The 185,089-nt window shown below is 54.0% G+C and carries 182 protein-coding genes, 1 tRNA gene, 1 other RNA gene, 2 pseudogenes and 1 other annotated feature (1 of these 187 running past the window's edge); of the genes and pseudogenes, 107 read left to right on the top strand and 79 right to left on the bottom strand.

Annotation, left to right across the window (positions count from 1 at the left end; genetic code table 11):
* Positions 1–188, bottom strand: partial view of a beta-Ala-His dipeptidase gene (gene pepD, locus C7433_RS16485; protein WP_033738557.1) — the start only. The gene continues 1,270 nt to the left of window position 1, outside the view; the window shows 188 of its 1,458 coding nt (coding positions 1–188); it begins with the start codon at positions 186–188; its stop codon lies beyond the left edge, outside the window.
* A 252-nt stretch (positions 189–440) separates the two neighbouring features.
* Between pepD and gpt the strand changes: the two genes are divergently transcribed.
* The 3 genes from gpt to crl all read left to right on the top strand — a co-directional run bounded on the left by gpt (position 441) and on the right by crl (position 2,789).
* Positions 441–899 (top strand): xanthine phosphoribosyltransferase, encoded by a 459-nt coding sequence (gene gpt / locus C7433_RS16490; RefSeq protein ID WP_006118053.1) that lies wholly within the window; start codon positions 441–443, stop codon positions 897–899.
* A gap of 115 nt (positions 900–1,014) precedes the next feature.
* Positions 1,015–2,268, top strand: coding sequence for an esterase FrsA (frsA, locus tag C7433_RS16495; RefSeq protein ID WP_110268573.1), 1,254 nt, complete (start codon positions 1,015–1,017; stop codon positions 2,266–2,268).
* A gap of 119 nt (positions 2,269–2,387) precedes the next feature.
* The gene (crl, locus tag C7433_RS16500; protein WP_006118055.1) at positions 2,388–2,789 is read left to right on the top strand and encodes a sigma factor-binding protein Crl; all 402 of its coding nucleotides are present in this window, start codon (positions 2,388–2,390) and stop codon (positions 2,787–2,789) included.
* A gap of 190 nt (positions 2,790–2,979) precedes the next feature.
* On the opposite strand, the gene ompC is transcribed toward crl, so the two are convergent.
* The gene (gene ompC, locus C7433_RS16505) at positions 2,980–4,092 is read right to left on the bottom strand and encodes a porin OmpC (protein ID WP_110268574.1); all 1,113 of its coding nucleotides are present in this window, start codon (positions 4,090–4,092) and stop codon (positions 2,980–2,982) included.
* 350 nt (positions 4,093–4,442) lie between these two features.
* Here ompC and proB point away from each other — a divergent pair, with 350 nt between their 5' ends.
* From proB to lpxO, 9 genes are all read left to right on the top strand, one after another.
* On the top strand, positions 4,443–5,546 hold the full coding sequence (gene proB / locus C7433_RS16510) for a glutamate 5-kinase (RefSeq protein ID WP_058702747.1): 1,104 nt from the start codon (positions 4,443–4,445) through the stop codon (positions 5,544–5,546).
* Positions 5,547–5,555: 9 nt separating this feature from the next.
* Positions 5,556–6,809 carry a glutamate-5-semialdehyde dehydrogenase gene (gene proA, locus C7433_RS16515; protein ID WP_006118058.1) on the top strand — a complete coding sequence of 418 codons (1,254 nt, stop codon included), beginning with the start codon at positions 5,556–5,558 and terminating at the stop codon, positions 6,807–6,809.
* A gap of 359 nt (positions 6,810–7,168) precedes the next feature.
* Positions 7,169–7,900, top strand: a complete 732-nt coding sequence (locus C7433_RS16520; protein ID WP_110268575.1) for an XRE family transcriptional regulator — start codon at positions 7,169–7,171, stop codon at positions 7,898–7,900.
* Positions 7,901–8,319: 419 nt separating this feature from the next.
* Complete coding sequence (locus C7433_RS16525; RefSeq protein ID WP_072193621.1) at positions 8,320–8,598, top strand: hypothetical protein; 279 nt, start codon at positions 8,320–8,322, stop codon at positions 8,596–8,598.
* Between the two features lie 187 nt (positions 8,599–8,785).
* The gene (locus C7433_RS16530) at positions 8,786–9,253 is read left to right on the top strand and encodes a glycoside hydrolase family protein (RefSeq protein ID WP_033738569.1); all 468 of its coding nucleotides are present in this window, start codon (positions 8,786–8,788) and stop codon (positions 9,251–9,253) included.
* Positions 9,250–9,597 (top strand): hypothetical protein, encoded by a 348-nt coding sequence (locus C7433_RS16535; protein ID WP_006118062.1) that lies wholly within the window; start codon positions 9,250–9,252, stop codon positions 9,595–9,597. Before C7433_RS16530 ends, C7433_RS16535 begins: the two co-directional genes overlap by 4 nt.
* Positions 9,594–9,887 (top strand): hypothetical protein, encoded by a 294-nt coding sequence (locus C7433_RS16540; RefSeq protein WP_033738571.1) that lies wholly within the window; start codon positions 9,594–9,596, stop codon positions 9,885–9,887. The genes C7433_RS16535 and C7433_RS16540 overlap by 4 nt, the downstream gene beginning before the upstream one ends.
* Before the next feature lie 199 nt (positions 9,888–10,086).
* Positions 10,087–11,835 carry a glycosyl hydrolase family 28-related protein gene (locus C7433_RS16545; protein WP_033738573.1) on the top strand — a complete coding sequence of 583 codons (1,749 nt, stop codon included), beginning with the start codon at positions 10,087–10,089 and terminating at the stop codon, positions 11,833–11,835.
* 270 nt (positions 11,836–12,105) lie between these two features.
* Positions 12,106–13,014 (top strand): lipid A hydroxylase LpxO, encoded by a 909-nt coding sequence (gene lpxO, locus C7433_RS16550; RefSeq protein ID WP_033738574.1) that lies wholly within the window; start codon positions 12,106–12,108, stop codon positions 13,012–13,014.
* Positions 13,015–13,080: 66 nt separating this feature from the next.
* Here lpxO and dhaR read toward each other — a convergent pair whose 3' ends face one another.
* Both dhaR and C7433_RS16560 read right to left on the bottom strand, forming a co-directional pair.
* A complete protein-coding gene (gene dhaR / locus C7433_RS16555) occupies positions 13,081–14,997 on the bottom strand; it encodes a dihydroxyacetone kinase operon transcriptional regulator DhaR (protein WP_033738576.1) in 1,917 nt (638 codons plus the stop codon).
* Between the two features lie 101 nt (positions 14,998–15,098).
* A complete protein-coding gene (locus C7433_RS16560) occupies positions 15,099–16,196 on the bottom strand; it encodes a glycerol dehydrogenase (RefSeq protein WP_033738579.1) in 1,098 nt (365 codons plus the stop codon).
* A 586-nt stretch (positions 16,197–16,782) separates the two neighbouring features.
* Here C7433_RS16560 and dhaK point away from each other — a divergent pair.
* The 10 genes from dhaK to C7433_RS16615 all read left to right on the top strand — a co-directional run bounded on the left by dhaK (position 16,783) and on the right by C7433_RS16615 (position 36,743).
* Complete coding sequence (dhaK, locus tag C7433_RS16565; RefSeq protein ID WP_110268576.1) at positions 16,783–17,853, top strand: dihydroxyacetone kinase subunit DhaK; 1,071 nt, start codon at positions 16,783–16,785, stop codon at positions 17,851–17,853.
* Between the two features lie 10 nt (positions 17,854–17,863).
* Positions 17,864–18,496 carry a dihydroxyacetone kinase subunit DhaL gene (dhaL, locus tag C7433_RS16570; RefSeq protein WP_006118067.1) on the top strand — a complete coding sequence of 211 codons (633 nt, stop codon included), beginning with the start codon at positions 17,864–17,866 and terminating at the stop codon, positions 18,494–18,496.
* Between the two features lie 10 nt (positions 18,497–18,506).
* The gene (gene dhaM, locus C7433_RS16575) at positions 18,507–19,928 is read left to right on the top strand and encodes a dihydroxyacetone kinase phosphoryl donor subunit DhaM (RefSeq protein ID WP_110268577.1); all 1,422 of its coding nucleotides are present in this window, start codon (positions 18,507–18,509) and stop codon (positions 19,926–19,928) included.
* A gap of 440 nt (positions 19,929–20,368) precedes the next feature.
* Complete coding sequence (locus tag C7433_RS16580; protein WP_110268578.1) at positions 20,369–22,033, top strand: ShlB/FhaC/HecB family hemolysin secretion/activation protein; 1,665 nt, start codon at positions 20,369–20,371, stop codon at positions 22,031–22,033.
* A gap of 15 nt (positions 22,034–22,048) precedes the next feature.
* The gene (locus C7433_RS16585; RefSeq protein WP_110268579.1) at positions 22,049–33,766 is read left to right on the top strand and encodes a hemagglutinin repeat-containing protein; all 11,718 of its coding nucleotides are present in this window, start codon (positions 22,049–22,051) and stop codon (positions 33,764–33,766) included.
* A gap of 4 nt (positions 33,767–33,770) precedes the next feature.
* On the top strand, positions 33,771–34,010 hold the full coding sequence (locus tag C7433_RS16590; protein ID WP_110268580.1) for a hypothetical protein: 240 nt from the start codon (positions 33,771–33,773) through the stop codon (positions 34,008–34,010).
* Positions 34,011–34,344: 334 nt separating this feature from the next.
* Entirely contained in the window at positions 34,345–34,692 is a 348-nt protein-coding gene (locus C7433_RS16600) for an immunity 8 family protein (RefSeq protein ID WP_255421331.1), read from the top strand.
* Positions 34,693–35,002: 310 nt separating this feature from the next.
* Complete coding sequence (locus C7433_RS16605) at positions 35,003–35,851, top strand: hypothetical protein (protein ID WP_110268582.1); 849 nt, start codon at positions 35,003–35,005, stop codon at positions 35,849–35,851.
* Between the two features lie 9 nt (positions 35,852–35,860).
* The gene (locus tag C7433_RS16610; RefSeq protein WP_039338534.1) at positions 35,861–36,223 is read left to right on the top strand and encodes a hypothetical protein; all 363 of its coding nucleotides are present in this window, start codon (positions 35,861–35,863) and stop codon (positions 36,221–36,223) included.
* 187 nt (positions 36,224–36,410) lie between these two features.
* The gene (locus tag C7433_RS16615) at positions 36,411–36,743 is read left to right on the top strand and encodes a DUF6572 domain-containing protein (protein ID WP_110268583.1); all 333 of its coding nucleotides are present in this window, start codon (positions 36,411–36,413) and stop codon (positions 36,741–36,743) included.
* A gap of 380 nt (positions 36,744–37,123) precedes the next feature.
* Here C7433_RS16615 and C7433_RS16620 read toward each other — a convergent pair whose 3' ends face one another.
* The gene (locus C7433_RS16620) at positions 37,124–38,038 is read right to left on the bottom strand and encodes a LysR family transcriptional regulator (protein WP_110268584.1); all 915 of its coding nucleotides are present in this window, start codon (positions 38,036–38,038) and stop codon (positions 37,124–37,126) included.
* Between the two features lie 100 nt (positions 38,039–38,138).
* On the opposite strand from C7433_RS16620, the gene C7433_RS16625 reads away from it, so the two are divergent.
* The 3 genes from C7433_RS16625 to C7433_RS23945 all read left to right on the top strand — a co-directional run bounded on the left by C7433_RS16625 (position 38,139) and on the right by C7433_RS23945 (position 39,576).
* On the top strand, positions 38,139–38,921 hold the full coding sequence (locus C7433_RS16625; protein WP_110268585.1) for an NAD(P)H-dependent oxidoreductase: 783 nt from the start codon (positions 38,139–38,141) through the stop codon (positions 38,919–38,921).
* A gap of 265 nt (positions 38,922–39,186) precedes the next feature.
* Positions 39,187–39,399, top strand: a complete 213-nt coding sequence (cspA, locus tag C7433_RS16630; protein WP_006118073.1) for an RNA chaperone/antiterminator CspA — start codon at positions 39,187–39,189, stop codon at positions 39,397–39,399.
* A gap of 3 nt (positions 39,400–39,402) precedes the next feature.
* Positions 39,403–39,576 (top strand): cold-shock protein, encoded by a 174-nt coding sequence (locus C7433_RS23945; RefSeq protein WP_110268586.1) that lies wholly within the window; start codon positions 39,403–39,405, stop codon positions 39,574–39,576.
* Between the two features lie 114 nt (positions 39,577–39,690).
* On the opposite strand, the gene C7433_RS24050 is transcribed toward C7433_RS23945, so the two are convergent.
* Entirely contained in the window at positions 39,691–39,825 is a 135-nt protein-coding gene (locus C7433_RS24050; protein ID WP_255421330.1) for a hypothetical protein, read from the bottom strand.
* 58 nt (positions 39,826–39,883) lie between these two features.
* Positions 39,884–40,846, bottom strand: coding sequence for a chemotaxis protein (locus C7433_RS16640; RefSeq protein WP_006118075.1), 963 nt, complete (start codon positions 40,844–40,846; stop codon positions 39,884–39,886).
* A 161-nt stretch (positions 40,847–41,007) separates the two neighbouring features.
* Here C7433_RS16640 and C7433_RS16645 point away from each other — a divergent pair, with 161 nt between their 5' ends.
* Positions 41,008–41,400 (top strand): YgiW/YdeI family stress tolerance OB fold protein, encoded by a 393-nt coding sequence (locus C7433_RS16645; protein ID WP_006118076.1) that lies wholly within the window; start codon positions 41,008–41,010, stop codon positions 41,398–41,400.
* Positions 41,401–41,433: 33 nt separating this feature from the next.
* Here the strand turns inward: C7433_RS16645 and dbpA are convergent, their stop codons facing one another.
* Both dbpA and C7433_RS16660 read right to left on the bottom strand, forming a co-directional pair.
* Positions 41,434–42,813, bottom strand: coding sequence for an ATP-dependent RNA helicase DbpA (gene dbpA, locus C7433_RS16650; RefSeq protein WP_110268633.1), 1,380 nt, complete (start codon positions 42,811–42,813; stop codon positions 41,434–41,436).
* A 734-nt stretch (positions 42,814–43,547) separates the two neighbouring features.
* The gene (locus C7433_RS16660; RefSeq protein ID WP_110268634.1) at positions 43,548–44,408 is read right to left on the bottom strand and encodes a LysR family transcriptional regulator; all 861 of its coding nucleotides are present in this window, start codon (positions 44,406–44,408) and stop codon (positions 43,548–43,550) included.
* Between the two features lie 138 nt (positions 44,409–44,546).
* Between C7433_RS16660 and C7433_RS16665 the strand changes: the two genes are divergently transcribed.
* The 5 genes from C7433_RS16665 to C7433_RS16685 all read left to right on the top strand — a co-directional run bounded on the left by C7433_RS16665 (position 44,547) and on the right by C7433_RS16685 (position 49,959).
* Positions 44,547–45,656: a cyanate transporter gene (locus C7433_RS16665; RefSeq protein ID WP_110268587.1), complete on the top strand. Its 1,110-nt coding sequence runs from the start codon at positions 44,547–44,549 to the stop codon at positions 45,654–45,656.
* Between the two features lie 219 nt (positions 45,657–45,875).
* Complete coding sequence (gene lldP, locus C7433_RS16670; protein WP_110268588.1) at positions 45,876–47,531, top strand: L-lactate permease; 1,656 nt, start codon at positions 45,876–45,878, stop codon at positions 47,529–47,531.
* Positions 47,528–48,298, top strand: coding sequence for a transcriptional regulator LldR (lldR, locus tag C7433_RS16675; protein WP_033738599.1), 771 nt, complete (start codon positions 47,528–47,530; stop codon positions 48,296–48,298). Before lldP ends, lldR begins: the two co-directional genes overlap by 4 nt.
* Positions 48,298–49,485, top strand: a complete 1,188-nt coding sequence (gene lldD, locus C7433_RS16680) for an FMN-dependent L-lactate dehydrogenase LldD (RefSeq protein ID WP_006118082.1) — start codon at positions 48,298–48,300, stop codon at positions 49,483–49,485. Before lldR ends, lldD begins: the two co-directional genes overlap by 1 nt.
* A 45-nt stretch (positions 49,486–49,530) precedes the next feature.
* Positions 49,531–49,959: an OsmC family protein gene (locus tag C7433_RS16685; protein WP_006118083.1), complete on the top strand. Its 429-nt coding sequence runs from the start codon at positions 49,531–49,533 to the stop codon at positions 49,957–49,959.
* A gap of 304 nt (positions 49,960–50,263) precedes the next feature.
* Here the strand turns inward: C7433_RS16685 and C7433_RS16690 are convergent, their stop codons facing one another.
* Entirely contained in the window at positions 50,264–50,494 is a 231-nt protein-coding gene (locus C7433_RS16690; RefSeq protein WP_006118085.1) for a hypothetical protein, read from the bottom strand.
* A 107-nt stretch (positions 50,495–50,601) separates the two neighbouring features.
* On the bottom strand, positions 50,602–50,772 hold the full coding sequence (locus C7433_RS23770; protein ID WP_006118086.1) for a hypothetical protein: 171 nt from the start codon (positions 50,770–50,772) through the stop codon (positions 50,602–50,604).
* Between the two features lie 401 nt (positions 50,773–51,173).
* Here C7433_RS23770 and C7433_RS16695 point away from each other — a divergent pair, with 401 nt between their 5' ends.
* The 4 genes from C7433_RS16695 to C7433_RS16710 all read left to right on the top strand — a co-directional run bounded on the left by C7433_RS16695 (position 51,174) and on the right by C7433_RS16710 (position 54,639).
* Positions 51,174–51,482 (top strand): PTS sugar transporter subunit IIB, encoded by a 309-nt coding sequence (locus C7433_RS16695; protein ID WP_006118087.1) that lies wholly within the window; start codon positions 51,174–51,176, stop codon positions 51,480–51,482.
* 85 nt (positions 51,483–51,567) lie between these two features.
* A complete protein-coding gene (locus C7433_RS16700) occupies positions 51,568–52,878 on the top strand; it encodes a PTS sugar transporter subunit IIC (RefSeq protein ID WP_110268589.1) in 1,311 nt (436 codons plus the stop codon).
* 3 nt (positions 52,879–52,881) lie between these two features.
* A complete protein-coding gene (locus C7433_RS16705; protein ID WP_006118134.1) occupies positions 52,882–53,196 on the top strand; it encodes a PTS lactose/cellobiose transporter subunit IIA in 315 nt (104 codons plus the stop codon).
* A gap of 12 nt (positions 53,197–53,208) precedes the next feature.
* Complete coding sequence (locus C7433_RS16710) at positions 53,209–54,639, top strand: glycoside hydrolase family 1 protein (RefSeq protein WP_110268590.1); 1,431 nt, start codon at positions 53,209–53,211, stop codon at positions 54,637–54,639.
* 25 nt (positions 54,640–54,664) lie between these two features.
* Here the strand turns inward: C7433_RS16710 and C7433_RS16715 are convergent, their stop codons facing one another.
* Both C7433_RS16715 and C7433_RS16720 read right to left on the bottom strand, forming a co-directional pair.
* Positions 54,665–55,678 (bottom strand): LacI family DNA-binding transcriptional regulator, encoded by a 1,014-nt coding sequence (locus tag C7433_RS16715; protein WP_146212567.1) that lies wholly within the window; start codon positions 55,676–55,678, stop codon positions 54,665–54,667.
* A 91-nt stretch (positions 55,679–55,769) separates the two neighbouring features.
* Positions 55,770–56,417, bottom strand: a complete 648-nt coding sequence (locus C7433_RS16720) for a CPBP family intramembrane glutamic endopeptidase (RefSeq protein ID WP_033738779.1) — start codon at positions 56,415–56,417, stop codon at positions 55,770–55,772.
* Between the two features lie 481 nt (positions 56,418–56,898).
* On the opposite strand from C7433_RS16720, the gene C7433_RS16725 reads away from it, so the two are divergent.
* The gene (locus C7433_RS16725) at positions 56,899–57,195 is read left to right on the top strand and encodes an I78 family peptidase inhibitor (protein ID WP_033738606.1); all 297 of its coding nucleotides are present in this window, start codon (positions 56,899–56,901) and stop codon (positions 57,193–57,195) included.
* Between the two features lie 208 nt (positions 57,196–57,403).
* Positions 57,404–57,724 carry a hypothetical protein gene (locus C7433_RS16730; protein ID WP_006118139.1) on the top strand — a complete coding sequence of 107 codons (321 nt, stop codon included), beginning with the start codon at positions 57,404–57,406 and terminating at the stop codon, positions 57,722–57,724.
* A 12-nt stretch (positions 57,725–57,736) separates the two neighbouring features.
* Here C7433_RS16730 and C7433_RS16735 read toward each other — a convergent pair whose 3' ends face one another.
* Positions 57,737–57,988, bottom strand: coding sequence for a biofilm development regulator YmgB/AriR family protein (locus C7433_RS16735; RefSeq protein ID WP_006118140.1), 252 nt, complete (start codon positions 57,986–57,988; stop codon positions 57,737–57,739).
* A gap of 699 nt (positions 57,989–58,687) precedes the next feature.
* Here C7433_RS16735 and iraP point away from each other — a divergent pair.
* The 3 genes from iraP to C7433_RS16750 all read left to right on the top strand — a co-directional run bounded on the left by iraP (position 58,688) and on the right by C7433_RS16750 (position 61,117).
* On the top strand, positions 58,688–58,942 hold the full coding sequence (iraP, locus tag C7433_RS16740; RefSeq protein WP_006117590.1) for an anti-adapter protein IraP: 255 nt from the start codon (positions 58,688–58,690) through the stop codon (positions 58,940–58,942).
* Between the two features lie 116 nt (positions 58,943–59,058).
* Positions 59,059–59,361 carry a PsiF family protein gene (locus C7433_RS16745; protein WP_006117589.1) on the top strand — a complete coding sequence of 101 codons (303 nt, stop codon included), beginning with the start codon at positions 59,059–59,061 and terminating at the stop codon, positions 59,359–59,361.
* A 223-nt stretch (positions 59,362–59,584) separates the two neighbouring features.
* Positions 59,585–61,117 (top strand): FAD-dependent oxidoreductase, encoded by a 1,533-nt coding sequence (locus tag C7433_RS16750; protein WP_033738609.1) that lies wholly within the window; start codon positions 59,585–59,587, stop codon positions 61,115–61,117.
* Positions 61,118–61,164: 47 nt separating this feature from the next.
* Here the strand turns inward: C7433_RS16750 and proC are convergent, their stop codons facing one another.
* Complete coding sequence (gene proC / locus C7433_RS16755) at positions 61,165–61,977, bottom strand: pyrroline-5-carboxylate reductase (protein ID WP_033738612.1); 813 nt, start codon at positions 61,975–61,977, stop codon at positions 61,165–61,167.
* Between the two features lie 280 nt (positions 61,978–62,257).
* Here proC and C7433_RS16760 point away from each other — a divergent pair, with 280 nt between their 5' ends.
* Entirely contained in the window at positions 62,258–62,707 is a 450-nt protein-coding gene (locus tag C7433_RS16760; RefSeq protein WP_006117586.1) for a YaiI/YqxD family protein, read from the top strand.
* Position 62,708: 1 nt separating this feature from the next.
* Here C7433_RS16760 and C7433_RS16765 read toward each other — a convergent pair whose 3' ends face one another.
* Positions 62,709–63,416 (bottom strand): DUF2076 domain-containing protein, encoded by a 708-nt coding sequence (locus tag C7433_RS16765; protein ID WP_110268592.1) that lies wholly within the window; start codon positions 63,414–63,416, stop codon positions 62,709–62,711.
* Between the two features lie 282 nt (positions 63,417–63,698).
* Between C7433_RS16765 and aroL the strand changes: the two genes are divergently transcribed.
* From aroL to ppnP, 3 genes are all read left to right on the top strand, one after another.
* Positions 63,699–64,223, top strand: a complete 525-nt coding sequence (aroL, locus tag C7433_RS16770; RefSeq protein ID WP_006117584.1) for a shikimate kinase AroL — start codon at positions 63,699–63,701, stop codon at positions 64,221–64,223.
* A gap of 111 nt (positions 64,224–64,334) precedes the next feature.
* The gene (locus tag C7433_RS16775; RefSeq protein ID WP_006117583.1) at positions 64,335–64,526 is read left to right on the top strand and encodes a YaiA family protein; all 192 of its coding nucleotides are present in this window, start codon (positions 64,335–64,337) and stop codon (positions 64,524–64,526) included.
* A 154-nt stretch (positions 64,527–64,680) separates the two neighbouring features.
* Positions 64,681–64,971, top strand: coding sequence for a pyrimidine/purine nucleoside phosphorylase (ppnP, locus tag C7433_RS16780; RefSeq protein ID WP_006117582.1), 291 nt, complete (start codon positions 64,681–64,683; stop codon positions 64,969–64,971).
* Between the two features lie 33 nt (positions 64,972–65,004).
* On the opposite strand, the gene rdgC is transcribed toward ppnP, so the two are convergent.
* Positions 65,005–65,916, bottom strand: a complete 912-nt coding sequence (gene rdgC / locus C7433_RS16785; RefSeq protein ID WP_033738615.1) for a recombination-associated protein RdgC — start codon at positions 65,914–65,916, stop codon at positions 65,005–65,007.
* 143 nt (positions 65,917–66,059) lie between these two features.
* Here rdgC and mak point away from each other — a divergent pair, with 143 nt between their 5' ends.
* On the top strand, positions 66,060–66,965 hold the full coding sequence (mak, locus tag C7433_RS16790; protein WP_110268593.1) for a fructokinase: 906 nt from the start codon (positions 66,060–66,062) through the stop codon (positions 66,963–66,965).
* 132 nt (positions 66,966–67,097) lie between these two features.
* Here mak and C7433_RS16795 read toward each other — a convergent pair whose 3' ends face one another.
* The 3 genes from C7433_RS16795 to sbcD are packed head-to-tail and all read right to left on the bottom strand — an operon-like array spanning position 67,098 to position 72,341.
* Positions 67,098–67,463 (bottom strand): cell envelope integrity protein TolA, encoded by a 366-nt coding sequence (locus C7433_RS16795; protein WP_033738618.1) that lies wholly within the window; start codon positions 67,461–67,463, stop codon positions 67,098–67,100.
* Positions 67,464–67,473: 10 nt separating this feature from the next.
* The gene (locus C7433_RS16800; protein WP_110268594.1) at positions 67,474–71,148 is read right to left on the bottom strand and encodes an SbcC/MukB-like Walker B domain-containing protein; all 3,675 of its coding nucleotides are present in this window, start codon (positions 71,146–71,148) and stop codon (positions 67,474–67,476) included.
* On the bottom strand, positions 71,145–72,341 hold the full coding sequence (gene sbcD, locus C7433_RS16805; protein ID WP_039338511.1) for an exonuclease subunit SbcD: 1,197 nt from the start codon (positions 72,339–72,341) through the stop codon (positions 71,145–71,147). The genes C7433_RS16800 and sbcD overlap by 4 nt, the downstream gene beginning before the upstream one ends.
* A gap of 197 nt (positions 72,342–72,538) precedes the next feature.
* On the opposite strand from sbcD, the gene phoB reads away from it, so the two are divergent.
* From phoB to proY, 6 genes are all read left to right on the top strand, one after another.
* Positions 72,539–73,228, top strand: a complete 690-nt coding sequence (gene phoB, locus C7433_RS16810) for a phosphate response regulator transcription factor PhoB (protein ID WP_014606457.1) — start codon at positions 72,539–72,541, stop codon at positions 73,226–73,228.
* A 14-nt stretch (positions 73,229–73,242) separates the two neighbouring features.
* The gene (phoR, locus tag C7433_RS16815; protein WP_033738623.1) at positions 73,243–74,562 is read left to right on the top strand and encodes a phosphate regulon sensor histidine kinase PhoR; all 1,320 of its coding nucleotides are present in this window, start codon (positions 73,243–73,245) and stop codon (positions 74,560–74,562) included.
* A gap of 13 nt (positions 74,563–74,575) precedes the next feature.
* A complete protein-coding gene (locus tag C7433_RS16820) occupies positions 74,576–75,496 on the top strand; it encodes a PstS family phosphate ABC transporter substrate-binding protein (RefSeq protein ID WP_110268635.1) in 921 nt (306 codons plus the stop codon).
* A 279-nt stretch (positions 75,497–75,775) separates the two neighbouring features.
* On the top strand, positions 75,776–76,879 hold the full coding sequence (locus C7433_RS16825) for a cobalamin-independent methionine synthase II family protein (protein WP_110268595.1): 1,104 nt from the start codon (positions 75,776–75,778) through the stop codon (positions 76,877–76,879).
* A 390-nt stretch (positions 76,880–77,269) separates the two neighbouring features.
* A complete protein-coding gene (gene brnQ / locus C7433_RS16830; protein WP_006117572.1) occupies positions 77,270–78,589 on the top strand; it encodes a branched-chain amino acid transport system II carrier protein in 1,320 nt (439 codons plus the stop codon).
* Positions 78,590–78,659: 70 nt separating this feature from the next.
* Positions 78,660–80,012 carry a proline-specific permease ProY gene (proY, locus tag C7433_RS16835; protein ID WP_006117571.1) on the top strand — a complete coding sequence of 451 codons (1,353 nt, stop codon included), beginning with the start codon at positions 78,660–78,662 and terminating at the stop codon, positions 80,010–80,012.
* Between the two features lie 167 nt (positions 80,013–80,179).
* Here proY and C7433_RS16840 read toward each other — a convergent pair whose 3' ends face one another.
* The 3 genes from C7433_RS16840 to C7433_RS16850 all read right to left on the bottom strand — a co-directional run bounded on the left by C7433_RS16840 (position 80,180) and on the right by C7433_RS16850 (position 83,065).
* A complete protein-coding gene (locus tag C7433_RS16840) occupies positions 80,180–81,466 on the bottom strand; it encodes a histidine-type phosphatase (protein WP_110268596.1) in 1,287 nt (428 codons plus the stop codon).
* Complete coding sequence (locus C7433_RS16845) at positions 81,466–82,281, bottom strand: inositol monophosphatase (RefSeq protein ID WP_006117569.1); 816 nt, start codon at positions 82,279–82,281, stop codon at positions 81,466–81,468. Before C7433_RS16845 ends, C7433_RS16840 begins: the two co-directional genes overlap by 1 nt.
* A gap of 202 nt (positions 82,282–82,483) precedes the next feature.
* Positions 82,484–83,065, bottom strand: coding sequence for an ACP phosphodiesterase (locus tag C7433_RS16850; protein ID WP_006117568.1), 582 nt, complete (start codon positions 83,063–83,065; stop codon positions 82,484–82,486).
* A gap of 101 nt (positions 83,066–83,166) precedes the next feature.
* Between C7433_RS16850 and queA the strand changes: the two genes are divergently transcribed.
* The 5 genes from queA to secF are packed head-to-tail and all read left to right on the top strand — an operon-like array spanning position 83,167 to position 88,614.
* Complete coding sequence (gene queA, locus C7433_RS16855; RefSeq protein ID WP_110268597.1) at positions 83,167–84,237, top strand: tRNA preQ1(34) S-adenosylmethionine ribosyltransferase-isomerase QueA; 1,071 nt, start codon at positions 83,167–83,169, stop codon at positions 84,235–84,237.
* A gap of 44 nt (positions 84,238–84,281) precedes the next feature.
* Complete coding sequence (gene tgt, locus C7433_RS16860; RefSeq protein ID WP_006117994.1) at positions 84,282–85,430, top strand: tRNA guanosine(34) transglycosylase Tgt; 1,149 nt, start codon at positions 84,282–84,284, stop codon at positions 85,428–85,430.
* A complete protein-coding gene (gene yajC / locus C7433_RS16865; RefSeq protein WP_006117993.1) occupies positions 85,430–85,762 on the top strand; it encodes a preprotein translocase subunit YajC in 333 nt (110 codons plus the stop codon). Before tgt ends, yajC begins: the two co-directional genes overlap by 1 nt.
* 25 nt (positions 85,763–85,787) lie before the next feature.
* On the top strand, positions 85,788–87,635 hold the full coding sequence (gene secD / locus C7433_RS16870; protein WP_072021736.1) for a protein translocase subunit SecD: 1,848 nt from the start codon (positions 85,788–85,790) through the stop codon (positions 87,633–87,635).
* Positions 87,636–87,645: 10 nt separating this feature from the next.
* Positions 87,646–88,614, top strand: a complete 969-nt coding sequence (secF, locus tag C7433_RS16875) for a protein translocase subunit SecF (RefSeq protein WP_006117989.1) — start codon at positions 87,646–87,648, stop codon at positions 88,612–88,614.
* 51 nt (positions 88,615–88,665) lie between these two features.
* Here the strand turns inward: secF and C7433_RS16880 are convergent, their stop codons facing one another.
* Positions 88,666–89,214 (bottom strand): DUF3251 domain-containing protein, encoded by a 549-nt coding sequence (locus tag C7433_RS16880; protein WP_110268636.1) that lies wholly within the window; start codon positions 89,212–89,214, stop codon positions 88,666–88,668.
* A gap of 203 nt (positions 89,215–89,417) precedes the next feature.
* Here C7433_RS16880 and C7433_RS23655 point away from each other — a divergent pair, with 203 nt between their 5' ends.
* The 7 genes from C7433_RS23655 (at position 89,418) to pgpA (ending at position 93,745) form a co-directional block, all read left to right on the top strand.
* Positions 89,418–89,582 (top strand): hypothetical protein, encoded by a 165-nt coding sequence (locus C7433_RS23655; RefSeq protein WP_158281345.1) that lies wholly within the window; start codon positions 89,418–89,420, stop codon positions 89,580–89,582.
* A 90-nt stretch (positions 89,583–89,672) separates the two neighbouring features.
* Positions 89,673–90,122, top strand: coding sequence for a transcriptional regulator NrdR (gene nrdR / locus C7433_RS16885; RefSeq protein ID WP_006117986.1), 450 nt, complete (start codon positions 89,673–89,675; stop codon positions 90,120–90,122).
* Between the two features lie 3 nt (positions 90,123–90,125).
* Entirely contained in the window at positions 90,126–91,229 is a 1,104-nt protein-coding gene (gene ribD, locus C7433_RS16890) for a bifunctional diaminohydroxyphosphoribosylaminopyrimidine deaminase/5-amino-6-(5-phosphoribosylamino)uracil reductase RibD (protein WP_058701155.1), read from the top strand.
* A gap of 90 nt (positions 91,230–91,319) precedes the next feature.
* Positions 91,320–91,790, top strand: coding sequence for a 6,7-dimethyl-8-ribityllumazine synthase (ribE, locus tag C7433_RS16895; RefSeq protein WP_006117984.1), 471 nt, complete (start codon positions 91,320–91,322; stop codon positions 91,788–91,790).
* 19 nt (positions 91,791–91,809) lie between these two features.
* On the top strand, positions 91,810–92,229 hold the full coding sequence (gene nusB / locus C7433_RS16900) for a transcription antitermination factor NusB (RefSeq protein WP_006117983.1): 420 nt from the start codon (positions 91,810–91,812) through the stop codon (positions 92,227–92,229).
* Between the two features lie 54 nt (positions 92,230–92,283).
* A complete protein-coding gene (gene thiL / locus C7433_RS16905) occupies positions 92,284–93,261 on the top strand; it encodes a thiamine-phosphate kinase (RefSeq protein ID WP_006117982.1) in 978 nt (325 codons plus the stop codon).
* Positions 93,248–93,745, top strand: coding sequence for a phosphatidylglycerophosphatase A (pgpA, locus tag C7433_RS16910; RefSeq protein WP_054634407.1), 498 nt, complete (start codon positions 93,248–93,250; stop codon positions 93,743–93,745). The genes thiL and pgpA overlap by 14 nt, the downstream gene beginning before the upstream one ends.
* A gap of 134 nt (positions 93,746–93,879) precedes the next feature.
* Here pgpA and C7433_RS16915 read toward each other — a convergent pair whose 3' ends face one another.
* The 4 genes from C7433_RS16915 to xseB all read right to left on the bottom strand — a co-directional run bounded on the left by C7433_RS16915 (position 93,880) and on the right by xseB (position 97,959).
* Positions 93,880–94,854: an aldo/keto reductase gene (locus C7433_RS16915; RefSeq protein WP_110268598.1), complete on the bottom strand. Its 975-nt coding sequence runs from the start codon at positions 94,852–94,854 to the stop codon at positions 93,880–93,882.
* Positions 94,855–94,932: 78 nt separating this feature from the next.
* Positions 94,933–96,798 carry a 1-deoxy-D-xylulose-5-phosphate synthase gene (gene dxs / locus C7433_RS16920; RefSeq protein WP_039338477.1) on the bottom strand — a complete coding sequence of 622 codons (1,866 nt, stop codon included), beginning with the start codon at positions 96,796–96,798 and terminating at the stop codon, positions 94,933–94,935.
* Between the two features lie 19 nt (positions 96,799–96,817).
* On the bottom strand, positions 96,818–97,717 hold the full coding sequence (gene ispA / locus C7433_RS16925; protein WP_033738647.1) for a (2E,6E)-farnesyl diphosphate synthase: 900 nt from the start codon (positions 97,715–97,717) through the stop codon (positions 96,818–96,820).
* Positions 97,717–97,959: an exodeoxyribonuclease VII small subunit gene (gene xseB / locus C7433_RS16930; RefSeq protein ID WP_054634405.1), complete on the bottom strand. Its 243-nt coding sequence runs from the start codon at positions 97,957–97,959 to the stop codon at positions 97,717–97,719. The genes ispA and xseB overlap by 1 nt, the downstream gene beginning before the upstream one ends.
* A gap of 232 nt (positions 97,960–98,191) precedes the next feature.
* Between xseB and thiI the strand changes: the two genes are divergently transcribed.
* Positions 98,192–99,640: a tRNA uracil 4-sulfurtransferase ThiI gene (gene thiI / locus C7433_RS16935; RefSeq protein WP_039338476.1), complete on the top strand. Its 1,449-nt coding sequence runs from the start codon at positions 98,192–98,194 to the stop codon at positions 99,638–99,640.
* Positions 99,641–99,736: 96 nt separating this feature from the next.
* Here thiI and yajL read toward each other — a convergent pair whose 3' ends face one another.
* A complete protein-coding gene (gene yajL / locus C7433_RS16940) occupies positions 99,737–100,336 on the bottom strand; it encodes a protein deglycase YajL (protein WP_110268599.1) in 600 nt (199 codons plus the stop codon).
* The gene (gene panE, locus C7433_RS16945; protein WP_110268600.1) at positions 100,290–101,210 is read right to left on the bottom strand and encodes a 2-dehydropantoate 2-reductase; all 921 of its coding nucleotides are present in this window, start codon (positions 101,208–101,210) and stop codon (positions 100,290–100,292) included. Before panE ends, yajL begins: the two co-directional genes overlap by 47 nt.
* A gap of 133 nt (positions 101,211–101,343) precedes the next feature.
* Here panE and C7433_RS16950 point away from each other — a divergent pair, with 133 nt between their 5' ends.
* On the top strand, positions 101,344–101,835 hold the full coding sequence (locus C7433_RS16950) for a YajQ family cyclic di-GMP-binding protein (protein ID WP_006117971.1): 492 nt from the start codon (positions 101,344–101,346) through the stop codon (positions 101,833–101,835).
* Between the two features lie 237 nt (positions 101,836–102,072).
* On the opposite strand, the gene C7433_RS16955 is transcribed toward C7433_RS16950, so the two are convergent.
* The 8 genes from C7433_RS16955 to C7433_RS16990 all read right to left on the bottom strand — a co-directional run bounded on the left by C7433_RS16955 (position 102,073) and on the right by C7433_RS16990 (position 110,867).
* Positions 102,073–103,437, bottom strand: a complete 1,365-nt coding sequence (locus C7433_RS16955; RefSeq protein ID WP_006117970.1) for an MFS transporter — start codon at positions 103,435–103,437, stop codon at positions 102,073–102,075.
* 132 nt (positions 103,438–103,569) lie between these two features.
* Positions 103,570–104,457 (bottom strand): heme o synthase, encoded by an 888-nt coding sequence (cyoE, locus tag C7433_RS16960; protein WP_006117969.1) that lies wholly within the window; start codon positions 104,455–104,457, stop codon positions 103,570–103,572.
* 12 nt (positions 104,458–104,469) lie between these two features.
* Positions 104,470–104,799: a cytochrome o ubiquinol oxidase subunit IV gene (locus C7433_RS16965; RefSeq protein WP_006117967.1), complete on the bottom strand. Its 330-nt coding sequence runs from the start codon at positions 104,797–104,799 to the stop codon at positions 104,470–104,472.
* Positions 104,799–105,410, bottom strand: a complete 612-nt coding sequence (locus C7433_RS16970) for a cytochrome o ubiquinol oxidase subunit III (RefSeq protein WP_006117966.1) — start codon at positions 105,408–105,410, stop codon at positions 104,799–104,801. Before C7433_RS16970 ends, C7433_RS16965 begins: the two co-directional genes overlap by 1 nt.
* Complete coding sequence (cyoB, locus tag C7433_RS16975; RefSeq protein ID WP_033738655.1) at positions 105,410–107,392, bottom strand: cytochrome o ubiquinol oxidase subunit I; 1,983 nt, start codon at positions 107,390–107,392, stop codon at positions 105,410–105,412. The genes C7433_RS16970 and cyoB overlap by 1 nt, the downstream gene beginning before the upstream one ends.
* 4 nt (positions 107,393–107,396) lie before the next feature.
* Complete coding sequence (gene cyoA / locus C7433_RS16980; protein WP_033738657.1) at positions 107,397–108,323, bottom strand: cytochrome o ubiquinol oxidase subunit II; 927 nt, start codon at positions 108,321–108,323, stop codon at positions 107,397–107,399.
* Positions 108,324–108,769: 446 nt separating this feature from the next.
* On the bottom strand, positions 108,770–110,242 hold the full coding sequence (ampG, locus tag C7433_RS16985; protein ID WP_110268601.1) for a muropeptide MFS transporter AmpG: 1,473 nt from the start codon (positions 110,240–110,242) through the stop codon (positions 108,770–108,772).
* 46 nt (positions 110,243–110,288) lie between these two features.
* On the bottom strand, positions 110,289–110,867 hold the full coding sequence (locus C7433_RS16990; RefSeq protein ID WP_006117962.1) for a lipoprotein: 579 nt from the start codon (positions 110,865–110,867) through the stop codon (positions 110,289–110,291).
* A gap of 266 nt (positions 110,868–111,133) precedes the next feature.
* On the opposite strand from C7433_RS16990, the gene bolA reads away from it, so the two are divergent.
* From bolA to C7433_RS17035, 9 genes are all read left to right on the top strand, one after another.
* Positions 111,134–111,448 carry a transcriptional regulator BolA gene (gene bolA / locus C7433_RS16995; RefSeq protein ID WP_006117961.1) on the top strand — a complete coding sequence of 105 codons (315 nt, stop codon included), beginning with the start codon at positions 111,134–111,136 and terminating at the stop codon, positions 111,446–111,448.
* Positions 111,449–111,743: 295 nt separating this feature from the next.
* The gene (gene tig / locus C7433_RS17000; protein ID WP_039338475.1) at positions 111,744–113,048 is read left to right on the top strand and encodes a trigger factor; all 1,305 of its coding nucleotides are present in this window, start codon (positions 111,744–111,746) and stop codon (positions 113,046–113,048) included.
* 335 nt (positions 113,049–113,383) lie between these two features.
* Positions 113,384–114,007, top strand: coding sequence for an ATP-dependent Clp endopeptidase proteolytic subunit ClpP (gene clpP / locus C7433_RS17005; protein WP_006117959.1), 624 nt, complete (start codon positions 113,384–113,386; stop codon positions 114,005–114,007).
* A gap of 132 nt (positions 114,008–114,139) precedes the next feature.
* Positions 114,140–115,411 carry an ATP-dependent protease ATP-binding subunit ClpX gene (gene clpX / locus C7433_RS17010; protein ID WP_033738665.1) on the top strand — a complete coding sequence of 424 codons (1,272 nt, stop codon included), beginning with the start codon at positions 114,140–114,142 and terminating at the stop codon, positions 115,409–115,411.
* Positions 115,412–115,597: 186 nt separating this feature from the next.
* Positions 115,598–117,952, top strand: coding sequence for an endopeptidase La (gene lon / locus C7433_RS17015; RefSeq protein WP_033738666.1), 2,355 nt, complete (start codon positions 115,598–115,600; stop codon positions 117,950–117,952).
* Positions 117,953–118,167: 215 nt separating this feature from the next.
* Positions 118,168–118,440 (top strand): nucleoid-associated protein HU-beta, encoded by a 273-nt coding sequence (gene hupB / locus C7433_RS17020; RefSeq protein ID WP_006117956.1) that lies wholly within the window; start codon positions 118,168–118,170, stop codon positions 118,438–118,440.
* Between the two features lie 250 nt (positions 118,441–118,690).
* Positions 118,691–120,559 carry a peptidylprolyl isomerase gene (gene ppiD, locus C7433_RS17025; RefSeq protein ID WP_039338626.1) on the top strand — a complete coding sequence of 623 codons (1,869 nt, stop codon included), beginning with the start codon at positions 118,691–118,693 and terminating at the stop codon, positions 120,557–120,559.
* A gap of 139 nt (positions 120,560–120,698) precedes the next feature.
* Entirely contained in the window at positions 120,699–121,022 is a 324-nt protein-coding gene (locus C7433_RS17030) for a helix-hairpin-helix domain-containing protein (RefSeq protein WP_033738667.1), read from the top strand.
* Between the two features lie 95 nt (positions 121,023–121,117).
* Positions 121,118–121,522 (top strand): thioesterase family protein, encoded by a 405-nt coding sequence (locus C7433_RS17035; RefSeq protein ID WP_006117953.1) that lies wholly within the window; start codon positions 121,118–121,120, stop codon positions 121,520–121,522.
* Positions 121,523–121,558: 36 nt separating this feature from the next.
* Here the strand turns inward: C7433_RS17035 and queC are convergent, their stop codons facing one another.
* Entirely contained in the window at positions 121,559–122,254 is a 696-nt protein-coding gene (gene queC, locus C7433_RS17040; protein ID WP_006117951.1) for a 7-cyano-7-deazaguanine synthase QueC, read from the bottom strand.
* Between the two features lie 108 nt (positions 122,255–122,362).
* Complete coding sequence (locus tag C7433_RS17045; protein ID WP_058708281.1) at positions 122,363–123,397, bottom strand: PLP-dependent cysteine synthase family protein; 1,035 nt, start codon at positions 123,395–123,397, stop codon at positions 122,363–122,365.
* Positions 123,398–123,513: 116 nt separating this feature from the next.
* Between C7433_RS17045 and C7433_RS17050 the strand changes: the two genes are divergently transcribed.
* The 5 genes from C7433_RS17050 (at position 123,514) to amtB (ending at position 129,453) form a co-directional block, all read left to right on the top strand.
* Positions 123,514–123,975: an Lrp/AsnC family transcriptional regulator gene (locus C7433_RS17050; RefSeq protein ID WP_033738670.1), complete on the top strand. Its 462-nt coding sequence runs from the start codon at positions 123,514–123,516 to the stop codon at positions 123,973–123,975.
* Positions 123,976–123,999: 24 nt separating this feature from the next.
* Complete coding sequence (locus tag C7433_RS17055; RefSeq protein WP_033738672.1) at positions 124,000–125,769, top strand: SmdA family multidrug ABC transporter permease/ATP-binding protein; 1,770 nt, start codon at positions 124,000–124,002, stop codon at positions 125,767–125,769.
* Positions 125,762–127,537 carry a SmdB family multidrug efflux ABC transporter permease/ATP-binding protein gene (locus C7433_RS17060; RefSeq protein ID WP_110268602.1) on the top strand — a complete coding sequence of 592 codons (1,776 nt, stop codon included), beginning with the start codon at positions 125,762–125,764 and terminating at the stop codon, positions 127,535–127,537. Before C7433_RS17055 ends, C7433_RS17060 begins: the two co-directional genes overlap by 8 nt.
* Positions 127,538–127,794: 257 nt before the next feature.
* On the top strand, positions 127,795–128,133 hold the full coding sequence (gene glnK / locus C7433_RS17065) for a P-II family nitrogen regulator (RefSeq protein WP_003850469.1): 339 nt from the start codon (positions 127,795–127,797) through the stop codon (positions 128,131–128,133).
* A 33-nt stretch (positions 128,134–128,166) separates the two neighbouring features.
* Positions 128,167–129,453, top strand: coding sequence for an ammonium transporter AmtB (gene amtB, locus C7433_RS17070; protein ID WP_033738675.1), 1,287 nt, complete (start codon positions 128,167–128,169; stop codon positions 129,451–129,453).
* 48 nt (positions 129,454–129,501) lie between these two features.
* Here the strand turns inward: amtB and tesB are convergent, their stop codons facing one another.
* Positions 129,502–130,365 (bottom strand): acyl-CoA thioesterase II, encoded by an 864-nt coding sequence (gene tesB, locus C7433_RS17075; RefSeq protein ID WP_110268603.1) that lies wholly within the window; start codon positions 130,363–130,365, stop codon positions 129,502–129,504.
* Between the two features lie 192 nt (positions 130,366–130,557).
* Between tesB and C7433_RS17080 the strand changes: the two genes are divergently transcribed.
* A complete protein-coding gene (locus C7433_RS17080) occupies positions 130,558–131,115 on the top strand; it encodes a YbaY family lipoprotein (protein WP_110268604.1) in 558 nt (185 codons plus the stop codon).
* Between the two features lie 40 nt (positions 131,116–131,155).
* Here C7433_RS17080 and C7433_RS17085 read toward each other — a convergent pair whose 3' ends face one another.
* Entirely contained in the window at positions 131,156–131,470 is a 315-nt protein-coding gene (locus C7433_RS17085) for an MGMT family protein (protein ID WP_033738677.1), read from the bottom strand.
* A 161-nt stretch (positions 131,471–131,631) separates the two neighbouring features.
* On the opposite strand from C7433_RS17085, the gene ffs reads away from it, so the two are divergent.
* An RNA gene (gene ffs, locus C7433_RS17090) (signal recognition particle sRNA small type) lies at positions 131,632–131,728 on the top strand.
* 167 nt (positions 131,729–131,895) lie between these two features.
* Here ffs and C7433_RS17095 read toward each other — a convergent pair.
* The 3 genes from C7433_RS17095 to C7433_RS17105 all read right to left on the bottom strand — a co-directional run bounded on the left by C7433_RS17095 (position 131,896) and on the right by C7433_RS17105 (position 133,013).
* Positions 131,896–132,111 carry an HHA domain-containing protein gene (locus C7433_RS17095; RefSeq protein ID WP_006117940.1) on the bottom strand — a complete coding sequence of 72 codons (216 nt, stop codon included), beginning with the start codon at positions 132,109–132,111 and terminating at the stop codon, positions 131,896–131,898.
* Between the two features lie 24 nt (positions 132,112–132,135).
* Positions 132,136–132,513, bottom strand: coding sequence for an Hha toxicity modulator TomB (gene tomB / locus C7433_RS17100; protein WP_039338473.1), 378 nt, complete (start codon positions 132,511–132,513; stop codon positions 132,136–132,138).
* A 146-nt stretch (positions 132,514–132,659) separates the two neighbouring features.
* Positions 132,660–133,013, bottom strand: coding sequence for a hypothetical protein (locus C7433_RS17105; protein ID WP_033738682.1), 354 nt, complete (start codon positions 133,011–133,013; stop codon positions 132,660–132,662).
* Between the two features lie 349 nt (positions 133,014–133,362).
* Between C7433_RS17105 and C7433_RS17110 the strand changes: the two genes are divergently transcribed.
* Genes C7433_RS17110 through C7433_RS17120 form a run of 3 tightly spaced genes read left to right on the top strand, consistent with a single transcriptional unit; the run spans position 133,363 to position 135,758 of the window.
* Positions 133,363–134,031, top strand: a complete 669-nt coding sequence (locus C7433_RS17110) for a metal ABC transporter ATP-binding protein (RefSeq protein WP_110268605.1) — start codon at positions 133,363–133,365, stop codon at positions 134,029–134,031.
* Complete coding sequence (locus tag C7433_RS17115) at positions 134,028–134,867, top strand: metal ABC transporter permease (RefSeq protein WP_006117933.1); 840 nt, start codon at positions 134,028–134,030, stop codon at positions 134,865–134,867. Before C7433_RS17110 ends, C7433_RS17115 begins: the two co-directional genes overlap by 4 nt.
* 12 nt (positions 134,868–134,879) lie before the next feature.
* On the top strand, positions 134,880–135,758 hold the full coding sequence (locus C7433_RS17120; protein ID WP_033738684.1) for a metal ABC transporter substrate-binding protein: 879 nt from the start codon (positions 134,880–134,882) through the stop codon (positions 135,756–135,758).
* A gap of 57 nt (positions 135,759–135,815) precedes the next feature.
* On the opposite strand, the gene ykgO is transcribed toward C7433_RS17120, so the two are convergent.
* From ykgO to C7433_RS17140, 4 genes are all read right to left on the bottom strand, one after another.
* A complete protein-coding gene (gene ykgO, locus C7433_RS17125) occupies positions 135,816–135,956 on the bottom strand; it encodes a type B 50S ribosomal protein L36 (protein WP_006117931.1) in 141 nt (46 codons plus the stop codon).
* Positions 135,957–135,967: 11 nt separating this feature from the next.
* Positions 135,968–136,222, bottom strand: coding sequence for a type B 50S ribosomal protein L31 (locus tag C7433_RS17130; RefSeq protein ID WP_033738687.1), 255 nt, complete (start codon positions 136,220–136,222; stop codon positions 135,968–135,970).
* 559 nt (positions 136,223–136,781) lie between these two features.
* Positions 136,782–139,940, bottom strand: coding sequence for a multidrug efflux RND transporter permease subunit AcrB (locus C7433_RS17135; RefSeq protein ID WP_033738689.1), 3,159 nt, complete (start codon positions 139,938–139,940; stop codon positions 136,782–136,784).
* Between the two features lie 16 nt (positions 139,941–139,956).
* On the bottom strand, positions 139,957–141,159 hold the full coding sequence (locus tag C7433_RS17140; RefSeq protein ID WP_110268606.1) for an efflux RND transporter periplasmic adaptor subunit: 1,203 nt from the start codon (positions 141,157–141,159) through the stop codon (positions 139,957–139,959).
* 142 nt (positions 141,160–141,301) lie between these two features.
* On the opposite strand from C7433_RS17140, the gene acrR reads away from it, so the two are divergent.
* The gene (acrR, locus tag C7433_RS17145; RefSeq protein ID WP_039338471.1) at positions 141,302–141,940 is read left to right on the top strand and encodes a multidrug efflux transporter transcriptional repressor AcrR; all 639 of its coding nucleotides are present in this window, start codon (positions 141,302–141,304) and stop codon (positions 141,938–141,940) included.
* Here the strand turns inward: acrR and rsmS are convergent.
* Together rsmS and priC are read right to left on the bottom strand one after the other, a co-directional pair.
* Positions 141,937–142,092, bottom strand: coding sequence for a pleiotropic regulatory protein RsmS (gene rsmS / locus C7433_RS17150; RefSeq protein ID WP_006117926.1), 156 nt, complete (start codon positions 142,090–142,092; stop codon positions 141,937–141,939). The genes acrR and rsmS overlap by 4 nt on opposite strands.
* A gap of 76 nt (positions 142,093–142,168) precedes the next feature.
* Entirely contained in the window at positions 142,169–142,699 is a 531-nt protein-coding gene (priC, locus tag C7433_RS17155; protein WP_039338470.1) for a primosomal replication protein PriC, read from the bottom strand.
* 57 nt (positions 142,700–142,756) lie between these two features.
* On the opposite strand from priC, the gene C7433_RS17160 reads away from it, so the two are divergent.
* From C7433_RS17160 to C7433_RS17195, 8 genes are all read left to right on the top strand, one after another.
* Complete coding sequence (locus tag C7433_RS17160) at positions 142,757–143,146, top strand: DUF454 family protein (protein WP_110268637.1); 390 nt, start codon at positions 142,757–142,759, stop codon at positions 143,144–143,146.
* Positions 143,147–143,291: 145 nt separating this feature from the next.
* Entirely contained in the window at positions 143,292–143,843 is a 552-nt protein-coding gene (gene apt, locus C7433_RS17165) for an adenine phosphoribosyltransferase (protein WP_006117923.1), read from the top strand.
* Between the two features lie 158 nt (positions 143,844–144,001).
* Complete coding sequence (gene dnaX / locus C7433_RS17170) at positions 144,002–145,978, top strand: DNA polymerase III subunit gamma/tau (RefSeq protein ID WP_110268607.1); 1,977 nt, start codon at positions 144,002–144,004, stop codon at positions 145,976–145,978.
* Positions 145,320–145,381: a sequence feature (DnaX frameshifting element), on the top strand. It overlaps the preceding gene by 62 nt.
* Positions 145,979–146,034: 56 nt before the next feature.
* Entirely contained in the window at positions 146,035–146,364 is a 330-nt protein-coding gene (locus C7433_RS17175) for a YbaB/EbfC family nucleoid-associated protein (protein ID WP_033738698.1), read from the top strand.
* On the top strand, positions 146,364–146,969 hold the full coding sequence (gene recR / locus C7433_RS17180; protein WP_006117920.1) for a recombination mediator RecR: 606 nt from the start codon (positions 146,364–146,366) through the stop codon (positions 146,967–146,969). The genes C7433_RS17175 and recR overlap by 1 nt, the downstream gene beginning before the upstream one ends.
* 98 nt (positions 146,970–147,067) lie before the next feature.
* Positions 147,068–148,942 (top strand): molecular chaperone HtpG, encoded by a 1,875-nt coding sequence (gene htpG / locus C7433_RS17185; RefSeq protein ID WP_110268608.1) that lies wholly within the window; start codon positions 147,068–147,070, stop codon positions 148,940–148,942.
* 279 nt (positions 148,943–149,221) lie between these two features.
* On the top strand, positions 149,222–149,866 hold the full coding sequence (gene adk, locus C7433_RS17190) for an adenylate kinase (protein WP_033738701.1): 645 nt from the start codon (positions 149,222–149,224) through the stop codon (positions 149,864–149,866).
* Positions 149,867–150,234: 368 nt separating this feature from the next.
* Entirely contained in the window at positions 150,235–151,536 is a 1,302-nt protein-coding gene (locus tag C7433_RS17195; protein WP_033738797.1) for an inosine/guanosine kinase, read from the top strand.
* A 67-nt stretch (positions 151,537–151,603) separates the two neighbouring features.
* Here the strand turns inward: C7433_RS17195 and ybaL are convergent, their stop codons facing one another.
* The gene (gene ybaL / locus C7433_RS17200) at positions 151,604–153,298 is read right to left on the bottom strand and encodes a YbaL family putative K(+) efflux transporter (protein WP_110268609.1); all 1,695 of its coding nucleotides are present in this window, start codon (positions 153,296–153,298) and stop codon (positions 151,604–151,606) included.
* A gap of 758 nt (positions 153,299–154,056) precedes the next feature.
* Between ybaL and ushA the strand changes: the two genes are divergently transcribed.
* Entirely contained in the window at positions 154,057–155,781 is a 1,725-nt protein-coding gene (gene ushA, locus C7433_RS17205) for a bifunctional UDP-sugar hydrolase/5'-nucleotidase UshA (RefSeq protein ID WP_369974387.1), read from the top strand.
* A gap of 36 nt (positions 155,782–155,817) precedes the next feature.
* On the opposite strand, the gene C7433_RS17210 is transcribed toward ushA, so the two are convergent.
* A complete protein-coding gene (locus C7433_RS17210) occupies positions 155,818–156,249 on the bottom strand; it encodes a multidrug/biocide efflux PACE transporter (RefSeq protein WP_110268611.1) in 432 nt (143 codons plus the stop codon).
* A gap of 86 nt (positions 156,250–156,335) precedes the next feature.
* Between C7433_RS17210 and C7433_RS17215 the strand changes: the two genes are divergently transcribed.
* Entirely contained in the window at positions 156,336–157,205 is an 870-nt protein-coding gene (locus tag C7433_RS17215) for a LysR family transcriptional regulator (RefSeq protein WP_033738707.1), read from the top strand.
* Here the strand turns inward: C7433_RS17215 and ybaK are convergent.
* From ybaK to C7433_RS17240, 4 genes are all read right to left on the bottom strand, one after another.
* Positions 157,202–157,681, bottom strand: a complete 480-nt coding sequence (gene ybaK, locus C7433_RS17220) for a Cys-tRNA(Pro)/Cys-tRNA(Cys) deacylase YbaK (protein WP_058701143.1) — start codon at positions 157,679–157,681, stop codon at positions 157,202–157,204. The two genes, C7433_RS17215 and ybaK, sit on opposite strands and share 4 nt — an antisense overlap.
* Positions 157,682–157,864: 183 nt before the next feature.
* Positions 157,865–158,668, bottom strand: coding sequence for a TraB/GumN family protein (locus tag C7433_RS17225; protein WP_110268612.1), 804 nt, complete (start codon positions 158,666–158,668; stop codon positions 157,865–157,867).
* Between the two features lie 67 nt (positions 158,669–158,735).
* Entirely contained in the window at positions 158,736–161,252 is a 2,517-nt protein-coding gene (gene copA / locus C7433_RS17230) for a copper-exporting P-type ATPase CopA (protein WP_110268613.1), read from the bottom strand.
* A gap of 429 nt (positions 161,253–161,681) precedes the next feature.
* Complete coding sequence (locus C7433_RS17240) at positions 161,682–162,014, bottom strand: zinc ribbon domain-containing protein (protein WP_110268615.1); 333 nt, start codon at positions 162,012–162,014, stop codon at positions 161,682–161,684.
* Positions 162,015–162,414: 400 nt separating this feature from the next.
* Here C7433_RS17240 and cueR point away from each other — a divergent pair, with 400 nt between their 5' ends.
* A complete protein-coding gene (cueR, locus tag C7433_RS17245) occupies positions 162,415–162,831 on the top strand; it encodes a Cu(I)-responsive transcriptional regulator (RefSeq protein ID WP_006117867.1) in 417 nt (138 codons plus the stop codon).
* Here the strand turns inward: cueR and C7433_RS17250 are convergent.
* The 5 genes from C7433_RS17250 to tesA all read right to left on the bottom strand — a co-directional run bounded on the left by C7433_RS17250 (position 162,807) and on the right by tesA (position 166,592).
* Positions 162,807–163,265 (bottom strand): NfeD family protein, encoded by a 459-nt coding sequence (locus tag C7433_RS17250; RefSeq protein WP_033738715.1) that lies wholly within the window; start codon positions 163,263–163,265, stop codon positions 162,807–162,809. The genes cueR and C7433_RS17250 overlap by 25 nt on opposite strands.
* Complete coding sequence (locus C7433_RS17255; RefSeq protein WP_006117865.1) at positions 163,265–164,179, bottom strand: SPFH domain-containing protein; 915 nt, start codon at positions 164,177–164,179, stop codon at positions 163,265–163,267. Before C7433_RS17255 ends, C7433_RS17250 begins: the two co-directional genes overlap by 1 nt.
* A gap of 58 nt (positions 164,180–164,237) precedes the next feature.
* Positions 164,238–165,095 (bottom strand): co-chaperone YbbN, encoded by an 858-nt coding sequence (locus C7433_RS17260; RefSeq protein ID WP_006117864.1) that lies wholly within the window; start codon positions 165,093–165,095, stop codon positions 164,238–164,240.
* A gap of 79 nt (positions 165,096–165,174) precedes the next feature.
* Positions 165,175–165,948 (bottom strand): SDR family oxidoreductase, encoded by a 774-nt coding sequence (locus C7433_RS17265; RefSeq protein WP_033738720.1) that lies wholly within the window; start codon positions 165,946–165,948, stop codon positions 165,175–165,177.
* Between the two features lie 20 nt (positions 165,949–165,968).
* Complete coding sequence (tesA, locus tag C7433_RS17270; RefSeq protein WP_174250603.1) at positions 165,969–166,592, bottom strand: multifunctional acyl-CoA thioesterase I/protease I/lysophospholipase L1; 624 nt, start codon at positions 166,590–166,592, stop codon at positions 165,969–165,971.
* Here tesA and ybbA point away from each other — a divergent pair.
* Both ybbA and ybbP read left to right on the top strand, forming a co-directional pair.
* A complete protein-coding gene (gene ybbA / locus C7433_RS17275; RefSeq protein WP_058701138.1) occupies positions 166,560–167,246 on the top strand; it encodes a putative ABC transporter ATP-binding protein YbbA in 687 nt (228 codons plus the stop codon). The two genes, tesA and ybbA, sit on opposite strands and share 33 nt — an antisense overlap.
* Positions 167,243–169,660: a putative ABC transporter permease subunit YbbP gene (gene ybbP / locus C7433_RS17280; RefSeq protein ID WP_110268616.1), complete on the top strand. Its 2,418-nt coding sequence runs from the start codon at positions 167,243–167,245 to the stop codon at positions 169,658–169,660. Before ybbA ends, ybbP begins: the two co-directional genes overlap by 4 nt.
* A 43-nt stretch (positions 169,661–169,703) precedes the next feature.
* Here ybbP and purK read toward each other — a convergent pair whose 3' ends face one another.
* The 4 genes from purK to ppiB form a co-directional block, all read right to left on the bottom strand.
* The gene (purK, locus tag C7433_RS17285) at positions 169,704–170,768 is read right to left on the bottom strand and encodes a 5-(carboxyamino)imidazole ribonucleotide synthase (protein ID WP_006117859.1); all 1,065 of its coding nucleotides are present in this window, start codon (positions 170,766–170,768) and stop codon (positions 169,704–169,706) included.
* On the bottom strand, positions 170,765–171,274 hold the full coding sequence (purE, locus tag C7433_RS17290) for a 5-(carboxyamino)imidazole ribonucleotide mutase (RefSeq protein ID WP_006117858.1): 510 nt from the start codon (positions 171,272–171,274) through the stop codon (positions 170,765–170,767). The genes purK and purE overlap by 4 nt, the downstream gene beginning before the upstream one ends.
* Positions 171,275–171,586: 312 nt before the next feature.
* On the bottom strand, positions 171,587–172,303 hold the full coding sequence (lpxH, locus tag C7433_RS17295; RefSeq protein WP_058708297.1) for a UDP-2,3-diacylglucosamine diphosphatase: 717 nt from the start codon (positions 172,301–172,303) through the stop codon (positions 171,587–171,589).
* The gene (ppiB, locus tag C7433_RS17300) at positions 172,303–172,797 is read right to left on the bottom strand and encodes a peptidylprolyl isomerase B (protein ID WP_006117856.1); all 495 of its coding nucleotides are present in this window, start codon (positions 172,795–172,797) and stop codon (positions 172,303–172,305) included. The genes lpxH and ppiB overlap by 1 nt, the downstream gene beginning before the upstream one ends.
* 215 nt (positions 172,798–173,012) lie before the next feature.
* Here ppiB and cysS point away from each other — a divergent pair, with 215 nt between their 5' ends.
* Positions 173,013–174,398 carry a cysteine--tRNA ligase gene (gene cysS, locus C7433_RS17305; RefSeq protein ID WP_110268617.1) on the top strand — a complete coding sequence of 462 codons (1,386 nt, stop codon included), beginning with the start codon at positions 173,013–173,015 and terminating at the stop codon, positions 174,396–174,398.
* Between the two features lie 42 nt (positions 174,399–174,440).
* Positions 174,441–175,547 (top strand): AAA family ATPase, encoded by a 1,107-nt coding sequence (locus C7433_RS17310; protein ID WP_058708299.1) that lies wholly within the window; start codon positions 174,441–174,443, stop codon positions 175,545–175,547.
* Positions 175,548–175,573: 26 nt separating this feature from the next.
* On the opposite strand, the gene ybcJ is transcribed toward C7433_RS17310, so the two are convergent.
* Both ybcJ and folD read right to left on the bottom strand, forming a co-directional pair.
* Complete coding sequence (gene ybcJ / locus C7433_RS17315) at positions 175,574–175,786, bottom strand: ribosome-associated protein YbcJ (RefSeq protein ID WP_006117853.1); 213 nt, start codon at positions 175,784–175,786, stop codon at positions 175,574–175,576.
* Positions 175,786–176,652: a bifunctional methylenetetrahydrofolate dehydrogenase/methenyltetrahydrofolate cyclohydrolase FolD gene (gene folD / locus C7433_RS17320; RefSeq protein ID WP_006117852.1), complete on the bottom strand. Its 867-nt coding sequence runs from the start codon at positions 176,650–176,652 to the stop codon at positions 175,786–175,788. Before folD ends, ybcJ begins: the two co-directional genes overlap by 1 nt.
* Positions 176,653–176,826: 174 nt before the next feature.
* On the opposite strand from folD, the gene C7433_RS17325 reads away from it, so the two are divergent.
* The gene (locus C7433_RS17325) at positions 176,827–177,330 is read left to right on the top strand and encodes a DUF1198 family protein (RefSeq protein WP_110268618.1); all 504 of its coding nucleotides are present in this window, start codon (positions 176,827–176,829) and stop codon (positions 177,328–177,330) included.
* Between the two features lie 94 nt (positions 177,331–177,424).
* Positions 177,425–177,501 (top strand) — tRNA-Arg (locus C7433_RS17330).
* Positions 177,502–177,516: 15 nt separating this feature from the next.
* Here C7433_RS17330 and C7433_RS17335 read toward each other — a convergent pair.
* From C7433_RS17335 to C7433_RS23775, 10 genes and pseudogenes are all read right to left on the bottom strand, one after another.
* Positions 177,517–178,674 (bottom strand): tyrosine-type recombinase/integrase, encoded by a 1,158-nt coding sequence (locus tag C7433_RS17335; RefSeq protein WP_369974388.1) that lies wholly within the window; start codon positions 178,672–178,674, stop codon positions 177,517–177,519.
* A complete protein-coding gene (locus C7433_RS24145) occupies positions 178,557–178,904 on the bottom strand; it encodes a helix-turn-helix domain-containing protein (RefSeq protein WP_110268620.1) in 348 nt (115 codons plus the stop codon). Before C7433_RS24145 ends, C7433_RS17335 begins: the two co-directional genes overlap by 118 nt.
* Positions 178,905–179,095: 191 nt before the next feature.
* Positions 179,096–179,374, bottom strand: coding sequence for a hypothetical protein (locus C7433_RS17345; RefSeq protein WP_110268621.1), 279 nt, complete (start codon positions 179,372–179,374; stop codon positions 179,096–179,098).
* 96 nt (positions 179,375–179,470) lie between these two features.
* On the bottom strand, positions 179,471–179,788 hold the full coding sequence (locus C7433_RS17350) for a hypothetical protein (RefSeq protein ID WP_226375884.1): 318 nt from the start codon (positions 179,786–179,788) through the stop codon (positions 179,471–179,473).
* A 70-nt stretch (positions 179,789–179,858) separates the two neighbouring features.
* The gene (locus tag C7433_RS17355; protein ID WP_110268623.1) at positions 179,859–180,083 is read right to left on the bottom strand and encodes a hypothetical protein; all 225 of its coding nucleotides are present in this window, start codon (positions 180,081–180,083) and stop codon (positions 179,859–179,861) included.
* A pseudogene (locus tag C7433_RS17360) lies at positions 180,080–180,346 on the bottom strand (DNA polymerase III subunit theta). The gene C7433_RS17355 and the pseudogene C7433_RS17360 overlap by 4 nt, the downstream one beginning before the upstream one ends.
* Positions 180,319–180,699 carry a hypothetical protein gene (locus C7433_RS17365; RefSeq protein WP_110268624.1) on the bottom strand — a complete coding sequence of 127 codons (381 nt, stop codon included), beginning with the start codon at positions 180,697–180,699 and terminating at the stop codon, positions 180,319–180,321. The pseudogene C7433_RS17360 and the gene C7433_RS17365 overlap by 28 nt, the downstream one beginning before the upstream one ends.
* A gap of 363 nt (positions 180,700–181,062) precedes the next feature.
* Positions 181,063–181,254, bottom strand: a complete 192-nt coding sequence (locus tag C7433_RS17370) for a hypothetical protein (protein ID WP_110268625.1) — start codon at positions 181,252–181,254, stop codon at positions 181,063–181,065.
* A 1-nt stretch (position 181,255) separates the two neighbouring features.
* Positions 181,256–181,852: a hypothetical protein gene (locus C7433_RS17375; RefSeq protein ID WP_110268626.1), complete on the bottom strand. Its 597-nt coding sequence runs from the start codon at positions 181,850–181,852 to the stop codon at positions 181,256–181,258.
* Positions 181,849–182,004 carry a hypothetical protein gene (locus C7433_RS23775; protein WP_199227867.1) on the bottom strand — a complete coding sequence of 52 codons (156 nt, stop codon included), beginning with the start codon at positions 182,002–182,004 and terminating at the stop codon, positions 181,849–181,851. The genes C7433_RS17375 and C7433_RS23775 overlap by 4 nt, the downstream gene beginning before the upstream one ends.
* A 42-nt stretch (positions 182,005–182,046) precedes the next feature.
* Here C7433_RS23775 and C7433_RS17380 point away from each other — a divergent pair, with 42 nt between their 5' ends.
* The 5 genes and pseudogenes from C7433_RS17380 (at position 182,047) to C7433_RS23575 (ending at position 184,701) form a co-directional block, all read left to right on the top strand.
* On the top strand, positions 182,047–182,796 hold the full coding sequence (locus C7433_RS17380) for a hypothetical protein (protein ID WP_110268639.1): 750 nt from the start codon (positions 182,047–182,049) through the stop codon (positions 182,794–182,796).
* Positions 182,797–182,804: 8 nt separating this feature from the next.
* Complete coding sequence (locus C7433_RS17385) at positions 182,805–183,146, top strand: hypothetical protein (protein WP_110268627.1); 342 nt, start codon at positions 182,805–182,807, stop codon at positions 183,144–183,146.
* The gene (locus C7433_RS17390) at positions 183,121–183,432 is read left to right on the top strand and encodes a recombination protein NinB (protein WP_110268628.1); all 312 of its coding nucleotides are present in this window, start codon (positions 183,121–183,123) and stop codon (positions 183,430–183,432) included. The genes C7433_RS17385 and C7433_RS17390 overlap by 26 nt, the downstream gene beginning before the upstream one ends.
* Positions 183,407–183,988, top strand: a pseudogene (locus C7433_RS17395) (antitermination protein); the annotation flags it as partial. The gene C7433_RS17390 and the pseudogene C7433_RS17395, both read left to right, overlap by 26 nt.
* A gap of 365 nt (positions 183,989–184,353) precedes the next feature.
* Positions 184,354–184,701, top strand: a complete 348-nt coding sequence (locus C7433_RS23575) for a hypothetical protein (protein ID WP_146212568.1) — start codon at positions 184,354–184,356, stop codon at positions 184,699–184,701.
* A gap of 57 nt (positions 184,702–184,758) precedes the next feature.
* Here C7433_RS23575 and C7433_RS17405 read toward each other — a convergent pair.
* On the bottom strand, positions 184,759–185,089 hold a 331-nt coding region (locus C7433_RS17405; protein ID WP_110268630.1), incomplete at its 5' end, for a hypothetical protein.

Here is a 185,089-nt window from a genome sequence, read left to right on the forward strand (position 1 = left end):
GCGGTCGCAGGTTTACGAATCAGGATATTGCCGACCTGATCGCGCTCACACCAGAAGCCTTGTTCTTTGGCCCAGTTAACAATGTAGTTAGCCAGCGCTTCTTCATGAAAAGAGGGATGAGGAATCGAGCAGATTTTGGCGAAAAAATCCCACAGCGGCTGTGGAGAGAGTTGAGACAATTCAGACACGACAAGTCTCCTGTGTCAGTGCGCCGGCTTTGCCGGACAGTGCGAAGTTCCAGTGAAAGATCGCCGTCAGTGAACTGACGAGATAGGGCGAGAATATCACTGTTTTTCGTTCTGTGTGTCATTCACCGCGCTAAAAAACCGCAACCAGCCGCCAGGTGCTGGTTTTTAGCGCGTCATGTCCTTATAATCTCGCGCAACCTTTTCCCCGTTGCACATTTTTTAAGCCACACTGACTGGCTGGGATTCCTATTTATGAGCGAAAAATACGTCGTTACCTGGGACATGCTGCAGATTCATGCCCGTAAACTGGCTCAACGCCTGCTGCCTGTTGAACAGTGGAAAGGCATTATTGCAGTGAGTCGCGGCGGTCTGGTACCGGCTTCGCTGCTGGCACGTGAACTGGGTATTCGCTATGTCGATACCGTGTGTATTTCCAGCTATGACCACGATCATCAGCGTGAAATGAAAGTCCTGAAACGCGCCGAAGGCGATGGTGAAGGCTTTATCGTGATTGACGACCTGGTGGATACCGGCGGTACCGCACAAGCCATCCGTGAGATGTATCCGAAAGCGCGCTTCTGCACCATCTTTGCAAAGCCTGCCGGACGTGCGCTGGTTGACGACTATATCGTTGATATTCCGCAGAACACCTGGATCGAACAGCCATGGGACATGGGCGTGGTTTATATTCCACCGATTGTCAAAGGCTGATTGACGCAACACAAACAACGCCCGGTTTTCCGGGCGTTGTGCTTTCTGCGCCTCGCGACTTGCCGTGCAGTACAGTAAACTTAACTGCTGCTGTCTGTGTTGTTAGAGAGGTGATATGTCTGGCAAAAACCTGAGCGTTGAGCTGTTTAAACCTCGCTTTAAACATCCCGAAACGTCGTCGCTGGTACGCCTGCGTCGGCATGCCACGCATGAAGTGCATTCTGCCCTGGATGGCGACAGCCGGCGCGGCTGGTATCGGATGCTTAATAAGCTGATGTGGACATGGCGGGGCGTGCCCGCGCAGGAGATCAGCGAGGTACTGGCGCGTATTGCAATCAGCGATGTTGAGCACACCAACCCTGCGCTACTGGATACGGTAATAGGTTATCGCAACGGTAACTGGAACTACGAGTGGAGCAGACAGGCAGGTCGCTGGCAACAACGTGCACTGGACGCGAAAGAGGACGCCCACGACCAGGCCGGGCATGACTGGCTGCACGCGTCTCATCTCTACAGTGTGGCCGCGTACCCCTATATTAAAGGCGATGAACTGGCGGATCAGGCGCAGGCCCTGGCCAGCCGCGCTTATGAAGAAGCGACCCGCCGCTTACCCGGGGAACTCAAAACGCTGACCTTCCACATTGAAGGAGGCAGCCCCGTCAGCGGTTTTTTGCATATGCCGCCTGGCGTGGAAGCCCCTTATCCCACCGTGATGTTTTGCGGTGCGCTGGACTCGCTGCAAACTGACCACTATCGTCTCTTCCACGATTATCTTGCGCCGCGCGGCATCGCTATGCTGACGCTGGATATGCCGTCCGTCGGGAACGCCATCAAGTGGAAGCTCAGCCAGGATACCAGCTTTCTGCATCAGCAGGTGCTGCGCGATCTGGCTTCTGTTCCGTGGATCGATCACACGCGCGTAGCGGCGCTGGGTTTTCGCTTCGGTGCCAATGTCGCCGTTCGTCTGGCCTATCTGGAAGCGCCGCGTCTGCGAGCCGTAGCCTGTCTCGGGCCCATCGTACACAGCCTGCTGACACAAAATACCTTGCAGAACAAAGTACCGGATATGTATATGGACATGCTGGCCAGTCGGCTTGGCATGGCAGGCAGTACAGACAGCGCTTTGCGGGCGGAACTGCTCAGCTACTCGCTGAAAAATCAGGGGCTACTGGGACGTCGAACTGCCACGCCCATGCTGTCCGCATACTGGTCCAACGATCTCTTCAGCCCTGAGGAGGAAAGCAAACTGATTGCCAGCTCTTCACCACAAGGTAAAGCGTTGTTAATTCCGGTAAAACCGGTAGCGGCCAGTTTCGATAGCGCCCTGAATGAAATCTGCGACTGGCTGGCACAACGTTTAAAAAGATAGCTGGCAAAATTGACAGTGTTTGCTACAACTACTAGCTGGAATCATTCGGATCGTTGCAAGACAATGCAGCATGGCTGCTGCGGTTCGAGATATAAAGCCTGTCCTAATGGAGAATTAGCATGACGTTACCGAGTGGTCATCCCCGCAGTCGCCTGCTTAAACGCTTCACGGAACTGGGACCTTACATACGCGATGGAAAATGTAGTGAAAATCGCTTCTTCTTCGACTGCCTGGCTGCCTGCGTAAATGTTAAACCTGCGCCTGAGCTGCGAGAGTTCTGGGGCTGGTGGATGGAGCTGGAAGCGCAAGCCGATCACGTTACCTATGTGTATCATATTGGCCTGTTTGATAAAGAGGGCGACTGGTCTGTCGCCACGATCAAGGGCAAAGATAATTCAGCCCGCGTGGAAGAAACGCTGCGTAATTTCCATGGCCGTTTAAAAGAGACGTTGAAAGAGTTTGAACTGGATCTGGTGCCCGCCAGTGACTTCGATGAAAAACCGATAAAACTCAGCGCCTGAAACTGAAGCCCCTGCGGGGGCTTTGTTGTCAGGATCGATCCCGCTCAGATTGCCCTACAGGAAAGGGCGAGTGATCATCACTCGCCCTTTTAACAGACACATTCACATTGAGGGTAAAGCACTAAACCTCTCCATCACGCGGGCCGTCATTCCTTCGACAGCCTCTCTCGTCAGGCGAAGCTCAGATTCATCAGAACTGGTAGGTCAGGCCGACAGCAACGATGTCATCGTTGTTAAGCGCCAGCTTGTTGTCTTTATCCAGTTGGTTAATTTTGTAATCCACAAACGTCGACATGTTTTTGTTGAAGTAGTAGGTGGCGCCCACGTCGATATATTTAACCAGGTCTTCGTTGCCGATACCGTTTTCGATATCTTTGCCCTTGGTCTGCACGTAGCCAATAGAAGGACGCAGGCCGAAGTCAAACTGATACTGTGCAACCAGCTCCAGGTTTTCTGCTTTGTTGGCTGAGCCCGAAACGGAGCCGCCAGCGACACGGTTTGTTCCACTGACAGGCGTCATGTTGCGGGTTTCGGTATAAATCGCGGCCAGATAAATACTGTTGGCATCATATTTCAGGCCCGTGCCCCATGATGTCGCTTTATCGCCATGACCATAGGCACCCGCCTGTTGTGAATTGGTACGGTCAGAAGAAGTGATTGCACCCAGTACGCTCACACCAGAGTCAGCAATCGCATAACCCAGTGAGGCACCATAGCCATCACCATTCTGGCGTGTAATATCGGTACGGCTGTTTGCGGAAGTCGAGTCATTTTTACCCTGATACTGCAGGGCAAACTTCAGACCATCGACCAGACCAAAAAAGTTGGTGTTACGGTAAGTGGCGACGCCAGAAGCGCGCTGCGCCATAAAGTTATCCGTACGGGCTGTACCGTCACCACCAAATTCCGGGAAGACGTCAGTCAGCGATTCAACGTCATACAGTACGCCGTAGTTACGGCCATAGTCGAATGAACCGTACTGAGAGAATTTCAGACCGGCAAAGCCCAGACGGGTTTTGTTGCCTGTATTAGCATCGCTGCCTTCAGAGTTGTTAGCATTGTACTGATATTCCCACTGGCCATAACCGGTCATCATATCGTTAATCTGCGTCTGGCCTTTGAAACCGATACGCACATATGATTTGTCGCCATTTTGACCAGCATTATCGCTCATGTAATGCTCGGCTTTTACCTTACCGTAGAAATCCAGCTTGTTACCGTCTTTGTTATAAACTTCAGCGGCCTGAGCGGCAGAGGTCAGCGCCAGAGCAGAGACAACGATTGCCAGTGTACTTTTCTTCATTTGCTATCAATCCCAATGAGTAAAATGCTTATATCCTCACTATTTTCTTGCTGCAGGCAGGGCTGCCTTATTCTCCGGTCGCTCAGTGAACGCACCAGGGGGCATTCATTTGCCGCCTTGTTACATCAAGAAAACTTTTGAGGCATTAGTGAAAATATTTGTAAAACACCGACTTTTTACCGATGAATGATGAAGTTTTTATGACAACTTTTATGTTTTGTTGTTAAAGGGGAACTTTTGGTCTACTCCGCACTCTGCAAAATTTGCAGCTTTTCCCTTACTGGCTGTTGGCTTCCCTCACCGCACCTGTTAAAAAGTCGGTTCACAGAAATTTTTTACGGCAGGACAACATGAGTGGCAGTCAGACCCTTGTGGTCAAATTGGGTACCAGCGTGCTTACCGGCGGTTCGCGTCGGTTAAACCGGGCACATATGGTGGAATTAGTGCGTCAGTGCGCGCAGCAGCACGCCGCCGGCCATCGTATTGTGATTGTGACCTCCGGCGCGATGGCGGCCGGTCGTGAACATCTGGGTTACCCCGAACTGCCGCCTACCATCGCCTCAAAGCAGCTGTTAGCTGCGGTGGGGCAAAGTCGTCTGATCCAGTTGTGGGAACAGCTGTTTTCTATTTACGGTATTCATATCGGGCAGATGTTACTGACCCGTGCTGATATGGAAGATCGCGAACGCTTCCTCAATGCCCGCGATACCTTACGGGCCTTGCTGGACAACCACATTGTGCCGGTCATCAATGAAAATGACGCCGTTGCCACGGCGGAAATTAAAGTGGGCGATAATGACAACCTCTCTGCGCTGGCGGCAATGCTGGGCGGGGCAGACAAACTGTTGTTACTGACCGATCAGCAGGGATTGTTTACCGCCGATCCGCGCAGTAATCCGGATGCCCAGTTAATCAGCGATGTGCATATCATTGACGACGCACTGCGCGCACTGGCGGGCGGAAGCGTATCCGGGTTGGGCACGGGCGGCATGTCGACGAAGCTGCAGGCTGCCGATGTCGCCTGCCGGGCCGGTATTGATGTCATTATTGCGGCCGGAAGTCGTCATGGCGTGATCAACGATGTGATTGAGGGCAAGCCCGTCGGTACACTGTTTCATGCTCAGCAGACGCCGCTGGAAAACCGTAAACGCTGGATTTTCGGTGCGCCGCCCGCCGGAGAGATCACCGTGGATGACGGTGCGCTTGCTGCGATTATCGCGCGCGGCAGTTCACTGCTGCCAAAAGGGATCCGCGAGATTCAGGGGAATTTTTCCCGTGGTGAAGTGATCCGTATCCGCAGTTTGCAGGGGCGCGATATTGCGCACGGCGTCTCGCGCTATAACAGTGATGCGATGCGCATGATTGCGGGTCACCATAGTCAACAGATAAGCGAGATTCTGGGCTACGAATATGGGCCGGTTGCCGTGCATCGCGACGACATGATCGTCAGTTAAGGAGTACACATGCTTGAAGAAATGGGAAAGGCGGCGCGCGCCGCGGCCTGGAAACTGGCGGATCTGTCTGCGGCAGAAAAAAATCAGGTTTTGCTGACTATCGCCGATCGGCTTGAGGCAGAAAGCGAGGGGATCCTGGCGGCAAACGAGCAGGATCTGGCTGAGGCGCGGCAGAACGGCATGAGCGCCGCATTGCTCGATCGCCTGACGTTGACGCCCGCGCGCCTCAGTGCGATTGCCCACGATGTTCGCCAGGTCTGTCGGCTCGCCGATCCGGTAGGGCAGGTGATCGATGGTGGTCTACTGGACAGCGGCTTGCGCATTGAGCGCCGCCGGGTGCCGTTAGGGGTGATCGGCGTCATTTATGAAGCGCGTCCGAACGTCACGGTGGATGTGGCGAGCCTGTGCCTGAAAACCGGCAATGCGGCCATCCTGCGTGGAGGGAAAGAGACATGGCGGACGAACGCGGCTACCGTCCGGGTAATACAAAACGCTTTGCAGCAGCACGGCTTGCCATCAGCTGCCATTCAGGCGATTGAGAATCCGGATCGGGAACTGGTCAACCAACTGCTAAAACTGGACCGCTATGTGGATATGTTGATTCCGCGAGGGGGCGCCGGACTGCACAAACTCTGCCGCGAACATTCCACTATTCCGGTGATTACTGGCGGCATTGGCGTTTGCCATATGTATATCGACGACACGATGGATATCGACGCCGCGCTGGATATCATCGTGAATGCCAAGAAGCAGCGTCCGAGTGCCTGTAACTCCCTCGAAACGCTGCTGATCGACGCGGCCATGGCGGCGCGCTTTCTGCCCGCTTTTATGGCCCGCATGGCAGAGGAGAACATTCCGCTGCATGCTGATGCCAGTATCCTGAGTGAACTGCAGCAGGGACCGGCCAGCGTTACCGCCATCCAACAGGGCGATTACGACGATGAATGGCTGTCGCTTGATCTCAACGTTAAACGGGTTGCCGATATGGATGAAGCTATCGCGCATATTCGCGAGCACGGCACGCAGCACTCAGACGCTATCCTGACACGCAGCACACAAAATGCCGCGCGCTTTGTTAAGCAGGTTGACTCGTCTGCTGTTTACGTCAACGCCAGCACGCGCTTTACCGACGGGGCACAGTTTGGTCTGGGCGCGGAAGTCGCGGTCAGTACGCAAAAACTGCATGCCCGTGGTCCAATGGGCCTGGAGGCGCTGACGACCTATAAATGGATTGGCTGGGGAGACGACAGCCTGCGTGCATAACCGCATTTTAGTGAATAAAACGGGAGCCTGTGCAGGCTCCCGTTTTTTTTAGATGGCTTTTTTCGCACCACTCAATGGTAGAGTTTTTCGCCCGTTGGCCGCTTTTTAGTCAGTAAGAGGGAGGTTGTTCATCAGAAACGATGAAGGTAGGGCGCAATTTTTTACACAAGATTACTGAAAGGTGAGGTCAGACGCGGCTTAGCGCCTGATTTTATGCTTCGCTTGGCATAATAACGGTTAACAATAATCAAAAATGCCTGGCAATGCCGTTAGGTAGTCAACGGGCGGTAATATAAAATGAACTGGTAGCAATAACGAAAATAACATTCAGCACCTCTTTCATGGTTGATTATTAACTGATGGTTAAAAAAGAGAGTATCAAACAAGCGTTCACTGCCAGGCTGATCGCCGCGTGTGAAAGTGCGGGCATCACCGGTCATGGCCGAAATAAGCAGGTCGCCTGTGCGCTGCAACAGCAGGGTTGTAAGATTTCCGCACCCGGCGTGTGGAAATGGTTTAACGCGCAGTCCGTACCCGATAATGGCAATCTTCTGGCGCTCAGCCAGTTACTGGGTGTCAGAGTAGAATGGCTGCAATATGGTATGGAGCAGACCCAGGAACCGTATTTACTGCAGGATATGCCGTGCCAAAAAAGCACGTTCCGCGTTAACAGTTTTGACCTGGGGCAAACGTCAGCAATGGGGGTTCCCGTCGGGGATGACTTCGTTGAAACGATTAAGGCTATCGAATACGGGCAGGAGGAAGCCCGCATCTTGTTCAGCGGCCGCCCGGCCGATCATATTCGGTTAATCGCAATGAACAGCGATGCCATGTCAGATACATTTGCCCCACGGGATCAGCTGTTTGTGGACATTAGCGTGCAGACATTCGACGGAGATGGCATCTACATCTTTACGCTGGACGACAGACTTTACCTCAAACGCCTGCAACTGCAGCATAAAAGAATTGCTGTTATCTCAGATAATAAACGTTACGAGACCTGGTATCTGGACCGGAATGATGCGGGCAGTTTAACCGTTCTGGCAAAGGTGATCATGAGCCAGGCCAGGCAGTATCATATTCTGGGTTAGGCAATTCAGTCAGACTGATGATCCTTAAGTGAAAAAAATAATCGGTCTAAATTCAAAAAGTTAACTTATGGTAAAAAATAAATTAACCAGTGGTGTTTGATAAAGCATAAGAACCTGTTAATAATTTGAGCAGGGACGAAAAAAGTTGTTACCTCCAGGATGAAACGCTCTTAAACAATTGAGGCGCTGCACAAGCGCGAATCAACCCCCCAACGCTAATGAGCTTTGGGATGGGGTGGATGCGTACCGTGCAGTGTCATCAGATGCCGCCCGAACCCTTTGCTTACCCTTCCACCTGACTGATTATTCAGCCGGGAGGAGTGCCTGTGAACAGCATTCCGCGACGTTCAGGCGTGTTCAACGGAGCGAAAATGCTTGCCTGCCACCCTATCGCCAAAGACTCATTCACAGGAGGAGTTATGGCGATAATCCAGTATGGCAAAAGCGTTTTTACAGGCAATGCACGAACTCGCCGTCATCAGCGGCGTCAACCTCTTAACCGTCTCAAACACAGTATTGACGAAGCACTTAACTGTCCACCCGAAACCCGCACGCTTCGCCGCGCAGAGCAAATCTGTCAGCGGCAAGTGATATCGGCTGTTGATCGCGCGATTGCCGCACCGCGCCTGAGAAGCCAGGAGATATCAGGATTTGATAATTGCTGCCTGCCCCATGTTCATCTCTATGCGGTCCGTTGAACGAATTTTTCGTCACTGATTTTACGCCTGTCGCAGACATCTCCATCCTTTCTGACCTTTTGTAAATGCTTCAATGCTGCTGCATGTTCACCCGACATCGCCGCTGCGTTTATCCCTGCACTAATCAGTTTGTTTTATGTTTTGTCAGTCCGGTCGGTTATGTCTGCATCGTCTATGAGGAGTTTTTATGAGCCAGATTATTGCAATTCTGAATTTTGAAGAGGGTTACGCAGAAATGCCGTATCTCGATACGCTGGGGTTTCCTACCGTTGCAGGCGGCATCCGTATTGGCCCGAAAGGCGCATCGCTAAGTAACTATGTCATGCGGGTTCCCCGGCGGGTCGGGGATGTCTGGAAGCAATGCATTCTGGAAAACAAGATCACAGATATGCAAAGCCGTGCGCCCATTAAGCTGGCGCTGGAGAAATGTAATGAGGCGCGTACCGATGTTCTGATGAGTATGGCCTATCAGCTTGGCGTAGATGGCATTTTGCAGTTTAAAAACATGCTCAACGCGATTGCCCAGGAAAACTTTGTTGAGGCCGGTGAGGCCATGCTCAACAGCCTGTGGGCGCGGCAGACACCGGGCCGTGTCCGGCGTCATGCCGAAGTGATGCGCAGCGGAAACTATGACGTCTACCGGGGGTTACTATGAGATGGTTACTTTTCATTATCGCGGTGTTAAGCGTCATTATCATTTTGCTGTTAATGCAGCGCTTCACCACGCTTCAGTTTGTTTCTCACGCCAAATTGTTGTTTAAAACCTGGTCTGTATGGCTTGCCTCGCTGGGATCGATGCTCAGTGCCTGGGTTCAGTCGTTTCCGTCTTCTGCGCTCAATGCCTGGCAAACACTGCCGGAGGACGTAAAAAGCATTCTTCCCCACAACTATCTGGGTCTTATCGGTGCCTTCATGGTGGCGATGGGCGTGATTGCGCAGTTTGTTCGCCAGAAAACCCTGCTTAATGAAAAACGGCAAAGTAAGGAGATGGAGTCATGACGTTTTTTTCTCTGTTAACCAACGGCGGCTGGCACTGGTTGGCTGCGCTGGGTGCGCTGATGGCGGCTTTGGGAGCCAGTTACTTCGGTGGCAAAAAAATTGGCAAGGTGCAACAGCAGGCGCAGTCAGAAGCCGAGGGGGCCAGGCAAGAGGCAGACCGCCTGACGAAGATTACTCATCAACAGCAACACAATAGTGAGGAGGCGAAGCGTGTGGCGACTGATAACCTCAATCTTGATGATGCTGCTGCTCGCGACAAGTTGCAGCAGTCCAAATATAACCAGCCCTGAACCCATCATCTCTAACGATTCAGCCTGCATTCTCTTTTCCCCTATTTACACCCATGGCGATGACGCGCAGAAGGCAGACATTCGCACTGTGCGCGCCATCAATGCCCATAACGATCTCTGGGATGCCCTCTGTGGACATCCCTCATCGTCAAAATAGTTAACTAAATGATTTATAAACCCTTATCCTGAGGAGGATATCATGATTGAAGTCAACTCATTTGCTGAGCTGCGTACTACCGTGCCGTCAAAAGCAGGTGAAATTGCCGTGTTAAAACGCTACTACGACAAAGACTCCAGTTTCCGGGGCGGCGGTGATTTTGTGGGATTCACCGGCACCACCACGTTAAAAGACGATGGCGGTACAGTCGCTGTTGGTAATAACTTTTACTGGAAGCGTTCGATTAACGATCCACGTGAAGTTAACATCCTGCATTTTGGCGCGAAAGGCGATGGCGTAACCGATGACACCGATGCGTTTAAACGTATTCTTGGCTGGTCACAAACTTACAGCCAAAATATGAAAGGTTTACCGGTCCGTTTTCCCGGCGGACGTTTCCTGATCATGCCAATGGACCTGAGTGATACAGAAATGCCGTTCTTTGGTCTGGCCGGCGATGACCTGGCGCTGGGTTCTCTGCCTGGCACAACCCTTATCTCCGACAAAAGCGCCAATACGCTGTTTAAGGTTAAAGCCCGCAGGACGACGATCCGTGGTATCACCTGGGATGGGCAAGCCAGCGCGGATATTGTTGCCAATAAAGCCACCATCACCCCCGAGATGTGCAGCAACACTCAGCCTTTCTTTGAAAATATCTGTGTGGAGGGGCAAATCGTCAATATTAGCTGTTTTCGCGGCCAGCGCAGTGGCGGCACGATTTTTAAACTGCAGGACACGCTCGACAGTAAGTTTGAGCAAATCTACACCAATACCACCTACTCGCGGGTGTTTGATATTGGCTGGTCAAATTCGCCCAATGGCGTGTGGGATCACTCCACGGCGGTTGAATTGTGCAACGCGAATTTCCAGACAGGCTATGGCGATGCCACGCTTTATATGCCGCGCATGACACAGGCGATTATGCGCAACGTGTGGATTGAACATACGCGTAATCCCGGCGATCTGTCTGATGGCGGCTGGACAATTGATACGCTCAACGTCGAAGACTGTAGTGCACCTTTAATCCTCAATAATGCGCGCGTGGTAATGCGCCATATTAACCTGCAGGCGGGCGCAAAGCTCAGCCAGGATCTGGTCACGGGCAAATGGCTTTCTACTTTCGAGTATGGCTATCGCCGCGACGAGAACTACGGCACGTTTATGAGTGGATCGCTACGGGCAGGGTACTTCAGTGGCTATAAAGTCGTGAATAATACTGCGACGGATAACTGGTATCGTCTGGGCCAGGTGTTTTTCCCCTCACCCAATCAGCAATGGGTTATTGAGTTGATTGGCAAAGCGGATAACACCACGCCTTCGGGGACTGCTACGTCACCCGTTAACATGCCGGGTACAGGGAAAACGTGGATCAACCTACAACGGCTGGATACCGTCTGGGCGGATGCTTGCCACATGGGTCAACCTGCTGTTATGGATATTCGCTACAACCGGGTGGGCACCACCTATGCTGGCGTGTGGGTCAAGCTGCGGGCTAACAGCGGTGAGACCATGTTTAACCTGAAAACCACCGGGCCGACGCGCTTTGACACCGGATCCTGCTCACTTTTCCAGAGTGATATGTCTCAGGTTGATGACGTCACAAAAGTCGGGACGCTAAAACCCGCTGCGCGCTTTGGTCTTCACAATGGTGTAGCGGGGCTGGGCGCCAATGAAAAAGGGGTGGTAACCCTGGCGACCGCAGAAGGCTCGCCGACAAATAAAACAACGCCGACCGGATTTGTGCTGATGAATATAAACGGCGTCGATCGGAAGGTGGCGTATTACGATTAGCATGCATATACATTCGCGAGGCTTCGGCCTCGCGACGTTTATTTACATGCTGGCAGATGTTGAAGTGTTATTGCGATGATCTGACGCGCTGTGCGGACAGATCGCTTCCGTTTTATAAACCTTTACTAAACAACCTGCCGTTATTCGCCATGAGTGATAACGCAAAGCGCACTGCATGACAAAAATTTTTACGTTTCAATACTAAAAATTAAAGTCCCAATAACTCTTCGCAAGAAACACTCCATTCTTGCAACACAAGGAACACGTTGTATGGTGGCTGCCATTATCATTGGTATTTTTATTATTAGCGTTATCTATGCGCACTCACGCGGTGTAGAAAAGCAAAAGTTTTCACGTCAGTTATTTGATCACTCGACCTTTATGGCGCCCATCAATATGTTTATGACGGGCTTCTCCAGGTTGCCGGCAAAACAGCCTTATTTCCCGACGGATGATTTTCCTGAACTTCGTCAGCTTACCGATAACTGGGAGGTTATCCGTGAGGAGGCGATACGGCTTCAGGATCACATCAAAGCGGCACAAAGCCATAATGATGCAGGTTTTAACACCTTCTTTAAACGTGGCTGGAAACGTTTTTACCTTAAGTGGTATAGCGATGTGCACCCTTCAGCACAGCAGCTGTGTCCTGTGACCACGGCACTGGTGAGTCAGATCCCGTCCATCAAAGCGGCTATGTTTGCAGAACTGCCTGCAGGCAGTCATTTAGGTAAACACCGCGATCCCTACGCGGGATCGGTGCGTTATCACCTTGGCCTGGTGACGCCCAATGACGACCGTTGTTTTATCGAAGTGGATCGCCAGCGCCATAGCTGGCGCGATGGTCAGGCGGTGATTTTTGACGAAACGTATGTGCACTGGGCGCAGAATGAAAGCGAGCAAACGCGCATTATTCTGTTCTGCGATATTGAGCGGCCGATGAAATGGCGCTGGGCACAGGCGGTTAATCACTGGGTTGGCAATACGTTAATGTCGGCAGCCGCCTCGCCCAATGATGAAAATGACAAAACGGGATTCATTAACCGGATTTTTAAATACGTTAATGCTGTTCGCGATGCCGGACAGAAGCTGAAAAAGCGTAACCGGACCCTTTATTACTGGGTAAAACATAGCTTAATTGCCCTGATCTTTTTGGCAATCATTGTCCCGGGTATGATGTAGCAAAATAACAAGGCGGTCAGGCGCAGACTGACCGCCTCATCGGCTGGCGAATATAACCGACAGCCCTTACTTTAGTTTGAACTCACTGGCATCAATCGCATAGTGTTTCATTTTTCGCCATAAGGTGGTGCGTCCAATATTCAGCATCGCCGACATAGCCTGTACCTTGCCGTGCGTCATTCGGGCTGCCTGAAGAATCGCTTCTTTTTCAATGGCGCGAAAAGACAAATCATCCGGCAACAACGCCGTGCCGGCAGTATTATCAGCCTGTTCAGAAAACAGTGATTCAGGCAGGTTGCTTAGCCGGATATGGCCATTTTCACTGCGGATTGCAATATTCTCGATTACGCTGTTGAGCTCAAAGTCATTGCCTGGCCATCCATACTGCATTAACTGCGTGATAACCTCGTCATCCACTTTAAAACGTGATGAAAACCGCTTTTCCAGCCTGCGCAACCGGTTGTTAATGAGACAGGGAATGCTGTGACGGCGCGCCCGCAGAGGCGGTATGGCAATTTCAAAGGAATGTAAGGCGTAATAAAGCTGACGGCTAAAACGATTCTGTCCCACAAGATGGGCCAGATTAGTGGTCGTCGTGGCAATCACTTTGATATCAACAGGAATAAGCCGCCGGGCATCCAGCCGGGTCAGTACGCCCTGTTTGATGACCTGAAGCAGCACAGACTGCTGAGCGGGAGTCAGATATTCAATCTTTTCCAAAAACAACGTGCCGCCGCTGGCCAGCGCCAGTCGGCTTAACCGGCCATCTTCATCCTCGCCAGGCGCACTGCCTGTAAAATCCTCTCCCAGAGAATTGTCGGCATAAAGTTGACAGTTAACCGCAATGTAGGGACCACTCGCCCGGTCGCTTTCATTATGAATCGCCTGGCTGAGTAGCTCTTTCCCCACGCCTTCTTCCCCACACAGTAAGACCGGAAAGCGGCCTTTTGCGGCCTGACGGCCGAAACAAACCAAACGTCGTGTTTCCGCATCTTCTTCAGGCATTTGTTCAAACGTATGGCTGACTTTGCCTAACTGACTGGTCATCAACTGGCGCATCTGCTCAACCGGATGAAGCAGCAAAATAAAACTGTTGCCCTGGGGTTCAACAATCGGTTTCAACGTAATGACGGCATCCACAAACTGGTGCTGGCTTTCAAACGTGACTTCTACATGCTTCAGCGCCTGAACCTGGGTGATGGCCCGACGCAACAGGGCAGGCAGGGTCACCAAATCCGCCAGCATTTTTCCCTGACTGGTCAGCGCATTCAGATGCAACATCCGTGCGGCCCGGGCGTTGAGAAACTGCAACACGCCTTGCTCGTTCCAGGCCATCACGCCGTCATCCATGCTTTCCAGCAGGCCATTGAGTTGATTCAGATGGCGGTTAGACTCGGTAAGCAAAGTGTCCGTCAGTAACGAGTTGCCCACTTCACGGGCAATGGCTAACGTCAGAGAAAGATCTGACGATGCCTGCGTCTTGTCCTGGCAGGCCAGAGAAATGGAGCCAAATAAGCGACCATGATTATCAAATATTGGAGTTGAGCAGAAAAACCAGGGATGAAGGGCCCGTTTGAAGTGCTGTTCGCCGTGGGTCTTAATGGGCTGACCTTCAAGCGCCGCCAGCGATAAGGCACAGGTACCGATAATGCTTTCCGCACAATAGCTGCCATCCCGCATGCCTAATGCGTCAAGCTGCATCAGCGTTTCAGGCGCGCCGCAGCGGGTCAGAATACAGGCTGATTCGTCCAGAATGAGCAGCGCACAGGCACGGTTTTCCATGTATTCCCATGCATCCTCCAGCGTCGCCTGACCGAGGGTTATCAACGCGGCTTTACGTCGACATATGGATTCATAGGTCAGGCCCTGCGCCTGGTGTGGCGTCTGCCAGTTATCGCGTTGCATATATTTACTGCAGCGCTGCCATGACTGCGTAATCACCACTGAACCGTCATTATTGCTATGGGGAGGTAAACCCGTCATCACGTTTTCCGCCAGAAAACCATAGAAAATCCCTCTGACAGATCCGGTCAGAGGGACGCCTGGTGCCCGTGATACCCGGGCCAGCGGTTACCGGCAGTCGGCTAACGTGACAGCCACTGCTGCCCCAGCAGATCCGCAGTCACAATGGCTGCGTACACGCTGTCCGGTGTAACCGGGAACGGCATATTGTGGATGGTTTCGCCTTCCACGCAGGCCGCATGGGCAACCGCGCTTATTTTCTCTTCAATGCCGTGTTTCACTCCCATCTGTGCCAGCGTGACAGGCAGGCCCACTTTCTGGCAGAAGTTCAGCACGGTTTCGATCTCATCTGTCGGGCTGTTTTGCAGTACCAACTGCGCGAGCGTACCAAACGCCACTTTTTCGCCATGATAAAGATGATGGCACTCTTCCAGCACGGTAAATGCGTTGTGAATCGCATGAGCGGCAGCCAGACCGCTGCTCTCAAAACCAATACCACTCAGATAGGTGTTGGCTTCCACAATACGTTCCAGGGCTTCCGTGACGACGCCCGCCTGGGCTGCACAGCGCGCTTTTTCGCCCTCAGCCAGAAGCGTCTCGTAGCACAGACGCGCCAGGCTTAACGCGGCCGCGGTCGATTTCCCTCCCGCCATGCTGGTTGCGCCCGAGTCATAACAGGCTTTTGCTTCAAACCAGGTCGACAGGGCATCACCCATACCGGCGACCAGTAAGCGAACCGGGGCTTTGGCAATGATTGTAGTATCCATGACCACCATGTCAGGGTTTTTGGGATAGATCAGGTACTCAGCAAACTCACCGGATTCGGTATAAATGACCGACAGCGCGCTGGTGGGCGCATCCGTCGACGCGATGGTCGGGATCACCACCACCGGCAGTTTCAGATACCAGGCGACGGCTTTAGCGGTGTCCAGCGTTTTCCCCCCACCCAGTCCGATCACGCCCCGGCAGCCATGCTGTTCGACAAGGGCCATCAGGCGTTCTATTTCCGTCCGGCAACACTCCCCGTTAAAGCGTTCGGCATGGCAGGTCACACTGTGGCTGGCAAGGCCGGACAGGACCTGATCGCCCGCCAGTTTCATCACAACGTCATCGGCAATCACAAAAAAATGATTTGCCAGGTTTTTGGCATATTCCCCAAAGGACAACAAGGCATCGGGGCCCTGAATATATTTCGCTGGAGACTGAATAATTTTTGGCATTCCTTTCACCCTCAAGTAAGAACATGTTCGCAAGATGAACGCGCGCATCTTTCTGGCTCAGTTGGCGATGTGAGCCGGATGATGACCGGCGTACGCGACTCACTTTACGATCAACGGTGAGGGGAAATATTTTTGACGCCAACGTTCTTATATGGAACGCCATACGGCCAGTTATGTTCCATCCTGAAACAATAAACGCGCTCGAAAAGCCATGTTGCGATCGCGATCGCCTCTTAGCGGTTAAGAGACTACCCGGAACCCATGTGAGAGGAAGGACGCGACTGCGCGCCAGCCTGAGGGGATAAAACGCTTATCGCTCAGACAGATCGATCACATGCAACGATCCCGATTTCTTGCTTTGCCTCTCATTTTTCGCCGTAAGTGCGATAAAACGTTTCATAACGAAACATAATAACGCAGCAAAACGTTCCCTTATGGAACGCTGAAGAGGGGCATTTTTTTTCCTGTCGACTCCGTAAGAATCACTCCACCGACGCGCTGCTTTTCGCCGTCTCGCTCTCCTGATAATGCTGTCCCTTTTGCTGAGGCAAGAGCGGCGGCAAACCGATGCTAACGGAGCATACCCATGAAAAAGCTGATTAATCGTGTGGAAGATGTATTGAGTGAACAACTTGCAGGCTTCGCTCGTGCCCATCCTGAACTGACGCTGCATCAGGATCCAGTTTGTATGACGCGCGCCGATGCGCCTGTCGCCGGAAAGGTTGCCTTACTGTCGGGCGGCGGAAGCGGCCATGAACCGATGCACTGCGGATTTATTGGTCCGGGCATGCTTTCGGGTGCCTGCCCGGGTGAGATTTTCACCTCGCCAACGCCGGATAAAATGTATGAATGCGCCATGAAAATTGACGGTGGTGAAGGCGTACTGATGATAGTCAAAAATTACACCGGTGATATTCTCAACTTCGAAACCGCCACCGAGCTGCTGCACGAAAGCGGTGTAAAAGTCACCACAGTGGTGGTTGACGATGACGTGGCCGTAAAAGACAGTCTCTACACGACAGGACGACGTGGTGTGGCGAATACGGTACTGATTGAAAAACTGCTTGGCGCCGCAGCGGAGCGGGGCGATTCACTGGAAGCCTGTGCGGCGCTGGGACGTAAACTCAATAACCTGGGCCACTCGATCGGTATTGCGTTAGGCGCCTGTACCGTGCCCGCCGCCGGCAAACGCTCGTTCGAACTTCAGGACAACGAAATGGAGTTCGGTGTAGGGATTCATGGCGAACCCGGCATCGACCGCCGTACTTTTACCTCGCTGGACAAGACGGTCGATGAGATGTTCGACACGCTGCTGGAGAATGGCAACTACAGCCGTACCCTACGTCACTGGGATCAAAACAGCGGAAGCTGGCAAGAGGTTAAACACAGTAAGCAGGCATTAACCCGCGGCGATCGTGTGATTGCGCTGGTTAATAATCTGGGCGCTACGCCACTGTCAGAACTGTATGGTGTTTATAACCGCCTGGCTCAGCGTTGCGACGAAAGCGGCATCACTATCGCGCGAAATCTGGTGGGCAGTTACTGCACGTCGCTGGATATGGTGGGCTTTTCCATCACGCTGTTAAGCGTGGATGATGAGGCCCTGTCACTGTGGGATGCCCCGGTACACACACCTGCCCTGAACTGGGGCTGTTAAGGAGTTCGACATGTCACTTACCCGCGCCCAAATTGTGAACTGGCTTTACCGCTGTGGTGAAGTTTTTACCCGTGAAAGTGATTTTCTCACCGGCCTGGATCGCGAAATTGGCGACGCCGATCACGGCTTAAATATGCACCGGGGTTTCAGTAAGGTGGTCGAGAAGCTGCCCGCGATTGCCGATAAGGATATTGGCTTTATCCTCAAAAATACCGGCATGACGCTGCTTTCCAATGTGGGCGGTGCCAGCGGGCCGTTGTTTGGCACTTTCTTTATCCGGGCGGCGCAGGTCACACAGGCACACCAGAGCCTGACGCTGGAAGAGCTGTATCAAATGATACGCGAAGGGGCCGAAGGCGTGGTGAATCGAGGAAAAGCGGAACCCGGCGATAAAACGATGTGTGATGTCTGGCTTGCGGTGGTGGCGTCACTGCGGCACGCCAGTGAGCAAAATATGTCGGTCATCGCCGCGCTGGATGCCGCCTGCGAGCAGGCAGAAACGGCCGCTCACGCCACCATTACAATGCAGGCCCGCAAAGGCCGCGCCAGTTACCTGGGAGAGCGCAGTATTGGTCATCAGGATCCGGGGGCAACATCGGTGATGTTTATGATGCAGATGCTGGCTGCCGCCGCCAAAGCTTAAGGAGAAGCACATGGTAAATCTGGTGATCGTGTCACACAGTGCGTTGCTGGGTAACGGCGTGGAGATGCTGGCGCGACAAATGTTAACCGGCGATCGCTGCAAGCTGGCGGTCGCTGCCGGCATTGACGATCCTGATCATCCCATTGGCACGGATCCCGTGAAAGTGATGGCGGCGATCGAATCGGTGGCAGATGCGGATCATGTTCTGGTCATGATGGACATGGGAAGTGCGCTGTTAAGTGCAGAAACGGCGCTTGAGCTGCTTGATCCTGCCATTGCGGCCAAAGTGCGTTTGTGTGCTGCACCGCTGGTGGAAGGTACGCTGGCGGCAACCGTCAGTGCGGCGGCGGGTGCCGATATCGAAAAGGTGATGACGGTGGCCATGAAGGCGCTGGAGGCGAAGCAGGCACAACTGGGTATTGCACCTGATAGTGCCGTTGCCAGCGTCGTCACCGTTAACCCACACGAGGACGCACAATCGGTCACGGTGACCGTAAAAAATCACCATGGCCTGCACGTCCGTCCTGCTTCACGGCTTGTGACCACGCTGGCTGGCTTTGATGCGGAGTTGGTACTGAAAAAAGATAACCAGTGTGTCACGCCAGACAGTCTCAACCAGATTGCTCTGCTGCAGGTGCGCTGTAACGATCAGATTACCTTGTCGGCACGTGGCCCCGAAGCGGGCGCTGCGCTGGAAGCGTTCACCTCTCTGGCAGCGGAAAATTTTGGCGAGCAACCTGAAACGATGTCGCTCAGGACAACGGTACCGGACACGGGACAGGTGCAGGGTAAAGCGGTGTTTTATCCCTTGCCGCTGGCGCAGCCTGACCGGCGTCCATGTGCCGATGAGCAGCAGGAATGCCGACGGCTGAAGCAGGCAATCGCTGACACTCTCTGTGATCTGGATGCGCTGCATAAACGGGCAGAAGCGAATTATGGCGAGGCGGTAGCCGCTATTTTCGCCGGGCATCACACGTTGCTGGATGATGCCGATATGTTTGATGAAGCCTGCGAGAAGATTCGTGCGGCACGGTGCTGTGCCGAATCCGCCTGGTATGAGGTGCTCATGGCGCTAAGTCAGCAATACCGGCAACTGGATGATGCTTACCTGCAGGCGAGATTTATCGATATTCAAGACATCCTGCACCGCACCCTGTGTCACCTTAGCGGTCGTGAGATTACGCTTCCAACACCGGATGTCCCCGCGATTCTGATTGCCGATGACATCTTTCCCTCTGCGGTCGCCAGTCTGGATGTGAAGCAGATAAAAGGCATTTGCCTGCGGGAAGGCAGTGCGCTCTCTCACGCTGCCATTATTGCCCGCGAAGCCGGTATTGCCTTTCTCTGTCAGCAGGGTGATATGCTGGATATCATTCAGCCAGAGGACAGGCTGATGATAGATGTCGCCGGGCAACAGATCAGAAGTCTTTAGCGCTTTTCATTCGCCCCTGATGAGGTCTTCGGGGGCTTAATTTCGCGCTAAAATAACCCAACTTTCCAGAGCATCCTGTTTTCTCACGCCTTTCCCTTTTCAAACGACGCATTTTTTTCGCACGAAATGTGCGCTAAAAAATGCTTACATTTCAAACCAGAAACTTAAGTTAATGTGTCTGAAAAGCGCCAGATAAAAGCAAATCTGCCTGAAAATTTCATACTTACCTGACGGAAAAATAAAGCTGCAGGATTGCGTTTTATTTAAGTCACGGTTTTTATTTTTTAATTTGCATTAAGTCGCCCGCGCTTCGCTTAGTAAATTAAATAAGCAATACATTGTCGTTTTTTCTTTTTATCAGGAATTTTCCAATAGTTCAGGTGATATTATGCTTTCGCTTGCTTACAAAAAACTTACATTTCTTTTCATTAGGCAATCCAATGAGAATAAAAACAGGGACGTGGCTGGCGTTAAGCGCTTTACTGATCTCCGCAACGGCGTGGGCTGATCCCTTAACGCCGGGCGATCGCGATTATCTCCAGAATCAGCAACAGCAACGCCTGCAACAGGACCAGCAGCAGCGTGATGCACTCTGGCAGGCGCTGTCCCCTCAGCCTGCACCGGCGCCGCGCACCGGTGCGACCGGCCGCTGCTTTCCTGTCCATCAGATTGTCATCCGTAATGCGACCTTGCTTTCTGAGCGTCAACAGGCCGCGCTTACATCTGCTTACGTCAATCACTGCCTGAACTTAACGCAAATTAATGCGCTGGTGCATGCCATTTCCGACTGGTATATGCAAAGGGGTTATATTACCAGCCGCGCCTTTTTAACAGAACAGGATCTTACCACCGGCCAGCTTATTATTCCTGTGCTCGAAGGCAAACTGGACACCATTATTCTGGACGGTAAACATCCACGTATATTGCGTATGGTTTTTCCGGGAATGGAGGGAAAAATACTTAACCTGCGCGATATAGAACAGGGCATGGAACAGATTAACCGTGTCAGAACGGTGCCTGTGCAGATTGAAATTCAGCCCTCGCCCAGACCGGGTTATTCCATTGTTAACTTAACGGCAAAGCCTGAATTTCCGCTCAGCATGACGCTGGGTTTTGATAACAGCGGGCAGAGAACGACCGGCGTCGGGCAGCTTACGACTTCACTGACGGGAAACAACCTGCTGGGGCTGGCGGATCGCTGGTTTGTGAGCGGCGGACGCAGCAGTGCCTTCAGCCGCTGGCGTGACGCCCAGAATCTGCAGGCCGGCGTCAGCGTGCCTTATGGTTATGGCCTGCTGGATTACAGCTACAGCTGGAGCAACTACCACAGCCACTTTATCAACAACGGTTTTACCTGGTTCAGCAACGGCGACAATATCGCGCACCGTCTCAATGGATCGTGGGTGCTGTTTCGCAACGGCGATATGAAAACCGGCGTACAGGCAGGCCTGAATCACTATTCCAGCCATAACTGGCTCAATGACGCGCCGTTAGTGAGCAGCAGCCGTAAATTAACCAGCCTGCAGTTTGGCCTGAACCATACGCAGAAAATTGCCGGTGGCGTCGCCACCCTGAACCCCACCTTCAGCCGCGGTATGCCGTGGTTTGATGCCGAGAGCGATGCGGGCAAAAACGGCAGCCTGCCGAAAGCGGAATTTCGCAAATGGAGCATCAGTGCCAGCTACCAGAAACCGCTCACCCAAAAACTGTGGTGGCTCAGCAGCCTTTACGGGCAGTGGTCACCGGACACGCTCTACGGCAGTGAACGCCTGACGATCGGCGGCGAAAGTTCCGTGCGCGGTTTCAAAGAGCAGTATCTGTCGGGTGATGTCGGCGGTTATTTACGTAATGAGCTTGATTACAGCCTGTTTACCTTACCGGGACTGGGTGACGTCACCGCACTGGCGGCGGTCGACGGGGGCTGGCTGAGAAGCGATCCGCTGAACCCTCAGTTTACGGGCACGATATGGGGCAGCGCCGTCGGCCTGGGGACCCGTAACCAGTATTTCTACACCCAGTACACCGTGGGCATTCCGCTCAGCTATCCCGGCTATCTCCAGCCGGATCACGTCAGCATCTACGCCCGCGTCGGGCTGGTTTTCTAAAAAGAGGAACTGATTATGGATGATCGTCAGCCCGTTTCCCTTGCCCGCCGCGCACTCAGCTATCTCATCTGCTATCTGGTGGCGGTACAACCGATGCTGCCGGTGATGGCCGCGGAAATCACACCGGTAACTCCGGGCACGAAAATGGATGCGGTGGGCAATGGTGTGCCCGTGGTCAATATTGCCACGCCGAATCAGGCGGGCATTTCTCATAACCAGTACGATCAATATAACGTGGGGCAGCAGGGACTGATCCTGAACAATGCCACGGGTCAGCTGACGCAGACCCAGCTTGGCGGGCTGATTCAGAACAACCCCAACCTCCGCGCCGGTCAGGAAGCGCGGGCCATCATCAACGAAGTGGTGGGCGCGAACCGCACCCAGCTACAGGGGTATACGGAAGTTGCCGGCAGGGCGGCGAACGTCATGGTCGCAAACCCCTATGGCATTACCTGTAACGGCTGTGGATTTATCAACACGCCGAACGTCACGCTGACCACCGGTAAACCGCAGTTCGATGCCAGTGGCAATCTGGCCGCGCTGGAAGTCAGTAAAGGCACCATTACCATAGAAGGCCAGGGGCTGGACGGCAGCAAGGCCGATGCGGTGTCGATTGTGGCACGCGCAACGGAAATCAATGCCGGCATTCATGCTAAAGATCTCACCGTGACGCTGGGTGCCAATCGCGTCGGGCAGGACGGGTCCGTTACGCCCATCCGCGGAGAAGGGCCTGCGCCGGGCGTGGCGGTGGATACCAGCGCGCTGGGCGGTATGTACGCCAACCGTATTCATCTGGTGTCCAGCGAGAAAGGCGTTGGCGTCAACCTGGGTAATTTACTGGCCAGACAGGGCGATATCACCCTGGACGCGAACGGCAAACTGGCGGTGCATGACAGCCTCAGCAGCGGGGCACTGACCGTCAGCGCGCAAAGCGTTGAGCTGAGCGGGGAACATAAATCCGCTGGCCCGGCGGCGATAACCGCACAAAACGGTATCAGTCTGAATAACGGGAGCCTGGGAAGCGATCGTGCCGTTTCATTGCAGGGCGGCAATCGCCTGCAGGTCAGCGGCGGCAAGATAATGGCCGGTGACAGCATCAACCTTGCCGCAACCAGCTTGTCGCTGGACAGCGGCAGTGCGCTCAATGCAACAAACAATATCTCGTTAAACGCGCAACCAGACTTCACCGGCGGCTCAGGCCTGGACCCGGCCGGTCAGTTTGATAATGCCGGACAGGTAACCGCGGGCAATAACCTGTCTGTTAATGCATTTACGACAGGCAACAGCGGCGGGTTACTAGCTAAAGGGCAGCTTGCCGCGGTCGGTAATTATGTTGCGAACCAGGGGATTCTGCAGGGCAATAACGTCAGGATTAAGAGTAACAGCCTGAATAACGGCGGCACTTTGCAGAGTGCCGATGCTGTAACGCTGGATGCTTTTACGCTGGAAAACAACGGGACGCTCATTGCTAAAGGTCAGTTAAATGCTGTCAGCAACAGTTTTGATAACAGGGGCACATTGCAGGGAAGTGGTGTTGACATAAAAAGTGATGCCTTACGTAACAGCGGGACTTTGCAGAGTGCCGGTTTACTGACCCTTAATGGCAATTCGCTGGATCAACTGGGCACGCTTGGGGCGACGGGCGACGGCGTTTTAACTTTTCGCGATCGCATAAGCAACACGCAGGGCGCCAGTCTGTTGAGTGATGGCGCATTAACTCTGTCGACGGGCGATCTGTTTCAGGACGGGAACCTGTCGGGGCGCTCGGGGCTGGCAATCAACAGTGACAACCTGAGCAGCGCAGCCGGTGCTTCAAGTGCCAGCCAGGGTGATATCGCGCTTCAGGTAGGTAAACACGTTGATATTAACGGCGACGTCAACGCCGACGGGATGCTGACGTCGACAAGCGGCAGTTTACACACGGGCACGACGGCACATCTGCAGGGGCAAAACATTACTTTGCAGGCAGGGCAGATCGCGCTGGAAGGAACGCAGGCGGCTAAGCAACGGCTACACATTACGGGAACGGACCTGACGCACGCCGGCAAAAGCAGTGGTGATGACGTGATACTCAGCGCGTCAGGCTCGCTGAGTAACCAGGGTTCCCTGGTCGCGAATGATGGGTTACAGGCCAACGCCGCAAATCTGAGTAATACGGGAACGGGGAGCGGTAAGGATATTAACTTCACTGCCACCGGTACGCTGATAAACGTCGGTGCGCTGGTCGCGAAAAATCAGTTGCAGGTGGGCACCGCATCATTAAATAACAGCGGCACGCTGACCGCGCCGCAGCTGTCACTGAGCAGCGATAGCCTTATCAACAGCGGTCTGATACAGGGCACGCAGACTCTGGCGCTGCGCAGCCAGGACCTGACCAACCAGCACTCAGGCAGTATTGCGACGGCGGGCGATTTAACCCTTACGCTGCCAGACTTCAGCAACAGCGGACTGCTCAGCACGGGCGGCGCACTGCAGCTCAGCGGCGGCAGTCTGACCAACGACGGCGAAATCAATGCGCTTTCGCTTCAGTTCGACAATGGCCGGCTGACTAACCTGGCCGGTGGTAAATTGCTGGCCACAGGTGCGCTGCAACTGGCAAACGATCAGTTTAACAATAGCGGGTTGGTTGCCGCAAAAGGGCTGGGGCTCAATGCCGCAACGCTTGATAACGCAGGCCGCATTCAGGGCAGCGACAGCCTTACTCTTCAGGCCGGTACATTCACTAACCGCCAGGGGGGCGAACTGCTGACCCCGGGACAACTCACCCTGAACAGCGGTGACCTGACTAACGCAGGGTTAATTCAGGGAGAAAAACTGGCCTTGACGGCGGACAACTGGGTAAACAGCGGCAATGCGCTCAGTGCCGGTGATGCCACGCTGAATACAAAGGCGCTGACTAACAGCGGGAAGATACTGGGTCAGCAGGCTGTGACTTTACAGGGCGGTACCACTGACAACAGCGGATGGCTGCTCGCAAAAGTGCTGGCGTTTCAGGGAGATTTAACCAACAGCGGCCTGATTCAGGGCGACACGGGACTGACCTTAAAAGGCACCAGCCTGACTAATCAGGCGACGGGACGATTGCAGACGGCGGGCCAGGCGGATATTAGCGCGACCACGCTGGACAACCAGGGGCAACTGCAGGGTGATGTACTTACTGTCACGACGAAAAACTGGCAGAACAGCGGCAACGCGCATGCAGCCAGCAGCATAACGGCCGCTGCCACTGAGGACATAAATAACAGCGGCGCTCTGGTAAGCCAGCAAAGCATGAATCTGCAGTCTGGCACGGTGACAAATACGGGCACGCTGGCCGCAGATCAGCTCAGCCTCCAGGCACCCCGTCTCAGCAATGCCGGCCTGTTACAGGGCAACAGTGCACTGGCGATGACCAGCGCACAGATTGCAAATCTGGCAAACGGCCGGCTTGTCAGCGGCAGCGGCCTGAGCCTGGCGCCCGTTAAGCTCATCAACGATGGGGCAGTACAGGTAGCGGGCACCTTCAGCGTTAACGGGGGGGATTTTACCAACAACGGTCAGGTGAATGCGGACGCGCTGAACGCCACGCTGACCGGCACGCTGAATAATGGCGGAAACGGCAAGCTGCTGGCACGCCAGCTGGCGCAGGTACAGGCGCAGTCACTGACTAACGCCGGGATCGTTGCCGGGCAGCAACTGCAACTCACGGGCGATACCTTACAAAATCAGGGGCTGCTGCAGGGCGACAACGCGCTGACGGCAGGGTTCCGTCAGCTGGATAACCAGGCCAGTGGTCAACTGATTACCGGTGGCGCGCTGACGTTACAGGGTACGGATGCCCGTAACGCCGGCACCTGGCAGGGCAGCCAGCTCAGTTACCGTTTCGGCAGCTTAAAAAACACCGGTACCCTCAACGGCACCGGCATACTGGACGGGCAAACCTCGGGGCTGCTGGATAACAGCGGCAACCTGATTACGGGCGGCAACGCCAGCCTGAATGCCGACAGCCTGGTTAACAGCGGCAAAATCATGGCGGGCGGCCTGACGCTGCGTGCCGCATCGCTCAACAACAGCGGCCTGTGGCAGGGCAGCACGTCACTTGATGCGATCAGCACCGGCGATCTCACCCAGTCTTCAACAGGCAGAGCGTTAAGTGGCGGCGATCTGCTGCTGGGCGCCGCGACGTTAAATACCGCCGGCACCCTGCAGGGCGGGAATAGCCAGATCACTGCCGGGAGCTGGCAAAACCAGGGATCGCTGTTGAGCACCGGCGATCTCACCGCCGCGATTGATAACGACCTTTATAACGGGGGCTCACTCCTCAGTCAGGGCGGTGCGCAACTCAGTGCGCAAAATCTGGTGAATACCGGCGCTGTCCTCGCCGAAAAAACCATGACGCTCAGCGGCGGTACGCTGAACAACAGTGGCGCCATTCAGGGCGATACGCTGTCGGTCACCCCGGCCAGCGTGACCAACCAGGGCAACCTTATCGGTCTGAAATCCCTGACGCTCGGACCAGCCCCGCAGCGGTTCAGCATGCTGCTGGCGCAGTCCGCACCGGCGCGTGAACTCGTCAACAACGCGGGGGGACAGCTCCTGACACAGGGGACGCTGAACATCACGGCCGGTAACGTCACCAACAACGGCACCTGGCAGGGGCAACAGATCCTGCTGAATGCGGCAAAACTGGCAAACGGCGGGGCGATACAGAGCGCTGATGGCCTGCAGCTGACGTTAACCGACAGGCTGGATGCCGCCGCAGGCAGTAAAATATCAGCCAACGGTACAGCTGCCCTACAGGCGCTGACGCTGGCGAATCAGGGACAGTGGGTTGCCAAAAACCTCATGCTGAAAGGCGACACGCTCAGCAACAACGGTAATATTGCCGGTACAGACGGCCTGACGGTTCAGCTCAACGGCGCACTGACGCAGCAGCAGGATAAAACGTTGCTCAGCGCCGGGAAGCTCAGCCTGCAGGCTGCCTCGCTCAGCAATGCGGGCCGTATTCAGGGCAGCGACCTGGTAATCAATACCGGAACGGTAGACAACACCGGCCGCCTGCAGGGTGATAACAGCCTGCAGCTCAGCACCAGCGGCCATCTGACCAACGCCACCAGTGGAACGGTGCTTTCGCAGAATGCACTGAGCCTGACCACGCCGGATTTGTATAACGACGGTCTGATTCAGGGGGCCGGCGGCACAGTCAGCGCCACAGATTCTGCCACCAACAACGGCAGACTGCTGACGGGCGGCGTGCTGACCTTCACCACGCCGCAGCTGGTGAACAACGGCTGGCTGCAGACGGGGCAGCTCACGCTGAATGCGTCCGGCCTGACCAACAACGGCACGCTGCTTGCCGATCAACAGGGCACCCTTAACGGCACCAATTTCCAGAACCAGGGCACAGCGCAGGCCGGCAACCTTGCCGTGAATTATCAGACCCTGAATAACAGCGGCACGCTACTCGGCACAGGACAGCTGAGCGTGAATGCGGCGCAGGTTAACCTGGCCGGATCGGGACGGCTGTTCAGCGGCGGAACGCTGTCACTGGTAAGTAACGGTTTTGACCAGTTCGGCCAGGTCGTTGCGCTGGGCGATGCAGTGCTGAATCTGGCGAACAGCTTCGTCAGTCACAATACGCTGGCGGCGGGTAACCGGCTGACCCTTAACAGCAACGGCTCGCTGGAAAACCAGAGCACGATGCAGGGGCAGGGCGTGACGCTCAATGCGGGCGGCGATCTGACCAATAATGGCCAGATTACCACCGGCAGCGCCGACAGCAGTCTGACGGGCAACCGCATCGCCATGAACGGTGCCGGCAGCCTGCAGGGCGGTGGCAACGTCACCCTGAACAGCCGCAGCGACGTCACGCTGGACGGTTTTACCGGCACGCTCGGTAACCTGACCATCAGCACGCCGGGCAGCCTGGTCAATACCGCGCTACTCTACGCCGGACAGAATCTCTATTTATTTGCCAACAGCATCCGTAACCAGCGCGGCGATATTCTGGCGGGCAACAGCCTGTGGATGCAGCGTGATGGCGCGGGCAATGCCAACGGGAAAGTGATCAACACGTCGGGGACGATTGAGACGCAGGGCGGGGATATTACAATTCGAACGGGTAATCTCCTTAACCAACGTGATGGTTTTAGTTCGGCAAGTGAGTATCATCCTGCAGCAAATAGTATTCCTAATATTGGCCAGCCTACAATAAAAATTAAACTTAGTCAGTTAAGTAAAAATGAGAGTGATGAGTATATAAAGACTGGAAATGCGCCTGATAAAACATTTCTTATTGGCTCAAAGCAAGCAACTGCAACAGCAAGCGGTGGAGCAGGGAGAATATATGCTGGTCGCAAGCAATATATCTTTGCCAATGAGTTGAATAACATTGCAAGCTCAATTATAGCTGCTGGAGACATGTATCTTTCGGGTTCGACGCTCAATAACAAATCCTATGAAAATAGTACTGAAAATGAGTATTTAACATATCACCATGTTCGCAGTATGAGTAATAACCGAAGCGTTGTTGAAACAGAGTTGACTTATAATCTTTCAGGTGGTCCATCCTACGAGAAAATAAATAGTGAGCAAGGTCTAAGAGCAGTAATTCAGGCTGGCGAAAATCTTGATGCTGAATTTAGCAGTGATATCAGTAATACAAATACAACTTCCAATTCAGGTTGGACTGGTAACACGATATCAACACCTGTCATTAAAGACCTTGCATTACTTAATCAGACTGGAATACAACCACGTCAGCAAATTGCCACAACAGATAAGGTTTCAGTAGGCTATCCTCAATGGCGCGATCAGCTTCAGGGTGCCTTGAAGCAGGTTAATGGTGGTAGCTCACTGGATAACAGCGCACCTGATAAGGCTTCGCTTGTTACTCATGCATCGGGCAGCTTCAACCGCGCCGATTTAGGTCAGGGAACTGGATTAATCACGGGTACTTCAGTCAGCGCGGCAAATCTGAGGGACTATAAGTCAGCTAGTGTGGATATCAGCGCCTATCCGATTCCGTCTGGCGATAATGGCTATTTTGTTTTTGGCAACAGTAAAAGCCCCTATTTAATCACTCTCAATCCAAAACTTAACGGTCTGGGACAACTGGATAACAGTCTGTTTGGCGATCTTAACGCCCTGCTTGGCCGGCAGCCCGGCCAGGCACCGCAGGAAACGCGTCAGCTTTATACTGATAAAACCACGTTCCTGGGGTCGTCTTATCTGCTTGATCGTCTCAACCTCAAGCCAAATTACGACTACCGTTTCCTTGGCGATGCGGCCTTTGATACGCGCTACGTCAGTAACGTGGTGCTAAACCAGACCGGCAGCCGTTACCTGAACGGCATTGGTTCCGAACTGGATCAGATGCGCTATCTCATGGATAACGCTGCTTCTGCGCAACGCGCGCTGGGATTACAGTTTGGTGTTTCACTGTCCGCTCAGCAGGTAGCCTCACTTGATAAAAGTATTGTCTGGTGGGAAGCCGCGACGATAAATGGCGAAACGGTGATGGTGCCCAAAGTCTATTTATCGTCTAAAGATGTGAAAATGCATGACGGCAGCGTGATTGCGGGTAACAACGTAACGCTTTCCGGTGGTGATATTACCAACAGCGGCAGCACCATTACTGCAAAAAATAACCTGGCTGTGAGCAGTCAGAACAGCGTGAATAACCTCAATGCAGGCATACTTTATGCGGGCGAAAGTCTGCAGCTGACCGCGATAAATAATATTAACAATGTCAGTTCGAACATCAGCGGTAAAAAGGTCGCGCTTGAGAGTATTAATGGCGATATCAACAACAACACCCTGACCACGCTTTGGCAAACAAGTGCGTCTGCGGGTTATCGAGATAATGCATCGGCACGTCAAACGTTGGTTGGGCAAACAGCGGCAATAACATCCCTGGATACACTAAGCCTCAAAGCGGGCAATGACATCAACGTAAAAGGAGCCAGCCTTAGTTCTGGCAGTGAGCTGTTAATGAACGCATGGCACGATATTGCCATTACCAGTAATCAGAAAACAGATAGTTTTAAAATTAATGGCTTCGGTTTTCAAAACAGCAGTACGCAAAAAATTACCAACACAGCCAGCCAAATTTCGGCAGGCCATAATCTGGCGATCCAGTCAGGCCATGATTTAAATGTGATGGCCAGTAATCTTAACGCTGCAAATGATGCTTCGCTACAAGCGGGCAATGATCTGAACCTCAGCAGTGCTACCAACAGCCAGAACAGCAGAAATGGCAACCAGGAATCCCATTCCACCGGACTGGATCGCACGGCTGTCAGCAGCGGCGGCAGTCTCAGCCTGGCTGCGGGTCAGGACATCAACAGCCAGGCCGCTGCCATCGCTGCCACCGGCAACGCCGCGCTGAAAGCGGGCCGGGATATCAACCTGAATGCCGACGCTACCGGTTCCGGTTACAGCGAAAGGGGCGACAAAAAAACCGTTATCAGTGAAACCGTGCGCCAGCAGGGCACGGAAATCGCCAGTGGTGGCAGTACGACTATGGCTGCCGGACGCGATATCAACACTCAGGCGACAGACGTGACGGCACAGCGGGATATCGCGCTGCAGGCCGGGCGCGACGTTAACCTGAATACCGCGACCGAAAGCGACTATTACTACAAAGAAGAAACCAAAACCAAAAAGGGCTTCCTGAGTAAAAAGACCACGCACACCATTCAGGAAGACAGTGCAACGAATGAAAAAGGCACCCTGCTGAGCGGCAACAATGTCTCGGTTAAAGCAGGCAATGATCTGCTGGTAAAAGGTTCCCAGGTCGTCGGTGACGGCAACGTGGCACTGGATGCCGGTAACAACGTCAGCGTCGCCGCAGCGACCAATACTGACTCCACCTGGCGTTTTTCAGAAACGAAAAAGAGCGGCCTGATGGGAACGGGCGGCATTGGGTTCAGCATCGGCAGCAGTAAATCTCTCCAGGAGATGCGCGATAAGGGAACGACGCAAAGCCAGAGCATCAGTACGGTCGGCAGCACGAAAGGCAATGTTTCAGTCATTGCCGGCAGGCAACTGCAGGTTAATGGCGCCGATCTGGTTGCGGGCGGCAGCATGGCCCTTCAGGGCGACAGCGTAGCCATTACGCCGGGACATGACCTGCGCACGCATGACGAGAGAACGGAGCAACGGACCAGTGGTTTAACGCTGGCACTGTCTGGTGCAGTGGCCGATGCCGTGAACAGTGCCGTGGCGGCAGCCCAGTCAGCCAAACAGCAGAGTGACGGGCGCATGGCTGCGCTTCAGGCGACGAAAGCCGTTTTATCGGGTGTACAGGCCGGTCAGGCCAGTCAGCTTGCCCAGCTTAAGGGGGACCCGAACAACGGAATTGGCATCAGTATTTCACTGTCTACCCAGCAATCAAAATCCGAGCAGCATCAGCAGTCCGATACGGTTAATGGTTCAACCATTAATGCAGGCCGGGATCTCAGTATCAACGCGACCGGGAAGGGGCAGGGACCTGACAGCGGTAACCTGCTTATTGCCGGCAGCCAGTTAAAAGCCGCCGGTGACACCAGTCTGCATGCCGCAAATGATATTACGCTCGCCGGCGCAGCAAACACCCGGCAGACCACAGGTAAAAACAGCAGCAGCGGTGGGGGCATTGGCGTCAGCTTTGGCGTGGGTTCGGGAAGCGCGGGCTTGAGCGTGTTCGCCAGCGTCAATGGCGCTAAGGGCAGTGAGAAAGGCAACGGCACGGTGTGGAGTGAAACCACACTGGACAGTGGCGGCAGGGTCTCTATCAGTAGCGGTCGGGATACGACGCTCAGTGGCGCTCAGGTCAACGGGAACAGTGTGAAAGCGGATGTGGGCCGCGATCTGACTCTTACCAGTCTGCAGGACAGCGATAAATACGACTCGAAGCAGTCCAGTTTTGGTGCAGGTGGCAGCTTTACCGTTATTGGCACCATAGGTGGCTCCGGCTACATCAACGCCAGCCAGGACAAGATGCACAGTAGCTTTGACAGCGTGAAGGAGCAGAGTGGCCTGTTCGCGGGTCAGGGCGGCTTTGATGTCACGGTGGGTAACCACACGCAGCTCAATGGTGCGGTCATCGCCAGTCAGGCCGGGGCGGATAAAAACCGTCTGGATACGGGAACGCTGGGTTTTACCGATCTGCATAACGCGGCCGACTACAAAACGGAACACCAGGGCATCGGCATGAATACGGGTGCCAGCCTGGCGGGCCAGTTCGCCGGGAATATGGCTAACACCATGCTGGCAGGCGCTGGCGGAAAAGGGCATGCTGAAGGAACTACCCGGTCAGCGGTGGCTGACGGGACGATAGTGGTGCGTAATCAGGCTGACCAGAAGCAGGATACCGCCACGCTGAGTCGTGACACGGCACACGCCAACGACAGCATCAGCCCGATCTTTAACAAAGAGAAAGAACAGCAGCGACTGCAGACCGCGCAGATGATTGGCGAGATTGGCAGTCAGGTGGGCGATATTGTCGAAACGCAGGGCGCAATTGAAGCGGCGCGCGCTGCAAATAATGACATGAAGCAGGCCAGTCCGGAAAAACTGCAGCAGGCTAAAACGGACTGGGAAAAAGCGAATCCGGGCAAGACGCCGACCAGTGAGCAAATCAGCAAGCAGGCCTGGCAGAGCTATTACGATAGTGCGCTCAGTGCCTCGCCTTTCGCTGTGGGTGGCAGCGTACAGCGCATTGTCACAGCCGCAACGGCCGCCGTACAGGGACTGGCTTCGGGTGATATCCGCGCCGCCGCCGCCGGTGGCGCAGCCCCCTATATTGCCAACCTGATCGGGCATTCAGATTTAGACTCGGCCGGCCGGTTAATGGCGCATGCGGTTGTCAATGCGGCGCTTGCGGCCGCCCAGGACAAAAATATCGCAGCAGGGGCCGCAGGGGCGGTGACAGGCGAGCTGACCGGCATGCTGGCGAGCGAAATCTACGGCAAGAAGCCGTACGAAATGAACGACAAGGAGAAAGAAACCGTATCGGCGCTGGCAACACTGGCAGCGGGTCTGTCTGGGGGGCTGGCGGGGAGTGGGGCTGCAGATATGGTTACTGCTGCTCAGGCCGGGAAGGTTACGGTTGAGAATAATATGCTGACAGCGGCACCTGCTCCGGTTCCTGTTCCGGGTGTGCCTGTTGGTCCTGGCGACCAGGTTAAACAAGATGCAGATAAGAAAATAGCTTCAGGTCTTGAAGGTAAAATTAAAGATCTGGGTGATGCGCTGGACAAGGCAACGCAATGCTCCTTCGGACGAGCATGTTCTTCGGAAAATGGCGAAGAGCAGAACCAACCAAATATTGGCAAAGATTTGTCGGATGCTGATAAAGCCGAATTGGGTGGAACGGGGTCCGGAACGCCTGGCGGTTGGGAGCCACAGGATGAGGAAAATGCGCGAGATAAGGAAAACGGTTCATATAATAATTTTGACCGTTTCAAGAAAGATGATCTTATTTCGTCTGCGAACGAGCCAATTAACGAACAAGGTTTATCTGCTGCGGCCAGAGCATGGGAAAAACACGCAGGTAGACCTGGTGGTGTTTTTGAACCATTAAAAGGCAATCCAACACAGAAAAGTGAAGCAGCGAATCAGTTTGTAAATGAAGTGCTGAATAATAAAAGTACTATAAAAACAGAACTTTCCAGAGGTGGCGTGGAATATAGGTTGCCTGATGGCAGAGGTGTGCGCTATAACTCAGATGGCTCATTTTCTGGTTTCTTAGATCCTAAAAAGCCGAGATAAATATATGAACAATGATTTTGAATTAACTTTCTTCAGTGATTCTAAATATAAAGAAATTACAGTGGAGATTTCTTACAAAGATCAGATTCTTTGCCAACTAAACAAAGATAAAGGCCCTGATAATTTAGAAATAGAGTTTTTCTCAGATGCCAGAATACTTGCTGAACAGAATGCAATGAAATTTAGTCTAAGCAGTTTTTTGCAAATCTTGGCGGAAGCAACGGAAGAACTGAAAATATCTTAATCAGATAAAATCCCGGCCACCGAGCCGGGATTTTTATATTATCAGTCCGCCGCCAGCCGGATGATCATCTGGCCCGGCGTGGTGATCATCTCGATTCCGCGTCTTTGCATGGGAATACGAAGACTATCGGCCTTAAACAGCAAGCCCGATCTTACCGCCGGTGATTTTTTTGCCTGTTTGTCAGAGCTTACCTGTGGCGATTCAGAAAAACCTAATAGTCCTTATGCAACGACTGGTACTCAAGCTAATTTTGAAACATATACCATTAATTCAAAAGGCGAATCTTTGAAAATCGGAAACGGTCATTTGAATATCACAGATTAGGATGGTGATGGTGAAAGCGATATTAAAAGGTATTGATTGTATGCATAAAGATCCTCGTACCTATGCAGGCGAAGATGATGGAACCATTGCAATTACACTTTCCTTATCTATCGGCTCTGAGCAAGAAAAAGGGAGTGATTATTTTGATGTGTTTATCTGCACCCCGGAATGGCTCTGTAAGCACCACTGGCTGCCAGAGCTGATGCGGCATACGCTTCTGGTACGTAAATACGATCTGGATGAGATCAAAAAGACCATCACCGATTATATCAATCAGTGCGAAGGTAAAGACTGGATGGAGATAGCGCAAAAACTCTCCCGCGTTTTTGCCTGGGAATTTGAAGACTACCAGCCATAAGCGATAAACCCCGTCTTTTATGGGGTCAGTTCAAGCTGTCGGGATCTTTACCCTGATTTCTTCACAACCAGGCAGACAAGATGTGTTTTTGGAGTACCGCCTTACGGCAGGCCTCTAAAACACCCAGGTCAGGGCGATGCCCCGACACCCCAGGGAAGGGATTAGCAGTAAACTATGATTTTTCGTGCGCACGAAAAAAATGCTCCGTAATGTGTTGCTGTAAAAGTTCCAGTCAGGGCAACCACTGACAGAAGGCCAAAAGCAAGATCTGGCTGGATTACTTAACCAGTATGGTTATGAACTTCAGTCTATGTACGGATATACCCCACAACGAGCGGCTGACGCTATTCAGTCTCTGCTTGCAGGCAAGGCGTTTGTTGCCTCAACAGGAGATACCAAAGCATACAACGAGGCGCTGAGTTATCTGAAAGGGTATAGCGTGCAATCCGGCCAAGCTGCAATAGGAACCGATGCTTTACTCGCTTTGCCGGGTGCTCCGGGGATTATTGCACGTTCAACGCTGGCAGCTGGTGGGGGTTATCAAGCCGGTACTGGAATCGGCCAGGTCATTGATGGTAACTATAGCAACGGGGCATTAAACATAGGTCTTGGTACGGCTGCTATATTTGGTAGTATGGCTGCGCAAAGTGCCATATCTAAGCCGAGCGGAACAAATTTTATTTCTGGTGATACGAGTTTATCGCGGAACAGCACTATCGGTAATGCTGAAGCTGATGTTGATAATGTTGGAAATGCTACAACCGGTTCTCTAAGCGGTCAGCCAACTAAGCTACCGCCGAATGCATCAGCAGAAAATATACGTTCACTACAACGAGAAAACGAAGGTGCTGTGATCCTGTCTCAAAATGGTTATCATGTTGAGCAGAATCCCGTAACTGCAGGGGTTAAAAACCCAGATTATAAAATTAATGGTGAGGTGTTCGATAATATCGCCCCTAAAAAAAACTCGGTTCGCAATATCTATGACCGGGCTTTAGAAAAAGTGAATAGTGGTCAAACAAACAATGTTGTTATCAACTTGGCCGATACAAAAGCAAGTGTCAGTGATTTGCAAAAACAATTTAGTGATTGGCCAATAAAAGGGTTAGAAAAGGTTATTGTGATCGACCAGTCAGGAAAACCAATAAGAATTAAGTAAGGCGGGTAAATGTCAATTGATATAGCGTGTTACACATCAATAAGTATTGATGATCTGAGGGAAAGATTAAGTGTGGTGAAGGAAAAGTACGGCCATCTCTTTGATGGCCCATATCTTCTTTTTGAACCACATATAATCTTAAGTGGTCAGCAGCTTGCGTTGCTTGATGATCGTGTTAAGAAGTACAATCATGAGACTAAGTTATCAATTGCTGAAGAGTATGGACTAAAAGAGCCAAAATCTTATTTTATGATTGCAGTGAATGACAAATCCTTTCCTGAGTTGAATACTTCTGGAATAGCAGACGTGTTCAGGCGAGAGTTAGGGGAAGGAAATATCATTGTGCTTTTAAATGGTGAAGATCTAATCTAGATCTTGTTGTAAGCACAGCCGTTTTAGCTCCAGGTGCTTTTTGAGGTTTCCGGGGAATGACCTTTCCCCAAAATTAATGCAGTGGTAAATCAGAGATCTTCGTCTTTTTGACCCAAAGAAAATGAGGCACTAAAATTCCGCCAACCCAAGTGATTATTATTAGGCCGGAAAGTAAAAGGGAGTAACTATGTCAATTGAAGAAGTAAATAAGGTCGATTTTATCAATGCATCGGATGAAGATGATGAGCTTGTACTTTTGGGTATTACAGATCATTTATCATGGGAGGATGATATTAATGGGCATTTGCTTTTGCTTCAAGATAAAGTAAATGCTTACTTAAACTTCATTCTTAGTGATCAAATGAGAGAGTTATCTCCCGCTTTATGTGGTAAAAGTAAATTCTGCATTCAGGTTTTTTTTAAATTTTTACCGCCGAAAGAAGTTGATGATTTTTTTTCTAAATTTCAAGTGGCATTAAAAGAGTACAATATTGATTTGATTAGTCACCATGTTGGTTGATTTTTAAAAAAAGATTTTTATAAAATTGCATGCTATCGTTTTTATTTGAAGCTATGGGGTATTAAGCCATCTTATAATTTTTTTTGATGCTTAAGTTGAGTTTTTTGATGGAAATGATTAAGAGATTAAAGAGACTTGCTTGCTTTTTAGAATGTTTGTCTGCTTGGCGAATTGATAGCTTTCAGATGTTTTGGATGAAAATATACATAATTATATTTTTTGAACGTTGATTTTGTTATGAACATAATTGTACAGAAGATTTTATATATTTAAGTTGAAATTTTTAGCGACAGAGCAATCTGTTACGTCTTTTATATGCGCCTTTACGAAAGAATGGCAAAGCGGCTTTTTTTAAAGTTCAACACTATATAGGTTCAGCATTATTGCATAACCTCACCATTCCAACGCCCATCCTGAAACCTCCCCACCACCCGTTCCCTTAACCACCTGTGCCCCAAATCCCGGTGCGATCGCGCATGCCACAGCATCACCAGCTCAAAGCCTGGAATCGCCATCGGCGGTAGCACGGTCATTAATCCCGGCATCATTGCCGCCACTCTCTCCGGCATCAACGCCACTAAATCGCTGGTGCTTAGCACGCAGCCCATCAACAGAAAGTGGGGCACAGAGAGCACCACTTTCCGGCTCAATCCTCTGGCTTCCAGTACGCTATCCGTCACCCCACGAAAGCCGCCGCCGTCTGGCGACACTACCACATGCTCCAGCGCGCAGAGCGCTTCGGCGGTGATAGCTGAATGCAGGGCGGGATGACCCTGACGGCCTGCTACCACATAGCGCTCCTGAAACAGTGGGCGGACATGCAGCCCGTCAGGCACGCCGTCACGCAGATGAAGCACCAGATCGACCGTGCCTTTTTCCAGTTGCTGCGCGATAAGGGCCGGTTTCATATCCAGAATGGCAAGCCGGGTGCCCGGCGCTTCCTGACGTAAGGTATTCATCAACGGCATCAGCGCGGTCTGCGCACCATAATCCGTGGCGGCAATGCGCCAGGTGATGTCTGCCTCTGCGGGCACAAAGGGTCCCGGCTCGGCTACGACTTCATCGATTCTGGCAACCAGTTCTTCAAGCGAAGGGCGTAATCCTTCTGCTCGTGCCGTGGGACGCATACCATGGGAAACCGGAATCAGTAGCGGATCGTTAAATAAAGTACGCAGGCGTTCCAGCCGGGCACTGACGGAAGGCTGGGAAAGGTTTAACCGTTCAGCGGCACGGCTGACGCTGTTTTCCTGTAGCAGGACGTTTAACGTGATCAACAAATTCAGATCGGGCTTCATGGTATCAGTCCTGTCTATAGCGACTATCCGTTCCTTTGCTTTTACTGATAGCACAATCAGGCGCAGGCTACCTGTCTCTTTTATCAACACGGGATAGTTTATGAATGTGTTAATCGTTGTTGCTCACCCTGAACCCCGCTCGCTTAACGGTGCGCTGGCGCGTTTTTCCGTCAGTCATCTGGAACGGCTGGGCCATCAGGTGCGCGTTTCCGATCTCTATGCCATGAACTGGGAGGCGCGCGTATCGTCTGCCGACACACAACATCGCCAACATGCCGAACGGTTTACTCCCTCACTGGAATCCACTCAGGCTTTTGAAGGCGGTTTTCAAAGCGAAGACATCCAGCAGGAACAGGAAAAACTACTGTGGGCCGATGCGGTGATTTTGCAGTTCCCGTTATGGTGGTTCTCAATGCCCGCCATCTTGAAAGGCTGGATGGATCGTGTTTATGCCTGCGGGTTTGCCTACGGCGTAGGCGAACATTCAGATACGCACTGGGGCGATCGCTACGGTGAAGGTACGCTGGCAGGGAAGCGCGCCATGCTGGTGGTCACGATGGGCGGATGGGCGTCGCATTACGGTCCGCGCGGCATCAATGGGCATATTGATGACATCTTGTTTCCCATTCAGCATGGCATTCTGTTTTACCCCGGCTTTGACGTGCTGCCGCCGTTCACGGTTTACCGTACCGGCCGGATCGATAGCGTACGTTTTGATGCGCTGTGTCAGGAACTGAGTAAGCGGCTCGATAACCTGTTTATTACTGCACCTGTTGGCTATTATCGGCAAAACGGCGGGGATTACGCGATCCCCGAGTTAACCTTGCGTGACGATCTGGCAGCCGGTGAGCAGGGCCACAGAATCCACATTCGCCAAGGCTGAGGGCAGAACAGGGCAGAGGCACGTCGTCTGGCTTATCTGCCCTGTTTGCATCGATTTCAAAATAACCCTTGCATGCAACGCGAGGATGTGACCTAATGAATCGTCGGTTTGATTAACAGACGCTATCAAAGTAAGTATCTACAGCAGTTCTCATCTCTAAGCCTGTCGCGAGACATTCCTTCTTTTTGAGTCTTCTCTTACGTTCTGATTGAAATCTGTTCTCAGGCCATTACGCCGGAAGGCTCAATTATTTAAGGAATTAAACATGTCTAACAAAATCCGCGGTACCGTTAAATGGTTCAACGCTGAGAAAGGCTTCGGTTTCATCTCTCCTCAGGACGGCAGCAAAGATGTATTCGTACACTTCTCTGCAATCCAGGGTACTGATTTCCGTACTTTAGATGAAGGTCAACAAGTTGAATTTACAGTAGAAAATGGTGCTAAAGGCCCAGCTGCTGCAAACGTTGTTGGTCTCTAAGGACTGAAAATTACGCGTTTCAAGTGTCCTCACTGTAATGGCTCGCAGTACCGTACATCACATTTCGATGTGACAAGAGCCAACCCGCATGGAGCAAAATGCATTTTTTGCAAAACGGTCGTTGTTCAGATTAACGCGACAAGGATTGCAACTCAGAGTCAGCCACAGGCGCTCTGAAAAGGCTAAAGAGCGTTATAGCGTTGTGCATTTACCGTAATCAAAAAGGCTGCCAGTGGCAGCCTTTTTTCATTCCCTTTTCGCGAAATGTAGAAGCCGGTTTCCAGGCTGCGCTTATACCATCAGCACAAGAACGCCGGCCCAGAACGCCAGACAGGCTATCACCATTGCAATCCAGCTCAGCTGACGTAAACGCCCGCGGAACAGGGGTTTACGTACGACAGGAAGCGCTTCACTCTGCATTTTCATAGTCTCATGTATTGAACGTTAGATGACAGCAGGGCAGGGTTGTGCTGCCCGCTACGTTTTAGCTTGCGGCTTCCAGCGCTTTGAAAATGACATCCGACAGTTCGTTTAATTCGAACTTGGCAACATAGCCATCAGCCCCGACTTTGCGAACGTGATCTTCGTTAGCACTGCCCGAAAGTGAGGAGTGGATCACGACGGGAATATGACGCAACGTGGTGTCGCGCTTGATATTGCGCGTGAGCGTAAAGCCGTCCATTTCCGGCATTTCCAGGTCGGTTAACACCAGCGCGATCTTGTCGTGAATGGATTCACCCTGCGACTGAGCCTGCTGGTGGATCGCTTTGATTTTTTCCCACGCTTCCAGGCCGGTGTTACACATGACGGCAGGAATGCCCATGCTCTTCAGGCCCTGCTCCAGCAACTGGCGGGCAACTTTGGAGTCTTCAGCCACAATCGCGACGGAACCGGGCTTCATTTTATACTGACGCTCTTTCGGCGCTTCAGGCTCCACGCCACGAACGGACGGGATGATGTCATAGAGAATCTGTTCGACATCCAGCACCATGGCCAGATTGCTTTTTTGTTCGTCGTCATCCAGGCACGCGATACTGGTGATGTTACGTCCACCGATACCAGCTTCAGCGGTATGAACCTGGCTCCAGTTAAGACGCACGATGTTTTCAACGGATTCAACGGCAAACGCCTGCGTATTACGCGCGTATTCGGTCACCAGCAGCAGGTTCAGGCCCGTTTCAGGCACGCAACCGGCTACCGCAGGCAGGTCAATAACAGGAATGAACTGTCCACGAATGCTCGCCATGCCCAGCAACGGCGAACGCATGCCCGCAGCTTTCGTAATCGGCGGCATCGGAACAATTTCACGCAGTTTAAATACGTTTATCCCAAACAGCTCTGATTTACCTTTTAACTGGTCAGAGCCAAGGCGAAACAGCAGCAGCTCAAACTTATTCGATAAGGCGAGATTCGCTCTCTCATCGATCTCTTTCTGAAAATTATCCATCGTTGCCTCAGCGTCAGCGCAGCAGGTGAAAAAGGGTGTGATGAAGTTATCGGCAGCCATCGGAAAAAGGTGAGAGGGGAAAACGCACGTTAAGAGATTATTGTGCCAGGCTTAACAGTGAGAACGCAGCATGGATACTTTTCCCTATAAAGGAGTAAGCGATGAAAAAATTAGTACTGGCGACCTTACTGGCGGTAGCGACCACAGGGGCTTACGCGGAAGAAGGTGGCTTCAAGGCAGGTGATACGCCGCCGCCACAGCATAAACAGGATGCAGGCTACAAAGGGTCAGAAGACACAGGACAGACGCACATCGATCAGATTCGTGACTTTCGCCAGGGCGGTTACGTCACGCTGGAAGGTTATATCGTAAAAAAAGTCGCGGACAATAATTATCAGTTTCGTGACAGCACCGGCACTTTAACCATTATTGCGCCGAAGAAAACGTTCGATGGCAAAACCTATTCCGCTGACGACAAAGTTCGCGTCAGCGGTAAAGTGCACGGAAAAGGTGACAAAACCACGCTGCACGTTATGCGGATCGATGAGCCATAATCGGCAGGGCGAGAATGATTCTCGCCCTTTCTTTTAGTCTTTCAGCAGTACAGCCCGGCAGGTTTTGCCTTTGATTTTGCCCTGCTTAAGTTTGACCAGCGCAGATTTTGCCTGAGCCGCTTCAATCGCTACATAAGCGTGCGTCGGGGTGAGATCAATCTTACCGATCTGATCGGCGCGATAGCCTGCTTCTCCTGTCAGCGCACCCAGAATATCGCCGGGCCGAATCTTGGCCTTACGCCCACCATCAATGCAAATCGTCATCATGGCTGCCGGCAACGGCTTACTACTTTTCCTGAGCGCACTGGCGGCAACCCATGGCAGCTTCTGCTGCAGGAAATCTTCTAACGCATGCGCGCGCGCCATTTCATCGGCCGCGACAAAACTCACGGCAGCGCCTTCTTCGCCCGCCCGCGCGGTACGGCCGATACGATGCAGATGCACTTCGGGATCCCACGCCAGCTGGTAGTTCACCACCAGCGACAGCGACTTGATGTCCAGGCCGCGGGCCGCGACGTCCGTCGCCACCAGTACGCGACCACTGCCGTTAGCAAACCGGATCAGCACACGTTCGCGATCGCGTTGTTCGAGATCGCCATGCAGGGGCAGGGCGCTGATATCGCGGGCGTTAAGCGCGGCGGCAATATCATCACATTCGCGTTTGGTGTTGCAGAACACCACACAGGACGATGGCTGGCGTTCGCTGAGCAGGCTAATCAGCAGCGACAATTTTTCGCCGTGCGTCGCTTCAATAAATTGTTGTTCGATTGCCGGCAGTTCGCTGACCTCTTCCGTCACGACGCTCAGCGCATCACGTTGAAAGCGCTGGCTCAGTGTTGCAATGCCGTCTGGCCAGGTGGCAGAGAACAGCAGCGTCTGACGCGCGGCGGGCGTGGCGGCGATAATGGTTTCCATATCATCACGAAAGCCCATTTCCAGCATCCGATCGGCTTCGTCCAGCACCAGCGTGCGCAGACTGTCGAGCTGCAGCGTTTCGCGCTTGAGATGGTCAAGAATACGGCCCGGCGTACCGACCACAATCTGCGGCGGATGCACCAGCGAATCGCGCTGCGCACTCATGGGCTGGCCGCCGCATAAGGTCAGGATTTTGATATTGCGCGTGAAGCGCGCTAACTGCCGCAGAACGTTGCTGACCTGATCGGCCAGTTCTCGCGTCGGACATAAAATCAGCGCCTGAGTCTGAAAACGCGCACTGTCGATATGATGCAACAGGCCAATACCAAATGCGGCCGTTTTGCCGCTGCCGGTTTTTGCCTGCGCACGAACGTCGCGTCCGGCTAAGATAGCGGGCAGCGAAGCGGCCTGGACCGGCGTCATGCGGGTATAGCCCATCTCGCGCAGGTTATCGAGCTGACTATCGGGAAGAGAATTAAGCGAGGAAAAAGCGGTCACGGGTGCGGCCTCTGCGGCTGTAAGTTGGGGCATCATTGCGAGCGCAAGTCTGTCAGAAAGCGTACACAACAGCAATGTTAACCTGCAAACCCTGCGCCGGGCGGCGCTTTTATCTAAGAATAAACTGAAGATGAAAAAGATTAGTTGGGAAATTTTAATCAATTAAAGCGTCAGGTGTGAAACCGCTTACATAGACTAAGCCATTAAGATTAAGAATGTTTTTTCTAATATTTTCTTTGTAATACACAATTTAAAGTTAATCAGATTATTCCGCATTTGCGACGGAATTAACGCATTAATAATGCAAAAGTATCGCCAGAAGAGAAGATGAAAACGACTTGTAAACGCCTTTATATTGAGGAGGATACATCGATATCACTACTGGCAGAGGATTTTTTCATTGAATAATATCCCGCAGATCTTGCATGAAGACGTACTTAAAATCGTAGGTCGTGCAGTCCTGACATTGCATCTCTATGGGGAAAGCTTATCGGCAGATAAAGTGGCCTCTATGATTGGATGTTATGCCGAAGACGATCCGGTGGCTTCTGATGGCGCCCATCTCTATACGCTTGCGATGGCGTTAATGTCACAGACGAGGGAGGCTCGGGTTTAGCGTCGCCTTCATTCGGCTGTCCGCGCCCCATGCCAGCTCTCTGACAGGGGGCGCGTCCGCATCTGCACGCGGTTTCTGGTTTTACAGAGTCCTTTACCACTGCCTGTCAGTGAAAAACTCACTGCCAGTGCAGATCGGCAAATGTCACCAGTGCCTCTGCCAGCTGGCGCTGAAGCGCGTCATCCGGCTGGCGACAAAACAGCGCCAGCTCAAAAGTGTCAATCACCGGCAAGCCCTGCTGGTTGCCCAGCACACGATGTGCAGGCAGACGACAGCTGGCAGGCAACAGCGTAACGCCCAGGCCCTGGGCACTGGCGGCAGACAGGGCCACAAGGCTGGCACTGCTGTAACCGATGCGCCAGCTGCGGCCCAGCCCATCCAGCGTCTGGCAGATCTCCTCGCGATAAAGTCCCTGTTGAGGAAACAGGACTAGCGGCACCGGGGAATGCTCAAAGCAGGGATATGCCGCGCTGTCCAGCCATAACAGCGGCTCGGGTCGGGAAGCCAGCGGGCGTTCACCGTAAGGTTGCTTAATCAGCATGATATCCAGTTCCTCCCGCTGCCAGGCCCGACGTAGTTCTACCTGCATCCCGCTCATCACATCCAGCCGCATATGGGGATGTTCGCGACTGAACTGCGCCAGCAGGGCAGCCGTGGGGGCCGCAAAATCTTCCGGAACGCCAAGCCGCAGCACACCATCGCGCCACTTATCGCTCAACACATCGAGTGCTTCGCCATTCAGGGCAATGATACGGCGGGCATAACCCAACAGCTTCTCGCCTTCCTCCGTGACGGTTACCTGATGTGATGAGCGGGCCAGCAGTGCTTTTCCCACCCTCTCTTCCAGTCGCCGCACCTGCTGGCTCACTGTTGATTGCGACAGGTGCACGCGATCGGCGGCACGGGTGAAGCTGGCGGTTTCGCAGACCGCAACAAAGCTCAGAAGCTGCTGGGGCGTGAACATAGGCTGGCGATTCATTTTTCCACTGCCTGTCATGATGATATTCCATTTCCAAATAGTAACCACAGCTGTCAGGCTGACAAGGTTTACTTCCAGGATGGCCCATGAAAAAAGAGAATATTGTGATCGTTACCGCTGGTGCTGGCGGGACTGAATATGCGTCCACTGATGACCTCCGTCAGTCCGTTGCTGGATCAGTTACGCGAAAGCATTGGGCTCTCCGCCTTGGCAGCGTCACTGCTGCCTGCGATTCCCATGATGATGATGGGAGCGATAGCGTTAATCAGCGCACCACTTATGCAGCGTGTTCAACTGCGCGGACTGCTGTGTGGCGGACTGGCGCTGTTAGTGTTGGCGCTCCTCAGCCGCCTTTTTGTAGCGCAAGGCGAATCGCTGGTAGGGAGCACGCTACCGGGCGGCATTGGTATCGGGATAGTGCAAATGGCGATGCCGGGCTTTATCCGCCAACGCTTTCCACAACGCAGTGCGATGATGACCGGGCTGTGGTCTGCGGCCCTGATGGGCGGGGGCGGACTGGGTGCAGCATTAACACCGTGGTTAAGTGCTCACCTGAGCTGGCAGATGGCCCTCAGCAGCTGGGCCGTGCCTGCGCTGCTGGCCATCCTGCTTTGGGCGTGGATGCCCGGGGTGACGTCGCCAGCGCGCGCGTCGGTCGTGATGCCTTCACTATGGCGCAACGCGCGCGCCTGGATGCTGGCGCTCAGCTTTGGTTTAGTGAATGGCGGTTATGCCATTTGCGTAGCATGGTTGCCTGATTTCTACCATCAACTCGGCTGGAGCGCACAGGCGGGCGGAAGCCTGTTGGGCGTGATGATTACCTGCCAGGTCGCCGGGGCGATGGTGTTTCCGCTGTCGACGCGCGGCCCGGATCGACGGCCGCTGTTGCTGTTAACGCTGATTTTTCAGCTAAGCGGTATGCTTGGCCTCCTGTTTGCACCGCTTTACCATCCATGGCTGTGGGTGGGAATGGCGGGCGTGGGTCTGGGTGGTGCTTTTCCCCTGGCGCTGGTGCTGGCGCTGGACCATCTGGCGCATCCGCAGGCGGGCGGGCGACTGGTGGCGTTCATGCAAGGGATTGGCTTTATTATTGCCGGCAGTATGCCCTTTATCGCCGGTCAGTTGCATGCACTGACCGGGGATTTCTCCACGATCTGGTGGCTCCAGTGCGGCGTTACGATTGGACTGGTCGGGTTAAATCTGCGTTTTCATCCGCAAAGTTACAAATACGCCTTTACACAACCGTGATTGGTCCGACCAAAACAGCTAAACCTTTTCAGTGGTTCACATAACGTTAAAATTAAAGCCGTAACTGTTGCCTTGGGTTAACAGCGGGTTAAGTATCTGTAACGGATAAGCCCCAACTGGCAAAATTGGTAGGACCAATAAGCAGAGCGGGCGTGACAGATGCGCCCTGTGTTTATGCCCGTCGCGCATCGCTCTCATCACCTTTCTGGAGATAACGGCATGCAGGTCTGGCAGCAAAATTATGATCCGCTTAATAACATCTGGCTCTCCAGCCTGATTGCGTTACTGCCTGTTCTGTTTTTCTTTTTTGCGTTGATTAAGCTAAAGATGAAAGGCCATCAGGCTGCCACCATCACTGTCATGCTGGCGCTGGGAGTTGCGCTGCTGCTGTATCATATGCCGTGGCAGCAGGCGCTGGCCTCAGCGGCCTACGGCTTCCTGTACGGCCTGTGGCCCATTGCCTGGATTATCGTGGCCGCGGTCTTTGTCTATAAAATCTCGGTCAGGACCGGGCAGTTCGATATCATTCGCGCGTCCATCTTGTCGATCACGCCGGATCAGCGCTTACAGATGCTGATTGTCGGTTTTTCCTTTGGTGCCTTTTTAGAGGGCGCGGCAGGTTTTGGTGCGCCGGTGGCGATCACGGCTGCGTTGCTGGTAGGGCTGGGTTTTAATCCGCTTTATGCCGCAGGGTTATGCCTGATCGTGAATACCGCGCCGGTGGCGTTTGGTGCGATGGGTATTCCCATTATTGTCGCCGGGCAGGTTACCGGTCTGGACAGCTTTGCCATCGGTCAGATGGCCGGACGCCAGCTGCCTTTTTTAACCGTCATCGTGCTGTTCTGGATCATGGCGATCATGGATGGCTGGCGCGGGGTGAAAGAAACCTGGCCGGCGGTGATGGTTGCGGGTGGGTCGTTCGCGATAGCCCAATCCCTGAGTTCAAATTTCCTGGGCCCGGCGTTACCCGATATTATCTCTTCGCTGGCATCACTGGTTTCCCTGACTCTGTTTCTGCGCGTCTGGCAGCCGGTTCGCATCTTTCGCTTCAGCGATGCCGAAAATCAGACGGCGACGCAACCCGCACGTCAGCAGACGTATACGACAAAGCAGGTCATTCGCGCCTGGATGCCCTTCCTGTTTCTCACCGCAACGGTAACGCTGTGGAGTATCCCGCCTTTTAAAGCGCTGTTTGCCAAAGGGGGTGCACTGGCCAACTGGGTGATGAGCATTCCCGTCCCTGGCCTGCATGACTGGATTACCCGGATACCGCCGGTTGTGGCACAGCCCAGCGCCTGGCCCGCCATTTTTAAACTGGATCTGCTGTCTGCAACCGGCACTGCCATTCTGATTGCGGCAATTGTGGCGATTATCTTTCTGAAAATGAAACCCAGAGCGGCAGTCGGGACATTTGTCGAAACACTGAAATCCCTGATGTTGCCCATCTACTCCATTGGTATGGTGCTGGCCTTTGCCTTTATCTCGAACTACTCGGGTTTATCAGCCACGCTGGCGCTGGCCTTAGCGCACACGGGCCATGCCTTTACCTTTTTCTCCCCCTTTCTGGGCTGGCTTGGCGTGTTTCTTACCGGTTCGGATACCTCCTCCAACGCGCTGTTTGCCGCGTTGCAGGCCACCACGGCGCAGCAGATTGGCGTTTCCGATATCCTGCTGGTGGCAGCGAATACCACGGGTGGCGTCACCGGTAAAATGATCTCTCCCCAGTCGATCGCTATTGCCTGTGCAGCGGTCGGTCTGGTCGGCAAAGAGTCCGATCTGTTCCGCTTCACCGTAAAGCACAGCCTGATCTTTACCGGCCTGGTTGGGGTGATGACCACGCTGCAGGCTTACGTTTTTCCCTGGATGATCCCATGACACCAAACGATCCCTTACCGATGCGGCTTAAGCACTATATCCGCGATCATCAGCTTGAGCCGGGCATGCGTTTGCCCGCCGAGCGTCAGCTGGCGGCCGCGCTGGGCGTTTCCCGTTCGTCGCTGCGTGAAGCTATTCAGCAACTGATCAGCAGCGGCGTTTTGATGAGTCGGCGCGGTGACGGTACCTGGCTGCGTCAGCCGCAGGAGCCCTGGTCTGAGCAGCGCATCGTCGAGCCCATTCGTCAGCTTCTCGCCAACGATCCGGACTACCGTTACGACATTCTTGAAGCGCGCCATGCGATAGAGGGAAGCACGGCCTGGCATGCGGCGCTACGGGCTACCGAGTCAGATAAAGAGCGTCTGCGGTACGCCTTTGATGCCACGCTGGCGATGAAAGAGAGTGACGATCCCCATCTGGCCGGGCAGGCCGATCTGCGCTTTCATCTGGCCATCGCAGAAGCCTCACATAACATCGTGCTGCTGCAAACCATGCGGGGATTATTCGATTTACTGCACTCGTCCATGCTGCACAGTCGTAAGCTGATGTACATCAGACCCGTGATTTTTGACCGCCTGACCGATCAGCACCGGGCGATGCTCGACGCGATTTTACTGGGCGATGCCGAGGCTGCCCGGTCAGCCGCTATGGATCATCTGGGTTTTGTTCACACCACAATGAAAACACTTGATGAAGACGAAGCCAGGCAGGCGCGAATTACGCGTTTGCCGGGTCATGACCTGCACAATCACAAGGAAAACCGCTGATGATCATCTCTGCCGCCAGTGACTATCGCGCCGCCGCGCAGCGCATTTTACCGCCTTTTCTGTTTCATTATCTGGATGGCGGTGCCTATGCAGAGCATACGCTACGGCGGAATGTTGCCGATCTGTCAGACGTGGCGCTGCGCCAGCGCATTCTCCGGAATATGTCGGCGCTCAGCCTGGAAACCACGCTGTTCAGTGAAACGCTGTCCATGCCCGTCGCGCTGGCACCGGTTGGGCTGTGTGGCATGTACGCGCGTCGTGGGGAAGTGCAGGCCGCGCGCGCTGCGGCGGGCAAAGGGATTCCGTTTACCTTATCGACCGTCTCCGTTTGCCCGATTGAGGAAGTGGCACCGCAAATCAGTCGGCCCATGTGGTTTCAACTGTATGTGCTGCGCGATCGCGGCTTTATGCGTAACGCCCTTGAGCGGGCAAAAGCGGCGGGCTGTACAACATTAGTATTTACCGTTGATATGCCAACGCCGGGCGCACGCTATCGCGATGCGCACTCGGGCATGAGCGGCAAGCACGCGGCCCTGCGCCGCTACTGGCAGGCTGTCACGCACCCACGCTGGGCACTGGATGTTGGGCTACAGGGCCGACCACACGATCTGGGCAATATTTCCACCTATCTGGGCAAACCGACCGGGCTGGAAGACTATATTGGCTGGCTGGCAAAGAATTTCGATCCGTCGATTTCCTGGAAAGATCTGGAATGGATCCGTGAGTTCTGGGACGGGCCAATGGTGATTAAAGGCATTCTGGATCCGGAAGATGCCCGCGATGCGGTGCGGTTTGGTGCCGATGGCATTGTGGTCTCAAACCATGGCGGACGCCAGCTGGACGGCGTGTTGTCTTCGGCTCGTGCCTTACCGGCCATCGCGGATGCGGTGAAGGGGGATATGACGATTCTTGCCGACAGCGGCATCCGTAATGGGCTTGATGTGGTGCGCATGATTGCGTTGGGCGCAGATACTGTTCTGCTGGGACGGGCCTTTGTTTACGCGCTGGCCACACATGGCCAACGTGGCGTCGAACATCTGCTGACGCTGATTGAAAACGAAATGAAAGTCGCGATGACCTTAACAGGCGCGAAGTGTATAGCCGATATCAACCAGACGTCGCTGGTGCAGGCGAATGCGTTGCTGGGCGAAGTGGCCCTGCATCCGGCCTCATGCCCGGCAAACTGAGCGACGTTGTCTATACTTACCTTCTTTACCAACAGGAGGAATGATATGACCATTCATAAGAAAGGTTCGGCGCATTGGGAAGGCGATATCAAAGGCAAAGGCACAGTCAGCACAGAAAGTGGTGTACTGAACCAGCAACCTTACGGCTTTAACACCCGTTTCGAAGGGCAGAAAGGCACCAATCCGGAAGAGCTTATCGGCGCAGCACATGCCGCCTGTTTTTCAATGGCACTGTCGCTCATGTTAGGTAACGCAGGCCATAAACCTGAAAGCATTGATACCAGTGCCGATGTGTCGCTGGACAAAAAAGGTGAAGGCTTCGCGATTACGAAAGTGGCGCTGACCAGCACCATCTCGCTGCCGGGCATTGATAACGACACCTTTGATGAAATCATCAATAAAGCTAAAGCCGGCTGTCCGGTTTCGCAGGTGCTTAATGCAGAGATCACACTCGATTACACGCTGAACAACTGATTGCGTACCTGAGTCGCCTTCTGGCTGCTCTAGCGGTAATCTTGCAGCATCCGGATGCGCCTCAGGGCGCATTTTCGCTTTCTTCAGAGGGACACTGAAATGGCAAAAAAGACGGAAAAGGGGGGCGGGTTTTGCTGAGCATGGGTGGCGGACTGCTGCTGATCCACAGGGCCGCAATGCTATGGGGCTGAAATCCTGGCTGTCGCGCCACAAACTCGGCGTGTTGCTGATGGTGGTACTGCTGCTGGAGGTAATCTGTTTCCTTCTTACCGCCTCGTGGCTGCCATGGAATGCATGACAGCAATCAGGCGTAAATCTCTTCACTCCGCTTCACACGTACATCCGTGCGCGCAATACGGTACGCCTTGCCGGGATCGCCCGCGACAAACTCAAACGTAGGTGAGTAGTAAAACGGCAGCCAGCCACCGTATCCGCTTTCCCATTCCCAGCGAACCGGACAGGGCCACAGAATGCCTTCATACAAAATGTAATAAACCCAACGCCCGGTAGGACGGCGGGGACGACTACTTTTCATGGGATTCACGACTGTGTTGGTGTAGAACAGCTTATATTTTGAACGTTAAGCGGCAACCTTGCAATGTCATCGGCTACTTTTTGTGCCATTCGCCCTGTACCGCTTTCTTAACGATGCACTTCGCCACATATCAGCACGACGTTAGGACGCACTTTATGGATACGATTTGCCATGACTTCACAGGCGGTTTTCGTCGGATAAATGCGTTCTGATACCGGTAAAGCTTCACAGGCATCGTGTCCACACGCGCTGACCAATAACACAAAACCAATTAACATAACCGACTCCTTATCCCGGTCCGCGTACTGCGAGAAGGGTGAGTGTTCCTTTATATATCACCAGTATAGCTAATTGCCGTCGGACGCCTGTGTCACGGCAGTCGGTATCGGATTGCTCTGAGCAATTATACGCGTTCCCCGCTTATCAGGCAGTGAATTCTTACCCATCACTGCGATGGACAGCGCCGACGATATGGGTGGGCGAACCGCCGTTTTATAGCTTCAGCATGACGAGAAACGGGCTTCCTGATAAGGCTTATTCAGGTGTTTATTCGTCCTGAACCTCTTTAATGCTCGCGTTTTGATATTTCTCACACTTCTGATACGCAAATCTGAAACCGGTTGCAGAAAATTTTCACCCTGTGTATTCGTTAATCATTCACCACAAAGAGGAATACACCATGACGAAGATTTTACTGTGCTGTGCTGCGGGCATGTCCACCAGTATGGTGGTGCAGAAAATGGAAAAGGCGGCGCAACAGCAAGGGCTGGACGTCGAGATAAAAGCTGTGGGGATTGAAGAGTTTAGAGACGATATCGCCGATTACGACTGCTGCCTGCTCGGGCCACAAATCAAATACAAGCTGGCCGATTTTCAACCGATCGCCCAGCAATACAGCAAGCCGGTTGCGGTCATCAACAGTATGGATTACGGCATGATGAATGGTGAAAAAATATTAAGCGACGCACTAAAGCTTATTCATACCTGACACCAGGGAGGTCCGGGATATATCACGCGAAACCCGTACTGCGTCAGGCAGGTTATTCTCTTTTGCCTCAGCAAGGAGTCAGGCAATGAGCCACTTCAGTGAATCTCTATTCGGCGTCATCGAAAACCGTATTAGCCCACTGGCGGGCCGTCTTTCCAGCCAGCGTCATGTCATCGCTATCCGGGACGGATTTATTGCCTCCATGCCGTTTCTGATCGTGGGCTCGTTTATGCTGTTGTTTGCTCATCCGCCTTTTTCGGCAGACAGCAGTTGGGCGTTCGCACAGTGGTGGCTGAGCATGGTAAAGGCGCATGAAGAACAAATCATGATGCCGTACAACATGACGATGGGCATTATGGCGCTCTATATCGCCAGTGCCATCGCCTATAACCTGGCAAACAGTTATAAGATGAATGGCTTTATGGCGGCCAGTCTGTCGCTGATGGCGTTTCTGGTGGTGGCGGCACCGCAGAGCGGCAAAACGTTGCCGGTTGGTTCGCTGGGCGGGGAGGGCATTTTTACCGCCATTCTGGTCGCGCTCTTTGCGACGGAGCTGATGCACATTCTGCAGAAATACAACATCGGTTTCAAACTGCCCGAGCAGGTGCCGCCGAAGATCCGTCAGTCGTTCGATCTGCTCATCCCGATTATCACGATTTTTATTACGTTGTTTCCCCTGAGCCTGTGGGTGCAGGCGCAGTTCGGTATGTTGCTGCCTCAGGCCATCATGGCCATTTTCTCGCCCATCATCTCTGCCTCTGATTCGCTGCCTGCCGTGCTGGTGGCGGTACTGCTGTGCCATCTGCTGTGGTTTGCAGGCATTCATGGGGCGGTGATTGTCGGGGGCATATTGCAGGCTTTCTGGCTGACCAATCTCGGTCTGAATCAGCAGGCGCTGAACGCGGGAGAACCCGTCAGCCACGTGTTTATTGAACCCTTCTGGCAGTTTTTTATTGTTATCGGTGGCTCCGGTTCGACGATGGGGTTGGTGTTGCTTTACTTGCGCAGTCAGTCAGCACATCTGCGATCGATTGGAAAACTGAGTGTGGTGCCCAGCATGTTCAACATCAACGAACCGGTCATTTTTGGTTCACCGGTCGTGATGAACCCCATTCTGTTTATCCCTTTTATTCTTGCCCCGTTAGTCAACGCCGTCATTGCCTGGATCGCCACCAAAACGAACCTGATTAATCACGTGATCTCACTGGCTCCGTGGACGACGCCCGCCCCCATTGGGGCCGCCTGGTCAACCGGCTGGGACTGGCGCGTCATTGTGTTGATTGCCGTGCTGGTCACTATTGCCACGCTGATCTACTACCCGTTTTTCAAAATGTACGAGCGTCAACTGCTGCAGCAAGAGCAACCCTCTGCCGCAGCGCAACCGGTTAAGGAGTAACCCATGGAAATTGATGAAAGCACGGTAATCGAACTGATTATCCAGGCAGGCGAAGCTCGCTCCTGTTCAATGGAGGCGTTGCGGGCGGCGCGGCAGCAAAACTGGGCGCAGGCGGACAGTATGCTCAGTGCCGCAACCGCGGCGGCCAAAGCAGCCCATCAAACGCAGACGCAACTCATTGGCGCTGATGAGGGCAGCGGAAAGATTCCGGTCAGTCTGATTATGGTCCATGCTCAGGACCACCTGATGAACGCAATGCTCTGTCGCGAACTGGCTGAGGAGATCATTCAACTGCGCCGGGAGTTAGCCGCACGTTAAACAGGAGGTTATATGCAACATTCGACATTGCCCGCGTTTCCCAGGGACTTTCTCTGGGGCGCGTCCACCTCAGCTTATCAGGTTGAAGGGGCCTGGAATGAAGAGGGCAAAGGGCCTTCCGTCATTGACCAGGCAACCTTCCATCAGGATCTTACCGATTTTACCGTTTGCAGCGATCACTATCATCGTTTCAGAGAGGACATCGCGCTGCTGGCGGAGATGGGATTAAAAACCTACCGCTTTTCCATTGCCTGGAGCCGTCTTTATCCCGAGGGCGATGGTGCGTTGAACCCGGCGGGCGTGGCTTTTTATCAGCAGGTGATCGATGAACTCTGTCGGTACGGCATTACGCCGCTGGTCACCCTTTATCATTTTGATTTGCCCTGGGCGTTGCAGCAGGCGGGCGGCTGGTCTTCACGGCGTACAGTGGCGGCCTTTGAGCGTTTTGCCATCACCTGCTTTGAGCACTATGGTCGTCAGGTTAAGTACTGGCTGACCATCAACGAACAGAACATGATGATCCTCAAGGGCGATGTGATTGGTACGTTGCCACCCGGCACCGCCGATCCGCAGAAAACGCTGTATCAGCAGAATCACCATATGATGCTGGCACAGGCAAAAGCGATGATCGCCTGCCATGAACGGTTGCCGGATGCCAAAATTGGCCCGGCACCCAATATCTCCTGCGTCTATGCCGCCAGTGCGCGGCCGGAAGATGTGCTGGCAGCCGACAATTTCTCTGCAATTCGCAACTGGCTCTATCTGGATCTGGCGGTCCATGGTCGCTATAACGCCGTGGTCTGGGCTTTCCTGAAACAGCGCGGCTGGTTACCGACGATCGAAGACGATGACATGGCTATCATCGCCGCAGGCAAGCCGGATTTTATCGCCTTTAATTATTATGCGTCCGCGACGGTGGGGGCCGAAGGCGAGGGGGAGCAAAGCGAAAATAAACCTCGGCCCGATCAGCAAATGGCGGGCATTGATCGGTCGGTTTATGTGGGATGTGATAATCCGCATCTCCGGCAAAATCAGTTCGGCTGGTATATCGATCCGGTGGGTTTTCGCATTACGGCGCGCCAGATTTATGCCCGCTATGCTTTGCCGCTTATCGTGACCGAAAACGGGTTGGGTGCCTTTGATCGGCTGGAGGCCGATAATAAGGTACATGATGATTACCGTATTGCGTATCTGCGCGAACACATTGCGCAACTGCAGCTGGCACTTGCCGATGGTGTGGAACTGTTTGGCTATTGTCCCTGGTCGGCAATAGATCTGGTAAGTACGCATCAGGGCATCAACAAGCGTTACGGCTTTATTTACGTCAACCGCGATGAAAAAGATTTAAAGGATCTGGCACGTTACCGTAAGAAGAGTTTTTTCTGGTACCAGAAACTGATTCGTAGTAATGGCGCAACGCTGAACGATTCAGTCGACTACTGATGGTGCGCGGCAGGGATGCCGCGCCTTACTGTTTATAAGGCCCGTCAGTGACCGAGGCCCGTTCGATCAGGTGACCGCTAAACGGCGGCAAGGCCGTGACCGCTTCCCCTTCCAGCATCGCCACCAGCTGCGCCAGCGTGTGCTGAATCATCTCTGCGACCGGCACATGTACCGTGGTGAGCGGCGGCAGAAAAAATTCCGCCATACGAATATCATCAAAGCCCAGCAGGGAGACATCCTCCGGCAGCCGTTTGCCCGCAGCGTTCAGCGCCAGCGCGGCCCCAATAGCCATATCGTCATTACTGGCCATCAGTGCACTAAATGGCATGTCCGATTCAAGCAGCGTTTTTGCCGCCGCCATGCCGCTGGCGGGCGTCCATTCACCCTGCACGATCAGCGCACGGTCCGCTAAGCCATGCTCGTCAAGCGCCTGCTGATAACCGGCCAGGCGGGCCGCAGCGGTCGGTGAGCCTGCCAGACCCGTAATGAAAGCGATGTCGTAATGGCCGCGCGTAATCAAATAGCGGGTGGCCTGAAAGGTATTCTGCTGATGGGTGGCCCAGACGCAGTGTGCCGGATGACGCTGCAGCTGACGATTCACCACCATAACGGGAATGGCGTGTTGCTCAATAATGGCATCCAGCGCCGCGGTATCCAGAAAACGGGGGTAGATAATGATGGCGTCACAGCGCAGGTCGAGCAAAAACTCAATGGCGGCGCGTTCGTCGTCAGCGCTGGTTTTTCCATCCGCCAGAATAAGCTGCCGGCCATAGTTATTTGTCAACGTAGCAGCCTGAAACAGCAATTCGCTGAAGTAAGGCCCATTGAATAAAGAATGGGTAACGATAAGCCCGATATTCTGGGATTTCTGCGTCGCCAGGCTACGTGCCAGCAGGTTAGGGCGATAACCGGTTTCCGCCACAGCCTGAAAGACCTTCTGTTGCGTACTCTTACTGACGTAGCGATTTCCCGCCAGCACGCGCGAGACGGTGGCTTTAGAGACGCCGGCCTTGCGGGCCACATCCAGCATGGTAATCATGGGCTTTCTGACCATCCTTCCCTGTTAGTAAAAGATACACGCTGATTTTACGCAGGTTAGTGATGACCCGGTAACAAAAAGGGTAGCGGGATCAGGCGAAATACCAGGCAGGCAGAATCGCAATCAGATTATTCAGCGTATGCAGAAAGACCGGCAGGGCCAGCGTATTGCTGCGCAGACGGGCGTAGCAAAGCAGCATAGAAAACAGCGTCAGCGCCACCACCGTTTCCCAGTGGACATATTGCGTATGCATGAGCGCAAACAGTAACGAGGTCAGTAATACACAGGCAAAACGGCTGTTAGGTGCCCACAACAGAAATCCCTGTAATAAAAAGCCGCGAAACAACACTTCCTCAAACACAGGAGCCAGTAAGACGGCGGTCAACAGCAGGATAAGCATCGAACTGGGCCCCTGCTGAGTTTGTGCGACCAGCCAGCCTTCCGGCTGCAAATACTGCGTTTGTGCCACCATTAAAATAAACAGCGCGCCAATAAACAGTAAAGTCTGACCGGAACGCAAAAAGCCCAGAGGAATATCGGTACGACGCTGGCAATAAAAGCGATACAGCGGATAGATAACGGCAAATTCAAACAGGCAAAGCACAGGCACCAGTAAACCGTCATTACGCAGAATACCGTAATTAGGAAACAGGGTAATCAACATGGTAACGAGGTAATAAACAACAAAGCTGCCGACATAAAACAGTGTCAACGTCACTCTGTCGGAATTGGTGTTCATAGGCGACCCAGCCAGCGAAGATAAGCGCATAGTAGCAATGCCTCAAATCGCTGTCGAGAGAGCCGATCACACAATGTTAGCTGTTTATTACGCTACGTAAATGAGTCTGGGTTAATTAGTTAAAAATCAGAGCTTTGCCTGCGTTACACTTTGTCGCCTGTCAGGTCGCCCAGCCTGTCAGGCGTCAAACCGCACCCGCGAACGGGCCGCTTATCGCACCCGAACCGCAATCAGTGTCATCACAACGGCAAAGCAGATAAAAATCACAAGTTCCATAGTAGCCTCCTAAGATAATTCTTAGTAAGGTTAGCGTCTTGTATTTGAAATTCTGAACGGTAAGTGCCTTTACACTGGTTATCTGGCAATAAGGCAGCATTTAATGCTTAATAATGTGTGAATCGCTTGATTTTAACGATTCAACCCGGTGGTGGGGCTTGTTACGCTTCAGGTCAGGGTTTAACACGGTTACAGGAGAACATACGTGAATCATTACGGAAAAGTGCTGGTGGCAACCGGCTTCTTACTGCTGACGGCCTGTCAGTCCACCACGCAGCCTGATACGGCAGCCGTCCCGCCCGGCAAGGAAGCGGACAGTTGCGGTGCCTCTCATTACCAAAACTTTGTCGGCAAACCGCTGTCCGCCCTTGAGCAACAGCGTTTCAGTCAGAAGGTGCGCGCCATTCCGTGGAATTCTGCCGTCACGATGGATTTTAATTTCGCCCGCCTGAACTTTCTGGCAGACAAAAGCGGTACTATCACCCAGGTCTATTGTGGTTAAGCGTTAAATAAACCGCGCATTGTCATTGAGGTGTCATGGGGATAGGGGAAGATAAGGCCGGTATTCTGCTGTCTTCAGCCTGTGGTCGTCTGGTCGCACTGAGCCAGCAGGATCGGGATTTCCTCGTCACATCAATTTGCAATGCTCGTCTTGTTTATTCCCGCTCTGGCGGGAATTTTTTTCTGGCTCAGTCTGGAAGGAGCAACGCATGTACTCTCGTCCACGCCTCTCACTGTCATTACTGTTGCTGATCAGTCCGGTCGCACTGGCTTCCAGCCCGACGGCATGGCAGGAAAACCAACAGGTCATGCGGCAGGCCTGTATTAATGCCAGTACGCTAAGTAAGGTAAAAATCGTGGGACAGCCCATCGACTATGATGACAGCGTGGGTTACAGCGCCTTGTTACTTGAGGGGCATTACCCACAGAAGCAAATGAAAAACCGGCGTGGGCGTGAACTCTGCCTGTTTCAACGCAGCAGCGGCCGTGCCAGTGTAAGTGAAGCCCGTCAGCTCCGTTGGGTGAAATAGCATAAAGGCGGCCTACTCACGTGGCCGCGCTTCCATCAACTGGGCCAGTAAACCCCGGTAACGCTGCAGGCGCTGCTCATCCCCTTCAAACTCCAGTTTATTAATGACGCGTGCGATTATTGCCTTATTCGTTGTCGGCTGGCCTGCTTCCATCAGTTCACGCAGGATAACGGCCAGCAGATCGGACTCCGGCAGCACGTTCCAGTCCGGGCTGTTGAAGTAATCAGTGATAGCACGACTGGCACTATTAGATTGGACGCTCATTCCCCGTCTCCGCAAACAGACCCTTTGCCCGGTGCGCAACGGCGCAGCAGGCAGAAGCTACTGAATGATGGGCTCCCGGAAAGAACGGCAAGGGTTTTATCGGGAGCGTTTCGTTGGTCAGAACAGCCAACGTCCCGCCCGTACCTGGCGGTTTTTTAAACATAGGTGGGCCAGAGAGGATTGTCAGTAACAGCCTGAAATATTTTTCAGATGTGATGAGTGAAAATCGAATAGTGCCAATATGCAATAAGCCATTTTTTCAGATTATCTTGAAGAAAGACAAGCTGTTGCACTGAATCAGGTGCGTTTTTGGCGCAGCCAAAGGGCTGAGTAGCCCGTCATTATCGGGCCGTGAGGATCCTGTTGTCCGGGTGGAAGGTTAAGGAACAGGGGGACCGACTGCCCGCAATCGCGGGGAGATTATTCTCACGTTAACGGGAATGAAAACGGCCGTTATCGCTTGTAAGAAAAGAATCTCTGCTAAAAAAAGCCAGCCGGGAATCTTTATTTTATTTCGACTGAGTGAGTCAGCGTGTTATTTCATTGCGATAACAACGTTTCGTTTTCCGGCAAAATAAATGCAATAAAACCGTTGCGACAAAATGGCCTGAGTCGGGCGCAAAGCGGGCTGAAAAATCACTTTGTTTTTTAATCTGACGAATGCTAATTTTTATTTGTCTTACACGAAGGGGCCCCGGCATGAAAAACCTGATTGCTGAGTTGCTAATCACCCTGGCAGAAAAAGAAGAGGCGTCAAAAGAGCAGGTTGCACAGATCGAAGCGCTGGAAATCGTGGTTACCGCGATGCTGCGTTTGCTTCCACCCGAGCAGCATCACGCTATCGTCAGCAGTATTGAAACCGCCATGATGAATGCCGATGTAGATCATAATGATAAAAATACGGTCCTGCTAAAACGTTATGTCACGCGCTTACTTAATCGTCCGCGTATCTGAAAAGTGCCACCGACAATTCAGATTTGCGATCTCTGCCTTATTCCCTGATAAACGTATTCCGTATAGCGTGTAACGTGCCAGAATTAATCTGTTTTCATCAAGAGGGAGTGAATACAATGAAACGCGGTTTAATGACGCTAGTGTTAGCAGGCTTACTGGTGGGCGGCAGCGCCAGTGCGGCTGAGAAAACGCCACAACAGCAAAAAATGGCCATGTGTAATGAACATGCCACGTCACAAGCGTTGAAAGGCGATGTGCGAAAGAAATTTATGAGCGATTGCCTGAAAAAGGACAGTAAGGTCGCCGACATGTCGCCGCAGCAGGTAAAAATGAAAACCTGTAATCTGCAGGCCGGTGATAAAAAGCTGACGGGGGAAGCACGCAAAACCTTCATGAGTCAGTGTCTGAAGAAAAGTTAACGTTCGGTCGGCCATTTCGGTGGCCGCTTTAGTTTTCTCCTGCCTGCGCTGTCACATCCTCACGTATTTTTAATTTCCGCTTAAACAAACAGTTAGCAAAAAATCCTGACGTTAAAACCGGAGTCTGGCCGATCCTTTGCCACACTTACTGTTTACAGGCATTTGCGCAGAAGCCCTGTTGATCTGCGCGTTCAGCCGTGACAGTCGGAGAAGGAGCTATGTCGTGAACTATCAATTTGTGGTCGCTCTGAAGGATTTACCGCACCGCCAGCCGGTTAAAAAAAAGCTCGGGGAAACAGAGCTGCTGTTAATTCGTGATGGCGACAACGTACACGCTTACCAGGCGAAGTGTCCCCATGCCGGCGCACCCCTTGAGCAGGGTGCCATTTGTGAAAACCGGCTGATCTGTCCCTGGCATAAAGCCACTTTTGAACTGGACAGTGGCAAAATGTGTGAGCCGCTCGCGCTGGCCGATCTCAAACAGTATCCCGTGCGCATTGAAAACGAGGCGGTTCTGGTGAATCCCAAAGCCATGTCGCCTGCGACTGCGATAGGCAGTGGAGCCGCTGCGCCGGTCTTTGTCGTGCTGGGTGGTGGCGCAGCCGGGAGTGCGGCGCTATGGCGGTTACGTCACGAGGGGTTTAAAGGGCGGCTGATCCTGATTGAGCAGGAGCCTGATGCACCCTATGATCGCACGGCGTTAACCAAATTTGTCCCCTCGGGCAAAATGGACATCGATGAGGTGCCCTCACTGCTGGGTGAGGACATCATGGCGCACGTAGAACGCCTGCAAAAGCGCGTGGAGCGGATTGATAACCATCAGCACCGGATAATATTTGCTGACGGTACGACGCTGCAATTCGATAAGCTCCTGATTGCCACAGGTGGCGCGCCCGTCAAACCTGCGCTGGCCGGGCGCGATCTTGCTGGCGTTCATATCCTGCGCAGTAAACAGCACACCGCAGACTTACTGCAGGCGGTCGATGACACTCAACAGATTGTCATTATCGGCAACAGCTTTATCGGCATGGAACTGGCCTCCTCACTGCGTAATCGCGACATTGATGTCACCGTCATTGCGCGTCATCCGCTGCCGTTTGCGAAACAGTTTGGCGAAGCCGTGGGTCGCTATTTTTATCAGCTCCATCAGGCGAACGGCGTAAAGTTTATCGAAGGCGAGATCGATGCCCTGCTGGGCGAAGACCATGTTAACGCGGTACGACTAAAAACGGGCAAGCATATTGCCGCCGATGTGGTGCTGTTTGCGACCGGCGTTAAACCCGCCACACACTTTATTCATGATTTGCCGCTGCTGGAGGATGGCAGTCTGCAAACGGACGAACAACTCCGGGTGGCCGAGAATGTCTGGGTGGCAGGCGATATCGCCACGTATCCTTCTCCCCAGGGGCCGTTACGAATCGAACACTTTCGTGTTGCCGAACAACAGGGACAGACAGCGGCCATCAATATGCTGGGCAATATCCGTCACTTTGATCGGGTGCCGTTTTTCTGGACCGCGCACTATGGTACGCGCTATGAATATCTTGGCCATGCGGCGGACTGGGATGACTACCAGTCGGTGGGCTCGCTGGAAGAAAAGGAATTCATGGCGTTTTATGGCAAAGAAGGGCAACTGGCGGCGATTTTCTCCTGTGGCCTTTACACTCTGACCGCCGCGCTGGTTGACAACATGCAGCAACCCATGACGGTGAAGCAGGCGCTGGCGCTTTATCAGGACTACCGTTCCGCCGGCTAGTGGGGATGCGCCTGGCAACGCGCACTGCCGTTGCCAGACGCCGCGGGTTAACTGCGGCTCAGCTTCTCTGATTTCGCCATGCACTGCTGCATCGCCTCAATCACGGCGGAGCGAAAACCTTTTTCTTCCAGAACTTTGACCGCTTCTATCGTGGTGCCGCCCGGCGAGCATACCATATCTTTTAACTCGCCCGGGTGTTTGCCGGTCTCCAGTACCATCTGTGCCGAACCTTTTACGGCCTGTGCCGCAAACTGGTAGGCCTGCGCCCGCGGCATGCCACCAGCCACCGCAGCATCGGCCATGGCTTCAATGAACATAAACACGTAAGCCGGTGCCGAACCACTCACGCCTACCACGGAATGAATCAGGTATTCATCCACTACCGCGGCCTGGCCAAAGCTTTTAAACATTGCAACGACCTCATCGAGTTCGCTCTGTTCAACCAGCGCATTGGGCGTGACCGAGGTCATCCCTTCTCCCACCAGAGACGGGGTATTCGGCATGGCCCGAATGATTTTTCGATCGTGTCCCAGTACGGAGGCCAGATTGTCCAGGGTAACGCCTGCCGCAATGGAGACAACCAGCGTCTCTTTTTTCATGCAGGTGGCGAGATCATTCAGAACTCTGAGGATGACGTTCGGTTTTACCGCACCAAACAGGACATCAACATGCTGCGCCAGCGCTTCTGCGCTCTCAGCCGCATGGATACCGTACTGTTCGGCCATTTCCTGATTAGTGCTGGCTTTACGGTCATAAATCCAGATCGCTGACGGTGCAACTTGCCCGCTGTTTATCAGGCCGCCAATGATGGCTTTGGCCATGTTGCCTCCACCAATAAATCCGATTTTCTTTTCCTGCATCACCGTCTCCTTCGCTGTTTACATATATCAACGATGTAGCTTACTGCAGACAGGATTAATAACAAGTTAGCCCTGTGCTGAACGGCCTGCTGTCCCCCCGCTGACCGGAGGCGTTTAACCGTGCCAGGACATGGCGCGGTGCGCTGCGCATTAAGGCGCAGGGGCGGTGCAGCCAGGTCGACTAAAGCAGGTTCTGCGTTAAAGAGGGCTGTGTTTTTCACTCAACCCGATCAGCAAAACAGGTTACCATCGTCACTCTTTTGCAGAACAAGGAATAACGATGGCTATCTGGGTTGATGCTGATGCCTGTCCTAACGTGATTAAGGACGTGCTGTACCGGGCAGCGGACAGAACGCAAACCGTGGTGACCTTTGTGGCTAACCAGTCCCTGCGGGTGCCACCTTCGCCCTGGCTGCGAACACTACAGGTGCCTGCGGGATTTGATGTGGCGGACAATGAGATTGTTAAGCGCGTAAACGTCGGCGATCTGGTGATTACGGCCGATATTCCGTTGGCCGCGGAAGTGATTGAGAAGGGCGCGGCAGCCTTGAATCCACGCGGGGAGCGCTATTCACCAGCAACCATTCGCGAACGACTGACCATGCGCGATTTTATGGACACCATGCGCGCCAGCGGTGTTCAGACAGGCGGCCCCGCCGCATTAAGCCCACGGGACCGCCAGCAGTTTGCCAATGAACTAGACAGCTGGCTCCGACAACGCCAGCGCTAAATCAGACGAAGTTGTCGTCGTCGTCGAAGTCATTGCCGCCAAAATCATTCAGGTCGCCGTTGTCGGCGTAGGAATCACTCCAGCCGTTACTTTGATCCAGGAACGACTGATTATCCGCCCCGTTCTGGTCAAGGAACGACTGATCGTTGCCACCGTTGAAGGTATTCAGACTGTCGTCCACCTGCGGCAACGGCTGCTCGTTGATGATGTTAACGATCTCCTGCGGCTGAGAATGATGGAACATGCTGGTCAGCATATCGGCCATGACTACACCGCCTGCCACCCCAACGGCGGTTTGCAGGGCACCGCCCAGGAAGCCGCTGCCACGTGGCGCCGGGGCGCTGGCATAAGGTTGCTGCGGTTGCGGTGCCTGTTGCGGCGCACTGTTCCACTGCGGCTGAGCTGGCTGCGGTTGGGCGCTGCCGCCGCCAAACAGGCTGGATAAAAATCCACCGCTGCTCTTCGGCTGCTGCTGCGCCTGTTGTTGCGCCAGCTGGTTTTCCATTTCCTTAATACGTTCATTAAGTTTTTTAAGGGCCGCTTCCTGAATCAGAATGGCCTGCGCCATGTAGTAGGGCGCGCCTGGTTGTTCCTGCAGGTGTTGTTTGATGAGTTGTTCGGCAGCAGCATCGCGCGCCGCTGTCTGGCTTTCCGCTTGTTTCAAACGGCTGAACAGATTTTCAATCAGTTGTTGTTCTTCGCGTTGCATGATTACTCTCCCGTTGCGACTGTAAACAGTATATGGGGGCGATAAGCAGCAATGTAAATTCGTGGCGGTAAGCAAATGTTGCAGAGACAAAAATACGGTGTTCATGCACAAAATGTGCATGGTTAATTCATTGTTTATAAAAAGTTTAATGTAATGCGTTGTCTGACTGTGCGTAAAATACGCTCAATGGGTAGAGGCCGCCATCATTTCCCGCTATGATGCGCGTATTATTTAAGCCAGACCTGCAGCTGTTATGGGCTGTACGGCGGAGGAAGTGCCCAGATGTCCTTGTCCATTTTTTTGATTGGTGCGCGCGGCTGCGGAAAAACCACCATCGGTGAAGCCCTGTCTCATGCGCTGGGTTATGCCTTCCGCGATACCGATCACCACCTGCAATTCACGACCCAGCGTACCGTGGCTGAAATTGTCGCGGCGGAAGGCTGGGAAAGCTTTCGTGCGCGGGAGACCGAGTCGCTGAAAGCCGTGACGGCGCCCTCAACCATCATCGCGACCGGTGGTGGCATGGTGCTGGCAGAGGTCAACCGCCGCTATATGCGCGAACATGGTCAGGTTATCTGGTTAAGTGCGCCTTCTGAGGTGCTTGCGCGACGTCTGGAAAGCCAGCCTGAAGCTGCGCAGCGCCCGACGCTGACCGGACGGCCCATCGCTGAAGAGATGACAGAGGTGCTGCGCGCCCGTGCCCACCTGTACCGTATGGCCGCTCATCATGAAGTGGACGCGATGCAGCCGCCGGAACGCGTTGTAGAGCAAATTCTGCAGTCGTTATCGCTGGCACGCGCCAGCTAACCGTCAGATTTATCTCCTTCCCGCCGCGATTTACGCCTTTTTGACTATACTTATTCCATGACGGGCAACCGCCTGTCGTGTGGAATGTCATTCAGCCAAGAGGGACAAATGATGCCGTCAAGACCTCCTTACCCCAGAGAAGCGCGCGTTGTGACCGTGGAAAAAGGCCCCGAAGGTAAAAAAGTCACGTCCTGGCAACTGCGAGCCGATCATCCGAAGCCGGATTCACTCATCAGTGAGCACGATTCAGAGCAGGAAGCGCATGATGCGAAACAACGTTACGAAGATGTAGAAAAAGAGTAAGCCGTCGCGCTGGCAAGGATGCCGTCGATGCGCGCCCGTCTTATCCCCGTCCCTTGTCACCGCCAGCGATCACATTCGCTCATTATTTCGCGTGACAGATCAGCAAGTTCGCTTCTACACTGCCAGTCACCCTAATGTGCTGTGAGGAAGATTTATGCTCAACGTAAGTGAGTATTTTGACGGAAAAGTTAAATCCATCGGTTTTGACAGTGCGAGCACCGGTCGTGCCAGCGTTGGTGTGATGGCAGAAGGCGAATATACCTTTGGCACTGCCCAGCCGGAAGAGATGACCGTGGTCAGTGGATCAATGAAAGTGTTGCTGCCGGGGGAAACAGAGTGGAAATGGTTCGAGGCGGGATCGGTATTTAACGTGCCGGGTCACAGCGAGTTTCATCTGCAGGTAGGCGAGCCCAGCTCTTATCTTTGCCGCTATCTGAAAGACTGAAAAAAACGGCCGCATCTTTTGCGGCCGCCTGTTTTACCGCTGAGCCTCACCACCCAACGCTTCAATCAGATTACTGGTCAGGGCGGCCAGTTCGCTGGTCATCAGGATAAAGTCGGCATCGAAGCGCTGAGCAAAATCCTCCCGATCGATATCGTCGTTCTGATCACGCAGCGTATCGCTGAATTTCAGGCGCTTCACGGAACCATCATCCGACAGGACGAACTGAATCCGTTCCTGCCAGTCGAGCGCCAGTTTTGTCACCAGCTTGCCGGCCTCGATATGGTTGGCGATTTCGTCGCATACCAGGTCCTGTTTTTTACAGCGAATCACGCCGCCGTCTTCCAGAATCGCTTTCAGCTCGGCTTCATCCATCAGGGCAAAGCCTGCGGGCAGATCGCCGGAACGTACCCACTCGGTCAGCGTCAGTTCAATCGGGCTTTCCAGCGTCAGAGGTACGACCGGCAGTGAACCCAGGCTTTTACGCAGCAGGGCCAGCGTATCTTCGGCTTTTTTCGCGCTGGCGCAGTCCACCATGATCAGATTATTAACGGTATCGATCCACATAAACGTCTGGCTGAAACGGCTGAAGGCACGCGGCAACAGGCTGTGCAGCACTTCATCCTTAAGCGAATCTTTCTCGGTTTTTTTCAGCTTACGGCTCTGTTCTGCCTCAAGCTTGTCAATTTTGGCTTCCAGCGCCTGCTTCACCACCGGTGAAGGCAAAATTTTCTCTTCTTTGCGCGCGCAGATGACAATCTGACCGTTATTCACATGGGTCAGCGCATCGCTGCGATTTCCCATCGGTGACACCCAACCGGTCTTGCTCATGTCCTGGCTGCCACAAGGCGAGAAGGTGAATGCCTCAAGCTGTTTTTCCATGTCGTCTGCGGACAACGGAATGTCACGATTCAGACGATAAACCATCATATTTTTAAACCACAACATCAGGATTCCTTACCGTGGCGCGATCGGGCGCACAAATCTCACTAAGTGTGCGCATGATAGCGAAACATCGATGCGGTTTCATTGCCTTTAAGGGCATCGCCTTTTAGTGTAAGAATCCCCTAACGAATAATGAGGAATAAACCGTGCGCATCGGCATTGATTTGGGCGGCACCAAAACAGAAGTGATTGCGTTGTCCAGCGAGGGAAGCGAGCTGTTTCGCCATCGGGTTTCCACGCCCCGAAACGACTATGCCGCTACGGTACAGGCTATTGTCGATCTGGTGCGTCTGGCGGAAGAAAAGACCGGACAGACGGGCACGGTAGGCCTCGGTATTCCCGGCACGCTTTCGCCCTACACGCAGCGGGTAAAAAACGCGAACTCAACCTGGCTTAACGGACAGCTGCTGGACAAGGATCTGGCGCACGCGCTGAATCGTGACGTCCGCATTGCCAACGACGCGAACTGTCTGGCCGTATCCGAAGCCGTTGACGGCGCGGGTGCCGGTAAGCCGCTGGTCTTTGGAGTGATTATTGGCACCGGTTCGGGGGCGGGCGTGGCGATAAACGGCGAATCCCGTATCGGTGGCAATGGTAATGCGGGCGAATGGGGCCACAATCCGCTGCCGTGGATGGACGAAGATGAACTGCGCTATCGCGCTGAAGTGCCGTGTTATTGCGGGCTACAGGGCTGTATTGAAACCTTTGTCTCGGGCACCGGCTTTGCCACTGATTATCAGCGTTTGAGCGGCGTTACACGCAAAGGTGCCGAGATTGTTCACCTGCTGGCACAGCAGGATCCGGTGGCGGAACTGGCTATGAGCCGCTACGAAATGCGCCTGGCTAAATCGCTGGCCCAGGTGGTTAACCTGATCGATCCGGATGTGATTGTTCTGGGCGGCGGCATGAGCAACGTGGATCGTCTGTACCAGACCGTCCCCACACTGATGAAAAAATGGGTATTTGGCGGCGAATGTGAAACGCCGGTACTGAAAGCCGTACACGGGGATTCGAGCGGTGTTCGCGGAGCCGCCTGGCTCTGGCCTGAGTAATCCGTTGTGGACGGTGAACCGCCAGTTTTCAGGCTTGATCACCGTCAGGCTGCACCGCCGGTTCAGGACTTTCCGAAAGGGCGCATCTGCATTTACGTTCAGGCCGCGATGGCGCGAGCTGCCGCGTTATGGTTACGGGGCAAAAGCAAATACCCATTGCCGGGGCGCGCCCTGAGGCGGAAGGGGCATATCACGCGCGCTACTCACGCTCTGCCAGGCGCTCAGGCATAACGATTCATTTCCTTCTGTGCGCATGACGTTATAGCGGCCGTCCGCGCGGCGTTGTGCCGTCACCAGGCAGCGCTGGCCTGCGTAACGTTGCGCGTGATGAAAATTGCGCATCACCACGGCATTCACCTGCGCGATATAGTGGTCGACGGCCTGGCACTGAGTCTGCGTCATGTTCGGCGCGCAGTGCCTGGCATCAGCGCCGTGCGGCTGGCTGCAGCCTGCTAAAAGCAGCAGGGCAACCGCGAAAATACCGGTCCATCTCAACATGGTTAACCTCTTACTGGCCGGGGATGTCAAGGGTGCTGTAACCCAGGCCATTCATTTTGCGTACCTTAATCTGAACGGGAATGCGCTCTTTCATGGCTTCAACATGGCTGATGACGCCAATGGTTTTGCCACTGGCGTTAAGCGCATCCAGGGCATCCAGAGCGGTGTCCAGCGTTTCGGCATCCAGCGTACCAAAGCCCTCATCCAGAAATAACGACTCAATGCGGGTTTTATGGCTGACGAGGTCAGACAGTGCCAGCGCCAGCGCCAGGCTCACCAGGAAACTTTCTCCGCCGGACAGCGTGCGCGTATCGCGGGCGCTGTCGGCCTGCCAGGTATCCACCACATCCAGTTCCAGCACATCGCTGGCACGTCGCTGTAAAAGGTAGCGACCGTGCAGGCGATCTAACTGACGGTTGGCCAGGGCCACCAGGTGATCGAGCGTAAGCCCCTGGGCAAAGCGCCGGAATTTATCACCCGTTGCCGAGCCAATAAGATCGTTAAGCAGGGTCCATTGCGCTAACGCCGTCTCATCCTGCGCAATACGCGCCAGCAGCGTTTGCTGCTGGTTTCGCAGGCTGGCATCGCTGTCTAACTGCTGCTGTACCTGGCCCTGCTGGTTTGCATTTTCACGCAGGGACAGCTGTAAGCGCGCCAGTTCTGCCGCCAGCACGTCCGGTGAATCCGGCATCAAAGCCGGTTTTTGCTGCTGATGTGCCGCCAGCCGCTGCTGCAGTTCTGCCAGGCGTGCCTGCTGGTGCAGACGGTGCTGGTCAATCTGCTGAAGCTGCTGACGCAGTTGCTGCGCCGCCTGTTCATCCAGCAATGCCGCGCGCAGGTGCGTTTCATCAGCGAATTCGGCTGCCGCCAGCGCGGCGCTGAAGCGTTGTTCTGCTTCCGTGACGCGCCCGGACAGGCTCTGCAGTTGGCTTTCCAGCAGCGTCAACTGGCCATTAAGACGGCTGACCTCTGCCTGTGACTGATGCAGTGCGTTGCGCTGCTGGGTAAGTTGCGCCTCGAGCTGATCGACGAGCGCCTGCATCTGCTGGCGCGCCTGAGCCACATCGCGATCGCCAAACAGGGCCTGACGCTGCTGCTGTTTTTCACGCGCCTGCTGCTGTAACGCGGTGAGCTGCTGCCGCTGCTGATCCAGACGTTGCTGCTCAAGCTGTAACTGCTGTTGCAGCGCGTCAGCCTGTGTTTCCGCCCGTGCAAGTTGCGGCTGCAGGTTAGCAAGCAACCGCTCACTCTCTTGCCAGCGCTGCCAGCGCTCTTGTTGGGTTGCCAGCCAGCTGTCGCGCGCCGTACGTTCAGGTAAAGACAACGCCACGTCGCTGAACTGCTGTGCCAGCGCGGCTTCAAGCTGCTGGCCGTTTTCTGCGGCCTGACGCTGCTGTTGCTGTAACGCCTGAAGCGCCTGGTGCTGGCTTTCCAGTTGCTGCTGAGTCAACAGTAGCGTTTGCTGATGCTGTTGTAATGTCTGGTGCTGCCGCAGGTGGTGATCTTTGGCCGCCAGCACCGCGCGCTCGGCTTGCTCCAGAGCGTCAAGCCGGGCCGTGAGCGTCTGCTCGTGGCGATTTTGCGCCTGCTGCCACGCGATCCTTGCATCCGTATCTGTCAGCGGGAAGGTGAGCGCCAGCTCACTGCTCAGTTCCTGCCATTGTTGAGAAAGGGCATCAAGTTGTTGGGTCAGACCCGTGATTTCTTCACGCAGGGATTGCTGTTGAGCCTGTAGCTGCTTTATTTGCTCCTTCTTTGCCGTCCCGGTTTCACTCAACGCGTCTACCTGTTTTTGCAGCTCGGCTTTACGTTGTTGGTTAGCACTAACTTCCAGAGCACGATAGGTTTCGACCGCAGGATGCTCGCAGGCGCCGCACAACGGGCAGGGCTGCCCGGCTTCAAGCCGGGCGCGGTACTGTTCCAGGTCAGCAATCTGGCTTTCGAGCTGGCAAATTTTCTCTACGTCGCTGAGCTGCTGTTTTTCCCGTCGCCAGGCTTCTCTTAACGTCAGCAGTGCGCTTTCAGCCTGCTGCTGAGCCGTCTCAAGTTCATGCAGGCGTTTTTCGTACTGCGTGCGCTGCTGATGCAGGGGTTGCCACTGCGCGGCCACTATCGTCAGCGCATGGCGCGCCTCGCGCTGTTGCTGATACTGGCTCAGTGCCTGACGTAAGGCTTCAGGTGGATGCGCGTTCTGAAGGGAAGTTAGTGCTTGCTCAGCCTGAGACAAGGACTGCTGCGCCTGCTGTGCGGCCTGATCCAGTGGCGTGAGTTGCTGTGCCAGCTGCTCAATATCCCCCTGGCGCTGATGAATGTGGCGCTGTTGCTGCTGTATCTGCTGATCCAGCTCAGCCTGTGCCGCTTCATAGCGGGTCAGTTGGGCAAAACGCTCTTTCCAGATCGGAAGGTGTTCACCCCATTGCGGCATGTCAGCTAACTGCTCACGTAGGGCATGCTGTTGGGCAATCGTCTCTTGCAGGTGGCGCACCTGGCGGGCTTCGCTGTGTAACGCGGCTTCGCGCTGAGCGCAGTGTTGCTGTTGCCGTTCGGCATCCTGCTGTAGCTGCTGAATGTGCTCGTATAAGGCAGAGAGAGACTGATCAAGCGGAATGACCTGCCCGGTCAACAGCGTTTCCTGCTGCTGCTGTTGCTGTCGGCACTGTTCGTGCGCCGTGTCCGTTTCCGCATAGCGTTGCTGCAACACATGATGCGCCTGTGTGGCCGTGTGCATCTGTTGGCTGAGCTGCTGCTGACGTTCCCGCATCGCGTTGCGTTCGGCCAGCAGACTGTCACGTTGCTGCAACGGACCGCGCAGTTTCTCCGCCGGTTCACTGCGCGCCAGACGTTGACGATCCGGCTCTGCCGCCTGACTGGTGTGCTCTGCCGCAGCGAGGGCCGCGGTTGCCTGCTCTGTATCCGCAATAGCCTGCTGATGCTGTTGCTGCCACTGTTGCTGCGCCTGCGCCACGGCAAGCGCGGCAGTCAGCTGGTGTTCAGCGTCGCTGAGGGCCTTTTTTTGCTGGTGCAGTGCAGTACGGGTTGCCTCATCAAGCAGCGCCATGCCGCCTGCCCGACTGCGTAACAGTTCCAGCGCCGTTTTGGCCGCTTTGTGGCGTTCGAACACGGCCATGGACAGACGACCATAAATTTCGGTTCCGGTCAGTTCTTCCAGCAGTTCTGCCCGCTCATTGGCTTTGGCGTTAAGAAACGCCGCAAACTGGCCTTGTGACAGCATCATTGAGCGGGTGAAGCGCGCAAAATCCAGCCCGCTCAGCGTTTCCGTAAGTTTGAGCTTATCGCTCACTTTATCTGCCACAATCTGATTATCGGCGCAGCGTGCCAGCTCAACGCGGGGAGCCTGCAGTTTACCGTCAGCGGTGCCGCGCGCGCGGTTCTGGCTCCAGAATGCCCGCCAGGCTTCCCCTTTAATTTCAAACTCGACCTCCGCCAGGCACTCGGCACAGTCGCGTGTCATCAGGGGGTTATGCCCCTGAGAGATGCCGCCCAGGCGCGGCGTCTGGTGATACAGTGCCAGACAGATGGCGTCCAGCAGCGTGGTTTTACCGGCGCCCGTCGCGCCGGTAATCGCAAACAGCCCGTTGCTGGCAAACGGCTCGGTGCGAAAATCAATAAACCACTCACCTTTGAGCGCGTTAAGATTTTTGAAGCGCAGCGTCAGAATTTTCATGGCTGTTCCTCCAGATCCGCCAGCGTCTGTTTAAACCGCAGGGTGGTCTGGGCAATCTGATCCGCGTCCAGCGCGTCATCCAGCGCCAGTCGTCGGGCAAACACTTCTTCCACATTCAGTTCGCTCAGGGTTTCTTTATCCAGCTGTGCCAGACTGTGCTGGCGCTGTTCACGGCTGCGGCGCAGCAGCAAAACGTCTACGGGCAGGGAAGCTGTCAGCGCTTCTACCTGACGCTGCAAATCACTTAAATATTCCTGCGTGGTCACTTCAATATCCAGCCAGACAGGTTTGGTCCCGTCGGGCGCAGAAAACTGGCTGAGCTGCCGGGTGATTTGCGCCAGCGAGCCTTTCAGGACCTGCATTGGCTGGAACAGGGGAATGGTCAGGGGCGTGACCGTCAGGCCTGACGGGCTGAAATCCAGCAGAAACACACTTTTTTCGCTGCCCAGTTCATCGAAGCTGAGCGGAATCGGCGAACCGCTATAGCGAATATGATCGCTGTCGGCCACGCGCTGCGCACGATGAATATGCCCCAGCGCGATATAGTCCGCAGGCGGAAAGGCCGAGGCCGGAAAGGCATCCAGTGTACCAATATAGATATCGCGCACTGAGTCGCTTTTGCTGACGCCGAGAGCAGTGAGGTGGCCGGTCGCGACGATGGGAAGCGCCAGATTCAGCGCCTGCGCGGCAGCAAAGCTGCGCTGATAATGGGCGGTAATGGCCTCCAGCAGGCTGCGCTGTTTATCGCGTCCTGACTGGCCGGCCTGGCTGCGCATAATATCGCGTGGCCGCAGATAAGGAATGGCGCACAGCAGCGCGCCCGGTTCGCCCCGACGCGTCGTTAACACCAGCACATCGTCCCCGTCCTGCGGCGTGGTAATCACGCGGGTGTTCAGGCAGGCGAGCAGTTCACGCGACTCGTTCAGCGTCGCCACCGAATCGTGATTCCCGGCCAGCACCACCAGCTGACAGCCGCTGGGTTGTAACGCCACCACAAAGCGGTTGAACATTTCACGTGCATAGCTGGGCGGTGTGCCGGTATCGAATAAATCACCTGCCACAATCAGCGCATCCACCTGATGCTCTTCAATCCGGGCCAGCAGCCAGTCCAGAAAGGCCTGATGCTCAGCGGCCCGGCTTTTGTTGTAAAAGAACTGCCCCAGGTGCCAGTCCGCGGTATGGATAATGCGCATAACACTCCCTGCCATAACAAATCGCCCGGCGATTATACTGGCTCCATCACTAAAGCCACAAAACATGTCGTCATGTTGTCATAAATGGTTGTTGCAGGCCGGTTTTTATGGCTAACTTTTTCATAAAAGTGTCACAAAACTGACGCATAATGGCGCCGCAAATATCAGTGAAAGCCGTCCTACCTGCAGGAGTCATAATGGCTAAGCGCATTTTAGTTGTGGAAGATGAAGCTCCAATCCGTGAGATGTTATGTTTCGTTCTGGAACAAAATGATTATCAGCCGATTGAGGCAGAAGATTATGACAGCGCCGTCAGTAAGCTGATTGAACCCTGGCCTGACCTTATCCTGCTGGACTGGATGTTACCTGGCGGCAGCGGCATTCAGTTTATCAAACACCTTAAACGTGAAGCGATGACGCGTGATATTCCGGTCATGATGCTGACCGCACGTGGCGAAGAGGAAGATCGCGTGCGTGGCCTGGAAGTCGGGGCCGACGACTACATTACCAAACCGTTTTCCCCGAAAGAGCTGATGGCCCGTATCAAAGCTGTGATGCGTCGCATTTCGCCGATGGCGGTCGAAGATGTAATTGAAATGCAGGGCCTGAGCCTGGATCCCTCCTCGCACCGGGTGATGTCGGAAACCACGCCGCTGGAGATGGGGCCGACAGAGTACAAGCTGCTCCACTTCTTTATGACCCATCCTGAACGTGTTTACAGCCGTGAACAGCTACTGAATCACGTCTGGGGCACCAACGTCTATGTTGAAGATCGTACAGTTGACGTGCATATTCGCCGTCTGCGCAAAGCGCTGGAACTGACCGGTCACGATCGCATGGTACAAACCGTCCGCGGAACAGGTTATCGTTTCTCTGCCCGCTTTTAAACGGAGCTTTAATCGTGCTGGAACGCCTCTCCTGGAAGCGATTATTGTCCGAACTGGTGCTGGCGTGTTTGCCTGCGCTGGTACTCGGCCTGTTGTTCGGCTATCTGCCGTGGCTGTTGTTACTCAGCGTAGTCGGTATTTTACTGTGGCATTTTTATAACCTGATGCGGCTGTCGCACTGGCTGTGGCTGGATCGCACGATGACCCCGCCTTCCGGTCAGGCAAGCTGGGAACCGCTGTTTTACGGTCTGTATCAAATGCAGCTGCGCAACCGACGTCGGCGGCGTGAGCTGGGTCATCTGATCAAACGGTTTCGCAGTGGTGCAGAGTCGCTGCCGGATGCCGTTATCCTGACAACGGAAGAGGGCACCATCTTCTGGTGCAATGGCCTGGCACAGCAGCACCTCGGGCTGCGCTGGCCCGAAGATAACGGGCAAAATATCCTTAATCTGCTGCGCTATCCTGAATTTTCACGTTATCTGCGTCAGCGCGATTTCGACAAGCCGCTGACGCTGGTGCTGAATAACCAGCATCACATGGAATTTCGTGTTATGCCCTACAGCGAAGGCCAGTGGTTGATGGTGGCCCGCGACGTAACGCAAATGCACCAGCTGGAAGGTGCACGACGCAACTTCTTCGCCAACGTCAGTCACGAACTTCGCACGCCGCTGACGGTGCTTCAGGGTTATCTGGAGATGATGAATGACTCGGTCATGAATCAACGTTCGCGTGACAAAGCGTTGCACACCATGTCAGAACAAACCCGCCGAATGGACAGCCTGGTGAAGCAGCTTCTGACGCTGTCGCGTATTGAGGCGGCCCCGGTCATCAATATGAAAGAAAAAGTCGATGTGCCGGTCATGTTGAAACTGCTGCAACATGAAGCGGAAACGCTGAGCGGCGGGCGACATCAAATCCATTTTCACACCGATCCGCATCTGAAAGTGTTTGGCAATGACGAGCAATTGCGCAGTGCCATCTCTAACCTGGTCTACAACGCGGTCAACCATACGCCAGACGGCACACGAATTGATATCAGTTGGTTACGCAGCAAGCAGGGCGCGGTATTTAAGGTCTGCGATAACGGTCCCGGTATTCCCGCTGAGCATATTCCGCGCCTGACCGAACGCTTTTATCGTGTAGACAAAGCGCGTTCACGTGCGACCGGCGGCAGCGGGCTGGGGCTGGCTATCGTCAAACATGCGTTGAGTCACCATAATGCCCGGCTGGAGATCACCAGCATCCCGCATCAGGAAACCTGTTTTACATTTACCCTGGCGCCAAGGTTGATTGTCAGTAACGGGATGCAGGAGAATGCCGTTCATCAATCGTGAACGGACCGGAACGATGCGCGCTTTTCTTTTGGTGTTCTTTTCGCTGTTGCCAGCCCTCGGGCAGGCGCAGCCCGTCATGCTGTCCGGAAATCTCAGTAGCGCCGGCTCCGACACGCTCGGCTACCTGATGACGTTATGGGGAGATGACTTTAGCCGTCAGGCGCCTGGCGTGAACGTTCAGGTTCAGGCTTCGGGGTCGTCTACCGCGCCCACTGCGTTGACCGCCGGGGCCGTTCAACTGGGCGCGATGAGTCGTCCGATGCAGGCTGATGAGCGCCAGGCCTTTGAGGCGCGCTATGGCTATCCGCCGCTGGCCGTGCCGGTGGCAATGGATGCGCTGGTCGTGGTGGTCAATCAACGTAACCCGCTGCGTGAAATCGATCCGCGTCAGCTCGATGCGGTTTTTTCCATCACCCGGCTTTGCGGCGCGCATCAGGTTCCACAACGCTGGGGTGACCTGGGACTGCGCCAGACAGAATGGCAGCAGCGTCCCATCCAGCGCTATGGCCGTAACTCCGCCTCGGGAACATGGGGCTTTTTCAAACAGCAGGCGCTGTGTCAGGGCGATTTCCGCAATGACGTGGCCGAGTTTCCCGGCTCTGCCGCCGTGGTACAGGCCGTAGCCGGTAATCCCCGCAGCATCGGCTATGCCAGTTTTGGTTTCCATCTGAGCGGCGTCAGGTTGCTGCCCGTGGTGACCAAAAACGGCGACGCGGTGGCACCGGATCCAGAGACTATCCGTACCGGCCGCTATCCATGGTCGCGTCCGCTTTATCTCTATGTGAATAAAGCGCCAGGTAAACCTTTACCGCCACTGGTCGATGCCTTTTTACGACAGGTGCTTTCCCGTCAGGGGCAACAGCGCGTCAGCGAGGCCGGGTATTTGCCGCTCTCTGCGGCGCAGATTGCTCAGGCTCGCGCTTCGCTCGAATAACGCCCACCTGCCCGTCAACAAACGCCGGTAGCGTCACCGTGAAACAGCCTGCCTCCGGACCCGTAAGCCCCATCAGGCTGTCTGTCCTGCGGCCGCTGACAGAAAAGCCGACGGCGACGATGCAACATGAATTTTTTTCAGGCGACGTGAATTTTATTCGTTTGCCGCTGAGAGAACGGCATGTCACTCTGCATTTAGACGTTTAGCCATCCAGAAGGCTAAAATAACATTATGTAACTATTCCCGGCCGAAATTATCTGGCCGTGACAAGGAGTGATCATGCAAAGACAAACCGCCCCGTTTCGTGCCGACACCGTTGGCAGCTTTCTTCGTCCTGCCGCGATCAAACAGGCTCGCGAGAAATACCAGGCGGGGGAAATCAGCGCTGACGAGTTGCGTGAGGTTGAAAACGAAGCCATCCGTGATGTGGTGGCAAAACAGCGTGAAAACGGCCTCAAAGTGGTCACGGATGGGGAATTCCGTCGCGGCTGGTGGCATTTTGACTTTTTCTACGGCCTGAAAGGCGTGGAACATTTTGAAGCCGATCAGGGCATTCAGTTCAACGGCGTACAGACCAAAGCGCACGGTGTCAAAGTGACCGGCAAACTGGGGTTTGACGGGCATCCGATGCTGGATCATTTCCGCTTTTTGCAAGGCATCGCAGGGGATGCCGTGGCGAAAATGACGATTCCCAGTCCCAGCGTGCTGCATTTCCGTGGCGGACGTAAAGTGATCGACACGGAGGTGTATCCCGATCTTGATGTGTACTTTGACGATCTGGCACAGACTTACAAAGACGCAATCGCCGCCTTTTATGCAGCAGGCTGCCGCTATCTGCAACTGGATGATACGGTGTGGGCGTACCTGTGCTCGGACGATCAAAAGCGTGAGATCCGCGAGCGCGGTGACGATCCCGAGCAGCTGGCCCGAACCTACGCCCGCGTGCTGAATAAAGCGCTGGAGGATAAACCGGCCGATCTGACCGTCGGTCTGCATGTCTGCCGCGGCAATTTCCGTTCGACCTGGATTTCAGAAGGCGGCTATGAACCTGTGGCCGAAATCCTGTTTGGCACTGTTAATGTCGATGCGTTTTTCCTGGAATATGATAACCACCGTTCCGGCGGTTTCGAACCGCTGCGTTTTATCCGGCCGGGTCATCAGCAGGCGGTGCTTGGTTTAATTACCACCAAGGTCGGCGAACTCGAAGACGTGGATCAGGTAAAAGCACGTTTACAGGAGGCGACGCAATACCTCAGTCTTGACCAGATCTGCCTTAGTCCACAGTGTGGCTTTGCCTCAACGGAAGAGGGGAACAGCCTGACCGAAGCGGAACAGTGGCAGAAGATTCGTCTGGTTGTGGATGTGGCGAATCAGGTCTGGTAAGCGTCAAAAGTGCGCAGTGTGGCGCAATGTATGCGCCACTTGTGCATAAAAAGACGTCAGTATGCTGGTATTTCCCATGGCCTGTTTATTATTAAGGCACATCATCTGATGTGCTTGCTGCTAATATTGATGTGATCCACTAATTTTGACTTAAATCACGAAATAAGCCTCTGGTTTTCCGATCTCGTATTGCCTTTCTTCGCTATAAACGTTTTACTTACGGCCGTTGTCGATTTATCCCTCTGTGAACAGAAAAAAAGCAGCTCAAATCACCTGCGCTAAACCGGACGCTGCGCATAATGCGCTGCTGTCGTCTGATCAGCCGTTGTCATAGCGCAGCGAGGGGGCAACGCAAACTTATCTTTCATCGCAACATCAGTGACAGGCCGTATGACACATCGTTTAACCGTTAAAGACATTCTCGCGCTGGGCTTTATGACGTTTGCCCTGTTTGTTGGTGCGGGTAACATTATCTTTCCTCCTATGGTCGGTATTCAGTCAGGCGAACATGTCTGGGTGGCCGCTTTAGGGTTTCTGCTTACCGCTGTGGGATTACCCGTCATCACCGTCATTGCGCTGGCGCGCGTCGGCGGCGGGATTGACGCGCTGAGTACACCGATTGGTAAAATTGCCGGGGTGGTTCTGGCCACTGTCTGCTATCTGGCGGTGGGGCCACTCTTTGCCACGCCGCGCACCGCCACGGTGTCGTTTGAAGTCGGGATCGCGCCGATCACCGGCGACGGTGCACTGCCGTTGTTCATCTACAGCCTGATCTACTTTGTGCTGGTGATGGGCATTTCGCTCTATCCCGGCAAACTGCTGGATACGGTCGGGCATATTCTGGCACCGCTGAAAATTGCCGCCCTGACGCTGCTCGGCGTTGCCGCCCTGCTGTGGCCCGCAGGCGGCACCATTCCGGCCACCGCCGACTACCAGCGCGCTGCGTTTTCCAGCGGTTTCGTGAACGGCTATCTCACGATGGATACGCTGGGTGCCCTGGTATTCGGGATTGTGATTGTGAATGCGGCCCGTTCACGCGGTATTGATAACGCGGCACTGTTAACCCGTTATACGGTACTGGCGGGGATTATCGCGGGTGTAGGGCTGACGCTGGTCTACCTGAGCCTGTTTAAACTGGGCGCAGGAAGCGGGGCGCTGGTCGATCAAAATGCTAACGGCGCCGCGATTCTGCATGCCTACGTACAGCACACCTTTGGCGATATGGGCAGCTTCTTCCTTGCCGCGCTGATTTTTATTGCCTGTATGGTGACAGCCGTGGGCCTGACCTGTGCCTGCGCCGAGTTTTTTGCCCAGTATCTGCCGTTGTCATACAAAACGCTGGTGTTTGTGCTGGGGCTGTTCTCCATGGTGGTTTCCAACCTGGGGCTGAGTCATCTGATCCAGATCTCGATTCCGGTGCTGACCGCCATTTATCCGCCGTGCATCGTACTGGTTGTGCTGAGTTTTACCCAGAATATCTGGAACAAAAGCAGCCGAATCATTGCTCCGACTATGCTTGTCAGCCTGCTGTTTGGTATCCTTGACGCAATCAAAACCACCGGGTTTAAAGAGGCGTTACCCGCATTCAGCCAGCATCTGCCATTAGCCGACCAGGGGCTTGCCTGGTTGCCGCCCTCACTGGTGATGTTGCTGCTTGTGGCGTTGGTTGATCGGTTAAAAGGGCCGGAACAGGTGACAGTTCACTCGTAACGGCTAAGATTGATTCTTCTTTAACCACGGGCTTGCCCGTGGTTTTTTCATTTCACAGGTACAGGTTGTTATGCAAGAAACCAACAAGCTCAAACGCGGACTGAGCACGCGCCACATCCGTTTTATGGCGCTGGGATCGGCGATTGGCACCGGGCTGTTTTATGGCTCGGCGGACGCCATCAGGATGGCAGGACCGAGCGTTCTGCTCGCCTATATTATCGGCGGCGCGGTGGCGTACATTATCATGCGCGCGCTGGGAGAAATGTCCGTTAATAATCCCCAGGCCAGCTCGTTTTCTCGTTACGCGCAGGATTATCTTGGACCAATGGCTGGGTATATCACCGGCTGGACGTACTGCTTTGAAATTCTGATTGTGGCCATCGCCGACGTCACGGCATTTGGTATTTATATGGGTGTCTGGTTCCCGGAGGTGCCGCACTGGATCTGGGTACTGAGCGTCGTGCTGATCATCGGTGCGGTCAATCTGATGAGCGTGAAGGTGTTCGGCGAAGTGGAGTTCTGGTTCTCCTTCTTCAAAGTCGCCACCATTATTGTGATGATTCTGGCCGGATTTGGCATGATCATCTGGGGCATCGGTAACGGTGGCCAGCCGACCGGCATTCACAACCTGTGGACCAACGGCGGCTTTTTTGCCCACGGGATCGTTGGCATGCTGCTGTCACTTCAGATGGTGATGTTTGCTTACGGCGGGATAGAAATTATTGGCATCACGGCCGGTGAAGCTAAGGATCCGGCGACCTCCATCCCACGCGCCATTAATTCCGTGCCGATGCGTATTCTGGTGTTTTACGTTGGTACGCTGTTTGTCATCATGTCCCTCTATCCATGGAATCAGGTGGGCACCAACGGTAGCCCGTTTGTGCTGACCTTCCAGCATCTGGGTATTGCCGCTGCCGCTTCTATCCTTAACTTTGTGGTACTGACGGCCTCCCTGTCCGCGATTAACAGCGATGTGTTCGGTGTCGGGCGTATGCTGCACGGTATGGCGCAGCAGGGCCATGCGCCTAAAGTGTTTATGAAGGTGTCAGCACGCGGGATTCCGTGGGTCACGGTAGTAGTTATGATGTTTGCCATGCTGATTGCGGTCTGGCTCAACTACCTGATGCCCGAGAAAGTGTTCCTGGTCATTGCCTCTCTGGCCACCTTTGCCACCGTCTGGGTCTGGATTATGATTCTGCTGTCCCAGATTGCGTTTCGCCGCAAAATTGGTAAAGCGGCAGCCCGTCAGCTGACATTTGCCCTCCCGGGCGGAAGCTGGACAGCCGGTTTCGGCGTAGCCTTTTTATGCTTTATCATCGGCCTGATCGGCTACTTTCCGGATACGCGCATCTCACTTTACGTGGGCATGGTGTGGATTGTGCTGTTGCTGCTGGGTTATAAGCTGGTGCGCAAGCCGTCCTGATTCCCGGACGCGAAGGCGACTGACACGACGAAATAAAATCGGCGAAAGGATTCGCCGAAAACGTCACATAGCAAATGAAACAAACAGAGGGATGATTGACGAAACGATGCTAATGCAAAAGCGTACGTCGTTAAATAAGTTGCCGAAAAATAAGAGAAAGCCCACCGTTAACCCGACACGGGCGCTAATGCGTTCTGCGCGGGTAATATAAGGGATTCCGGAACGATCGCGCTGCGGTCCAGCTGTTGACCCAACGCGGCAATCGCATCCTGTAACGGGCACAGTGTACCCACGTCGGTGATATGGCAGCCGGCTTGCTGCCACTCCTGACGCAACAAAGGATGACGGTCATTAATGGGTTGTAACTGACGTAGCCCGTCCAGACTTTGTGCCTGAAAATAGACGCGCAGGTAGCGCTGATTGCTTTGCTTATCCCGCCAGCGCTCCATCACCAGGCTACTTCCCGGCGGAATATTACCGCGCATATACCCCGGCAGTTGCCATTCAAATCCCATCAGGCGGCGAACCATCGCGATATTCGTGTCATGGGCCACCAGCAGTACCCATCGTACATCGGGATCGTTCCCCTGAATGGCGTCGAGCATCCGCTGTAACAGAAGCGAGCCACGACGTTGCGCCATATAGAGCACATCATTGCTGAGATCATAACTGGCCGTCAGCAGGGGGAGCAGGGCGGTGATCTGTTGAGCGGAAGTGATGTGGCCCCACGCCAGCCTGGCGAACGGTAAGTTTTCGCTGTAGCCCAGGCGCAACGTCTCGACCATGGCGGCCAGCGTGCTTAAGCCTTCAACATAGACGCTGCCGCTTTTGGTCTGCTTTAACTGCCAGGGGCGATCAAAAAACGGGCACGCGCGATTAGCCGGACAGACCGCCTGTTTAAGCGCCTGAATGGCGGGCTGGAGCTGCTGCTGTCGCTGTGCTAAATCGCCCGCCACACGCCGCTTTTCTTCCATCTCACGCTGCGGATCGATGCGGGCAAAGGGCAGTTTTTCCGTCTGAAAAAGCGGATCGACGTCGCCCGTGACGGTATGCACCGCCACGCCGCAGCCGGGAAATGCGCCATCCACCAACGCTTCGGCAGTGGCGCGCGTTCGCTGAAGAGGGCTGGCGCGTACGTAGAGTGCTGTCGCGTCCGGACAACCCGCGGGAAGTAATCCCAACTGGCGATAGTGATCGCCTTCCCAGCGCGCTTTATTCACCACCGCACTGTAGCCATGGCCCGTCAGCTCGCCGTCCGCTGTACTCCACCGGGGCCAGGGCTGTCCGGTTGCTGCCTCGGTCTCCTGGCGGTTGCCCGGCGTCGGCGGGCGCACCCCGTGTCGGCTGAGTTCGACCACTTTCTCTAACTGGTATTCTGGCGCCGCGTAAAGCGACCCCGCCGCGAACCATAACGCACAGAGCGCGACTACGCGCAGGGGGCTACAGGCAGACATTATTCATCCTCCAGTTCCTGGGGCGCGAGAAGGGCTTTAATCTGTGGATAGATTACGGCATTCGCCAGCAAAACGGGATTGCCGTTTTTCAGGCCATCATTGCGCATATAGTCATTGGTGACGCCGCCCGCTTCCCGCATTAACACGATGCCCGGCAGGCTGTCCCAGGGATGCATATGGGCTTCGTAATAGCCAATCAGGCGACCGGCAGCGGCCCAGGCGCTGGTTAAGGCACCGGAGCCGATGCGAATGAACATCCCGCCTTGTTTGAGTAGCGCATCGATAAGCTGCGTAACCTTTTCTCCCGGCACCCGGCTGGAATTACTGATGCCCAACAGCCCTTCGTTGAGGTGACGGGCCTGATGAACCTCAAGCCGGGTCTCATTAAGCCAGGCGCCCTGGCCTTTGCGGGCGTGAAACAGCTCCTGATGATTGGGATCGCAAACCACGCCCACCACCGGTTCACCTTCGCAGACGATGGCCAGCGAAACGCACCAGTTATGCAGACCATTGACGAAGCAGGCGGTGCCATCAATCGGATCGATGACCCATAAAATGCGGGCCTCGCCTGTTTCTCCACCGCTCTCTTCACCTAATACCGCATCCTCGGGATAGCGTTCTGCAATCAGTGATTTAATTAATTCTTCAACGTTACGGTCAGCTTCACTGACCACGTCCTGAAGGTCCCTTTTATGTTCCACCACCAGTTTTTGACGCTGTTGATACCATGACAAGGCGCGGCTTGCGGCGGCACGGGCGATTTCGCAGGCGTAGCGATAGCGCGCGTCAATTTCAGAATGCGAAGCGGATGACATGTTTCCCTCTTATGATTTTAAAACACATCGAATACAGGAAGCGCCTGAACAGGCGGTCTGACAGTGAGAGTAGCGCAAAGCATAGTTAAGCAAGGCTTATTAAGCCGTAGTGCGCCAGTAATGGCAATATCGTCGGTGTACTGTTTGCGTGCTTTTTCAGCGTTATCAGGTAAGCCGCGTCTTACCTGATAAAGAGGGTGAGTCACAGCTGCCGGCTGGCGGCCAACTGCATCAGGCGGGGATAAAACTGAAAGAAACAGGCTTCAAAGGCCGGATAATGGGCGGTGAAGTCCTGGTAAGAGTCGCTGAGTGCCGCCAGCCTTGGCCGACGTCGGGCCATGCCATTCAGCACGCGTTCAAGGCGCAGGGGATCGGCGTAGTGTTCGAACCAGCGTTCTCGCCACATCACCGCATTCAGTTCTTTAAATTCCTCGGGCGTGGCGGCCAGTTGCGGAACGATTTCACGCTCGGCACGGGCCGTAAACGCTTGCAGCGTTTGTGACGGATGAACGCGATCCCAGTGGCGCGCCAGAAAATGGTCCCAGATGACATCCAGCGTGATGGGGGCGACGCGATAGGTCTCTGCCCGGAAAAGCTGGCGTGCCGCGCGCACTTCCGGCAGGGCATCGGTCATTACGTCCAGGCGACGATGCATCAGAATGCCGTCGGCCACCGGTTCAGGCCAGTGTTGGTGCGGCGCGCCGCGAACGAAATCTGCCATAAGATTGCCCAGCAAAGAGCTGTTGGCAAGATGGGCTAAGTGAAGATGCGCAAGAAAATTCATGCGGCATTATAAGCGCAACTCCGTTTACGCAGCCAGTTGTTCAGAATTGTTCGGTTTTCCGCTAAACTGTGCCGCCTGTTTTTCTGAGTAAGAAGTCTGTCATGCGTGTCGCCGATTTTGCTTTTGATTTGCCTGAATCTCTTATCGCCCATTATCCCCAGGCGCAACGAAGTGGTTGCCGCCTGCTGTCGCTGGATGGCCCAACCGGCACGCTCACTCACGGCGTGTTTACGGATGTGCTGGATAAGCTCCAGCCCGGAGATCTGCTGGTGTTTAACAACACGCGCGTTATCCCGGCCAGGGTGTTCGGACGCAAGGCAAGCGGCGGCAAAATTGAGATGCTGGTCGAGCGCATGCTTGATGACAAGCGCGTGCTGGCGCATGTTCGCGCATCGAAAGCGCCGAAGCCTGGCGCAGCGCTGCTGCTGGGTGACGACGAGAGCGTGAAAGCCACTATGGTGGCGCGGCACGATGCGTTGTTCGAGATCGCCTTTGATGATGACCGCGACGTACTGGACATTCTTAATCGCGTCGGCCATATGCCGCTGCCGCCGTACATTGACCGCCCGGATGAAGAGGCGGATCGTGAGCTTTATCAAACGGTTTACAGCGCCCGACCCGGTGCCGTCGCCGCGCCCACGGCGGGGCTGCATTTTGATGAGCCGCTGTTGCAGGCGCTCAAAGATAAAGGCGTGGAAATGGCCTTTGTCACCTTGCACGTTGGGGCGGGCACGTTCCAACCGGTGCGCGTCGAGACGATTGAAGATCACCACATGCACGCGGAGTACGCGGAAGTCCCGCAGGATGTGGTAGACGCGGTGCTGGCCTGTAAGGCGCGGGGGAATAAAGTGGTCGCCGTTGGCACCACCTCGGTACGTTCGCTGGAAAGCGCCGCCAAAGCCAGTCAGGATGCCCTGATTGCGCCATTCTTCGACGATACCCAAATTTTTATCTATCCGGGCTACGAGTACCAGGTGATCGATGCGTTAATCACCAACTTCCATTTGCCGGAATCAACCCTGATTATGCTGGTCTCGGCCTTCGCCGGTTACCAGCATACCATGGCTGCTTATCGCGCTGCGGTGGCAGAAGAATACCGTTTCTTCAGCTACGGCGACGCGATGTTTATCAGCAAAAACCCCCAGGCGCCGCTGGAAAAAGTGGGCGCCTGACCTGTTTACTTTGAACATCGGACTGTTTCTCCGATGGAGGTCTTGTGAAATTTGAGCTTGATACCACAGACGGTCGCGCGCGTCGCGGGCGTCTGATTTTTGATCGTGGCGTGGTCGAAACCCCGGCGTTTATGCCCGTGGGCACCTATGGCACCGTAAAAGGCATGACGCCGGAAGAAGTGCAGGATACCGGCGCGCAAATTATTCTGGGCAATACTTTCCACCTCTGGCTGCGTCCCGGTCAGGAAATCATGAAGCTGCATGGCGATCTGCATGATTTTATGCAGTGGAAAGGCCCTATCCTGACGGACTCCGGCGGTTTCCAGGTCTTCAGCCTGGGCGATATTCGTAAAATCACCGAAGCGGGCGTTCACTTCCGTAACCCGATCAATGGCGATCAGATTTTCCTCGATCCAGAAAAATCCATGGAAATTCAGTACGATCTGGGCTCCGATATCGTCATGATCTTCGATGAGTGCACGCCGTACCCGGCCGACTGGGATTATGCGAAACGCTCAATGGAGATGTCGTTGCGCTGGGCGCAGCGCAGCCGTGACCGCTTTGACAGCCTGGGCAACAAGAACGCGCTGTTCGGTATTATTCAGGGCTCGGTTTACGAAGATTTACGTGATGTGTCTGTGAAAGGTCTGGTAGAGATTGGCTTTGATGGGTACGCTGTGGGCGGCCTGGCGGTCGGTGAGCCGAAAGAGGACATGCACCGCATCCTGGAGCATGTTTGCCCGCAGATCCCTGAGGACAAACCGCGTTATTTAATGGGCGTGGGCAAACCTGAAGATCTGGTCGAAGGTGTGCGTCGTGGCGTGGACATGTTTGACTGTGTGATGCCAACGCGTAATGCACGTAATGGTCACTTATTTGTGACGGACGGCGTGGTAAAAATCCGCAATGCGAAGCATAAAGACGATGTGTCGCCGCTGGATGCCGAGTGTGATTGTTACACCTGTCGCAATTACAGCCGTGCTTACTTGCATCATCTTGATCGCTGTAACGAAATACTGGGCGCGCGTCTGAACACAATTCATAACCTGCGCTACTACCAGCGCCTGATGGCAGGTTTACGCCAGGCTATTGAAGAGGGTAAATTAGAGCGCTTTGTTACCGAGTTCTACCAACGGACGGGCAAAGCGGTTCCGCCTTTAACGTCTGATAATTCATCAATGAGGGAAATTTAATGAGCTTTTTCATTTCTGACGCTGTGGCTGCAGCAGGCGCACCGTCTCAGGGAAGTCCGTATTCTCTGGTGATCATGCTGGTCGTCTTTGGCCTGATTTTTTACTTCATGATCCTGCGCCCTCAGCAGAAACGCGCAAAAGAGCACAAGAAGCTGATGGATTCTATCTCCAAAGGTGATGAAGTGCTGACGAATGGTGGCCTGGTGGGTCGCGTAACCAAAGTGGCAGAAACCGGCTACATTGCGATTGCGCTGAACGATACTACCGAAGTGGTTATTAAACGTGATTTCGTGGCTGCCGTCCTGCCGAAAGGTTCTATGAAGGCGCTGTAATTTTTACTTCCCTAAGGGAACTGCCGTGTTAAATCGTTATCCTTTGTGGAAGTACATAATGCTGGTCGTGGTGCTTGTCATTGGCCTGGTATATGCACTTCCCAACCTTTATGGTGAGGATCCGGCTGTTCAAATCACTGGCGCGCGCGGAAGCGCCGCCAGTGAGCAAACGTTGGATCAAATTCAGAACGTATTAAAACAAGATAATATTCAGGCGAAGTCTGTTGCCCTGGAAAACGGGGCGATTACGGCGCGTTTTTCTAACACGGATGTGCAGTTGCGCGCCCGTGAAGCGATCATGAAAGCGCTGGGCGAAAACTATGTTGTGGCGCTGAATCTGGCTCCCGCAACGCCGCGCTGGCTTACCCTGCTGGCGGCGCAGCCAATGAAACTGGGCCTCGATCTGCGCGGTGGCGTGCACTTCCTGATGGAAGTGGATATGGACACTGCCCTGAGCAAACTGCAAGAGCAGAATGCGGACAGCCTGCGCAGCGACCTGCGCGAAAAGAATATCCCTTATACCAACGTCAGCAAGATTGCTAACTACGGCGTGGAAATCCGTTTCCGTGACGCAGCCAGCCGTGACGCTGCCGTGAAGTGGCTGTCATCCCGTCATCAGGATCTGGTGATCAGCAACAGCGGTAACGATGCTCTGCGAGCCACCATGACCGATGCTCGCCTTAGCGAAGCGCGCGAATATGCCGTTCAGCAGAACATCACTATCCTGCGTAATCGTGTGAACCAACTGGGTGTCGCGGAGCCGCTGGTGCAACGTCAGGGTTCTGACCGCATCGTGGTAGAACTGCCAGGTATTCAGGACACGGCGCGCGCCAAAGAAATTCTGGGCGCAACCGCGACGCTGGAGTTCCGTCTGGTCAATACCAGCGTTGATCCGACCGCCGCCGCCAATGGTCGCGTGCCGGGGGATTCCGAGGTCAAAGACATGCGTGACGGCCAGCCTGTCGTGCTGTACAAACGCGTGATTCTGACCGGTGACCACATTACCGATTCGACCTCCAGCATGGACGAATACAACCAGCCTCAGGTGAATATTTCACTCGATGGCGCGGGCGGTAATATCATGTCGAACTTCACCAAGGACAACATCGGTAAACCGATGGCGACCCTGTTTGTGGAGTACAAAGACAGCGGTAAGAAAGATGCGAATGGTCGCGCCATTCTGGTGAAACAGGAAGAGGTGATTAACGTCGCCAACATCCAGTCACGCCTGGGCAACAGCTTCCGCATCACCGGTATCAGCAACCCGAACGAAGCACGTCAGCTGTCGCTGCTGCTGCGCGCCGGGGCCTTGATTGCGCCTATCCAGATTGTGGAAGAGCGGACAATTGGTCCGACAATGGGTCAGCAGAACATTACTCAGGGGCTGGAAGCCTGCCTGTGGGGCCTGGTCGCCTCCATCCTGTTTATGGTGCTGTACTACAAGAAAGTGGGCCTGATTGCGACCAGCGCACTGCTGGCAAACCTGGTGCTGATTGTCGGCATTATGTCGCTGTTACCGGGGGCCACGCTGACCATGCCAGGCATCGCCGGTATTGTGCTGACGCTGGCGGTGGCAGTCGATGCAAACGTCCTGATCAATGAACGTATCAAAGAAGAACTGCGCAACGGGCGTTCCGTACAGCAGGCAATTCATGAGGGCTACAAAGGTGCCTTCTCCAGTATTGTCGATGCGAACGTGACGACCCTGATTAAGGTGGTGATTCTGTATGCAATTGGTACGGGCTCCATTAAGGGCTTTGCGATTACAACGGCTATCGGTATTGCGACCTCCATGTTCACATCGATCGTCGGAACCCGCGCCATTATCAACCTGATGTACGGTGGCAAGCGCGTTAAGAAGCTGTCTATCTGAGGAGTGCGTTGTGGCACAGGAATATAACATTGAGCAGTTAAACCACGGCCGTAAAGTCGTTGACTTTATGCGCTGGGATACGCTGGCATTCATCATTTCGGGACTGTTAATCATCATCTCGATTGCCATTGTTGGCGTACGCGGTTTTAACTGGGGGCTCGATTTCACCGGCGGTACGGTCATTGAGATCAATCTGGAGAAACCGGCCGATCTCGACGCCATCCGCGGTGCGCTGGTGAAGTCCGGGTTCCAGGAACCGTTGATCCAGAATTTCGGTAGCAGCCGCGATGTGATGGTGCGCATGCCGCCGGTCACAGGGCCTGCGGGAACCGAGCTGGGTAATAAAGTGGTAACGGTTATCAACCAGACGACGCAGCAAAACGCGACGGTCAAACGTATCGAGTTTGTCGGACCGAGCGTGGGCAGCGATCTGGCGCAGGCCGGGGCGTTAGCCCTGCTGTCGGCACTGATTGCGATTCTGATTTATATCGGTATTCGCTTTGAGTGGCGTCTGGCACTGGGTACGGTTTTGGCGCTGGCGCATGACGTCATTATCACCTGTGGACTGCTGTCGCTGTTCCGGGTCGAGATTGACCTTACGATTGTGGCCTCGCTGATGTCGGTCATCGGTTACTCCCTGAACGATAAAATCGTGGTCTCGGACCGTATTCGTGAGAACTTCCGCAAGATCCGTCGCGGCTCCTCTTATGACATTACGAACGTGTCCCTGACGCAGACGTTAAGCCGTACCCTGATCACCTCGCTGACTACGCTGGCGATGATCCTGATCCTGTTCATCTTTGGTGGTGCGCTGCTGAAAGGCTTCTCACTGACCATGCTGATTGGTGTCACCATCGGTACCGTTTCGTCGATCTACGTTTCTTCAGCGCTGGCGCTGAAGCTGGGCATGAAACGCGAACATATGCTGGTACAGAAAGTGGAGAAAGAGGGCGCCGATCAGCCTTCGATCCTGCCGTAGTATTGGTACGATAAAAAAAGCCGCCAGCGTAATCTGGCGGCTTTTTTGTTTTCAGGGCCTGGACGTATCTGCGATCACCTGGTGAATTCGAACATAACCCAGTTGCTCCGGCGTCACATCCTTTAACCGTAATGGTACGGTGACCGAACTGCGTGGCGTCAGTGAAGCGGGAACGCTGAGGGTTTGCGTCAGGCTGTCGGCCTCAAGTGGCTTACCGGTTGCGGGATCGAGCTGACCCCAGACTACTGTCGCATGCATCCCGGGCAGCGGTGAATTGTCTTGTGTGCGAAGCGTCAGGTCAGCATGCGTACCGCCGGCCTCGGCCTCAATGCGTGCGAGCGACAGGCGCAGCGTGCCAACCTGTGTTTGAAGTGCCACGGGCGTGTTTGCCTGCGGCAACAGCCATGCGCCCTGCTGTGAATGGGCGTTCAGCTGTCCCTGAATTTCAACCGCACTTGCCTGGCTGGTGAGTTGCTGCATCTGCTGATTAAGCTGACTGACTTCCCGGTGCAGTTGTTTCACCTGCGGCTGGGCTGGGGTGCTGCAACCACTTAGCAGAACCAGTGACAGGGCCGCGGGTGCCCAAACCATCCTGTTCATCATGTTTTTTTATCCTTTATTCAAATGACGTAATAATTGCCCCTTGTCGCGGGACCCATCAGCATCCGCTTATGGCGTTGAAGCCTGAACTGAAATCACGCCGATTACCTTAAGTGTGCTCTGAAATTGCCTTTCCCTGAGCGATAAAATGCCGTAGCCGCTGGCGTGCCGATTTCACCTCGCGTTACGCGTAATGATGCAAGGTGAAACAGGTCGATATCGGGCATCCGGCCAGCGCAGTGGCGCAGGTATCTGATGATGCAGTACCCCGGATCGGCACTAACGTGGCTACGTTCTCCGCTTTTTGCCTTGAGCGCTTTAAGCGTAGCGGGTTTTACGCGGGCGGGCATTTCCCATCCGGTCTGTGAAGCGGGCGGGGTAAAACACGGGAATCGATTTTGTTGACTTGCAGTTCGCGCTACACTGTACGGCCCATTTATCTCGTGTCAGGAAACGTCATGCATTGCCCATTCTGCTCCGCTGTAGACACAAAAGTGATTGATTCTCGTCTGGTCAGTGAGGGTTCGTCAGTGCGGCGCCGTCGTCAGTGTCTGGTGTGCCATGAGCGATTTACTACGTTTGAAGTCGCTGAGCTGGTCATGCCACGCGTGGTGAAAAGCAACGATGTGCGTGAACCTTTCAATGAAGACAAACTCGCCAGCGGCATGATGAAAGCGCTGGAGAAACGCCCGGTCAGTGCGGATGCCGTAGAGAGTGCGGTGAGCCATATCAAAACGCAGTTGCGTGCGACGGGTGAACGTGAAATTCCCAGCAAGCTGATCGGTAACCTGGTCATGGACGAGCTAAAAAAACTCGATAAAGTGGCCTATATTCGCTTTGCATCTGTTTATCGCAGCTTTGAGGACGTGCGTGATTTTGGCGAAGAGATTGCCAGATTACAGGATTAAATCATGACCGATGAACGTTATATGGCGCGCGCGCTGGAACTGGCGCGGCGCGGACGTTTTACTACCATGCCAAATCCCAATGTCGGTTGCGTCATTGTACGCGATGGCGACATTGTTGGCGAAGGCTGGCACCAGCGCGCCGGAGAACCGCATGCGGAAGTGCATGCCCTGCGCATGGCCGGTGCGCGTGCGCGTGGGGCGACAGCCTATGTGACGCTGGAACCATGCAGTCATCACGGGCGCACGCCGCCGTGTTGCGACGCGCTTATTGAGGCCGGTGTAAAACGCGTCGTGGCCGCGATGCAGGATCCCAATCCGCAGGTCGCCGGACGGGGATTACATCGACTGCAGCAGGCGGGCATTGAAGTCAGCCACGGACTGATGATGCAGGAAGCGGAAGCCCTGAACCGGGGATTCCTGAAACGCATGCGGACCGGCTTCCCCTGGATACAGCTTAAACTGGGGGCATCACTGGATGGCCGCACCGCCATGGCGAGTGGCGAAAGCCAGTGGATCACCTCGCCGGCTGCCCGACGCGATGTCCAGCGTTTGCGAGCGCAGAGCGCCGCCATTCTCAGCAGCAGCGCAACGGTGCTGGCCGACGATCCTTCCCTGACCGTACGCTGGGCCGAACTGGACAGCGACAGTCAGCGCCTGGTTGATGCGCAGACCTTACGCCAGCCGGTACGCGTCATCGTCGACAGCCAGAATCGCGTAACACCGCAGCACAAACTTATAGAACAATTGGGCGAAACCTGGCTGATGCGACAGCAGGCCGACACTCAGCGCTGGCCTGACTCGGTGACGCAAATTCCGGTTCCTTTACGCGACACCCAACTGGATTTAGTGGCGCTGATGATGGTGCTGGGCCAGCGCCAGATTAACAGCGTCTGGGTTGAAGCCGGTGCCACGCTGGCAGGGGCACTGCTTCAGGCCGGTCTGGTTGACGAACTCATTGTGTATGTGGCACCGAAATTACTGGGTAATGACGCGCGCGGTTTGTGTCAGCTTACGGGTCTGACGCAGTTGGCTGACGCGCCGGTTTTTGCCTTCAGCGACGTGCGTCAGGTCGGCAGCGATCTCCGTCTGACCCTGATACCGCAATAACAGAGGCGGAAAAGCGAGAGCACGCCGCCAAAGAGTATGTTAGAATCCGCCCCCCTGCGCGGGGCTAAACAAACCCCTGAAAGGATATGTATGAAAGTTATCGAAGCTGCCGTTGCAACGCCAGAGGCAAAAATTGCCATCGTTATCGCGCGTTTTAACAACTTTATCAACGAGAGCCTGTTAGACGGCGCTGTGGATGCCCTGAAGCGTATCGGCCAGGTCAACGATGACAATATCACTGTCGTCTGGGTACCGGGTGCTTACGAACTGCCGCTGGCCGCGCGTGCGCTGGCTAAAACCGGCAAACACGATGCCGTGATTGCGCTGGGTACCGTGATTCGCGGTGGCACGGCGCACTTCGAATACGTCGCGGGTGAAGCCAGCTCGGGCATTGCCAGTGTTGCCATGGACAGCGATATTCCTGTGGCATTCGGCGTACTGACAACCGAAAATATCGAGCAGGCCATTGAGCGTGCTGGAACCAAAGCGGGTAACAAAGGTGCCGAAGCGGCCCTGACCGCACTTGAAATGATCAACGTATTGAAAGCCATTAAAGCCTGATTTTTGTAAGGGGAATTTTGTGAAACCTGCTGCTCGTCGTCGCGCCCGTGAGTGCGCTGTCCAGGCGCTTTACTCCTGGCAGTTGTCTAACAACGACATTGCCGATGTGGAATACCAGTTTCTGGCGGAACAGGACGTTAAAGACGTCGATATTACTTATTTCCGCGAACTGCTGGCCGGTGTGGCGACCAACAGCGCGTACCTGGATGGATTGATGCAACCCTATCTGTCGCGCCAGTTAGAAGAACTGGGGCAGGTGGAAAAAGCCATTCTGCGTGTGTCGCTGTATGAACTGAGCAAGCGTTCTGATGTGCCTTATAAAGTGGCCATCAACGAAGGTATCGAACTGGCGAAAGTATTTGGCGCTGAAGACAGCCATAAATTTGTCAACGGTGTGCTGGATAAAGCCGGTCCGCAAATTCGACCCCAACGCAAATAATCAATAAGGCCGGCTTGCCGGCCTTTTTCATTAATGGTTAAGCGGAACGCAATTATGTCATGTGGTGAATTTGAACTCATCGCACGCTACTTCAATCGCAGAACGCGTAGCCGCCGTGATGTCGAACTCGGCATCGGCGACGATTGCGCGCTGCTGAGCGTGCCCGAAAAGCAAACGCTGGCGGTCAGCACCGATACGCTGGTTTCCGGTATCCACTTCCTGCCCACGATCCATCCTGCAGATTTAGCCTATAAATCACTGGCGGTGAATCTGAGCGATTTGGCCGCGATGGGTGCCGATCCTGCCTGGCTAACCCTGGCGCTGACCTTGCCGGATGTGAATGAAAGCTGGCTGAGCAGCTTCAGCGAAAGCCTGTTTGACCTGCTGGAATATTACGATATGCAGCTGGTGGGGGGAGACACGACGCGGGGGCCTCTCAGCCTGACGCTGGGTATTCATGGGCTGATTCCTCACGGCAAAGCGTTAAAGCGTTCGGGCGCAAAACCCGGCGACTGGATCTATGTCACCGGTACATTGGGCGACAGCGCGGCCGGGCTGGCGTTGCTGCAGCATCACTGCCGCATTGACGATCCGGCCATTCATGAAGCTCTGATTAAACGTCACCTGCGGCCTATGCCGCGCGTGTTACAGGGGCAGTCACTGCGTTCGCTGGCCTCTTCCGCTATCGATATCTCAGACGGGCTGATTTCTGATATAGGTCATGTGCTGAAAGCCAGCGGCTGCGGGGCACGTATCAACCTTGACGCGCTTCCGCTGTCCCCGGCACTGCGTGACAATTTTGACGCGTCACAGGTGCTGCGCTGGGCGCTCAGCGGCGGCGAAGACTATGAGCTGTGCTTCAGTGTGCCGGAAGTGAATCGGGGTGCACTGGACGTGGCGCTGGGACATCTTGGCGTGCCTTATACCTGTATTGGGCAGATGGCGCCCGAGTCAGAAGGACTGTCACTGCTCGAAAACGGCAAACCGACAGATATGCGTTTTAAAGGATTCGACCATTTTGACATCAGATAAACATATCGCCAAAGGTCGTCTGCGGATGCGTAATCCCTGGCATTTACTGGCGACCGGTTTTGGCAGTGGGCTCAGCCCGGTTATGCCTGGTACAGTGGGATCGCTGGCCGCGATTCCTTTTTGGTGTCTGCTGACCTTGCTTCCGCACGATCTGTATTCGCTGGCGGTGCTGCTAGGCATCAGCGTGGGCGTGTACCTTTGCCATCGCACCGCCAAAGACATGGGCGTTCACGATCACGGCAGCATTGTCTGGGATGAGTTTATCGGGATGTGGATTACGCTGATGGCCATTCCGGTGAACAGCTGGCAGTGGGTGGTGGCCGGTTTTGTGCTGTTCCGCGTGCTGGATATCTGGAAGCCCTGGCCGATTCGCTGGTTCGACCGTAACGTGCATGGCGGCATGGGCATTATGGTCGATGACATTATTGCGGGCATTATTGCTGCAGCCATCCTTTATGGTGCCGGGGTTTATCTCGCCGGTTAAGCGTTCGTCCTGCGCCCCTTATCACCACCGTTTTGCAACCGTAGCCGAAATACCGGCGTACGGTTGTCTCACCATTATCCTCTCCCGGCCGGGCCGAATGAGCGCGTCACGCCTGTGAACACGCTGCGTTGGTATCACTGATAGCCGGTGGCCGGGTGAGGCTGATATTCACTTTCCAGGGCCGCAATATCCTGCGTTGTCAGGTCAACGTTCACGGCTTCCACCAGCTCAGCAAACTGCTCTGCACGGGAGGCGCCAAAGATGGGCGCTGTCACCACCGGTTTGCTCAGTAACCACGCCAGTGCGACCTGCGCTCGTGTTACGCCTTTGTCGGCTGCAACCTGCGCCAGGCGCGCCGCAATCGCTGCATCGTTTTCCTCCGTTGAAGCATAGAGCGTGCTCATCACCTCATCAGAAACGGAGCGGGCGGTGGTTTCGCCCCATGGCCGGGTGAGCTTACCGCGTGCCAGTGGACTCCATGGCAGGACCGCAACATTTTCACGCTGGCACAGCGGGTGCATCTCACGTTCTTCTTCGCGCTGAATCAGGTTGTACTGATCCTGCATGCTGACGAAGCGTGCCCAGCCCTGTTCTGCCTGCATGGTTAAGGCCTGTGCAAACTGACTGGCGTGCATGGACGAGGCGCCGATATAACGTGCTTTGCCGGATTTCACCACCTCATCAAGTGCCGACAGGGTTTCTTCGAGCGGCGTGTCATAGTCCCAGCGGTGAATCTGCAGCAGATCGACATACTCCATGCCCAGCCGTTGCAGGCTGTCATCAATGGATTGCAGAATGTTTTTACGGGACAGGCCTTGTGACAGATTACTCAGCGGGAAATAGACTTTGGTGGCGACCACGACCTCCTCGCGGCGGGCGAAATCCCTGAGCGCTCGCCCCAGAATCTCTTCACTACTGCCGTCTGAATAGCTGTTAGCGGTGTCGAAGAAATTAATCCCGGCCTCCAGCGCCTGCCTGATAAGCGGTCGGCTGCTCTCTTCGGGCAGTGTCCAGGCATGTTTACCGCGGGTGGGCTCACCAAATGTCATACAGCCCAGGCAGAGCTGGGAAACTTTTAAATCAGTATTCGCGAGTGGAACGGTTTTCATCATGACTCCTGCTATGTCCTTCCAGGGGAATTAAGCATAGCAGGAATACCGCTCTCCGCAGAGAGCGGGGGAGGGGAACTACTGCGCCAGCCAGTGACTGATTTGCTGCTGAATACCGTCTGCGTCCAGGTGGTAGTCGTGACGCATCTCTTCCTGCGTGCCCGGGGGAATGAACTCATCAGGCAGGCCAATATTGAGAACGGGAATGCCCAGACGTTTCGCCATCACGAACTCGTTGACGCCGCTGCCTGCGCCGCCCTTAATCGCGCCTTCTTCCAGCGTAATCAACGACTCATGCTGTGCGGCCAGTTCGGTAATTAACGCTTCATCCAGCGGTTTAACAAAACGCATATCCACCAGGGTGGCGTTCAGCGCTTCGGCAACGTGGCTGGCTTCAGGCAGCAGTGTACCGAAGTTAAGGATCGCCAGCTTTTCGCCCCGACGTTTAACCACACCTTTGCCCAGCGGCAGGCTTTGCAGTGGCGTCAGAGCAACGCCAGTGCCGGTTCCGCGTGGATAACGCACGGCAGCCGGACCCGCCTGATAGTGATAGCCGGTATAAAGCATCTGGCGGCATTCGTCCTCATCGCTCGGCGTCATGATGACCATATCCGGAATGCAGCGCAGATAGGCGAGATCAAAGGCCCCCTGATGCGTCTGGCCGTCGGCCCCAACGATGCCGCCACGGTCAATCGCGAACAGGACCGGAAGCTTCTGAATCGCGACATCGTGAATAACCTGATCGTAGGCGCGCTGCAGGAAGGTCGAGTAAATCGCAACAACCGGTTTATAGCCCCCAATGGCCAGGCCCGCCGCAAAGGTCACGGCGTGCTGTTCGGCAATGGCAACGTCAAAATACTGGTTGGGATACTTGCGGGAGAATCCTACCATACCCGACCCTTCGCGCATGGCGGGCGTAATCGCCATCAGCTTCGCGTCGTCAGCCGCCGTTTCGCACAGCCAGTTACCGAATATCTTCGAATAACTCGGCAATCCTTCGGCGCTCTTAGGCAGTTCGCCGCTGGCGACATCAAATTTGGGCACCGCATGCCAGGCGATCGGATCCTGCTCTGCCGGGGCATAACCTTTACCCTTTTTCGTCATAATATGCAGGAACTGCGGGCCTTTCAGGCTACGCATATTCGTCAGCGTATTCACCAGCGTCAGGACATCATGACCATCGACCGGCCCGATATAATTGAACCCCAGTTCTTCAAACAGGGTGCCCGGCACCACCATGCCTTTCAGGTGTTCTTCGGTGCGTTTTACCAACTCTTTAATCGGCGGCAGGCCGGTCAGTACGCGCTTGCCTCCTTCGCGCAGACGCGCGTAGGTCTTACCCGATAAAATCTGTGCCAGGCGGTTATTCAGCGCCCCGACGTTTTCAGAAATCGACATTTCGTTGTCGTTCAGGATAACCAGCATATCGGGTTTAATATCGCCCGCGTGGTTCATGGCCTCAAAGGCCATGCCTGCGGTGATGGCACCGTCGCCGATAATACAGGCGGTACGGCGCCCTTTACCTTCCCGTTCGGCCGCAGCAGCCATGCCCAGCCCGGCACTGATGGAGGTTGAGGAGTGACCGACGCTCAGGACGTCGTATTCACTTTCTCCCCGCCACGGAAAGGGGTGCACGCCATTCTTTTGCCGAATCGATCCAATGCGATCGCGGCGGCCGGTTAAAATTTTATGCGGATAAGCCTGATGACCGACGTCCCACACGAGGTGGTCGAACGGTGTGTTATAGACGTAATGCAGCGCCACCGTCAGCTCGACCACGCCCAGGCCCGACGCAAAATGGCCGCTTGAGCGGCTCACGCTGTCTAATAAATACTGGCGCAGCTCATTGCAGAGCGCAGGCAATTTTTCTTTAGGCAGGGCACGCAGTGCCTGTACCGTTTCTGCCTGCGCCAGTGTCGGGTATTTTGTAGTATCAAAACTCATCAGTGACTCATCATGGAAGTTATTTATCGCGTTCAATTACGAAGCTCGCCAGCGCCTTCAGGGCAGAGGTATCATAGGATTTTGCAGAGAGCATGTGCAAAGCATCCACGGCTTCCTGGTATAAATCCAGTGCCTTAATCCGGGCATTATCCAGACCCATCAATGAAGGATAGGTGCTTTTTCCAAGATCTTGATCGGCACCTTGACGTTTTCCGATAACGGCTGTGTCGCCCGTCACATCCAGGATGTCATCCTGCACCTGAAAGGCCAGGCCGATGGCATCCGCATAGCGGTCAAGATACGGCAGCGCTTCACGGCCCGCGTCGCCGGCAGCAAAGGCACCGAGTCGCACGGCTGAGCGAATCAACGCCCCCGTTTTGTGACGATGGATCTGTTCCAGTTGATGAAGATCGACAGACTGACCTTCTGCCGCCAGATCCAGCGCCTGCCCGCCGCACATACCCGCTACGCCGCTGGCCCTGGCCAGCTCTGACAGCATAGCGAGGCGGTATTCCGCACTCACGCCCGGCATGGGCTGGTCGGCCAGAATAGAAAAGGCCAGCGTTTGTAGCGCATCACCGGCAAGAATGGCGGTATCTTCACCATATTTGATGTGGCAGGTCGGTTGCCCACGACGTAACGCATCATCGTCCATTGCCGGCAAATCGTCATGAATCAGTGAATAGGCGTGAATACATTCGACAGCCGCTGCAGGCACATCGAGACTGGCTTTATTCGCATTGAGCATGGTGCCGGTTGCGTAAACCAGAAACGGGCGCATGCGTTTGCCACCTAATAGTGCCCCATACTGCATGGCATTCACCAGAGGAGAACTCTGAAAAGGGAGGGCATCCAGGTAGCCCATCAACGCGTGGTTCACCTGCTGGTGATACGCATTGAGCAGTTCAGGAAAATCCATTAGCTGTTTTCCGGCGTGAAAGAGGAGAGATCGGCATCGTTATCGTCGCTGAGGAGAATGCGCACGCGCTGCTCGGCTTGCTGCAACGTTTGCTGGCCATTGCGCGCTAACTGCACGCCGCGCTCAAATTCATTCAGGGCGTCTTCCAACGGCAGTTCACCACTTTCCAGACGATTAACAATCTGCTCCAGCTGCTGCAATGACGTTTCAAAGCTGGCTGGCTGTTCGGCTTTTTTCGGCATATTTCGTGTCGACTCACGGTTGGAACGTTATCTTGCAATCGGTCATGGTAGCTGAGAGAGAATGATTAGCAAAATAATCAATGTGCATGCTGTTGCAGAAGCAGTCACCGGGTAAAGGTGATATACTCTCGCGCCTCGGATGCGGATGCGCCTGTCACCCCGCAATTTTATGATCTTACCAGCTAAGTGCAGCCTGTTTTAGCACTTATTTGCCCAACGAAGCTGTATTGCCATGAAGTTTATCGTCAAGTTATTTCCTGAAATCACCATCAAGAGTCAGTCGGTGCGTCTGCGCTTTATTAAGATTCTTGCCAGTAATATCCGCAACGTGCTCAAAACGGTCAGCGATGAGATCGCGGTGGTGCGTTTTTGGGATCATATTGAAGTGCGCTGCAAAGATGAAGCCATGCGGCAGATTATTCCCGATGAGCTGATGCGCATCCCGGGTATTCATCATGTCCTTGCGGTTGAAGAGCGCGAATATACCGACATCCACGATATTTTCGAACAGACGCTGGCACAGTATCGCGACAGCCTGGAAAACAAAACCTTTTGCGTGCGGGTTAAGCGCCGTGGCAAACACAGCTTCAGTTCGCAGGACGTCGAGCGCTATGTTGGCGGCGGGCTAAATCAGCACATCGCCAGCGCCACCGTTCAGCTTAAGAAACCTGAGGTGACGGTTAACCTCGAAGTGGAAGAAAACCGCTTAACGCTGGTCACCGCACGCTATGAAGGGCTGGGCGGCTTCCCGATTGGTACCCAGGAAGATGTGCTGTCGCTGATCTCAGGTGGATTTGACTCCGGCGTTTCCAGCTACATGCTGATGCGTCGTGGCAGCCGCGTTCACTACTGCTTCTTTAACCTGGGCGGCGCGGCACATGAAATCGGCGTACGTCAGGTCGCCCATTATCTGTGGAACCGCTTTGGCCGTTCGCACCGTGTACGTTTTGTGGCAATCAACTTTGAGCCAGTTGTCGGCGAAATTTTAGAAAAAATCGACGACGGTCAAATGGGCGTGGTGCTGAAACGTATGATGGTCCGTGCAGCCTCAATGGTGGCGGAACGTTATGGCGTACAGGCCCTGGTCACAGGCGAAGCGGTGGGGCAGGTCTCCAGCCAGACGCTGACCAATCTGCGACTGATCGACAATGCCTCCGATACGTTGATTTTGCGTCCGCTGATTTCTCACGACAAAGAGCACATTATTAAAGTGGCGCGTGAAATCGGCACCGAAGACTTTGCCAGCACCATGCCGGAATATTGTGGCGTGATTTCGAAAAGCCCGACGGTCAAAGCGGTAAAAGGCAAAATCGAAGCCGAAGAAAGCCAGTTTGATTTCGCGATTCTGGAACGTATGGTGGCCGAGGCGACCAATGTGGATATTCGCGAAATCGCGGAGCAGACGCAGGAAGAGGTGGTTGAGGTTGAGACGGTCGGCTTGCTGAACGAAAACGACAGCGTGCTGGATATCCGCTCGGTGGATGAGCAGGAAGACAAACCGCTACAGCTGGCGGGAACGGAAGTGAAGTCGATGCCTTTCTACAAACTCAGTACCCAGTTTGGCGACCTTGATCAGAACAAAACCTGGCTGTTGTACTGCGATCGCGGTGTGATGAGTAAATTACAGGCGCTCTATCTGCATGAGCAGGGATTTAAAAACGTGAAGGTATATCGTCCGTAATCCGCATAGCGGTCACTGACCGCTTCTCCCTGTGCTCGCCTTGCGTACCAGGGCAAGACGAGCACAGAGCGTCCGGCAGGCGTCTGAACCGGCGACTTAACTGGCCTGATAGTCGTAAATACCCGGCGCCAGTACCAGTTGTGCCGCGACCTCGCGTGCTTTATCACTGCCTGCTAGCAAATCAATTAATTTCAGCGCAAAATCCATCGCCGTGCCCGGTCCCTGACTGGTGAGCAAATTGACTCGCGGATCCCAGACGACACGACGTTCCACCCATTTCTCTTCCGGTATGGTGGACTTTAAACCGGGGAACCCTGTCATATTGCCGACCGGAAACAGGTTATGCGGCACCAGTACCGTGCCAGGGGCTGCGCAGATGGCCGCAACAATACGTCCTGACAAATGAAACTGGCGTACGGTTTCAACCAACAGCGGACTGTCACGAAATGTCTCGGCTCCTTTTAGTCCGCCGGGCAGGACAATGGCATCGTAGGCGTTGTCCGCCACCTCGACCAGCGGGACGTCGGCCAGCAGGCGAACGCCGCGCGAACAGACAATTTCACGGCAGCCATCGCTTTCCACGCTGGCGGTCACCGTCTTTATCCCGCCACGGACCAGCAGATCAAGTGTGGTAACGGCTTCCGTCTCTTCACTGCCATGAGCCAGACAGACCAGTACCGAGGCGTTCGCGCCCATAATAAGACTCCTTGCGTTTAATCATGTCGTACAGCCGGGTGTTTTCAGGTAACACTAAGCCGTGAGTGCGTGCGCGACGCAGCAGAAAGCCGGTGATGTATTCAATTTCCGTCCGTCGCTGAGCGCGTATATCCTGCAGCATTGATGAGGTGTTGGCGGCGGTCGTCTCAATCACATTCAGCACCTGATCCTGCAGGCTCTGGCTGGCCACAGACTGGCCTTCACGCTCCATAACCCAACTGATTTCGTCACATAAGGTGATGATGTCGGCCTGATGCTGACGCAGTGCGCCATTCTGACAGTCGTAAACCACGCTGAGTGGGTTGATCACACAGTTTACCGCCAGCTTACGCCAGCAGGCCGCCCGGATATTGTCATGCCAGGCGACATCGGGCAGCGCTTCGTGCAGCACATCGGCGACCTCACTCCAGTGCTCGCTTTTACGGTTGCCGGGACCAATATGGGTGACGCCCGTGGCGACGTGCTTAATGACCGTGCCATCCCGCATTGCGGCGTGCGTGGTGATACCGCGTAACAGCGGCTGCGTCAGACCTTTTAATTCGCCAAGCGTGCCCATGCCATTGTGCAACAACAAAACCGGGCAGTTTTCTGACATCACGCTTTCCAGATTTTTTACGGCCGTTGATACCTGCGGGGCTTTCAGCGTCACCAACAGCAGTTGGCTCTGCGCCAAAAACAGCGGATCGTTGGCAATGAAGGTCCGGTTCGTCACGCGCCCCAGCGGATCGATTACATTTGCTGAGCAGTAGGGCTGAGGTACGCGTAACCAGCCCTGAACATCGTGCCCGCAATGGGCAAGAGCGGTGAGCCACACCTGGCCCAATGCGCCACATCCTAATACGGTTATTTTCATGCTGCCTCCCGCTCGCGGGCTTATTATTTATGCGCTGTGGCAATGAGTTAAGTATAGCGCTACACAGTGCGATTTTATTTAGTGCCGTAAGACGCGTATTATGCATGCCAGTTTAGCCTCAGGAGAAGAAGAGATGCCATCTTTCGATATCGTTTCAGAAGTCGACATGCAGGAAGTTCGCAACGCAGTAGAGAATGCTAACCGTGAACTGTCGACACGTTTTGATTTTCGCAACGTCACTGCCAGTTACGAACTCAATGAAAAAAATGAAACCATTAAGGTCATCAGTGAATCGGATTTTCAGGTAAAGCAGCTGGTGGATATCCTGCGCGAGAAAATGCTCAAGCGCGGTATTGAAGGCGCGGCGCTGGAAGTACCAGAAGAGATTGAACACAGCGGCAAAAGCTGGAGCGTGGATGCCAAAATGAAAAAAGGCATTGAAAGCGACGTCGCGAAAAAGCTGGTGAAGCTGATTAAAGACAGCAAGCTGAAAGTGCAGACGCAGATTCAGGGCGAATCTCTGCGCGTAACGGGTAAGTCTCGTGATGATTTACAGGGCGCAATGGCGCTGGTGCGTAATGGCAACCTGGGCCAGCCTTTCCAGTTCAAAAACTTCCGCGATTAATCCCTCCGTTCAGCACGTGAGCACAGGATGCCCTCTGAGGCATCCTGTCGGGTTGGCAGCCTGACTGTGACACCAGTCTGGCTGTCACTGATCCCCTTCCGCGACAGCAACGCTTTTGCCCTGCAAGGTGCTGACGTCCGTGACGGAATCTGCGTGACCAGAGGAACGCATTTTGCGCGGGGATAAACGGGAGGAACCGGGTTTGTCAAAGACGACAAACCCGGTGAGGGCAGGGGATTAGCCACCGCCGATAAGGGCTTCAAGCTCCGGTCGGCTGGTGATCTTACTGTCTATCTTAATGTAAGCGCTTTTTTCTTCCGGTACGATCAGCACCGCGTTCACTCCAGGCTGGGCCTTCAGGCGCTTCTCCAGGTTCGGTACTGCCAGCGCCGCATCACTCAGCACAATGCGCAGACTGCTGACGTAGGGCGGTTCCTGCATGGTCATACTGACGAAAAGCCAGATTGCCGCCACAATCGCTCCCACCATAAACACAGTTTGCGCATCAAAATGACCGAACACCCAACCGCCCAGGCTTCCGCCGATCGCAACGCCCAGAAACTGGCTGGTGGAGTAAAGCCCCATTGCTGTCCCTTTGTAACCGGCAGGCGATTCCTTACTGACCAGGGAAGGCAGGATGGCTTCCATCAGGTTAAAGGCGAGGAAGAAGAGCTGTACGCCGAGCACCAGCGTCCAGAAATGGCCCTGCGCGCCCCATAAAACAATTTCTGCGATGACCATCATGCCGACACAGCCGACAAAGACGCGCTTCATTTTGCGCTTCACTTCTGCATAAATGATAAAAGGCACGACGCCCGCAAAGGCGATCAGCATGGTCGTTAAATAGACCTTCCAGTGTTCTGATGGCGGTAATCCCGCCTGTTCAAACTGGTCGGGCAGCGCAACAAAGCTCGACATCAACAGGATATGCAAAAAGAAGATGCCAAGATTCAGTTTTACCAGGCGCGGGTTGGCCAGCACTTTTTTAAAGCTGCCGCGCACCATGCCCGACTCACGGTTCAGGACATGCTGAGTGGAGGAGGGGACCACCCAAAGCGTAATGAGAATACCCAGCGTCGCCAGCGTTGCGATCATCCAGAACAGCGCATGCAGGCCCAGCGCGTGGGTCACAATCGGTCCCACCACCATCGCAATCGCAAAGGTAACGCCAAAACTGATGCCAATAAACGCCATCGCTTTGGTGCGGTTCTGTTCACGCGTTAAATCCGACAGCAGCGCCATCACGGCGGCCGCAATCGCGCCCGAACCCTGCAACGCCCGGCCAAGGATGATGCCCCAAATGGATTCCGTGCTGGCGGCAATTACGCTGCCAAGGACAAACAGCAGCAGGCCGCCCACAATCAGAGGCTTGCGTCCAATACGATCGGACAGCAGGCCAAAGGGGATCTGGAAAATGGCCTGAGCCAGGCCATAAATGCCAATGGCCAGACCGATTAAGGTTTCACTCGCTCCCTGGAGCGCCATGCCATAGGTGGTCAATACCGGCAGGACCATAAACATTCCCAGCATACGCAGGGAAAAGACCGTGCCAAGGCCCCATGTGGCGCGCAGCTCCACCGGAGTCATTTTGTTATCGTTCATTCCTACCTCTGTTGATGTGCTGCATTTATTTTAGGGAGGGAGAGTGGAAGGGTAAAACAATAGTTCTTAAGCAGTCGTAACAAAAAGAAAGGGCGCGAAAATCGCGCCCGTTTCATGCTGTTTTGGTACACATCAGCGCACGTAAGTCAGCAAATCTTTTGACGCAGGCGTCATGAAATCCACTGACATCATCACGCTCAGCGCGGTGATGGCGACGATGGAGAAGACAAACAGCTTACGTGCCCAAACCCGATCGTTTGAGGTTTTATAACCTGACAGCGCCATGCCCAGCCACCAGACGCTGACGGCAGCGGCAACGACCAGATACTTATAGCCTGCATAGCCACCCAGCGTCAGCATCAGCGTGGCAATCATAAACGCCAGGATATAAAGCGTAATATGATTTTTTGCTACAGAGATACCTTTCACAACCGGTAAGACCGGGATGTTGGCAGCCTGGTAATCCTTAAAGCGGAAGATAGCAATCGCATAGGAGTGCGGCATCTGCCACAGGCTAAAAATCGCCAGCAGGATCAGGGCGCCCGCATCAAACTCATTGGTCACGGCACAGTAGCCAATCACCGGCGGCGCAGCGCCAGACAAGCTACCAATCAGCGTACCGTAAACCGAATGACGCTTCATATACAGGCTGTAAACGCCAACGTATACCACGAAGCCCATCACCGCCAGCCACATGGCCAGCGGGTTAGCACCGAAATACAGCAGTGCAAAGCCAGCAATACCCAACACAGTGGCATACACCAGGCTTACTTTCGCGGAGATAAGGCCTTTAACCAGCACCCGATTCCTGGTTCTCTCCATCTTGATGTCGATATCGCGGTCAATCACGTTGTTGAAGACACAACCTGACGCAACCACCAGCGACACGCCAACCAGTGAGGTGAGAAACAGGGCGTAATCAATGCTGCCCTTAGAGGCCAGCAAAAATCCGCCAATCACAGAAATTAAATTCCCGAAAATAATTCCTGGCTTTGTAACTTGCAGGTATTGCTTAAACATTACACAGACTCTTTAGTGGGGCATCATGTTGTAGTTGAGGTTCCACATGATCCACAGTGAGCCAACCACAACAATCAGGATAATGATTGCTGAGAAGACAATGGCCACCATGTTCCAGCCGCCCTCAGATTTGCTGTCCAGATGCAGGAAGTAAACCAGGTGAACCAGCACCTGAACGACTGCACAGACCAGCACAACGCCGAGGATGGTTCCATGAGAAGCACTACCATCCATTACCATCCAGAACGGGATTGCCGTCAGGATGATAGAGAGGATGAAGCCGATCATGTAAGACTTCACGCTACCGTGTGATGCACCATGTTCGTTAACAGAATGACTCATTACATGGCTCCCATCAGATAAACAACGGTAAACACGCAGATCCAAACCACGTCCAGGAAGTGCCAGAACAGGCTCAGACACATGATACGGGTACGGTTAGTGGCGTTCAGACCGCGTTTCGCGATCTGGAACATCAGCACGGCCATCCAGATCAGACCCGAGGTCACGTGCAGACCGTGCGTACCGACCAGTGTAAAGAAGCCGGACAGGAAGCCACTACGGTTTGGACCGAAGCCTTCAGCAATCAGGTGATGGAATTCATAGATTTCCATCCCGATAAAGCCCGCACCAAACAGGAAGGTCAACGCCAGCCAGCCGATAACGGCGCCTTTGTTTTCCTTGTTCATGGCGATAACAGCCATGCCGTAGGTGATGGAGCTTAATAACAGCAGGGCGGTTTCAACCAGCACGAACGGCAGTTCAAAGATATCTTTGCCTGCCGGGCCGCCGGCGGTGTTGTTAACCATAACTGCATAGGTCGCAAACAGGGTTGCAAAGATAATGCAGTCACTCATCAGGTAGATCCAGAAGCCAAAGACTTTATTGGCTCCTGCATCGTGATGCCCATGCTCCGCATGGGCGTCGTGGTGGTGTTTTACGGTAGTTGACATTATTTCAGACCTGCTTTGCTGATTTCGTCAAAGTGCTGCTTTTCAATCTTCTCTACTTCGGCAACAGGGACGTAGTAGTCCACGTCTTCGTCGAAGCTCTTCACGATCCAGCTTACGATCATGCCGAGGAAAGTAAGACCTGCCAGCCACCAGATATGCCAGATCATCGCAAAACCGAAGATGGTCGCAAACGCGGCAATAACAATCGCAGCACCGCTGTTTTTCGGCATATGAATTTCTTCATATTTAGCCGGCTGCTTGTACGCTTCGCCTTTCTCTTTCATTTCCCAGAAAGCGTCACGCTCATGCACATGCGGGATAACAGCAAAGTTATAGAACGGCGGTGGTGAAGAGGTTGCCCACTCCAGCGTACGGCCACCCCACGGATCGCCAGTCAGGTCACGGTTCTGGTCGCGGTCACGTACAGACACGTAGAACATGATCAGCTGACAAATAATACCGCAGGCAATCAGACCCGCACCTACCGCTGCAACAACCAGCAGAGAGTGGAACTGAGGATCGATATCCTGGCTCAGACGACGGGTCATTCCCATGAAGCCCAGTGCGTACAGCGGCATAAAGGCAACGAAGAAGCCGATGATCCAGAACCAGAAAGCACGTTTGCCCCAGGTTTCGTTCAGGGTAAAGCCGAAGGCTTTCGGGAACCAGTAGGTCACACCCGCCATACAACCGAATACCACACCACCGATAATCACGTTATGGAAGTGCGCAATCAGGAACAGACTGTTGTGCAGGACAAAGTCAGCGCCCGGAACGGCCAGCAGAACACCGGTCATACCACCCACAGAGAAGGTGACCAGGAAGCCTACGGTCCACAGCATCGCAGAGTGCATCTGAATGCGCCCCTGATACATGGTGAACAGCCAGTTAAAGATTTTAACCCCGGTCGGAATCGCGATGATCATCGTCATGATACCGAAGAAGGCGTTAACGTTGGCACCGGCACCCATGGTGAAGAAGTGGTGCAGCCAGACGATGAACGACAACACGGTAATGGCGATGGTCGCCCAGACCAGTGAGGTATAACCAAACAGACGTTTTTTCGAGAAGGTGGCCGTGACTTCAGAGAAGACACCAAACACCGGCAGAACAAGAATGTACACCTCTGGGTGACCCCAGACCCAGATCAGGTTGACGTACATCATCATGTTACCGCCCATATCATTAGTAAAGAAATGGAAGTCGAGGTAACGATCAAGTGTCAACAGCGCCAGAGTCACGGTCAGAACCGGGAACGCAGCGATGATCAGGACGTTGGTGCACAGCGCAGCCCAGGTAAAGACGGGCATTTTGAACAGGTCCATGCCCGGCGCACGCATCTTCAGAATGGTCACGAAGAAGTTAATACCGGTCAGGGTTGTACCAATACCGGAAAGCTGGAGACTCCAGATCCAGTAATCCACCCCCACGCCGGGACTGTATTCTGCCCCCGACAGCGGTGGATAGGCCAGCCAGCCAGTTTGCGCGAATTCGCCGACACCCAGAGACAGGTTAACCAGAATCACACCGATTGCGGTAAACCAGAAGCTCAGGTTGTTCAGGAACGGGAAGGCAACGTCACGCGCACCGATTTGCAACGGTACGGCAATGTTCATCAGGCCCACCACGAATGGCATCGCCACGAAGAAGATCATGATTACGCCGTGAGCGGTAAAGATCTGGTCGTAGTGATGAGGGGGCAATATGCCTGCTTCCCCGGAGGAAGCCAGAACCTGTTGGGTACGCATCATCACGGCGTCAGCAAAGCCGCGCAGCAGCATGACGAACGCCATGATGATATACATGATACCCAGTTTTTTATGGTCGATTGACGTCAGCCATTCAGACCACAGATATTTCCACTTACCAAAGTAGGTGATGGCAGAGACGATCGCCAGACCTGCAATGATGATGCCGGCAACCGTAACCATGATAATCGGTTCATGGTAGGGCACTGCATCCAGAGTTAATTTTCCGAACATCGTATTATTCCTCGGCTCCCGCGGTAGCGGTGTGACTCATGTCCATGCCTTTGTGTTCAGACATGTCCATTTTCCCGTGGCTATTCATGAACTTGTTAATGACCTGCAAGAACAGTTCAGGATTAGCTGAAGAGAAATATTCCACCGGGTGATTTTCGCTTGGCACAGCCACTTTCTCGAAATCATCCATCGTCATCAGCGTGTTAGGTGCCGCTTTTACTTTGGCAACCCACTGCTGGAACTCCGCATCGTCTTTGGTGGCAATGGCTTTGAACTTCATGCCAGAGAAACCGCGACCACTGAAGTTGGCGGAAATACCGTCGAAAGTTCCTGGCTCGTTGGCAATCAGGTGCAGTTTGGTCTGCATGCCCGCCATCGCGTAGATCTGGCTACCGAGCGTAGGAATAAAGAAGGAGTTCATGACGGAGTTGGAGGTGATTTTGAAGTTAACCGGGGTGTTTGCCGGGAAGGCAATCTGGTTAACTGTCGCAATACCTTGTTCTGGATAAATGAATAACCATTTCCAGTCCAGAGCAACGACGTCAATTTCAACCGGTTTCACGTCAGAGGCCAGGGGTTTGCTTGGCTCCAGCGCATGGGTTGATTTCCAGGTCAGTACACCAAGGAAAACGATGATCAGGATCGGAATGGTCCAGACCACAGCTTCCACTTTATTGGAGTGTGACCAGTTAGGGCTGTACTTAGCATTCGTGTTCGACGCCCGATATTTCCAGGCAAACACGACGGCCATTAAGACTGCAGGAATCACGACGATCATCATCAGACCAAAAGCGGTCAGTATCAGCGAACGTTGCTCCAGCGCAATCTGTCCTTTGGGATTTAACAATGCATTATCGCAGCCACTCATTAATAAAGTGCCTGCGATTAATGACAAAATCCCCAAACTTTTATTGTATTTACTGAGTCTCATTTAACGACCTCAATGACAAAGGGCTCTATTGTCGTTTAAGTGTGCGCGCATTTTACGGGAAGGTTTATGCAGTGTAAACCAGCTTAAGGATGTGTCAGAACCATGTTGACACCTTTTGCTAAGGGTGTCACAGATGTTGTTCTCGGTGACAAATTATTAACGTGGACAAGCAGTTGGCAGTAATATAACAAAAAGAGATGGATGCGGGGTTAAACAAAAGTAGGAAAGGAATAACCCTGACTTTTAATACCCAATTATTTAACAATATTGCATCATTTTTTCTCTAATTTTTAACTTAATTAATTGCGTACCGGATTTAAATATCTTGCCTGAAGCGCGCACATGATAAAAATATTTTTTGTAAATTGACACGCAAAGACAAATTAGGTGCGCTTAACCAATTGGCTGAAATGGCACCTGCGACTGTGCGATTATGAGGCAAAAGGTCAATTCCCGGCCTTTCTCAATGCGCGATAATCCAGCACCACACCGGACAGCACACCGCAAAGCGCCAGCGCCATACCGGCTTCAAACAGCGGAGCCAGCCACGCCGAAAGCGTGAGCATACCCGTTGCATTCAGCGCCAGCGACAGCAGCCATAGCGCCAGTAACCCGCATCCGCCTGCAAACAGCCGTTTCGTCCAGCGGTAGCCTGCGGAAAAATGGCGACGCGGCAAAAACTGGCCGGTTTTTTGGGTAAAGTCCAGTGTACCGCGACAAAAAGCCAGCAGGGCCAGGCCCGGCAGACCGGCGAAAACGGTAAAGGCGTAGAACGTTGGCCAGCCCCAGATCTCGACCAGATAACCGGCTGCAGGTCCCACGTAAACCCGGCCTACCGCTGAAAGCGCAGACAGCAGGGCGAACTGCGTCGCCGAGAAGGACTTATTACACAGCGTCATCAGCAGCGCGACAAACGCAGCGGTTCCCATTCCGCCACACAGGTTCTCAATAAAGACCGCGCTCGCCATGCTCCAGAGGTGTTTGTCGGTGACCGCCAGCAGCCAGTAGCCGAAATTCGACACCGCCTGGAGCAGGCCAAAAATCATTAACGCGCGAAACAGGCTCAGGCGCTGCATCAGCATGCCGCCATAAAGCGCGCCAATGATGGTTGCCAGCAAGCCCAGCGTTTTGTTTACCAGCCCGACGTCGCCAGGATTAAATCCCACGCCGCGAATCAAAAAGGTGGTGGTGAGAGAGGCGGCAAATGCATCGCCGAGCTTGTAAAGAATGGTGAGCGTGATCAGCAGCCAGGCGTTGTTGCGATTAAAAAAATCGTGCAGAGGATCGACAACCGCCTGACGTAGCGTACGCGGCGCGGCCTGCGCGTTGTCCGGCTCTTTGGCAAGACAGGTTGCGATAAGACAGGGCAGCAGGAGCAGGGCCATGAGCCAGTAAGTCGCCTCCCAGCCGAGATAGCGATCGGCCAGCCACAGCGCCAGACCGCCCGATATCAACATTGCCAGGCGATAGCCTAACACCGTGATGGCAGCGCCACTTCCGCGTTCTTCCGGCGGCAACACATCCGTTTTCCAGGCATCGAAGACGATATCCTGTGACGCAGAACAGAATGCAATCAGTACCGCCAGTGCCGCCATCAGGGTTAAATCCCGGCTGGGCTGCAAAAAGCCCATTGCCACAATGCTGGCCACCAGTGCCAGTTGCGTAATGAGCAACCAGCCTCTGCGCCGACCGAGAAGCGGCGGCGTGAAGCGATCCATCATGGGGGACCAGAGAAACTTAAACACATAGGCCTGGCCCACCAGTGAAAAGAATCCGATGGTTTTCAAATCGATATTATCAACCGTCATCCACGCCTGCAGCGTCCCGCTGGTTAAGGCCAGAGGCAAACCTGATGCGAATCCCAGAAGGAGTAAAATGGCTGCATTTTTTTGGCGGAAGACACGGAAGTAGTGATTCATACTGACCTTGAAAAGTGCCCGGCCGGGTGCCGGGCAAAAGACCTGATTAACGGGCGTTTTGTTTGATGAAGTCGTTGACGCTGGTGTCCTGCGCCATATCGGCGATCACGTCGCTCAGCGTAGAATTCACCGCATTGGTGATTTTCTGATTGGTGGCGCTGAAAGCCCCTTCTACGCTGTAGGTCTGGCGGTAATTTTTAATCTGTTTATTGCCATTTTTCGCGGTCGCCACGATAGAGATATCCGCCTTGGTGGTAATGCTGTAACGCACATCACCCTGGGTGACGTCGGCATACAGATTATTGACGATGATTTGCAGATCAACCGCGCCATTAGGACCGACCATATAGCCGCGCGCTGTCATTTGTTTCTCCAGCACTTCCTGGAGTAAGAAACGCAGATCGCGCGACGGGGTCAGGCTGACCAGTTGTCCATCGCGATTAACTTTTGCCAGCGCCTGATCGCGACGCTGATCGGCGCCGTTGATACTCACCGTAATGCCCATCAGGCTCGGATCGCGCTGTGGCAGTTGAATCTTAGGTTGAATGGTCAATGTGTTGTTGCTGGAAGCGCAACCGGCCAGGATAAAGGCAGCCAGCAGCGGGAATAACAGTTTTTTCAACATACGCTTTCTCGTTAGTGTCATGGGTTGGTGTGCAAAAACTGCGGCCATCATAGCAAAGCGGTGCAGTGAATAAAGCCCTTTGCCACAAGGTAAACCGCGCAAGGCGCTTTTTCTTGCTCTCTACCTTTTCATATTCCCCGCCTGACAAGGCACAAGCGAAGAGGGCGACGGAGTGATAATATTGCGTCCGCTGTCGCGTTGCGCAGCCAAAAACGGACTAATATTTAAACAGATGGGGCACAGCGCTCGCCATTGAGGGTAAAACCATGATTCGAGAACAGATAGAAGAGAAGCTGCGCCTGGCTTTTGAGCCGGCTCATCTGGAAGTGCATGATGAAAGCTACCGACACAATGTGCCTGCCGGTTCTGAAAGCCATTTCAAAGTGGTGATTGTCAGCGACGTTTTTACCGGTCAGCGTTTTCTCGCCCGTCATCGCGCAATTTATGGTGAACTCAGTGCTGAGCTGGCGGGAAGTGTTCACGCACTGGCCTTGCATACTTATACCCTGAAAGAGTGGGAAGGATTGCAGGATACGGTACTCGCTTCGCCGAACTGTCGCGGCGCGGGCACACTCGCATAACATCCCCTCTTTTTAAACGGCCTGCGGGCCGTTTTTGTGTTTTTATCCTTGCTAAACGCGTTACCTGGCTCAAAAAAGCAGCAAACTCCCTGAAAAGTGGTGACTTAGCGTCCTCGACTCATCTCAGTGATGCCGCTATAATGCTGCGTCTATTTTTCCGGAATGTCTTCGGGACGCTTCTGGTAACAGGGATCAGGTTCTCTTCACGGAAGCCGTCCCGGTTGTTAGATACGGCGCATTAATTAATGTGTGGTGTCTGAAGTTGACCGAGCACGTGATTTTTTGAGGTAACAAGATGCAAGTTTCTGTAGAAACCACTCAGGGCCTGGGCCGTCGCATTACGATTACTGTCGCAGCTGACAGCATCGAAAGCGCCGTTAAAAAAGAACTGGTGGATGTGGCGAAGAAAGTCCGTATCGATGGTTTCCGTAAAGGCAAAGTGCCCATGAACATCGTCGCGCAGCGCTACGGTGCTTCTGTGCGCCAGGACGTGCTGGGCGATCTGATGACGCGTAACTTTGTTGACGCCATCATCAAAGAGAAGATCAATCCGGCTGGCGCGCCTAACTATGTGCCAGGCGAATACAAAGAAGGTCAGGACTTCACCTATGCGGTTGAGTTCGAAGTGTATCCAGAAGTTGAGCTGAAAGGCCTGGAAAACATCGAAGTTGAAAAGCCTCAGGTCGAAGTGACCGATGCCGATGTCGATACCATGCTGGAAACGCTGCGCAAGCAGCAGGCTAACTGGATTGAAACCGACGCTGCAGCGGGTGCTGAAGACCGCGCTACCCTCGATTTCACCGGTTCTGTTGACGGCGAAGAATTCGAAGGCGGTAAAGCATCTGACTTCGTTCTGGCCATGGGCCAGGGCCGTATGATCCCAGGCTTTGAAGAAGGCGTTGTGGGTCACAAAGCAGGCGAAACCTTCACTATCGACGTGAAATTCCCTGACGACTACCACGCGGAAAACCTGAAAGGGAAAGACGCGAAGTTTGAGATCGTGCTGAAGAAAGTGGAAACGCGCGAACTGCCAGAACTGACCGAAGAATTCATCAAGCGTTTCGGCGTGGAAGATGGTTCGGTTGCGGGCCTGCGTGCGGAAGTGCGTAAGAACATGGAACGTGAGCTGAAAGGCGCGATTCGTAACCGCGTGAAGACACAGGCTATCGACGGTCTGGTTGAAGCGAACCCTATTGATGTGCCTGCTGCGCTGATCGACAGCGAAATCGACGTTCTGCGTCGTCAGGCTGCACAACGCTTTGGTGGTAACGAGAAGCAAGCGCTGGAACTGCCACGCGAACTGTTCGAAGAGCAGGCGAAGCGTCGCGTTCTGGTCGGTCTGCTGCTGGGCGAAGTGATTCGCACGCACGAGCTGAAAGCCGATGAAGATCGCGTTAAAGTGCTGATCGAAGAAATGGCGTCTGCTTACGAAGATCCGCAGGAAGTGATCGAGTTCTACAGCAAAAATAACGAGCTGATGAACAACATGCGCAATGTGGCGCTGGAAGAGCAGGCGGTTGAAGCTGTGCTGGCGAAAGCCAAAGTTTCTGAAAAAGAAACTAACTTCCAGGAACTGATGAATCAGACCGCTCAGGCCTGATCGTCCGTTTAACCCCTTGTGCTAAAGCCCGCGCCTGAAAAGTCGCGGGCTTTTTTCTGTAATACGCTTTCTGGCAACGGGCCTGTCGCTATTTGATTAATTTTTAGGCGAATTGTTCACGCATCGCTTTTTCCGGGTTAGCGATTGATGAAAAGGTTGTTATGCTTGAAACAACTGAGCACTATCCCAAGATAGAGGGAGTATGCAAAAAACAGTTCGGCTGACTGATTAACCGTCCTGATGTTGTCGGTAAGAGGCAGAGCATAGTTTTTGTTGCTCGTCTTACGTAAAATCGGTACAGAATGTTGCCAATGAAATTTATCCAGGAGACGGTAATGTCATACAGTGGCGATCGTGAGTTTACTGCACCGCACAATGCGTTGGTGCCAATGGTGGTCGAGCAAACCTCGCGCGGCGAGCGTTCATACGACATCTATTCCCGTCTGCTTAAAGAGCGCGTTATCTTCTTAACCGGCCAGGTAGAAGATCACATGGCTAACCTGATTGTGGCCCAGATGCTGTTTCTGGAAGCGGAGAACCCGGAAAAAGATATTTACCTTTATATCAATTCACCGGGTGGCGTCATTACGGCTGGCATGTCAATTTATGACACTATGAAGTTTATCAAGCCTGACGTCAGCACCATTTGTATGGGCCAGGCCTGCTCAATGGGGGCTTTCCTGCTGACAGCCGGGACGAAAGGCAAGCGTTTCTGCCTGCCAAACTCACGCGTGATGATTCACCAACCGCTGGGTGGCTATCAGGGACAGGCGACCGACATTGAGATTCATGCGCGTGAAATTTTGAAAGTGAAGCAGCGCATGAACGAGCTGATGGCGGAACATACCGGTAAGTCACTGGAAGAAATTGAGCGTGACACTGAGCGTGACCGTTTCCTCTCCGCCAGCGAAGCGGTAGAGTATGGATTGGTCGATTCAATCCTGACGCATCGCCAATAAGCCCTAACTTCACCTTGTCTCTGGTCTATAGTTAACAGGACAAGATAATGACGGGTTGAATGAACATCGGCCGTGTACCCACGGCCAGTGCTGTACGGCTGGTACGGCCTGAGAACAAGAAGAGGTTAACTGATGACAGATAAGCGCAAAGACGGTTCAGGAAAGTTGCTGTACTGCTCTTTTTGCGGCAAAAGCCAGCATGAAGTGCGTAAGCTGATTGCCGGGCCGTCAGTGTATATCTGCGATGAGTGCGTTGATCTGTGTAACGACATTATTCGCGAAGAGATTAAAGAGGTTGCCCCGCATCGCGAACGTAGTGCGCTGCCTACGCCGCATGAGATCCGCCATCACCTCGACGATTACGTTATTGGTCAGGAACGGGCCAAAAAAGTCCTGGCCGTGGCGGTGTACAACCACTACAAACGTTTACGCAACGGGGATACCAGCAACGGTATCGAACTGGGCAAAAGTAACATTCTGCTGATCGGTCCGACCGGTAGCGGTAAAACGTTGCTGGCTGAAACCCTGGCCCGTTTACTGGATGTGCCTTTTACCATGGCGGATGCAACCACGCTGACCGAAGCCGGTTATGTGGGGGAAGACGTCGAAAATATCATCCAGAAGCTGCTGCAAAAATGTGACTACGATGTGCAGAAAGCCCAACGTGGTATCGTCTATATCGATGAAATCGATAAAATTTCACGTAAATCAGACAACCCATCGATCACCCGTGACGTATCGGGTGAGGGTGTGCAGCAGGCGTTACTGAAGTTGATTGAAGGCACCGTCGCCGCTGTGCCGCCGCAGGGTGGCCGTAAGCATCCGCAGCAGGAGTTTTTGCAGGTCGATACCTCTAAGATTCTGTTTATCTGTGGTGGCGCCTTCGCCGGTCTGGATAAGGTTATCTCGCAGCGCGTTGAAACCGGTTCAGGCATTGGCTTTGGCGCAACGGTGAAAGGTAAATCACAGAAGGCAACAGAAGGCGAGTTACTGGCGCAATGTGAGCCGGAAGATCTGATCAAATTTGGCCTGATCCCAGAATTCATTGGCCGTCTGCCTGTGGTAGCCACGCTCAATGAACTGAGTGAGGAAGCGCTGATTCAGATTCTGCGTGAGCCGAAAAACGCACTCACCAAGCAGTATCAGGCGTTGTTTAACCTGGAAGGCGTTGAGCTGGAGTTCCGTGACGAAGCCCTGACGGCGATTGCTAAAAAGGCGATGTCACGTAAAACCGGTGCGCGTGGTCTGCGTTCTATCGTGGAAGGCGCGCTGCTCGAAACCATGTACGATCTGCCGTCCATGGAAGATGTCGAGAAAGTGGTGATTGATGAGTCGGTGATTGAAGGTCAGTCTGAACCCATGCTGATTTATGGCAAGCACGAAGCTCAGGCTTCTGGCGAATAAATAAACAAATCGTCCACATTGTGCCATCTATAAAGGGGAAAATCTTTCCCCTTTTGCATTTCTCACCGTTGTGACATTGAATGTCTGACAATCATCCCCATATACTCAGACACCTGTGGGTTTGACCGCACACCTGCCTGATGCGGTACCCATCACCTTGCGGACACTAAACTAAGAGAGAGCTCTATGAATCCTGAGCGTTCTGAACGCATTGAAATCCCCGTCCTGCCGTTGCGCGACGTGGTAGTTTATCCGCACATGGTAATTCCGTTGTTTGTTGGCCGGGAAAAATCAATTCGGTGCCTCGAAGCCGCAATGGATCATGATAAAAAGATCATGCTGGTCGCACAGAAAGAGGCTTCAACGGATGAACCTGGCATAAACGATCTTTTTTCAGTGGGTACCATTGCCTCCGTACTGCAGATGTTAAAACTGCCAGACGGAACGGTAAAAGTGCTGGTTGAAGGTTTACAGCGTGCCAATATCACTACGCTGGCTGACAACGGTGACCATTTTGTCGCCCAGGCGGAATATCTGGTCTCTCCGGAGATTGAAGAGCGCGAGCAGGAAGTGCTGGTGCGCACGGCGATCAATCAGTTTGAAGGCTATATCAAACTGAATAAAAAGATCCCGCCTGAGGTCTTAACGTCACTGAACAATATTGATGATGCGGCGCGCCTGGCGGATACGGTGGCGGCGCACATGCCATTAAAACTCGCGGATAAACAGTCAGTGCTGGAGATGTCAGACGTCAATGAACGTCTGGAATATCTGATGGCCATGATGGAATCTGAAATCGATCTGCTGCAGGTTGAGAAACGCATTCGCAATCGCGTCAAAAAGCAGATGGAAAAGAGCCAGCGTGAGTACTACCTGAATGAGCAGATGAAGGCCATTCAGAAAGAGCTGGGCGAGATGGATGATACGCCTGACGAGTACGAAGCGTTAAAACGTAAAATCGATGCGGCCAAAATGCCGCAGGAAGCGCGTGAGAAAGCTGAAGCAGAACTGCAGAAGCTAAAAATGATGTCGCCGATGTCTGCCGAGGCGACCGTGGTGCGCGGCTATATCGACTGGATGGTTCAGGTTCCGTGGAATGCGCGCAGCAAAGTGAAGAAAGATCTGCGCAAAGCCCAGGAAACGCTGGATACCGACCATTATGGCCTGGAACGCGTCAAAGACCGCATCCTTGAGTACCTTGCGGTGCAAAGTCGCGTCAGCAAAATTAAAGGGCCTATTCTGTGTCTGGTGGGACCGCCGGGCGTGGGTAAAACCTCGCTGGGTCAGTCTATTGCGAAAGCAACCGGGCGTAAGTATGTACGCATGGCCCTCGGCGGCGTGCGGGATGAAGCGGAAATTCGCGGTCATCGCCGTACCTATATTGGCTCTATGCCGGGCAAGTTGATTCAGAAGATGGCGAAAGTCGGCGTGAAAAACCCGCTGTTCCTGTTGGATGAAATCGACAAAATGTCGTCGGATATGCGCGGCGATCCGGCCTCAGCGCTGCTGGAAGTGCTGGATCCTGAACAGAACATCGCCTTTAACGATCACTATCTGGAAGTCGATTACGATCTGTCTGATGTGATGTTTGTGGCGACGTCGAACTCCATGAACATTCCGGCTCCACTGCTGGATCGTATGGAAGTGATTCGTCTGTCTGGCTATACCGAGGACGAAAAACTCAATATCGCCAAGCAGCATCTCCTGCCGAAGCAGATTGAGCGTAACGCCCTGAAGTCGTCTGAGATCACCGTCGAAGACAGCGCCATCATTGGCATCATTCGTTACTACACGCGTGAAGCCGGTGTGCGTAGCCTGGAACGTGAACTGTCCAAGCTGTGCCGTAAGGCAGTGAAAACGCTGCTCATGGACAAAACCAAAAAGCACATCACCATTAATGGTGAAAACCTGAAGGATTTCCTTGGGGTGCAGCGTTTTGACTATGGCCGCGCCGACAGCGAAAACCGCGTGGGTCAGGTAACAGGTCTGGCCTGGACGGAAGTGGGTGGCGATTTGCTGACCATTGAAACCGCCTGTGTACCGGGTAAAGGCAAGCTGACTTATACCGGTTCGCTGGGCGAAGTCATGCAGGAATCCATTCAGGCCGCGCTGACTGTCGTCCGCGCCCGGGCGGAAAAACTGGGTATCAATGGCGATTTCTATGAAAAACGCGATATCCATGTGCACGTACCGGAAGGCGCGACGCCGAAAGATGGTCCCAGTGCCGGTATTGCCATGTGTACTGCCCTGGTGTCCTGCCTGACCGGTAACCCGGTGCGTTCAAACGTCGCGATGACCGGCGAGATCACCTTGCGTGGTCAGGTCCTGCCTATCGGCGGGCTGAAAGAGAAGCTGCTGGCGGCACACCGCGGTGGTATTAAAGTGGTGCTGATCCCGGACGAAAACAAACGCGATCTGGAAGAAATTCCTCAGAACGTGATTGCCGATCTGGAAATTCATCCGGTCAAACGTATTGAGGAAGTGCTGAACCTGGCACTGGAAAACGCGCCTTACGGTATGCAGGTAGCTACCGCAAAATAGTGATTAATGGCATAAAGCGTTAAAAAGCCGCGCTGGCAACACCAATTGGTGCTTGCCAGCTTTTTTTTGTCCCGCTAATTTAGGTGGCTGCTGAAGCGATGTTATAAGAGGATTACCGTTGTTTCGGCATATAAGGCTTGATATAACTTGCTGCGCGTTCGTGCCCGACAGGAAGCGTGGGTACGATGTGAAATAATAAAGAGGGGATGAATAGAGTGAATAAGTCACAACTGATCGATAAAATTGCTGCCGATGCCGACATTTCTAAAGCAGCAGCAGGACGTGTTTTAGATGCATTTATGGGCTCTGTTTCTGACGCGCTGAAAAGCGGAGATGAAGTGGCGCTGGTAGGTTTCGGCACTTTCTCAGTACGTGAGCGTGCAGCGCGCACCGGCCGTAACCCACAAACCGGTAAAGAGATTACTATCCCGGCAGGTAAAGTACCGGGTTTCCGTGCAGGTAAGGCACTGAAAGACGCTGTCAACTAATGACAACGCCACCACTCAATAACACATTTTCTTGAGTGGATTAGAGGACGGTTAACGCGTTCTCATGTAACATACGGGCACATCAATAAGATGTGCCTTTTTTACATCCGGAGAGGCGGTTTAAGGTTGCGAGACTTGTCTCAACAGGATGCATGCTGCCAGCCAGACTTGCAGCGGAGTAATGCGTCGGGAAGATGGCGTTATTGCGGCAGGGCTTTACATTCACACTACAGCGGAGTGTTGTCATACCATGATGGACAATTTACGCGCGGCGTCGAACCATGTCGTGCTCAAGATTATTTTGGGGTTGATCATTCTCTCCTTTGTGCTGACCGGCGTTGGCAACTATCTGATTGGCGGTAACAACGATTATGCGGCCAAAGTTAATGGCCAGGAGATCAGCCGTGCGCAGTTAGAGCAGGCGTTCAACAACGAGCGCAATCGTCAGCAGCAGATGCTGGGTGATCAGTTCTCGCAGCTTGCGGGCAACGAAGGTTACATGCAGCAGATGCGCCAGCAGGCGCTGTCTCAGCTGATTGACCAGGCATTACTGGATACCTACATAAAAGATCTGCATATTGCCATCAGTGACGATCAGGTCAAACAGGCTATCTTCAGCCAGTCTGCGTTTCAGACCAACGGCAAGTTCGATAATGCTAAATACAATGCGATGATCCGCAATATGGGATTCACGCCGGATCAGTATGCCGAAGCGTTGCGTAAACAACTGGCCACCCAGCAGCTGATCAATGCGGTCGCGAATACCGATTTTATGCTGAAAAATGAAACCACTAAGCTGGTGGATTTGGTGGCGCAAAAGCGTGATATTCAGACGGCTACCCTCGATGTGAATGCTCTGGCTGCAAAGCAAACCGTCAATGACGACGAAATCAACCAGTATTATCAGCAGCATAAAAGCAGCTTTATGGCCCCTGAGCAGTTCCGCGTAAGCTATATCAAACTGGATGCCGCCAGCATGCAGGAAAATGCCAGCGATGCGGATATTCAGGCCTGGTACGATCAACATAAAGCGGACTACACGCAGCCCCAGCGCGATCGTTACAGCGTGATTCAGACCAAAACCGAAGCCGATGCCGACGCTATTCTGGCGCAGCTGAAAGGCGGCGCGGATTTCGCGGAACTGGCAAAAACCAAATCCATTGACCCGATCTCTTCCCGTAAAGGCGGCGATATGGGCTGGCTTGAGCCGTCAACAACGCCAGACGAGCTGAAGAATGCGGGACTGAAAGAAAAGGGTCAGCTTTCCGGTGTAATCAAGTCTTCTGTGGGTTTCCTGATTGCCCGTCTTGACGACATCAAGCCTGAGCAGGTTAAACCGCTGGCGGAAGTACGTGATGAGATCGCGGACGCGGTCAAACAGGATAAAGCACAGGCGGAATTCTACAAACTGCAGCAGAAAGTCAGTGAAGCCGCGAGCAATGATAATGAGTCGCTGGCTGGTGCAGAGCAGGCGTCAGGTATGAAAGCCACAGAAACAGGCTGGTTCAGCCGTGACGATGTGCCTAAAGATCTCGACTTTGATGCCGTTAAGCAGGCCATCTTCAATGGTGGGTTAGTGGGACAAAACGGTGCGCCCGGAAATAACTCTGACATCATCAATGTCGATGGCGATCGTGCCTTTGTGCTGCGTATCAGTGCGCATAAACCCGAAGCGGTGGAACCCCTCGACAAGGTAAAAGCGCAAATCACCGAGACGATCAAGCATGATAAAGCGACGCAACAGGCAAAAGCTCAGGCTGATAAACTGTTAGCCGAGCTGAAAGCCGGTAAACCGGATGTGCTGAAAGCCGCAGGTCTGACGTTAAGCGCCAGCAAAACGGTTGACCGTAACACGCAGGATCCCGTTGCTCAGGCTGCCTTCAACCTGCCAGAGCCAGCGGATAACAAACCGTCATGGGGCGTGGGTGAGGACATGCAAGGCAATGTGGTGCTGATCGCGGTGAATAAGGTTACAACCGGTAGCCTGCCTCAGGCGCAGATTGACGAGATGGTCAAAGGCGTCACGCAAAACAACGCGCAACTGACCTTTGAAGCCTTACTGCAAAACCTGCGTAAAGCGGCCAAAATCAAATACGGTGCCGCTGCTCAAATGCAGTAATCCTCGCAAATTTCAGGTAACAGCTGAAATGACGAAAGGCCGCTTATGCGGCCTTTTCCATTTTAGAACGTTGCCCTTTGAGTCTGTTTAGCGGACATGACACGCTGAGCCTGCTGTTTAACACAAGGAGAAACACAGCATGGCTAAAACCCACTTACATGCCTTTTATCTTTCCCTCGCCCTGTGTGGCGCCCTCGTTCAAACGCCACTGGCAGCGGCGGAAACCCCCAGTGAGACACAGGCTGCACAGGTTTCAATGCCGCATCAGGAGCAGGTCAGTATCAATGAAGCCACGGCGGAGCAACTCTCGGCGGTGATGAATGGCGTTGGTCTGAAAAAGGCGCAGTCTATCGTCAGCTATCGTGAAGAATACGGGCCGTTCACGGCGGTGGATCAACTGAAAGACGTGCCTGGCTTTGGTCACGCGCTGGTGGAGCGAAATGCCTCACGGTTAAAATTGTGAAGTGAAGCGCAACTCTGATGCTTAACCTGCTGTCAGGGCGGGACTCTGCTAGAGTGAACAGGTCCAACCAGTCAATAAGCAGCAGGAGAAGGATCATGCAGACCACGATAAAAGTGCGCGGCTACCATCTGGATGTTTACCAGCATGTTAACAATGCGCGTTATCTGGAGTTTTTAGAGGAAGCGCGCTGGCAATGGCTGGAAGAAGCAGAGGCTTTTACCTGGCTGCTTGAGCAAAAACTGGCTTTTGTGGTGGTAAACATCAATATCAATTATCGTCGCCCGGCCGTATTGGGCGACGTACTGGAGGTCAGCAGTGATATTAAGCAACTCAATGGGAAAAGTGGCATCATCACTCAACACATTTTGTTAGCGGGCAGTGAAACGGTGGTCGCGGATGCTGCACTGACGTTTGTGTGCATTGATCTTCGCACGCAAAAAGCCGTTCCGCTCGAAGGAGAACTGCGGCAGCGACTGGAAAGATTAATGAAGCCGGCCTGATTGAGGCGGCGACACGCCATCGTCGCCGCAAAAGTATTATTCCAGACCGGTTTTGGCCTTCATGGCGGCCATAATGCCAGCGCGATCCTGCTGATAGGCCTTCAGGCCATTGGCCCGCAGATGGCAGGCGGCACAGTCGCCGCAACCATCGCCTTTAATGCCGTTGTAGCAGGTGAGGGTGTCTTCGCGGATTAAGGTGAGCTGCTGCCAGTAATCGGCCAGCGCCCAGGTTTCGGCTTTATTAAGCCACATCAGCGGTGTTTCAAAACGAATGTTACGCGCCATGCCCAGGCTGACGGCATGGTTGAGCGCCTTGACAAACTCATCGCGGCAGTCGGGGTAGCCCGAGAAGTCGGTCTCGCAAACGCCTGTGATGACCGCTTCCGCTTCAACCTGATAGGCATAAACTGATGCCAGGGTCAGAAACAGGATATTGCGGCCGGGGACAAAGGTGCTGGGCAGGCCGGTTGCAGTCGGGTCATACGATGGCACCGGGATGCTGTCACGCGTCAGGCTGCTCACCGCCAGCGCATTCAGCATCGTCACATCCAGCACTTTATGAGCACGGGCACCCAGCTTCAGGGCCAGGTCGCGGGCAACGTCAATCTCTTCACGATGACGCTGACCGTAATCAAAGGTCACACAGTGCACTTCATCATAACGTTGCAAAGCCTGAACCAGACAGGTGGTGGAGTCTTGCCCACCGCTAAACACCACAACAGCGCGTTTCATGAGATATCCCAGTTTAAACATTTGCGCTTATGGTAATACCTGAGTGCGCCGCTGAACAGCTGCAGGCGGCGATCACATCAGGTTATATCTGCCTGGCGGGGTGAAATATTATTCCAGTTCGCGCTGCCAGGGCGTGATATCACCAATATGTTGTGCGACCCAGTCAGGCTGGTAGTAAGTGTCAGGATAGCGCTCGCCGCTGTCGCACAGCAGGGTAACCAGTGAACCCTGTTGGTTATTGTCGCGCAGGCGTTTGGCCACCTGCATCATGCCCCAGAAGTTTGTGCCGGTAGACGGGCCCGGTTTACGCCCCAGCAGGGTTTCCAGCTTAAGCATGGCGGCAATCGAGGCTGCATCCGGGACTTTGATCATTTCATCAATAACGTCGGGCATAAACGACGGCTCCACGCGCGGACGTCCAATGCCTTCAATCATGCTGCCGCGCTGACCGGTGAGCGAGGCATCACGGTTTCGCCAGTAGTCGTAAAACACGGAATGCTCTGGATCAACAACCAGCAAACGGGTATCGCATCCCTGATAGCGAATGTAGCGGCCAAGCGTAGCGGAGGTCCCCCCGGTTCCCGCACTCATAATCAGCGTATGAGGAACAGGAAAAGGCTCATTCGCCATCTGGCGGAAAATACTCTCGGCAATATTGTTATTGCCGCGCCAGTCAGTTGCCCGCTCTGCATAGGTGAACTGATCCATGAAGTGGCCATTCAGTTCCCGCGCCAGCCGTTCTGATTCGGCATAAAGCTGACAGGGATCGCTCACAAAATGACACTGGCCGCCATAGAACGTGATTTGTTCGATTTTACGTCGGGCCGTACTGGCTGGCATCACGGCGATAAAGGGCAGGCCCAGCAGGCGGGCAAAATACGCCTCTGAAACGGCGGTGCTGCCCGATGACGCTTCAATCACGGGCGTACCCTGTTTGATCCAGCCATTAGCGAGAGCATAAAGAAACAATGACCGCGCCAGACGGTGTTTCAGGCTGCCGCTGGGATGCGTACTTTCGTCTTTCAGATAGAACCCGATTCCCGGGAAATCGGGCAATGCAAAGCGGATCAGATGCGTATCCGCAGAGCGTTGAAAGTCAGCATTGATTTCGTTTATCGCGTGGCGTATCCAGCATGAAGACATAAGGGTTATTTCCGACCGGGTGAAAGCCCCTATTTTAAGGCACGTGCAGGAAAAAGAGCTTGCAGCTTTTGCAGTAAGATCGGCGTAATGGAGAAAAAATTTCTACCGGAGTGCGCATGTTAGATAAAATCGACCTTAAACTGCTGGCGATGCTGCAGCAGGATTGCACAGTTTCGCTCCAGGTACTGGCGGATGCGGTTAACCTCACCACCACGCCCTGCTGGAAGCGCCTGAAAAAGCTGGAAGAAGATGGCTTCATCCGCGCACGCGTTGCCCTACTTGATAATGAAAAACTCGGCCTGTCACTTACCGCCTTTATGTTTGTGAAAACCACCCAGCACAGCAAAGACTGGTATCAGGAATTTGTGTCGGTAGTGCAAAGCATGCCTGAAGTGATGGGCTTCTATCGCATGGCCGGGGAGTATGATTATCTGCTGCGTATTCAGGTTGCCGACATGAAAAGTTATGATGCCTTCTATAAGCGTTTAGTTAATGGTGTAACAGGCCTGATCGATGTGACCTCCAGCTTTGCGATGGAAGAGATCAAATACACTACAGCCCTGCCGGTTGCCCCCTGATTACCTGAGATTGAGAGCTGCCTTGTGCGATTATTCAGCCAGTTAAGTTGGTATTTTATCCGTGAGTGGCGGCGTTATCTGGGCGCCGTCACTTTATTAATCATCATTGCCGTGCTGCAACTTCTGCCGCCGTGGGTGGTTGGCGTGGTGGTTGACGGCGTAACGCATCACAGCATGAGCGCCAGCCGCATTATGATGTGGATTGGGGTGATGCTGCTGACTGCCGTCGTGGTTTATCTGCTGCGTTATGTCTGGCGCGTGCTGTTGTTTGGCGCGTCCTATCAACTCGCCGTCGAATTACGCGAGGACTTTTACCGTCAGCTCAGCCGACAGCAGCCCGCCTTTTACCTGCGCCATCGCACCGGCGATCTCATTGCCCGTGCCACGAACGATGTGGATCGCGTGGTTTTTGCTGCCGGGGAAGGCGTGCTCACGCTGGTGGATTCGCTGGTGATGGGATGTGTTGTGCTGATTGCCATGAGTACCCAAATCAGCTGGCAGTTAACGCTGATTTCGCTTATTCCGATGCCGTTTATGGCACTGGTAATTCACCGCTATGGCGAGCAACTCCATAACCGTTTCAAACTGGCTCAGGCCGCCTTTTCCAGCCTGAACGATCAAACGCAGGAGAGCCTGACCAGTATCCGTATGATCAAAGCATTTGGACTTGAGCAGCATCAGTCCCAGCAATTTGCCGATATTGCACGCGATACCGGCGAAAAAAATCTGCGCGTCGCCCGGGTGGATGCGCGTTTCGATCCCACCATCTATATTGCCATTGGTTTTGCCAACCTGCTGGCGATAGGCGGCGGAAGCTGGCTGGTGTGGCACGGAGACATGACGCTGGGCCAGCTCACCAGCTTTGTAATGTATCTTGGCCTGATGATTTGGCCGATGCTGGCGCTGGCATGGATGTTTAACATCGTTGAACGTGGCAGCGCAGCCTGGAGCCGCATCCGCGCATTATTATCCGAAGCGCCAGTGGTGGAAGACGGTGATCACACCTTGCCTGAGCCAGCGGGAACGCTGCAGGTAGCTATCCGCGAGTTTCATTATCCCGCCAGTGCCGGTGCGGTATTAAGCAATGTCACGTTCCAGTTAAAACCGGGCGATATGCTGGGGCTGTGTGGCCCGACCGGCAGTGGTAAAACCACGTTACTGAGTCTGATTCAGCGTCATTTCGACATTCAGCAAGGTGATATTCGCTACCATGCCATCCCGCTGCCGTCGCTGCGTCTGGACAGCTGGCGCAGTCGCCTGGCCGTGGTGAGCCAAACTCCGTTCCTGTTCTCGGACAGTGTGGCCCGTAATATTGCGTTGGGTAAGCCCAACGCCACGCAGGACGAGATTGAGCAGGCGGCGAAAATGGCCTGCGTGCACGAGGATATTCTGCGTCTGCCGCAGGGCTATGAAACCGAGGTGGGCGAGCGCGGCGTCATGCTGTCGGGTGGTCAAAAACAACGTATTTCCATCGCCCGTGCCTTGCTGATGAATGCGGAAATTCTGGTGCTTGATGATGCACTCTCGGCGGTTGATGGTCGCACTGAACACGACATCCTGCATAATCTGCGGCAGTGGGGCAGAGGGCGAACGATCATTATCAGTGCGCATCGTTTGTCGGCGCTGACAGAGGCCAGCGAAATTCTGGTGCTGCAAAAAGGCACGGTGGCACAACGTGGCGATCATGCCGGGCTGGCGAATATGCCTGGCTGGTATCGCGATATGTACCGTTACCAACAGCTGGAAGCGGCACTGGACGACGATGAGAGGGAAGAAGAGGTGGCACATGGCTAAATCACAACGTATGTGGCCAACGCTCAAACGCCTGCTCAGTTATGGCAGCCCGTGGCGCAAGTCATTGTCTCTGGCGGTGTTAATGCTGTGGATTGCGGCCGCGGCAGAAGTGACCGGTCCGGTTCTGGTGAGCTATTTTATTGATAATCTGGTCGCAAAGCATCAGATGCCGTGGGGCACGGTGGCGGGACTGGTCGTAAGTTTTATCCTGTTGCAGCTTCTGGCTGCCGCTTTGCATTACTGGCAGGCCTTACTGTTTAACCGGGCCGCCATTGGCGTGGTACAGCGCCTGCGCACCGACGCCATGAATGCGGCACTGCGCCAGCCGCTCGGCGCCTTTGATACGCAGCCGGTCGGGCAAATTATTTCCCGGGTCACGAATGATACCGAAGTCGTTCGGGATCTGTACGTCACGGTGGTGGCAACGGTGCTGCGTAGCGCCGCGCTGGTCGGTGCCATGATGGTGGCGATGTTTAGTCTGGACTGGCGCATGGCGCTGGTGGCGATGTTAATTTTCCCGATGGTGCTCATTGTGATGCTGATTTATCAGCGCTACAGCACGCCGATAGCCCGTCGTGTACGCAGCTACCTGGCAGACATTAATAATGGCTTCAATGAAGTCATCAGCGGAATGAGCGTGATACAACAGTTTCGCCAGCAGGCGCGCTTTGGTGAACGCATGCTGGAGGCCAGCCGTTCACATTATCTGGCGCGCATGGAAACGCTCAGGCTGGATGGTTTCCTGCTACGACCGCTGCTGAGCCTGTTCTCCGCGCTGATACTCTGCGGATTACTGCTGCTGTTCAGCTTTTCGGTGCCGGGTGTGTTTGAAGTTGGGGTACTTTACGCCTTTATTACCTATCTGGGGCGCCTCAATGAACCGCTGATCGAACTGACCACCCAGCAGTCGATGCTGCAACAGGCGGTCGTGGCGGGCGAACGTATTTTTGAACTCATGGATGCGCCACAGCAGCATTACGGTCATGACGATCGGCCTCTGCAATCGGGGCGCATTACGCTGGAGAACCTGAGCTTTGCCTACCGGGACGATCGTGAGGTGCTGAGTAATATTGATCTCGACGTGCCTTCGCGGGGCTTTGTCGCCCTGGTGGGACATACCGGCAGCGGCAAGAGCACACTGGCAAATTTGCTGATGGGCTATTACCCCGCCACGCGCGGCGAGGTGCGCCTGGACGATCGTCCGCTTAACCAGTATTCCCATGAGGCACTGCGTCGCGGTATCGCGATGGTACAGCAGGATCCGGTGGTGCTGGCCGACACGCTGTTAGCGAATGTACGGCTGGGTCGGGATATCAGTGAAGAGGCGGTCTGGTCAGTACTTGAACAGGTACAGCTGGCCCCGCTGGCGCGCGCCTTGCCTGACGGTATCCATACCCGACTGGGAGAGCAGGGTAATAATCTCTCGGTAGGGCAGAAACAGTTACTGGCCCTGGCTCGGGTGCTGGTGCAACTGCCGCAGATTTTAATACTGGATGAAGCTACCGCGAATATTGACTCCGGCACGGAGCAGGCGATCCAACACACGCTGCGCACCTTACGTCAATATACGACCCTGGTAGTGATTGCTCACCGCCTTTCCACTATCACCGAGGCCGATACGATTCTGGTTTTGCACCGTGGCCGTGTTGTCGAGCAGGGGAATCATCAGCAGCTGCTGGCCTTGCAGGGCCGTTACTGGCAAATGTACCAGTTGCAGCAGGCAGGTGATCAGCTCGAATCGGATGAGGTGCTGACCAGTGCCGGATGATCTGCACCTTTTTTGCGCATTTTTTCCTTGTTGACCCGTTTGGATGCACGTCTTTGTGCTTAACAGCACCAAAAGCGTGCATCCGCTTCGCTTAGTCATCCCATCACTGCGCCCTGCTTATTTATTCTGCGTTTCCTAACCCTGATTCCATCGCAGCCTGAAAAGTGATTTTGCCCACTGATTATATCTGGCACAGGCTTTGCTTAAGTCTCTCCGTGTCCATGAGACCGACCTATTTTAATCCTTAAGGAGAGGCTATGAAGCTGGTTACCGTCGTGATTAAGCCGTTCAAGCTGGAAGATGTGCGAGAAGCATTGTCTTCAATTGGTATTCAGGGACTGACCGTCTCCGAAGTTAAAGGTTTTGGGCGTCAGAAAGGACATGCTGAACTCTATCGCGGGGCGGAATACAGCGTAAATTTTCTGCCGAAAGTAAAAATTGATATCGCCATTGCCGATGACCAACTGGACGAAGTAGTGGACGTAATCAGTAAAGCGGCTTACACCGGAAAAATTGGCGACGGCAAGATTTTCGTTGCTGAACTGCAGCGCGTGATTCGCATACGTACCGGCGAAACCGACGAAGCCGCACTGTAAACAAGACTCAGTAATGTGATGGGATGGAAAAAAATGAATAAAATGCTGACCAAGTTGGGCCTGACCAGCCTGGCACTGTTACCGTCGCTGGCGATGGCGGCACCTGCCGTAGCGGACAAAGCCGACAACGCCTTTATGATGATTTGCACCGCACTGGTGCTGTTTATGTCAATTCCTGGGATTGCACTGTTTTACGGCGGCCTGATCCGCAGTAAAAACGTGCTGTCGATGCTCACACAGGTTGCGGTGACCTTCTCGCTGGTGTGCGTACTGTGGGTGGTTTATGGCTACTCACTGGCCTTCAGCGAAGGCAATGCTTTCTTTGGCAGCTTCAACTGGGCCATGCTGAAAAACATTGCACTGACCGCCGTCATGGGCACCTTTTATCAATATATTCACGTCGCGTTCCAGGCATCCTTTGCCTGTATCACGGTCGGTCTGGTCGTCGGTGCGCTGGCGGAACGTATCCGTTTCTCCGCGGTGCTGATTTTTGTCGGTGTCTGGCTGACCCTGGCTTATCTTCCCATTGCGCATATGGTCTGGGCGGGCGGCTTACTGGCTCAGGATGGCGCACTGGACTTCGCGGGCGGCACGGTGGTGCACATTAACGCTGCGGTAGCCGGTCTGGTTGGTGCTTACCTGGTGGGCAAACGTGCCGGTTTTGGCAAAGAAGCATTCAAACCACACAACCTGCCGATGGTATTCACCGGTACTGCGATTCTGTATGTTGGCTGGTTTGGTTTTAACGCCGGTTCAGCTTCCGCTGCGAATGAGATTGCTGCTCTGGCCTTCCTGAATACCGTGGTTGCGACGGCGGGTGCGGTGCTGGCCTGGACTTTTGGCGAGTGGGCGCTGCGTGGTAAACCGTCTTTGTTAGGTGCCTGTTCTGGCTTTATTGCTGGTCTGGTTGCCATCACGCCGGCTTGTGGTTATGTCGGTGTTGGCGGCGCGCTGATCATCGGTATCGTGGGTGGTCTGGCAGGTATCTGGGGCGTGACAACGCTGAAAAAATGGCTGCGCGTTGACGATCCCTGCGATGTGTTCGGTGTCCACGGTGTCTGTGGCATCATCGGTTGTATCCTGACTGGCGTGTTTGCTTCATCTTCACTGGGCGGCGTGGGTTATGCGCCTGGCGTGACCATGGGCCATCAGGTTGCGATTCAGTTGCTGAGCGTGGGCGTTACCATTGTCTGGTCTGCCGTCGTTGCCTTTATTGGCTTTAAACTGGCCGATATGATCGTCGGTCTGCGCGTACCGGAAGAGCAGGAGCGCGAAGGTCTGGACGTCAACAGCCATGGCGAGAACGCTTACAACCAGTAACTTGTCAGTCTGAATAAATAAAAAGGGGCGATGATTCGCCCCTTTTTGCTATTCGCTGCGCTGACGCATAACGCCTTCCTGCACAGTAGACGCGACCAGCTCACCCTGTTGATTGTAAAACTCCCCGCGAACAAAGCCGCGTGCACCCGATGCTGAGGTGCTTTCAACGCTGTAAAGCAGCCAGTCATTGAAGTTCAGTGGCCGATGGAACCACATAGAGTGATCAATGGTCGCCACCTGCATATCGGCTTCAAGAAAACCTTTACCATGCGGTTGTAAGGCCACAGGCAGAAAGTTGAGATCGGACGCATAGCCAAGGAGATACTGATGGATACGCACATCGTCGGGCAGGGTGCCATTGGCCCGAATCCACGCCTGACGCTGCGGTTTATCGACATGGCCTCTTAACGGGTTGTGGATCTGTACCGGGCGGATTTCCAGCGGGCGTTCAGCGACAAATTTTTCGCGTAATTTTTCCGGCAGCATATGCGCCATTTTTTGCGCCATTTGCTGCTCATTGGCCAGGTTTTCCGGTCCTTTAACCTGCGGCATCGGTTTTTGATGTTCAAACCCGCTTTCCGGAGACTGGAAGGATGCCGTCATATAAAAGATCGGCTGACCATTTTGGATGGCACTGACGCGGCGCGCGCTGAAACTTTTGCCGTCGCGCAGACTTTCAACATCGTAAATAATCGCCTTTTGGCTGTCGCCGGGGCGAAGAAAATAGCTGTGAAAGGAGTGAACGCCCCGATCCTCGGGAACGGTCTGTTTGGCCGCAAAGAGAGCCTGTCCAACGACCTGACCGCCAAATACCTGACGCAGGCCCAAATCTTCGCTCTGGCCGCGAAATAACCCCTCGTCGAGTTTTTCCAGATGAATAAGATTAAGCAGATTTTCGAGTGCCTGACTCATGGCGCTATCCTGAGAAAATGTATTTTGTTAAGTGTGAAAGATCCGACCAGTTTCCGTCAACCACACTTTTGGACTTTCATCCAACCAGGCAAACTTTTGATTTTGTGCCAACATTAAAGCTATACGGCGAGTGAAACGCTGTAATAAAGATTCACTGCTAAAAATCATTCTGATCAAAAGGAGACGACATCGATGAAATTCTGGCATGTGTTAAGTGGCGTCGCGATGGCCATGGCTCTCGCAGGTTGTGCCCATAAAGGAAAACCAGTACCGACACCGACATTGGGCTCTGCGGTCGCAGGACAAACGGCGACCATCGCTCAGCCTAATGTAAGCGGGGCGGTTTATATTCGTCAGCGTATCGCGTTACCGCCTGATGCAGCCCTGACAGTGACCCTGTCTGATGCATCGGTGGCAGATGCACCGTCCAAAGTGTTGGCACAGCGCGTGGTTCGCACCGACGGGAAACAGGCGCCGTTCCATTTCATACTGCCGTTTAACCCAGCGGATGTTCAGCCAAATGCACGCATTTTGTTGAGCGCAGCAATTACGGTTAATGGCAAGCTGGCCTTCGTTACGGAAGAAGTGAAACCGGTCGTGAATCAGGGCGGCACCAAAGCCGATCTGGTGTTAGTGCCCGTGCCTTCTGTACCGATGAAGACTCAGCCTGGCGCCGTCACCACTGTGCCACCGACATCGCCCACGCAGGTTACGCCGTCCGCCGCCGTGCCGGCACCGACAAAGATGTAAGGCTCTGAGGCAGGGCGGCGTGCTGTGCCGCCCTGCAGTATTAAAACTGCCAGCGAAACTTAGCCAGATCGATCTGACCTGCCTCCGTAACTTCCACGCCTTCCGCTTCCAGCGCTTCACGCTGACGAAAAAAACGTTCGCCCTGGAGCGAAAGCGTACCGTGACGATTAATCACCCGATGCCAGGGAAGCGTACTGCCTTCCGGTAAGCGGCTCAGAACGCCGCCCACCTGGCGCGCCGCACGGGGCGAGCCTGCCAGTAATGCCACATCGCCATAGGTGGTAACCTTGCCGGGCGGAATGGCGGCCACAATTTGCCAGATACGTTGTTTAAAGCCGTCAGTGGTTGAGTCCATAGGCTTACCTGCCAGTAAAAGAACCATAATGCTAACATAAAGGGGGTAATTTACAGGGATCGTACAAGAAACCAACGGTCATCCGTGCCAGGCTTGCAATTGCCATAGGCTTCCCCGATAATGCCTGCGCTCTCGATATGAGGGCTTGTCAATGGGGGCCCTGTTGGTTCTCCCGCAATGCTAGCTTGTGAACTCGGTCAGGTCCGGAAGGAAGCAGCCGCAGCAGGTGACGCGTGTGCCGGGATGTAGCTGGCAGGGCCTCCACCATTTTGTCTCCACCCGATTCCTCTCTTGTCACTCGCTTTTTTTGACACGCCTCTTTCTTCGCAGGCAGGCAAAGCTCGCCTGGGCCGATCCATTGCCGGCAGGCGAGTCGAACAGAAACGGGCGGGTTAAATCAGATTAAACGTAACGCAAAAATTAACTTAGCGTACAAATTTCCATACTGACACGGGGACTTTGTCATACAGTTTGTTCATCGTCAGTTCAGCCAGGCGGTGATCGGCTGCGGAGTAAAATACGGCTAATTCATCATCGGACAATTCATACTTATTTTTCTCAATCACTCTTTCGAGCGTGTCAATTGACCGACAACGTCTCAGTCGCATCAAATAATCAGTTTTAGTCAGGGTTTTGTTCATAAATAAACCGTTCTCACATCAGTACTATAATGAATGGCTTGGCTGTTGAAGATAAGCGCACTCTTCTTGAAACAGATTAAATAAACGTTTTGCTGAACGTTGCCAGCGCTGCAGATCCTGAGTGTTAACGCTATAGTTGCTAAATAGCATAAAAGTATCATCAAGATATTCATCGATTTGGGTAATCAGCGCTTCGTCTTCTGCATGCTTAATTTTGTAATTCATGGTGAAAGAGGCGATATGCTCTATCAGATCGTTCAGCTGTAAATTACCATCGGCAGTAGGGTCATTTACCCAGCCATGATGGCTGTCGGTTAATGTTGCCATACTGGCGTCAAACAAACTCTCACACACGTATTTAAGCTGGGCAATATCATGCCGTTTCGGTGAGTATTCGTCCATCTTTTTCCCCTCCGTAGCTAGCAAAGTTACCGCAATGCGGCCAGGTTCGGTGAAGCGGCCAGGAAGTGGTGGTTGGGCTTATAATTAACGGACTGCATTAAGGATAGTGTAAAATCATTAGTTCTGCTCACCTCCATTACTAAATATTACAATTCATCTCCGGGTGAGGGACGGTGATTCTCAATGGGCTCAAACACAAGCGCGGCAGGGCCGATATGAAAACTGACTTGTTCATTTTGCGTAATGGTTTCATTTAAATCCAGACAAGGATTAAATAAATTCCACTGGAAATCGTAAAGTAACTTAAATCTATTCGGTCCGGTCATCTGAACATCAATAACTTTTAAACTGTCTGGTACTAACTGAGCGTTTGCGGAATACCATTGCAAATCGCCAACCAGAGATTCTGTTATTTTGAGAATATTCCGTTCAATGATTGTAGCTAATTTTACGCAATCCGTTTCATTCTGCGCAACATCACATTCAATGCTTACTGACATAGCGTACTCATAATAAATGTCTTCAGACCCATCATTGATGTTCTTTTGTCGCTTTGCAAGTCCCCCTCTTCAGCAATATTGCGCTGTGATGCTCTCATTTGAGCAAGTGATTGATTCACTGCTGCTTCTTATTGGGCCTTATACGGGCAATTTGTGCCCTGGTTTATTTTTTGAAACACATTGCCGTGCCAGTGGGCGGACAACATCGGGTATGATGGTTGTTATGTTATAACATTTTTGGTGTAGTGATGAATCAAAGTGGACTGCTGATGTCACTCGGTGGACGGCTGTTGGTGGCATTGATGTTAATCGCCGTACTGGCGCTGGCGATGTGGTGGGGAATGCAGCCGTGATAACGTTCAGGCATTTGCAGGCAGGTTATCAGGGACGCGCGGTCACGCCCGTTGTGACAACAGAACTGGCGCAGGGCAGTATGACCGCCTTAATCGGTGCCAACGGCAGCGGTAAATCTACCCTGATAAAGACGATCGCCGGATTATTACCCCCGGTAAGCGGGCAGTGTGATGTGCGGATCTCGCGCCGTGAAGTGGGCTGGTTGCCGCAACGTAGCGAACTGGAAACGCGTTTCCCGCTCACCGTGTTTGAGCTGGTTTCTATTGGCTGCTGGCCGCGCTGTGGCTGGTTTGGCGGCATTAACCGGGCACTGCGCAATGAGATAAACGCCGCGCTGGATGCGGTGCAGATGCGTGATTATGCGGAAGCTCAGCCCGCGACATTGTCTGGCGGCCAGCTACAGCGTGTCCTGTTTGCCCGGCTCATGCTGCAACGTAGTCGCTTGTGGCTGCTGGATGAGCCTTTTAACGGCATTGACAGCAAAACGGTGGCGTTACTGATGTCAATTCTGCAGCAGCAGCAGCAGGCGGGCACGACGCTGCTGGTCGTGTTGCATGACCGTCCGTTAGTTGAACGTTATTTTACGGATGTGCTGTCAATGGATGAGGGATCGCATCAGCGCAGTGCGTTTGCTATGACGCCGTTACGGAGCATTGCCCCGTGACGCTTATTCAACCTTTTATTGAATTCAGCTTTATGCGCAGGGCGCTGGTGGCCTGTATTGCCCTGGCATTCAGTGCCACCCCGCTGGGCGTCTTTCTCTCCTTACGGCGTATGAGCCTGATCGGTGATGCGTTATCCCATGCCGTACTGCCCGGTGCCGCCATTGGCTATTTAATCTCAGGCTTATCCCTTGTTGCGATGGGCGTGGGTGGGTTGATAGCGGGGCTGGCGGTGGCGTTATTGTCCGGTGCGGTCAGCCGTTATACGCCACTGAAAGAAGATGCGAGTTTTGCCGGCTTCTATCTGGGTTCGCTGGCGCTGGGCGTGACGTTAGTGTCACTGCGTGGCTCCAGCGTGGATCTGCTTCACGTCCTGTTCGGTTCATTGCTGGCGGTGGACAACCCGGCCCTGATCGTGGTGGGCAGCATCGCCGCGTTTACCCTCTTGATGCTGGCGGTGATCTATCGCCCTCTGGTCATTGACGCTTTTGATGCGGATTTTCTGCGTGCGCAAGGTAAATGGAGCGCACCGCTGGTGCACGGTATTTTCCTGACGCTGGTGGTGCTTAACCTGGTGGCGGGTTTTCAGGTGCTGGGCACGCTGATGTCGGTCGGGCTGATGATGTTGCCTGCCGCCAGCGCGCGATTCTGGAGCCGTCATCTGGTACTGATGCTGGGCGCGGCCATGTTGATGGCTGTCCTGTCGGCATTTACGGGGTTAGTCCTTTCCTGGCACTTTTCACTGCCGGCCGGACCGGCGGTGGTGTTGAGTGCCGCAATGTTGTTTTTTCTCTCCATCTTAACAGGGCCGTGCGGTGGCATTCTGCGCCGCCATTAATCAGAGGTAGCGATGAAGATATTACCCATTAGTCTGGCAATCGGTGCATTAGTCGTCAGCCCCTTCACCATGGCGAAAACGATCGATGCGGTGGCGAGTTTTACCGTGCTGGCCGATATCGTCAAACAAATTGGCGGCGATCATGTTCATGTTAAAAGCCTGGTCGGGCCCAATGGCGATCCCCATACTTTTGAACCGACGCCGCAGGACAGCGAAGCGCTGGCAAAAGCCGATGTGGTGTTTGTCAGCGGACTTGGTCTGGAGGGCTGGATGAACCGTCTGGTGACGGCCTCAGGTTATAAAGGGGAGCCCGTAGTGGCCTCGACAGGGATTGAAACCCGCACGATGGAAGAGGATGGCAAAACCATTACCGATCCCCATGCGTGGAACAGCATGTATAACGGCACCATTTATGCCAAAAACGTAATGAATGCGTTAATCAAGGCCGATCCCCAGGACGCTGAAGATATCCGTCAGCGCGGCGAAAAGTATATTCAGCAACTGCAAAAGCTGGACGCCTGGGCCAAAACCTCTTTTGCCGCCATTCCGCAGCAAAAACGTAAGGTGCTGACCAGCCATGATGCTTTCGGTTACTTTGGGCAACGCTATGGCGTCACTTTCCTTGCGCCGGTTGGTTTCTCCACCGAAGCGGAAGCCAGCGCCAGCGATGTAGCCAGTTTGATCACCCAACTTAAGCAGGAGCATATCAAAACCTACTTTATGGAAAATCAGACCGATCCCCGTCTGGTGAAACAGATTGCCAGCGCGACAGGCGCGAAGCCGGGTGGTGAGCTTTATCCGGAAGCGCTGTCCACCGCGTCCGGACCGGCGCCGACCTATGAAGCCGCGTTTAAACACAACGTTGACGTGATGCTCAAGAGCATGCGCTAAGCATAAAAAAAGCCGGAATGGCTCGAAAGAGACAGTCCGGCTAAGGTTCACGACACATCAACGTTTTTTCTTTCTTCCCTGCACGGCTTTAAAGCGCGGATTCGTTTTGCAGATGACATAGATACGGCCTTTACGCCGAACGACTTTGCAATCCCGATGGCGACGCTTTGCGCAACGGAGTGAGCTGAGTACCTGCATGTTGCCCTCGCTTATTTCCGACCCAGAAAACGCCCAAAACGCTGATTAAAGCGCGCGGTACTGCCTTCTTTGGCAAAGTCTTTCTGCTTACCGGTGTAAAACACATGAGAGGCCGAGGAGACATCAAGCGTCACATACGGCAGGGTTTCGCCTTCAAACTCAACGGTACGGTCGGTTTTGATTGTTGAACCGATTTTGAAAAAGACATCAGCCGAGGTGTCATGGAACACCACGGCACGATAGGAGGGATGAATATTCGCTTTCATACTTCTCACCAGTGTAATGTTATAATATAACAATATTATGCGCCGTGGCCGATATGAATGCAACCCTGTAAAACCCAGGGGAAACAGCGGGGCGGCGATGGCGGGCAAACCGTGCAACGGATAGCACGCTGTCGCTGACTGAGAACAGGCGCAGGGCAGACCGTGCTTCAGGCAGACAGGAAAGAACAGATTTGCGCTGCCACAAAGACAAAGTGGCTTCAGACACGCTTGTCAGCCGCGTGACACGTCAGCGCAGTCTGACGAGAGGGTAAGAAGCCGGGCAGAGACAAGAGAAAGAAGCGGGTGTGAAATCAGCGTGAACCGGTTAAGACCGAAAAGAAACAAAGTGACTCGTCAGGTCATCCGGGAGCGCGCCGGGCGTGACCAACCTGAATGTAAAAGAGGGTGAGGAAGGCAGCGTTCACCCCGAGTGAACAGGAAGTTATCGCGATAATACAAGCCAGCGTCATCATGGCAGCGGTTAATCCCTGCGGCTGTCAAAAAAGAGACGGCGTGAGGCATTAAAAAAGGCCGCTGATGCGGCCTTTAAGTTTACAGATTAATGCGAGTGGTCAGGATGATCGACGGGATGACCCTTTTCGATCTCGGCTTTGTTTTTACCAAAGCGACGACGCACCACCACAAAGAATACCGGTACGAAGAAGATGGCCAGCGCGGTCGCGGTCACCATCCCGCCCATGACGCCCGTACCGACCGCATTCTGTGCACCAGAGCCGGCACCGGTACTGATGGCCAGCGGCAGTACGCCCAGAATAAACGCCAGTGAGGTCATCAGGATAGGACGCAGACGCATACGGCAGGCTTCAAGCGTGGCTTCCACCAGCCCTTTGCCTTCTTTCTCCATCAGGTCCTTCGCAAATTCCACAATCAGGATGGCGTTCTTCGCCGAGAGGCCAATAGTGGTCAGTAACCCCACGACAAAGTAAACGTCATTGCTCAGTCCGCGCAAGGTCGTAAAGATCAATGCACCGACCACGCCCAGCGGAACCACCAGCATGACCGAGAACGGAATGGACCAGCTCTCATACAGGGCCGCGAGGCACAGGAACACGACGATCAGTGAAATGGCATACAAGGCAGGTGCCTGGTTACCCGACAGACGTTCCTGATAGGACATCCCGGTCCAGTCAAAGCCAATGCCCGACGGCAGTTTCGAAGCCAGTTCTTCCATCAGGTTCATGGCATCACCGGAGCTCTTGCCGGGGGCTGCCTGCCCCAGGATTTCCATAGACGGTAAACCGTTGTAACGTTCCAGACGCGGTGAACCATACTGCCAGCGTGCTGATGAGAAGGCAGAGAAGGGCACCATCTCGCCGTTGCTGTTTCGGACATACCACTTATTGATGTCGTCAGGCAGCATGCGCGCATCAGCTTTACCCATCACGTAGACTTTCTTCACACGACCGCGGTCAATGAAGTCATTAACGTAAGAGCCGCCCCAGGATGCGCCCAGCGTGGTATTGATATCACTGAGTGAGACACCCAGTGCCTGGGCTTTCTCCTGATCGATATCCAGTTTGAACTGCGGCGTATCTTCCAGACCGTTGGGACGCACACCGACCAGCGTATCCGGATGTTGTGCGATCATGCCAAACAGCTGGTTACGCGCCTGCGTCAGCTTTTCATGCCCCAGGTTACCCTGATCGATAAGTTCAAAGTCAAAGCCGGTCGCGTTACCTAACTCGATAATGGCAGGCAGGTTAAACGCAAAGACCATACCGTCTTTAATTTGCGCCAGCGCTTGCATTGCACGTCCCTGGATCGCAGGCACTTTCATGTCGCTGCTGGTACGCTCATCCCACGGCTTGAGGCTGACGAAGGCAATACCGGTATTCTGTCCACGGCCCGCAAAGCCAAAGCCCGCAACGGTAAAGACAGATTTCACCGAGTCTTTTTCTTTCGTCAGGAAGTAATCAGAAACCTGATCCAGCACTTTCTGCGTGCGCTCTTGTGTAGCACCGGCAGGGAGCTGAGCCTGAGCCAGTAACAGGCCCTGATCTTCTTCCGGCAGGAACGATGAAGGCAGACGCAGGAACAGAAACGCCATTCCCAGCACAATCAGCAGATAAAGCAGCAGATAGCGACCCGTACCGCGAACGATGTGACCTACGCTGTCAACATAGTGATGCGTACTCTTGTCAAACAGGCGGTTGAACCAGCCAAAGAAGCCTTTGGTGGCACCGTGATCGCCTTTTTTCACCGGCTTGAGCATAGTGGCGCAGAGTGCGGGCGTCAGAATCAACGCAACCAGTACTGACAGCGCCATGGCCGACACGATGGTGATGGAGAACTGACGATAAATCACGCCGGTCGATCCACCAAAGAAAGCCATGGGAATAAAGACCGCTGACAGCACCAGGGCAATACCGACCAGTGCGCCCTGAATCTGCTCCATCGAGCGCTTGGTCGCTTCTTTCGGTGGCAGTCCTTCCTCCACCATGACGCGCTCGACGTTCTCGACCACCACGATGGCGTCATCCACCAACAGGCCGATGGCCAGCACCATCCCGAACATCGTCAGGGTGTTTATCGAGTAACCAAAGGCGCCGATAATGGCGAAGGTCCCCAGCAACACAACCGGCACGGCAATAGTCGGAATCAGCGTGGCTCGGAAGTTTTGCAGGAACAGATACATCACCAGGAACACCAACAGAATCGCTTCCATCAGTGTTTTCACCACTTCGAAAATAGAAATTTTAACGAACGGTGTGGTGTCGTAAGGATAAACGACCTTCATTCCCGCCGGGAACGTTGGCTGCAGCTTAGCCAGCTCGGCTTTAACGGCTTCGGCGGTATTCAGGGCGTTAGCGCCGGTCGCCAGTTTGATACCGATACCGGACGCAGGCTTGCCGTTATAGCGCGCAATGATCTCGTAGTTTTCACCACCCAGTTCGATCTGTGCCACATCGCGCAGACGCACCTGAGAGCCATCGTTATTCACTTTCAGCAGAATGTTGCCGAACTCTTTGGTGGAGGTCAGACGCGTTTGCGCAATAATTGAGGCGTTCAGCTGCTGTCCCGGCACCGGCGGTGTTCCGCCTAACTGACCGGCAGCCACCTGGGCGTTCTGGGTTTTAAGTGCATTGATCACATCAACCGGCGTCAGCTGATAGTTATTTAACTTACTCGGATCCATCCAGATGCGCATCGCGTACTGCGCACCAAAGACCTGGGTATCACCCACGCCAGGCGTACGGCTGATAGGATCTTTGATGTTAGAGGCAACATAGTCAGCAATATCGTTCTGCGTCATGCTGCCATCATCGCTGATGAAACCCGCTACCATCAGGAAGCTACTGGAGGATTTTTTAACCTGAATCCCCTGTTGTTGCACTTCCTGAGGCAGCAGTGGCATTGCCAGCTGCAGTTTGTTCTGCACCTGAACCTGCGCGATATCCGCGTCAGTCCCTGACTGGAAGGAGATGGTCAGCGTCAGAGCACCCGAGGAATCACTGCTTGATGACATATACATCAGGCCATCAATGCCGTTCATGTTTTGTTCGATGACCTGCGTCACCGAGTCTTGCAACGTTTTCGCGTCAGCACCCGGGTAGTTGGCCTGAATCTCAATGGCCGGTGGCGCAACATTGGGATATTGCTCAATCGGTAATTTAATAATCGATAACGCGCCCGCCAGCATGACGATAATAGCCAGCACCCACGCAAAGATTGGGCGATCGATAAAGAACTTAGCCATGTATCAACGGCTCCTGTTAGGACGATGTTTTAGCAGACTGGGCCTGAGAGGGATCACCTTTTGCGGCTTTTTCATCGTCTGTGACTTCTTTAGGTGTAACTTGTGCACCCGGTTTTGCACGCTGCAGACCTGTAAAGATCACACGCTCGCCCGCTTTCAGACCTTCTGTTACCAGCCATTTATCGCCAATAGCCTGGGCTGCTTTGATCTTACGTGCTTCAACTTTATTGTCCGCGCCGACCACCATGACAGAGGCGTCACCGGTTGGTGTGCGCGTTACCGCCTGCTGAGGAACGAGCAGGGCGTTTGGATTGGTGCCTTCATCCAGACGGGCACGTACAAACATTCCTGGCAGCAAGGCTTTATCAGGATTAGGGAAGATCGCGCGCAGGGTGATCGAGCCGGTGGTTTGATCAACGGTCACATCCGAGAACTCCAGCGTACCCGGCTGAGCATAGTTTTTACCATTCTGCATCAGCAGGGTAACGTTGGCTTTGCCATCGTTCTGTTTCAGCTGACCGGACTCCAGTTCTGAACGCAGACGCAGGAAATCTTCACTCGACTGGGTAACATCGACATACATCGGATCCAACTGCTGCACCGTGGCCAGCGCTGTGGTTTGCCCGCTTTGTACCAGCGCACCTTCTGTAACGGATGACTTACCAATGCGGCCACTGATAGGCGAAGAGACTTTTGTGTACGCCAGGTTAATGCGTGCGGTTTCTACGTTAGCCTTCGCGGCCTGAACGGCCGCATTGTTTTGTGCCGCGGTGGCGACGGCATTATCGTAGTCCTGCTGACTGATATATTTGGTGCCAAGCAGCGGCTTATAACGATTGACCGTCAGTTGCGCTATACGTGCATTGGCCTCTGCTTTCGCTAAATCGGCTTTGGCGCTGTCATAGGACGCCTGATAGGTCGCGGGATCGATCTGATAGAGCGATTCACCGGCTTTAATCTCACTGCCTTCAATAAAGTTACGCTTCAGAATGATACCGGAAACCTGCGGACGCACTTCGGCAATACGGTAAGCCAGGGTACGGCCAGGCAGTTCGGTCGAAATTTTTAGGGGTTCACTTTTAACGGTGACAACACCGACTTCCGGCGGCTGTTGTTGGGCGGCCTGGTCGGATTTATTTCCGTCACATCCTGTTAACACAAAGCTGCCTGAGAGCATCAGGACGGCCGCCAGAGGCGTTAACCCTCTGAATTTGTTCATAAATAAACCTCTAGAGTCCGATATCAAATGATCAATGGATCACAAAGCCATGAACCCATTGCTGCGTATTATTTTAGCTCGTGCTATGGTACATACATTCACAAATGTATGTAAACTTACCTGTTTGTAAAAAAAGTCCCCTATGGCACGAAAAACCAAAGCGCAAGCTCTTGAAACCCGGCATCAAATTCTGGACGCCGCCCTTGCTCTGTTTTCGAAAGAGGGGGTTTCAGCCACCTCCCTGGCGGACATCGCTTCTGCAGCCAGCGTTACCCGTGGCGCTATCTACTGGCATTTCAAAAACAAAGCCGATTTGTTGAACGAAATATGGCTTCGCTGCGATGCCGGGCTTAATGAAGTGAAACTTGAGTATCAAACAAAATACCCCGGTGATCCACTCTCCATTTTACGGGCGATGCTGGTCTATATCTTTCAGGCGACTGCGCGCGATCCGCAGCGCCGTGCGTTGATGGAAATCATCTTTCATAAATGCGAATTTGTCGGGGAAATGGCTGCCGTAAAAAGTATCCAGCAAAGTCTGTTGCTTGAGCGTTACAACGAAATAGAAGACGTACTGCGTCAGTGCATTGATGCCGGGCAACTTCCAGAAACGTTCCAGACCCGACAGGCGGCGTTAATCATGCGCAGCTATGTCAATGGCATGATGGAAAGCTGGCTTTTTACGCCTGGCAAATTTGATCTGGTTGCCGATGCTCCCGAACTGGTGGATGCCCTGATTGATATGTTGCGCTTAAGTCCGACGCTGGCAAAAAAGGCTTAGTCTTTGCGCTGTTCGTCGCGTTTCTTTTCGTAATCGCGCTGAACAATGGCCAGGGCGGACAACACCGTTTCCACCGACAGTTGGTGTTCTTCAAACAGCTGAATCAAATCTACCGCCAGTTTGACCTCTTCGGGGGCCGTTTCCAGGGACATCATTCCTCCTGCGACGTTGTATCATGGGCCTGATAAGCGTGCCATCCTGTGATGGCGGTCTTGCAAAGATAGCGCATTAACTGCTAAACGGGCTGTCTGACAGTGACATTGCCCACTCCACCGAGCGGATCGCCTGCCGGCAGCGTGCCATACGGCCTTCCAGTACCTCCAGGTCTTTTTTCAACTGCTGCTGAACGGCAAAGGTTTCTGCCAGCGCCAGCCGTTGTTCACGCTGGTCGATCATCGCCTGCAGTCGACGCTCATATTCCCGGTATTCCAGATATTTTTGCTGACGGGCGGAAGGCCGGGCACGTTCAGCGCGGCTACGAAGTTGCTGGGTACTGGCTTCACGCTGCAGGGCGGCGATTTGGTCCACCAGATGACCCGCCAGCCACTGGCTACGTTCCACATCCTCGCCGGCCTGACAAAGGCGCTGATAGTTGTGCTCAATCTCCTGCAGATAATCGGCCAGTCGGGTCCCTTTCGTTGTAAAGAGTTGGTTGTCAAAACGCGGCGAGCGACACTCGCCGTCGGGATGGCTGTGGATGGCCTGGCGCAAGGTGAGAAGGCAGTGATGCAGCCTTTGCCGCGTCGGATGCTTACTCATTGCGCGCAACGCAGGTATGCTAAAGTCATGCAACGGAAAACGCACTGGGTGGCAGGTATGCAACGCATTGTCTTATTAACCCTGGGTTGGCTGGCGATAGTGCTTGGCATACTGGGCATTGTATTACCTTTATTACCTACAACGCCATTCATGCTGCTGGCAGCGTGGTGTTTTGCCCGTTCTTCACCACGTTTTCATCACTGGCTGCTCTGGAAATCGCCCTTTGGTCGCTATATTCGTCACTGGCAACAGCATCGTGGCATGCCGCCAGGGGCAAAAAGCCGCGCCATCGTACTGATTGTGGCGACATTTACGTTATCCTTGTGGCTGGTGCCAGTGCTGTGGGTACGGATCATGCTGGGCATCATGTTGTGCCTTCTGTTGTTGTTTATGTGGCGGATGCCGGTGGTGGCAGAAACACCAGACGACAGTTTACCTCCGCGATAAAGTTGCAATTAGCCGGCCATTTGCTTAGATTTGGGCCTCTTCGTGTGCGGCTTCCCATTATGAATGTATTTCCGCTGAACCTTTAATCAGGTATTGGCGCTATTGAAGCTGCGCAAAACAGAATTTTTTTACCAGGCTTAAGATTATGACCGACACTGCGCAGCAGCTTGAACTGATTAAAAACAGTATCAAAAGTATTCCTGATTACCCGAAGCCGGGTATTCTTTTCCGTGACGTCACCAGCCTGTTGGAAGACCCGAACGCGTATGCAGCGTCCATCGCCCTGCTGGTTGAGCGCTACCGTAATAAAGGCATCACCAAAGTTGTCGGCACAGAAGCGCGTGGCTTCCTCTTTGGTGCGCCGGTTGCCCTGGGGCTGGGGCTGGGTTTTGTCCCGGTGCGTAAACCGGGCAAACTGCCACGTGAAACCTACAGCGAATCCTACGAGCTGGAATACGGTACCGACCAACTGGAATTGCACAAAGATGCGATCCAGCCGGGCGACGTCGTGCTGGTGGTCGACGATCTGCTGGCGACCGGCGGAACGCTGGAAGCCACGATCAAACTGATCCGTCGTGCAGGCGGTGAAGTGAAAGATGCTGCTTTTATTATTAACCTGTTCGATTTGGCAGGGGAAGCCCGCCTCAAGGCGCTGGGCGTTGACAGCTACAGCCTGGTCAATTTCCCCGGCCACTAAGCCTCGCTTCTGGCCTCGCGCACCTGTGGGGCCATTCCGCTTTACCGCTTCAAGATAACGAGTGATAGGTGAAAGCGTAGCTGTTAGACTACTGCAATCATATACAGGGGTTGCAGTGCGTCTGCGCTCACATTTCCATCCAAATTCGTCGAAACCACATGAGCTATCAGGTACTTGCCCGAAAATGGCGTCCACAGGCGTTTGCTGATGTTGTCGGTCAGGAACATGTTCTGACGGCGCTGGCGAATGGATTGTCTCTGGGACGCATCCATCATGCTTATCTCTTCTCCGGCACACGGGGCGTAGGGAAAACCACGATTGCCCGTCTGCTGGCAAAAGGCCTTAACTGCGAAACCGGGATCACCGCCACGCCCTGTGGCCAGTGCGATAACTGCCGTGAGATCGAACAGGGCCGTTTTGTCGATCTCATCGAAATTGATGCCGCCTCGCGCACCAAAGTGGAAGACACGCGCGATCTGCTTGATAACGTGCAGTATGCGCCCGCCCGCGGCCGCTTTAAAGTTTACCTTATTGATGAAGTGCACATGCTGTCGCGTCACAGCTTCAATGCGCTGCTGAAAACGCTGGAAGAACCGCCTTCACACGTTAAATTCCTGCTGGCGACGACCGATCCGCAGAAGCTGCCGGTGACAATCCTGTCCCGTTGTCTGCAGTTTCACCTTAAAGCGCTGGATGTTGACCAGATCCGTCAGCAGCTTGACAACGTATTAGAACAGGAGCACATCGCCCGGGAACCGCGGGCGCTGCAACTGCTGGCCCGTGCTGCCGATGGCAGTATGCGCGATGCGCTGAGCCTTACCGATCAGGCCATTGCGATGGGCGAGGGCAGCGTGACCAGCGCGACCGTCGGGGCGATGCTCGGGACGCTTGACGATGAGCAACCCCTGGGGCTGCTTGAAGCCGTAGTCGACGGCAACGGAGAACAGGTGATGGCGTTGCTGGCGCAGGCAGCTTCGCGCGGGGTTGACTGGGAGGCATTGCTCCTTGAGATGCTGCGCCTGCTGCACCGCATTGCCATGGTACAGTTACTGCCTGCCTCTCTTAACGACGATGAAGAAAGCAATGCGTTGCGCCTGCGGGAACTGGCGCGCGTCGTGCCGCCTGCCGATCTGCAGCTTTATTATCAAACCCTGCTGATGGGGCGCAAAGATTTACCCCTTGCGCCCGATCGTCGTATGGGCATTGAGATGGCCTTATTGCGCGCGCTGGCGTTTCATCCCAAAGCGGCCGTCGCGGAGCCGATCGCGCGGCCCACGCTGACTGCGCAGTCAGCGCCGGTGCCGGTACAGAACGTACCGCCGTCGCCAACCGAATCGGCGCCCGCTGCCCGGCCACAAATGGCGGCACCCGAACCCGATTCGGCACCAACCGCGCAGTCTGTCTCGCCTGCGGCACCCGAATCGTCACTGTCCAGTTCCACCAGCCAGCTCCTGCAGGCGCGCACCCAACTGCTGCGCCAGGGAGCAAACAAAGCAAAAAAGAGTGAGCCGGCAGCGCCAGGTGCGCGGCCGGCCAGTTCTGCCCTTGAGCGACTGGCCTCGGTGACCGAGCGCAGTCAGCAGCGTGTGCGTGAGCGCGCCCCTGAAGCGCCGGTAAAAAAAGAGGCGTACCGCTGGAAAGCGCTGACGCCCGTAACCGAAGCGGCCGCGCCCGTCGCCACGCCAAAAGCCTTGCGTTCTGCGCTGGAGCATGAGAAAAATCCTGAGCTGGCCGCACGGCTGGCTGAAGAAGCCCAGCAGCGTGATGCCTGGGCGGCTGAAGTGGCCGGTTTGCCGCTGCCTAAACTGGTTCAACAGCTGGCGTTGAATGCCTGGAAAGAGACCACCGATCAGGGTATTTGCCTGCATTTACGTTCCAGCCAGCGCCACCTGAATTCGGCCTCCGCGCAGCAGGCCCTGACCGCCGCATTGAGTCAGGTTGCCGGACATCAGGTTGAACTGTCGGTTATTGAAGACGATAATCCTACGGTATTGACGCCACTGGAGTGGCGTCAGGCCATTTATGAAGAGAAGCTGGCGCAGGCGCGTCAGTCCATCTTGAGTGACAGCCACATTCAAACCCTTCGTCGCTTTTTCGATGCCGATTTGGATGAGGAAAGCATTCGACCCGTTTGAACACGCTGCAACGTTATGAATAAACCGCGTTGTAGCCTCAGCAGAGAGAGAAAACTATGTTTGGTAAAGGCGGATTGGGCAACCTGATGAAACAGGCCCAGCAGATGCAAGACAAAATGGCCCAGGTTCAGGAAGAAATTGCCGCCCTGGAAGTCACGGGTGAATCAGGCGCAGGCATGGTCAAAGTGACCATCAATGGTGCCCACAACTGCCGCCGTGTGGAAGTCGATCCCAGCCTGCTGGAAGATGACAAAGACATGCTGGAAGATTTGATCGCTGCCGCCTTCAACGACGCGGCGCGTCGCATTGATGAAGCGCAGAAAGAGAAAATGGCGTCTGTCTCTTCAGGCATGCAGTTGCCACCAGGCTTCAAGATGCCGTTCTGATGCAAACCAGCCCACTGCTAGAGTCCTTAATGGAATCATTGCGCTGTTTGCCGGGCGTTGGGCCGAAGTCGGCGCAACGGATGGCGTTCCAACTGCTACAGCGCGATCGTAGTGGGGGAATGCGGCTGGCACAGGCGCTGACCCGGGCAATGTCGGAAATCGGTCACTGTGCCGATTGCCGCACCTTCACCGAGCAGGAAATCTGCACTATCTGCGCCAATCCCCGGCGTCAGCAAAACGGTCAGATCTGCGTGGTGGAAAGTCCGGCAGATATCCATGCTATTGAGCAAACCGGGCAATTTGCCGGCCGTTATTTCGTTCTGATGGGCCATCTTTCGCCCCTGGATGGCATTGGCCCGGCAGATATCGGTCTCGATCGGCTGGAACAGCGTCTGGAGAAGGAAGCGATTCAGGAAGTGATCCTGGCGACCAACCCCACCGTGGAAGGCGAAGCGACCGCGAACTACATTGCAGAATTATGTGGCCAGTATGGCGTTGAAGCCAGCCGCATTGCGCATGGCGTTCCGATGGGCGGCGAACTGGAAATGGTGGATGGCACCACGCTATCCCACTCACTGGCAGGCCGCCAGAAGATTAAATTTTAAACGCTTGCCGGCGTTGTGAAAAACGCCGGCTTGAAAATCCTGCATGTACCCCCACATCCTCCTCAACGTTCGTTAAATCTGATTCTGTTGAGGTAGCAATGACCATGAAAGGACAAGAGACTCGTGGCTTTCAGTCAGAGGTAAAACAACTTCTGCACCTGATGATCCATTCTCTCTATTCAAACAAAGAGATTTTCCTGCGTGAACTGATTTCCAACGCCTCGGATGCGGCGGATAAACTGCGCTTCCGCGCGCTGTCTGATGTCAGCCTGTACGAAGGCGATGGTGACCTGCGCGTGCGTCTCTCTGTCGATAAGGATAACCGCACCATCACGCTGAGCGATAACGGTATCGGCATGCGCCGTGATGAAGTGATTGAAAACCTTGGCACTATTGCGAAATCCGGCACCAAAGCCTTTCTGGAATCCCTGGGCTCAGAACAGGCCAAAGACAGTCAGCTGATCGGTCAGTTCGGTGTGGGTTTCTACTCGGCCTTTATCGTTGCCGACAAAGTCTCGGTGCGCACGCGCGCGGCGGGTGCCGCCGAAGACGAAGGCGTGTTCTGGGAATCGGCAGGTGAAGGTGAGTATACCATCGCTGACATCAGCAAAGCCGATCGCGGTACGGAAATCACCTTGCACCTGCGTGAAGGCGAAGATGAATTCCTCGACAGCTGGCGCGTCCGCAACATCATTGGTAAATACTCCGATCACATTGCGTTGCCGGTTGAAATCGAAACCAAAGATGAAGAAAGCGGCACCACGACCTGGGAGAAAATCAACAAAGCTCAGGCGCTGTGGACCCGCAGCAAGTCAGAGATCAGCGACGAAGAGTACAAAGAGTTCTACAAACATATTGCCCATGATTTCAGCGATCCGGCGACATGGAGCCACAACCGCGTAGAAGGGAAACAGGAGTACACCAGCCTGCTATATATCCCGGCTCGCGCACCGTTCGACATGTGGAACCGCGACCATAAACATGGTCTGAAACTCTACGTGCAGCGCGTGTTTATCATGGATGACGCCGAACAGTTCATGCCGAACTACCTGCGCTTTGTGCGCGGCCTGATTGACTCTAACGATCTGCCGCTCAACGTATCGCGTGAGATTCTGCAGGACAGCCGTGTTACCCAGAATCTGCGCGGCGCGTTGACCAAACGTGTTCTGCAGATGCTGGAGAAGCTGGCGAAAGAGGACAGCGAAAAGTACCAGACCTTCTGGAAAGAGTTTGGTCTGGTCCTGAAAGAGGGCCCCGCTGAAGATCACGCCAACAAAGAGACGATTGCCAAACTGCTGCGTTTTGCCACCACACAAAGCGAGAGCGCGGCGCAAACCGTGTCGCTGGAAGATTACGTCAGCCGTATGGTCGAGGGTCAGGAGAAGATCTACTACATTACCGCCGACAGCTATGCTGCAGCGAAAAGCAGTCCGCATCTGGAGCTGTTCCGTAAAAAAGGCATTGAGGTCCTGCTGCTGTCCGATCGTATCGATGAATGGATGATGAGCTATCTGACCGAGTTCGACGGTAAGGCCTTCCAGTCCGTCAGCAAAGCGGATGAAGCGCTGGATAAGCTGGCTGACGAAGAAACGGAAGCGCAGAAAGAAGCGGAAAAAGCGCTGGAACCTTTTGTTGAGCGCGTGAAAACGCTGCTGGGCGAACGTGTGAAAGAAGTCCGTCTGACGCACCGTCTGACCGATACGCCTGCGATTGTGACCACCGATGCAAACGAGATGACCACGCAAATGGCCAAACTGTTCGCGGCGGCAGGACAGGACGTGCCGGAAGTGAAATATATCTTCGAGATCAACCCCGATCACCAACTGGTGAAGCGCGTGGCAGATACCCAGGATGAAGCCCGCTTCGGTGAATGGATTGAGCTGTTACTGGATCAGGCCCTGCTGGCAGAGCGCGGCACGCTGGACGATCCTAACCAGTTTATCCGTCGGATGAACCAACTGCTGACGGCGTAAGACGACGAAACCGGTGAGATCCTCACCGGTTTTTTTTGGCTGCAGCCTTCCTGCCTGCTTTCCGGCACCCATATTTGTTGCGCAACCGCCTTAAAAGCCCCATTGCACCCGCTACCAGTCCGAAAATGCCTTTTCACTGACATCGCGCACTGCGATCGCTGGCTAAAGTCAGTACACTGATCTGCGTTGATCCGCCCCTTCCTTGTGGTGCGCGGATCATAATGGTATGTTCTTCCGCTTCTCAGATTCATCAATGCGATTCGCAAGGGGATTTACGCAATGCGTATTATTCTGCTCGGAGCTCCGGGCGCAGGTAAGGGGACTCAAGCCCAATTCATCATGGAGAAATACGGCATTCCGCAGATCTCCACTGGCGACATGTTGCGTGCAGCGGTTAAAGCGGGCACCGAACTGGGCAACCAGGCGAAAGCCATTATGGATGCCGGCAAGCTGGTTACTGATGAGCTGGTGATTGCGCTGGTTAAAGAGCGCATCGCCCAGGAAGATTGCAAAAACGGTTTCCTGCTTGATGGTTTCCCACGCACCATTCCTCAGGCTGACGCAATGAAAGAAGCCGGTATCAAAGTGGACTATGTGCTGGAGTTCGCTGTGCCGGATGAACTGATCGTTGAACGCATCGTCGGTCGCCGTGTTCATGCGCCATCAGGCCGTGTTTACCATGTCAAATTCAATCCACCGAAGGTGGAAGGCAAGGATGACGTGACCGGTGAAGAGCTGACCACGCGTAAAGACGATCAGGAAGAAACGGTGCGCAAACGTCTGGTGGAATACCATCAGCTAACCGCACCGCTGATTGCTTACTACAGCAAAGAAGCCGAAGCGGGTAACACTGAGTACCACAAAATCGACGGCACACGTAACGTGTCCGACGTGAGTGCAGAGCTGGCTAAAATTCTGGGCTAAGCAGAGAGGGGCCGGCACGACTGGCCCCTTTTGCTGTAGTGAATCTATCCATACTTTCCTGCGTTCTCCTTCTTCGTTGTCCTCTGAACGCCAGCCGCGCTTGTCGCAGACCGTTTTCTGGCCCTTGCTGCCTGACAGGTACGGAACCGCATTGCTGTCGTGCTGCATCCTCCTACAGGCTGTCATGAACCTGCAGGCGCCACGTCCCGGCGTTCATCAGATGGCCTGCCAGGAATATACGCTGACACGTCAGATGCGCCGGAGTCTGGCAGGGCGGGACGGGCGTGCTACGGATTCGCGCGCAGCGTTAAAGTCGTCGCAGAGAATATGATATGCTTCTCTGCCTGTTTTTCCTCACGGCAGTCACCATGAAATTTCCCGGCAAACGTAAATCCAAACACTATTTTCCCGTCAGCGCACGCGATCCCCTTCTCCAGTCCTCGTCATTCGATAACGAAGACGGCAGTTGGGTAGTGGGCATCGATCAGACGTTGGTCGATATCGAAGCGAAAGTCGATGACGCCTTTCTGGTCCGCTATGGTCTGAGTGCCGGCCATTCGCTGGTCATTGACGATGCCGTGGCGGAAGCGCTGTACGCTGAACTGATGCGTGACGAGCTGATTACTCACCAGTTCGCAGGCGGCACGATTGGCAACACGCTGCACAATTTCTCCGTGCTGGCGGACGACCGTTCCGTATTGCTGGGCGTGATGTGCAATAACATTCAGATTGGCGGTTATGCGTATCGTTACCTTTGTAATACTTCGAGCCGCATGGATCTTAACTATCTTCAGGGTGTGGACGGAGCGATTGGCCGCTGTTTCACCCTGATCGGCGATCAGGGCGATCGGACCTTTGCGATTAGCCCTGGCCAGATGAACCAGCTCAAAGCGGAAAGTGTGCCTGAGGACGTAATTGCGGGCGCTTCCGCGCTGGTTCTGACCTCGTATCTGGTGCGTTGCAAAGACGGTGAACCGATGCCACAGGCGACGCTGCAGGCTATCGAGTATGCAAAGCGCCACAACGTGCCGGTGGTGCTGACGTTAGGCACGAAACACGTGATAGGTGACAATCCTCAGTTCTGGCGTGATTTCCTGCGTGACCACGTGTCGATTGTGGCGATGAACGAAGAAGAGGCGCTGGCGCTGACGGGCGAGGCCGACCCGCTACTGGCCTCGGACAGGGCGCTGGAGTGGGTGGATCTGGTGCTGTGCACGGCAGGGCCGACCGGTTTATATATGGCGGGCTATACTGAAGACGAATTTAAGCGTAAAACCAACCATCCTTTGTTACCGGGCGCGATTGCTGAATTCAACCAGTACGAATTCAGTCGCGCAATGCGTAAACAGGATTGTCAGCAGCCGTTACGCATTTTCTCGCACATCGCGCCCTACATGGGCGGCCCGGAGAAGATCATGAATACCAATGGAGCAGGGGACGGCGCGCTGGCAGCGTTGCTGCATGACATTACGGCGAATAACTACCATCGCCGCAACGTACCTAACTCCAGTAAACATGCGCGTGCTTATCTGACCTATTCGTCGCTGGCGCAGGTCTGCAAATATGCTAACCGGGTCAGCTATCAGGTCCTGAATCAGCATTCGCCCCGACTGACGCGCGGTTTGCCTGAGCGTGAAGACAGCCTGGAAGAGTCCTACTGGGATCGTTAAGGCTGACAAGTCAGACGCCCCGCTGAATCTCTGAGAGTTCAGCGGGGCGACAGCCGTTTGGGATGGATTAGTGCTGACCTTCGCTGACGGGGTTTTCTTCCTGCAGCGTTAGCTTTTCCTGTAACTTCTGAATAATACTGGCGGCAATTTCCCGCTCACCCATAACGACGTGGTTTGCACCGCGCTCCAGAATATACTCCACTTCATCGTCATAATGGGCATGCACGATAATATCGATATCAGCCTGCTTCTGTCGTGCTGCCGTCACAATTTCGCCTACCTCGTAGCCGTTAGGGATAGTGACTAACAGCCAGCTGGCACAGTCCACCCGGGCCAGCGCCAGGGTATTGGCGCGGGCGGCATTCGCCAGCACCGCTCTGATCCCCTGATCCCGTAAGGCTTTTACGCGCGGGATGGAGCTTTCTACCACCACCACCGGAATATTCAGTTTGATCAGTTGCTCACACAGCAGGTTGCCGACGCGACCATAGCCAACGATGACCGCATGGTTGCAGACATCCACAGGAATCTCTTGTTCTTCTTCCAGCGCTTCTTCCAGCGTCTGCTGCTCCATCGTTTCATTTTTGGCGAGGTAACGCCCCAGCAGCGTAAACAGAACCGGATTGAGCATGATAGAAAGGATAGCGGCCGCCAGGACCAGATTTCGGCCTTCTTCATCAAGCAGGCCAAGTGAAATGCCCAGGCCGGCAAGAATAAAGGCAAACTCGCCGATTTGCGCCAGACTCACCGAGATGGTCATCGCTGTCCGACGCGAATGACCCAGCAGCGAAACCAGCAGCCAGGCGGCGGCGGATTTGCCGATGACGACAATCACCAACGCACCCAACACGGCCAGCGGCTCTTTCACCAGGATCATGGGATCAAATAACATGCCGACAGAGACAAAGAACAGCACTGCAAAAGCATCCCGTAACGGCAACGTGTCACGGGCAGCGCGCTGACTTAACTCCGATTCATTCAGCACCATTCCGGCAAAGAACGCACCCAGCGCAAAAGACACGTCGAAGAACTCGACGGCGCCAAATGCGATGCCCAGCGCCAGCGCCAGGACAGACAGCGTAAACAGCTCGCGTGAACCCGTGGCCGCACTTTTCGCCAGAATCCAGGGGACCGCACGGCGGCCTACCACCATCATCAGCACCATAAAGGCGGCAACTTTGCCGATGGTCCAGAGCAGATCCCAGATCACCAGGCTGGCGCTGGCGTTGCCCTGTTCCATCATGCCCGCAATGGCGGGCAGCAAGACCAGCGTAAGCACCATCACCAGGTCTTCGACAATTAACCAGCCGATAGCAATTTGACCGCGCTGGCTTTCAATCAGCTGCCGTTCTTCTAACGCACGCAGCAACACCACGGTACTGGCGGTAGAAAGACACAAGCCAAACACCAGGCCGGTCATCCACGACCAACCCATCGCCCACGACATCAGCATTCCCAGCAAGGTGGCTACCGCGATCTGTGCAATCGCGCCGGGAATGGCTATCCGCTTTACCGACATCAGGTCCTTCAGTGAAAAGTGCAGACCGACGCCAAACATCAGTAAAATCACGCCCAGTTCGGCCAGTTCCGGCGCCAGATTCGTGTCTGCCACAAAGCCGGGTGTAAAAGGGCCGGCCATAACGCCAGCAACAAGGTAACCCACCAGCGGAGAAATTCGTAACCGGTTAGCCAGCATACCAAGGAGGAAAGCCAGAACCAGTGCCCCGACAATAGTGGTGATCAGCGGTGTGGTGTGATGCATGCCTGTCTCCTTGGATGTAAATGTATCCGGTTGTAACAAATGAGTTTAATGCATATCAGGCGGGATCGCTGAATAATTTGTGGGATTATCAAAAGAAATTAGGGAAATACGCGAAAAGCGCAAGATGAAGGCTGTTTTTCTCACTTATCGCGGTTATGGGTCGATACAACGGTCTGTTGCGTACGGTCAGGAAGGAGTTTATTCATTCTAAATGACACAAGCGTGACGATAATGAGGTGAAAATGTGTTGGTAACAGCCTACAACCGCACTCAGGCAGCGATTTACCTGCTCCCTTTGCTTCGTTGGCCTCTGTGCGTCGGGGCGGTCGGATAGGCGGCTGACCTGATGGCATGAAAGCGGATGATAAAACAGCAAACAAAACAGTCTGTTATTGAGCATTGGCTCAGCCAGCCTTGTCTGCGCGCGCGAAGGCCATCTTGACGAAATGCACTGTTAAAAACAGAGTAATACATAAATTTAACACAGGGCGAATCACACCAGCGAAAGTAGCTAAAAATTAACAAGCTGATTGTTCCTTCTGCTTAACATTGCGCCTTCATGCATAACAGTGATGACAAAATCAGCCCCTGTCCTGCGCTGAACAACCTGCGATAATGACCGGACGACGCGCGATAAACTTGAGTTAACACAGGGAATGTGCGACACAAAAGGGCGCTGACGATCGGCAAGAATCATTATTCAAAGGAGAGAGGCTGTGGTGTTATCTCGATGGGCGGGTGCGGGTCTGACCGGGGCGATGTTGCTCTCATCACTGTTTACTCAGGCCGCCGTGCCTGACCGGAGTTACCGTTTCAGCATTTTGCACACCAACGATCTGCACGGCCATTTCTGGTTTGATGAGCAGGGCGAGTACGGTCTGGCGGCACAAAAAACATTAATAGATACCGCACGCTACGATATTCAGGCCAAAGGCGGTGGTGCACTGATTTTGTCGGCCGGAGATGTCAACACTGGCGTGCCGGAATCGGATGCCCTGGATGCCGAACCTGATATTCGTGGCATGAACCTGATTGGTTACGATGCCATGACGCTGGGCAACCATGAATTCGATAAACCCCTCGCCGTGCTGCGGAAACAGGAAAAATGGGCCAAATTTCCTTTTCTGGCCGCGAATGTTTATCAAAAAAGCACAGGTAAACGTCTGTTTAAGCCCTGGGCGATGTTCCGGCGCATGGGGCTGAAGATTGCGGTTATCGGGTTAATCACGCCGGATACCGCCCGCCTGACCAACCCTGAACAGTTAACGGATATCGAATTCCGTGACCCGGTAGCCGAAGCCGTAAAGGTTGTGTCTGAACTACGCGCCAAAGAAAAACCGGATGTGATCGTGGCGCTGACCCATCTTGGTCATTATGACGACGGCAAACACGGCAGTAACGGGATTGATGATGTGACGCTGGCGCGCAGGTTGCCTGCGGGCACCCTCAATATGATCGTAGGGGGGCATTCGCATGACGCGGTCTGTATGGAAAAAGAGAATGTGAGCCGCAAAGATTACCAGCCGGGTCAGCCCTGTCAGCCTGACCGGCAAAATGGCGTCTGGATTATGCAGGCGGAAAAGTGGGGAAAATATGTCGGACGTGGCGATTTTACCTACCGCAATGGCGAGGTTACCCTGGCGTCGTATCAGCTCATCCCGGTTAACCTCAAACATAAAATCAAAAATCTCGATGGCAGCGAATCCTGGCTGACCTGGCAGGAAGAGATCCCCAAAAACACGGCTATGATGAAATTACTGACGCCGTTTCAAAAACGCGCTGAAGCGACGTTGCAGGTGAATGTCGGGCGCGTCAACGGGGTGTTTTCCGGCGAAAAAGAAACCGTGCGCGTTCAGCAAAGCAGCCTCGGGCAGCTTATCCTGCGGGCGCAGATGGCCGCGACCCAGGCCGACTTCGCCGTGATGAGCGGCGGCGGAATTCGGGCCTCGCTCAAACAAGGGCCCGTGGCATGGCGCGATTTGCTCCAGGTCCAACCCTTTGCCAATCAGGTCGTTTCCGTCACGCTGAGTGGGGCGGAAATTAAACGCTATCTGGCGGTGGTGGCGAATATCGAACCGGGTTCAGGCGGTTATGCCCAGTTTGCAAATGTCAGTCTGACCGCGAATGGCAGCGGCGTGAGTAAAGTCACGATCAACGGACAGCCGCTGGATGACACCAAAACTTATCGGATGGCGACTAACGGCTTCAATGCGGCGGGCGGCGATGGCTATCCCCGTATTGATTCACATCCGGGTTATGTCAACAGTGGCAACGTTGACGCCGTGGTGCTGCGTGACTGGGTCAGTAAACATTCGCCGCTGAATGCCAGCGACTACGTGCCTCGCGATAAGGTGATTTACCAGACGGCAACGGCCCAGGATGCATTGAAAGACGCGAAAGAAACGGTGCCCGCGCGTCGTTATCCCAAAATGATTTTGGCATGGATACAACACTGGAACGGGGAACGTGCAGCACCGCGTTAAATCACCGGGGAGGCGCTTCGTCTCCCCGGTGCCTTGTCAGACGCGGCAGGCCTTACGGTTGAACCAGTGCGACCGCAGTTTATCCCACACCAGGTTATAGACGAAGGTGTAGGGCAGAAAGAACAGAAAAAACGCCACTTCGATCATAAAGGCCTGCCATAACGAAATCTCCAGCATCCAGGCGGCCAGCGGAAGCCCTATCAGGATAAAGCCGCCCTCAAATCCCAGAGCATGCAGCACACGAACCCACGCACTGCGTTTCTGACGAGGCGGATACCAGCGATCAAACACGCTGTTGTACATCATATTCCAGAGCATCGCGACCGTGGACAACATGATGGCCAGTGCGCCCATCTGAAACAGCGGTTTATCCATCATCCAGGCTGCCAGCGGGGCAATGGTGAGGATGGCCAGGCCTTCAAACAGGCTGGCATGTAAGATACGCTCGGTGAGTGAACGGGTTTGCATGTCAGTCTCCTTAGTTCAGGTGCCTATTTTCCCATGGCATCATGCTAAGATAAAATGATCATCTATCGATAAAAGCGATGGTTCACATGCGTTACTCTCCTGAATCCCTGGAAGCCTTTGTGCAAACGGTAGCCAGCGGCTCGTTTTCTGCCGCCGCGCGCGCCTTAAACAAAAGCCAGTCCACCATCAGCGTTGCTGTGGTTAACCTGGAAGACGATCTGGGTTTTGCCTTATTTGACCGGCGCGGTCGTCAGCCGCAACTGACCGAACAAGGGCGACGCGTCTTACCGCAGGTTCAGCAGATTCTTGCCGCCAGTGAGCGACTGGATGCGCTGGCAACGCGCCTGTCCGAGGGAATCGAACCACGGCTCAGCGTGGCGGTATCTGACTTCTGGCAAACGCACTACCATCAGCGCCTGCTCAGGCAATTTGACAGGCGCTATCCGGAGGTGGAGCTGGAAGGCATTGCCGCAGAAGATGACGATGTCGTCGAACTGTTGCAAACCGGGCGCGCGCAGATCGGCGTGATTCGTGCCCAGCCGACGCTCCCGGCTGACATCGCGGTCGCCCGCCTGCAGGTCGATGCTGAGTTAGGGATTTACCTGCACCGGGATCATCCTCTGGCGCAGGAAGCGACGGTGAATGAAAGCCAGCTTGAACCCCTTCGTCACCTTCGTCTCAATACCTGGACCGAACGCCGCGCCCCCACTTTTCAGGGCAGGGCCTGGTCTGCTCAGACATATTATGTGCTGCTTGAGATGGCGGAACAGGGCTTTGGCTGGAGCATTTTGCCGCGCTGGCTGGTGAAACAGTTTGGACATGGTGTCTTAAAGGAATTGCCTGTTGCCGGGTGGCCGCAGCGCATCGCCGTAGAAGTGGTCTGGTCGCGCCGCCATCCGCCCGGCCCGGCCGGGCGCTGGATGATTGATGAACTCTGCGCTCTGCAACCGGCTTAATCGCGTCGGGCAATGTCTGCCAGCGGGGCATCCAGAAGACGGGACAAATCCTGCGGGCTGAGTTCAATATCCAGTCCGCGTTTACCGCCAGAAATGAACAGCGTGGCAAAGTCGTTGGCTGAGTGGTCAATCACCGTCGGCAGACGCTTTTTTTGCCCCAGCGGACTGATGCCGCCGATCAGATAACCCGTAATCCGCTGCGCCAGCAGGGGCTCGGCCATCTCCGCTTTTTTTGCCCCGAGAGCCTTAGCCACCTTTTTGAGATCAAGCTGCGTTGCCACGGGCGTCACCGCCACGGCCAGCTGCTTTGCATCGCCGTTCAGCGCTACAAGCAACGTTTTATAGACCTGGCGGGCGTCCAGGTTAAGCTTACGTACCGCTTCATCGCCAAAATGCGTTTCGCTTGCGTCATGCTCATAAGGGTGCAGTGTGAAGCTGACTTTTTGTTTTTCCAACAGTTTTACCGCAGGCGTCATAATGGCCTCTGATTCAGAAAAATCTTATTACGTTTTATTGAAAGATAAATGTGGCGAAATAATGTGCTTTAGGCGAGAATTGCCACGCGCCAGCAACTGGGTTGTTGAGCGATAACTAAAATCATTAACACATTCCTCTTTGAAGAGCCGATATGACTGTCGGCTCTCTTTTTTTATCCTTGATTACTCCGCCCGTAGCAGGGCTGGCAGATTGTTCTCGCCATATAAATGCAGTGCGCCGACGGCCACCACATAACGTCCCGCGGGCAACGTTTGTAATCGCCCGCGCCACTCACGGTTGCGCTGGCTAATCAGCGTGTCATTGAGCGTCTGACTGAACGTCGCCGGTAAGGCGATTTGCGGTTCGCGGGGCGGGCTTTCCAGCCACCAGCTCACCATCGTCTGCAACATGCGCGCGTTGGTGTGCCAGTGCGTCAGCGTATCCTGCAGCAGCGCCATACCGTTATCGGGCAGCGACTTTAACAGGGCGATTTGCGCGTCTGCGCCCTCCAGCTCAATCACGGGTTTTTGCAGTGAACGTGCCGCCTGAAGCAACTGATAATCAATGCCGTAATCCGGGCGCAATCCCAGCCGCTGGGCCTGACGGGCCTGCAGCATCAACGCAATTTGCCAGGCCGGTGACGTATCAAACTGCGTCAGGGACAAACCGGTCTCATTGCATAACGCGTCCAGCTTCGCCAGCGTGCCTTCATCCATACGCACCGACAGCGGCGGGCATACTTCGGTGTCATCAAATGGCGAACCGCCCTGAGTAATATCCGCTTCCACTACCAGGGCATCGGCATTTTGCAACTGTTGTAGCAGCCGCACTGGCAGAGGCTGCATATCGCGCGTGCCCATATGAATGCTTCCCACCAGATGAAACTGGCATGCTCCCGACCGGATATCGACGGCCGGCCACCGGTAGCTGGTGGGAAAAAGGGGCGCCATCCAGTTACGCAAACGTTGCCAAAGGCTCGCAGTCATTCCCTGTCCTTACTGTGTTAAAGACACCATGCTAGCGGGATCCGGCGGCGAAAAACAGAGGCGGCCGTTAAGGCTTCTTGCGCGGTGTGAAGCGCAGTAGCCGGTTAGCATTGCTGACGACGGTAATCGATGAGAGTGCCATCGCCGCGCCGGCAACAATCGGGCTGAGTAACAACCCCGTGAAGGGATAGAGCACGCCCGCAGCCAGCGGAATACCGATAATGTTGTAGATAAAGGCACCAAACAGGTTCTGACGGATATTCCTGAGTGTGGCGGATGCAATCGCTAAGGCATCTGCCACGCCATGCAGGTCGTCACGTAGCAACGTTATCGATGCGCTTTCCACCGCCACATCACTGCCGCCGCCCATGGCTATGCCGACATCCGCCTGGGCCAGCGCGGGTGCATCATTAATCCCATCGCCGATCATGGCGACCTGACGGCCTTGCTGCTGCAACTGGCTGATCGCATCGGCTTTACCTTCCGGCAAAACACCCGCAATCACTTCATCCATGCCCACGTCATCAGCAATAGCGCGGGCGGTATTCTCATGGTCCCCGGTCAACATAATCAACCGGTAACCTGCCTGATGCAGCCGTTGCAGCGCTTCACCCGCCTCCGGCCGCAGAGTATCACGCAGGCTAATCAGGCCAGTAAGCTTCCCGTCTTCAGCCAGTAAAACCGGCGTTGCGCCCTGGCGGGTTAGTCTCTCCGTTTCTTCCTGTGCCGCCTGGCAATCCACACCGTGCTCGCTTAACAGGCTGACATTACCCAGGACAAGTTGTCTGCCGTTAAGAATGCCACTCACCCCTTTGCCGCGTATTGTACGAAATTGCGAAATCTCAGGCTTCTCGCCAGCGCCGGCCTCTGCCACGATAGCTTTCGCCAGTGGATGCCCTGACGCCTGTTCCAGTGCCGCAGCGGCAGAGAGCACGGCATCGCGGGTGCTGCCCTGCCAGGTGATAACCTCGGTGACCTGCGGGGCACCTTGGGTAAGCGTGCCCGTTTTATCAAACACCAGCGTGTCGATATGACTTGCGCGTTGCAATGCATCGGCATCCCGCACCAGCACACCGTATTCAGCAGCGCGTCCGGTGCCCGCGATAATCGACATCGGTGTTGCCAGACCCAGCGCACAGGGACAGGCAATGATCATGACGGTGGTGGCCACAACCAGCGCATAGGCCAGTTGGGGCTGTGGACCCACCAGGTACCAAATCAGCGCACTCAGCAAGGCAATAATCACGACCACCGGTACGAAGACCGCAGAGATACGATCCGCCAGACGGCCAACCTCAGGTTTGCTGCTCTGCGCTTTACGTACCAGCTGAATAATTCGTGCCAGCGCGGTATTGCCGCCAGTCGCCTGCGCAATAAAGCGAACGGTCCCGTCCTGCACCAGCGTACCGGCAAACAGGCGATCGCCCTGTGTTTTGGATTGGGGAGCCGCTTCGCCAGTCAGCATTGCTTCGTCACACCAGGCTTCGCCTGACTGTACCTCGCCGTCTACGGGGATACGATCGCCTGCGACCAGTCGCAGGATCATACCGGGCTCTACCGCGCTGACGGGCATAAGCGTCTCACCTTGTTCCGTGATGACATTGGCCTGTGCGGGCGTAAGATCCAGCAGCCGCTCCAGGGCGCGTGAGGCACGCTGGCGCGCGCGTTGTTCAAGCGCATGGCCCAGATTGATCAGGCCCAGAATCATCACGCTGGCTTCAAAATAGAGATGACGCGCCTGCGGCGGGAAAAAGTCAGGCCAGACGACCACGCTGAAGGAGTAACTCCAGGCGGCCGCCGTTCCCAGCGCCACCAGCGTATCCATGGTGGCGCTGCGGTTAAGGAGACTGCGCCAGGCGCTGCGGTAGAAATGGCCACCCGCCCCGATCATTACCAGCAGGGTGAGCATCCCGAGGACCAGCCAGGTGGTTCTGTTCGCGGCAGTGAGCATCATATTGTCGCCCATCATGCTCCATACCATCAGCGGTACGCCCAGCAGCAGCGCGACGCCCGCCTGCCAGCTAAAGCGACGCAGGGCGCGACGGGCGCTGGTTTGCTGCTTTTCACGTCGTTGCTGCTCGTCGTCAACCACTTCCGCACCGTAACCGGCCGCATCCACGGCAGCGACCAGCTGCTGTGGCTCAACATGGCCCATAACCAGCGCGCTTCGCTCGGCAAGATTAACGCGTGCCTGCTGTACACCGGCAACCTGTTCAAGGGCTTTTTCAACCCGGCTGACGCAACTGGCACAGCTCATGCCGTCAATAAGCAGGACGTGAGCAGGCAATGCTTCGGTTGCCGGCAGAGAAGAGGACTCCGTTGTCAGCGCCTCCGGCGGCGGCTCTGATGCTGTCAACGGCTCAGGCTTTGGGCGCGCGCCTTCAGGTTTCAGCGTTGCATGATAGCCCGCCTGTTCGACAGTGGCGATGAGCGAAGTGACCTCGGCGCTGCCAGAAATGCTGGCTTCCTGTTGGGTGACCTCGGCCTGTTCAACATCGTCGCGCTGCTCAAGCGCCTCTTTTACGCGTTTAACGCAATGGCCGCAGGATAATCCTTCCAGTGCCAGGATAACCGTATTTGACATCGTTGACTCCTTGGTTGGTGTGGCGGAGTGAGTAGTCAGAAGTGACTGTGACTAAGGATAAACCTTCCATCAAGGGGAAGGTCAAATACAGGCTGTTAAAAGGGACAGAATGCCAGAATGGGTGGGTAAAAAATGTGCAGCCCGTGTCGCGGGTGGGGGTGGAAAAGCAAAAGCCCCAGGTTATCCGCGGGGCTTTTATGCATCGTTTCGGCGTCAGACGAGCTGTGTGACAACTAACCCGAATCGGATTATCTGAGCGGCGAGCCTTAGCCGGAATTACGCAGCAGGGCGCCTTCAGGGCCTGTCCGCTTCACTGTCAGACTTAATCGTTAATGATGGTCACGATACAGGGTTTTTTACGCGTTATCGCGGGGTGACGCACTGGCGCATTTAACGCAAAAATACTCTACAACACCGCTGTGACGTCCATCATCCCTTCGGTCTTGTGAAGAGGACCAGTATGCCCAGAATAATGTCGCCAATCACCCAAATGCCGCCAATAGCCATGACACCTAAACCGGCACCGATCGCAGCACCCGCTCTTTCCGCATCAGAAGCCGCGTTGTTGACCACCTCGCCGCTTCCACTTAATCCGGCAACAAGGCAGTAGATCATGAGAATGTTAAACAGGATGAAAGTCCATTTGATGACTTTGCCAAAGAACGAACGGCGTGGTTTTCTGAGCTGTTTGGCACATGACGGACAACGTAATGCTGAATCACTTACTTCCTTATGACACTCCGGGCAGCTGACTAAAGCCATAATCACTCCTTAATTTATGTGATTAACAGTTACAAATGGGCGGCATTTTATAAGATTTTTACGCATTGACAATATTTATATGGCTGTTTTTTATGGATTTGATTTAAGTGCCGTGCTTGTGCACGGGCAGCCTGGGGCAGAGGAAGAGCTGCCAACGTAAGCAACATAAGGGAAACAGGAATCAACGCGCGGTCCCTGAAGCCTGACGATGAGCAGGCTCAGACCTCAGAAACGGGGTGATGTGCGCTATAGTTTCTCAGGAAAGCGGGTCAACATAGTGAAGTGAAACCAGGGTGATAAGGCAGAGGCTAAACAGGTAAACTGAGCATTAAGCCAGCAGCGTGCGAACGTTGTTTTCATCATCCCGCTAACTGTTAAGGGGAAGGGCAGGGAACCCATTATGAATATTAGTGCCGTAGCGAAAAAGACCGGACTGACCAGCAAGGCTATTCGTTTTTATGAGGAGAAGGGCGTCGTGACGCCCCCGTTGCGCGGGGATAATGGTTACCGGCATTACAATACGCATCATCTTGATGAGCTGAATCTGCTGCGCCAGGCGCGCCAGGTTGGCTTTACGCTGGATGAATGCCGCGAACTGGTTGCGCTGTTTAACGATCCTGAACGTCACAGCGCCGATGTGAAGGCACGTACGCTGCAAAAAGCCGATGAGATTGCTGCGCATATTGAAGAGTTGCACGCCATGCGCGCACGTTTGCTGGCGCTGGCGGCAGCCTGTCCGGGCAACGACAGTGCAGACTGCCCCATCATTAATGACCTGGCAGGTTGCTGCCGTCAGGCTGACGGCAAACGTGGCTGAATACGTAGCGTGATGCCTTCAACGGCCACGATGACCACTTCGGTTCCGGCAGGCAAATTGTGTTCGGCCTGAACGCGCCAGCTGCTGTCACCGATGCGCACATGTCCGATACCGTTTTGCAGCGTCTGTTCCAGCGTCAGGTGTAAACCAATCATCTGGCTGCCGCGCTGGTTCAGCGAACTGGGCTGCTGCTGACGTTCGCGGTAGCGTAGCCAGCGAGACCATAAAAATACGCTGACCAGTGTGAACAGGGCAAACAGCATCCCTTGTGCGGCCCAGTTCATGGGGAGAAACCAGACTACAAGGCCAACCAGCATGGCGGCCAGCCCGCTCCAGAGCAGATAACCACTGGTACCCAGCATCTCAGCCGCCAGCAGTAAGCCGCCCAGCGTCAGCCAGAATCCGTGCGGATGCGCCACAATTTCGCTGAGCATCAGCGCGTTGACTCGCTACGGGTTTCTTTTAACAACTCACTGATACCGCCAACGGCGCCCATCAGGCTGCTGGCATCCAGCGGCATCATCACCACTTTACTGTTGCTGGATTCGCCAATTTTTTGCAGCGCGTCGGTATATTTCTGCGCCACAAAGTAGTTCACGGCCTGGATATTGCCTGAGGCAATGGCGTCCGACACCATTTTTGTCGCACGGGCTTCCGCTTCGGCCTGGCGCTCACGCGCTTCTGCCTGAAGGAAAGCTGACGTTCTTTCCCCTTCCGCTTTCAAAATCTGGGCCTGTTTCTCTCCCTCCGCGCGCAAAATCTCAGCCTGACGCACGCCCTCCGCCGTTAAAATATCGGCACGTTTGGTGCGTTCGGCCTTCATTTGCGCATTCATAGCACCGATCAGCTCCTGCGGCGGCCGGACATCGCGGATTTCGATACGGGTGATTTTTACGCCCCAGGGATTGGTGGCTTCGTCCAGAATATGCAGCAGGCGCGTATTAATGCTGTCACGCTGGGACAGCATCTCGTCAAGTTCCATGCTGCCCAGAACGGTGCGCATATTGGTCATAGTGAGATTGAGGATAGCCAGTTCAAGATTACTGACTTCATAGGCAGCCCGTGCCGGATCGATAGCCTGAACAAAACAGACGGCGTCGATGGTCACGTTCGCATTATCTTTGGAGATGATCTCCTGGGAGGGAATATCCAGCACCCGTTCCATCATGTTGATCTTATGCCCGATACGATCCATGAAAGGCACGACCAGACTCAGGCCGGGCTGCAGTGTACGGGTATAACGACCAAAGCGTTCAACTGTCCACTGGTAACCTTGCGGCACAATTTTCACGCCGGACCAGACAATGACCAGTGCGACCAGAATAAGAACGGGAATAACCGTGAACATATAACCTCCGGGTTGTCAGCGTGACGGGCCAAGTCGTTCGGCCCGTTTTCTGCTTACCTCAGTAAAGCAGGGAGTAAAGCTGGCGGCGGTAGCGCGCAGCGAGGGCGTCGCCGGTGCCTAATGCAGCCAGAATCTCCTGCAACATTTTACGCGCCTGGCCATCTGCAGCATTCAGATCGCGCTTGATAAAGCTGAAGAGCAGTTCCAGCGCTTCTTCATTGCGTCCGACCTGATGCAGCTGAAGCGACAGTTTGGTTGCCAGTTCGGCGTTGTCCGGATCACTTTCCAGCTGCGACTGCAACTGCTGAATTTCTGGCGTGTCAGCGGCCTGTTTCAGCAGGTCGATCTGCGCGACCAGGCTTTGATAACGGGTGTCCTGATCCTGCAGGGGAACGGCCTTTAAGACGGTTTCAGCTTCGTCGCTACGATTTAACGTAATCAGCACTTCTGCCAGCAGAAAGCCGATTTCGCTGTCTTTATTACTGAGCTGCCAGGCGTCTTTCAGCAGCGGCAGCGCGTCCAGCGGTTTGCCTTCCTGCATCAGCGCCATCGCCTGTTGGGCTTTTAGCTCTTCTTCGCGCGGCAGCACTTTTTCCAGCAGGGCGCGCACGGCCTCTTCTGGCTGCGGCCCCTGGAAGCCATCGACGGGCTGGCCATTCTGGAACAGGTAAACCGTGGGAATGGAGCGTAACCCAAACTGTGAGGCAACCCGTTGTTCCTTGTCACAATCCAGTCTGGCAAGAATAAACTGGCCTGCATATTCCTGCGCCAGGCGTTCCAGCAGTGGCGTCAGTTCCTGACAGTGTTGGCTGCGATCCGACCAAAAGTAGAACAGCACCGGAATCTGCATTGACTGCTCAAGGGTCTGATGCAGGTTGGATTCGTTAATGTCGATAATCGAAGCGTGTGGTGACATGACTAAGTCTCTTTGCAGAAAATGTTTAAAGAATATGGGGCCGACCGACCCGGCTTCAAGTTGTATTCGCGGATTCGCCTCACTGACTGCGAATTATGCGATCCAGTATCCAGCCAGGCAGCAGACGTTTCAACAGGCTCATGATATGCGCGACCAGCGTCACCGGATAACGCAGGCGAGGATGGTTGCTCTCCAGTGCGTGGCGCAGTTTGGGTAAAATGGCCTCAGGTGGTAATGTAAAACGTGCCGCAAGGCCCGGATTTTGCACCGGATTATCCTGCTCGCCCTGAGTAACATTATCCGTGAAGCGGGTATGAATGGGACCCGGTTCGATTAAACTGACACGCACGCCACTGGTATGCAGTTCCATACGTAACGCGTCGCTCCAGGCTTCCAGCGCGTATTTACTGGCCGCATAAGCGCCGCGGCCCGGCGTCGAAATAATGCCCAGCACCGAGCTGGTATTAATGATTCGGGCATTGCCCCAGGCCTTTAAGGCCGGGAGCAGGCGCAGGGTGAGCTGATGAGTGCCGAACACATTGCTGGAAAACTGCTTTTCCAGTTGCTGGCGCGTCAGGGTATTTAAGGGACCATAGGTGCCAAATCCCGCATTGTTAAACAGCGCAAACAGTCGGCCATGCGTCAGCGCCAGTACCCTGTCGGCAGCGCGATCAACGCTGTCAGGATCGTCCAGATCCAGCTGCAGCCCTGTGAATCCCAGGCTGTCCATCCGTGCGACATCGTCGGCTTTACGACAGGCTGCGATGACGTGATAGCCGCGTGCCAGCAGATCTTTGGCGGCGACCAGACCAATCCCGCTGGAGCAGCCCGTTATCAAAATGGTTTTTTGCATGCGTTACCTTTTTTGCACAACTACTGCTTAACTAAGGGAGCCAGCTCTTTTGCCATCAGGTCGGCGATAAACGGTTGGGCATCAGGATTGGGGTGAATCCCATCCTGCTGCATCCATTCCGGTTTCAAATAAACCTGCTCCATAAAAAAGGGCACTAAAGCAATGTCGTACTGTTTTGCCAGTTGCGGATAAATATCGCGGAAGGCATCAGTATAACGGCGGCCATAGTTCGCGGGTAAACGTATCTGCATCAGAATCGGTTTTGCCTTTGCGGCTTTCACCTGATCGATGATGGTGCCCAGCGTTTGCGCCACGTCTTTGGGAGGAAAGCCGCGCAGACCGTCATTACCGCCCAGTTCGATTAACACCCACTGCGGCTGATGTTGTTTTAATAGGGCAGGTAAGCGTGCCAGCCCTTGTGCGGCGGTATCGCCGCTGATACTGGCATTCACGACGCTGGGCTGCTGCTGCCACTGTTTATTCAGCAGGCTGGGCCAGGCCTGACTGGCTGACATTTGATAGCCTGCGCTCAGGCTGTCACCCAGCACCAGCAACGTATCGGCCGCAGCAAGACGGGACACCAACAGACAGCACAATAACAGGAAAGGATAATGCCAGCGGAAAACATTCTTGAAGTTCATCATCTTACTAAGTCCGTGGGTCAGGGGGAGCATCAGTTAACCATCCTTACCGGAGTTGAGTTAGTTGTCAAACCAGCAGAAACGATAGCCCTGATTGGCGAGTCAGGATCCGGTAAATCTACTTTGCTGGGCATTCTGGCTGGGCTGGATGACGGCAGCGAAGGTGAAGTGCATCTGTTGGGGCAGCCGTTACATCACATGAACGAAGAACAGCGTGCCGCGTTGCGCGCGAAGCAGGTCGGGTTCGTGTTCCAGTCATTTATGCTGGTGCCCACGCTCAACGCGCTGGAAAACGTCCAGTTACCTGCACTGCTGCGCGGTGAGAGCGATCGGCAGAGCCGCGATCAGGCGCGCGATCTCCTGACGCAGTTAGGCCTGGCCGGGCGTTTACAGCATCTGCCTGCGCAGTTATCCGGCGGCGAACAACAACGCGTTGCGCTGGCGCGGGCGTTCAGCGGCCGTCCGGGGCTGCTGTTTGCCGATGAACCCACAGGCAATCTGGATCGCCACACCGGCGATCGCATTGCCGACCTGTTATTTTCCCTTAATCGCGATTTTGCCACGACGTTAATTCTGGTTACCCACGATGCGCAGCTGGCGGCGCGTTGTGACCGCCGTTTGCGTCTGCGCGAGGGAAAATTATGGGAGGAAAAATGATCTGGCGGTGGTTCTGGCGTGAGTGGCGCTCGCCCTCATTATTGATCGTCTGGCTGGCGTTAACGCTGGCTGTCGCCTGTGTGCTGGCGCTGGGATCGATTAGCGATCGCATGGAAAAGGGGCTGAGCCAGCAGAGCCGGGATTTTATGGCAGGCGATCGCACGTTGCGCAGCAGCACGGCGGCGCCGGCGGCATGGCTGGATAAAGCCCGCGAAACGGGGTTATTAGTCAGCCGACAGTTAAGCTTTATGACCATGACTTTTGCCGGTCAGACACCGCAGTTGGCTGCGGTGAAAGCCGTAGAAAACACTTATCCGATGTTTGGTGAGCTGAAAACGCAGCCGCCAGGCCTGAAGCCCCAGCCCGGTACCGCGCTGGCCGCGCCGCGTTTAATGGCACTGCTTAATCTGCACGTCGGCGATGAACTGGATGTGGGCGATACTACGCTACGTATTACGGGTGAGATTATCCAGGAGCCAGATGGCGGTTTTAATCCGTTTGAGATGGCTCCGCGTTTACTGATTAACCTGGCTGACGCGGATAAAACCGGCGCCATCCAGCCCGGCAGTCGCCTCACCTGGCGCTACAAATTCGCAGGCAAGCCTCAGCAACTGGACACGTATGACCGCTGGATAACGCCACAGATTAAAGCCGGGCAGCGCTGGATCAGTATTGAAAATTCGGAAGACGCGCTGGGCCGCTCCATGCAGCGTGCCCAGCAGTTTTTGCTGTTATCTGCTCTGTTAACGCTGATGCTCGCCATTGCCGCCGTGGCGGTCGCCATGAGTCACTACTGCCGCAGCCGCTACGATCTGGTGGCCGTGCTGAAAACGCTGGGTGCCACGCGCGGCGCGTTACAACGATTGATCATCGGTCAGTGGCTGGCGGTGTTGCTGCTGGCCGCCCTGGCCGGTGGCGCAGTCGGTCAGGTGGTTGAAGCCATCCTGATGGCAATGTTGAAACCGGTGCTGCCGGCGTCTCTGCCAGCGGCCAGCCTGTGGCCGTGGGTGTGGGCGATCGGTTCGCTGTTTGTGATTTCCCTGCTGGTGGGATTACGTCCTTACCGCTTGCTGCTGGCGACACAGCCGTTACGCGTGTTGCGACGCGATGCCGTTGCCGCCGTCTGGCCGCTGAAAATCTATCTGCCCGCGATGGGCTTACTGGTGGTGGCGCTGCTGGCGGTACTGGTCGGCGGCAGCAAAATGCTCTGGGCACTGCTGGCGGGCGTAATGGTGCTGGCAGGGCTGCTGGCCCTGCTCGGCTGGGGCACATTACTGCTTCTGCGTCGTTTGTCCGTACGTAATCTGGCGCTGCGGCTTGCCATTAATCGTTTACTGCGTCAGCCTGCTATGACGCTGAGTCAGCTTGCCGCCTTTTCCCTGTCGTTTATGTTACTGGCGTTGCTGCTGGTGATGCGGGGTGATCTGCTGGATCGCTGGCAGCAGCAGTTGCCCGCAGACAGCCCGAACTTTTTCCTGCTCAACATCACGGCGGAGCAGATTCCGCAGGTGCGTGAGTTTCTGCAGTCGCATCAGGTTAAACCTGAAACCTTTTACCCGATTGCGCGCATGCGCCTGAGTGAGATTAACGGTCAGCCTGCCGATCCCGCACGGGACAACGCGCTGAACCGCGAACTGAATCTGACTGCGCTGGCAACGCTTCCCGATCATAATCCGCTTGTCGCGGGGAGCTGGCCGCCGAAAGCCGGAGAAGTGTCCATGGAGGTGGCGCTGGCCGATCGCCTGGGGGTAAAACCGGGCGACAGTTTGACCTTTGAGGGCGATACGCAGCGGTTCAGCGCCAAAATCACCAGTCTGCGAAAAGTGGACTGGGAAAGCCTGCGCCCCAATTTCTTCTTTATTTTTCCCCCCGGCGCGCTGGACAGCCAGCCGCTGACCTGGCTGACCAGTTTCCGTCTGGACAACCGTGCCGCATTACTGGCGCAGCTTAACCGCACATTCCCCACGCTGAGTCTGCTGGATATCGGCAGTATCCTGCGTCAGATTGGACAGGTTCTGACCCAGGTCAGCCAGGCACTGGAAATCATGGTAGTGCTGGTCACGGCCTGCGGTGTATTGCTGCTCATGGCGCAGATTCAGGTGGGGATGCGCCAGCGCCGACAGGAGCTGGTCGTCTATCGCACGCTGGGCGCGGGCAAACGTCTGCTGCGCACTACGTTGTGGTGTGAATTTGCGCTGATTGGCGTCGTCTCGGGCATTGCGGCGGCGCTCGGTGCTGAGGCCGCACTCTGGGCATTGCAGCGTAAAATCTTTGATTTTCCGTGGCAACCCGACTGGACATTGTGGCTGGCCTTACCGCTGGGCGGCGCGCTCTTACTGTCGCTCTGTGGTGGCTGGCTGGGCGTGCGTTTGTTGAAAGGCAATGCGTTGTTCAGGACGTTTGACGCGACGTAAAACCGACCGGGCGCGATGATACTGCGCCCGGTCGTGAACAGATTTACAGCTTGGCTGCTGCCCAGCGAATACCGCTGGCATACCCGGCAGGTAACAGCGGCAACAAGGCCTGCAAGGCGGCAGCGAGACGGCTCTGGTCGCTGTCGGTCAGGTTGAGGTGACCGACTTTGCGTCCTTCACGCACCGCTTTGTCGTACCAGTGCAAATGCACCAGCGGCTGCTGGAGCCAGTCAGTATTTAACGCTGTGCCAATCAGGTTAACCATCACTGAGGGCGCAATGACCACGGGCTGTGGCAGAGCCAGACCCAGAATAGCGCGCAGGTGAAGTTCAAACTGACTGATTGAGGCCCCGTTCTGAGTCCAGTGCCCGCTGTTGTGAACGCGAGGCGCCAGTTCGTTAATCAGCAATCCCTGCGGCGTGACAAAGCATTCCATGGCCATGACGCCGACGTAGTTCAGCTCGTGCAGGATAGCGCTTAACATCGCCTCAGCCTGCTGTTGCTGCGCGGCATCTGCCTGCGGGAACGCAACGCTGGTACGCAGAATGCCTTCTTCATGCAGATTATGTGTCAGGGGATAAAATACGGTGCTGCCATCGTGGCCGCGCGCGCCGACCAGCGACACTTCCCCCGAGAAGTTAATGCCTTGTTCGACAATGCATTCACCGTAACAGTCGTCGGGTAACGTATCGGTTTCACCGGCACGTAACCGCCATTGACCACGACCGTCATAACCGCCCGTGCGGCGCTTAACAATAGCCAGTTCGCCCAACGTTTTGAAAACGTGCGGCCATTCACCTTTATCCGCCAGCAGTTGCCAGGGGGCAGTCGCCAGACTGAGCTGATCCAGCAGCTGTTTTTGCGTCAGACGGTCGGCCAGCCGCGGGAAAATATCGCGATTCACAAAGGCCGGGTGGCTCGCGAGTTCGCGCGTCAGTGCCGTCTCGGGCCAGCGTTCGATCTCAGCCGTAATCACGCTCCCGGCGATAGGCAGGGTAGCGGGGTCGGCATCCAGGCCAACCGGATGCACGGCAATGCCCATAGGCTCGCCCGCCTGACGTAACATACGGCCAAGCTGTCCGTTACCCAGTACGCAAACCGGCTTCATGCTTCCTCCCGCGGGTCCGGATTGTCCAGTACCTCATCGGTCTGTGACTGACGCCAGGCGGCCAGACGTGACGCCAGCGCGCTGTCATGAATCGCCAGAATCTGCGCCGCCAGCAGGGCTGCGTTAGCGGCGCCCGCTTTGCCAATGGCCAGCGTGCCGACCGGAATGCCGCGTGGCATTTGCACAATCGAGTAGAGGCTGTCGACGCCGCTCAGCGCGGCGCTCTGTACCGGCACACCGAGTACCGGCAGCAGGGTCTTGGCAGCCAGCATCCCTGGCAAATGCGCCGCGCCACCGGCACCGGCAATAATCACCTGAAAACCGTTGTCCGCTGCGGTTTCCGCAAAGCTAAACAGTTTATCCGGGGTACGGTGCGCTGACACCACTTCCACATGGAAGGGCACGTCCAGGCTGGTAAGGATTTCCGCAGCGAACTGCATGGTGGACCAGTCACTTTTGGAACCCATAACAACTGCGATGCGGGCCGGGGCGGCATTCGACGACATGCGGTCAACTCCTGTGAATAAAAACACACCTGACCAGGCGGACAGGTTTTGAAGGGCACAGAGAATACCATGAGAAAGGCGCAAGGAAAACGGTTGCGTCGGGCGGGTTAGCGTCAGACGATAAGCTTATCGCATCAGGAATGCATACGGCCTGAGTGAGTCAACTCAGCTCACTGCAGAGCGGGGAAGGCAGGCGGCAGGGCGTGAACGCGTTTTACTATGCTGACCTGCCGTCCGTTCGCACAGTCCCCGGGTACTTTGCGCCGCTCGACGGGCCTCAGCGCAGGTGTGCAACGCGATGTCACCGGACGACTAAAAATCGAAGTCGATGAGCTGGATGCCGTTTGCATCCAGTTGGATCATTGATCCCCGGCTGTGCCAGGCACCCAATACCGCGCGCTGTGCGGGGGCTCCGTTCAGCGACACATCATGGATGGCGGGGCGGTGCGTATGACCATGAATCAGTAAAGGCACCTGCTGACGTACCATCGCATCGACCACGGCCTGTTGATTGACATCCATAATCTCCAGCGACTTATGCTGGTTGGCCTGTTTACTGTTGGCGCGCATCCGTGCCGCAATCCGTTTACGAATAAACAGCGGCAGCGTCAGGAACAGACGTTGAATCCAGGGATTATGCACTTTCGCCCGGAACTGCAGATAACCCGCATCGTCGGTGCACAACGTATCGCCATGCATGATCAGAAGTCGGTGACCATAAAGCGTCAGAACCTGCTCCTCGGGCAATAAGGTCATGCCGCTGGCGCGGGCAAAGCGTTTGCCGATCAGAAAATCGCGGTTGCCGTGAATAAAAAAGACCGGCACGGGCAGGGCATGAAGGGCGCTGGCAACCTGTTGATGCAGCGGATTCGGATCGTCATCACCGATCCAGGCTTCGAACAGATCGCCCAGAATATAAAGCGCGTCGCAGTGAGGCGCTTCGCGCTGCAAAAAATGCAGAAAACCGGCGGTAATCGCCGGTTCTTCCTGACACAGATGGAGATCTGCGATAAACAGCGTGCGCGACATTACTCGCTAACGGTCACTTTCTGAATGATGACGTCATCTTTCGGTACGTCCTGATGCATACCGCTGCGACCAGTTGAAACCGCTTTGATTTTCTCTACCACGTCCATCCCTTCAACCACTTCAGCAAATACACAGTAACCCCAGCCCTGCAGGCTTTCGTCACGAAAGTTCAGGAAGTCGTTGTCCGCCACGTTGATGAAGAACTGTGCGGTCGCAGAGTGCGGCGCAGAGGTACGGGCCATGGCCAGCGTGCCTTTGGTGTTTTTCAGACCGTTGTTGGCTTCGTTACGGATCTCTTCTTTGGTGGCTTTCTGCTTCATGCCAGGCTCAAAACCGCCGCCCTGAATCATAAAGCCGTTAATCACACGGTGGAAAATGGTGTTGTCGTAGAAACCTTCACGGCAGTAATCCAGGAAGTTCTTTACGGTTGCGGGCGCTTTGTCATCGAAGGTCTTGATCACGATATCGCCATGGTTAGTCTGGAAAGTTACCATTTTTTTCGTCCTGTAAAGGTTGTCGTCAGTAGCATAGGGTGTGCTTTTAAGCGCACACGCCTTTTTCTCGAACGTTCTTATATCATAATTTCCGATAATACGTCAGCCAGGCAGCGCAGTTGGCTTGCTTTGCGTCGCGTGACAGATAAAAATACGGCACAATAACAGGATACTCAAAACGGTGCGTTACGCACGCCTCACTACGGAAACCCCCAATGCTGAAGATTTACAACACCCTGAGTCGACAAAAAGAGGAATTCACCCCTATTCATGCTGGCAAAATCGGCATGTATGTCTGCGGCATCACGGTGTATGACCTCTGTCACATTGGGCACGGGCGCACGTTTGTGGCCTTCGACGTGGTCTCGCGCTATCTGCGCTACGTCGGTTATGACGTCAATTATGTGCGCAACATTACCGACATTGATGACAAAATCATCAAACGAGCCAACGAGAACGGCGAGAGCATCGAAACGCTGACCAACCGTATGATCGGCGAAATGCACAGCGACTTCGATGCGCTGGGGATTTTACCGCCGGATGTGGAGCCGCGTGCCACGCGCCATATTCCTGAAATCATTGCGCTGGTGGAAACGCTGATTGCCCGCGGTCACGCCTATGTCGCGGATAACGGCGATGTCATGTTTGATGTCCTGAGCGATGTTGATTATGGCGCACTGTCGCGTCAGGATCTGGAGCAGCTACAGGCAGGTGCGCGTGTAGAGGTTGCCGACGTGAAACGTAACCCGATGGATTTCGTGCTGTGGAAAATGTCCAAAGCGGACGAACCTTCATGGCCATCGCCGTGGGGCAACGGTCGTCCGGGCTGGCACATTGAATGTTCGGCGATGAACTGCAAACAGCTGGGTGCGCACTTTGATATTCACGGTGGCGGTTCTGATCTGATGTTTCCCCATCATGAAAACGAAATCGCCCAGTCGACCTGTGCCCACGATGGTCCGTATGTGAATTACTGGATGCATTCCGGCATGGTGATGATTGACCGTGAAAAGATGTCGAAGTCACTGAACAACTTTTTCACCGTGCGCGATGTGCTACAGCATTATGATGCCGAAACCGTGCGTTACTTTCTGATGTCGGGCCACTATCGCAGCCAGCTAAATTATGGTGAAGATAACCTGAACCAGGCACGCGCCGCGCTGGAACGCCTTTACACCGCGCTGCGTCATACTGACCGCACCGTAGCGGCCAGCGGTGGCGAGTCGTTCGAAACCCGTTTCCGCGAAGCAATGAACGACGATTTCAACACGCCAGAAGCCTATTCGGTGCTGTTTGATATGGCGCGTGAAGTGAATCGTCTGAAAGGTGAAGACATGACGGCCGCCAGTGCGCTGGCAGCAAAACTGCGTGAAATCGCCGATGTATTGGGGATTCTGCAACAGGAGCCGGAAGTGTTTTTGCAAAGCAGTGCCCAAGGCAATGACGACGAAGTGGCTGAAATCGAACACTGGGTCAAAGCCCGCGCCGATGCGCGTGCGGCGAAAGACTGGGCGCAGGCGGATGTGGCACGCGATAAGCTCAATGCGCTGGGCGTGGTTGTGGAAGACGGCCCGCAGGGTTCCACCTGGCGACGTAAATAAAACGCAACACAGGAGAGGGCGAGCAATCGCCCTTTTTTGTCGATGACGATAAAGCAGATTCACATTCGCGGTTTCCGTTCGGTACGCGATCTCACACTTCCGCTGCACCCGCTCAACGTGGTGAGCGGTCCCAACGGCTGTGGTAAATCCAATCTTTATAAAGCGGTGCGGCTGCTACACGAGGCGGCTAACGGACGGCTTGCTCTGGCGCTGGCCGAAGAGGGCGGGGTGCAAAAAGTGATGTGGGCGGGCGGATTGCGCCGTGGCGACCGCCGACATGATCCTAAGCGGCTCATCCTGGCCGTGACGATGGATGATATGGATTACCAGCTGGAAACCGGTTTTCCTGAACCGCTATCAACGAGCCTGTTTAACCTGGATCCGCTGGTTAAAGAAGAACGCATCTGGCTGAGTGGCCAGCAGCGCCGACCGTCTTCCTGCATTATGCAGCGCACTAATCAGACCGCCTTTCTGCATAACATCGACGGGGAGCGCGTCAGTTATGCTGGCGTACTGCATCCTGAAGAATCCCTGTTTGGACAACTGGGTGAGCCGCACCGCTATCCCGAACTTTCCCGGATGCGTGAACGCCTGAAAGCATGGCGCTTTTATCATGAGTTTGCCGTCTGGCCAGGTTCACCGATTCGTTCGCCGCAGATTGGCGTGCGCGCACCCGTTCTGGCCCATGATGGCAGTAATCTTGCCGCAGCATGGGCAACGATAGTGGAACGTGGGCATCATGAACTGTTGTATAAAGTGATGAAAACAGCCTTCCCGGACACTGAGTTTCAGGTGGATGTGCAGAACGGACGTTTTCAGATGCTGATGCAGCGCCAGGGCATTTTGCGCCCGCTGGAAAGCGCCGAATTTTCCGATGGTACGCTGCGCTTCCTGTGCCTGGTCGTGGCGCTGCTCAGCCCGCGCCCGCCTGCCTTTATGGCGCTGAACGAGCCTGAAAACAGCCTGCATGAGGATTTACTGCCTGCCCTTGCCGCCCTGATTGCCGAGGCCAGTCAGTTCAGTCAGTTATGGATCACCAGCCATTCACCCCGGCTGGCGACGCTGATTGCACAACATGCAGAGGTCAGTCACATTGCGCTGGAGCAGGTTAACGGTGAGACGCGGATAGTGGGAGAGGCGCGGATTTAAGGTGCCCCGCCTGGGGCACCAGCGGATCAGGCAACAACGGTAACGCGCTGCCCGGCAAACTCGACCGTTTGCCCCTGAAAGATTTTGCAGCGCTTACGGGTTTCGACTTCGCCGTCGACCCGCACCTCGCCGTCACCGATCGCCACTTTAGCCTGTGCACCGCTTTCTACCCAGCCTTCAAGTTTCAGCAGATCGCAGAGATCAACGTGGGGAAATTTGCCCAAAGAAAACGTAGCCATTATGCCTGCTCCCCATCATGAAACGCTTCGCATGCCTGCAAGGTATTTTGAATAAGTGTCGCCACGGTCATTGGCCCTACGCCACCCGGAACCGGGGTGATATAAGAAGCACGTTCAAAGGCAGCCTCATAATCCACATCCCCGACCACTTTGCCGCTTTCAAGACGGTTAATACCGACATCGATGACGATTGCGCCCGGTTTAATCCAGTCGCCCGGAATAAAATGGGGTTTACCGACCGCGACAATCAGCAGATCGGCGTGTTCAACATGGTGGCGCAGATCGCGGGTAAAACGGTGCGTGACGGTGGTTGTGCAGCCGGCTAACAGCAGTTCCATGCTCATGGGACGGCCCACAATATTTGATGCACCGACAACCACCGCATTGAGCCCGTAAGCATCAATGTTGTAGCGCTCCAGCAGTGTCACAATGCCGCGCGGGGTGCACGGGCGCAGTTTTGGCGCACGCTGGCACAGGCGACCAACGTTATAGGGATGGAAACCATCAACATCTTTATCGGGCGTGATGCGCTCAAGCACTTTGACGTTATCAATGCCGGCTGGCAAAGGCAGCTGCACCAGAATGCCATCGATCGTGTTGTCGCTGTTAAGAGTATCAATCAGCTGCAGCAATTCCGCTTCACTGGTGGTGTCGGGCAGATCGTAAGAGCGGGAGATAAAGCCGACTTCTTCACAGGCGCGGCGTTTGCTGCCGACATAAATCTGTGAGGCAGGGTTCTCACCTACCAAAACTACGGCCAGACCCGGTGCACGTTTACCGGCGGCCAGGCGTTGTTTCACTTTTTCTGCAACCTCAAGCCGTACCTGCTGCGCAATCGTTTTACCGTCAATAATTTTTGCTGCCATCAGAGCGTAAATCCACTGTGTTGAGTTTGAATCGGGAATGGCGCCTATTTTGTCAGAAGCACGTCCGGCTGTCAGGTAGAGATTCTGATCACAGTGTGGTTACCGACATTTCGCCGTGACGAAAGTATGGGTTAACGCTTATGATGCCAGACAGAGAAATGAAGGGAAGACGTAATGATTTGGTTAATAATCGCCACTTTAGTTGTCGTGTTTGTTATAGGCTTCCAACTGCTGACCGCCGGTTCGCGCCATGCCGCTCAGGGGCTCAGTAAGCGTCTACAACTCCCGCCGGTTCATATCGAATCCATGCTTTCCCTGATGGGAAAGGAGGCGGCAAAAGAGTTTACCGACTACATCAGCGGTGATAATGAAGCATATCTGAATAATGGTGCGGCAGTGCTGGTAATCTGGCAGGTGATGATTGTCGATGGCAGCGATGAAAATCTCTGGCGCTGGCACGGCGCACTCAGCCGGGCAGGCTTTACCGCGACGATTTCCCGCCAGCAGTTGTTGCTGGCGTTGGGCTTTTTGCGCCAGCTGGAACCGGATAGTCATGAGCTTAATGCGCTACGCGAGCAGTATAATACGCGCGTGACTCAGCAAGGCGTTGAGCTGGAAGGTGAAACCGCCGAGGTGAGTAACCTGGTGTCGCTGAGCGCCTGGCGAGACAAACATTAGCGAAAATTGGTCATTACCTGGGCACTCACCGCGTCGGCGCGGCAAAAACGTTGACGTAACAGCGTTCAACCGTATAATTCGACCCAACCTCTCCGCGCCCTTAGCTCAGCTGGATAGAGCACCGGCCTTCTAAGCCGTAGGTCACAGGTTCGAATCCTGTAGGGCGCGCCACTATCTTTCAATGACTTAAGCAAGTTTTAAGCCTACCTGATTTCCTCCTTGTGTCGTATTTGTGTCGTTGTCACCCAAAAGTGAGTCAATTTTGCGCGCATGTTCGGTCAGGTGGTTAGGTGCCAGGTGTGCATACCTGCGTACCATTTCGATGCTTTCCCATCCTCCCATTTCCTGCAATGCAGAAAGTGGAACGCCTGCCTGAATCAGCCAGCTTGCCCAGGTATGCCGTAAGTCGTGAAAACGGAAATCCTCAATACCTGCCCGCTTGAGTCCTATCCGCCACGCCGTGTTATCATCACAGCGCATTTTTCTGACTGATGGCGTCTTGGTGCCGTCTGGTCTGGTTGCCTCTTTGGTGTGAACGAAAACCCATCGTGAATGCTTTCCTATTTGCTCCTTCAGTACCCGGCATGCGGTATCATTCAGCGCTACGCCAATAGCCTTGCCCGCTTTGGCGTTCTCCGGATTTATCCATGCCACCTTCCTTTGCATATCAACCTGAGTCCACTCCAGATCCAGAATGTTTGAACGGCGTAAACCGGTGGACAGCGCAAACACAACCACTAGTCTGATGCTGTCTGGCATGCAGTCGATGAGCCTGTTTGCTTCCTCTCTGGTCAACCAGCGAATCCTTTTGCTTACTGGCTTCTTGGTCTTAATAACTGGCGCTGTCTTTATCCATCCCCATTCGTTTGCCGCGGCACGAAGAAGTGATCGCATAAAAGAAAGGTAATGGCTTTTGGTTCCTGCGCTGACTGGCCGGTCTTTGTATTCAGGCACGGGCTTGCTGTCCCTTAAGGCCGCATCGCGCTGAATCTCCCATTTTCGGCGGTGGTTGCGGTTGATCATCCTGCCAACAATCTTCTGCACCTCCTCGCCGGTAATAGAGGAAATATCCCGCCCTGAGAAATGACCAAGAAAGAACTCAAACTTTACCTTGTCATCATCCAGGCTTCGCTTGTGCTCCTTCTCGTCCAGCCAGCGCATGCAGGCCTCTTCGAAAGACCTCACAGGTAGGTCGCCTAACTCCTCGACCCGCCATGCCTCCGCTTTTAGCCGGTCGTGCAGCTCCTGCGCTTGCTTTTTGTCCGCTGTGTTAAGCGAACGCCTAACTCTTTTGCCATTCGGGGTAAAGAAATGACAGTGCCATACCCCGCCTCTGAGGGTGATTGACATGATGGACCTCCGTTTTTGCCATCACCCATGCTCGCCGGGCGATTCTGTGATGGATTGCGAACATAATCAATACAGGCGGAGCGAAGCACCAGGTACTTGCCGCTGTCTCCACCAGTTCTGCGCGCTGGCAACTCTCCGCGGCGAATCAGGTTACTTACGGTTCTTGCTGAAACTTTCAGGTAAAGCGCGGCCTCGGCAAGCGTCAATGGCTCGTCGTTTTCCATATTTACTCCTCAGGTGGCTTGCTGTGTTTGAATGCGTAAATGAGAGCGATGAGAAGGGCGAGAGTGAGAATGTCGCCCGGGTCGGCGGTGATGGTGATGTTCATGCTGCAGCGCTTTTGCGTGTAACTTGTTACTCCTGAATTTGGGCGTAAAAAAACCTGCCGGAGCAGGTTATTAGGAATGAATCTTGGTCAGATTGGCTGCTTAAATTTTTGTCTAAACAAAAAACCATTACTGTTTCTATACATATACTCCCAGTCTTTATAAGGAGCGTCACCAATGCTCATGCTAAAAAAACTTCCAGGGTCAAGTGCGTCGAAAAGCATTTCACTAGTAGGATCTTCAAGAACGGTTAACTCAAACTCAACTACCAAAAACGAAAGGTTCTTGCTGGGGTTTGCTTGAGTCTCTAAGAATCCTCGAAGCGTTACATCAGGTGCTTCCGGAGCAACAACATCAACCTTAATCATTTCCCTTCCTCCCTTTGATAAACCGGGTCCGATCCCCGTGGAAAAATAATCGAATCATAACAGCGAAACTTTAGTCGCCTATTAGTGAAATATGGCTCAGTTGACTGTTTCTGCGGATTTATTGGCTTCATAATTTCGCCGTTTTTCAATCATCCTGATGTAGAAGTCATAAAGCTCTTTGCGCATGCGCAGCTTCATTTCAACAGGTAAGGGCTCCTGCGATTTCTTCCACTCATCCAGTTCAGGCTTGCAAGCAACATAAGCCTCATCAACGATTTTTTTTGGCTCAATATCGGACTTAATTAAGGGGATGGTGTGGTCATTCAGGCATTTAACCTCTGGCGTTTCGAATGACCTGTCATCCGCGATTGCTGTCATAGAAAGCAATATTACAGATAAAAAAATCCACCTCAAGGCTTCTCCTCCGTTTCATTAGCCGGGTCCAATCCCCGTGGAAACCTCATCGGCCCTGAGTGGTGAAACTTTAATCTTGCTTATTAAAGTCCAGCCATTCCTCCCAGCAATGTTCCGGGTCAATATCCTTATACCCACGCCGCTCAGATACCGCTAAGACCCCTTCAGCATCCGTGACAATAGCCGTGGCATTATCACGAATAGACAACACCTCCTCTTCAGTCAAAGGAGAGCCTTTCTCTTCGGCTTTAGAAACAAGAAGGCTGATGAGGGAGGGGATGAAAAGGATTATCACTTATCCTCCTTCTGATAAACCAGGTCAGTATTACGCGGAAACTGCAGTGCCGCGTTTCTGTAATGCTGCAACCTCTGCCTGAAATATTCGCGATATTCCTCCGGTTGCTGCATCTCCACTTCCATGGGGATAACCGGCATATTCATACGCTCTTTATAAGTAAGGCCAAATGCGGCTAAATCCACGTTAAACTTGTCGCGCTCTTATTTGCTTCTTGCCGCAAAGTTGCGTGACTTTACTCTTCCCCTTGAATGACACCATATGAGTGGGGAGGGAGCCCAGCTTTCACTTTCTGCTCAATCGGCCCTTCCTTTAATTTCCACTTCGTGACCTTATCAATCCTTTTCCAGTACTCAGGCGTTCCATGATTGCTGTCATCGTGAAAGAAAATTTTGTCTGTTGTTGCCGAAAGGACCTTATGTGAAACAGCATTTTGCTGTGCCAGGGTTGGCTTTCTGGCCAGCGTAAATGGGAGGCCAATCACGTCGTACTGACGATTAAAAAATTCCCACGTATTATCACTGAAGCCCTTAATTTTTCTCATTCCGTAAGGGGCAATGATATGCCTTAATGTATATCCGTGATGATTACTATTCTCAGTACCATTTCTTGCCATCGCCTGTAGCCTTCAATCAAATTTATCCCATCTGTTTATACTACCACTACAGTTTTTGTCAGCTTATATAAATGTAAATCTACTAACTGCCAATTATAGCGCGCCACCTACGGCATCGCTGCTTCTATATGCTCACGCAACGCAGTGGCATGATAATAATAGTCTTCTTAATTACTTGCCCGTGCGCGGAGCAATCCTCTGATTCCGTAACGTAAAAGTGTTCCCACTTCGACGCACATAGAAACAAGCCAATCAATGCGTTTGGTATCTTCCGAGACTATTTCAGCTAGTCATTGGCTGGCGTAGTCAATCATCGCCTGCACATCACCTACAAATGGATTGGGGGAATTAGTTGTCATGGTTTCACCTGTGTTCACCTTCATTTATGAGCGCGTCTATTTTATCTTTGACGCGAGAGCTGGTTACTTGCTTTGCGTAAGGGCGTTGTTTACCGCTTTTGGGTGAGACAAAGATGCTGTAATGGCTGAAGCCATTATCATGGTCAGCCCTGCCGTAATCTCGGCCGTCAATCTCAACCAGAAATACGGTTGCCATATCAACCCGCCTTATCCGCAGTGTCATGGGTGCCGGAGCGGAGTTGCTCGGCAGTATCAGTGGCTATTGCGTAAATGTCAGATCCATCATCAGCCAGCACTAACGCATTTCTCACCGCGATAGCCCCTTCCGCCCGCACCGAGTTCAGGTAAGCGTCGGTGGCTGGGGTTTCAATGTTCGGCAATAGAGCGTAATCACACCACTCAGTGATGCCTTCGGCGCAATTGTCACCTTCTTCAACAGGCCGTAACCCAGTCATAGTTGCGCGTTGCATGATGACACCCCAGACAACGCTACCAACTTCATCAGACCATCCGTCACAAGCCTCACCGCGATACTCTGAAAGCGATGTTTCAGCGAAATCCTGTGCTTCCTTGGCGGTTTGAAACTCTTCGTAGCCGCAACCGCTGTCATATGCAAAGAAACCATGCGGGCCATCTTTCAGCGCCGCATTCTCCGCAGCCATCGCATCCAGCTTCTGCTGCAATTCATCAAACTTGCGCACCAGATAAGCTGGTAAATCTTCGTTAAGACGCATGTCGCCAGGTAAACATTTACCGGTCAGCAATCCACGCATTTCGCATTCGGTGATTTTCATTTCCCTTCTCCTGAATCCGCTACAGACACCACGACAAGCTCATCGTTATCGAATGACTCTGGCTTATCGTTGATGTAACAAAGCACCTTATTGGCAAGGTGCCTGACGTTGGTAACCATTGCTGTTTGCTCATCGGCTAATACGATGAACATGAAGCTGTTGAGGCGATATGCCGGTATGCGGCATTGCCTGCGGTGAAGTGTTTGCATGGGGATTGTCCGGTCACCTGCGCTATTAAAGCCTGGAAGTCCCGACACGCTTTCATCTCCTTCGCCCATGCCAGCCAAATCAATCTTGCCTCTGAATTCTGCCAGTCATTCGCCCTCGATAATGGCGCGTTTACTGCCTGGAAAGCAGCCGGCCGGAACAAAATTGACTGGAGCGATTATTACGACTTCGTGGCGCGCTGGAAAAATCACCCAGGCTTTGACTTTGCAATCATCCCTGACGTTATCGACGGTGGAGAAGCAGAGAACGAGGCGCTGCTGGATGAGTGGCCGCACGGTGATTTCTACGGCGTGCCGGTCTGGCACATGAACGAAAGCGACGACCGGTTTATTCGTCTCTGTAATGAGTATCCGTGGGTGGCGATCGGGAGTTGCGGAGAATATGACGTTAAGAGGCCAAATCTGGCTGTAGCGCGCATGAAAGACCTGATTCGGCACGTTACTGACGATTACGGTCAGCCTATCGCAAAACTACACGGACTTCGCATGCTGAACCCACTCATCTTCACCAAGCTACCGCTGGCGAGCGCTGATAGCACTAATGTAGCGAGAAATATCGGCATCGATAAGGCATGGTCAGGAGCATACGCACCTGCATCCAAAGAAACTCGGGCGGCACTGATGGTCGAACGTATTGAGTCACACAATAGCCCCGACTCACTGCATTATTGTGAGCAGCGGGACCGGTTCAACATGCAGCTACAGCTGGCTGTATAGGAGCAATCATGAACAACGTAATTCCCTTAAAGCGTTCTGAGCACGTCATATCAGACGTCGAGCTGGACATGCTGGCAAATGACCTTACTGCTATTGCCACGCGCTATGCAGGCTTTGTGTCACTCCCTGCAGCTATCTGCAAAACCCTTAGCGATGCACTGAAGAGAGACAAGGGCGGACCGGATTTAATCAGCACTCCAGACCATGTAATCGAAGAGAAATTCAGAGAGAAGTTCAGCTTCAAAGAGAGCATCAGTGAACTTCAGGCGCAAATAAACAGGAATGGTGGCTATAACTTCGAAGCCTTGAGAGAGGAGCAAGACGATGGAGAAGGCAACGTTCCTGCTTAGGAGCGACAGCATCCGACAGAACTGCATCAGTACCATCCAGCAACTCCCCGCCAGTCCCGACAAACCAGTCGAAATAGTCATTCAGGAACGCAAACGCAGCTCGGATCAGAACCGGCGCATGTGGCCGCTATTGCATGACCTGTCCCGACAGGTTGAGTGGTACGGACAGAAGTACACACCTGACGACTGGAAAGACCTAATCACCGCACTCGTAGCGAAATCCAAAAACGAACAGCAGCGCACCGCACCCGGCATCGGCGGTGGCCGCCTTACGCAAGCTCGATAAGGATATTAAGCGACAGGTAATGCAAACGCTCGCAAGTTTTGCATTTCTCGATTACTGCCAGAGCGCTTCAAGCAAGAAGCCGTGTAATTGCTGTAATGCCACTGGCTTCATCGACGCAGAAGTATTCACCATGAAATCACGCTTTGGCACGCAAAGGCCTGGTGCGGTGACGGAAATTAAGCGCGTTGCTGAGTCTCTTCCTGAAAATACGGCTTATCAGGTGCGTGATGTTGAGCGCGTTCTTTGTCCTGAGTGCAAAGGGAAGTGCGTGGTGTCATCAGCCTGCAGGGATTGCAAGGGGAGGGGAAAAGCGATGATGGAAGCAGAAAGTAAACGACAGGGCGTACCGGTAATGGGTGACTGCAAACGATGCAGTGGGCGAGGGTTCGAGAGAATACCTTCTACAGACGCCTATAATGCAATCTGTGATTTTACCGAATCGATCAGCCTGGATACATGGAAGAAAAGCGTCAAACCGTTTTATGACAGACTTATCGTCAAGCTTGAGATTGAAGAGTCTTGGGCTAATGCTGCATTGAATAAAGTTACCGCTTAAAGTCAGAAGCCCACCTAGGTGGGCTTTTTGCTATTAGTTATCAAGCATTGGGGAGGCTAGGCCACTTCTTGTAAGCGAAGAGATAAAGAGTAAAAAAGTGCAATCCGGGAAAAGACAGCAGTAGTGCCATTTTCCATCCGAATCCGGCCTTCTGAGCCATGCGCAAGCATGGGATGAACATGAAGAACCAAATTATGAATGTCATTGCTGCTAGAGGGTTTGTGTTTTCCATCTTTGCTTCTCCTGATATGTTTGGCATGTGATATCGGCAAACTCCTGTAATAATTTAGGAAAATAACCATTTGCACCACCTCTCACCCAATTCATGCTACGATTTGCGCTCTGTTACTTCTGGGAATATGGGCATGAAATTAGCTTTAGCTGTGATGGTATTGCTGGTGTGCTCCGCGGCGCACTCTGATACACAGAGTGCTGCAGAAAATCTAAGCGACTGCGTAACCCATTATGCGGACAGTCAAATCAAAACCACTAAATCGGCTGGTGACATCTCTAATGAATCTTTTGATAAATGTAGCGCAGAGCTCTCTGAATACCATGCCTCAATAGGCCCTGATAAAGCGCAATGGTCTGGTTTAAGTGCACAACAAAAAGAAGCTATTTCAAAAATTAGAGACCAGACAACCTCCAGGGTTCGTGAGAGTTTATCTTCACAGATTGTCACCTTTATCACAGAATCGCGCAAGAAATCCTAACGCACTTTTGCGGGTTTATGTTGTGCAATCATAAATGGCTCATTATTTTATCGTGGGCTATTTACTTTTCCCGATGCTGGGGATATGATTTCCAACAGTTGAAGTTGCGTGCTGTTGTTCAGCGCGTAACAATTCAGTTGCAAACAATCTGTGATAACCAGAAAGCCCTGCGGACTCACCATCTGCGAGGGCTTTTTTATTAAAGTTTTGGAAATGATCAGCGATAACTCCTTCATACTGTTTTGGAGGAGGCTTCATGTTTATTGAATGGATAATTAACAATCTAGCAGTTTTGTAAGCATCCCGGTAAAACGAACCATTCACTTTTAGAGATCTTCCGACATACTGATTATGTCCTCTGAGGAGATCGCCATGCGTAAAGCCCGAT

The sequence above is a fragment of the Pantoea sp. PNA 03-3 genome, assembly GCF_003201175.1.
GTDB lineage: Bacteria > Pseudomonadota > Gammaproteobacteria > Enterobacterales > Enterobacteriaceae > Pantoea > Pantoea stewartii.

What these genes read in the sequence shown, in the direction of transcription:
- gpt (WP_006118053.1), top strand. Translation starts at nt 441, where the DNA reads ATGAGCGAAAAATACGTCGTTACCTGGGACATGCTGCAGATTCATGCC.
- frsA (WP_110268573.1), top strand. Translation starts at nt 1,015, where the DNA reads ATGTCTGGCAAAAACCTGAGCGTTGAGCTGTTTAAACCTCGCTTTAAA.
- crl (WP_006118055.1), top strand. Translation starts at nt 2,388, where the DNA reads ATGACGTTACCGAGTGGTCATCCCCGCAGTCGCCTGCTTAAACGCTTC.
- ompC (WP_110268574.1), bottom strand. Translation starts at nt 4,092, where the DNA reads ATGAAGAAAAGTACACTGGCAATCGTTGTCTCTGCTCTGGCGCTGACC.
- proB (WP_058702747.1), top strand. Translation starts at nt 4,443, where the DNA reads ATGAGTGGCAGTCAGACCCTTGTGGTCAAATTGGGTACCAGCGTGCTT.
- proA (WP_006118058.1), top strand. Translation starts at nt 5,556, where the DNA reads ATGCTTGAAGAAATGGGAAAGGCGGCGCGCGCCGCGGCCTGGAAACTG.
- C7433_RS16520 (WP_110268575.1), top strand. Translation starts at nt 7,169, where the DNA reads ATGGTTAAAAAAGAGAGTATCAAACAAGCGTTCACTGCCAGGCTGATC.
- C7433_RS16525 (WP_072193621.1), top strand. Translation starts at nt 8,320, where the DNA reads ATGGCGATAATCCAGTATGGCAAAAGCGTTTTTACAGGCAATGCACGA.
- C7433_RS16530 (WP_033738569.1), top strand. Translation starts at nt 8,786, where the DNA reads ATGAGCCAGATTATTGCAATTCTGAATTTTGAAGAGGGTTACGCAGAA.
- C7433_RS16535 (WP_006118062.1), top strand. Translation starts at nt 9,250, where the DNA reads ATGAGATGGTTACTTTTCATTATCGCGGTGTTAAGCGTCATTATCATT.
- C7433_RS16540 (WP_033738571.1), top strand. Translation starts at nt 9,594, where the DNA reads ATGACGTTTTTTTCTCTGTTAACCAACGGCGGCTGGCACTGGTTGGCT.
- C7433_RS16545 (WP_033738573.1), top strand. Translation starts at nt 10,087, where the DNA reads ATGATTGAAGTCAACTCATTTGCTGAGCTGCGTACTACCGTGCCGTCA.
- lpxO (WP_033738574.1), top strand. Translation starts at nt 12,106, where the DNA reads ATGGTGGCTGCCATTATCATTGGTATTTTTATTATTAGCGTTATCTAT.
- dhaR (WP_033738576.1), bottom strand. Translation starts at nt 14,997, where the DNA reads ATGACGGGTTTACCTCCCCATAGCAATAATGACGGTTCAGTGGTGATT.
- C7433_RS16560 (WP_033738579.1), bottom strand. Translation starts at nt 16,196, where the DNA reads ATGCCAAAAATTATTCAGTCTCCAGCGAAATATATTCAGGGCCCCGAT.
- dhaK (WP_110268576.1), top strand. Translation starts at nt 16,783, where the DNA reads ATGAAAAAGCTGATTAATCGTGTGGAAGATGTATTGAGTGAACAACTT.
- dhaL (WP_006118067.1), top strand. Translation starts at nt 17,864, where the DNA reads ATGTCACTTACCCGCGCCCAAATTGTGAACTGGCTTTACCGCTGTGGT.
- dhaM (WP_110268577.1), top strand. Translation starts at nt 18,507, where the DNA reads ATGGTAAATCTGGTGATCGTGTCACACAGTGCGTTGCTGGGTAACGGC.
- C7433_RS16580 (WP_110268578.1), top strand. Translation starts at nt 20,369, where the DNA reads ATGAGAATAAAAACAGGGACGTGGCTGGCGTTAAGCGCTTTACTGATC.
- C7433_RS16585 (WP_110268579.1), top strand. Translation starts at nt 22,049, where the DNA reads ATGGATGATCGTCAGCCCGTTTCCCTTGCCCGCCGCGCACTCAGCTAT.
- C7433_RS16590 (WP_110268580.1), top strand. Translation starts at nt 33,771, where the DNA reads ATGAACAATGATTTTGAATTAACTTTCTTCAGTGATTCTAAATATAAA.
- C7433_RS16605 (WP_110268582.1), top strand. Translation starts at nt 35,003, where the DNA reads ATGTACGGATATACCCCACAACGAGCGGCTGACGCTATTCAGTCTCTG.
- C7433_RS16610 (WP_039338534.1), top strand. Translation starts at nt 35,861, where the DNA reads ATGTCAATTGATATAGCGTGTTACACATCAATAAGTATTGATGATCTG.
- C7433_RS16615 (WP_110268583.1), top strand. Translation starts at nt 36,411, where the DNA reads ATGTCAATTGAAGAAGTAAATAAGGTCGATTTTATCAATGCATCGGAT.
- C7433_RS16620 (WP_110268584.1), bottom strand. Translation starts at nt 38,038, where the DNA reads ATGAAGCCCGATCTGAATTTGTTGATCACGTTAAACGTCCTGCTACAG.
- C7433_RS16625 (WP_110268585.1), top strand. Translation starts at nt 38,139, where the DNA reads ATGAATGTGTTAATCGTTGTTGCTCACCCTGAACCCCGCTCGCTTAAC.
- cspA (WP_006118073.1), top strand. Translation starts at nt 39,187, where the DNA reads ATGTCTAACAAAATCCGCGGTACCGTTAAATGGTTCAACGCTGAGAAA.
- C7433_RS24050 (WP_255421330.1), bottom strand. Translation starts at nt 39,825, where the DNA reads ATGAAAATGCAGAGTGAAGCGCTTCCTGTCGTACGTAAACCCCTGTTC.
- C7433_RS16640 (WP_006118075.1), bottom strand. Translation starts at nt 40,846, where the DNA reads ATGGATAATTTTCAGAAAGAGATCGATGAGAGAGCGAATCTCGCCTTA.
- C7433_RS16645 (WP_006118076.1), top strand. Translation starts at nt 41,008, where the DNA reads ATGAAAAAATTAGTACTGGCGACCTTACTGGCGGTAGCGACCACAGGG.
- C7433_RS16660 (WP_110268634.1), bottom strand. Translation starts at nt 44,408, where the DNA reads ATGAATCGCCAGCCTATGTTCACGCCCCAGCAGCTTCTGAGCTTTGTT.
- C7433_RS16665 (WP_110268587.1), top strand. Translation starts at nt 44,547, where the DNA reads ATGCGTCCACTGATGACCTCCGTCAGTCCGTTGCTGGATCAGTTACGC.
- lldP (WP_110268588.1), top strand. Translation starts at nt 45,876, where the DNA reads ATGCAGGTCTGGCAGCAAAATTATGATCCGCTTAATAACATCTGGCTC.
- lldR (WP_033738599.1), top strand. Translation starts at nt 47,528, where the DNA reads ATGACACCAAACGATCCCTTACCGATGCGGCTTAAGCACTATATCCGC.
- lldD (WP_006118082.1), top strand. Translation starts at nt 48,298, where the DNA reads ATGATCATCTCTGCCGCCAGTGACTATCGCGCCGCCGCGCAGCGCATT.
- C7433_RS16685 (WP_006118083.1), top strand. Translation starts at nt 49,531, where the DNA reads ATGACCATTCATAAGAAAGGTTCGGCGCATTGGGAAGGCGATATCAAA.
- C7433_RS16690 (WP_006118085.1), bottom strand. Translation starts at nt 50,494, where the DNA reads ATGAAAAGTAGTCGTCCCCGCCGTCCTACCGGGCGTTGGGTTTATTAC.
- C7433_RS23770 (WP_006118086.1), bottom strand. Translation starts at nt 50,772, where the DNA reads ATGTTAATTGGTTTTGTGTTATTGGTCAGCGCGTGTGGACACGATGCC.
- C7433_RS16695 (WP_006118087.1), top strand. Translation starts at nt 51,174, where the DNA reads ATGACGAAGATTTTACTGTGCTGTGCTGCGGGCATGTCCACCAGTATG.
- C7433_RS16700 (WP_110268589.1), top strand. Translation starts at nt 51,568, where the DNA reads ATGAGCCACTTCAGTGAATCTCTATTCGGCGTCATCGAAAACCGTATT.
- C7433_RS16705 (WP_006118134.1), top strand. Translation starts at nt 52,882, where the DNA reads ATGGAAATTGATGAAAGCACGGTAATCGAACTGATTATCCAGGCAGGC.
- C7433_RS16710 (WP_110268590.1), top strand. Translation starts at nt 53,209, where the DNA reads ATGCAACATTCGACATTGCCCGCGTTTCCCAGGGACTTTCTCTGGGGC.
- C7433_RS16715 (WP_146212567.1), bottom strand. Translation starts at nt 55,678, where the DNA reads ATGATTACCATGCTGGATGTGGCCCGCAAGGCCGGCGTCTCTAAAGCC.
- C7433_RS16720 (WP_033738779.1), bottom strand. Translation starts at nt 56,417, where the DNA reads ATGAACACCAATTCCGACAGAGTGACGTTGACACTGTTTTATGTCGGC.
- C7433_RS16730 (WP_006118139.1), top strand. Translation starts at nt 57,404, where the DNA reads ATGTACTCTCGTCCACGCCTCTCACTGTCATTACTGTTGCTGATCAGT.
- C7433_RS16735 (WP_006118140.1), bottom strand. Translation starts at nt 57,988, where the DNA reads ATGAGCGTCCAATCTAATAGTGCCAGTCGTGCTATCACTGATTACTTC.
- iraP (WP_006117590.1), top strand. Translation starts at nt 58,688, where the DNA reads ATGAAAAACCTGATTGCTGAGTTGCTAATCACCCTGGCAGAAAAAGAA.
- C7433_RS16745 (WP_006117589.1), top strand. Translation starts at nt 59,059, where the DNA reads ATGAAACGCGGTTTAATGACGCTAGTGTTAGCAGGCTTACTGGTGGGC.
- proC (WP_033738612.1), bottom strand. Translation starts at nt 61,977, where the DNA reads ATGCAGGAAAAGAAAATCGGATTTATTGGTGGAGGCAACATGGCCAAA.
- C7433_RS16760 (WP_006117586.1), top strand. Translation starts at nt 62,258, where the DNA reads ATGGCTATCTGGGTTGATGCTGATGCCTGTCCTAACGTGATTAAGGAC.
- C7433_RS16765 (WP_110268592.1), bottom strand. Translation starts at nt 63,416, where the DNA reads ATGCAACGCGAAGAACAACAACTGATTGAAAATCTGTTCAGCCGTTTG.
- aroL (WP_006117584.1), top strand. Translation starts at nt 63,699, where the DNA reads ATGTCCTTGTCCATTTTTTTGATTGGTGCGCGCGGCTGCGGAAAAACC.
- C7433_RS16775 (WP_006117583.1), top strand. Translation starts at nt 64,335, where the DNA reads ATGCCGTCAAGACCTCCTTACCCCAGAGAAGCGCGCGTTGTGACCGTG.
- ppnP (WP_006117582.1), top strand. Translation starts at nt 64,681, where the DNA reads ATGCTCAACGTAAGTGAGTATTTTGACGGAAAAGTTAAATCCATCGGT.
- rdgC (WP_033738615.1), bottom strand. Translation starts at nt 65,916, where the DNA reads ATGTTGTGGTTTAAAAATATGATGGTTTATCGTCTGAATCGTGACATT.
- C7433_RS16795 (WP_033738618.1), bottom strand. Translation starts at nt 67,463, where the DNA reads ATGTTGAGATGGACCGGTATTTTCGCGGTTGCCCTGCTGCTTTTAGCA.
- C7433_RS16800 (WP_110268594.1), bottom strand. Translation starts at nt 71,148, where the DNA reads ATGAAAATTCTGACGCTGCGCTTCAAAAATCTTAACGCGCTCAAAGGT.
- sbcD (WP_039338511.1), bottom strand. Translation starts at nt 72,341, where the DNA reads ATGCGCATTATCCATACCGCGGACTGGCACCTGGGGCAGTTCTTTTAC.
- phoB (WP_014606457.1), top strand. Translation starts at nt 72,539, where the DNA reads ATGGCTAAGCGCATTTTAGTTGTGGAAGATGAAGCTCCAATCCGTGAG.
- C7433_RS16820 (WP_110268635.1), top strand. Translation starts at nt 74,576, where the DNA reads ATGCGCGCTTTTCTTTTGGTGTTCTTTTCGCTGTTGCCAGCCCTCGGG.
- C7433_RS16825 (WP_110268595.1), top strand. Translation starts at nt 75,776, where the DNA reads ATGCAAAGACAAACCGCCCCGTTTCGTGCCGACACCGTTGGCAGCTTT.
- brnQ (WP_006117572.1), top strand. Translation starts at nt 77,270, where the DNA reads ATGACACATCGTTTAACCGTTAAAGACATTCTCGCGCTGGGCTTTATG.
- proY (WP_006117571.1), top strand. Translation starts at nt 78,660, where the DNA reads ATGCAAGAAACCAACAAGCTCAAACGCGGACTGAGCACGCGCCACATC.
- C7433_RS16840 (WP_110268596.1), bottom strand. Translation starts at nt 81,466, where the DNA reads ATGTCTGCCTGTAGCCCCCTGCGCGTAGTCGCGCTCTGTGCGTTATGG.
- C7433_RS16845 (WP_006117569.1), bottom strand. Translation starts at nt 82,281, where the DNA reads ATGTCATCCGCTTCGCATTCTGAAATTGACGCGCGCTATCGCTACGCC.
- C7433_RS16850 (WP_006117568.1), bottom strand. Translation starts at nt 83,065, where the DNA reads ATGAATTTTCTTGCGCATCTTCACTTAGCCCATCTTGCCAACAGCTCT.
- queA (WP_110268597.1), top strand. Translation starts at nt 83,167, where the DNA reads ATGCGTGTCGCCGATTTTGCTTTTGATTTGCCTGAATCTCTTATCGCC.
- yajC (WP_006117993.1), top strand. Translation starts at nt 85,430, where the DNA reads ATGAGCTTTTTCATTTCTGACGCTGTGGCTGCAGCAGGCGCACCGTCT.
- C7433_RS16880 (WP_110268636.1), bottom strand. Translation starts at nt 89,214, where the DNA reads ATGAACAGGATGGTTTGGGCACCCGCGGCCCTGTCACTGGTTCTGCTA.
- nrdR (WP_006117986.1), top strand. Translation starts at nt 89,673, where the DNA reads ATGCATTGCCCATTCTGCTCCGCTGTAGACACAAAAGTGATTGATTCT.
- ribD (WP_058701155.1), top strand. Translation starts at nt 90,126, where the DNA reads ATGACCGATGAACGTTATATGGCGCGCGCGCTGGAACTGGCGCGGCGC.
- ribE (WP_006117984.1), top strand. Translation starts at nt 91,320, where the DNA reads ATGAAAGTTATCGAAGCTGCCGTTGCAACGCCAGAGGCAAAAATTGCC.
- thiL (WP_006117982.1), top strand. Translation starts at nt 92,284, where the DNA reads ATGTCATGTGGTGAATTTGAACTCATCGCACGCTACTTCAATCGCAGA.
- C7433_RS16915 (WP_110268598.1), bottom strand. Translation starts at nt 94,854, where the DNA reads ATGAAAACCGTTCCACTCGCGAATACTGATTTAAAAGTTTCCCAGCTC.
- dxs (WP_039338477.1), bottom strand. Translation starts at nt 96,798, where the DNA reads ATGAGTTTTGATACTACAAAATACCCGACACTGGCGCAGGCAGAAACG.
- ispA (WP_033738647.1), bottom strand. Translation starts at nt 97,717, where the DNA reads ATGGATTTTCCTGAACTGCTCAATGCGTATCACCAGCAGGTGAACCAC.
- xseB (WP_054634405.1), bottom strand. Translation starts at nt 97,959, where the DNA reads ATGCCGAAAAAAGCCGAACAGCCAGCCAGCTTTGAAACGTCATTGCAG.
- thiI (WP_039338476.1), top strand. Translation starts at nt 98,192, where the DNA reads ATGAAGTTTATCGTCAAGTTATTTCCTGAAATCACCATCAAGAGTCAG.
- yajL (WP_110268599.1), bottom strand. Translation starts at nt 100,336, where the DNA reads ATGGGCGCGAACGCCTCGGTACTGGTCTGTCTGGCTCATGGCAGTGAA.
- panE (WP_110268600.1), bottom strand. Translation starts at nt 101,210, where the DNA reads ATGAAAATAACCGTATTAGGATGTGGCGCATTGGGCCAGGTGTGGCTC.
- C7433_RS16950 (WP_006117971.1), top strand. Translation starts at nt 101,344, where the DNA reads ATGCCATCTTTCGATATCGTTTCAGAAGTCGACATGCAGGAAGTTCGC.
- C7433_RS16955 (WP_006117970.1), bottom strand. Translation starts at nt 103,437, where the DNA reads ATGAACGATAACAAAATGACTCCGGTGGAGCTGCGCGCCACATGGGGC.
- cyoE (WP_006117969.1), bottom strand. Translation starts at nt 104,457, where the DNA reads ATGTTTAAGCAATACCTGCAAGTTACAAAGCCAGGAATTATTTTCGGG.
- C7433_RS16965 (WP_006117967.1), bottom strand. Translation starts at nt 104,799, where the DNA reads ATGAGTCATTCTGTTAACGAACATGGTGCATCACACGGTAGCGTGAAG.
- C7433_RS16970 (WP_006117966.1), bottom strand. Translation starts at nt 105,410, where the DNA reads ATGTCAACTACCGTAAAACACCACCACGACGCCCATGCGGAGCATGGG.
- cyoB (WP_033738655.1), bottom strand. Translation starts at nt 107,392, where the DNA reads ATGTTCGGAAAATTAACTCTGGATGCAGTGCCCTACCATGAACCGATT.
- cyoA (WP_033738657.1), bottom strand. Translation starts at nt 108,323, where the DNA reads ATGAGACTCAGTAAATACAATAAAAGTTTGGGGATTTTGTCATTAATC.
- ampG (WP_110268601.1), bottom strand. Translation starts at nt 110,242, where the DNA reads ATGAATCACTACTTCCGTGTCTTCCGCCAAAAAAATGCAGCCATTTTA.
- C7433_RS16990 (WP_006117962.1), bottom strand. Translation starts at nt 110,867, where the DNA reads ATGTTGAAAAAACTGTTATTCCCGCTGCTGGCTGCCTTTATCCTGGCC.
- bolA (WP_006117961.1), top strand. Translation starts at nt 111,134, where the DNA reads ATGATTCGAGAACAGATAGAAGAGAAGCTGCGCCTGGCTTTTGAGCCG.
- tig (WP_039338475.1), top strand. Translation starts at nt 111,744, where the DNA reads ATGCAAGTTTCTGTAGAAACCACTCAGGGCCTGGGCCGTCGCATTACG.
- clpP (WP_006117959.1), top strand. Translation starts at nt 113,384, where the DNA reads ATGTCATACAGTGGCGATCGTGAGTTTACTGCACCGCACAATGCGTTG.
- clpX (WP_033738665.1), top strand. Translation starts at nt 114,140, where the DNA reads ATGACAGATAAGCGCAAAGACGGTTCAGGAAAGTTGCTGTACTGCTCT.
- lon (WP_033738666.1), top strand. Translation starts at nt 115,598, where the DNA reads ATGAATCCTGAGCGTTCTGAACGCATTGAAATCCCCGTCCTGCCGTTG.
- ppiD (WP_039338626.1), top strand. Translation starts at nt 118,691, where the DNA reads ATGATGGACAATTTACGCGCGGCGTCGAACCATGTCGTGCTCAAGATT.
- C7433_RS17030 (WP_033738667.1), top strand. Translation starts at nt 120,699, where the DNA reads ATGGCTAAAACCCACTTACATGCCTTTTATCTTTCCCTCGCCCTGTGT.
- C7433_RS17035 (WP_006117953.1), top strand. Translation starts at nt 121,118, where the DNA reads ATGCAGACCACGATAAAAGTGCGCGGCTACCATCTGGATGTTTACCAG.
- queC (WP_006117951.1), bottom strand. Translation starts at nt 122,254, where the DNA reads ATGAAACGCGCTGTTGTGGTGTTTAGCGGTGGGCAAGACTCCACCACC.
- C7433_RS17045 (WP_058708281.1), bottom strand. Translation starts at nt 123,397, where the DNA reads ATGTCTTCATGCTGGATACGCCACGCGATAAACGAAATCAATGCTGAC.
- C7433_RS17050 (WP_033738670.1), top strand. Translation starts at nt 123,514, where the DNA reads ATGTTAGATAAAATCGACCTTAAACTGCTGGCGATGCTGCAGCAGGAT.
- C7433_RS17060 (WP_110268602.1), top strand. Translation starts at nt 125,762, where the DNA reads ATGGCTAAATCACAACGTATGTGGCCAACGCTCAAACGCCTGCTCAGT.
- glnK (WP_003850469.1), top strand. Translation starts at nt 127,795, where the DNA reads ATGAAGCTGGTTACCGTCGTGATTAAGCCGTTCAAGCTGGAAGATGTG.
- amtB (WP_033738675.1), top strand. Translation starts at nt 128,167, where the DNA reads ATGAATAAAATGCTGACCAAGTTGGGCCTGACCAGCCTGGCACTGTTA.
- tesB (WP_110268603.1), bottom strand. Translation starts at nt 130,365, where the DNA reads ATGAGTCAGGCACTCGAAAATCTGCTTAATCTTATTCATCTGGAAAAA.
- C7433_RS17080 (WP_110268604.1), top strand. Translation starts at nt 130,558, where the DNA reads ATGAAATTCTGGCATGTGTTAAGTGGCGTCGCGATGGCCATGGCTCTC.
- C7433_RS17085 (WP_033738677.1), bottom strand. Translation starts at nt 131,470, where the DNA reads ATGGACTCAACCACTGACGGCTTTAAACAACGTATCTGGCAAATTGTG.
- C7433_RS17095 (WP_006117940.1), bottom strand. Translation starts at nt 132,111, where the DNA reads ATGAACAAAACCCTGACTAAAACTGATTATTTGATGCGACTGAGACGT.
- tomB (WP_039338473.1), bottom strand. Translation starts at nt 132,513, where the DNA reads ATGGACGAATACTCACCGAAACGGCATGATATTGCCCAGCTTAAATAC.
- C7433_RS17105 (WP_033738682.1), bottom strand. Translation starts at nt 133,013, where the DNA reads ATGTCAGTAAGCATTGAATGTGATGTTGCGCAGAATGAAACGGATTGC.
- C7433_RS17120 (WP_033738684.1), top strand. Translation starts at nt 134,880, where the DNA reads ATGAAGATATTACCCATTAGTCTGGCAATCGGTGCATTAGTCGTCAGC.
- ykgO (WP_006117931.1), bottom strand. Translation starts at nt 135,956, where the DNA reads ATGCAGGTACTCAGCTCACTCCGTTGCGCAAAGCGTCGCCATCGGGAT.
- C7433_RS17130 (WP_033738687.1), bottom strand. Translation starts at nt 136,222, where the DNA reads ATGAAAGCGAATATTCATCCCTCCTATCGTGCCGTGGTGTTCCATGAC.
- C7433_RS17135 (WP_033738689.1), bottom strand. Translation starts at nt 139,940, where the DNA reads ATGGCTAAGTTCTTTATCGATCGCCCAATCTTTGCGTGGGTGCTGGCT.
- C7433_RS17140 (WP_110268606.1), bottom strand. Translation starts at nt 141,159, where the DNA reads ATGAACAAATTCAGAGGGTTAACGCCTCTGGCGGCCGTCCTGATGCTC.
- acrR (WP_039338471.1), top strand. Translation starts at nt 141,302, where the DNA reads ATGGCACGAAAAACCAAAGCGCAAGCTCTTGAAACCCGGCATCAAATT.
- rsmS (WP_006117926.1), bottom strand. Translation starts at nt 142,092, where the DNA reads ATGTCCCTGGAAACGGCCCCCGAAGAGGTCAAACTGGCGGTAGATTTG.
- priC (WP_039338470.1), bottom strand. Translation starts at nt 142,699, where the DNA reads ATGAGTAAGCATCCGACGCGGCAAAGGCTGCATCACTGCCTTCTCACC.
- C7433_RS17160 (WP_110268637.1), top strand. Translation starts at nt 142,757, where the DNA reads ATGCAACGCATTGTCTTATTAACCCTGGGTTGGCTGGCGATAGTGCTT.
- apt (WP_006117923.1), top strand. Translation starts at nt 143,292, where the DNA reads ATGACCGACACTGCGCAGCAGCTTGAACTGATTAAAAACAGTATCAAA.
- dnaX (WP_110268607.1), top strand. Translation starts at nt 144,002, where the DNA reads ATGAGCTATCAGGTACTTGCCCGAAAATGGCGTCCACAGGCGTTTGCT.
- C7433_RS17175 (WP_033738698.1), top strand. Translation starts at nt 146,035, where the DNA reads ATGTTTGGTAAAGGCGGATTGGGCAACCTGATGAAACAGGCCCAGCAG.
- recR (WP_006117920.1), top strand. Translation starts at nt 146,364, where the DNA reads ATGCAAACCAGCCCACTGCTAGAGTCCTTAATGGAATCATTGCGCTGT.
- htpG (WP_110268608.1), top strand. Translation starts at nt 147,068, where the DNA reads ATGACCATGAAAGGACAAGAGACTCGTGGCTTTCAGTCAGAGGTAAAA.
- adk (WP_033738701.1), top strand. Translation starts at nt 149,222, where the DNA reads ATGCGTATTATTCTGCTCGGAGCTCCGGGCGCAGGTAAGGGGACTCAA.
- C7433_RS17195 (WP_033738797.1), top strand. Translation starts at nt 150,235, where the DNA reads ATGAAATTTCCCGGCAAACGTAAATCCAAACACTATTTTCCCGTCAGC.
- ybaL (WP_110268609.1), bottom strand. Translation starts at nt 153,298, where the DNA reads ATGCATCACACCACACCGCTGATCACCACTATTGTCGGGGCACTGGTT.
- ushA (WP_369974387.1), top strand. Translation starts at nt 154,057, where the DNA reads ATGTTGCTCTCATCACTGTTTACTCAGGCCGCCGTGCCTGACCGGAGT.
- C7433_RS17210 (WP_110268611.1), bottom strand. Translation starts at nt 156,249, where the DNA reads ATGCAAACCCGTTCACTCACCGAGCGTATCTTACATGCCAGCCTGTTT.
- C7433_RS17215 (WP_033738707.1), top strand. Translation starts at nt 156,336, where the DNA reads ATGCGTTACTCTCCTGAATCCCTGGAAGCCTTTGTGCAAACGGTAGCC.
- ybaK (WP_058701143.1), bottom strand. Translation starts at nt 157,681, where the DNA reads ATGACGCCTGCGGTAAAACTGTTGGAAAAACAAAAAGTCAGCTTCACA.
- C7433_RS17225 (WP_110268612.1), bottom strand. Translation starts at nt 158,668, where the DNA reads ATGACTGCGAGCCTTTGGCAACGTTTGCGTAACTGGATGGCGCCCCTT.
- copA (WP_110268613.1), bottom strand. Translation starts at nt 161,252, where the DNA reads ATGTCAAATACGGTTATCCTGGCACTGGAAGGATTATCCTGCGGCCAT.
- C7433_RS17240 (WP_110268615.1), bottom strand. Translation starts at nt 162,014, where the DNA reads ATGGCTTTAGTCAGCTGCCCGGAGTGTCATAAGGAAGTAAGTGATTCA.
- cueR (WP_006117867.1), top strand. Translation starts at nt 162,415, where the DNA reads ATGAATATTAGTGCCGTAGCGAAAAAGACCGGACTGACCAGCAAGGCT.
- C7433_RS17250 (WP_033738715.1), bottom strand. Translation starts at nt 163,265, where the DNA reads ATGCTCAGCGAAATTGTGGCGCATCCGCACGGATTCTGGCTGACGCTG.
- C7433_RS17255 (WP_006117865.1), bottom strand. Translation starts at nt 164,179, where the DNA reads ATGTTCACGGTTATTCCCGTTCTTATTCTGGTCGCACTGGTCATTGTC.
- C7433_RS17260 (WP_006117864.1), bottom strand. Translation starts at nt 165,095, where the DNA reads ATGTCACCACACGCTTCGATTATCGACATTAACGAATCCAACCTGCAT.
- C7433_RS17265 (WP_033738720.1), bottom strand. Translation starts at nt 165,948, where the DNA reads ATGCAAAAAACCATTTTGATAACGGGCTGCTCCAGCGGGATTGGTCTG.
- ybbA (WP_058701138.1), top strand. Translation starts at nt 166,560, where the DNA reads ATGCCAGCGGAAAACATTCTTGAAGTTCATCATCTTACTAAGTCCGTG.
- tesA (WP_174250603.1), bottom strand. Translation starts at nt 166,592, where the DNA reads ATGATGAACTTCAAGAATGTTTTCCGCTGGCATTATCCTTTCCTGTTA.
- ybbP (WP_110268616.1), top strand. Translation starts at nt 167,243, where the DNA reads ATGATCTGGCGGTGGTTCTGGCGTGAGTGGCGCTCGCCCTCATTATTG.
- purK (WP_006117859.1), bottom strand. Translation starts at nt 170,768, where the DNA reads ATGAAGCCGGTTTGCGTACTGGGTAACGGACAGCTTGGCCGTATGTTA.
- purE (WP_006117858.1), bottom strand. Translation starts at nt 171,274, where the DNA reads ATGTCGTCGAATGCCGCCCCGGCCCGCATCGCAGTTGTTATGGGTTCC.
- lpxH (WP_058708297.1), bottom strand. Translation starts at nt 172,303, where the DNA reads ATGTCGCGCACGCTGTTTATCGCAGATCTCCATCTGTGTCAGGAAGAA.
- ppiB (WP_006117856.1), bottom strand. Translation starts at nt 172,797, where the DNA reads ATGGTAACTTTCCAGACTAACCATGGCGATATCGTGATCAAGACCTTC.
- cysS (WP_110268617.1), top strand. Translation starts at nt 173,013, where the DNA reads ATGCTGAAGATTTACAACACCCTGAGTCGACAAAAAGAGGAATTCACC.
- C7433_RS17310 (WP_058708299.1), top strand. Translation starts at nt 174,441, where the DNA reads ATGACGATAAAGCAGATTCACATTCGCGGTTTCCGTTCGGTACGCGAT.
- ybcJ (WP_006117853.1), bottom strand. Translation starts at nt 175,786, where the DNA reads ATGGCTACGTTTTCTTTGGGCAAATTTCCCCACGTTGATCTCTGCGAT.
- folD (WP_006117852.1), bottom strand. Translation starts at nt 176,652, where the DNA reads ATGGCAGCAAAAATTATTGACGGTAAAACGATTGCGCAGCAGGTACGG.
- C7433_RS17325 (WP_110268618.1), top strand. Translation starts at nt 176,827, where the DNA reads ATGATTTGGTTAATAATCGCCACTTTAGTTGTCGTGTTTGTTATAGGC.
- C7433_RS24145 (WP_110268620.1), bottom strand. Translation starts at nt 178,904, where the DNA reads ATGGAAAACGACGAGCCATTGACGCTTGCCGAGGCCGCGCTTTACCTG.
- C7433_RS17345 (WP_110268621.1), bottom strand. Translation starts at nt 179,374, where the DNA reads ATGATTAAGGTTGATGTTGTTGCTCCGGAAGCACCTGATGTAACGCTT.
- C7433_RS17365 (WP_110268624.1), bottom strand. Translation starts at nt 180,699, where the DNA reads ATGGCAAGAAATGGTACTGAGAATAGTAATCATCACGGATATACATTA.
- C7433_RS17370 (WP_110268625.1), bottom strand. Translation starts at nt 181,254, where the DNA reads ATGGCAACCGTATTTCTGGTTGAGATTGACGGCCGAGATTACGGCAGG.
- C7433_RS17375 (WP_110268626.1), bottom strand. Translation starts at nt 181,852, where the DNA reads ATGAAAATCACCGAATGCGAAATGCGTGGATTGCTGACCGGTAAATGT.
- C7433_RS23775 (WP_199227867.1), bottom strand. Translation starts at nt 182,004, where the DNA reads ATGTTCATCGTATTAGCCGATGAGCAAACAGCAATGGTTACCAACGTC.
- C7433_RS17385 (WP_110268627.1), top strand. Translation starts at nt 182,805, where the DNA reads ATGAACAACGTAATTCCCTTAAAGCGTTCTGAGCACGTCATATCAGAC.
- C7433_RS17390 (WP_110268628.1), top strand. Translation starts at nt 183,121, where the DNA reads ATGGAGAAGGCAACGTTCCTGCTTAGGAGCGACAGCATCCGACAGAAC.
- C7433_RS23575 (WP_146212568.1), top strand. Translation starts at nt 184,354, where the DNA reads ATGAAATTAGCTTTAGCTGTGATGGTATTGCTGGTGTGCTCCGCGGCG.